Genomic DNA, 230,686 nt, shown 5'->3' on the forward strand with positions numbered 1-230,686 from the left:
TACCTTCTGAAACTTCCCCTACAACAGCAGCACCTGCACCATCACCAAGGAGAACACAAGTACCTCTATCTTCCCAGTTTGTTATTTTGGAGAGCTTTTCTGTACCGACGACAAGAATTTTTTTATATGCTTTCGTTTCGATGAATTGTTTGGCAGTAATCAGTCCATACATAAATCCTGAACATGCTGCACTTATATCCATTGCTGCAGCTTTAGTTGCACCAAGGCGATCCTGTATCATACACGCTACGGATGGAAATGGCGTATCCGGTGTTACGGTTGCGACTAATATTAAATCGATATCGGCAGCATCCACATCGGCTTCCTCAAGTGCACCGAGAGCTGCATGATATGCCATATCTGATGAATCAATATCATCCGAAGCTAATCTTCTTTCCTCAATACCTGTTCTTGTTCTAATCCATTCATCATTCGTGTCTACTATTTTTTCCATGTCTTTATTTGTAACTACGTTCGTCGGAAGGTAGTGACCTGTACCTAATATCCCAGCATTCATATTGACAGCTCCCTTATATACAAATAATTATTATCAATTATTATGACTTGGTACTAATTTTAATGGAAATCATCACAATAAGCAAGATAAATAGGATATTTTCATTCCGTTTTTCACTCTTCATTGGGCAACAACCCTGTTTCCGTATAATCTTCAATATGTTCCATCATCTCTTCCTGAAATGCCTCAGGAACACGATCATTAAATTCACCAAGTGAAATAACGTCATCCTGAAAATCAAATGACAACACGGCCCCATTTAAATGAAAATTATTAAATTCAGTAGCTGTATATTCGTACAGCTTGTCCACATGTTGTATCGTACTTGTTAAAACAGTATCAGGCGCTAGTTCCAACTGGTCACCTACAAAACCGATAGCATACAGACTATCTTCTTCTGCCATCTTAATAATATCTTCACTGAAGGAGTCACCGATAGGATAGAATACATCCACACCCTCCTGTTTCATATTTCCATACATCGTTCGTGCTGTTTCCGTATCGTTCCAAGCACTAAGAAAGTTCATCTCAATCTGAGCGGTTGGATTTTGATACTTAACCCCTTCATAAAATCCTTCAATCTCCGGTTGCCAGGAATATGCGCCAATAATGCCAACTTGATTCGATTCCGTCATTTTCCCCGCAACCATACCACCGAAAAATCCCATTGCATGTGAATTAAAGTTTAAACTCGTTACATTATCAGCTGCATTTCCGCCATTAAAGTAGACAAATTGAACGTCAGGATAAGATTCAGCGATTTCCATAAAATAGCTGCCATACATATTGCTGTGACCAAAGATAAGATTAACGCCATCCTGAACGAATTCAGCAACCGTATTGTTTATCTCTTCTTCCGTATCGATATCTTCTTCATAGTAAACTTGTACATCAAACTCTTTTTCTATTTTAAGCAAGCCATCGTATCCTTTTTTATTCCATGCATTGTCATCAATGGAAGTGTCAACCAGCAAGCCTACATTTTGAATTTGACCCGTTTCAAAATAAGAGCAACCAGAAAGAATAGTTATTAATGCTACAGATATTAAAACGATCGTTATCTTTTTCAAGGTAAACACTCCATTTCGCATAAACGAATAGTCAATATCTATTGTACCTGTATATGATTTATTTGGTAAACGATTTACATCACAATAGGAATGTCTTTTCTAACGTTTTTTAAACAAAACATAATGTTCAATGACAGTCTTCACATGATCTCTATTAGGTGTATTGTCACGGAGATAAATATTTTTATCAAGTTTAGTGTTTACTTCCCTCTTATGATTGCTAGAATAAATATGCAATTCTGATGGTAGATTGGGTACCTTCATCCATTGCAAAAGTCCTTTTGTAAAGTTTTGCACATATAAGGAACTTTCTTTAAATTTCTCAGAAGTAAAAGGAATGAACTCATTCTTATGAAAGATCCCTTTTTCATTCATCGGCATCCATTCCCCAAAAAGCAATGGCGCCTTTATTGTTGTACAACTCGTCGCATGATTCACTGATCTCTGTTCCTTTTTATCTGGATTAATAACAAATAATTTCTCTATCTTCTGTTTAATTTTTCCATCATAATCTCCTGCGATAATTCCAATATTATATTTCTTTTCCTTGTCTGCTGGAATCATTGTAAAGGAACTGTTCCTCCCAAAAAACATCGTCAGGTCTTCATCTGGCTCATCATTTCTATCCGAATGCACGATTCCATCTACCTTATAACCCTGTTCAAGTAGCTTGTTTACAATATGGTAACCAAGCCAATCATCACAGTTCACAACTAATACAGGCATTAACCGTTCCTCCTTTAAAACAATCCTTTTATTTTTAATTAAAATTTGATAAAATATATGAGATATGAAGATGAATTACATTCTAACTAAAAAATCATGTTATAATTATATTCAAATGTACATGTTCCATTTCTTTATGATTTGGACAACCTACAACAGAATCAAAAGGTGAGGTGTTTGGTATGCATTACATAATGACAATTGTATGGGCAGTTTTTATATCCTTAGCATCAAGCTTTGTTTTAACAAGTATGGCCGGAGAGCCTTTCGTATTGTTTGAAGCATTGATACTTGCTGCTATTTTATCAGTAGCTGCATTTATTATAGGCGATGTTATATTGAAAGTGGAAAAGGAATAATCGTAGTAAAACCCTTGCCTTTAAGCAAAGATGGCAAGGGTTTTCTATTTTTAATACCAGGGTAATATGCTTAATGCTGTTAATGCCGCCAAGGGGAGAATAAATCTCCGGAACCTTCTTCGTGGACGACCGTAACCGGGATAACCGTATCCCGGATAACCATAACCTGGGTATCCATAACCAAATGTTCTGCTATCATCAGCCTGATGGTGAGATTGTTGAGCATCTTCTATTGGTACAGCAAAATAAACGTATTCATCATCCAACCCTGTTATAATTCCATCAAATTGCGTTCCATCTGTCGTTTGTGCAAGAACATAGGAATGCATATGGTTTTTGCAAAGGTCATACATATGTTTAGTATCATTATTCATTTCATCATCCTCCTCACCTTCAGCCTATTCAGTAGCCTATGGAGTCGTGACTTGGATTTAGTGAAAAATTAGAGGTTTCCATCCCAACGTTAAGATGGGATTGGTAGAAGAAATTAAGGAGAGAGTACAATGGATTTTATAACAAATATTTGGACAATCATTCAATACTTTATATTAGGATTAGTTCAGGGCGTAACGGAACCTATACCAATTTCTTCCAGCGGTCATATTATGATTTTCAGACAGCTTTTCGGGATTGAAACACCAGGTTTATCTTTTGAAATCTTTGTCAATTTTGCTTCCTTATTGGCAATACTAATTATTTTTAGAGAAGACATTATCCGATTGATAAAAAACGGATGGCTCTACATCACCAAAAAAGATGAAGCTGCAAAGAGTGATTTTCGCTTTATTATATACTTGGTCGTTGCAACCATTCCCGTCGGCGTTATAGGAGTACTGTTTGGAGATGCAATTGCCGAATTAATCAACGCAAATGCAATGAATGTCGTTGGTGTTACATTACTAATAACAGCAGCTGCTGTATGGATGATTCGTAATCTTCGTGGAAAGAAAAATGACGGCGATCTAACAAGGAAAGACGCGATAATTGTTGGATTCGCACAGGCCATTGCTGTCACTCCAGGTATTAGTCGTTCCGGTGCAACGATTGTTGCATCTATGCTCGTCGGGATGAGACAGGAAACAGCATTACGCTTCTCTTTCCTGCTTTATATTCCAGTTAGCCTTGGAACGTCCATTCTTGAAATACCGAATATTATTCAAGACCCAACATTCAGTACGTTATGGATTCCTTACGTCGTTGCGTTCATCACAGCATTTATCGCATCTTACTTTGCACTAAAATGGTTCATGAATGTTATGGCAAAAGGAAACCTAAGATACTTTTCCTATTATTGTATTGTTGTTGGCTTATTAGTAATTTTCTTCTTGTAAAATAAAATAGAGGCTGCTTTTAGAACGTAGCCTCTTTTTATCGTTTGCGTGCGGGTGCTGAAGTCGTGAACTTCAGCTTTTCACCTCCCTGCTTAACACAATACAAAAAAAAAATTTCCTTGGAGGATTATAACCTTCCAAGGAAATTCTTCATTCATTCATCAATCCGGGATTCCTAAAGCGATTTTCGCGTAGCGGGACATCATTTCTTTGCCCCATGGTGGACTCCAGACGATAATTACGTTTGTTTCTTTAACTTCGGGAATATCAGCAAGTGCGTGTTTGATATCCGCTTCAATGTGAGCAGATAATGGGCATCCCATTGCTGTAAGAGTCATTGTAACATCACAGACACCATCATCATTTAGTTCTACGTCATATATTAAACCTAGATTAACAATATCAATTCCTAATTCAGGGTCAATAACATTTTCAATGGCTCCCATTAAATTTTCTTTTAATGCTTCATCCATATTATTTACCTCCTATACATTTCCTACTTCTATTTAAACATAAATTTAACTATTATTAAATAATTTAAATCCATTTTACATACCTTATATAAGAAGAATTCACTACTCTGTACTTTTTATAAATGCTTTTCAAACCATTTTACTGTTTCAAGTATAGCATAACGGCTCACTTTATGGTCTGTATTTGCTTCTTTGATAAAATCTATATTTTCTTTATTTGTATAATGTTTGACTGCTTCATCGTAAAATGTATAGGAATGATCAAATGGAACAACTGAATCGCTTTCTCCATGCCAGAATAACAAAGGTCGATCATTCAGCTTTTCTGGTTGCTTGGACAAATCCATCTTTTCCAGTCGCTCGTACATGCTTTCAATCATTTCATCTGTAACAGGTAGATTACCGACTTTTTTGAAGCTTTCAACAAGTGTTTTGGCAAATGTTGTGATTTTTGGAGAGCCCATCAGGATTGCTGCTGTTTTGATCCATGGGTACTGTGTTAAGGCTGCAGAAGTTGTAATACCACCCATACTTGTCCCTGCTATTCCAAACCGCCCATCCTGAAGTAAATTACGTTCATCGAGATATGTTTTTATTACTTGGAGTTCTTCCACATTTAGCATGACAATTTCCCAAAAGGAGATTTGTTTTTTTAGTGCTGAAACATCAGGCTCTCTTTCTCCATGGTACCTACTGTCCGGTAAAATAACTCGATAACCTTTTTCAGCAAGTAAGTATGCCAGTGGGAGATTATGTTCTTTAGCACTCGTAAAGCCGTGGAAATATGTAACAACTGGTAATGCTTCATTCTCTTTTTGTGCATCGACGATAATTAAACTTGGAATTGAATTTATTGTTTCTTTATATACTCCAATCATTCAAGTATTCCTCTCCTTTTGTAGAAATGTTACTTCTATTTTAAATGTATTCCCGTATCCCTGCAAACATTGTAAATAATAAATTACTTTACATATCCTGTAATAATTAATAAACTATTCACATATGAGGTGAATTTATGAATAATAAAAAACATTTAATTGCATTAGATCTTGACGGCACGCTTTTAACAGATAAGAAAGAAATTAGTATACGTACAAAACAAACGATTCGTACAGCGATGGCTGAAGGACATGTTGTAGTCATCGCAACAGGAAGACCGCATCGAGCAAGTATCAATTACTATAACGAGCTTGAAATGACTACCCCAATGGTCAACTTCAATGGCGCATTAATTCATCATCCAAAAGACAGAACGTGGGATTTTGCGATGCATACTCCAATGCCTATTAAGACAGCCCATACCATTATTGATGCCTGTTATGAGCTGGATGTTAAAAATATATTGGCTGAAGTTATGGATGATATTTACCTCGATAACTTTAATCAAGAAATTATCGATATATTTCAGGAAACACAAAAAGACTCACCATACATTATTGGAAACCTGAAAGATAAATTAAACGAGGATCCAACATCTGTGCTCATTCATCCAAAAGAGGAGCATATTCAGCAATTGCGAAGCCATTTAAATGATTATCATGCTGAAATTATTGAACATCGTAAATGGGGCGCACCGTGGAATATCATAGAAATCATAAAAAAGGGTATGAACAAAGCGGTAGGCCTTCAAAAAATTGCTGATTATTATAATATTCCCAAGGAGAGAGTAATCGCTTTTGGAGATGAAGATAATGATTTGGAAATGATTGATTATGCTGGTGTTGGTGTAGCGATGGGAAATGCAATCAGCGAATTAAAGTCCATTTCAAAGCACCAAACCCTTACGAATCAAGAAGACGGTATCAGTATTTTCTTAGAGAATTATTTAAAGATCAAGACAAAAACGGTATAATCACCAGTTGTTACCTGTTTTATAAAATTGAATATGGACCATACTATCAGTGAGCGTATAACACACGTTCACTTTTTTGTTTTACTTCAGCACCTGTTTAAGTATGTAAGACTTATTCTCCAGGGAGGTTTTCGTCTTGGGCAAGCGAAGTAAATCGAAACGTTTTAGTTATCAAGGAGCAGAAGCTGTTAAAAAACACGCAGAAGTATTCACCTACCGCTCCACGTTATCCGAAGCAGAACGCAAAAATGAACAAGCTGACCATACTACTGGAGGAGGATTTTAATTGGAAAACAATCTATTTCAACGCGCAAGAAACGCGGTAACGAATATGATGAACATGCAAAACGGTGGCCAAGGGCAAGGGCAAGCACAAGCCAGCCCCCAAGATCAACAGGCAGCACAGAATGCAATTCAGGCTGCTTATCAGGACGCAACACCTGAAGAGCGCCAGGAATTACAACAACTTGAACAGCAGTTAAAACAGCATAATCAATTAAAATAACCTACCATGCTTTAAACGCGATCGCCAATTCATTTAAATAATGAAAAGGGTTTGCAAAAATTCCTCCCCAAATAAAGGGGAGGTTCTTTTTTGCTTTTTAAAAATACGCTTTTCTGATACTATTAAGGTAAGTATGATTAGGAGGGAAAAGCTATGGGAATTCGCGTGGAAGGTACACCAAACCCGAATGCAATGAAATTTACTACAGATAAATTAATTTTTGAGGGAACGAACAGTGTTTCCGTTATGCCAGGTAATACAAGTGATTATGAAATTTTAAATGATTTAATGAATCTGGAAGAAGTAGATAATGTTTTCGGATATCAAAATTTTATTACGGTAAACAAACAGTTTGACGCTGAATGGGACAATCTTAACCCAAAGGTCTTAGAAGTATTTGAAAAACACAATTATTAAGTCCATTTCGGTTCAAAATGGACTAATGTCCTAAACCTTGTATATTCTAACTGAAATAAAAAGACGACAGAGTTATCAATCATTCTGTCGTCTTTTTTGGTTAATCACCTAGATCCACCGGAATATAATTCGGGTTTACCATTTCGTTATTATTATCTTTGCCATATAACGTTATGATTGGCGGATCTTCACTAACTACAGCAGATTCCGGAATTGTCTCATTAATTTCAAATGCACCCCAATCCCCTGTTGATGCATCCAACGGTATGCTTTTTTCATCAAGCAAACGTTCTTCGCCTTGGTCAATAACGTAAAAAAATTCGTTCACAATGCCGCTTGCCTCACCAGTTAAAACAAATTCATAACTATCTACTTTTACATCTATGTTCTGAAACCTAACCGAAGCACCGTCTTCTGTCAAAACATTGTCTGACTTAGTAGATGAATTATCTTCATTTCCACAAGCAACAAGCATGAATACTGATGCCAAAATCATAAAATATTTCAAATCATTTTCTCTCCTTATCAATCACGTCTAAAGAATCCATATACGCCTGCAGTTTCTACAATATTAGTAAAAGCATTTGGATCTACTTCGGCAATTATTTTTTCGAGATCATACAGTTCATATCGTGTGATTACCAGATACATTAGACTTTTATCTGCTTTTGTGTAAGCTCCCTTTGCTGGAAGAATTGTTATTCCACGAACCAAATTATCATGAATTGCCTTTTGTAATTCATCGGCCTTAAGGGTTACAATCATCGCAGTGACTTTCTCGTGACGAGTATGAAGCGCATCAATTACTCTGGTGGAAACGTATAGCGTTAACATGGTGTATAATGCATTTTCAGGCTCATACAAGAGTCCTGCAAATAAGATAATACCAGCATTCATAATTAAAAAGTAATTTCCTATTGGTTTATCATTAAGTCTTGATAATATCATCGCGACAATGTCCATACCGCCAGTAGATGCCCCATTTTTTAATGTGATTCCAACTGCGACCCCAGCGATGACACCACCAAATACAGCATTCAACATAATATCACTAGAGAGGTCAATGATAGGAATGAATTGCAGAAATAATGAAGTGGAAAATACGGAAATGATGCTATAAATTGTAAAACCCTTCCCTACCTTATACCAACCTATTAATAAAACAGGAACATTGAGTAATAAGAGTAAAATTCCTGTACTGACATTAAATCCTATAAAATCATTGAATATACTGGATAAAAGTTGTGCAGCTCCAGTAAATCCACTGGCATATACATTCGCCCCAATAAGGAAAAAGTTCAAGGAAAGTGCATTTAATAGTGCCCCAAAAATAACTATAATTACCCGTTTTGCTTCCATCATAAACATGGAGATACCTCCTTTTAGATTGCATTTTAATAATTCAAATTATTAGTTCTTTGACTAAAATTCTAAATAGCTTTAAACTAGAGTAAATGAAATTAAATCAGAATGTAGGTGGAAAAATGTCTATTAAAATTCTAGCTGATAGTGCAAGTGATTTGTCAAAGAAATATTATAACGAATTTAACATTGAAATGATACCATTAACTGTTCAACTGGATGGTAAAGAATATGAAGATGGCCAAACAATTAATCCAAAAACAGTTTATAACTCCATGAGAGACGGTAAATCACCAAAAACATCTCAAGTCTCAGCGAGTATATTTAAAGCAGTATTTACGAAATATGCTAAAGCAAAAGAGCCGCTCGTATATATTGCGTTTTCCTCCGAGCTATCGGGTACCTATCAGACCGCTAAAATGATGGAGTTAGAAGTAAAAGAAGATTATCCTGATGCTCCCATCCATATTATCGATACAAAATGCGCATCAATCGGTTGTGGTTTAGTAGCTATCCATGCAGCAAAACTTGCACAAAGTGGTGCTTCTCTTGATGAAATTATCGATGCTGCTAAATATCAGGCTGAACATATGGAACATATATTCACAGTTGATGATTTAGAATACTTATACCGCGGTGGCCGTGTTAGTAAAACGGCAGCATTTGTCGGTACTTTACTTAAAATTAAACCGTTACTGCATGTCGATAATGGAAAACTAATTCCTCTTGAAAAAATTCGTGGCTCGAAAAAAGTTCTTCATCGTATGTTGGAAGTTATGCAAGAACGCGGAACAGACTTTCAAAACCAGACAATTGGTATCAGTCATGGTGACGACTTGGAAAAGGCTGAACTTCTGGCTACCATGATCAGTGACAAATTTGGCGTTGATAAGGATAATATTGTCATAGACATGGTTGGTGCTGCCGTCGGTTCTCATGCAGGTCCTGGAACCATTGCATTATTCTTCTCCAATAAACCAGTTAAATAAATAGGTTAATCCTGTCCCCATTTTCATACGGGACAGGATTCTTTCATAGTTTAACAAACTGTCGAAAGGTTAGCCACTCTTCCCCATCGAAAAATATCCTTGTTCCCTCAAATGTTAGCAAGGTAATGATTAGAAACATTCTAAGTTTAACCGAGTTACTCGTTGAACTTATTTTATTGGTGCGAAAGTGGCGTTATTATAAAAATAATTGCATGAATGATTATCCCACCTCATATAGTTGTATATATAGCTACGCTAAACTTAAGATGGGGGTTTTCTATGCTTAATCAACTCTTGAATGACTTTGAAATGGAGCACAAATTTGCACCGCACACCATTGACAATTTATTGGATTACTATCAAAAGAAATATATAAACGGAGAAATCGATATTAAAACATATCATGACATATATAGCTGTCTTCATGAAAAAGGTGCCGTTTCCGCACACGAAATTAAAAGTCCTGAATAAGGGCTTTTTTTATTTGAATCTTCTCCATGATTGAATTTCTGTATTTCGGGTACATTGTAATTAAAACAATTACTCAAGGAGGTCATCTCATGGGAATGGAAAAATCAAATGGTAAAGTAACACCCCCAGCTCAAGTACAGAACAAACAACCGGGCATAGAAACAAAAATGAATCCTGAACCTAAATATATTCGTAAAAACTATAAAGGCAGTGAAAAGCTAAAAAATAAAGTCGCCATCATCACCGGTGGAGACAGCGGAATTGGAAGATCGGTAAGTATTCACTTTGCCAAAGAAGGTGCAGATATTGCGATCATTTACCTTGATGAACATGAAGATGCACAAGATACCAAAAGACTTGTAGAAAATGAAGACAGAAAATGTCTTTTAATAAATGGAGATATTGGAAATCAATCTTTCTGTGAAGCTGCAGTTACGGAAGTGCTTGATACGTATGGTAAGGTCGATATTCTGGTAAATAATGCTGGCGAGCAGCATCCACAGGACAGCTTCATGGATATTACAAGTGATCAATTGGAAAAAACGTTCCGTACAAATATTTTTAGTATGTTTTATTTAACGAAGGCTGTGTTGCCAAACCTGAAAGATGGAAGCAGCATTATCAATACTTCTTCGATTACTGCATATAAAGGCAACCCTTCTTTGATTGATTATTCATCAACAAAAGGTGCGATCACATCCTTTACGAGAGCCCTTTCCGGCGAACTTGCTGAAAAAGGAATCCGAGTAAATGGGGTTGCCCCAGGCCCAATTTGGACTCCATTAATCCCAGCTTCTTTCGATAAGGAAAAAGTCGATCAATTTGGGGGAGATTCTCCAATGAAACGTCCAGGACAACCACAGGAACTAGGACCGGCATATGTTTATCTTGCCAGTGAGGATTCTAGCTATGTTACTGGTCAAATGATACATGTTAATGGCGGTACTGTCGTTAATGGCTAGGAACTCAAATTTCGCACTATTAAAGTAAGTTCGAACAATTAACTGGGTAAAACTTAGAATGTTTCTGATAATTCCCTTGCTAACCATAATTAAAACAAGGCTATTTTCGTACTTTTTTAGCATTTCAATCAAGCATAGTGAGATAAACTGCGAACTAACTTCTATTTATGTTAGAAATCATATTTAGGAGGTGCGGTCTTGCTGCCGTCCAGGATCGCTCTGGGCGGATGCGCATCCTTAGGGCACGGCCTCAGCCCCGAAGAGGAAACCGCTCTTCAGGTCTTCGGACACGTGCTTTTCCCGCAGGAGTCACCGCCCGCCGCTCACTCGGACTGGTAAAGTTGTAATACGATTTTATCTAATATCACTAAGTTGTTAATCCTTTGTAGGCTTAACACCAGCCGCCCGCGGAAAGCGAAGTATATTTTCCAGAGCGGTCGCCGAAGTTTCTGTAAAATACGGCGACATATTATATAAAAAAAAGGCTCTCCATTGGAGAAGCCTTCTTTTTTTACGCAGCATTGCTTTTTCTCTGTTTTATACTCAGGGCAATAATTCCACCTATAAAAAGGGAAAATACAACTAGAACAAATCCGATAAATATCCAATTCAATCCTTCATTAGGTTGTATGGAATAAACCTCTGTTGATTCACGTGGCAAACCGATTCGGTAATCACCAATCTCATTTTCCCTCACAAGGTTATCTCCAAGATAGCCATTCAGTTGCATCCCGGATTCAATGTCGGATATGTCAACATAGGCAGATTCACTCCCATTATTAATGGCAATATACATCGTCTCATCATCCAATGTCCGTTTAAATACACTCATTGCTCCATCTGATCCTACAATTTCAAAGTCACCATATTGGAGTACAGGAAATTGCTCCCTGAGTGAAGAAATTCGATCATGGAACTCCTTTAATTCCGGTTCGCCACTATTAAATGGCACCAGTCGTTGGGAATCTTCAGCGGTTGCACCATACATCGGTAATTCCGTCCCTTGCAGAATGGTTGGCGTTCCAGGTGTTGTATACATATAAGTCAATGCCAGTGTCCATGCTGTTAGTGAGTTTCTATGATTTTTGGAGTATGTTTGTGTAAACCGCTCCGTATAAAAATCATCCATATATAATAATCCATTTTGATTCGACGCAGTTGACCAAGTATCATAAATATCGGAGACAGGATTATCGGGTGCTGCAAAAACCTCTGCCATGGAATCTCGCATCGTCCTATTTTCAAAAGCATCCAATTCTGTTTCAGCTAATAGTTCTTCACTTGCTTCATCGGTAACAAGAATGTCTCCCAATAGATAAAATTCCGGATTTACACTTTTTAAATGACTTGTAAAATTACTCAAGAATCCAATAGGTGCCTCGTCTACTGCATGAAGCATATAGCCATCCAGGTTCGTCTCGTTCATCCAGTGTTCAGCGACATCTATTAAGTATGCTTCTACTTCAGGATGATCTAAATTTAACTGAACAGTGTTTGCTGTCCAAGTTGGCTCCGTTAGTTCCTGTTCGATAATCCAATCTTCCTTTTCCGGGTCACTAACAATAGGACTAGTTTCAGCAATGTAATTGGTTACAAATTCCATTACCACCTTTATATCCCGATTGTGCGCTTCTTGGATCAATGTGCTCAAATCCTCCATTGTCCCAAACTGCTCTTCCAAACGATAAAAATCTTCAATCCAATATCCATGGTAGCCATTGGCAGCATTAGTCATTAAAGGTGATAATGAAATGGTTGTAACACCTATCTCCTGCAATGCATCAAGCTTTAACGTAACACCTTGAAGGTCTCCACCGTGATATGCAGCGGGGTCATCTACATTAACATCTACTTGAGCTTCAGTACTCTGGTCCCCATTATTGAACCTGTCCACCATGATATGATATATAATTTCTTCTTCCACAGCCCGCTCCCCATCTGCAGAAATGACTGGAATAAATGACGTGGTTGTCATCATACTAACTATTAAAAGCATAAATGCTATCTTTTTCATAAACGATCCTCCACCAAAGATATAGTAACTCTTATTTTATTATTAACCAATTAAGAGAATAGTCAATGACAAACCCGGTATTGTTGAAAAGACTTCACATGTTACTTTGGCGTTAGCGTCTTTTGACCAAAATCTTAACGTTATCGGCGATTTTGTACGGGTTATCGGCGAATTGGAGCTATTTATCAGCGGATTTCCCATTTTATCGGCGAATATGTTAGTTTTATCAGCGATTCACTCGTAACCGAGGTAAATCAGCCTCAAAAAAAAGACTGCCCCGTAAAGAGGCAATCTATCAAATTCTTATTATAACTGTATACCCATTGGCAAGCGGACAAATCCAAGAACCAATACGATAATCAGCGCAATCCAAAACTGAATCCAGAAACTCTTTGTAGGTTTACCTTTGCTCTTTTTAACAAGGATCATTTCCATTGCAGCGATCATCCAGATTCCGGCAAGACCCTTTGTGATGGCTTCAGCCAGGATTGGCATTCCGCTGTTTGCGATATAATCCCAAACTAGAACGCCACCAGTATAAAGAATAAACAAGTAATCCAGGCGCAAAATCATATGAAGAATTTTTGCAGCTTTTGCATTATCACGATCCCTCATTGAGATTGCTAAAATAAACAGTATAATTCCTACCACCCAAGCCGTTATGTGCATATGTGTCATGTATGTATCCTCCCTTTGTTTCAGTGATTCCATAGAGTCTCTCTGAAAAAATGTCTACACGTATCATAACATGTACTTCCAAATAATTCATTTTAAAGATAACCACGTAAAGAAAAAAATACAAGCTTGCTACAAAACGTTCACATGACCATGAAATTAAGTTCTATTTTTGTATATCGTTGTAAGAACTTTTCATACTGCTCCTTCGAAATGATACCTTCTTCAACCCACCCATGCTTTCCCTTCCTGTTTCAGTTTCTGATGATTCATTCGTCTTCTCCCCTTTTTCCGCTGGTTTTGCGGAACGGCTGCAGACTATTATATGTTAAACTCCTCCATATCCATTCCATTGGTCCAAAACGGAATCTCGTAAACCACCATTTGCTGAAAAATACTTGTATTGTAAAGATAATGAGTACAATCGCAATTCCAGCAGCGGGACGGATCATTCCGTATAATCCAAAGCCAACTCCATAGAAAAGAATAAAGCTAATAACAGATTGGAGTATATAATTTGTCAATGCCATTCTTCCAACACTGATGAATGGCTGAACCAATTTTAACCCAAGCTTATTCCGAACTAACAGCGTAATCGAGACAATATAGAAAATTGCAGATGCAGTGCCACCAATATTATCCTGAATATAAGAAAACCAGATCGGATTTCCAAATAAATAAGGTCCCATTTTTATAGAAACAAAGGCAATGAGTGATATTAACCATATTTTCTTAAGTGTAACTGCATGTTTCTGTGGTTCATGAAGCCAGCGTTTACGGGCGATATACATGCCTAATAAGAATAATGGAAGCAGTGTTGCTGCCAAGAATAGGAATCCAATTCCTCCATTTGCATAGGTCCAGTCATCGTAATTTTGTGACCAGATCGTTAATAGACTACTACTCTGATAGTTAGTCAACGCCTGGTTGATAACAGTCTCACTATACCCACCTAAATAATTACGGGCTCCATACATGGCTAGCGATAACAACCCTACACTTCCCACAAGAAGGAATACACCCCAAGATATTAGAAAATGATCCCTTACGTTTAGAAAAAACAACAAAAGAAGACCAATAAGACCATAAGATAGTAGAATGTCACCGTGCCAGATGAAAAATGCATGAATGATTCCAAAGCCAATGAGGATAATCAGCCTTTTGAATAAGAAAGATTGTACGTCTGCATTTCGTGCAACAAGCCTATCTTTTAGCAACTCAATACCAAAACCAAAAAGGATGGAAAATAGTGTATAAAAACTTGCTTGGAAAAATACATCAATAAACCCTTGAGTCATAAGATCTAATGGTGAATTCCATATTTGCTCTGCTCCCCCATGCATGAAATAAGGTGCTGAAAATGCTCCAATATTAACAATGAATATCCCAAAGATCGCAAATCCTCTAGCCGCATCGATCCAGACCAACCTATTATTCTCTTTTATCGGAGAAAAATTAGTTCCCATTTTAATTTCCTTCCTTTAAGGGAGATATCATTTCCCCGGATTTTTATCCAAAAGCAACCAGCCCTCTCACGTTTTAAAGAAGGCTGGTTGTCTTTTATTGTTGCTTGGGCACTTCTACCAACAATTGTTTTGAGAAGAAGTACAAGTATGTTTCTTTAACTGGTTGCCTCCAAATTTCTTCAAGGGCGCGCCGGTACAGGGACATCTGTGTTTCGTATCGATTAACCAATTGCTCCCTCACAACTTCAGTAACATCTTTTGCAATTGTATCTGTCTTATAGTCGAGGATAATCCAGCCATCATCTTTTGGTATGAGACAGTCAATGACACCTTGAATCAGGACTTGTTCATCTGTATCGCTTTTCCAATTTGCATATACGGTACTTGCAGGCAATGTCAAATTGAATGGTACTTCACGATAGATATCAGAACTATTCATAATAACCTGAGCAATGTCTGTTTGGAAAAATTGCTCGATTGGTTCCAAGTCCACAATATCCGCTTCCACTCTCGTCATTATCTCTTTTTCTGCGAGAAGCTCCACATATTCTGCGATTTGCTTTTTAGTTAAAGGCTTGTTCATTGGCAGGTGCTGCATGACAGTATGCATCGCAGTACCTTTTTCAGCTGGTGTAACTTTATTTTCGGTCTGCATGAATTTCGGACGCTTTATGATGGGTGCTTTAAATGATTGAACGAGTTGGTCATCACTGTACTCATCCTTGATTTCCTGCTGCCGTTTCAGCTCTGTTACTGTCTGCTTCGCCCGTGAACTTGCTGCTTGTTCATATGGATAATGGTAGGATAATCGTTCACCAACAAATTCATGCAAATCATGATCCACATTTACCGGTTGCCAATTAGTTATTTTTTCTTTCAATGATAAGTCTGTTTCCGGTGTGGTTTCTTCTAGATTGGTTAGATCACTGGCATGGATAATCGATATATCCCATCTCGATGGATCTGCTTGTATTTCATTTAATACCGCATCCCCAATCTCCTCTGTACGAAGCCCTTCTGTTTCTTGATGACGGATAAGTGCTGGACCGACCCAATCCAAATATGTCTTGGACTCCATACGGAAATGCGCTGGTAGAACCCATTCGGAATGATCAATCATTTTCTGCCATTTTTGAAGTTTCTTCTCCATGGAAGCTACTGTTCCGACCATAATGAGTTTTTCTTTTGCCCTGGTTAATGCTACATACAATACGCGCATCTCCTCGGCGAGAAGCTCCCTCAATTTTTCCTGCTGAAGTGCATGGTAAAATAATGTCGGATACGTAATTCGTTTTCTTGGATCGATATATTTACTCGCAAACCCAAGATCCTTGTGCAGTAAATATTTTTGCCTTAAATCCTGTTGATTAAATTGTTTCTCCATTGCCCCTAAAATAACAACCGGAAATTCCAGGCCTTTACTTTTATGGATGGTCATAATCCGAACAACATCTTCCTGTTCACTGAGTGCTCTAGCAGCACCTAAATCATCTCCTCGCTCCTCCATTCTTTCGATAAATCGGAGAAAACGAAATAGTCCTCGGAAGGATGTCGTCTCATAACCACGTGCACGGTCATATAATGCCCTTAAATTAGCTTGACGCTGACGTCCACCTGGCATGCCACCGACAAAATCATAGTAGCCTGTTTCTCTGTATATATCCCAGATTAACTCTGATAGTGCTCCTTGCTTCGATGCTAATCGAAATTGATCCAGCTGAGTAAGAAACTGTTCCACTTTTGTAGCAGTACGATCTGAATTCTGTTTCTTATATGCTACAGTAGCTTCGAAAAATGACCCATACTTATCAGCCAAGCGAATGGAAGCAAGTTCATCTTCATTCAAACCGACAATCGGTGACTTCAGAACTGATGCCATCGGAATATCCTGCCTTGGATTATCAATCACCTTTAAGAGACTGATCATCACTTTCACTTCAATCGCCTCAAAGTAACCCGTCGAAAGCTCAGCATATACAGGGATACCCTGTTTCTTCAATTCATCGGCAATGGTTGCTGCCCAGGTCATGGAACGCATCAGGATAACAATATCTCGATACTGCAAGTCGCGCTGTGTTTGCGTTTCTTTATCCACAACCTTCATTGGAGTATTGCCTTCCTTAAGACCAATCCATGTTTTTATTTTTTCCGAATATGCTCTTGCTTCAAGTTGTGCCTTTTCCAAGTCCTGAAAGTTCTCTTCCTCACCGGAAGTTTCCTCCTTGTCCTCAACTGCTTCACGGTCAATAATGAGCAATTCAGGATGTGGCTTATCGTATGGCATTCCATCATACATTTTATTACCGTAAATCAACTCAGCATCGGAATCATAATTAATTTCCCCGAGCTCTTCATCAAGAATCTGCCGAAAAATATAATTCGCCCCTGTAAGCACTTGCTTACGGCTTCGGAAATTACTTGCCAAATCTATTCGTTTTGCTACTTCATCCGCATTTGCAAACCGTTTATATTTGTCGATGAAAAGGGTTGGTTCTGCATGTCGGAAGCGATAAATACTCTGCTTAACATCACCTACCATGAACATATTCCCTGCACCTGATCGATCACTGATCAATGTGAGAATTGTTTCCTGCACAAGATTTGTATCCTGGTATTCATCGACCAATACTTCACTGAATTGTTTCTGAAACTGCAGTGCTACGGTAGATGGAATAATGTTTTCTATTGTAGAAGATTCATCTACAAGCAGCTCCAAGCAATAATGCTCCAAGTCGGAAAAGTCAACGAGTGCTTTTTCCCGTTTATGTTCGGTAAATCTCGATTTGAATTCCTTAACGAGTTCTGTCAATTGTTTTATTACTGGCGCCATCTCTTTCATATCTGCTATATGACTGTTTAAATTCCTACTGAACCACTTACTCTTCATTCCATCCCAGCGATCTTTGTAACTTTTCCGGAGCTTCTTCACTTTTTCTTTCTTTAAATCGTTACATTCTACACGCTTGCCGGAAAGTTTCCCAAAAGCAGTGGAACTCATATAGGATTGCAGTTCGTCCCATGAGCTCGTGTCATGCAAAGCTCCATATAAAAGAGCCATATCTGCATCGATGGTATCCGCATAATGGTATGGACCATCATTTTCCTTCGTCATTGCCAAGGCAAGCTCCATCTCCTGTTTAATCGCATCAAACTGATCTTTCACTTCCCGCTTGATCATCGTTAACCAGGTTAAATCCGCTTCCTGCCAATTATCCGGAATTTGGTACACATCTGCTAACTTGTCGAGCCACTGTTCTGGCCATGGATTCTGTGTTGCAAAGGTATATAAATCAAGAATCAGATTTTCTACTTCGAGGTCACTTCGGTCATTTGAAAAACGATTCACGACCGCAAAAAATTGTTCCTGATTTTCTGTTTCATTGCCATACCATTCCTCAAATAAATCATCAAGGACTTCCTGCTTAATTAAATCGCCTTCCATATTATCGGCAATTCGAAAAGATGGATCAATATCAATCATATAGGCGTACTTTCTTACCGCATCCATGCAGAAAGAGTGTAAGGTGGATATGGACGCTCTTTGCAGCAACGACAATTGCTTTTTCAGATGCATGGAAGTTGGATTTTCAGCCAGCGATTTTTCAAGTGCTATTCCAACACGGTTTCGCATTTCCTGTGCGGCAGCATTTGTGAAGGTTACGACGAGCAAGGAGTCGATATCAATCGGTTTATCATTCGATAACAGCTTTTGAATAATCCTTTCGACTAATACAGCTGTTTTACCGGACCCCGCAGCAGCTGCCACGAGAATATCACTGCCATCCATATAGATGGCGTCTTCCTGCTCCTTTGTCCAATTAACCATCGATATTATCCTCCTCTCTTAATTTCGTTAAAATATCATCATCTTTCATATCCGTAAGCTTACGGTAATCATTCTTCTCCAAGACTGGATCAAATTGGCAGACAGAATGGAACGGACAGAACGTGCATGCGGTATTTTGTTTATGCTGATATGGGTTTAAATGAACTCCCCCGCTTGTCATATCAATACCAGCATTTGTCATTAGTTGATGAATGTGGTTTTGCAGTTTATGAAATGTTTCATCATCAGCAACTTTTGAATAGCTGTTAAATCCGCCATTTTTCTTAAGACCTGCCGGGACAATCTGACTCGTACCTGTCTCAAGCGTTGTATCCATCATTCTAACAATCTCTTCATCGGAAAGAAGTAGACCTTGCATCTTATATTTTTTGAAAAGCTCTTCTTCAATCTCGTCGTCACCCATTTTGCGTTTTCCTGAAATCATCGGATTGTGAACATGGAAGTACAGCACCCCAGCAGGTGTAGCTTTTGAACCAAGCCACTGCTCTGAGTGCGTTAAGACAACGTCCAGATAGGTCAGCATCTGGAGTGCCAAACCGTAATAAACCTCGATCAAGTTCAGTCCTCTTGCGCTTGATTTGTAATCTATAATTCTTAAGTACAGGGAATCTTCATTTAATGCTTTATCTACACGGTCAATCCGTCCACGTAATAACAGCTCGTAGCCATTTGGCAATTCCATCGTTAGTGGCGGCAGCTTTTCCCTTTCGCCAAAGCCAAGCTCCAATCCAACCGGCGAGAAGTTACTCTGCCTTGCCTGTTCACTTAAAATAAATGCGGCTCTTGCAATAATTTCCTGCAACTTCTGTTGAATATATTTATATCTGTTCGAGCTGCGGAGAATTTGATGCTGCAACACTGGTGCAAGGCTGTGTACTGCTTTTTGAGCATAACTATCCGTATCCTTTTTGGACAGTTGCGCAAAATCTCTTCCTTCAACCTGAATCCACTCGGTAATTGTTTTTAATGCTTCATGGAAAAGCTGGCCAATATCTGGTGCATCTAATTTATAGGTTTTGCGCTCATCTAATTTCAAGCTGTATTTCGCAAAATGCTGGTAGGAACAATTATAATAGGTTTCCAATCTGCTGACACTTGCCTTCACTTGTTTCGGATACAGCTCTTCCACCGTTTTTGCCTTCAGATTAATAGGTTGGTTTTCATAATATAAACTTTGCAGGATGGTATAGGTAGTGCTGTATTTTGTCTCGTTTTGCACATACCAGTTGAATACATCCCACCATACGGAGCTTACTGGATAACCTTTACGACTTCTCGCCAATTGTGCCGTTAGTGCGGATCTCGTTTTCACGGGTGTTGTTATAAAACGCTCTGCATCTGCCAATTCATCTGGGTCCTGTAACAGTAGATGATCACAACAGGATGGAAAAAGATTCTCGATACGATTTATAAGTTGAGATGGCACTTTCGCCTTTCCTTCTTCATCACTAAGTGGATAGCTGATCATAAGTCTGTCCTTTGCCGCTGTAAAGGCAATATACATATAAAACCAGTCATCGAGCAGTTGACGTTTTCCACTGTCCGCAAGACGGATACCATTTACTGCCAAAATTTCCCGTTCCTCTTCATTAATCATGCCATCTGCTGGCGGTTTCATCGGCCAAATTCCATCATTAACGCCAAGAAGAAATGAACATTTCACCCCACTGATTCTTGATCTATCAATCGTACCAACGATGACATGATCAATACTCGGTGGTACATGGGAAAACGTAAGGGTTTCAAAGCCTGCATCCAATGTGGAGTGGAAGGTAGACAAAGTCATTTTTTCCTCTCCTGCCATTTCAACCATTTCATCCAATAATTGAATAACGGCTTCCCACACTTGATCTTGCTCTCTTCCTTTTTCGACATCTCCATTTTCATCATATAGCTCCCGTGTTTCTTCAAGTTGATGTGGAACATTTAAATTTTCTAGTAGCATATAGGTTGATGTAGATAATTCTTTAATGGTCGATGCCTTTCTAATTTCCTCATCAAAAGGCTTCAGTGCATTTGTAACCTGCTGACGATATTTGTTGATTCGTATTTGTGTCTCTTTTTCCGAATCGGTCTGTGTTCCATGTTCAAATCCACGGAACCTTTGAAACTTCCATTCCTCTTCCGCAAACCATCGTTCCCGTGAGCGGATTCCATATTCCAAACAATAGTTTTCCAACTCATCGATTGCATTGTTTGTTAATGGATATTCCTTATCTGTTGCTGGTATAAAGCCGGTTTTCAACACCCTAAAAACCGCATCATAACGCCAATTGCCTTCCACAATATCCAATACAGACCGAACGAACTCAATCAGTGAATGATTAAGCATTGTTCGTTTTTCATCAATAAATACCGGGATATCATGATCATCAAAAATGGTTTGAATCAAATCATGATAGACATCTGTTTGGCGGATGAATACTGCAATATCCTGAAATCGGTACCTCTCTTCCCTAACCAATCGAAGAATTTCCTGGGCAGCGCCTTCCACTTCTGCTCGTGGATGTACCGCCTCAGCAATTTTAATCGGAACCTCTCCATGAAATTCAGGAGACGGTCTTACATCAAAATTCTGTTCCAAATGGAAGAAGTGGGGACGATTGCTAAATCTGCCATTCTCAGGATCAAGGAAAATTGGTTCATCTATAAAGATGTAATTTTCATCAGCGATTTGCTTTAAAATATGATAGGTTTCCGTTGTTTGATAAAACAGATCAAGTTCTGAAACTTCCTCGTTTGGATTATCCAACGCTAATGTTACGGTCACGGAATTACACTTTTTCATCAATGCTTCCACAACGACAAGCTCTTTAGGCGTAAAACTATGGAAACCATCAAAGTAAATATCTGCATCATCTAGTAATTTGGAATCACTGATTTTCTCTGCCAGCAGCTGCAATTGATCTTCCCCGTCAATATAGTTCCCCTGCAACGCAGTGATTAGCTTTTCATAAATAAACAATAAGTCATCCAACTTGTTCGTCAATGCTACTTCACCGGGTGTTTTATGGACAAATTGATCTAAATGTTCCATCTGCATTCGAAGTACATCCGGTGTTACTTGATATCGTTTAAACTCTGTGATCATTGTCTCTAACTGGTTTAAAAAGCCTTGCTTTTCCATCGCCTTTTGGAAAACCTTCCAATCCCCTTGCTTTTCCTCTATAATCTTCCGAAGCATCATTTGGATTCCTACCGAACTGATAAATTGCTTTGTCCCTCCACCAGTTTCCTGCAATATCCGCCAGGCGAGTCTCGAAAAACTTACAACCTGCGCCCGGATGCTTCCTTTTATATGCTCATCATTAAATAATGCAAATTCCTGTTGAAATGTCATTTGGTCTGGCACGATATAGAAAATTGGGGATCCTTGAGGGTTATGAATTAACTTTTCTTTTATCTCATCCAGTGTTCTTCCGCTTTTCCCTGTACCGGCTCTTCCTGTAATAAATCGAAGTCCCATTATCTAGCCCCCGTAGCATGATTATTGATTTTAAGATAAATCTGTTTTCTAATAAATTGGTACTGCGGTTACTCATCCCACCGAAAATATTTGTTGTTTTTTACTACAAAATCTATATACTGCGAAGTAACTGCTGGTTGATTTGGTTTCTATAAGTAAGTGCTTTTCCCGCCGTCCGGGATCGCTCTGGGCGGATGCGCATCCTCAGGACACGGCCTCAGCCTCCTCGAGAAACCCACTCTGCGGGGTCTTCGGACACGTGCTTTTCCCGCAGGAGTCACCGCCCACAGCGATGCAGGACTGGTGAAGCTCGGTGATATGAATTTTATAAATCACTAATGCAGTTATCAGTTTGTAAGCTTAAAACCAGCTCTGGGGAAATATACGAAGACTCCAGCGGGAGGACAGGCATAGGTGAGACACTGAAATGCGTCAGCATGAAGGGGCTCACCAGCCGCCCGCGAACCGCAAGTATATTTCCCCAGAGTGGTCGCCGAAGTAACTTATCCTAGTTCGTAGTTTATCTCAACTCTGCGTTACTTAAAAAGCAATCAAATCTTAAACGAAAAGAGCCTAAAATAAATAGAGCTTCTATCTATTTTACCAAAGATAGAAGCCCTATAATAATTATTTGCCAAAACTGAGTTTTGTTTGTGACAACGGCCAGTATTTGACGTCGACTTTTCCAACAATCTGTTCTGTTGATATGAAACCAAATGATCTGCTATCCAAGCTGTCCTGTCGGTTATCTCCCATAACAAACAGCTTGTTTTCGGGTACTTTTTTAGCGCCAGTTGTTTCCATTAATGTGAAGTTATTTGTAAACGGTTTAGAATCACTTGCTTGTACATAAGCATTCAGAAATTTTTCTTCCACAAGTTCTCCATTTACAAACAATTGATCATTTTTGTATTCAATTTCATCGTCGGGCAATCCTATAACCCGTTTTACATAATCATCTTCTTCATTTGCATGGAAAACAATCACATCAAATCGATCAATATCTGTTAAATCATATACAATTTTATTTACCATTAGTAAATTACCATCATATAATGTTGGTTCCATAGACTCACCATCAACAACATAGCTTGCGAAGATGGTTGACCGTAAAATTACCGCAAGTACAACTGCAAGAATGACTATAGGTATCAGTCTGCGATAATTATATTTTTTCATTTTTATCTTCCTCCAGGGTTATCATCTACTCTTATCATACCCATGGAGAAACTATTTTAATCTTTATTCATCGTTGGATAGTTCTTATTCACTACTTTTTTTTGCAATCTTTTTTCAAGATATTTGCCTAACATCCAAAATAAGACAATCCCTATTCCTACGGTGATTGTTTTAATTGGGTTCTGGGCGAATTCCATAATGCTTGAACCGATGTAGGAAATCGAGAAAACCATTACCGCCTTCCCTAATAAAACAGCCAGAATAAACTGTTGCGTACTTACTCTTGAAAGTCCTGCTACGACATTAATAATCGCTGAGGGAGAAAACGGAAAACACAGTAACAAAAATAAAGGTCCAAATCCATGTCGCTCCACCCATGCCGTAACACGTGTAACTTGTTTATTCGAGCTAATTTTTCTAAGTAATTTCGTATTGCCAAGCTTACGAATCAGTAAAAATACAACGATTGCTCCAACGCTTGCACCGCCCCAGGAAAGAAGAAATCCTTCCAATAACCCATATGCAGCTGCATTACCCATAACAAATACAATTAACGGAAGAAAAGGAAGAAATGCTTCAATAAACGGAAAAAGTATTCCTGGCAACGGTCCCAAACCTTCATATTGGTTTAATATCTGCTGAATAAATTCTTCCAGTCCTTCACTTTCAAGGACGGATCTCCAATTGGAAAAATTGATGTTTAATAAATACATTTAGACGGATTCTCCTCATATGTATGAACGGCTTCTTAATCTTAGTTATATTTTAAAGTAAACAAGGTAAAATGCATAGTTTTAACATCTTATCGGGCCACTTTCTTTTTATTATTCAATTTTTTAGATTTAGTCGTGTAATTTTTAAAACTTTATCATATAATAAGATAAAAGGAACAAATGTTCTATTTATGAAGGAGTGATTCAATTGCGCTATCTAACAGACGAAGACTTTGAACTTGCTTCCCGTTTTCTTTTCTTGTCCATGGCGATGGTCGTTATCAGACAGGATAGGAATTATGTTCAGAATGGTGCCTTTAAAATTAAAGAACCTTATATAAAACTTTTAGAAAAAATGGTATCCGAAGCATCCATTGAACGGAGAAAATTAAAAATGGTGATGAGGCAGAAGAACATGCAAATTGTAACCCTGAATAAAAATGATTCTTTCTCATCTTTTCTCTTTCTCTGTCAAGGTCGGGAAGAGAAACGCAATTACTTTAATCCCGCCATCCGCAATAAAGTGGAGGTCATTGTCCAAGAACTTATGTTGAAGGCTCTGCAACCATATCAGCAGATAGATGCTGGTGCAAAAACCTAATTCGATTATCAAGTAAATAACGGAACTGAGCTGTCCGCTGCAACTGATTCAACATCGATCCATATGAAATATTTATGATTACTTTCCTGCCATTTTTAAAAAGTATTTCCGTTTGATGGTTTCCAGATCTGTTGACTTTATCTATGTGTGAATGAGCAATCCAGGAACATTTTGAACTACTTGGTGAGGTAGTAGGAAAGAAATACATCCCACTTGAAGGGTCGATCGAGATAGGCGCTTTATGTGTGATACCACTGATGTCTTTCGTCCCATCTTGCCTTCCTTTGAGACTTGCACCGAAAAATCGACATGCATCATCAATAATTTTAGTAGGGGTTCCATCCAACACATATTCTGCGTCTTCTTCCAGAACACGAGTTATCTGATTCCCCTTCACATCACGCTCGGCAATTACTGCCATTGTAAACGGAGTAATTTCATGAGAGGTAAAATAATAATTTTTTAACACTGTTATTCTTCCTTTCCGAGAAAAATAAAAAGAAAGTGGCTTAAGTACTAATTTATCACATTTATAGGAAAAATGGTATATATAAACTAAATTTTATGAAAAAAATAATATTTTGTCGAATCTCTATAAAAGTTCAAAAGCACAGGTGGCTTTTAACACATTTCACCTGTGCTTTATTACTAATTATAATTTTTTATTTGTTCCCTTAAATTTCTCCTAAGGATCTTACCTGTTGTGTTTTTAGGTAATTCCTTCAAAAATTCTATTTCTGTTGGGACTTTATACTTCGCTAAGTTTTCTTTGCAAAAATCTGTTAATGTTTCGGCAGTAATAATTGGATCATCGACTACTACAAAAGCCATAACTGATTCGCCAGTGTCTGGCTGTGGTACGCCTACAACAGCCACTTCACTTACATTAGGATGGGAATAAAGCACTTCTTCCACTTCCCTGGGATAAACATTATAGCCACCAACAATAATAAGATCCTTTTTGCGGTCAACGATATAGAAGTAGCCCTCATCATCCATCCGCGCCATGTCCCCTGTATAAAGCCAGCCATCTTTTAATGCGATTGAGGTTTCTTCAGGAAGCTTGTAATAGCCCTTCATGACATTCGGACCTCTGACAATCAGTTCGCCTATTTCACCTGGTTCAACTTCCTCACCAAATTCATCGACTACTTTATTTTCCACATTGACGATGTTCGTACCAATCGAACCAGCTTTACGGGGACGATTCAATGGATTAAAGCACGTTACCGGTGCTGCTTCAGATAAACCGTACCCTTCTGAAACGCTTACATTAAAAGCTTCCTCGAATGATTTAAGTAAAGCAACCGGCATTGCTGCTCCGCCGGAAATACATAAACGGATTCCGGTAAAATCAGCTTTATTGTTTTTTGCGCTTTGCAATAAATAGTTATACATCGTCGGTACGCCAGCAAAAACTGTAGCTTGATGATTCTTAGCCATCCGGAATACATCCGCTGGAGAAAATTGAGGAAGAATGATGATTGTACCACCATTTAATAGCGGTGCATTAAGCGATACAGTCAGACAGAATACATGGAACATAGGCAATGCAGCTATTACACGGTCTTCATTATTAATTGCCAAGTAGTTTGCTACATCCTGGGCATTGGAATACAAATTTTTATGAGTTAGCATCGCGCCTTTTGGTTTCCCCGTTGTACCAGAAGTATAAAGCACAATTGCTAAATCATCCTCCTCCATCTTTGGTGCATTAAATTCAACACTACCACTTTGCAAAAGTTGTGAAAATGAATGGAGTTGCGGCTTAAGGCTGCTATCGCTTAAATTTACCTCTTCCCCACTTTCACAGGATATGTAGTGCTCTACCTTTGGCAACAATTCAGCTATCGGTTCAAACTTTGGAAGCAGGAAATCCATCGTGATGATGCCTTTTACATCACCATTACTAATGATGTAGGAAAGTTCGGACGGTGTATATAACGGATTGATAGGGATTACTACCGCACCAAGGCGTAATGCACCATATAGACCAATTACATAGTACGGACTGTTTCCGACTACAATTGCAATGTGATCGCCTTTTTTATAACCAAGTTCTTTAAGACTTGAGGCAAATTTTTGAATCGCACCTTCCAATTCTTGATACGTCGTTTCTTGATCTTGAAAAATGTAGGCAGTCTTTTTTGGATTTTCCCTAGCAGTACGGGAAAGCTTTTCACTTAAATTCATTTACACTCCTCCATTTTCATGAATGAATATTCATTCATAATTTATCCGAAAGATTACTACTATTCCTAAGTAATAGTTATAAAGCTTTGTAATTTTCCGTATATTTTATAATTATAAGTTAATGCCCGTTCCATTTCAATAGAAAGCGCTGACATTATTTCAAACAAGTAAAAAGCCCACTACTTTTTAGCGGACTTTCCTTGAATCTAATATAGTAGATTTATGAAATCTTCTTTAGATATTCTTCCTAAGTAATGCGAAACGTCGAAGTCATCAAGCGTATCTTCAATAGTTTTACGTTCATGTCGAACACCTATTAATTTATTCTCAAGTTCTTCTACATTGCCAATACCGAAGAAGTCACCGAAAATTTTACAGTTTTCAATGATTCCTTTTTTGACGTCGAGACGAACATCTACAAGGCCTGCGTCAAATTTATAAGTTTCCTGCACGTTAAATGCTGGAGATTTCCCATAGTTCCATTCCCATTGCTGGTAACGTTTTTTGGAGATTTCATGGATATTTTCCCAATCTTTATCTGTTAACACGTATTCAGGAACATCCTTTACATCATCTACTGTGAACACATGCTTGAGAATTATTTCTTTGAATTGATTCATCGTTATTTTTTCTTCCAGGAACTCAGAGATATTGGCTACTCGGCTACGGATAGATTTAATCCCTTTTGATTCAATTTTGATTTTTTTAACCTTCAATGCTTTTGTTAATTCTTCTAACTCCGAATCAAACATGAGTGTACCATGACTGAACATGCGTCCTTTTGTTGAAAACATTGCATTACCGGAAATTTTGCGCCCCTTAACAGCAAGGTCATTACGCCCTTGCATTTCTGCAGGAACACCCAATTTATTCATCGCATCAATCATTGGTTGCGTAAATTTAGCAAAGTTCTGAAAGCTGTCACCATCATCTTTTGTAATAAAACTGAAGTTAAGGTTTTGTTCATCATGGTATACCGCTCCGCCACCAGAGAGACGACGCACTACCTTAATTCCTTTTTCATCGACATAATCTGTATTGATTTCTTCAATCGTATTTTGGTTCCGACCAATAATGATTGACGGTCTATTAATGTAAAATAATAAATATGTATCTTTCTCACCAAAGTTTTCTAAAATATATTCTTCAATTGCCAGATTGATCATCGGGTCAGTAATACCTTTGTTGTCAATAAATTTCATTTCGCGCGTTCCTCCCTTTATGTGCTTACTATAGATAAGTTTAATCCAAACTTTTAAAGTTATCAAAGGAAATAGCTTGATGTAGTTGTTCAAAAAGTCCGGTTTACCTTCCTTCTTGAATTAGCCTTGCCACTCCATGCCCTCTTCAGCTATTTTTACGATTCCATTAAAATGTTGCTTTGCTTCTTGTGCCAGTTGATTTAGGTCTCCGAATTGTGGAAGATGACTGAGCATTAATGTTTTTACACTGGCATCTGCTGCTATTTTCGCCCCTTCTTCACTATTCATATGACCAGCTTTGGAACCGTTCTGACCTGCATAATAATTACAATCTGTAATCAGCAAATCTGCATTTTGGGCAAAGTCATTCCATTCTTCCTTATAACTTGTATCTGCGGTATACACAATAACACGTTCACCATCTGTAATCCGCATTCCATAACACGGAACAGGATGAACTGTTTCTAGAAACTGAATCGTAAATGGACCAATCTTCAGTTCTTCTTCTGGCTGATAGGTTATTCCTTTTGTAAATTGATGAGTCAGTGATTCAAATCCTTTATTATCTTTTGCATGACCATAAATCGGTAGTATTTTTTCAGAACCCTTCACATAGAATTCAATTAGTTTTGCATACTGAAGTACGCCAATATCCGCCACATGGTCATGATGGTAATGAGAAAGTACAACAGCATCCAGGTCAGAAATAGCTTTATACTTTTGTAATTTGGACAATGATCCACTTCCAACATCAATAAGTAATGAAAAATTATTTTTTTCAATTAAATAGGCAGAAGTAGCCCCATCCCTTGCCGGATAACCACCCCAGCATCCAATAATCGTTAATTTCATTCTAAATCACTCCTATTTTCAAAATATGTTGTAACACAGTATTGACAATATACATACTGTTATATTACAATGGATTTAACATCAAATACGCCATTCAAAGAGGAGGATACACATGATCAGTGTAATTGAGTTTTTCAGAAATTTGCCTAAAAAGAAATGTTCACAATGCGGTGAAGATATGGTACATGAGAAAGCTGATTGCTATGGTAATATCTGTGACGAATGTGATCATCCTGCAAGATAAATACAAACTGTTTTTACGTGTAACTACTCCACTAATTTAACTGTACTACAACAAAATAAAGTTCTCTAGTTGCAGCTATTCCTATAGCTGCATTTTTTTATTTTAATATATCAGAAGGTTCTATCATTATGTTAATTTGTATATTATAATTATGTTGAGTTACGAAATATATTTAGTAAAGGAGCATGTGTATGACGATCTCAACTACTCATAGATGGAGTCGTTCTGATGTACCAAAAGAGCAAACGTGGGATATAACTGATTTATTTCCAAATCATGCCGCCTGGGAGAAAGAGCTTATTACGATTCAGGAAGTTGTAAGTGAAATTATTGACTATAGAGGAAAACTACATACTGATTCCAACACTTTACTACAGGCATTGAAAACATTGGAAGCATTCCAACAACGAGTAATTCGTGTTGCCGTCTATGCGAACCTTCGAGCAAGTGCTGATGGATCAGACCCTGATAATCAAAGAGATACATCCAAAGTATCTTCCGCACTGGCTCGTGTTAATGCAAAACTTTCTTTCTTCCAATCCGAATTATTAACCCTTTCCGATGAAACGATTAAACGGTTCCTCCAAGAGCAACCTGAGCTGAAGACTTATCAGAAGATGTTGGAAGATTTGATGGAAGACAAAGCCCATACCCTTTCGCCAGAAATTGAAGAAACACTGGCAGCATTAAGCCAAGTACATAGTGCCCCACATATGATATATCAACGCAGTAAAGCTTCTGATATGGAATTCGAGTCCATTAAGAATCAGGACGATGTGGAACTTCCAATGTCTGAAGCATTGTATGAAGATCGCTATGAATTCTCACCGGATACAGAGACACGACGAGCTGCATATGATTCTTTTACAAATACATTAAACCGCTATAAAAACACGTTCGCAGCAACCTATGCTACCGAAGTAACAAAACAGGTTACCATGTCAAAACTACGCAGCTATGACTCTGTTACCGATATGCTTTTATCATCGCAACAGGTAACAAAGGAAATGTATCATAATCAACTGGATATCATTCAACAGAACCTCGCTCCACATATGCGTCGGTTTGCCAAACTCAAGAAGGAGAAACTCGGACTTGATGAAATCCGATACTGTGATCTCAAAGCACCACTCGATCCAGAGTTCAACCCTCAAACGACATATGAAGATGCAACTTCAACGATTGTTGAAGCATTAAAAGTAATGGGACCGGAATATACGGAAATCATGCGAGAAGGTATTGCCAATCGCTGGATTGATCGTTCTGACAATATTGGTAAAGCAAATGGTGCATTCTGTTCAAGTCCCTATGGAGTACATCCATACATTTTGATTACTTGGACGGATACCATGCGCGGAGCATTTGTTCTTGCTCACGAACTAGGACATGCAGCCCATTTCTATCTTGCAGGTAAAAACCAATCACTTTTCAACACCCGCCCTTCCACTTACTTTGTCGAAGCACCATCAACATTGAATGAGTTGCTGTTGGCAGAACATCTTATGAATAATACAGATGATGTTCGTATGAAACGCTGGGTACTCACACAGTTACTCGGAACCTATTACCATAACTTTGTCACCCATTTATTGGAAGCTGAATACCAACGCCGTATCTATGATTTGGCAGAGCAAGGTGTTCCACTCACAGCCAATGTGTTATGTAATCAAAAACAAGAAGCACTTGAAAATTTCTGGGGTGATGCAGTCACTTTTGATAAAGGAGCAGGTCTAACATGGATGCGTCAACAGCATTACTATATGGGACTGTATCCATATACATACTCGGCAGGCCTAACTGTATCAACGGCAGTGGCCCAAAAAATAAAAGAAGAAGGCCAGCCAGCAATTGACAGATGGCTCGATGTCCTTCGAGCAGGTAGTGCGCAAAAACCACTCGACCTTATCAAACAAGCAGAAGTGGACATGTCCAAACCTGATGCGATTAAAGTTGCAGTGGATTATGTAGGTTCGCTTGTGGATGAACTAGTTAAAAGTTATGAATAATATTTTAAGAAGGTGTTCAGCATTGGTGCTGGTCACCTTTTTTCGTACGGAGCTAGGGTGTTGGCTGGTGCGACGGGACTTTCCTTGATTCGGGAGCGACCGGGTACTGCTGAATGTGTTCATACGAAGAGGAAGTTGTGAACTTTGGCATTTTTTTGTGAACCTCAGCATTTTCACTGTGAACTTTAGCATTTCTATTGTGAACTTCCGTATTTCTCAATAATATGGACATATAAAACCCTGCATTTGCAGGGGCTTAAGACTTTTATTCAAATATCTCTTCAACAAGATGATATTTTCGACCACTGGTATCAGCTATCTGACGGTAATTACCTTTCAGCAAATTTCTAGCTGTGTTAATAGATGGAAGTTGCAAAAATTCCCTCGCATTCTTATTACTAATATATTCACATATCAATAAAGCATAGTCTCTTAAATCTTGTTTATGCGCCGTCTTAGAAATAGTCTTACATTGAATACAATTCCACTTTCCACTTTTTCGTATCATAGGAACTTCACCACATTTTGGACAAATCACGCCTGTTATTAACTCCTCTGGAGATACCTTAAATTTTTCCAAAGCATCCATGTTCTCTTCTGTATGTGCAGAAAGTAGTTTATAAGACAGTTCCATTAATTGATCCTCAGTTAGAACAGGTATGAGATGTTTTTGTTTCATTTCATCAATTTTACTCAGTATTTTATCTTTGCGTATTACTGTATTTGAAATGGCCTTATCGTTGGTAATATCTTTTAGAATGGTGTGTCGAGAACTGTATACAGCAATTTTCTCTATGGGGATGATGGGTAGATTGTAATTACGGAGCCAGCGAAGTAATCTTATATGTTGCAAATTAATTTGTTCAATTGGATTTGTGAAGGCGTCTTCCTTTCCTTGCTTTCTGCGGATTGACTGCCCAAAATCATCAAATGATACTTCACCATCAATATTTTTAACTTCAATAATTAAGAGAAATTTTTTGGATAGCAGGAGTATATCAATTTGGAAAAAACCATGAGCATCTGGTATTCGTAAGTGATGAAAAATGAGGAACTCATCATAAGGGAGAAAGCTAAGCGGAAATTGGAGGGCTATCTCGCCATTATAGCCTGCCCGGAGAATTCGAGCCTGACTGTTGACTATATCTTTGATTGGGTGGTTCAAAATTAACCTCCTGTTTAAAGCCTCTATCTGCAAAATATATTTGGATATCACAAGTGGTTGTACAATCAATATCATTCAACCTTTCTAACTTATTTGGATATTACAATATTCGATACCAATCGATAAATTCCTGCAGATCAATTAATTTTTTAAACTTTAATCTTTCCTTCTGCTCTACATCATGTACGTCCGCTCTGCCAAATTTATGAACTTCAGCATATCTTTTGTGAACTTCAGCTTTTATTCTGTGAACTTTAGCATTTCTTTCGTGAACTTCAGCCAATCTCTTGTGGCCTTCAGCATTCCCATCAAATTCATACCTAATTTCGCCGCAACGGTCCCTCAGATGTCAACAACATAAAAAAAGCTCCGAACCAAATCGGAGCTTCCCCGTTCTTATCTATCCAAAAATGCAATCACATCAGATGCGCTTTTCTCGCCGTGTTGAATGCAGTCTGGTATACCAACTCCATCATAAGAGCTTCCTGTCAGGAATAAACCTGGCAATTTTTCGGATGCATTGGCACGTACTTCTGCAACGCGTTCCAAGTGCCCGACATCATACTGCGGTCTGGCATTTTTAAAACGTGTAATAATACTGAATTCTGGTTTTGCCTTTAATTTCATTGTTTTATTTAAGTCTTTTAAAACGATGTCTGTAATTTCTTCATCTGATAGATCTACGATTTCCTGATCATTAGGTTTACCAACATAGCAACGGAATAATGCTTTTCCTTCTGGTGTTGTTGTTGGCCACTTGCGATGTGTCCATGTACAGGCAGTAATACGATAATTGCTGTCTCGGCTGACTAAGAATCCTGTACCATCAATGTCTTTTTTAATATCAGCTTGATTAAAGGCCATCACAACATTTGCTGTCGATGTAGCTGGAATATCATAGAGTGTTTTCAAAAAGTCGTATTGACTTAGCATCGTTGGCACTGCTGTATGTGGTGTCGCCATAATAACCGCATCTGCTTTGTAAACTTCTCCATTACTTAAAAGAAGATGATAGACTTTATCTTTTTTCTCTATGTGATCAACGGCTGTATTCGTTCTAATCGTGTTAGTGTCAAGTTTTTCTGCAAGACGTTTTACCAAGGTTTCCAAACCATTTTCCAATGAGAAAAATACACCTTCAGCCTTTTTATCACTTTTTAACTTTTTAGGACTACTCGGCATTGTTTTTTGTAAACCTTTCATCAAACTGCCATGCTTCTGTTCTGCTTGATAAAACATTGGATAAGTTGCCTTCAGACTCATTTTATCAATATCACCTGAATGGATTCCGGATAATAATGGATCAATTTGATGATCAACTAATTCATTTCCAAAACGTCTGCGCATAAACAAACCAAGCGATTGGTCCCCTTTTTCTTTGCTTTTAGGTAAGAAAAGATCCATTAAAGCACGTAACTTTCCATTTAAAGAAAATACATTGGATCGTAGTAGAGGGCGGACTTCTTTAGGGACTCCCATAAATGCACCTTTAGGCATTTTATGTAACTTATTTTTTATTAAAATGTACGATTGTCCCGTACCATTTCGAACAATTTGATCACTCAGACCAAGCTCTTCCACCAATTTTACAGCGGATGGTTTTCTTGAAAGTAAAGAATCAGGTCCCAATTCAATCGTAAAACCGTCTTTATTTAAACTTTCGATTCTGCCTCCCAGGCGATTGCTTGCTTCAACTAATTTCACTTCATAAGGCAAATTTCTTGCCCCTATTTGCTTTTGTAAGTGGTAAGCGGCGGATAATCCAGTGATTCCGCCACCTACAACAACTACTTTTTTAACATCCATCACACTTCACTCTTTACTTTATTCAATACCACTTTTGCTAGCGTACGAATGAAGTCAGGGTGAACATTTGGCATGGAAGGACGGTGATAATTCGCACCAAGTTCATCACATACCACTTTACATTCATAATCATTATCAAATAATACTTCCAAGTGGTCTGCAATGAAACCTACTGGAGCATAAATAAATGAACGGAATCCTTGTTTGTCATAAAGCTCCCGTGTAAGATCCTGTACATCTGGTCCCAACCATGGATCTGGTGTGTTACCTTCACTTTGCCATCCCAATGCGTAGTTTTTAATTTCAGTCTCTTCAGCTATTAATTCAGCTGTTTCTCTTAATTGCTCTGGGTATGGGTCACCATTTTGCAATATTTTCTCAGGCAGACTATGTGCTGAAACAATAAGTACCGCTTTCTCGCGTTCTGCTGCAGGCATTTTTGCATAAATCTCATTAATACCATTAGCCCAGAACTTGATAAACCCAGGTTCTGTATACCAATCTTTTACTGAATCAATTGAAATTCCGTGTTTTTTAGCTTCCTTGTTTGCACGATCATTATATGATTTCACACTGAAAGTTGAGTAATGGGGTGCCAGAACTAGAGAAACTGCTTCAGTGATGCCATCTTTAGCCATTGCTTCTACTGCATCCTCAATAAAAGGTGCGATATGTTTCAAACCAATGTAAGCTGTAAATTCATACTCATTTTGTGCTTGATTTAGGCTAGTTTCTAAAGCTTGTGCCTGATCTTCAGTGATTTTTGCCAATGGAGATATACCACCAATTGCCTTATAGCGGTCCTTCAAATCCTGCAGTGCTTCCGGTTCAGGCTTTCTTCCATGCCGAATATGCGTGTAGTAGGGTTCAATTTCTTCTTCTTTATTTGGCGTACCATAAGCCATTACTAATAATCCTATTTTTTTCTTATTCATTTTAAACAACACCTCTTTATAAGATTTCCAACTATTTCCCTGTGTAGGAATGAATAAACGCTGTCAACTTTTTCAATGTTGCAGGTTTAATATCCGGAGTTACACCATGACCTAGATTGAAAACGTATCTGCCTTGCTGCATCCCCTCGTCCAGGATTCCTTTCGTACGTTTTTCAATAATTTCCCAATCGGTAAGCAAAATTGTTGGGTCAAGATTCCCTTGCACAACCTTGGTCACTCCCATTTCTCTTGCTTCTGTGATTGAAGTACGCCAGTCAAGTCCAATAACATCTACCGGCAAGTCATTCCACTCCAGCAATAAATGACGAGCTCCCACTCCGAAAATAATTAAAGGGACATGATGCTTTCTTAGTTCAGAGAATATTCTCGTCATTACCGGTTTAATAAATACACGGTAATCTGCTGCATTTAATGCTCCTACCCATGAATCAAATATTTGAATCACCTTGACACCTGCTTCAACCTGAGCCTCCACATAAGTAATAATCATGTCTGCGAGCTTGTCCATCAATGCAAACCATGTCTCAGGCTCATTGTACATTAATGCTTTTGTTTTCTTATAATTTTTTGATGGCCCACCCTCAATCATATAGCTTGCCAATGTAAATGGAGCACCACTAAACCCAATTAGCGGGACTTCGAGTTGTTCTTCTGTTAAAAGACGGATTGTATCCATTACATATGGAATATCTGCACTTGGATTTAGTTCACCAAGTTTTTCCACATCGCTGAGTTTCCTAATCGGATTATGAATTACTGGGCCGATTCCGCTCTTGATCTCAACATCGACGCCCAATGATGGCAATGGGGTCATAATATCTTTATATAAGATTGCTGCGTCCACACCATAATTCTCAACGGGAAGTCGTGTTACATAAGCACATAATTCCGGCTGATGGGTAATTTCAAATAAAGAATACTTTTCTTTCAGTTCACGATACTCCGGCTGGGAACGCCCCGCCTGTCTCATAAACCATCCTGGTATATAATCTGTTTTTTCACCGTTATAAGCTTTTAAAATTGTATCATTACGTTTTATCGTCATAAGCTACTTCCACCCTTATACTCATTCTTCTATCTCCAATACTAACTATAGCTATTTCGGACAATACTGTATAGTAATGGGGATAGTTTGTCATTAATTTGCCTCATTTACCATACAAGTTCAACAGTTTCCGATCTTCCGCCTTCCATTTTGGTCAATGGGTCGTACGCTACTACATAGTACTTATTATTGCGGAATAATGCATTGTTAATCTTATATTCTGTTCCACCTATTACTTCTCCGATACGTTTATCTATTCCTTCGTTATCCTGATATATACGGTAAACAACTCGGTCATCTTCTGAGCCTTTCCATGTTAGTTTTCCCTGTACGAAGGATAATCCACCAAGTTCGAAATTAGCTGTAAGATTGGTTATTTCCGGGAGAATAATCGGTTCAGGTAAACCGTCTACATGAGCTGGCTTTGTGAATTCTGCGGTAAGTGAACCACCAGACTGGTTATCCATTTCAGTCAGAATCGATTTAACGAGACTGGTTGGATATGCACTTCCCTTTGTTAAATAATGGTCTGCGTCAGATTTATCATAGCCCATCCAGGAAGCAGTAACATAATCTGGTGTATAGCCTACAAACCAGGCATCTTTTGTTTGTCCTTCTACAAGTGTATGCTGCGTCGATCCGGTTTTACCTGCCAAGGCTTTTGGATATTCTCCAGCTGTTGCGGTACCACGTTCTACTGTATCAATTAACATTTCTGTCATATTCCATGCGACTTGCGGAGTAAAAACTTGCTGTGACTTCACTTCCGATTCAAAGATGACTTCATCATTTCGATCAATAATCTGATCAATCGTAGCGGATTCCATTATCTTCCCATCCGCAGGAAATGCCAGAAAGCTTTGTGCCATTTGTAGTGGTGTCACACCATGTGTCAAACCTCCAAGCGCGATCGATGTGCCTTCATCCTCGATTGGCATCCCTAACTTTTCCAAATAACGCTTCGAATAATCGATACCGATTTGATCAAGAAGCCAAACAGCTGACGTATTTTTCGATTGTACTAAAGCCTCATACATCGTTACTGTATTCGCATAAACACCGTCAGAATTGGAAACGGCATATTCGGAAGCCATCTGATCTGGAAGAAGTGAAAATGGGTGGTAAGTCTCCTCATGCATCATTGATGGACCGTAAACAGCAACCGGTTTAAAAGTTGATCCCGGCTGTCTTTGTACAGTCACACGATTTAAATCACCCATCTGGTAATTTCTCCCACCAATTGCAGAGACAATTTTTCCAGTGTCTTCCTCCAACATGACAAAAGCTCCTTCAACACCAGAAGTATTCCCAGGGAAAAACTCGTCTCTCTGATAGTGTTCATACGCAATCTTCTGTATGTCACTGTCCATGTTCACAATAATTCGATAACCACCACTTTTTAACTTATCCACAGAAAGCTGATGTTCTTCAGCAGCTTCTTTCATAACGAGATCGATATAGCTATCTGTCCAGGGTGTTGGCTCATTCTCCTGTATCAATAATCCCAGTGTCTTTTTTTGTTCATTCCGTTTCATCTCTGATGAAATATAACCGGCATCTTCCATTGATTGCAACACAATATTTCGTCTTTCTATTGCTTTATCCGGATGATTAATCGGAGAATACCCGTTTGGAGCTTTTACAAGACCTGCAATTAAGGCTGCTTCAGATAACGTTAAATCCTCTACCTTTTTTGAAAAAAAGTAATTAGAAGCCGCTCCCACTCCATACAAACCATGGCCAAAGTAAATTTCGTTCATATATAATTCCAGAATTTCATCTTTTGATAAATGTCTCTCGAGATATATTGCGGCCATTGCTTCTTTCATTTTACGTGTCCATGTTTTATCATTGTAGAGGAACAGGTTTTTAGCCAACTGCTGTGTAATCGTACTTGCACCTTCTACTTTACTCATAGCTAGAATATCCTTATAAATAGCACGCATGATTGACTTTATATCTACACCTTCATGGTCATAAAATCTTCTATCTTCTACGGCAACAAATGCATCTATTAAATATTCAGGTACTTGATCAATGGATACCATTCTACGATTCTCGTTATATAATGTACCGACGACTTCTCCGTCACGCGTTTCAATTGTAGTGGTTGCATCCAAAAAAAGATCCTCATCACCTACAACAAGCTTTCCACCATACAGGATCGTTCCAAAAGCTACAAGACCTACGATAAGAATGGAAACTGCAATCCATATAAACAGTTTAACTTTCCTCCGAAAGGTCCACTTCTTTTTATCCTTTTTTTCTTTTTTCCGCATATGTTCACCTCTACACATTTCAAAACTATTATACGACATTTTTCGCCAAGGTTAAAGAATATACTCCTTATTAGATAAGAATTACTTTAAATAACATCTAGTGTAGTTATTTAAAGTAAAGGGTAATATAATAATATATAAACGGCGAGGGGGGCTAAATGTATGAATGCATATATGACGAATGGTACGATTGATTTCCTGAAAAAAATCGAGCAAAAAAATCCAGACATTAACCTTCATTTAATGAATAGCAGTGAAGGTGGTATTGCTTACTATGAGAATAGTAATAGAAAGCTATTTAGTTCGGGTAGGGAATATGAGGTAATTATGCAGACAGGTGAGATTCTTAAAGAGGGATTTGTTGTTATGAATAATATTCCTGTATCTGATGAAAGTAAACCTGGATTTGAACACCGGTTTAAAAATCGCAGTAATACGGTTGAAGATATGACAGGATTCCAGGCATTTCGTTTACTGAGACCGAGCATAAATAATACGTATGTCGTATTTACCCAATGGCATACTGCTCATGATTTTGAAAACTGGAAGGAATCTGATCAGTTTAAGGAAGCACATAAAAATCAATCCGCAAAAAAGCCCGCACATTTCATGGAGCAGCCATTCCTGACTACATGTACTATGTATAAAGAAGAAGAATAAAGACTAAAAGCTAGCTGTATTTATTACAGCTAGCTTTATTACATACTATTTTAGTTTAAAACATACTCATTGAAGAATGCTTCATAATCTTCTTTCGGATATTGACCAACGAGTCGAGATACTTCTTCCCCATCCTCATAATGAACAACTGTTGGTGTTGATTCTATACCGTAGGAAATTCCTTGCTGACCAAATTCAAGTAGGTTATATTTCTTCATATCCACATCCATGTCTTCAGCTAACGGTGCTAAATACGGTGTTGTATTTTGACAATACACACATTCCGGGCTATAGAAATAAACCGTAACTTCCTCCTTATTACTAATCTTTTCATTCAATTCTTCAGGAAGAATCTGATTTTGGTATAACGGATCGTCCAGCTGATCAATTGTGGACTGACTCAAATCATTTGTTCCGTATGGATTTTCGTTACTGTCTAATGCTTGATTATTTTTATAGTCGATAACAAAGAATAGAGCGACAAATAATACAACAATTGAACCAATAATTATTAACATTTTCTTTCCCATAAGTTAGTTTCTCCTCATTTCTCTTAGTAGCATAAGATGCAAAATAAAAATAACAATAAATGCTATTCCAGCCAAAAACGGTATGGTTACAAACCCAAAGTAATCCACGTAAATAGCATTACATGGTACTCCACCAGTACATGTTCCACCTAATTCATGAAATGCAGAAACTTTTTGAACCATATAATGATACATGGAAACAAACATCCCAATTCCGCTCAGAATTAACCCTGGTAATGCTACATTAATTTCCTTCTTAATAGCTGCAACACCATAAATCACCACTAGAGGATACATTAAAATACGTTGGTACCAGCATAATTCACATGGAATATATCCCATTATCTCAGAATAAAACAAACTCCCAGCCATTGCCAGAAAAGCTTGTATCCATATGAGCAGTAATAAATTTTCTGCTTTCTTGGTCATATTACCCATCCGAATGTTCCTCTCTACTTTAGAGTACAGTTGTATTATACAAATGCACTCAAATAAATACAATTTTTTATTCTCGGCGTAAAGAATTATTTGACAAATTATTGAACACCTTATTTAATTTTATTATATTTGTTTAAACAATCCCCTCCGTCTTAAGACTGAGACCTGATTTTTTGGACAGATTCATACAGATATATAAATCCAACCAAACAAATAAAACCGATCACAAACCCAGCCATCACATCTGTTAAATAATGCACGTTAATTACATATCTGCTAATTCCGATAAGAAATACAATCAAAGCTAAGGTAATTTGAGTCGTTAAAATAGCTGATTTAGATTTCATTTTTTTCACTAGAAAATAGGCCAGCAAACCATAACAAACCATTGGAATCATTGCATGCCCCGATGGAAAACTGTATCCTTCTGCATTGGCAGCCACAGAAATACTTGGCCTTTCCCGGTCCACCACATTTTTTATAAAGAGATTTAAAATATGTGTTGCTAATGTCCCACCAGCGAATACAAGAGCAGCAAACCAATTCTTAAGCAATACCCATATTAAAACTGCCATTACAATTACAAAAGGAAAAAGAAAGGATCGGGAGCCCAGTTCCGTGACAATACGAAATCCCTCGTAAAAAACTGAATTATCAAGCGTACCAACCAATTCCCTTGTCCATCGATCAACATATGGGACACTACCATTAATAATTTGAACAATCCAACCTACTGTAACTACGAACACAATTGATAATAAGATTAAAATAATAGATTGCCTTTTGTTTTTCATTAACTGCTTCCTCCCCTTCTATTATCTTATCTTAAATTAGGTTTTAAAAAAACTGAATCGGGTATTTTAATAGTATACAAAATAATTAATAAAGGCAGGGGTATTATGGAAAAGGATTTACAAAATTTAATTGATGGTTTAAATAAAGATTTATCGCATGAGTATGGCGCTGCCATTCAATACACTTATAGCGCATCGGTTGTATCAGGTTTATACCGTTCCGCTCTCAAACCTTTCTTTGAGGCAGAAATAACCGACGAATTGGGCCATGCATTATATTTATCTGAAAAAATTAAATCGCTTGGTGGTACGCCAACTACGAAAGCGGCTGATGTACCACAACCTACAGAAGTTAAAGAATTATTGGAAGCTACGCTTCAATCAGAGTCGGATACAATTGATAGATATGAACAGCGCAAGAAACAGGCTGAGTCACTTGGCTATACTGAACTTGTTGTTAAATTGGAAGATTTGATTTCTGATGAGACACATCACAAGGAAGAAATCGAACGACTACTTGCTGATCCGAGACTTACTTAATATATCGTAACCCCCTTTCCTAAAGGATGGCTGTTAAATCAGCCATCTTTTATTTTTCTATTCAGTTTGCCAGTCTAAAAAGCTCTGCTTTTTAGATGCTCTGCACTACTACAATCGTTTTACATCACATGTTGGGGGTGTTAAGTTAAAAATTGTTAGAAAAATGTTATAATATTTATATTAAGGCTCTTTTCTTCATGTTTGTTGCCTTGTAAGCATGCTTGAGATAAACTTCGGCGACCGCTCTGGGAAATACACTGCGCTTTCCACGGGCGGCTGGTGAGCCCCTTCATGCTAACGCATTTCAGTGTCTCACCTATGTCTCTCTTCCCGTAGGAGTCTCCGTGTATTTCCCAGAGCTAGTTAAAAGGTTACTGACAATTACTTCATTTGCGGTAGCTAAAATAGCATCATACAGCATTACCAGTCCGGCATCGCTGTGGGCGGTGACTCCTGCGGGAATAGCACGTGTCCGAAGACCCCGCAGAGTGGGTTTCTCGAGGAGGCTGAGGCCGTGCCCAGAGCGATCCCGGACGGTGGGAAAAGCAGTTACTTCGCAGTTGATACATTTTGTGGCAAGAACAAATCGGGCGAGGAAACGCAGTCCCACTTTTGAAGAAATGTCATTATTAATACACGTACCTATTCAAAAGCATCATGCTTGCTTTAAATAAAGATTAAAGGTGGAGAATTATTTTGTTGAAAAATATACATAAATCGATTGATGAAATATATCCAGAAATGGTTGAAATACGTAGATATTTGCACCAATATCCTGAACTTTCTTTTCAAGAAACAAAAACAGCAAAATATATTGCAGATTATTATGAACAACTGGAAATTCCATATGAAGCCAATATTGGAGGTAATGGAGTCATTGCCACGCTTAAAGGGGGGAAACCAGGAAAAACGGTTGCCTTAAGAGCAGATTTTGATGGGTTACCAATTCAGGATGAAAAGGATGTCCCTTATAAATCTAAATTCCCGGGTATCATGCACGCTTGCGGTCATGACGGACATACGGCCACATTGCTAACACTTGCTAAAGTAATGAAGGAATACCAAGATGAATTGGAAGGAACCATTGTATTTCTACACCAACATGCAGAAGAATATGCTCCAGGTGGGGCAAAACCAATGATTGAATCCGGCGCCCTAAAAAATGTCGATGCAGTGTTTGGCAACCATTTATGGGCGACCCTTCCAGTTGGTGTGCTACAGACTTCTAAATCAGTTATGATGGCAGGTGCGGACCGTTTCGAACTTACAATTCAAGGCCAAGGAGGTCATGGTGCATATCCTCAGGAAACAAAAGATGCTATTGTGATCGCATCTGAAGTTGTTTCTCAATTGCAGCAAATCGTCAGTAGAAGATTGGACCCATTGAAAACTGCGGTCATCACAATTGGAATGTTCGAGGCTGGTAATGCTTTTAATATTATCGCGGATCGGGCAAAATTAACTGGAACTGTTCGACATATGGATGTGGACGTACAGGAAATAATTATTGAGGAAATGGAAAAAATCGTTAAAGGTATCTGCATTTCAAATGATGCTGCTTACACATTTGACTATGTTAAGGGATATCCACCATTAATGAACCATCCAGAAGAAGCTGAAATTGTATTAAAGGCAAGTAAAAACATTGTTGAAATTCATAAAGCAGAAGAAACACTCCCATACATGGCAGGAGAAGATTTCGCCTATTATACAATGGAGAAACCGGGTGCTTTCTTCTTTACAGGTGCAAATAAAAAAGGGAATCCATACCCACATCATCACCCGAAATTTGATATTGATGAAAAATCCCTGCCAATCGCCGCTAAAACTTTAATTGGGGCCTATTTCGGCTACCAACGCTCATAGATTAATAAGAGCCTGGGACATAACTAAAGTGTTTAACTCAAAGCCGAACATTTCGCCATAATAGCGAAGGAAATACACGGAGACTCCTGCGGGATGAAAAGCCTAGGTGAGACTACGTAGAGCGATAGCTCGGAGTAGGCTCAGCAGCGCCCGCGGAAAGCGTAGTGTATTTCCGTAGCGGTATATATGCAACAACTATGTTCGGATTTTACTTTGGTTAAAACACTTTTGTCCCAGTCTCTTTCTATTTCAATCGTGATTTTATATAACCGTTGACAAAAGTGACTGTAAATAGGAATCCAGCTGCAAAAGCAAGTATAAATCCTACATATTCACCTAACAGTAGAAACAATAGTGAAAAAATAAGTACTTGGATCCCACTAAGCTGATAAATGATTTTTAACACCGCTTCTTTTCTGTACGTTTTACCTACCGGATAAAGATCGAGCCATATATTCGTCCGATGATGTTGGTATAGTGTCATCATCTGAAAAGTACTTAAATACAGAAACAGAATCGCAAATATTAATTTTATCCACAAATTAGGAATAAAATAAATAAATAATCCACCCAAAATAATTAGACGAAGATACATTCCGAGGTAGTCACCGCTTCTAATAAAGGAAATACGGAACAAGTAGTTATAAGTAGCTTCCTTTTCAAAAGGGATACCTTTGCTTACGAAGTTCACAAGCCATTGCCTTTTCTTCACACGATTTTTCAGATGCGGTACATCAGCAAACATATTAGCAAGACGATAAAAAGCCTGCATTCTATTTCGATCCATTTCCACCAACATATCCCATACTATACCAGACTGCTTACTGGATAGATAGTAGTCATAAAGGAAAACACCAACGAATATGACAGATACGATTCCTGCAAACAGCATTTCCCCTTTGATTATAAAGTAAAAGATAACAACATTTAGTACTGTTCGTATGAAGAGATCCGTATTTCGAATCCCCGGCTCCCTTACTTTAAGCATCCACCAATTTGCAACTAAATTAGCAACCTTGAAAATAAGCACAATAACTAGTGTCAGCAGGTAAATATTGCCCTGTCTATCCGGATATGAAGCAAAGTATAAAGGGCCAAATGCTGCTGCGCAAAGCAACAATAAATATAATTGAATAACAAAACTGTAAATCAGTGAATTACGAAAATATGGCCCCATTTTGCTTTCTGCTACAATAATAAACACGAGGTCCGGTTCTTTTAGTAATGTTCTAATTGGACTATAGCTCACAATCAACCCAAATATCACACCAATAATAAGTGCAGTTGGAAAATTCTCAGGCAACTGTGCCAGCCACTGTTGATAATAATAGGCTGATGCAGAAATAAAAAAGAGAATTGCAAATACCATATGACTATTGAAAATGTATTTTAAATAACGGCTCGTCTCTTTTATATGGGAAGAGAACCGTTTTTTATAAAATTCATGGGAATCAAACATGGCTATCTTCTTCCTTCGTTAACTGCACATAAAGATCATCTAATGTTGCGCCAGCCATATTAAAGCTTTCACGTAATTCCTCGAGCGTTCCAATTGCTCTTACCTTTCCATCGTGTAAAATTACGAAACGATCACAATAGCGCTCCGCTGTCGCAAGAATATGTGTGGACATTAATACACCCGATCCGTTATTTTTCATCCCATCCATTAATTGTAAGTACGATTGAATACCCAATGGATCCAGTCCAACAAATGGCTCGTCCACGATATACAATGGAGGCTCAATTAAAAAAGCACACATAATCATGACTTTTTGACGCATTCCTTTAGAAAAATGAACTGGAAACCAGTTTAGCTTTTTTTCCAATCGAAATTCCTTTAACAAAGGTGGAAGCCTCTTCTCAAATACCTTTTCGGATATCCCATACGCCATTGCGGTTAGACGAAGATGTTCATGTAGTGTCAACTCATCATATAGTATTGGCATCTCAGGAATATACGCAATCTGATTCCGGTACGTTGCCGAACTTTCTTTGTATGACTTTCCATTTACACGGACGGTTCCTTTTTTCGGTTGCATTAATCCAATGATGTGTTTGATTGTTGTACTTTTTCCTGCACCATTCAATCCAATCAGACCGACGATTTCCTTAGGATTTACATCAAAGGAAATGCCGTGCAGTACATCTTTATGTGTATACCCACCATGCAGGTTATCAATATGTAATAATGATTCCACAAGAGTCCCTCCTCTTTACTGCCTTTAATTTTATCATTATTGGGAGGTCTTGCCAAAGCCAAACCCTACAACAAATTTGGTCATTTTTTTTATTATTGATGTATAAGTTGAACATTTCGGTACAAAATATAAAAGAAGAAACGAGGATGTCTCATCGCAACAAAATCTTGTCAACCGTAAATGAGGTGTCAGCGATCGAATATCTAATGTAGTTTCGTGTAAAAAACACACAAATGAGGTGTTAGTTTTCGATAATTGTTCTGAATTTCGCAGTAAACAAGATGGGGTGTTCGTGTTGGGATACTAATGAAATAAAAAAAGCCCTTTTACCAACGTCCACTTCGAGTGAAATGGATTATTGGTATGGCGGTTTTGTAAATTGTGAAGAATCATCCACGCATAATTTACTGATTGTTAACAATTCCCATGCATGAGGTGATGGCATCCTCTTTCTTCTTAAAGCAGGCAGGTCCGTGTAAAAAGCGGATCTAGCCTGTTTCCTTATTTTCCCCGAGTAATCCATTTTGTCAGAAAATAATAGTAATTACTTTACTTTTCTTCCTGAAACTTTATACAATAATATTAATATAATTATTGAAGGAGAGTCGATTTGAAAATGGCGCATGACGATTGTATTTTCTGTAAAATTATTAATGGGGATATTCCTTCAGCAAAAGTGTACGAGGATGAGCATGTATATGCATTCCTTGACCTTAGCCAAGTAACAAAAGGTCATACACTTGTTATTCCAAAAACACACACGAAAAATATTTTTGAAACACCACCTGAGGTTGCAAAAGAATTATTTGCAAGAGTACCAGTAATTGCTAATGCAATTAAGAAAACATATCGTCCACTTGGAATGAATCTGTTAAATAATAATGAAGCTGCAGCGGAACAATCCGTCTTCCATTTGCATATTCATATCATTCCACGCTTCGGAGATAGTGATGGTTACACACCGAATTGGACAGTACATACAGATGACTACACTTCCGAAGACCTGCAAAATATTGCCAGTGAAATAAGTGCAGCTATTTAGTAATCGTCCTGAAGTCCCTTTCACAGAAAATTTATGCTTTTTAATTGCAATAAGTTCTGGTATAATATCTTTAACATTCCGCAGCTGACAATAGTGTACAGTTGGGAATAAAAAAATAGCTGAGTAAAGCTGAGCAGAGGAGTTTTTACAAATGAATACAAGAATTTTGGTTATTTTATCACTTTTAGTGGGAATGGGTGCTGTCCTTCATACGGTTGTACCACCAATGTTATTTGGCGTTAAACCAGATATGCTGTTATCCATGATGTTTCTGGGAATTTTGCTTTTCCCTAAAATGAAGTATGTTCTTATATTGTCGATTGCAACTGGAATCATATCTGCTTTAACTACATCGGCGCCTGGTGGACAAATTGCTAACATCATTGATAAACCAATCACAGCTTTGCTATTTTTGGCAATGTTTTTATTGGTAAAAGACCGAGTCAGTACGAACCTTAGTGCACCTGTACTTACTGCAGTTGGAACGATGATTAGTGGGTCTATATTCCTTGCAGTAGCATTATTTATTGTGGGGTTGATGGAAGGCGGATTCCTAGCATTATTCATTGGTATTGTTTTACCAGCCACTGTTGTAAATACCATTATAATGATCGTTACTTATCCAGTAGTCCAAGGGATTATGAAAAGATCAAAGCCAATTACGGTCGCATAACACACCATTCCCACCCCTCTGACATTTGGTCAGAGGTTTTTTGTTTAGCTCTGTTCTAAACGTTTGTTATTTTTGCTACAAAATCTATAAACTCCCAAGTAACTGCTTGTTGATTTCCGCTGCGGACAGTTGCTTTCCGCGGGCACGGCCTCAGCCTCCTCGAGAAAACCACTCTGCGGAGTCTTCGGACACGTGCTGTTCCCGCAGGAGTCAACTGTCCTCCGCTCCAATCAACTGCCTTATTAGAGCGAATTCATTAACTACTCATTAAAGTGCTTTTAAACTTTTTATTGGACACTATACCAGCTCTGGGAAATACACGGAGACTTCTGCGGGAGGAAAGGCATAGGTGAGACTCTGAAATGCGTCAGCATGAAGAGGCTCACCAGCCGCCCGCGAAAAGCGCAGTGTATTTCCCAGAGCGATCGCCGAAGTTCCCTATTCTAGTTCGCATTTTATCTCAACTGCGAAAAGTATAAGCAACAAATATTACGAAAATAGCTTTTGTTTGTTTTAAGTGGAATTAAAAGCTTTCTTTTTTTATAATGTAAATTAATAAGATTAATTTTTAAAATGATGTTTGATAGCAGTACCAAAAGAGGAAATGATATAATGGAAGCAGGAAAGGAGCGCGTTATTATGTCTAGTGGAAAATCATTGGTACTGGGACTTCTGGTTGGAAGTACTCTCAGTGCTGCAGTTACATTATTAAGCACGCCTGAATCCGGTAGTTCCATACGAGGTCGTGTAAAAGATCAGGGAATGGAATTAGGAAATTTGCTATCGACTTTAAAGAAAGATGGCTTAAGACTAAAGGATCAGCTTACAAAAACTTCTAAAGAAGGTGCTGTTTTAATTAAGGAACTAACAGAGGAAATTAAAAATTCCCTTGAAGATTGGAAAGACACGGTGGAACCACATCAGGAAAGTATTTACCAATCTTTGGAACAAATTGAAACGAGTATTAAAGATCTCGAAAATAAAATGAAAACGCAATAATTTGCTTACACTGATAAAGAGCTTCCCATTTTTGGGAAGCTCTTTATCAGTGTTCAACAAAAAAACGTATCTATCTTCTTCGATATTTTTTATCATTTTCATCGAGTATTTTGCTGAATTCATCCATAAGAAGCGGAAAACATCCTTCTTTCTTCAAAGCCATTATTGTTTCATCTGGATTTAGCTTTTGATTCAACATTCCCGCAAAATGGATTAATAAAGAAGTGAAATCTAAAAACCCCTCCTCTTTTTGCGATTCATAGGTTTCATTTAGACCTTGAACCATCTCCATCAACACATTGTATTCTTCATGAGAAATATTATTTTCTATTATTAATTTAATCAAGGGGTATTGATTCAAATCTATAATTTTTGAAAGTAATTGTATATGAAAAGATGTAGCCGCATTCCGTTGATTACATGCTTCCAAACGTATACTCCCCCTTCCAAATAAAAGCAATTAATATAGCTGTAGTTCCATTGTACAGTATAAATAAATAATACATAAAAATAATTTACAAATAAATAATAAAAAAACCATTGATTTTTATCGACAAACGTACTATTATTCATGAAGTGCTCATTACAGTATGATAATAATACATTAGAAAGTATTGAGGTGATTCGGATATGAATTGCTGGAAATCTATAAACATATCAAAAGAAATTGGACAAAATCGACTGATGCTAATTTCTATAATTATTGGCGTCTTAGCATTTGTATTGTTATTTGTTCCTATCTCACTTTTACATGGCATAACCAGTATAATCGAATCAGGAATAATTCCCTTTATAATTGCACTTTTACTATTACCAATATTACACTCATTTATGAATATGCTACCTTTAATTATGATGCAAAAGCGAGTTAAAATCTATTTTAAATCTAAAGTTAAATGGTTTCCAACTTTTCATACGGAGGCCCATTTATCTAAATTGGAATCATTAATGGTCAGTTTGGCACCAACACTTTTCATAACGATACCTGGTTTAGTTGCAAGTCTTGTAATCCCAGATTATTATGTATATATTCTACTATTTACATGTATCCATATTGGTATAACTTCTATCGATTTTTTATATGTTTATCATATTATTAAAGCTCCAAAGAGAGCCTATATTCAAAATGTACATGATGGATTAGATATCCTTCTTAAAGAAAACTAGGAGTCGGGACCTGTGCCTAACTCCTTTTTAATTTGATGCAGAAATTTAAAGTACAGCAAATCATCTTTTACTATATTGACCTGTTCATTCACACTACTTTTTGGTAAAGTAAAGGTTACGGGGATCTAAGGGGTGTAAAGGGGGAAAAGATTATGTTTATCTTTTATATGATATATGCATTTATTGTTCTGGTCATTTTTAATTTCCTTATCAGTAAATTTTGTGTGAAAATGCAATTAGATAAAACAAAACAAGCCAAAAACTTTAGAGTGATCAATATGATTATGGTAGCATTACTTGTTTGTTCGTACTTACGTGTTCTTAATGTGGCAGTTTAACGGTATTTTATAGGTTTTTTACGTAAGACGATTCATTTCAAGGAGAAGTATGATATATTTATGATTGTAAAAACTAGAAGTTAACAAAAGATTAGGAGTGTATTTCAAATATGAAAAAATTGGCATTGGCTGCTACTCTAACAGCAGGAATATTCACATTGGCTGCATGCAGCTCAGACGAAGCAGATTCTGATATAGTTGTACAATCAACTGCAGGAGATATTACAAAAGAAGAATTTTATGAAGAATTAAAAGACCGTAATGGTGAAGCAATTCTTTCTGAAATGGTCACAGTAAAAGTGCTAGAAGATAAGTATGAAGTTACCGACGAACAAGTCGATGCAGAAATCGAAGCAGCTAAAGAACAATTTGGTGACCAATTTGAAATGGTCCTTCAACAAAGTGGTTTCGCTGATGAAGAGGCCTATAGAGAAGTTATCTATATTAGCTTATTACAAGAAGCAGCTTTAACAGAAGATGTTGAAGTTACTGATGAAGAAATTCAGGAAAGATACGACCGTATGGGAACAGAAATTGATGCCCAGCATATTTTAGTTGCTGATGAAGAAACTGCAAATGAAGTAAAAACGAAACTCGATGAGGGTGCTGACTTTGCTGAGCTTGCTGCAGAATACTCTACAGATCCTTCCGCACAAGATGGTGGGAACTTAGGTTATTTCACTGTAGGAGATATGGTACCTGAATTTGAAGAAAAAGCGTATAGTATGGAAGCTGGAGAAATCAGTGAACCTGTTGCTTCAGAATTCGGTTTCCACATCATAAAAGTGAATGATAAACGTGAAACAGAGGAACCAGTTGGCGAACTTGAAGATGTTAAAGATGATATCGAACGTGATTTGGCTGCTTCCAAACTGGATATGACAAAAGCGCAAGAGAAAATTAATAGTCTGGTACAGGATGCAGACGTCAACGTTAATATAGAAGGATATGAAGATTTATTTGCACCACCAGAAGAAACAGAGGAACAAACGGAAACAAATGAGGAAACCGAAGAAGAAGCACAAGGATAATATCTTACAAAAATAGGCTGTCAAGGAGCATTTAACTCCTGACAGCCTATTTTAATTAGATCGCTGTTGTTTTCTTGCTTCACGCTTCTGCCTATCCTCTTGTATTCGCTCCAGATAAATTTTACCTTCTCGTTCAATAAATTGTTGATCTAATTTTCTTTCTGCAAGCATTGCTCGATAAGCCATATACCCACTAAGGAAAATCAGGATAATTACTGCGAAAACCCATAAAGGAATTGCTTCCATCATTTATCCTCCTTGTCCAATCCTTTCTATCATATATATGAACAAAAATGAGGAAAATAACTATAGGTTAATTTTCTTCGAATAAAGGTTTATAAAACGCTCGGTTATCCATTGCAAACAACCGCTCGGTAAACTCTCCAGGTTTGACTTTATCGAGCGCCCGATTGAGCATATTCATTTTTGCGTCGATTAAATCTATCAAATGAAGTAATTCAGCTTCGCGCACCAATGGAGGCGTTGGACTTCCCCATTCTGCTCTACCATGGTGGCTTAAGACCAAATGTTGAAGAATTAATACTTCTTCTCCCTCTATTTGAAGTTCTCTGGCCATTAAACCGATTTCCTCCACCATGATGGGAATATGACCAAGCAACTTACCTTCCAATGTATAAGAAGTTGTTACGACCCCAGAAAGCTCCTTTAATTTACCGAGATCATGCAATATAATCCCAGCGTATAATAAATCCTTATTCAATTCTGGATACAGTTTATGTAGTTCTCTTCCTACATGAAGCATACTCACGATATGGTGAGCCAATCCAGATGCATATTCATGATGGTTTTTGGAGGCTGCAGGATACGTAAGCAGCCCTTCCTGATACTTCTTAATAAAAGCCCGTACAAGTCGTTGTATCGTAGGATTTTGCATCTCAAAAATAGCTTCTGTTAGCTTTTCTGATAAATATGCTTTCTCCACAGGTGCTTTCTCCACAAAATCAGATATTTGAACACCATCAGTTGGTTGTGCAGGACGCAATGACATAATCTTCAATTGCGATTTTCCCCTGAACTGATTTACTTCTCCTGTTACTCGAATAATCTGTTCAGCAATAAAAAGGGATTCATCCTCTTTTGTGGCATCCCAAAGCTTTGCCTCCATTTCACCAGTGGCATCCCTCAGTATCAGTGTCAGAAATGCCTTTCCATTGCTTGCCACTCCCTTGGTAGCTTCCTTGATTAGTAGAAAATCATCGAAAGTATCTCCTACTGCACTATATCCAATTCCCTGTTTCATATATTCCCCTCCCTAGTAGTTGATAAATAACACTCTATATTGCAAAATATGTCAGACATACAGGTTGCCGGTAAGGTCAATTCGTTTCATCGTTGATACTGCAGCAATTTCCTCTTTGCATGTAAAAAGAATGACTTGCTGTTTTTCAGCTGTCTGATTCAGCATTGAAATCATTCTTTTCGTTCTTACAGCATCGAAATGTACGAATGCATCATCTATAATAAATGGTAATCCATGTTTTTCACTCATAATTTCACTGATTGCCAAACGCAATGAAACGTATAACTGATCGATGGTACCCTGTGATAATTCATTTACAGTGTATCGTATATGATCGTATGTTTCTACTTGAAAAGGGTGGTTTTCTGTAGGTGCATAGACAAACACATATCTATTTCCGGTCAATTCTTTGAAATATTTGGTCGTTACTTCAATTACCTTTGTTAAATATTTGTCACGATAATCTCTTTTTGTCTCGCTAAGCATTTCTTTCGCGGTTTTTAGGACAGCCCATTCTTTTGCCATACTTTTTAACTGTTCTGCTTTCATTTCATAACGATGAAGACTGTTAGAATAGGATTCAGACGATTCCATTGCAGCAAGTTCTGCCCTAATGGCAGCAATTGTTTCTCTTTCCTTTTCCACTTTTTCTTCCAACCTATCCACCGATATCGCAATCTGCTGTTGCATTATTTTTAATTCTTCTTCTGTTGTTGTGTTGTTTGTATACTGTTGAAAGCTTCCTTGAGGTAAGATTTTAATCAGCTGTGCAACCGTTTTTTCCAATTCCACTTTTAAGTCTTTTCTTTCTTTTGTTATCCTTGCATGGGAATAAAATAATTCTTCTGTGTCAACTTCTGCAATTTCATATAATTGCTTTATTTCGATCTCATATGTCTGCATTTTCTGTCTTAATTCCTGGTGCTTGTCTTTTAATTCATTTCTTAATTTGCAATAGTGCTCATACTCCTGTAATTTTTCATCCTGTGTTTTTACCATTTTTCGAATTACATGAAGCTTATTTTCATCGCTTTTGTCAGTGATATCGATTTCTGAATACTCCAAGAACCGATCGACCTTCTGTTTGAAGTCACGTATCTCTTCTTCAAGTACAGCAGCTTGTTTAGCATGCTTTTGCCGCTCTCTGAGCATTTTTGAGATTTGATTTAATTTATGAAAGAATTCTGGCCAATAGGATACTTCCACCCTTTCCAAATAGGGAAAGTTCTCATATTGCTGATGGATTTGCTGCTCCAAACGTCTTGCTTTTTCATCCAATTGTTTTTTCTTTTCAGTCCATTTAATGAATTGAACACGTCCAAGTTTCTCTTGTTCCTGAAATGCTGTTAATTCATTTTTATTTTTATAATGAAGTTCCAATAAATTCTCCGCTTCAACTTTTTCCGCTTCTGTAACTAGGACCGCAGATTGCTGAGAGTCAGTTTGGAACATCCTGTCCATTTCATTAACGGAACGTTTTGACATCAACCATTGCCCTGTACCGAACGCGATAACCAAAATCATAACCGTAAATAGCCATGGTAGATCCGCAATGAATGCTCCTATTCCTAACAAAAGGGCCAATAGGATACTACCAATTAAAATAGAAGATGCTTTCTTTGACTTTGCTGCTTTACTTTTATCCCATGCTTTCTTCCCTGATTCGGTCTCCTGTTTTAGTTTCTCCATTAGATGGTACTCACTAAATGCACTTACCCGATCATGAAGCTCATCCACTTGGTTATCTGTTAAAAGTTGATTTTCAAGCTGTTGAATTTGATTTAGTAGAAATTTTTGTTCGTGTTCCAGTTGATTATGCTCCACTAAAAGTTGTTCCTTTTCTAGTTTTTGCTGTTCTTTTTCATTTCTTATTTGATTCCAATTATTTTCTAAGTAAAAAGGGAGTTCTAGACTTTCCATTTCTTCTTTCTGTATACCTATATTTAAGCGCTCTATTTCTTCATCTATACGACGTTTGTTATCAAGCATCGTATTCTTTATTTTTCTCAGCTCTAACATGTATGAATCTACTTCTATTTGGTTATCAAGGAGCGCTACCGCTTCATTTTGGATGGATTCTGAATGCAGATCCTTTTCAATCCTTTTCAATCGATCTGTGCAGGTTATCTCATTTTCATGGAGGACATTCCATTCACTTTGTAAAGGAAGCAATGCTTCTTTCCATTTTTCCAGACGTTCTATCCCACTTTCGGGAAATGGAATATTTTCCGGGTACGCAGCAAGTCTGTCTTTCAGTTGATGATAATCCTGAATGAATGCAAAGGCATGTAATTGCTTTTCAATGGAAATTGCCTTGTTATTTTCCACTTTTAAATCTTGCTGGTGTTTGCTTAATTCACGTTGCGACACCATAAGCGCTTCCTTCTTGTTTCGATAGGATGCCTCTTTTTCACGAAAGCTTTTTAGTGAGTCATCTATCGTTTTCAGGGATTCGATTTGCTGGTTGATCAACGGTTTTTTACCTGTCGCTTTAAATAACTCACCGATTTTCATGTCCAATCGTCTCTCAATGGAATAAATACTGTTTGAGCCTGTTAGACCAATTCCTAGTAATACTTCCCCTAAATCCTCATCCTTCATGTTCCGAATTTCTGTTAAATCCAAAGCTGAAAAAGAAAAAATAGATTGGTATGTTTTTGCTGTCATTCCGTTGAGTATTTTTTGCAGCCATACTTCATCATGTACTTCACCATCTGGTGTTAAACATACTGCAGCACCATTTTTCACTTCATCGAACCGTTCGATGACGATAATCCCTTTCTCTGGATGATCCAGTGTCATCCGTCCACCCATTTTCCCGCTTGTTTTTGGTCGATAAAAGTCGCGCTGTTTCGGGGTAAGACCAAATAGCATAAATAAAATAAACCTTTGGATTGTTGATTTTCCTGACTCATTTTCACCGAAAATACAAGTGGCAGATTCCTGCGAAAAATCAATTTTATAATCCGTCCATTTTCCGAATCCATTAATTGTTGCATTCAGGATTTTCAACATACTCACCCTTTCAAAAGCTCATTGATCAGCAGCTGCTTTGCTTCTTCTTTTATTTCCATCTCTTCTTCATCTGATAATCTGTTCAAGTATTTTCTTGCTTGTTTATGCTGAAACAATTCCTTCGTATAGGAATGAATGGATACCTTCTCAAAATGACGTGTTAGTTCTCCAATAAAATGATTTCCTTTAGCCGCCTCTTCATCCGATATCTGTTGGTTAACATCGACAGACACTCTAAAAATAAAACTCCAATTTTGTTTAACTACTATAGATTCATTTACAAGTTCAATTACATCCTCAATCCGTTTTTCATTTTCCCATTCCTTCAGGCGTATTTGATCGCTTTTTAACGTCACATCCAGAAGCTGTGGATAGTCTGTATCGATTAATGTTTTTAGAATATGTTTTTCTAATTCATGGATTTGTTCACAGGCTGAGACATCGATGGTAAGTGCTTTAAACTGAATTGCCTGCAGGGGAATAAAAGAAAGCTCTGAACCCTGTTCATCCAAAATAACATGATAACAGCCTTTTTCATCCGTTTCCTTTCTGTTTCGCCCCTGTATGTTTCCTGGATAAACAATCGGAGGTGATTGCCTCAGTATTTCCCGTTTATGTATATGTCCCAGTGCCCAGTAGTCAAAATCCTTCTTCCCCATGTCATTTAATTGAAAAGGTGCATATACATCATGTTCTGTATTGCTTAAAATACTTCCGTGAAGCATCGCAATGTGAAATGGTATAGCTTCACTGCTGATATTGTATTCTTCAACTTTTCTCTCTACGACAGCACGATTTTCATAGCTAAACCCATAGATCTGAGCCATCTTTTGACCGCCACTTTCGAATGTAAACTGACTTACCTTCTCATTTGGAAAGATGAACACATTTTCCGAATAGGTCACCGGATGAATATTTCCGTTTATAAAATCGTGGTTCCCATAGGATAGATACACGTTTATCTTATACTGCTGCAATCTCTCAAATGCTTTACGCAATCGTATCTGCGCCTTCAGACTTTGCTTTTCATTATCGAATAGATCTCCCACAATAAGCACAAAATCCACTTTTCTTTCAATTGCTGCATCGATTAAATGATCCAGTGCCTGAAACGTACTTTCCCTGATTTCCCGAAAAACGTTGTCAGGTGCATTGATTAAACCCTTAAAGGGGCTGTCCAAATGCAAATCAGCAGCATGAATAAATGATATTTGTTTTCTCATATGGCTCCCCTTTTTTTCTTATTTACTCAACTTTCGCAGCAATAAAATAACTTCCAACAGTTAACTGGATAATCTTAGAATGTCTCTAATTTGCTAACCATGATTAAAACAAGACTGTTTTCGTACTATTTTAGCCTTTTAGTCATCGCAGAGTTGAGATAAAATGCGAAGTAACTGCTTTTCCCGCCGTCCGGGATCGCTCTGGGCGGTGCTTTCCGCGGGCACGGCCTCAGCCATCAAAGAGAAAACCACTCTTTGGTGTCTTCGGACACGTGCTTTTCCCGCAGGAGTCACCGCCCACAGCGATGCCGGACTGGTGAAGTTGTATGTTGCTATTTTAGCTATGCAAGTATAGTAATTATTAGCAACCTTCTAACCAGCTCTGGGAAATATACGAAGACTCCAGTGGGAGGAAAGGCATCGGTGAGACCCCGGAGTGCGAAGCACGAGGAGGGCTCACCAGCCGCCCACGGAAAGCGAAGTATATTTCCCAGAGCGGTCGCCGAAGTTTATCTTACATCGCAGTTTATAGAAAATCCGATGATAAATAGCAACAAGTTATGAAAATAGCTTTGGAGTATAAATGTATTCAGACTGCTCAATGCAAACAGTTAATCTAAAGTCAACAGTGTATATCCAGCTCTCCTAATTTTACCAATGCTTATATGCCCATTTCACTCTGCGAAAGTTAATTTATTTACTTATCTCCATTCTATCAAAACAGATAACAGAATGCACGTTCTATTTAGAAGTCAGCCACAAAAAAGATGACACTATGATTATCGGTGTCATCTTCTAGTTTCTATTATTTAACTAAGTCCGTTGCTCTTTCCTTTAGTGTCCCTGGATGTTGCTCTTTCGTCCATGTGCTCTTGGCAGGAATTTTTGTATGATCTGCACGACTTGCGTACTTTTTCGCTATTTTTGTAACTTCCTGCATTAAGCCCTCATCCAAAGTAATAGGCTTTAACCCTTTTGATAGGAACAAGTCATTTTTTACATGTAAATCGTTTTCTGCTGCTTCTTTACGAGGATTGGGAACATATGCAATCTCTCCATTTGTAAGTTCACTAACAAGTTGAGCCAAATCATTCACACGGTGTGTTTCTGTCATTTGATTATAGATCATAACTCTCTCTTCACGTTTTGGTGGATTTTCAATCGCCAACTGTATACACCGTACCGTATCCTGAATATGAATAAATGCACGTGTTTGTCCACCTGTTCCATGAACGGTAATTGGGTGACCAACTGCCGCTTGCATGAGAAATCGATTTAATACAGTGCCATAGTCACCATCGTAGTCAAAACGATTAATAAGTCTTTCATCCATTTTCGTCTCTTTTGTATTTGTTCCCCAAACAATTCCCTGATGGAGGTCTGTTATTCTCACGCTATCATTTTTGTTATAGTATTGAAAAAGTAGTTGGTCCTGCGATTTCGTCATATGATAAATAGAGCCAGGATTTGTTGGGTAAAGGATTTGCTGATCAATTCTATTCCCTGCCTCCGTCTGCACTTCGATATCAAGATAGCCTTCAGGAATTTTCATTCCCGCAGTACCATAACCATAGACGCCCATTGTTCCCAAATGGATTAGGTGTATATCCAGACCTGACTCAACTATTGCACATAACACATTATGTGTTGCATTTAAATTATTATTAACAGTATAGCGCTTATGTTTTGGTGATTTCATTGAATAAGGAGCAGAACGTTGCTCAGCAAAATGTATAATGGCATCCGGTTGTTCATCAATGATTACTTTTAAAAAATAATCATAATCATTGGCTATATTAATATTATAAAAGTCTATTTTTCTTCTGGAAATTTCCTCCCAAACTTTCAATCTTGTCCCCATGGGCTGGATAGGTGTTAACGACTCGGCTTCCAGTTCATTGTCAATGTTACGTCTCGACAAATTGTCAATGATAATAACATCATGACCTGAATTGGATAGATGAAGGCTTGTAGGCCACCCACAAAAACCGTCCCCACCCAGGACAACAATTTTTTTATTTGATTTTAAATGTTTATTTTGTAAGTTCAATTTTTCCACCCTTTCTTATGTTCTCTTCATATAGAAAGAAGATATACATATAAAAGTTAATTTAAATAGAGTATAACTAACATATCAAAATTTTAACAGAGTTTAGTATATTCCTTTACATATGTAATTTTTTACAAAAGTTTGATTTAAATTAGTAAAGCAACCCTGCTTATCTATTTATACCAAAAAAGCTGGCTTCTCAAAGAGAAACCAGCTTACCTTATGTTAAGCTACAACATCATAGCCTTGCTCTTCTACTGCTTCACGCATCGCTTCTGAAGTTACTTTGTCTTCATCGTAAGTAACATCTACTTTTCCTGTAGCCAAATCCACTTCGGTATTCGTGACACCATTTAATTCGTTAAGGGCACCTTCTACAGACATTTTGCAATGCCCACAAGTCATGCCTTGGACGTTTAAAGTCGTTTTCATTCTGTTATCCCCCCTTTCCAAGTTAGTAGTAGTGCTATATTTTAACTCGCTTCAAGCGAAGTGAGTTCGTAACAACACTAACAGAACTTAATGCCATTGCTGCCCCAGCAATCCATGGAGCAAGAAGACCTAGAGCTGCTATTGGAATTCCAGCCGTATTGTAACCAAAAGCCCAGAATAAATTTTGACGGATATTCTTAATGGTTGCATGACTGATTTTAATTGCTTTTGGTAGGAGCAATAACTCTCCTCCGAGAATTGTAACATCAGCTGCCTCAATTGCGACTTCCGTACCCGTTCCAATTGCGATACCAATATCCGCAGTCGCAAGAGCAGGGGCGTCATTAACTCCATCACCAACCATAGCTACTTTCTTACCTTTATTCTGTATTTCTTTTACTTTATCTGCTTTTCCTTCAGGCAATACTTGAGCGATTACTTGATCTATTCCAACCTGCTTTGCAATCGCTTGTGCAGTTCTTTCGTTATCCCCTGTTAACATGATCACTTCCAGACCTTGCTCTTTCAATTGTCTGATTGCTTCCGGTGCAGACTCTTTAATTGTATCAGCTACTGCAACCGTACCTCGATATGCTCCATTAACAGCAATCAGCATTGCTGTTTTACCAATTAATTCAAAATCAATTAACTCTTGTTCAACGTCATTAACGTTTACCTGATTATCATTCATTAATTTCCGATTTCCGACAACTATCTTATACCCTGAAATCGTTGCTTCAATACCATGTCCGGGTATCGCAGTAAAACTCTCCACTTCTACTAATTCAATATCTTGCTCTGTTGCATAAGCAACGATTGCTTCTGCAAGTGGATGTTCAGAGCCTTTTTCTGCACTAGCCAGTAATTTTAATGTTTCATTGTCGCCTGTAAAGTCAGTAACCTCAGGTTTCCCTTTTGTAATCGTTCCCGTTTTATCCAAGACAATCGCATTTAATGCATGCGTAAGCTCCAGATGCTCGCCACCTTTGAATAAAATCCCATTTTCTGCGGCTCTTCCGGTTCCAACCATGATTGAAGTTGGTGTTGCAAGGCCCAATGCACAAGGACAAGCAATGACTAGAACAGCAATCGATGCGATAAGAGCAGTTTCAAATTCACCTGGTTGCACAAAGAAAATCCAAACAGCAAATGTTATAATCGCAATAACTACAACAATGGGAACAAAATATCCGGATATGACATCAGCCAAACGCTGAATTGGAGCTTTTGACCCTTGAGCATCTTCTACTGCTTTTACAATCGATGCAAGTGCTGTGTCTTTACCGACTTTTGTCGCTTCCATTTCAATCGATCCATTCTTATTGATTGTTGAACCAATAACGGTTGCTTTTACTTCTTTTTCAATTGGGATTGATTCACCAGTAATCATGGATTCATCCACAGCTGTTCTACCCTTAACAACAATACCATCTACTGGTATTTTCTCCCCTGGCTTTACAACGATGCGATCACCAACAATCACATCTTCAATTGGAATCATCGCCTCTTCGCCATTTCTCATAACCCGAGCTTGTTTTGCCTGTAAGTGAAGCAATTTGGAAATAGCAACTGTTGTTTGACTTTTTGCCCGTGTTTCCAGATATTTTCCGAATAAAATTAATGTAATCAAAATGGCACTCGTTTCAAAATAAAGATGTGGCATATAAGCCGGGTTGCCAATGGTTTTAAATGCTTCATATAAACTGTAGAAATATGCTGCACTGGTTCCAAGAGCAACGAGGACATCCATATTCGCTCCCCCATTACGCAAGTTTTTATAAGCACCAACATAGAACTGCCAACCAATAAAGAATTGGACTGGCGTTGCTAAGGCAAATTGAAACCATGGATTCATGAATATATTTGGGATTTGCATACCAAATAAATGAACCAACATCGTTAATAATAATGGTAAAGATAATATGGCCGAAGCGATCAGTTTTCTTTCCATGTGCTTAAGTTGCTTTTCTTTATGCGTTTTCTTCTCTTCCTTATCTATCTTTGGTTCTGCATGATACCCAATTTTTTCGATTCTACCGAGAATATCAGATACTTCAATCATACCAGGGTTGTATTCAATGACAGCACTCTCCGTAGCCAAGTTAACATTCGCATGCTTGACACCTTCCTGCTTATTCAATACCTTCTCAATGCGTGTTGAACATGCAGCACAAGTCATTCCAAAAACATCCAGCTCCGCTTTCTCATTAAGAACGCCGTAGCCAATTTTTTCTATTTTCCGTGTAATTTCATCCATCGATGTTATCGATGGATCATAATCGACCGTTGCCTTTTCCGTCGTAAGATTTACTTGAGCTTCAACACCATCCATTTTATTCAACACTTTCTCAATTCTATTTGAGCAAGCTGCACAAGTCATTCCCGTTACACCAAGTGTTGAATGTTTTGCATCACTCATCTGAATCACTCCCTTACTTTGAAAACTGTTTCATAACATCCATCAGTTCATCGATGGCTTCATTGCCTTCACCGGTTTTTACTGCATCACTGACACAATGTTTCACATGTCGTTCCGCTACTTCAAATCCCACATTTTTCATTGCGGCATTTATTGCACTAATTTGCACTAAAATATCTACACAATAACGGTCTTCTTCGACCATTTTTTGAATACCACGAACTTGCCCTTCTATCCGCTTCAAACGGTTAACGACAGCTTGTTTCTCATCCCTCGTTCTAGGTGTTGTCGGGTGATCATGTAAAAATTTATCCATAGGATTCACTTCCTTTTGTTTATACTTATACTATACCCCCCTAATGTATATTTGTCAAAATTAAACTGAATCAGAAGGAAAGAAAATAAGTAAAAGACTGTATTCCTTCTAAAAAATCTGTTAAAGATTGGTTTTAGTTCAAATGCACCCGGGAAACATATAACTGTATAAACTATAAAACACAATTTATTCAGGAGGTTTTTTAAATGTCCCATGAACAACATCAGGAGTTAATTCAGATGTTACATTCGTGTATGACAGCATGTAACCATTGCTTCGATGCGTGTCTAAAAGAAGAAGATGTTAAGATGATGTCGGAGTGTATTCGTTTGGATAGAGAGTGTGCGGATATTTGCAACTATCTGGAACAGGCTCTTTCCAGAAACACACCATTTGTTACTGAATTAGCGTCTGTTTGCGCTAAAATTTGCGAGGCATGTGGAAATGAATGCAACAAGCATGCACATAATCATTGTCAAAAATGTGCGGAAGCATGCTTTAAGTGTGCAGAGGCATGTAGAAATGTAGCTTCATAAACGCTCAACGACAGGGGAAGAAGTGACGAATCACAAATGGCTTACGGAAAGTGAATTAGCCCCAGTTGAATAGTTTCACGATAAAAAGACGACTTTGATTTTAATATCAAAGTCGTCTCTTGAGTCATCCTTAAATTCTCTATCTACTTCGAACAAGTAAATTAACTGCTTCATTAATGACCGATTCTGCACTTTCTCCATTTGCTTGTTCTTCGCGTATGCATTGTTCTAAATTTTTACTCACAATTAATGCGGAAGTTCGATCAAGGGCACTTTTGGCTGCTGATAACTGGGTAACAACTTCTTTACAATCCTTTTCTTCCTCCATCATTTTTAATACCCCTCTAATTTGTCCTTCAATTCGTTTCATTCGATTCATTACTTTTTCATCATAATTCAAAACAATCCATCTCCTTCATTTTTTATAAGCATTAGCTGCAATAACAAGTTTATTGGGGATTCCATTAAAGTGTTGTCTTAAAATTGGAATGGGAATATTAAAGTGTCCGTTTTAGTTAATCGTTCTACTTGAAGTAGTTAAAAGCCACTTCCTTTCATCGAAGTGGCTTTTCTATTATATCAAATATTATTGGTATCACATATTATTTCTCTTTTTTGGAAAGAGCAATCGCCTTTTTGAAGTCTTTTAATGAACCGGAACGTCCATACATTAAAACGCCTCCACTATAAACTTTAGCACCTACATAGGCAAGCAGTGCTATCGTACCTATCAGTATGCCAATGGATAAGGCTACTTCCCAAATTGGAATATCGAGCATACCAACACGTAAAAACATAATCATCGGTGTAAAAAATGGAATAAATGAAGTTACCTGAATAAATGTAGAGTCCGGCATACTCAAACCGAACATTGCAATAAAGAATGCAACCATAATAAGCATAATCATTGGTCCTAAAAGTTGATTGACGTCCTCTATCCTACTAACGAGTGATCCTAGCATCGCAGCCAGTGTCGCGTAAAGTAAATACCCTAGGATAAAAAATACAATTGCATAAATAAAAATAGTAGGTGATGTGTCCTGGAAACCAAATGAACTGAAGAATTCTCCGTTAAATTCATCTTGTTTGGCAAGGATTAATCCATATCCAACGGCAACAAATAGTCCTACTTGTGTTAATCCAACGAATGCTACCCCAATAATTTTTGCAAACATATGCGTGACAGGGGATGCACTTGAAATCAGTATTTCCATAACTCTTGAAGATTTTTCGGTAGCCACATCTGTCGCAATCATTTGCCCATAAATGATAACTGCCATATATAGTACAAACAGCATAATATATACAATGCCTCTAGCTTGGCTAAGTTCTTCAGAAGTTTTTGCGGATTCATCCAATGCCACTGTTTCAAATGGGATTGGAGCGTAAATATCGGTAATCGTTGACTGATCAATTCCTGATTGCTGTGTTGCAATAACAATCTTTAACTGTTGAAGATGTTGTTCGAGAGCAGTTTTTGTCCCTGAATCTGCAATATTATTTGCGTAGTACGTAGCTTCCGGGATTTGATTTTCATTCATCGTTAGTACGACAAGTGCTTTATATTCCTCATTTTGAACCGCTGTTTGCGCTTCATCTACGGTCCCTTCAAAAGGGACAAGTTCCAAATCTACATCCGCTGCAGCAAAACTTTCCTGCAAAGGTTCCAAGTAGGTACCAGATTCATCTATAATTGCCACTTCTTCTGTGCTATCATCTGAAAATAACTCTATGACACTTTGAAAATTTGCAAGACCAATAAGTACGAGCAGCATAATTGCAGTACTAATTACAAATGATTTTGTCTTTACCTTTGTAAGATACGTATGCGACAGAATAATCCAAAATTTATTCATAAGATGCACCTACCTTCTCAATAAAAATATCGTTCAATGATGGTTCCTCCAAATCAAATTTACGGATAAAACCCTGACCCTGTAATGCAGAAAAAATCCTTTGCGAGATTTCTTCATTTTCAATTTGCAATTCGCATCCTTGTGCTATTTTTTTATATTGTACAACTCCTGGGAAGTTCTCCAGAAAATCAAATGAATGATCCCCATGAACGACAAGATTCTTCCTGCCAAATGTTTGTTTTATGTCTTTCAATGAACCTTGAACAACTGGTTTTCCTTTGTGTAAAATACATAGATGCTCACATAACTCCTCAACATGTTCCATTCGGTGGGATGAAAATACAATCGAGGTATCCTGCATTTTTAAATCCACGACAGCTTCTTTTAACATTTCAACATTAATTGGGTCCAGGCCAGAAAATGGTTCATCCAAAATCAACAATTTTGGTTTATGGATAACTGCAGTGATAAATTGAATTTTTTGTTGATTCCCTTTTGACAGTTCATCCACTTTTTTGTCTATGTATTCTGGAACTTTAAAACGTTCAAGCCAGCTTTCAAGCTCTATAATGACCTCCTGTTTTTTCATACCACGCAGTTTCCCGAGATAAATTAATTGGTCCCTTACCGTTAACTTCGGATATAACCCTCTTTCTTCTGGCAGATAACCAATTAAATGGCTCTTATCGTAATTAATCGATTCTCCGTTCCACGAAATCTCACCTTCTGTTTTATCCAACAAACCAAGGATCATACGGAAGGTAGTTGTCTTCCCTGCACCATTTCCGCCTAAAAAACCAAACATTTCCTTCTCAGGAATTTCAAGTGAAAGTTGATAAACTGCGATGTGTTCATCAAATCGTTTTGTAACTTGTTTTAATAGTAATGTCAATGTTCTCTCTCCCCTTTCCTGTATATACTACGATTAAAAAATTTAATAGTTTCATATTTTTTAATTCACTTCTGTTAAGATTTAAACTATAATAAAAACAGATCTATTTAAGCGGTTACATAAGATGGGAGGGACGCTTATGAGAGCATATGCATTAACCGTTTTTGAATCGTCTGGTAAAAAACTGCTTGATGAATCCTTTACTGCATCAACTGATGACGATGCCAAAAAAATCGGAACAGACCTTTTGAACGAAAAAGGTTACACGGAACATACGCATCGATGCGTAAATCAAGAAGCAAAGCTTGTACTTTTTCATAGATGATTCGGGAAACAGAGAAAAACGTAAATCCCGCAGAATTGAATTCTGCGGGATTCTTATGTACTCATTTAGTTTTAGTTAGCTTCTTCTTCTGTACTTCCGTAAAGCTCTTCCAATGGTTTCGTTATAATACGGCTAATATCATTAATTACGAGGTTCAAACTTTGTTCTACCTCCATTAATTTAGCAATATCCTGATGCTCTTGGACTGCTTCAACAACGGTACGCGCTTTTTCTACTTCTTCTTCGCTAATTTCGAGCCCTTGCATTTGCTTTTCCTGTAACTCCATTTGTGTATCGCGGAAACTTTCAAACATTTCCTTGGCACTTGGATCATTCATAACTGTTTCGTATGCTGTTTTTAAGTTCTTAAACTCATCACTTTCACGAATAGCTGTTTCTAAATTATATGCACTATCATAAATATTAGGCATGAAATTCCCTCCTTCTAATGATTTCTATGGTTACTATAACAGAGGAAAAGACTCATGTATAGTTTCAGGTACAAAGACAAAATGAAGAATAAATAGTTTTTAGAACCGTTTATCCTGCTATAATTGTATAAGATACTGACAAAAAGGAGTTTTCTACATGCAAAGAATGCTTAAAAATGTATTTTCCACTTTTTTAATTTATGATAAAAATTCACCTACTGTTCCTGACGCCTATCAATGGTTTCTAACAAATACAAATGAAATTATCGGCATACATAAAAATGAATTAAGTAAAAAGGATACGGCTATCTTGTCTGCGTTTTTAACACCTTATAACTTAAATATACCTAAACCAACAAAGCAGGAACTTTTATGGAAAGAGCGAATTCAAACTTCTCCCGAAAGTGACATACCTGATCAAGGTTTTCGCTTTATTTATTTTTCCTATAAGAAAAACCAAATTGAAGCCGATATCTTTAAAGCTACTATTCAGGAATTCTTTTCTTGGTCTGTATCTATTCTATGGGAAAATGAGAATGAAGGAATCATTATTGAACAACAGGAAGATCATTTGGAAGAAAATATATCCTACGCACAGATAAGTGACACACTGATGAGTGATTTGTTTGTAAATACGAAATTTTTTGTTGGTCCTTTTCTATACCAATTCACAGGGTTACGTCAGCATCATGCATCGCTGTTGCAGTCAGCACAAACTGCTTTTACTTATACTGACAAATCCGTTGTGACGTATGTGGACGCTATTCCCTTAGACTTGGTGAAAAACACAACACCCTACCATCGGGAAAAAATTAGTAGCCTAATTTTGCAAGAATTTAAAAACGATGAGGACTTCCTCCAAACGATTCGAACGTTTATCCAATGCAATCTAAATATCTCAGTTACAGCTAAAAAATTATATATGCATCGCAATAGTCTTCAATATAGAATCGATAAGTTTCATGAGAAAACTGGAATTGATCTTAAGGCTTTTGACCAGGCTGTTGCGGTTTATCTTGCTCTACTATCCAATATGCACATATCTTAAGCCTATCTTTGTGCATGGTTGCCATTTCATAACCGATATCTATTCGGTACAATAAGGTTAATAAAACGTTTACATTTGGAGGGAATAGATAATGGCTGAATTACGATTAGAACATATTCAAAAATCATACGATAAAAATGTTGTTGCAGTAAATGACTTTAATTTGCATGTTAAGGATAAAGAATTTATTGTTTTTGTTGGACCTTCTGGTTGTGGTAAATCAACCACTTTAAGAATGATTGCAGGGTTGGAAGAAATTACGGAAGGTGAATTCTATATTGATGACAAGATGATGAATGATGTAGCACCGAAAGACCGTGATATTGCGATGGTATTCCAAAACTATGCATTATATCCACATATGAATGTATATGACAACATGGCATTTGGATTAAAGCTTCGCAAGTTTAAAAAGGATGAAATTGATCAACGTGTTAACAACGCAGCAAAAATTCTCGGACTGGAAGCATATCTTGATCGTAAGCCAAAAGCACTTTCTGGCGGTCAACGTCAACGTGTTGCACTTGGACGAGCTATTGTTCGTGATGCAAAAGTATTCCTAATGGATGAACCTTTATCCAACCTTGACGCTAAATTACGGGTACAAATGCGTGCGGAAATCCAAAAACTTCACCAGCGTTTACAAACAACTACTGTTTATGTAACACATGACCAGACAGAAGCGATGACAATGGCAACACGTTTGGTAGTTATGAAAGACGGTATTATCCAACAAGTTGGTGCTCCAAAGGATGTCTACGATAATCCGGAGAATGTTTTCGTTGGAGGATTTATCGGTTCGCCTTCTATGAACTTCTTTACTGGTACATTAACAGATGGTTATTTTGTTGTTGGGGATTCGAAATTAAAGGTTCCAGAAGGTAAGTTAAAAACACTTCGTCAAAAAAATAATATAGGAAAAGAAGTAATACTCGGAGTTCGTCCAGAAGATATTCATGATGAGCTTGTATTTATTGAATCAACCCCTGATACTAAAATTACTGCTTCCATAGAAGTTGCTGAATTAATGGGTGCTGAGTCAATCTTATACTCCAAGTTAGATTCTCAAGACTTTGTTGCCAGAGTCGATTCACGGACAGATATCAAAGGTGGAGATACGATTGAACTTGCGATCGATATGAATAAAGTACATTTCTTTGATTCAGAAAATGAACTTCGAATAAGATAACAGTGAAGAGAAGCGAAGATCCGCTTCTCTTTTTTTCGTATTTTGCCGCAACAGCAATATGCTCTTCCCTAACTTCCAGCTTCTGAAACCATATGTAAGGGAGGGAAGCCTCAAAAGACTTCCCTCCAGCCATATTATTTAGAAGTTTTGTCCATTCATTTGTTGTTGAGCAGTTTGTACAAGACGTTTTGTAATCTCTCCACCTACAGAACCATTCGCACGTGAAGTTGTGTCTGCTCCAAGATTAACACCAAATTCTTGAGCAATTTCATATTTCATTTGATCAAGAGCTTGTTGTACTCCAGGAACAAGTAATTGGTTTGAGTTGTTGTTAGCCATATTTATCACCTCCTGTAACTCTATTGTCTGCACATTAAAAAAACTTATGTCAAAATTTCACTGGTAAATTGTAGAATGTATTCCAATTTACTTAAAAAAATAGAGCACGCTGTTTTTAGACAATGTGCTCTATCCCACTTATTATATTATTATTTTGGAAACGTCATTTCTTTCGGATTAACATATTCATCAAATTCTTCTTCCGTTAGCAATCCAAGTTCAAGAGCAGTCTCTTTTAATGTTGAATTATCATTAAATGCCTTTTTAGCTATTTTTGCTGCATTTTCATATCCAATATGAGGGTTTAATGCTGTAACAAGCATTAAGGAATCATTTAAATATTTTTCAATTTGTTCATGATTTGGCTCGATACCCACAGCACATCGTTCATCAAACGACAGTATACTATCCGCTAATAGTTGACTGGACTGAAGAAAATTAAATGCAATAACAGGTTTAAATACATTCAGTTCAAAATTCCCCTGACTTGCAGCAAATCCAATTGCTGCATCATTACCCATAACCTGTGCAGCTACCATTGTCACTGCTTCACTTTGGGTTGGGTTAACTTTTCCTGGCATAATGGAACTTCCAGGTTCGTTAGCTGGGATTGTAATTTCACCAATTCCGCAACGTGGTCCACTTGCTAGCCAGCGTACATCATTGGCAATCTTCATCATATCAGCCGCCAATGCTTTTAGTGCTCCATGGGCATACACTGTCTCATCATGACTTGTTAATGCATGGAATTTATTTGGTGCAGATATGAATTTTTTCCCAGTGTATTCACTGATCGCTTCACATACCCGTTCAGAGAACTCGGGATGTGCATTTAGTCCTGTTCCAACTGCTGTACCACCAATAGCAAGTTCTCTTAAATGATTTGTACTTTCATTAATCATCAATTCAGATTTTTCCAGCATACGGTGCCATCCGCTAATTTCCTGACCGAGTGTTATTGGTGTGGCATCCTGTAAATGGGTTCTCCCTATTTTAACTATATCTGAGAAGGCTTGTATTTTCTCATTTAGGGTGCCTTTTAATTGCTGTATTGCAGGGATTACAGTATTTTCCAATTTTATGACAGATGCTACATGCATTGCAGTAGGATATGTATCATTGGAGCTTTGTGATTTGTTAACATCATCATTGGGATGAAGGATTAGTTCGCTTTTCTTTTCTTCAAGCCACTTGTTACCGACAAAAGCCAATACTTCATTTACATTCATATTTGATTGCGTGCCACTACCTGTTTGCCAAACAACGAGTGGGAAATGTTCATTCAATTTATCTTCCAGCACTTGATCCACAGCATAATAAATTGCTTCCGCCTTTTCACTTTCCAATAGCCCTAAATCACTGTTAGCCTTTGCTGCACTTCGCTTTAATATTGCAAACGCTTTTATTATTTCAGTTGGCATTTTTTCATTACCGATTGGGAAATTCTGTTTACTTCTTTGCGTTTGTGCCCCCCAATATTTGTCAGATGGTACATTAATTTCTCCGATAGTATCTCTTTCGACACGAAAATCCATGTTAATTCCTCCCTTTGTTATGTATAATAATTGCTGAAACCTACTCTATTGTATCAAATTTTCCAAATAAAATAATACTTATAATACTTATCTTTTAAAACTTTTATCCGTAAACTGGGAAATGGAAGATATATGCAGGTGACACAAAATTGTACTACAATTTTCGCCATTAAAAAGATTTTTTTAAGTATAATGGGTAAAGAACTATTTTAAGTTAGAAAGACCCGTTACAATATAGTTTATAGTAGAGGTCTTTCTCGCAATATAGATTTTGGTACGCGTTGAAAGGAGGATTTCTCTATGCCGAATATATGGACCCATATTTTATTTTGTGAAGATGTTATCGATGCGGTAAACCGTCCTTATCCTTTTTCACAATACGAACCATACATGAAGTTAGGTGCTCAAGGGCCTGACCCCTTTTTCTATTATAATTTTTGGCCATGGATTAAAGATGAACCTGTACATGAAGTCGGAATGGCGCTCCATACGAAGCGGTGTGGTGAATTTCTAATCGATATGATTATTAATTCGAAGGAACAATGCAGTGAGGTAAAGGCCTATGTTACTGGTTTTGTCACACATCATATATTGGACCGTAATGCCCATCCGTATATTCATTATCGTGCAGGTTATGAAGGAAGTAATCATCAAAAGTTAGAAATACTTATTGATACCTGCATGATGGAAGAATATCACAAGCTGAAAACTTGGAAATCCCCCGTTCATAAAGAAATAGATGTCGGAAAATCGTTGAATAAAGAAGTGAATATATTACTAGCTCAAACCATTAATAAATACTATCCGGAACTTGGGAGCTCTTCTTCGGAATATATTCAAAAGGCTTACAAAGATATGAAGCTTGCACTTAAAATACTCGCCGACCCTCATGGTTGGAAGAATCTTGTGTTAGGATCGATAATCTCATCTTATTCTCATCGGCCTATAAAAGATGATATTGATTATTTGAATCTGAATCATACAACATGGCATCATCCAGCAACAAATGAGCCTTCCAATAAAAGTTTTATTGAACTCTATAATATAGCTCGGGGAGAAAGCATTGAAATTTTGATGGAGTTACAGAATTATTGGGAGAACAATAATAATTATTCTTTACAGAGACTAATTGATTTGATTGGTCATATTTCATATGATACTGGAAAGCCATTGGAGCTCGGTCTTGAAAATAAATATAGTGATCCGATTGTATAAAAAAACAGAGTGCATAGGCACTCTGTTTTTTTTATGGCACTTTTCATAATGTTCGTTGCTTTATAATCCTCGCAGTTGAGATAAACTACGAACTAACTTCTAACCTTGTTAGATTCTATTCTATCCACAAAATCATAAAAAGCGACTTAACTACTGGGTGATATCCGAAGACATATGGTGTTACTGCCGTCCGGGATCGCTACGGGCGGATGCTTTCCACGGGCACGGCCTCAGCCTCCTCGCGGAAGACCGCCGCTGCGGGGTCTTCGGACACGTGCTGGGACTGCGATTACTCGCCCCACCGAAAACATTTGTTCCCGTAGGAGTCACCGCCCTTCGCTCACCCGGACTGGTGAAGCTGTTATAACAATAACTAATACAGTTAATCGTTTGTAAACTTCTAACCAGCTCTGGGAAATATACGAAGACTCCTGCGGGAGGAAAGGCATAGGTGAGACTCTGAAATGCGTAAGCATGAAGAGGCTCACCAGCCGCCCGCGAACCGCAAGTATATTTCCCAGAAGCGGTCGCCGAAGTTTATCTTACGTCGGAGTTTATAGATACTTAGTCAAAAACAACATTTTTTTCGGTGGGATGAGTAACCGCAGTCCAATCTTTTAGAAAACATACTTTTATTTTGGTTTTACCTCCACTTTTTCTTTTGGATCGGAAAGTCGTTCTGCATCCCGTATACCCTGATCAATATCCACAAATCGGAGTAAAAAGATACCGATTATAAAGAAGAAAACGAGCGAAATAATTCCTAATCTGCTATTCCCTGTAATCTGACCAATAAATGCAAACATAAAGGGACCGATTACCGCAGCAAATTTAGAGGAAATCCCATAAAACCCAAAGAATTCTGCATGTTTGTTGGCAGGAACCATACGTCCATAAATAGACCTGCTCAAAGATTGCGCCCCGCCCTGAACCATTCCAACACAGATTGCTAAAATATAAAAATGGAGGGCTGAATTCATAAAGTATCCGAGTATAACGATACCTAGATAGACAAAAAGAGTTATATTCAATGCTTTCTTCGCTGTGATAATAGAGGCTAGCCAGCCAAAGAAAAATGTAAATGGAATACCAACGAACTGTGTGATTAAAAGTGCAATAATTAAATCATTCTGAGCTATTCCTATTTCACTTCCATAGATTGTCGCCATACGGATAATCGTGGATATACCGTCATTATATAGCCAAAATGCCAATAGGAAGATAAGTAGTTGTTTATATTGCTTAATCTCTTTAAATGTATTTCCTACCCTGGAGAAACCAATTGCAATATATGATTGATCCCGCTTAACAAGCGACTTTTTTTCTTCTTTTATATTCTTTATTAGTGGTATGGAAAAAATGAGCCACCAAACGCCAACGGTTGCAAATGATACACGACTGGCCATAGCAGTATCAGCTAGCCCAAACCAACCTGGGTTCAATATCATTAATACATTAATGGAGAGCAAAATTCCTCCACCAATATAGCCGAAAGCAAAACCACCAGATGAAACACGATCTATTTCATCCTTATCTGCAATCTCAGGAAGAAAGCCATCATAAAAAATATTGGCACCTGAGAAACCGATTGAACCAACAATAAATAAGACCGAAGCTAATACATAATCTCCTTCTCCTACAAAAAATAAAAGGACACTGGCAATAATACCCATAAATGCAAAAAATTGAAGAAACTTCTTCTTGGCTGCAGAAAAATCACTAATAGCCCCTAGTATGGGAGCCAATACAGCGACGATTAGTACGGAAATCGATTGGGAGTAACCCCAATAACTTGTTGCAAGACCATCTTCTAGTCCCGATGCTGCAACACTTGAATAGTAAACTGGTAACACTGCGGCCATAATTGTTGTAGCAAATGCTGAGTTTCCAAAGTCATAAAGCATCCAACTTCGTTGAATTTTCTTTTTATTTTCCATTGTATGATCCCCCTTATTTTCTCAGCATAGCAAACAAGGAACAAACGGCACATTGTAAATCCAAAAATTTTACAAAAACTATATAAAAGCAAGGAACACGTTCCCTTGCTTTGCTCTTAGGAAGGTACTTTTTCCAGCGCTACAGCTGCTAGATTTGTTTCTTCGATAGCCCGTGCAAGGTTAGACATTCGACTGACTTGATCATCAACAATTGCTTCCAGTTCCTCAATCGTTGAAGTAGTCTCCTCAATGATTGCAGCCAATTGATCAACGGAATTATCTATTGTCATAGATGATGTTTGGATATCATGGGCCTGTTCTCTCAGATCACCTAAAAATTTGATAAAATAAATTAACTGGGACGTTATTTTTTCAAAATTCATTTGGGCAAGCTGTGCACTTTCTGAACTGGATTGCATTTGGATTTTATTTTCATTAACTTCTTGTTGCGTTTCCAGTGCTTCTCGTTCAATAATGTTCATATTTTTTTCAATATGCTGTGCAGTCTGTTGGGAAATTTCAGCTAGCTTCCGTACTTCTCCGGCAACTACTGCAAAGCCTTTTCCTGCATCTCCTGCTCTGGCTGCTTCAATGCTTGCGTTTAAAGCGAGCAGGTTCGTCTGGGTAGCAATATCCTGTATTTGAGCTGTAAAAGTATGATTCATTTTTATTTTAGATACCAAATTCTCCATATTGTTGATTAATTGAATAAATGAATGCTGAAAACCAGTCATCATAACGGATAAATCTTCTATTGAATCATATCCCTTCTGAGATAAGACCTTTAATTGTTTTCCCTCAGCTGTTGTTCTTGCAAAGGTATCCATCATCTTCTCCAGTAATTTATTGGTATGGTCTGTAGTCAGTGAAATATTTCCCGCTTCTTCAGCCTGTGATTGACTCGCTTTGTTAATCTCTGTAAATGCTTCCCGCATTTCTGCCATCGATTGTGAATTCAATTGACTATCTTGTTCAAGAATAATCATTTGAGAACGTACATCGTTTGCCCCACTTTGAACGAAATCTGCTTGTCTCTTCTGCTGTTCTGAGAAATTCTTACTTTCTGCCAATGCACTTTCAGCATTTTCAATCAGCATTCTTGCAATTTTAACCTGTATAATCAGTACGGCAAAAACCAAAAGGTAAAATACAAGGGTTATTGCCGTTGCACGACCATCGAATCCTATAATATCCCCTTTTTCAAGAACAAAAAAAGTTAGCAGACCAAGTCCTACCACACCACCAGTTATCAATGCAGCCATCGATAGCGAAATGGCAGCAACTGCAAGGAGGTAAAACATAAAAAGCATATTTGTTACATAATCTGAGCTTAAAATAATCATATAGGCAACCCCAGCGATAGCAAAAATAACTACATAAGGGATTACTTTTAAGTAAACTGCTCTATAATTACATATACCGATTATAATTAAACAAATGCTTCCGCCTATTGCAATCGCTAATATATTTTCCAGTGGAGCTCCTACGACTAGTTCTGCTCCCACCCCAAGTATTACTGAAAATAATAAGATATAAAAAATAATATAATTTTGTCTATGTATTAGCGTATTATTTCTGCCCACGTTTTATCCCCCAAAGTTATGTATCATTCCCTCTATTCGCGATAAAAAAAGCCCCACCACATGAAGGTAAGGCTTATTAATTACCGTTTCTATTCCCAAATAAAATGCTTGTATTCGTTACTTAATTTAATAAAGTTTTCTTTATTTCCTTTTTCTATCGATCCATTTATATCTTCTTCTAATCTTTTCTTATTCCAGTTAAAACAAAGCTCATCCAAAATCAAGCGAGCAAAGAGTCTCAATTCATAAGGAATTTCACGTTTAGCTTGCAATCTTTCACCTTGATAGCGATAAAATCTGTAAACTATTTTCTCCTTTTTCACGGAACACGCCCCCTTTGTTCCCTTTTTATTATTATCCTAAATTTTTAGAATAATTGCAACCTAAATTTTAAGATTTAAATGGAATTTTTTCCCTAAGCAAAATAACTTACTAGACCACAATACATGTTCACTACTGCTTGAATGTTTCTCTAGACCCACCTAGCACACGTCTGATACACTGTTAAAGTTAAATATTCCCTCTTTAAAAAGATACAAACCGGGTTTTTAAAGATATGGACAGCTTATAATTTTTGCCGTTTTTGAACAACCTCTAAGGGAATAGAAATACATAAAGCAATTAAACATGGAGGCAAAGGAATGAATCATTCAGAAAATCTGAAAAAAGGGGAAAAAGGTGCTTGGCTTAGTATCATCGCCTATATCTTGCTTTCAATTACCAAGCTGTATATCGCCGGGACAGGTAATTCGGATGCATTAAGGGCAGATGGTTTAAACAATACAACCGATGTCATTGCTTCTGTCGCCGTATTGATCGGGTTAAAAATATCGAGAAAGCCTCCGGATGAAGTACATCGTTATGGACATTACCGGGCAGAAACCATTGCTTCTTTATTTGCAGCTTTTATTATGATGTTTATCGGTATACAAGTAATATTCGATACTTTTCAAAACTTGTTTATTACTGAAGTTCCTCAGCCTGACATGCTAACTGCCTGGACTGCTCTCGGTTCAGCGGCCGTTATGCTACTGGTTTACCGCTACAATTTTAAACTTGCAAAAGAAATTAAAAGCAGTTCTTTGAATGCTGCAGCACAGGATAACCGCTCAGATGCACTGGTAAGTATCGGTGTTTTTATTGGAATTATTGGAGCACAATTTGGGATTTTCTGGCTCGATCCCCTAGCAGGACTAATTGTTGGTCTCATTATTTGTAAAACTGCTTGGGATATTTTTAAAGACTCCACCATTACATTGACAGACGGATTTGATGAAGAACAACTGAAAGGAATTAAAAGCAGTATTTCCAAAGACACGGATGTTAAAGAAGTTGTTGACGTAAAAGGAAGAATACACGGTAATCAGGCACTAATAGAAATCACCATCCTTGTTGATCCAAGCCTGAATGTTGCAGAAAGTCATCAAATTACGGAGAGAATTGAATATTATCTTGATAAAAAGCATGATATTACACATGCACATATTCATATTGAACCGTATGAAGGGAAACAGGCTTAACATATTTTACGTTAAGCCTGTTTATAACAATAGAAAGTAAACTGTAAAAATTGCTCCAATAACAACCAATACAACATTTAACCCCGCTATTGCCAGAACAATAGCTACAAGTCCACCAAGCATGCCTATATGCGGTTCATCTGGTTTGACGGATAATATGCCAGGAAATATAAGTGCCCCTAATGCGGCAAACGGAATAGCATTCAACCATCTGTTTACCCAAGGGCGGAACTGCATCTTCTCAATAATGAAAGCAGGAACAACTCTTGGCAGCATGGTTACAATAGACATACCAATTATAATTAAAATAATCATGCTGGTTCCTCCTTAAGTAAATAAATTCCACTCATACCGCCAATAATGGTCCCAACCACGATTGCCCATCCGGTGCTCATTCCGAGTTGAATACATAAAGCATTAATCAGCATGGCAAATAAAGCAATTACAGCGATCCTTTTATCCTTTTTAACAGAAGGTAGTAATAACCCTATAAACATGGCATACAATGCGATTCCCATGCTTTGACTCAGTCTGTCTGGTATAACATCCCCTAAAACTCCACCTAGGAAAGAACCGAAAATCCAGGATACATAAGCAATAATTATAATTGTCCCATAAAAAAGTGCGCCTTTTTCCATTTTTGCTTCGTCTTTATTTACGGACGATACTGCAAATGATTCATCCGTTAAACCAAATGACAAAGGAATTTTCCATTTCAAACTAAAATTCCTAAGCTGATTCATAAATGAAAGACTCATGACAAAATGGCGGAAATTAAGTACAAACGTTGCAATAATTATCTCAACCGCACCAGTACCCACAGCAATCATATTAACGGCCATAAACTGACTGGCTCCGGCAAAAACCAAAACACTCATCAATGTTAACTCGGTTAATGACATTCCTGCTTGTTTTGCCAAGACACCATATGTAATTGCTACAGGTAAGTAACCGAGCATGATTGGCAAGCCGGTGAATATTCCTTTTTTAATCATATGTATCGAAGCAGATGTATAAATTTCTTTTCGGTTTGTCACAATTTCTCAAAAATCCTCCTTTAGTAAAATACTCTTATTATAACTGAATTTTTTGCAAAGTTGAAGTCTCTCTAATGGGAAATATATGTTATTGACAAATAAAGAATCAACGATGTATAGTCAATACTATCATAATCAAATAGTTAGGATATCCAGGATTCGAAGTAGATTATATCCATGCAGAAACTAGAGACAAAGTGGGTGGTGCAAGCTTTGGCAGGTAATGATTGAATTACAGATCCGAATACGTTTGTTTTTACGGACGCATTATAAATGGATTATTACATTGAGAGGGTGAATTTATTTCACCAATCAGGGTGGTAACGCGGAGTAAGCTTCGTCCCTTTTCAGGGGGCGGAGCTTTTATTAATTTTAGAGGAGGGCACATCATGATTCCCATTAAGCCAAAACATCATCCTTCATACATCGAAGCAGTTTTATTTTTTATTTCCATTATCGGTCTGATTAGTTATTTTATTATCGGATTGGAGACAGTACCGCATATACCGATATTACTTGGTATTTTTTCCTTAATTGCCTACGGGTTAATAAAACGGATCTCTTTTAAAAATTTGCAAGAAGCTATGATTTCAGGGGCAAGTGCAGGTATGGGCGCGATATTCCTATTCTTTCTGATTGGAATACTCATCAGTAGCTGGATCATTAGCGGAACAATTCCTGCTTTAATTAATACTGGTTTTTCAGTAATAGGTGGAACATGGTTTTACGCAATTGTGTTTGCTGTAACTGCGATAATCGGAGTAGCTCTAGGAAGTTCGTTAACGACAACCGCAACTATTGGAGTTGCATTTATAGGTATGGCAGGTGCAATGGGCTCCTCGCTCGCAATTACAGCTGGGGCAATCGTCTCAGGAGCCTTTTTTGGTGATAAAATGTCTCCTCTATCCGATACGACCAATCTTGCCTCTACAATCGTTGGCGTGGATTTATTTGACCATATTAAACATATTAGTTTAACGACAATTCCGGCTTTTATTGTTTCCTTTATATTATTTGTTATTTTATCACCAGAACAGTCCACCTCCTTAAATAGTGTGGAAGCGTACCAAACGGCATTACTGTCTGCTGGGCTTATACACTGGGCTTCCTGGATCCCGTTAATCATTTTAGTATTCTGTACCCTATTTAAAGTTCCTGCCTTTATTGCCTTAACTGTCAGCAGTTTAATTGCTACTGTATCTGCAGTTTTCACAACGAATCTAAACTGGTCTGAAATCTGGACCATCTGGTTTAATGGCTATACCGCCACAACTGACTTTGCGCCTGTTAATGAATTATTAACGAAAGGTGGTATCAACAGTATGTTATTTACGATATCCCTCGTCATATTAGCTTTAAGCTTTGGAGGGTTGCTGTTTGTTACCGGAATACTTCCAAGCATCCTTACAGCTTTACAGGAAAAATTACGTAACACCCGCTCTATTATTCTCTTCACCGCTGCAACAGCGATTGGTGTGAATGTTCTAATCGGAGAACAATATTTATCTATTTTGCTAACAGGTGAAACATACAAAGGAATATATGAAAAAGCAGGTCTCACTAAAAAAGCCCTTTCCAGAACATTGGAAGACGCTGGAACAGTCATTAATCCACTTATACCATGGAGTGTCTGCGGTGTATTTATCGCAAATGTATTAGGTGTTTCTGTTCTTGAGTATTTGCCATTCGCATTCTTCTGCCTGATTAGCCCGTTGATAACCATCCTTTTTGGTGCAAAAACAGCAAGAGTGAATAGATGATACACGAAGAGAACCAAGAGGGAAATTATTCCTCTTGGTTCTCTTTTTTTGATGGAGGTGCTAGCTAGGCGGACTCATGTCCTCTTCTCCTCTATCCATTCATATAACTTCCATTAACTTCTTTAAACCTTCGAGCAATCGTGGAGATGGTCTGCAGAAGAGTGATTCTTCGAGTACGTGAATATTTCCATTTTGAACTGCCTTCATTTCATTCCAGCCAGGGCGCTTTATGACTAATTCGGGTCTCATTTTCGCTTCTTTGATTCCGACCCAGACCATGCAGATGTGATCGGGATTTCTTGCTTTGACATCTTCCCAATCCGTTTGATAGCTTGCTACGTTTTCGGTTTTAAATATATTTTCTGCTCCCGCTAGTTCACTGATTTCTGTAAGCCAATTTACTTTTCCTGGAGTGAATACCGGTTTGGGCCACCATTCCCAATATAAAGAAGGACGAGTATGCCTATCCGAAGCAATTTCTTTCAAATGGGCTACATCTTTAAGAAAACCTTCCGATTTTTCCTTCCCCAACTGTACAAGGCCCAGTGCTTCTCCTACAGTTCTAATATCATGAGCTATCTCTTCTAATGAATTAGGATTTAAAATAATGTATGGCAGACCCCTTTCATCCAGGGCCTCAATACTTTTTTCCATACCTGGGACGCTTAAAGAAGCTAGAACAAGATCCGGTTGTAGCTCCTCCACCTTTTCCATATCAATGGAAAGATCTGGACCAACTTTCGGTAAGCTCCTTATGGATGTCGGCCAGTCTGAAAAATCATCAACACCAACGAGTACATCCAACTGATTTAAATAAGCCAAGATTTCCGTGTTACTCGGACAAATAGATACAACGCGCATTGCTAACCTCTCCTTTACCCAAGTTTACGATTCATTATTTATCTTGATCGGTTAAAATTAGCGGGCCATCTTTTGTGACAACAATTTGATGTTCAAACTGTGCGGAGCGTCCCTGATCAATCGTTCTTGCTGTCCAGCCATTGTCATCCATTTGGCTTTCCCATGTCCCTTCATTGATCATCGGTTCAATTGTAATGACCATGCCCTCTTTTAGGCGCAAACCTTTATTCGGTAAACCAAAATGGGGTACATGCGGTTCTTCATGAATGGTTGGTCCTATTCCATGTCCTGTAAAATCACGAACAACAGAGAAGCCTTCCCCCTCAGCATAGGTTTGGATTGCATGACCTATATCTCCGATTCGACTACCTAATTGAGCTTGCTCAATTCCTTTGTAGAGAGCAGTTTTTGTGACATCCATCAATCGTTTACCTACTGAATCCACATTGCCCACTGCATACGTCCAGGCAGAATCGGCCAATCCTCCATGAAGGTTGACGACCATATCAATCGTTACAATATCTCCATCCTTTAATTTTTCTTCTGTTGGAAAGCCATGGCATATTTCATCATTAACAGATGCACAAATTGCAAAAGGATACCCATTATATCCCTTTTGTTCCGGAGTCGCACCACGGTCAGCCATAAACTTTTCTGCAAAGGTATCAATTTCCATTGTTGTTATTCCAGGTTTTATCATTTTAGCGATTTGCTTATGACACGCAACAAGAATTTCACTTGCTGCCTGCATTTGTTCAATTTCGCGTTTGCTTTTTCTTGTAATCATAGATTAACTTCCTCTCTTCTATGGGACTTTAAAATGCGTTATACTATTGTTGTATATGCGTTTAAATTTTTTAGTGGTATATATAAATTTAATTCAATAATAACTCAACTTTTGCAAAGTGAAATGTACAGATAAGCTTTGGTAAGAGAGCAGGATATAACATTACACAGTTTAGTTACATCGAAACTCCAATGTTGCCTTTATCATCGCACTTTCTATAAAATGCGAAGTAACTGCTGTTTTCAATCAATATGCAGAAACTTTGGCGACCGCTCTGGGAAATACACTTCGCTTTCCACGGGCGGCTGGTGAGCCCTCCTCGTGCTTCGCACTCCGGGGTCTCACCGATGCCTCTCTTCCCGTAGGAGTCTCCGTGTATTTCCCAGAGCTGGTTAGAAGGTTGCAAATAATTACTATACTTGCATAGCTAAAATAACAACATACAACTTCACTAGTCCGGCATCGCTGTGGGCGGTGACTCCTGCGGGAAAAGCACGTGTCCGAAGACCAGAAGAGCGGTTTTCTCTTCGGGGCTGAGGCCGTGCCCTAAGGATGCGCATCCGCCCAGAGCGATCCCGGACGGCGGGAAAAGCAGTTAGTTCGCATTTTATCTCAACTCTGAGATGATTAAAAAGCAATAAACATTACCAAAACAGTTTTATTTTTACCAAGGTTATCAAGGAAATTATTAGAGACCTTCTAAGTTTAACCCAGTTAACTTTTTGAACTTATTTTATTGGTGTGAAAGTTGAGTTAATAAGTAAAATATCTTAGAAAACTTAGGCATTTGCCTAAGCCTTTGGGCGAGTGCCTTAGTTGCACTTATGCAGATAGGTAAGTTTTATGCTTCCCTATCTGCCAAAATAAAGTGTATCATAAAATACTGTGAATTACAGTATCGGAACACTTCTACATAGTAAATCGAAATGAGGTGCAAGTGATGATTGAGATTAATCATGTAAGTAAAAGTTTTCATGGAAAACATAATGCAATTGACAAGCTTAATTTAATGATACCAGATGGAAAAATCGTCGGTTTTCTTGGACCAAATGGTGCTGGAAAATCAACGACCATTAAGATGATGACAGGAATTCTTCCGATTGATGAAGGAACAATTAAGCTGAATGGCATAGATATCGTGAAACAACCATTGGAAGCTAAAAAAATATTTGGATTGGTACCTGACCAACCGGATATGTTCCTCCGTTTGAAAGGCATTGAATATTTAAATTTCATTGCCGATATTTTCAATGTGCCAACTGATCTTCGTAAGGAAAGAATTGAATACTTCACAAAGCAATTCTCGATTTATGAAGCATTGGAAGATTATATTCAAACGTATTCACACGGGATGAGACAAAAAATTATTGTCACTGGTGTTTTAATCCATGATCCCGCTATATGGATATTGGATGAACCACTTACCGGTCTAGATCCTAAATCAGCGTACATATTGAAAGAAATGATGCGCGATCACGCGGATAAAGGAAATACAGTGTTTTTCTCGAGTCACGGTCTTGAAGTAGTCGAGCAATTATGTGATGTTGTCGCAATCATCAACAAGGGAAAATTAATTTTTTATGGAAATATGGATGAATTGAGATCACAATATCAATCCGATCAATCATTGGAAAACGTATTTTTGGAGCTGACCAGCGATGAATAAGACCTGGCTTCTAATTAAAACCATGCTTAAAATGCAGTATTCCAATGCTGGCCAGAAAAATTCCCGTGTGTGGTTATATGTTTTATCACTTTTATTTCTAGTGCCTTTGCTATTTATCTATATATCATTTATGAATCAGCTTATTAATACTTTGTATGACGGACTTCAGCCATACGCTCAGGAATCGCTTCTACTGGGAATTTTATTTTTGAGCATTCATATTCTGTTATTTATTATGAGCTTCGTTACGGTACTAGGCGCATTTTATTTTGCTGAGGATATACAATCCTATATTTCACTTCCTTTTCATCCCTATCAATTGCTGATTGGAAAAGCAGCAAGTCCATTCCTATATTTATATGTGACAACTACTTTTGTCTATTTACCGATATTCTTTTCCTACGGTAGTGCAAGCGGGGGATCATTACTATACTATGTATATGGCATCATCCTGTTTCAATTGATACCAATCATTCCATTTACGATTGCGTCGGTTCTGCTCATGTTTATGATGCGATTTGTAAATGTTGCAAAAAATAAAGACCGTTCAAAAATTATCGCCGGAATCTCATCATTTCTGTTCATTATCTTAATCAATATTTTTATTAGATTAAATACGGATTCCAATCAGATGATGAATGAATTAACAGGATTTATTCAGAAGCAGGATGGCCTCCTTGAAATAATGACTTCTTACTATCCACCGGCATATCTAAGCGCACGAATTCTAAGTGAAGCACATACGTGGCTTGGACTGCTCTTTTTCGCTTTATTCCTTGTCCTCACTACCTTTTCCGTCCTACTATTTGCTTGGTTGGGACAATTAATTTATTTAAAAGGTGTTCTGGGACTCAGTACAGGAAGCAAGCGAAAGTTGTCGGAAGAAAAAATAAACAAAAAGGTAAGAAGCCGGTCGGTATGCGCTGCATATATCATCAAGGAATTGCGTATTATTTTCAGAACGCCAACCTTTCTGATGCAATGTATCATCCAAAGTTTATTCGGTCCCATATTTATTGTAGTCATTCTTATGTTTGATTTTGGAACTGGCTTATCTGTAGAAGTACTCGATGTGTTGACGGAAAAACAGATGTTACTCGGATTATTTTTGGCGGCATTTTTGCTAATCTCTACGAATGTCACTGCTTTTACATCTTTTTCACGTGAAGGAAAAACATGGCATACCAATCTCTTCTTGCCGCTTGACCCAAAACAAATTGCATTCAGTAAAATTGCAGCTTCCTGGATTATAAATTTACTTGTCCTATTCTTATTTCTTATAGGTACACTTTTTGTTAGCATCCCGATAGAAATTGTACTGATTTGGCTTGTACTTATTCTGACAGCTAGCTGGTTCACAAGCAGCCTCGGAACCTATCTGGATTTAATGCAGCCAAAGTTGTATTGGACAGATGAACAGGAGCTTTTCAAGGGACGTTTTATTGGTTTGATCGGTTTTCTGATGGAGGCAGGAATAGTTGGAATCATTACGATCATTTTATGGAGTACGGATGCTATACAGAATGTCTATGTAACCTCAGTAATACTCTTTGTGTCGCTATTGATTTGTATCTTTATAATCAATAAGTTACTTCATAGGAAATTTAGCGAAAACACATTTCAACAATTATAATTTACCTAAAATAAGAAAAATGCAGCGGACAGCCGCTGCATTTAATATTTCCTTAGTAGTATCCGCCACCACCGTAACCGCCTGTATACGCTGTTCCGATGATAATTAATAAGATGAATAAAACGACCAGCAATGCAAATCCACTGGATCCGAAACCTGATTCTTTACTCATTATTTTCCCTCCTCTATTTTAGAGACTACTTTAATTTATGCAAGGTTTCTGAAATGGGGAGGGCTAATTGCTTATTATTTATGATCGAATGTTTATTACAGGTAATTTTTCACATAATAAATTTTTCCATTCTGGATATCATCATCGAGGAGTATATCAATCAGAACTCCACCGACAAGTTCTGTATCTTTCAGTAAGTTATTTTCTTTATATCCTTTGAAAGTATCTAATTCAACAAACTCAGACTTCGAACTGGAACGGATCTTTTCCTGCATCCCTGTATCCATCACACCTGGACTGAATGCGATAATTTTGTTATCTGTTTTTAACTCCTCTTGTTCCAGTGCAACCGTTCTTGTATACATATTCATACTTGCCTTTGTTGTGCAATACGCACTCCAACCATACATTGGTGATTCTGCAGCTCCTGAAGTAATGATTACACTTATAAGTGGAACGTCCTTTTCGGTTGCTTTATTCAATAAATAATTCGTAAGCACCATTGGAGCAATGGTATTCACATTCACATGTCCAACTAATTCATCAGGTTGAATATGAATCGATTGTTTGACGGGTTCGATGACTCCTGCGTTGTTGACCAAATAAATCGTAGTCGTATCTTCGGTAAAGACGGTATCTGTTACTTCCTGACAAATTTGCTCCAGGGATTCGATTTTTCCAAGATCACAAGGTATCTGTTTAAAAGTTGTGTTATTCTCTTTTGCTATTACCGAAAGACGATCACTTGTACTTCTTGATAGACCAACCACGTTAACGCCAGATTCCAAAAATAATTTTGCAATCGATTCACCAAGTCCTTTTGAGGATCCTGTTACTATAGCATATTTCATTCATTAACCCCCATTTTCTCGTTTTCCTTGTTTAAGTGAAATACCCCGTATTGGACTTGCAGAAACGGGGCACCATTTAATTTTCACTTCATTTCTTTATTTCATCCCAATAATACACAAGTGTCTCCATTCCTTTATCAAAACTGTCCAATGGAAAACTTTCATTTGGCGAATGCAATCGGTCATCAGGTGTTCCAAATCCCAATAAGACAATCGGCATATCATAGATTGCTTCAATCCATTCAACTACGGGAATAGAACCACCCATGCGAAGGTAGACTGTTTCCTTTCCAAATGCTTTCGTATAACTGATTGCTGCTTTCTTTATGAGTGGATGTGTAGGCTCTACTTTGTATGCTTTTGCTGAAAGTTTTTCCTTTTTCACTTCCACTGTAACTCCAGACGGTGCTACTTTATTTACATGCATTTCTAATAATTGTTGTATTTTGGTTGGATCCTGTCCAGGAACAAGCCTGCAGGTTATTTTCGCAGTTGCAGACGATGGAATAATTGTTTTAGTACCTTCCCCTTGATAACCACCGTAAATCCCATTTATTTCGAAAGTTGGACGCCCCATCGTATGCTCTTTCGCTGTATACCCTTTTTCAGATACCGTTTCCGATATTCCAGTCGTTTCAAGAAAATCTTCACCAGGTGCCTGCTCCATCAATTTTCTTTCCTCATCGTTCAAAGGTTCCACGTCCTCGTAGAAGCCATCTACCGTAACAACTTCATTTTCATCTTTCATCGAGGCAAGAATGTGGCTGAGTGCGACGATTGGGTTTCTTACAGCACCACCATACATACCAGAGTGTAAATCATGGTCTGGTCCAGTCACCGTTATTTCAATACCTGTAAATCCTTTTAATCCATAAAGAATCGTTGGCTGGTTCTTTGCAGCCATACCGGAATCTGAAATCACCGCAAAATCTGCTTGAAACTGTTCTTTTTTCTCATGGAGAATATCATAGAGATTTTCACTCCCAATCTCTTCCTCCCCTTCAATACATACCTTTACATTGATAGGAATATTTCCTTCTGTTTTCATGTATGCTTCAAAAACTGCCAGATGCATAAAAACCTGCCCTTTATCATCACTGGAACCACGTGCAAAAAGTCTGCCATTTCTTACTTCCGGCATAAACGGATCACTATCCCATAAATCAATCGGATCCGCTGGTTGCACATCATAGTGACCATAAAAAAGTACTGTTGGTGCATCTGGGCCTGCTCCATTATATTCACCGTATACAAGGGGGTGCCCATTTGTTTCCTGTTTTTCCACATTCTCAAAGCCAATATCATTTAAATATGTAACGACAAAATCTGCTGCATTGCTAACATCTGCTTTATGTTTTCTGTCCGTACTTACACTCGGAATCGATAAAAAATCATTCAACTTTTCAAGCAGACGATCTCGGTTATCTCTAATATATTGCAGTGCTTTCTCACTCATTGTACATACCTCCATAAACTTTTATTTTAACTCTTGCACGAATAACACTTACTGGGCTCAAAATATCTCTTATAATTATATTCCTATTTTAGCACATAGAGAAATAAATAAGGACAATCTAAAAAATAGATTGCCCCTGTCAGTTAATATCATGCTGCTTAAAATACTTCGTGCCATTCATCTTTCTGGTTCAACATTTCAGTCGCAATTTCCTTTGCACCTTCAAGGCTGTGGTTTGCAGCCCAGCCACATTGCACTTCATTGCATGCTGGAACTTCCTGTGCTATTAATACATCCTTTAATGTATTCTCTAGCATATCAAGTACATCATCGTAATCTTCATGATTGAGAAGGGATAAATAAAACCCTGTTTGACAGCCCATCGGACCAATATCCAATACAGAATCTGTATGGTTTCGGATCAGCTCTGCCATCATATGTTCTAGAGAATGGAGACCTGCCATTTCCATATGTTCTTTATTAGGCTGCTTAAAACGGATATCGTATTTGTGTACCTTATCTCCATTGGAACCCTCCGTTACACCTACCAAACGTACATATGGCGCTTTTACTTTTGTATGGTCAAGATTAAAGCTTTCTACATTCATTTTTTTTGTCATACCTATAACTCTCCTCATTTGGCTTATTTTTTGTCAGCGGTTATTACCCAAACAAAATCATTCATTTGTTTAAATGATACATCAAAATGATGCTTTTCAAAAGCATTCTTCATTATATCAAGTGTCGGATAATATTCGCGATTCAAATCATCTGCCAAATCGGTAAATCCTTTATCAAGCGCTTTTTCAATTTCCAATTGTTTATCGGCCTCTGTTTTAAACATGGTATCCCCGAAAACAATCCTTCCTTTTCGAGGAAGTACAGAAGCAAACTTTTTTATTGCTATCTCCTTTTCAATGTCGGATAAATGATGGAAAGCATAAGTGCTGGCTATTGTTTCAATTTGTACTGAAATATAGGGATAGTTAATAAAATCACCATCCAATATGGTCATCGATGGCAGCTTCCTGCTTGCAATATTTCTCATTGCCTCTGATGGTTCGATACCTATAACGTTATGGCCCGCATTCAGTAATTTATTGGATAAATTACCTGTACCAACACCAAATTCCAGCACCGTACCTAAACTCTGTTGTACTACTTGGTTGAGTATAGCATCATAATTAGCAAATACATCCACATATTGCGGATGTTCTCCCATAACACTCTTATCATAATCCAGTGCCCATTCTTCAAATATCTCAATAAATTCTCTTCCCATTTTAAATTCCCCTTAAGGATAATTAAATCAAAGTAAATTACTTTGGATAATATGAATTATATGTATGAACGATTGAACAGGTTCCTAACCCAAATAAAAAACGAGTGCTTGTGCACCCGTTTTATGATTAATTATTTTGCGGGAAAATACGTTCAACCATATTTCCCATTTGATCAAAGAACCCTTCAATTGGCTCTCCATTATTTATATCGTCCACATAATTATTTGTTAAATCTACAAAATCAGGGTTGGTTGAAACGTATACATTTTCGATACTGTTGTCTACCGATCTTACGATGTCCCCAATCTTATCTTTCACTTCGTCCGTTATTTCTTCTCCATTGTTGTTCCCTTGGTCTTGATTTTGATTTCTATTTTGACGCTCATCATTGTCAAAGCTTGCTGCTACGTATGCATTATTGTCCGTTGTAAGAACTTGCACCCTGTCAATTTCCTTTACTTCATCCGTAATACGTTCTGCTGCTTCTTCTGATACATCGTATTGATTATTCTCATTGTTAATGTTTTGAGCTGTATCACGCTGGTAACGATCAGCATTACGATCCATTGTATTGTTACGTACACCTGTCAGTCCATCTCCAGTATTGTTGTTAGGGTTGTTGTTATATCTGGTTTGTTCTGCAGTATTATTTCCATTCGTTCCTGTATCTTGACCAGTATTATCGGCGTTCTGACATGCAACCATCGTCAGAAAAAGTACTGCAAAAATACTCATTAATTTGTATTTCATTCTTTTATTCCTCCTTACATGTTTGAATTTAGTATGCGACGAAGGTTTATTACTATTCATTTTGAAAAAATCCTTATTATGGTATTCACACCATAAATGTTACGAACATTATATATAGAAAGCGGGAAAACATAACTAGTAACCCTTGACAATCAAGGAGGGGTAACAATGATTCCGGACTACGACAAAGCTCTTTATTACACGTTATGGGGACAATGGGATGACCTGCTGGTATTAATGGTTCGGACAAACGATGATATACTATCCAAAAAAATCGAACAGTTCCTGAATGCCTATCATTACTCATTGGATCAAACAAAAGTAGTCGATTCCCATGATACACTGCTTTACTATTTGGATCATGCGATGAAATACAATCCACCTGTTGTCGTGGAAATGTAAAAAATGGGAAAGCACTTTTAAGTGCTTTCCCATTAATTATTACCATTATTACCTTTGTTGTTATTATTATTATTATTATTTTCTTTATTGTTCTTGTGATTTTCTTTATTATTACCTTTTTGTTTCTCTTTATGTGGACTTTTTCCTTTATTATTGCCGTTATTTTGATTTTTTTCTTTATACTTATTATTGCCGTTATCTTTATTCATATCTTTACCATTCTTATTTCTATCTTTATTTCTTTTTTCGTTATCTTTATCTTTGGCTTTACTGTTCTTCTTTCCTAGCTTACCTTCGTTTTGCTCTTTTTTCACTGAACCATTTGAGTTCGAATTAACAGTCCCATTTTCACTTTTTAATTCACTTGGGTGGGGAGGACTCGTTTCCTTTTTACTTTCTTTTTGTTCTGGTTGCTTTTCATCTGAATTCGTATCGGAATTTTTTTCTATATCAGCTTTATCTGTAACTGGAGTAATAATTAATTCATCATCTTTCAACTGAGAAGAGTTACTCTGATCCTCATCCGTATCCGCATCATAAAAAGAATTAATAATTGCTTTATCGTTAGAGTCAAAGCTATCTTCTTTCATTGAATCAGATGAATCTTCGCCTATGATTTCCAAAGCCATCACTTCATTCATTGAAGTTTCTTTATTCCTTGCTTGTTCTCTAATGTCTTTTGGCACAATAAGCGTGGCAATTGTCCATTCGGATATGTTTGAAAAATAAGATTCCAAGTTCACAGGTAACGATACATTTTTATCTGAACCATCGTCAACATAGCTGATTCCTACAATCATATTCTTCTCCTCATTAACCATTCCCGTATGTTCACTCTCATTAATAATTTGATCAATTACCGTTTCAACATCCTGATTTTCAAAATCAGTTAGGTCTTTTAAAATCGTTGAAGCATCATCATTTAATGCACGAATATGTTGTACATGAAAATCTTTATCTACTTCCATTTCAATACTTGGGTTAATATCAACGGTAACATAGGCGTACGTTTCTTTTTGGCCAACCAGAAAATAAAAAGGCAATACGAATAGAAGGATAATACATGCCATGGACAGTGTTTTAACTGGAATATTCATCTTTTTCCAGGAAAATAACAACATCCTTTTTTTCTCTGACTTCAACGGATTATAGGAAACTTCTTCACCTACATCAGCGTCTCCTTCAACTAATAAAGCTTTTTCAAAGGAACCGTCTTTGGTCATAATAATCGTGTAGTCGCGATGGCGTTCCAACACAATTCCTTTTTTCATTGCCCCACTCCCTTAAGATAATCCTTAAGATAAATATAGTCTTCACTAAGTACGATAAAAATCGCTAAAATAAATTTGCGATTTCGTTCCAGTGTTTTCTTACTAACATCAACTTTTTTTACTAATTTTTTAATCGGAAGCTTTTTCTTAATCTGGACAAACTCCCTTAATTCTGCATCATTAAAAAGGATTCTTGCTGTTTTCACAGCTGAATCTCGTGCATCTCTATGTTTTGGTGACGCTTCGGTAAGGTCAACCAGTGTTAATCTATATTCTTGAAGCTTTTCTTTGAAGTCCATTATTTCTTCTCTACGATGTATAGTGTCCTGCTCTTGATTATACTTTTCTTTTACGGCAAGTAATTCCATTGGGTTTTCCATTTGTTCTGCATCAAAAGATTCATCCAGTGATAATGGATTTAGTCTTTTCTGATTGTATCTGATATAGTCGATTACTTTCCGCTTAATTACAAGTTTAGCAAATGATAAAAATGAACTTCCTCTGTCTGGAGAATAAGAAAAAATCGCTTCATTGAATGCGGATAAACCAATACTGAATTCATCGTCTCTCTTCGGATCGATATATCGCTTGCAGACTTCCGAAACACTTTTTGCGATAAATGGCTGGTAGGTACGTAATAAATAATTTTGCATGCTTGTGTTCCCCTGCTGAATGGTTGCAACCATTTCCTCAAGAGGTTTGTCTTTTACCTGGCTGCTTATCATCAATCCGAAGACCTCCCAGGCACTATAGATTTCGTATATGTATTCCCTTTTTGGGGTGTTGTTACAAAGATATTAAATTTATATTTCAATTTTATATTATTATTTATATATGTCATATGATGTTCCCACCATTTTCATTTATTATTTTCTCTCTTTTATATTTATCGACATAATTCTTCTATTTTTTAATATAACTAATGTTAACCTAATGATTAAGTCTTTGCTATCTCAATTAGATTACATTTCCTTTAAGATCTTATGACCGTTATGTATAATTGCACATCAAAAATGCCTACCTTACCTATTAGCGGGGTAGGCATTTGATGTTAAAGATTTACTAGGATATCTTTTTTATTCGTAAAGGGTTCGCTGTTTGAAATTCCTTTAACTGAATCATTGATATATAAATCTTTTTCGAACCAATCCACCGTATTTATTTGTTCTACTCGATAAATAAATAATTCTTCATCTAAAAGATTTTCATTGCTATTGACTACAATATATTTAATCTCCCACTGTTCCGAATCATAAATCATATCCACAATTTTGCCAATTTTCCCATCCTTTGCATGAACTTTGAAACCAATCGTTTCATCTTCACTTCGCAGATTTTTTTCATTCGACTGATGTTGCTCCCGCCGCAGATGAGGTTCTTCCGGTACCTTTTCCTTATGACGACTGCTCTGTTCAAATGTACCTAAAGGTGTACGTTCTGTCCCCAATAAGGCATTATCCCGAAACGAATTCCAACCATAATAGTCAACTAAGTTATTTTCCTGTTCGGATGAAAGATCTTCATTTTCCGGTACTGGTGGACTATTGCGAATCGTATCTTTATCATATTCCACATCCACATATTCATCATTATTATTCACACTTACAAATGTATTTGGAGGTAATAAAACCTTTCTACCTGGAAGCCACTTTCTTGTATCCACAATAGCGTATCGAATGTTCCAGTTTTGATCGTTAAAATATAAATCTTTAATTTTCCCCATTTCACCATCTGTTGCATGTATACTGAAGTTTTTCATTTGCGATGTATAATAGTACATATAAAACGCCTCCATGAAAGGATTTATTTACTGTATACCCTTTAATAGAGACGTTAAACCAATAATCTTATTCAGTTGTATTTATAATAACTCAACTTTCGCAGCAGTAAAATAGGTAACTGGATTAAACTTAGAATTCTTGCTAAATTTGGTAAATTAAGGCTATATACGTAATGTCTGTTGATTTTTAAGCATCGCAGTTGAGATAAAATGCGAACTAGGACAAGTAACTTCGGCGATCGCTCTGGGAAATATACTGCGCTTTCCACGGGCGGCTGGTGAGCCCCTTCATGCTGACGCATTTCAGTGTCTCACCTATGCCTCTCTTCCCGTTGGAGTCTCCGTGTATTTCCCAGAGCTGGCTAGAAGGTTGCTAATAATTACACTTGCATGGCTAAAATAGCAACATACAGCTTCACCAGTCCGGGTGAGCGGCGGGCGGTGACTCCTGCGGGAACAGCACGTGTCCGAAGACCAGAAGAGTGGTTTTCTCTTCAGGGCTGAGGCCGTGCCCGCGGAAAGCATCCGCCCAGAGTGATCCCGGACGGCGGGAAAGCAGTTACTTCGTAGTTTATATAAAATCCGAAGTAAGAAAAGTAACTAAATTAATGAAAAAGGACTTGGAATTTAGATGTATCTGGAATGCTTCGTGCAAACAGTTCATCCAAAGTCAACTTGAGCTGTGTATCACGAGCCCTCTTCATTCTAACAAGGCTAATTTATCCATTTCATTCTTCAAAAGTTGAGTAATAATGATCGATTGGTATAAACAATCCTACTTTGCCATGATGATCATGGTCCATCGTTGCGAATATGATGCCAAGTACTTCTCCATCCTCATTGATAATCGGACTGCCGCTATTTCCTCTATATACAGGTGCTTTTATCATCAATACTTCTTTATCCCAGTTTGATAACTGGGTATAGCCTAGAATGTTCCCTTCGTTTGCAATTCCATTGAATCGTAGTGGGTTTCCTATAAAATGGATTGGCTCATTCTCATCAAATACCGTTTTTTCTGACAATGTTAAATATGGTAGATCCTCTTCACCTATTTGAAGTACAGCCAAATCGATGTCAGGATAGGTTTCTTCAACCTCTGCATTAAATAGACCTTCATCAGGAAATGCAACTGTCACACTTTCTTCTCCTTCAACTACATGATGGTTCGTCAGAATTGTCCCATCCTCTGTTATAGAAAAACCTGTTCCCTTACTATCATCCGTTTCAACAACGACCACTGCTTTTTTATACCTTTGAATATCTTCATCCGTTGATAATTTTGCAGAAGTAATCAGAAAATCAATTGCTGGAATAGAAAATGTCTGGGGTAACAGAGCAAATACATTAAAAGCTAATGCACAGGCAATTAGCCAAAACGCCCATTTGGGAAATGGACGTTTTGGTGCAGATTCTTCATTCATTTTAGCTCGTTCCAGGGCTTTTCTACGTTCTTTCTGAACAAGCTCATATAATTCCTCGTCATCAAATTCTTCATATAAATCATCATCTATTATGTCATCTGGTTTGTTATCTTTGGAATCCATATGTCACCCCACACGCTGAATAATGTTTAGACAACAGCTTTAACTTCGCCCTTTTGCATCTGATACATCTGATAATATAAACCTCTTTCTTTTATAAGTTTATCATGATTTCCTTGTTCTTTGATAGTGCCACGATCAAGAACAAATATCATATCAGCCTGTTGGATGGTTGATAGACGGTGTGCAATGACAAGTGTTGTTCGGCCTTCTTTCAGGACCGCCAACGCTTTTTGAATAATATTTTCCGTTTCCGTATCAATATTCGCCGTTGCTTCATCCAAAATCAGTATCGCTGGGTCAAATGCCAATGCACGTGCAAAAGAAATAAGCTGACGCTCCCCAAGCGAAAATGTTGTACCACCTTCCGTTACAGCTTCATCATAGGAATTCGGCAGTTTATCAATAAAACGATTTGCTCCAACCGCTTTTAATGCGCTTATCGCCGCTTCTTTCGTTATGTTCGGATCATTCATGGTTACATTGGAGACGATTGTCCCTGAGAATAAAAATGGATCCTGTAGTACGATCCCCATATGACTTCGCACTTGTTGTCTGGACCATTCCCTTGTATTGTGACCATCGATTGTTATAACTCCCTTCCCGGCGTCATAAAATCGAAACAATAAATTCATAATGGAACTTTTCCCCGAACCCGTATGACCTACAAATGCAGCAGTCTGACCTTCATTTATCTGAAATGAAATGTCTTTCAGTACGTAATCTCCATTATTATAGGCAAAAGATACATGGTCAAATTTAATTTTTCCATGATATTTATCGACTTTCTCATTATTGACATGTTCCCCATCACGGTCTAGCAATTCAAATACTCGAGTCCCTGCAACACGAGCCTGTTCAAGCAATGGAAGCTGGTTCACAATATCTGTAACTGGTTCAAATAGTCTTGTAATATAATCAACAAATGCATATAGCATTCCGATTGAAATAACACTTGTCATTCCAATCGAAGAGGAACCGAAATACCAGATAAACCCAACGAATGTCAGGTTTCTAATAACAGTTACCAAATTATACGATGTCAGTGCACTTAATTTAATCAGCTTTTTCTGGTACGTATAATTACGCTCATTTAATACTTCAAATTCCTCTTTTGTTTTGTTTTCACGATTGAATGCTTGTATTACTGGCATTCCCTGAATGGCTTCGTTAATATTCCCATTTATTTGACTGATCGTTGCACGGATTACTTTATTATATTTTGTACCAAAATATTTATAGGCTTTCATCCACCCAAATAATAATGGAATCAATAATAAACACATTGCTGCAAGCTGTGCATCCAATATAAATAAGGCCACAAAAATACCACCCATGTAGACAACGCTTGTAACAATAATTGATAATACCCGCTCATACAAGTCCCGAATAGCTTCCGTATCATTTGTTATTCTTGCCACAATGGAACCTGCTGGCTGATCCACAAAATAATTGATTGGGATACGCTGTGTATGATCAAATAAATCATTACGCATCTTCTTAACTATCTGATTAGCTGATTTCTGCAGTAAAAATGTCTTAAAGAATTGAAACACCCCTGCAATAACGAGAAGTACCATATATAATATCAACAGCATCATAATAGGTCTCTGTTCCGGTTGAAAGAAAGGATATATTTCGGTTAGTGATAGACTGTCAGCATCATAGCTATAAACCTCATTAGATGTCGTAATACGAATTTGATTTCCCTCAAGAGAACGTTCCCCTTCAAGTGGTACTTCCTCATTTATAAAATAGTAGGTTGTGCCAATTTGGAATAACGTTGCTTGATCACCTATCAGATCATCTGAACTGGATAGACGATCATTTCGTTTATAAAAACGACTATTATATTCAACCGTTTGATTATCGTCATTATTCGCAATTTCGTGCCAGTATCCTTCTATTCCTAGTATATGTTTATCGATAACTGTTTTTGCGATTAATGGTCCTGTAAGTTCTAAAGCAACAGCAATCATTAAGCAAAATAAACCGATTAATATTCCTTTCTTGTAATTTAGTGCATATTGAAATAATCTCTTTTCCGTTGATGGCTTCATTACAGTGCCACCTCCCCATCCTCAAGCTGCTGATACTGTTCTTGATACCAGCCATCCCGCTGCACTAATTGTTCATGCGTCCCTTCTTCGACTATCTTACCGTCCTCGAGTACAATAATATGATCCGCATGGGTTACTGCTGACATCCGATGTGCTGCAATAAAGGTCGTTTTGTTGCGTCTTTCTTTTCGTAAATGTTCAATAATTTTTGCTTCCGTCTTTCCATCTACAGCTGACATCGAATCATCCAGAATTAGTATTTCAGGATTTTTAATAAAAGCTCGTGCCAAGGCAACACGTTGTTTCTGACCACCAGATAAAGTAATTCCACTCTCACCAACTTGCGTATCTAAACCATTCGGCAGTTGTTTCATATCATCAAGAAAATAGGCAAGGTCCATGGCCCGGAATATTTCTTCATCTGTTGCATCCGATTTCCCAAATTGAATATTTTCTCTTATTGTCTTGGAAAACATCATTTGATCTTGCGGTACATAGCCAATCCAACTTCTTATCAGTTCTAAGTCAATATCATTGATGTCTGTATCCGACACGTTAATCGTGCCTTTCACACCAGGAAATTGTCTCAGTAATAATTTAAAGAGCGTTGTTTTGCCTGCACCTGTCTTTCCCACAACACCAATGGTTTGCCCTTTTAAAACATGCATCGATATATTTTCCAATTGATTTCTTTCCACTGAAGGATAGGAAAAGGATACATGGTAAAAGTGAATGGAATCGACAGTTCGAACCAATTTTGGCTTAACTGGATTTTGTACATCGGCTTCATAGGCCATCGTCTCATTTACTCGATCCAATGATGCGTTACCACGCTGCATAATATTGATCAGCTCTCCTACTGCAAACATCGGCCATATGAGCATCCCAAGATAGACATTAAATGTTACGAGGTCCCCAAGTGTCATTACACTTTCAAATACGAGAAAAGCACCATACCCTAAACCAATCGTATAAGACAATCCAACAAGAATTTTCATCGTTGGTTCGAACAATGCATCAATTTTTGCTACCTCAATATTTTTCTTATATACATTTTCGGTCATTGACTGAAATCTATCAGCATCTTGTTTTTCCTGAACAAATGCCCGGATAACACGTACTCCTCTGATTGACTCCAATACCTCGTTATTCAAATTTCCAAATGCCGCCTGTGCTTCTGTGAATCTCGAATGAATTGCCGAACCATATTTATTCATAATAACAGCCATGATAGGCAATGGAATGAGTGAAGCAAGGGTTAACTCCCAACTGATTGTGAATCCCATAACCGCCACAATCATCAACATAAAAATACTTGAGTCCACAAGGGTAAGAACTCCAAATCCAGCAGTCTGACTTATCGCTTTTAAGTCATTCGTAGACCTTGCCATCAAATCTCCCGTACGATACTTCCCATAAAAAGTTGGGGTCATCTTAAGAAAATGTGAGATCAATCGACTCCGCATCCACCTTTCCAGAATAACTGCTCCTCCAAACAGGGTGTAATCCCATAATGAACAATTGTTAGCACGAGATAGCCAATAATCAGCGCTGTTAATAGCTGCATCGTCAATGTCTCAAACTGTATATGGTCTATCGTTATACCAACAAGTTTAGGTGGAATAAGTCCAATTGCACTTGCGAGAATCAAGGAGATAATTGCAAATGAATACCTTTTCCAGTAATGCTTAAAGAACCAATCCAGCTTTTTAAATACCTGAAACATTTTTCCACCTTCTATTCTTTCTTTTTTAACCAAAAAAGTTCAGTAACTACATACACAAAAAATGCATACGTCTATGACGTATGCATACAGCAGGGCAAATTTCTCCCTCATATTTCAAAAGGTCACAGATGTGACCTTTAAATGATTAACTAGTTATGTAATTACTAAACTCATTCATCACAGAGGTCACGGGTACTACTATGCAATTATACGGCTTATGAATGATAACTCTTTCCATCGTAGTGACCTCCTTCCATATATTCTAATTCCCAATAATTATAGTATTAAGAATATTATTAGTCAATAGCTTTTTTTAGTTTTCCTGTATTTTTGAAATTTAAACAGCCCTAAAAAGCTTATTTTCATAATGATTTGCTTCTAGGCCATTGCAGAATCGAGATAAAATACGAACTAGGATAAGTTACTTCGGCGACCGCTCTGGGGAAATATACTTCGCTTTCCGCGGGCGGCTGGTGAGCCCTCCTCGTGCTTCGCACTCCGGGGTCTCACCGATGCCTTTCCTCCCGCTGGAGTCTTCGTATATTTCCCCAGAGCTGGTTTTAAGCTTACAAACTGATAAGTGCATTAGTGATTTATAAAATTCATATTACCGAGCTTCACCAGTCCGGGTGAGCGGCGGGCGGTGACTCCTGCGGGAACAAATGTTTTCGGTGGGGCGAGTAATCGCAGTCCCAGCACGTGTCCGAAGACCAGAAGAGTGGTTTTCTCTTCGGGGCTGAGGCCGTGCCCGCGGAAAGCATCCGCCCAGAGCGATCCCGGACGGGAGGAAAAGCAGTTACGTCGCAGTTTATATATTTTGCGAATTAACAAAAATCTTTTAGAAAACACCAAAAAAGAGAACTGCTCAATTTAGGGTGAACTGCTCTTTATTTTAGGTTTATATATGAACTTTTTTGGTTCAAGTTCATCTTTTTTATTACAACCAAGACTTACCATAGTTTCAACTTTTCCATGTGACACATTGGTCGATAGAGAAATTTCTTCCAGGGTTGCATGAGGTCTTTTACGGATATAATTACGAACTTGTTCGCTGTCCTTAAGACATGTTAAGCACATCATGAACGGGCTGCTTTTCATAGGTTCTTTACATAAACGACAATTTCGAACAAAGTCTCCCATTTCCTCACCCCTTTTTGGTTTATACTTACATATTACATCAATAAATGTATCTTAACAATGACAATTACGAATGTTTCGAAAAATGGTTCCTAAGCATCAAATTCTGTCATTCCTTTTCAATATAGTTCCATATATCCCAAAAAAATGCTATAGTTTTTACCAAAGATTAAAAGGAGTTGATTAAATGCACTTAGATGAAATGCTTGAATACAATAAACAATTTGTATCAGAAAAAAAATACGAAGAATATACAACGGATACGTATCCAAATAAAAAAATGGTCATATTTACTTGTATGGAATCACGATTAGTCGAATTATTACATCGAGCATTAAATATCCATAATGGTGATGTAAAGATGGTTAAAAATGCAGGTGCTATTATTCGGAAACCTTTTGACAGTATTATGAAAAGTATTCTTGTTGCAGTATTAAAATTAAAGGCTGATGAAGTGGTTGTCATTGGACATCATGACTGCGGAATGTCCAATGTTGATACAGCTGCTCTTAAGAAAACCATTGTTGAACGCGGTATATCTGAAGATACCATACACAACCTAACAAATGGCGGAATTAATCTCGATGAAGAGTTTCATGGATTTGATACTGTAGAAGAGTCTGTCATGCAAAGTGTATCTATTATTCGAAACCACCCACTATTGCCTAAAGAAGTGAAAGTTCACGGGTTGGTTATCAACCCCGATACAGGAAAAGTTGACATTGTTACAAGACATTAAATATTTTGAACTACCACTCTAAAAAGAGTTGGTAGTTTTTTTAATTTTATTCATAAATATTTCTTTTTACCGGCATACTAAATAGAAGAAAGATGGTATGCCGGAGGGTTTCTATGAGAAAAAGTCGAAAAAACAAATATACAAACATTTTTCCAAGCAAAATGGAACAACTTGAGGAATTGCTTACAAGTAAATTTGAAAATAACACCGATTTGAGCTTCTCTGTCTATAACCATTTAAATAAGAAAATAGCGGTATTTTATATCCCCTATCAGGTGACACCAGAAAAAGTCGAAGCTTTATTATTAAAGCCATTATTGGAAAATGATAATGCGTGGGACCATGAGAAGGTCTTAAATGATATCCCCTTAAGTTCTGGAGAAAAGACAACTGTATTAGAGGAAATACTCGAGAAAATAATTAATGGTCATGTAATTATTTATGTAGAAAATGAAGACATGGCAATTAACTACCCTATGTTAAATGTACAAAAAAGAGCATTGTCAAAAGCCGAAACAGAAACGGTCGTCATTGGCCCTCAAGTTGCCTTTACGGAATCATTAACTACGAATCTAAATATTATGCGCTGGCGAATCCGGTCAACTGATCTCGTTATGGAGAAAATCATGGTTGGTGAAAGATTCCCCCGCGAAGTACGTTTAGTCTATGTTAAATCAATTGCAAATGAAACCGACATTCATACGATGCGGCAACGATTACAAGAGCTGCATGTCGACGAAGTGGAAGACAATAATGTACTGATGCAGTATATCGAGGACGATTCCTTTACCGTTTTCCCACAATTTTATTCAACTGAGCTTCCAGATCGGGCAACGTATGCAATAACAAAAGGAAGAATTGGCGTACTCATGGAGAATAGTCCAAACGCAATCCTTGCTCCATCTACCTTATTTAGCTTTTTTGAATCAACAGAAGACTTATATATGCGTTGGAATACGGGCTCGTTCTTAAGAATACTTCGGTTTATATCGATGATTATAGCGGTAACACTTACCCCGCTGTATGTTGCTGGGGTTACTTACCACTTTGAAACTATACCAACGCAATTACTTGTTTCAGTAGGTCAATCAAGAGCTTCTGTACCTTTTCCACCCATATTTGAAGCAATCTTTCTTGAATTGATGATTGAACTCTTAAGAGAAGCTGGTGCCCGGCTCCCAACAAAGGTCGGACAAACGATTGGTATTGTTGGCGGTGTTGTTGTTGGAACAGCTGCCGTACAAGCAGGAATTACGAGTAATATTTTAATTATCTTTATCACTATTAGTGCCTTGGCCTCTTTTACAGCACCAAGTTATTTAATGGGTACAACGATTCGTATCCTCCGGTTTCCGATGATTTTGCTGGCTGGAATGCTCGGTATTATTGGCATACTGTTTGGGATTAGCTTTATACTCATCCATTTATTAAGAATAACTTCATTGGGAAGACCGTATTTGACACCTATCTACCCATTTCGTATGGAAGATCTTAATAAAGTATTATTTCGCTTACCTCAATCCTTTCAAGGAAAAAGATTTGCTTCATTCCGACCGAAGGATTTGATTCGTTTCAAAGAAAGAAGAGCAATAAATAAAAATGACATCGATGAGTAGGAGATATTATGGAAATTAATGTGAAAATGAAATCAAGTCTACAATTTAATGCATTTTATTTATTTTTCATTATTTCTTCGATTCAATTAGGTGTTGGTATGTTAGGAAGTCCTACCTATATCTTTGCCGAAGCTCGTCAGGATTCTTGGATTTCGGTTATTATCACTTCAATCTTCGTCATCTTTGTATTATTCGTTATGCTTTTAATTCTAAAACAATACGAGAATGCGGATATACTCGGGATTCAAGTTGACATTTTTGGGAAATGGTTTGGAAAATTACTCGGTTTCGTTTATATCGTTTATTTTGCATCTGCATTATTATCGGTCGTAATTACTTATATAGAGGTTGTGCAGATTTTTCTTTTCCCTGAAATAAGCACATTTACAATGGGACTAATTTTACTAATTCTAATCATTTATACGGTTCTTGGTGGTATCCGTGTCATTATTGGAGTGTGTTTTATCTTTTTTCTCTTTCCACATTGGCTCTTATTACTCTTAATTGAACCATTAATGGATATAGATATCACGCACTTTCAGCCCGTCATGCAAGCTTCTCTAGTCGAATTATTACAGGGGGCTAAGGCTTCAGCGTATACATTCTCAGGGTTTGAAATCCTTTTTATGCTCTATCCATTTATACAGAATAAAGAAAAAGCGAAATTACCTGTAATATTAGGCTCTTTATGGACATCTTGGATTATCCTGCTAACAACAATCATTGTAATTGGGTTTTTCAGTGCAGATCAAATTTCAAGAAGAGAATGGTCTGTGCTTGGCCTCTTTAAAGTTCAAACCTTTTCCTTTGTCGAACGCTTTGATTTTGTCGTTGTAGCAGAATGGATGATGGTTGTCACTCCGAATATGGTTCTTCTCATGTGGGGAGTAACACATGGAATGAAGCGATTGTTTCTAGTACCTCAAAAGATCACATTATATGTTGCATCTGCATTGTTGTTAGTAGTCTGTATCTTCATGGACTATCATTTTCAAATTCAAAAGGTAACTAATTTCATTTCACAAGCTGGCTTTTGGCTCGTATTTGTATATCCATTTCTGCTACTTCCAATTGTATTGTTAAAGAAAAGATGGCGTCATCATAAAGAGGGTGTAAGTAATGGGCCTTAGAAGAAAAATAGTTCTTATAATAATAATAATTACGCATCTTATTTTCCTGTCAGCTTGTATTTTACAAACAAGGGAAATAGAGAGTTTAGGGATTATACATACACGGGGCATAGACATTGCAGCGGACGACGATAACCAAATTGAAACTTCCGTCGTTGTCTTTCAATTTGATGCCCAATCCGAGGAAATCACCACAACTTTATTCGGCAAAGGACATACGTTAAAACAATCGTTGAATGATGCGGGACGTCAAACAAAATATGCTCTAACACCAGGACAAATCCGTGTGGAAATTTATAGTAAAGAAATTGCACAAAGAGGTATTTTACCGTATATAAGTACATTGGTACGGGACTCCCGTGTTGCAGATACGATGTACTTAGCAATAAGTAATACACATGCAAAAGAATTACTTACCAAAGGGCAAGATGCAATTACATCTACCGTTGGACAATATATTGAGGGTATATTGGAAAAAGAAATTGAGGAAAACGCGATTCCCAATTCTTCTTTATATGACTTCTCACGCAGGGAAACTGAAATTGGGCAAGATCCAGTATTGCCTATTATTGACTTAGTAGAAGATAGACCGGCTTTAACAGGACTTGCTGTATTCAGAGACGATAAACTTGTTGATGAGGTTTCATTAGAAGATGCCTATTTAATTCACCAATTTTTAGATACAACAAAAAATACGCCTCTTGATATCACTCTACCTGTAGAACCTTTTGAAAAATATATTAAAAATAGTGGAGAATTAGAAGATCCGGAAAACCTGTACCTGAGGCTAACCGTTTTAAAAGGGAAAAACAAGACAAAGATAACTGATTTTCAAAATTTGAATTATAAAGCAACTATTAACATAGAGACAGACTTATATGAACTATCCGAACACATAAGGATAGACAATGAGGAAATTTTAAATTTACTCGAAAAAGAAGTTGAAAAAGAAATCACAAGGCAGTATGACACCCTTTTCGCTAAACTACAAGAACTCAATACAGATCCTTTTGGCCTTGGGACCATTTATCACTCTAAAAAAAGGGAAGGTAATTTTACTACGGAAGAATGGCGTGAAAAATATCCGGATGTGACAATGGATTTCAATGTAAACGTGGAAATCAAGCATTACGGAACATTCCAATAAGTATGACTGAGTATAAAAAAATCATCCCAGGCTAATCAAGACCAGGGATGATTCTTATTACTTACTAACACTTTTAATAATTTCAATGACTCGATTACGTGATTGTTCACTTTTAAACTCTTTCATTGTATCAACCATGATTGGAGCATATTCCTTTAGTTGTAACAGCTCTTTTTTCAGTGTTCCTTCGGTAAGATTTCCTTCCTCAAGGACTCTTGCATAACGTTTTTCCTGAAATGAATTCGCGTTAATTATTTGGTCTCCTCGACTCGCACTTTTGGATAATGGAATTAACAGCATCGGAATACGTAAAGCCAGGAATTCAAATATCGCATTCGAACCAGCACGAGATAACACATAGTCTGTCGCTGCAAAAATATCTTTTAATTCTTCGTTAATATATTCAAATTGCACATATCCGACTTCATCTATCGATTGATCGATTTTATCTTGCCCGCAAATATGTATGATTTGAAAAGAAGATAAAAGTTCAGGTAGACTTCCTCTTATCGTTTCATTAATTTTTTGTGAGCCGCCACTCCCACCCATAATAAGCAGCACAGGCAATTTACCTGTTAAACCGGCAAAGCTCAGACCATCTTGTTTACTCCCCCTAAAAAGTTCTTCGCGAATAACCGCCCCTACATATTCCGCTTTTTTCTCTGGAAGATATTCCATGGTTTCTGGAAATGTTGCAAGAACTTTCTTTGTAAATGGGATAGAAAGTTTGTTTGCAAGCCCTGGTGTATAGTCAGATTCGTGAATAACAGATGGCACGCCGCGCAGTTTTGCAGCCGCAACAACTGGTACGGAGACGAACCCACCTTTTGAAAAAATGACGGTCGGTTTACGTTTTCCTATAATCCGATATGCTTGCATCGTACCTTTCATCACTTTAAATGGATCTTTCAAATTTTCCTTAGACATATATCGGCGCAGTTTCCCGGTGGCTATCGGGTGGTAGGTGACACCTTCTAGTTGACCGATTAATTTTCTTTCGATTCCATCATAGGAACCTATATAATCAATTTCCCACCCTTCTTCCTGATAAAAAGGAATCAGAGCCAAATTGACAATAACATGGCCTGCTGTTCCACCACCAGTGAAGAGAATACGTTTATTTTTCATTAAAAGGACTTCCTTTCTTTCACAAATCATCATAACCAAGTATAATAACTTTTATGTGTCTGTTCAATTAAGAGGTTGGACTTTTGAACATCCTCTCTTATTTCTCGTTAGGATACACTCTCTATCCTATTAGAAAATATCAGAAAAAGGAAGAGTTAAATGTACGAAACATCTACGCTCAAAGAAAAAATAAAGCTATTTATCATAATTTTATTCCCAATTCTGGTTACACAAATCAGTCTAAATTTAATGACATTCTTTGATACAGTGATGTCCGGCCGTGCAGGTGCAGCGGATTTAGCAGGTGTCGCAATCGGGTCCAGTCTCTGGATACCAGTATCAACTGGAATTAATGGGATTGTCCTGGCAATTACTCCGATTATCGCTCAACTTCTTGGTGCTAAATTGAAAGGTGAAGTTCCCAAAATTGTTCAGCAGGGAATTTACTTGGCAATCGCCTTTTCCTTTCTTATTATTGCAGCAGGTGCCTCTGTTATAAATCCGGTACTTTCGTTAATGGACTTAGAGCCAGAAGTAAGCAATATTGCAAAATACTATCTTATTTCTATAGGCGCAGGGATTATACCCTTATTTATTTTTAATACGATCCGTTGTTTTATGGACGGATTGGGACAGACGCGGGCTTCCATGATCATTATCTTAATATCGTTACCCCTTAATGTCTTTTTTAATTATATCTTTATATTCGGCAAGCTTGGAATTCCAGCTTTTGGTGGGATTGGAGCTGGTATCGCTACAACCTTGACGTATTGGGTCGTATGTATCATTTCCCTTATTGTAATGCTTCGCGTCCACCCTTTCCGTGAATACAATATATTTGGAAGTTGGTACCTTCCCTCACTCAGACTATGGGCAAATCAATTAAAAATTGGAGTTCCAATTGGGGCCGCGATTTTTTTTGAAACTAGTATCTTTTCTGCTGTAACCTTATTAATGAGTGCCTATGACACATATACGATTGCAGCACACCAGGCAGCTCTAAACTTTGCCGGACTTCTATACATGATTCCATTAAGTGTCGGGATGGCGTTAACGATAGTTATTGGCTTTGAAGCTGGAGCTAACCGTTATAAAGAAGCACGGATCTACGGATATATTGGTATGAGTGGCGGTGTATTTATTGCCATATTTGCCGGGGTTATTCTGTTCGTTTTTAAGGGACCAGTTGCAGCCCTATACAATACGAATCCAGAAGTCATTGAGCTTACGAAGCAATTTATCTTCTTTGCTATCTTCTATCAATTGGCAGATGCATTTGGAGCACCGATTCAAGGTGCACTTCGGGGTTATAAAGATGTAAACATGACATTAATTATCGCATTAGTTTCCTATTGGGTTATCGGGCTCCCAACAGGATGGATATTAGCAAATTACACATCCCTTGAACCATTCGGATATTGGGTCGGTATTATCGTCGGTCTTAGCTGTGGTGCAGTAGCATTATTATGGAGGTTAATTCATATTCAAAAGAAATACGCAAACATATAAGGAAAAAGCTCATTCGCATAGTAGATGCAGATGAGCTTTTTTACTATCTCGTTAATTTAATTTTTATAGGAACAATCCTGCTATTGTAGCAGATAAGATGGACGTAAGGATCGCACCACCTAATAATTTCATACCAAATCCAGATACGATTCCAGCCTTTTTACTATCAATACCTTTCACTGTTCCTGCGATTATTCCAATCGAAGAGAAGTTGGCAAAGCTTGTTAAGAATACAGATACGATACCAATTGTTTTCTCAGACATTGTATCAAGCAACGGCTGGAATTCGAGCATAGCTACAAACTCATTGGTAACAATCTTGGTACCCATAATAGAACCAGCTTCAATGACTTCACTTGGTGCAATACCCATTAAAATCCCAATCGGTGCAAGAATATATCCTAAAATCTGTTGAAGGGTTACCCCAGCAAATACAGCTTGAATAATCCAGTTGACAAGCTCCAAGGATGCTATAAAGGCGATGAGCATAGCTGCTACAATTAAGGCAATTTTACCACCCTCAAGTGCACCATTCCCCATTGCTTCAAAAACACTTCTATCCTCTGTTACATTGGATACATCAACATAATCTTCTTCCTTAGGTACAGTCACAGGCGCAATAATGGAAGCAACCATTAATGCACTGAACATATTTAATGGAAGCGCTACTAGGATGTACTCTGCAGGGAGCATTTGGATATATGCACCAACAATCGAGGCAGACACCGAACTCATGGCAGAAGCACTAACAATATACAAACGATTTGCGGTTAAATGATGGAACTGGGATCGAATAGCGATTAAGGCTTCCGATTGACCAAAAAAGATACTATTTACTCCGTTAAATGATTCAATTTTAGGTAATCCTGTAATTTTCGAAATAAGCCCACCAAAGTACTTAATAATCGTCGGTAGTATTTTCAGATATGTAAGTACAGATAGGATTGTCGCAAAAAAGATAATAAGCAGCAAAACATTGAAGAAGAATACGCCACCCTCATCAACTACAAATCCACCTAGTACGAACATAATCCCCTCCGTACCAAATTCAATTAATTTATTAAATCCTGCAGATATGCCATTGATAATGATCTTACCTAATTCTGTGGAAAACATGAACCACGTAATCAGCAATTGGAATAAAAGCATGATTCCTATACCCTTATAATTAATATGTTTCTTGTCATTGGACATTAGATAGGCTAACCCCAATGTAATAATGATTGCTAAAATACCGAGAAGAATATCCACGGTGATGCCTCCCTTTAATTAAGGTATTATATTAGTTTTTCCCTAATTTCAGTTTTATTAACAAAATAAATGAATTTTATTATCTTTCGGTTCCGTTCTATCTTTGAAGTAACCAAACGATACTATGTATGAACTGCTACTATAACTTAACCAACGTTTACTATATTATTCGACTGAGGGTTATTTTGCAATGGTTAAATAGAGGTTTTTTTTAATAGTTACAGGTAGTGATTAATAGATGAGCAGATTACCGAAAATCACAGAATTATTATAATCAAAAGAATCCCATTGCTTCATACAGCAATGGGATCTCTTCGTTATTTTTTTCATCCAGCTTCGGCTCTTAGAAGCTGCCGTCATAAGCAAGGGACACTCCAAGCACGAAAACCCACGCGCTTTACGGTCCCTTGCTTATGCGTCCGCTTCTGGACAGTCGCCTCAGCTTTTGTTATTAACCTTCCAACAATAAATCATATGGATCTTCAAGCATTTGCTTGATGCGTACAAGGAATTGTACTGCTTCTGCACCATCTACAATACGGTGATCATAAGAAAGTGCCAGGTACATCATTGGACGAACTTCGATAGAATCGTCCGGCATTACCATCGCACGTTTTACAATGTTATGCATTCCTAGAATACCAACTTGTGGAGCATTTAAAATTGGTGTGGACATCATCGAACCGAAAGTACCACCATTTGTAATTGTAAACGATCCACCTTGTAAATCACTCAATGCCAGTTTGTTATCACGTGCTTTTGTTCCCAGGTCAACAATCGATTGTTCAATACCTGCAAAATCTTTACGGTCTGCATCACGTACAATCGGTACGACTAATCCATCATCCGTGGATACGGCAATACCAATATCATAGAATTTTTTAATAACGAGTTCGTTGCCTTGAATTTCCGCATTCAGTAATGGAAATTCTTTTAATGCTCCAACCACTGCTTTTGTGAAGAACGACATAAATCCAAGTTTCACACCGTTTTTCTTTACAAATTTCTCTTTTCGTTCACTGCGAAGTTGCATAACAGCAGTCATATCCACTTCATTGAACGTAGTCAGCATGGCTGTTTCTTGTTGGACATTAACCAGATTTTTTGCGATTGTTTGACGACGACGTGTCATTTTCACACGTTCCACCGGTTTTTCAAAGTCTGTTTTTGCTGCAGCTGGCGCTTCCTGTTTTGCAGGCTTCGAAGGTTTTTCTTTACTTCCAGCTTTTGCTGTTGCTTCTACATCTTCTGGACGAACTCTTCCAAGTGGATCCCGTGCAGCAACTTTGCTTAAATCAATATTTAGTTCACGCGCTCGTTTTCTCGCAGCTGGAGAAGCAATAACTTCACCTTTGCTTTCTTTTGCAGGCTCTTCTTTTTCCGAAGATTCTGGTGTTCCTGCTTTTTCCTCTTTTGCAGCTGGTGCCTCTTTTTCTTCTTTGGGAGCTTCCGCTGCTGGAGATGCATCTCCACTAGCTTCTCCATTTTCATCCACTTTTGCAATCGTGTCGCCTACTGCCACATCGTCACCTTCAACACTTAGAATTTCAGTGATTACACCGGAAATTTCAGCATTTACTTCCACATTTACTTTATCAGTTTCCAATTCTACGATTGGATCGCCCTTTTCTACTTTATCGCCTTTTTTTACGAGCCACTCGGCAATCGTACCTTCTGTGATGGATTCTGCTAGTTCTGGAATCTTAATTTCTTGCACTGGAATTTCCTCCTTCAGATATGTTTAATGCCTGATTTATAATTTTATTTTGTGCTGTCTTATGAACGCTCGGTATACCTCCAGCTGGTGCTGAACGATTTGGGCGACTAATCACACGTAAATTCTGGCCTTCTTGTAATAAATCTCTTAAATAATCATCCACGAAATTCCAGGCTCCCATATTTTTCGGTTCTTCCTGTACCCAGACAATTTCCTTTAAGTTAGGCAGTTGCTTCAATTCTTCTTGTAGAGCTTTCGCAGGAAATGGATAAATTTGCTCCAGTCTTAAAGCGCGTAACCACTCGAAATTCTGATCCGAATTATCAATAACTTCCTCAATATCTACCATAACTTTACCACTGCCGATAAGTAGACGTGTTACATTTTCTCTGCTAACTTCCAAGTTTGGTTGATTCCGTAACGGTTGAAATTTTCCTTCAGAGAATTCCTCTGCAGATGAAGCCATGCGTTGATGGCGGATCAAACTACTTTTCGGTGTCATTAAAATTAATGGTCTGGCTTCTTCACGTCCACGCATTGCTGCTTGTCTACGAAGCAAATGGAAAAGTTGTGCAGAAGACGTCACATTCGCTACAATCCAGTTGTTTTCTGCTGCCATTAGCAGGAATCTTTCTAGACGAGCGCTTGAATGTTCTGGTCCTTGTCCTTCATAGCCGTGTGGCAGAAGCATAACCATATTTGACTTCTCTCCCCATTTTGCTCTCGCTGAGGATATAAACTGATCAAATATAACCTGACCAGCGTTTGCAAAGTCACCAAATTGTGCTTCCCAGATTACCAATGTATTTGGTGACTGGACACTGTACCCATATTCAAATCCAAGCACACCCGTCTCGGATAGCGGACTGTTTCTGATATCAAATGTTACATTGGCATCTGAGATTCCATGCATTGGGCTATACTTTTCATTTGTTTCCGTATCATGCAATACGATATGTCGATGTGCAAATGTGCCTCTTTCAGAATCCTGTCCGGTCAAACGAATAGGAATGCCGTCTCTTAGAATAGATGCATATGCCAAGGCTTCCCCAGCACCCCAATCGGCTTTATTACCTTCTTCCAAAGCATCCGCACGACGTTTCAAAATCTTTTCAGTCTTTTTGAATCCGTTAAATCCTTCTGGACGCTTCAATAATTCCTTGTTTAACATTTTTAGTGTATCGAGATCTACTGCTGTTTCAAATTTATCTAATCCATTCAACAATACTTTAGGCATCAGTTTTGCTTCCGGCTGCCCAATTTCATTTGCAATCATATTATTATAAATATTGCTTAATTTCGTATCAACAGATTCTTTCATCTTGTCAAATTCTCCCGCTTCAATAACTCCTTTACTTTCGAGTGCTTCAGCAAAGAGATTTGCTACAGATGGATGGTTATCAATCTCATGATATAGTTTTGGTTGCGTTGTTCTTGGCTCATCCATTTCATTATGACCATATCGACGGTACCCTACCAAATCTATCAGAAAGTCTTTATTAAATTTCTTTCGATATTCGTATGCTATTTTAATAGCTGAAATACAAGATACTGGATCATCTGCATTCACACGGATGACCGGAATTTCAAAGCCCTTAGCAAGATCACTTGCATAGCGCGTAGAACGCCCATCTTCACGATCTGTTGTGTAACCTAACAAGTTATTTGCAATGATATGAAGTGTTCCACCAGTGTTGTATCCTGGCAGTCCACTTAGATTTAACGTTTCGGCAACTACACCTTCACCGATAAAAGCCGCGTCTCCATGAATCAATACAGGAATGGCTTTATTCGTATCACGTTTCGGATAACCTTTATCGGAACGATCATCCTGTGCAGCACGTGCGAATCCTTCCACAACTGGATTTACAAACTCCAAATGGGATGGATTATGTGCTAAAGTAATCCGTGTTTTAATTTCATCCCCGGAATTAACTTCTTTTTTAGCTCCGAAATGATATTTCACATCCCCAGTCCAGCCGTAATTAATTCCGATCGATCCCTCCGAAGGCATTAACTCTCTTTCTTTGGAATAATTAAATTCAGAAAAGATCTTATCGTAAGGTTTTCCTAAAATATTGGCAAGCACCGATAAACGGCCACGGTGAGCCATCCCCATCATGACATGTTCAATTTTATCTTTAGCAGCATTATTAACGATACCATCAATCATTGGTATCATGGATTCGAGACCTTCGATGGAAAATCTTTTTTGTCCAACAAACGTTTTTTGCAAAAATGCTTCAAACCCTTCCACATCTACGAGGCGTTGCAGCACTTCTTTTCGCTGGTCAGGTGATAATTCCAAACGTGCCTTACCATCTTCAATTAAATCAAAAAGCCATTTACGTTCTTCATGGTTATTAACATGATCATACTCAAATGTAATCGTACCTGTATAATATTTCTTTAATCTATTAACTACATCTAATCCGTTTTCCACATCACCAGGTGCGTTCTCCCACAACCAGGACGCCGGAATATTTTCTAAGTCTTGCTCACTTAAATCATAGGTTTCTAAATTTAATAATTCTGTTATATCTCCTTTATAGCCACCTACCGGATAAATATCAGCCTCGGTATGACCATAACGTCGAATAGCCTCAACAAGTTTCATCGCTGAGGTAAGTTTTTTCACATCGCATTCTGATATTGATTGAGTCACTGTCTGATCTGCGCTGTTTGATGGCTGCAGCCATGCAGGAGCTCCGTAAGTATCGAAAATCTCTTTTATAGATGATTCAATAGCTTCAGGATCCTCTTTGTACAACTCATATTGTTGTTCTAAATACCCCGTGTTTGATCCATGAAACTGCCCCCAGAATCTTTCTACAGATTCTCCATTTTCTGCCACGTCTGATACCCCCATTAGAAGTTAACTATTCCCGTTATGTAAACGGTTCAATTTTATTATAGAATTCCTTATTTGTTTCTTCAACTAATATACCTTATTTTTCGCACTGTTACAACATTTGTACAAATAATTTCGTGAATCTAGAAAATTTCAGAAAAGACAATACAAATCACTCCTATTTAAAAAAATTTTGTTGTTAGTTCACATAATCAATTTTTTTGGTTATAATAGGGGTATACTTAACGAATATTGCTTTACGCTGTAGAAATTAAGGAGGATTTTTTATGAAATTAGCATTATTATTCGGCGTCATGATAACATTTATCGTTTCATGCTTTACTTCTGGCTATGAAGCAAAACCTGGTGTTCCAAAACAGGATCAATAATTAGTAAACCGTCATGCAGGAAATTGCATGACGGTTTTTTTACGCCAATAAAATAAGTTCAAGTTAAATTTGGAAATTGTTGCTGTCTCAATGCTTCATATATAATTATTGCTGCTGTATTGGAGAGATTCAATGATCTGACTTTATCGTTCATATGAATGCGCAGACATTGTTCTTCTTTACCGATTAAAAGTTCTTTTGGAATTCCAGTTGATTCCCGGCCAAACATAAAGAATATGTCTTCCTCTGGTTTATTAAAATTAAAATCAGAATAATGCTTCGTTCCAAAGTTTTCAATATAATAAAAGTCTCCATCCGGATATTTCTCATAAAGCTCCTCGATCGAATCGTACTCATGAACATCAACATCTTTCCAATAATCCAATCCAGCTCTACGTAGCATTTTGTCTTCCGTTGAAAAGCCCAGTGGACGTATTAGATGAAGTGTTGTATTTGTTGCAAGGCAAGTTCTGCCAATATTACCAGTATTTGCTGGTATCTCAGGTTGATATAATACGACATGTAAACTCAAAATTCATTCTCCTTACAAGTTAGGTTCTAAGAAAACTTGGCACCCGCCAAGCCTTTTCGGCGAATGCTTCGTTGCACTTATGCAAGTATGAAAGTTTATACTTTCTTACTTGCTAAAAAAGGGACAACCCAACAATTATACCATTAATCTTCCCCTATTCGGAAAAATTTATAGTTTATATTTGGTGTATAAGCCGTGGAATCTTCATAGGACCAATAACGATATCGACTATTGTCTGTATGAGCATTCACTAATGGCATTCCCTCCGCGTCTTTAGCTACAACAATTGTATTATGATCCCATCTTCCGTCCCCTTGAAAATCATAACAAATGATGTCACCTGGAATAAGTTGGTCAGCACGCTCCACTTCCTTCCCTTTTAATCCTTGCTTCGAACCGCTAAGATACCATCGTAGGGAATGAGCAACTGCCCAGCTAAAGCTCCACGTATTGGAAGCATACCAAAAGCCTCGCTCCCTAACAGGCTTCCCCCACATTGGTGCACCGCCAGCACGAAGGCATTGAGAGATATAATTGGTGCAATCCACATCGAATACACGGTAAGCAGGATTGTAACTATTCCACCACGCTTCTGCATATTGAACCGCTGCCAATCGATCATAACTAAAACGATCACTGATTTGTTCACATGTTTCATAGGAATCAACCGGATCCTGCTTGACTTCATCTTCCATTCTTTCGATTTCTTCATGATCTTTTACCTTACCGTCTACCATTCGAAAACGGTATGGTATGATCTGCTCTTCTATATGAATTTTTTGTTTCTGTTTGATGACGTACGTTACATGCATTAAATATTGATAGAACATTTCGTTATCGTAAACAAGCTTTTGGAAAACCTTTCCTCTTCCCTCCACCCGAATAATTTCAGCATCTCTTTTCCCCCACATTTTTTCCTTCCTAGTCCACCAATTATCCTCTTGTCTTTTCTCATGAAAAAAATCCATCCAAAGTTCCCTTATTTTTTCCATAAAAAATCCCCTCCAATTAAAGTATATGGAGGGAATGCTTGTTTAACGATTTATTTGCCGGAAACACCTTAAATAACATTTGTTTTAATTTACGGCAGATTGTTTCTGAAACTCAAGACCTTTCTTCATTTCAAAGCAAACCTGTTCATCTGTCTCTTTGGTCATTGCATCTTTAATGGCCCGGAAAGCTTCTTCTGTGCCAATTTTCCCCAATGACCATGCAGCTGTACCACGAATAACAGGCCTCGGATCATTATTCATTACTTCAATCATCTCTGTAATGGCTGTTTTGTCTTTATAATGTCCAAGAGCTATTAAAGCATTGCGCTGAAGTGGTTTTTTCCCGCGCCACGCTCCGGAAATAGGACCGAATTTCTCTTTGAATTCCCGATTTGATATTTGTAGCATTGGTATTAATTTGGGTTTTGCTATGTCATGTTCCGGTTCAAATTCCGGATGAATATGAAAGTCGATTCCTTTATTTTTGGGGCAAACCTGCTGGCATGTGTCACAACCATAAATACGATTGCCAATTTTTGTTCTAAACTCATCCGGTAAAAAGTCTTTCGTCTGTGTTAGAAAAGCGATACAACGCTGAGCATTTAACTGTCCACCATCGCCAACTAATGCCCCCGTCGGACAGGCATCCATACATTTCCGGCAGTCTCCACAGCTGTCCTCGAGAGGTTCATCGGGGAGAAATGGGATGTTGGTAATCATTTCACCAAGATAAACAAAGGAGCCATACTCTGGGGTAATAATGGATGTGTTTTTCCCACTAAATCCGATACCTGCCCTCTCGGCAACAGCGCGATCGGAGAGTTCACCGGTGTCTACCATTACTTTATTAACTGCATCTGGAACTTGCTCTAGTATGAAGGCTGCGAGTTTTTCCAAACGTTCACGCAATACAACGTGGTAATCAATCCCCCATGAAGCACGGGCAAATAACCCACGACGTTCTTCTTTTGTACTTTTCGGAGCATTTTTCATACGTGAGGGATATGCGATTGCAATCGAGATAATCGACTGTGCTTCAGGTAATAGGCGCTGTGGTTCCGTTCGTTCTTCCAAGGAACCTTTTTCAAAACCTGACTGGTAGCTTAATTCCTGTTGTCGCTTCAACCGTTCTTTTAATTCCCCGAATATATCTGCTGAAGCAAAGCCAATTTTATCTATTCCAATTTGCTTGGCATATTGAATAATCTCTTGCTTCAATTGATCCGTTTGCATTTCGAGTCCCTCCCTTCTTTCTTAATTCACTCTAGCTGTCCGCATCCGGTTGAGTACTGCTGCAATTTCATGTCTGCGAGGACGCGCCAAATCTCCTGGATGCTTTTCTTTAAAAGTTGTTAAAGAAGATAGCCCTGCTTGATCCATCTGCTTCTCAATCGTATGAAGAACATCTCGCAATGATTTATTTTGCAATCCATTTGTTCGATGCAAATGGTGAATAATTTCAGCTATCATACGTGTCTGTGAGATATCAACCAGTTGTTCTGTATAGTTAAAAGAGATATCTGTTCTACCTAAGATGATTTGATGTAATCCTTTTGTTTGGATTTTCGTTCGATTTCCCTTATCCAACTGTAGTGATTGTTGCTGGAAGGTTCGATTTATAATCTGACCGAAATCTGCCTTACTTTTAGTTTCACGTTCGATTGGAAATTCCTGCATAATTGTTTTTGCCTTATCCGTTACATCATGTGGGAAATATTCATCCATCATGATCACCGTATCTGCTACTGAAAAATAATCACCGGATCCTCCCATAACAAGAATGGTAGAGACATCCAACTGATTTGAAAGTTGTCTTATTCGATCAATAAAAGGAGTAATTGGCTCTTTATCCTGTTTTACAAGTTGCTGCATCCGATGATCACGAATCATGAAGTTGGTTGCACTTGTATCTTCATCGATCAGTAAAGTCGTTGCACCAGTCTCCAATGCCTCCATTACATTTGCTGCTTGTGAGGTACTGCCACTGGCATTTTCGGTTGAAAAAGAATCGGTAGTTTGCAGATGTGGTAAGTTATTAATAAACGGTGATATATTGACAGATGATATTTGTCTGCCGTCTTCCGCACGAACCTTTACAGCATCCGGGTCTGTAATAACAAATTCACGCCCGTCTCCCTTTTTATGAAAGTATACCCCACGTTCCACGGCTTTTAAAATGGTACTTTTTCCGTGATATCCTCCACCAACGATCAACGTAATGCCTTTTTTTATCGCCATCCCTGTTAAGGCTTCTTCTTGATGTGGGATTGATATAGTGACTTCCGTTTCTTTAGGGCTTTGAAAAGGAACAGCTTTCCGAAGCGGTCGATTACTGATGCCACTCTCCCTTGGAAGGATGGAACCATTAGCAACAAAAGCAATCCAATTATTTTTAGTCATTTCATTACGGATTGTCTCCTGTTGGTCGGCCAGTATAATTGCGTGATTTATATCTTCATCCTTAATTTTAAATATTGATTTTTTTATTATAGAAGGAATTATTTCAGAAAAAAGTTTTTCAGCTTCTCTGCCATTGATCCGGCGACCATTTGCAGGTAAACCAACAGAGATACAAACGGTAATTGCTTCCTGATTGATTTGTAATGCCGTCCGCTCCATAACTTCCTGTCCTGGCATATCGAAAAGAATCATTCCACTTTTCCCCGATCCTTTAACGGCAAAACGCTCACCTGCAACAGCATTACCAACCGCTCTTGCAAAAGCATCTTCTGCAGCAACTTTACGTTTCGGTGACCCGAGCCAGGCAGATTGAATGGTGCGCTTTTCATTTGAAATGACGATTCGAATTTTAGAAGGTGTCGCAAAAGGATCTCCTTGCACATAATCTATATATAACTCAAAGTCATCAAATTGAAAGTGACCTTGTATACTTTTATAAGCTTTATAGCCTTTATTATCCAATTGCTTTAATTCACGAAAAAGGTTATTCATTTATATCCCTCATATTTTGATTGTATTTTCTATAGGATACTATGTTGGAGAAGAAGTATTCAAGTGGCAGATATGCGGAGGCCTATATGCGTTAGGGTAAAAATTAAAAACGCAACGCTTCGTAATTAATCTTACGAAACACTGCGTTATCACATATGTATGGAGCGGGTGAAGGGAATCGAACCCTCATCATCAGCTTGGAAGGCTGAGGTTTTACCACTAAACTACACCCGCATAGATTAAATTGTGCTGCGCAATACGTTTTTCGATTGCAGAATCTATTATAGCAAGTACGTAGGAACAAATCAACAGGAAATTCAACATTTTTTTACAAAAAATTTAAACTACTGTTACAAGTACTGATACTATCGTGTTTTATGTAAATAAAATTAATTTCAGAACTATTAAATATTTACATTACTGTAATGAGGCTATAAACTAGATATATGATTTTTAGAGAGGGGATGGATCGATGTCTGTTTATCCAATAATTATGACACAATCCAAATTCACACACAAAGATAATTTAAAATATCCATTTGAAGAACGTGGTCTTCAGTTTGGTGATGGAATATATGAAGTAATACGTATTTACCATGGAACATATTATTTATTAGAAGCGCATGTTGATCGCTTATTCCGATCTGCGGAAGCCATAAAAATACAACTTCCATTTAATAAAGAAGAGGTAACCAGTCAATTGCTTGAACTGCTTGAGAAGAATAAAATGAAAACGGATGGTAAATTATACTTGCAAGTAACTCGTGGGTCGGCTCCCCGTGATCATGTATTCCCTGCAGAAATTATGCCTAATATTTACGCATATGTACAGGACCAACCTCGTAACTTGGAAGGCATGGAAAACGGTGTAAAGACAATCACCCATAGAGATCACCGCTGGGATTATTGCTACATTAAAAGCTTAAACCTCTTGCCAAATGTCCTCGCCAAACAAACGGCAAAGGAAAATGGTTGTTACGAAGCAATCCTTCATAAAGATGGTACGGTTACTGAATGCAGTTCATCAAATGCGTACATGGTGAAAGATGGAAAGGTTTATACACATCCGGCAACAAATAATATTTTACACGGTTGTGTACGAATGGCTATTGAACGATTTACCAAAGAGATGAACATTCCATTCATTGAGGAAGCATTTTCAATTGAAGATATCAGTCTCGCTGACGAAATATTCCTTTCCAGTAGCACATCAGAAATTACACCAATCGTTAAAGTGGATCATATTCAAATTGCTAACGGAAAACCTGGTCAAATTACTCGTCAATTACAAACTGCCTATGAAGTGGATGCGAATATCCATGAAACCAAAACAAAACACACGGTATAAGAAATAAAGGAAATGCCCCACATATATACCATGTGGTGGCATTTTTCATACTGGAGGTTTCTATGAAAAAGGTAGCAATTATTGGTTGCAGCGGATCAGGAAAATCCACTTTGGCACGAACATTGGGTGCCTTGCTCCATCTTCCGGTCCATCATTTGGATGCCCTTTTCTGGCAGCCTGGATGGGTACCCACCAATAAAGAGCATTTCGTAAACGAACAGCAAAAAATCCTGCAAAATGATGCATGGATTATCGATGGGAATTATGGCGGTACGATGGATGAAAGATTATCACAAGCGGATATCATTATCTTTCTCCATTATAAGACGATTCGCTGTCTATACCGCATCATCAAACGACGCTTACAATACCACAACAAAACCCGACCTGATATGGGGATTGACTGCCCAGAAAAGCTTGATTGGGAATTTTTTAATTGGGTTAGAAACTTCAACAGAACAAAAGTGCCTGCAATAAATAAACGCTTATCCCTTCTGGAAAATAAAACGATACTCGTATTCAAATCTCCTAAACAACTAAGAAACTTTCTCATAGAATTAGAGAGTAGTCGTCCTAACTTCCCAATGGATTCGTAACACGAAATAGAGACTGATAAAGTTTCGGAAATTCAAAATAAGGAGGCAATTCAATGAATCATTCCAAAAGAGCTATCACTTCTGAAGATTTGAAGAACATGGAAGTATTTAGTGACCCGCAATACGTACCAAATGGAAATGCATATACATACGTCTCTACGATTATAAATGAAAAGAATGAATACCAGTCCAACTTATTCTTTCAAAAAACGGAAGATAAAAAAGCAAAGCAATGGACTTTCGGAAGTGACAAAAACAGTAACCTCCGCTTTTCTCCGAACGGGGAGAAAGCTGTTTTCCAATCAACAAGAAGTGGGCTCCCTCAGCTTTGGTTGATCGAAACAGATGGCGGTGAAGCAAGACCATTAACTACGTTTAAAAATGGAGCATATAACCCGACATGGTCAAAAGATGGAAAATATCTCGTATTCAGTGCTTCTCTGGATGATTCAGAAGATATAACAAGTCAAAAAGAACAATCTAAAGAAGAGCGACAAAAGGAAAATGAAGAAAAAAGCAAACAACCGCTTGTTGTTAACACGCTAAAATACAAATCGGATGCAAAAGGATTTCACGATAACAAAAAAGTACAAATCGTGTTATATAGTTTCGAACAGGGCACATTTACACAATTGACTAGTGATGAAGCAGATCATGGCTTTCAGGATATTTCACCAGATGGAAATCACATTCTCTTTAACGCGAATTTAAGTGAAAACGCTGATTCTGAACTAATTAGCGATTTATATACAATGAATCTCAAAACCAAAGAAGTATCAAAACTGACGAAGGGAACAGGTACAAACCATAGCGCAAGCTTTTCCCCAAGTGGCGATAAGGTTATTTGCTTCGGTCATGACTATGAATATAGTGGTGCAACATTAAGCGAATTGTATCTGATTGACATTGCGACGGCTGAGAGAACTTCGCTGAGTACGGATTGGGATATGCAGCTTGGCGATGTGATGGTAGGAGATACAAGATTAGGGGAATCAACAACAGGACCCGTATGGGCACAGGATGAGAAAAGCATTTTCTTTATTGCTACAGATTACGGTGCAACAGGGCTTTATCAAGTTACAATCGATGGCGATTTGAAAGTACGATACAAAGATGATAATCATATTTTTGGTTTCACTTATCATGATTCATCCGATTCGTTTATTCTCGGGATCAGCACACCTACAAATCCATGTAATTTTTATAAATTGAATTCAAATAGGAAACTATCACGTTTAACAAATGCCAACGCAACGTTTCTTGAGGAAGTAGCAATCACAGAACCGGAGACATTAACAATTACAGCTGAAGACGGGTTGGAAATACAAGGTTGGCTGCTGCGCCCTTATGGTTTTGAGGAGAATAAAAAATACCCATTTGTACTTGAAATTCACGGTGGTCCTCATGCGATGTATGGGCAAACATTTTTCCACGAACTGCAATTACTATCCGCAAAAGGGTATGTGGTACTTTACACGAATCCACGCGGCAGTCATGGCTATGGTCAAAAATTCGTTGATGCCGTACGTTCCAACTACGGTAAAGGCGACTATACCGACTTGATGAGTGCTGTTGATTATGCACTTAAAAATTACAGTTTTATAGATGAATCAAGACTTGGTGTAACTGGTGGAAGCTATGGTGGCTTTATGACTAACTGGATTGTCGGCCAAACGAATCGTTTCAAGGCTGCAGTAACACAGCGCTCTATTTCAAACTGGTTGAGCTTTTACGGTGTGAGTGATATCGGTTTCTTCTTCACGAAATGGGAGCATGGGTTAAATTTATTGGATGATCCCGCCAAACTATGGGATATTTCACCATTGAAGTATGCCGAAAATGTGGAAACACCATTATTAATATTACATGGCGAACGAGACTTCCGTTGCACAATAGAGCAAGGCGAACAGCTCTTTATTACATTAAAGCACCTTCACAAGGAAGTAGAATTTGTACGCTTCCCTGGAGCAACTCATGAATTAAGCAGGAGCGGAAAACCGGAAATGAGAATTGCTAGACTTGATCACATTTGCCGCTGGTTTGATAACTATTTATAAATAATATGGATACAGCTGCTGCTACCTTTTGGGTGAGCAGCTGTTTTCATATGTTTGTTGCTTTTTAAGCATGGAAAGTTGAGATAAACTACGAAGTAATTGGTGGCTGATATCCATGGACATGTGCTTTTGTCGCCGTCCGGGATCGCTCTGGGCGGATGCGCATCCTTAGGGCACGGCCTCAGCCCCGAAGAGAAAACCGCTCTTCTGGTCTTCGGACACGTGCTGGGACTGTGATTACTCGCCCCACCGAAAACATTTGTTCCCGCAGGAGTCACCGCCCTCCGCTCACCCGGACTGGTTATGCTGAATTGCTAATTTAGCTACCCAAAAGTGTCAACCTCCTAACCAGCTCTGGGCAATACACGGAGACTCCAGTGGGAGGAAAGGCATCGGTGAGACACCGAAGTGCGTTAGCGCGAGGAGGCTCAACAGCCGCCCACGGAAAGCGCAGTGTATTTCCCAGAGCGGTCGCCGAAGTTTATCTTACGTCGTATTTATAGATTTAATGAAATCACAACAATTCTTCTTGGTGGGATGAGTAAACACGGTCCTAACCTAATAAAATAAAGCCTTGTCAAAAAGAAAACAGCAGGCGTCTGCTGCTGTTTTCTTTTTCATAGTTATTGATATTCTGCTAAGGGTATGCTGCTTATATATTCCTGCAGTGATAGCGGTTCTGCTTCTGTAATATCGCTATTATACCAATCCATTACCGCCTCTAATGTTTCCAGACTCGTAAAATATGGTACCTGATAACGGACAGATAACTCACGGATATAAAAGCCGATTTTTTCTTTTTCTCGCCCTTGATTAGGGATATTCAGAACAATATGTGGCTTATACTCTTGCCAGTGATTGAGTAGATCACCTTTACTCTTCACCATAGCAGTTGTTTTTATTCCGTTTTCCTCTAAAAATATTGCAGTTCCAGCTGTTGCTGTAAGGCTTGCACCCAAGTTTGAAAATTCACGGATCAGAGGTAAACTTTCCTCTTTCAAACGATCAGAGACAGAGACAAACAATTGGATAGGCTTTGTCTTTCCCTCCGTATGGATAGTTAATGGAGAAGCTTTTTTAAGCGCTTCTTTTTTATTATAAGCCATTCCTATAATCTCGCCGGTCGATTTCATTTCTGGTCCAAGAACATGGTCAACACCTTTTAATTTGCTTGCTGAGAATATAGGAGCTTTTACTGTGAAATAACCGGGTTCCTCTACTAAACCAACTTCATCACTCAGTTCATGTAATGGCGTTCCTAATTGCGCTTTTACCGCCCATTCAATCATTGGAATTCCTGTTACCTTACTCATAATCGGAACTGTCCGAGAAGATCTTGGGTTCACTTCCAACACATAAATAATATGGTCATGAATAACAAATTGAATATTCATCATCCCGATGATCGGCAAGTTACTACAAATTTTCTGTGCAATTTGGACGATGCCATTTTTCTGTTCATCATCCAGTGTCGTCGGTGGGAAGATACTCATACTGTCCCCGGAGTGAACGCCGGCTTTTTCAATATGTTCAAAAATACCAGGCACGATGATTTGTTTTCCATCGCTGATGACATCAACTTCACATTCTAATCCAGGAAGATATTGGTCAATAAGTAATGGCCAGCAGCGATCATTTGTATCCTTTTGTATTCTCGTAACATAATGGTGCAGCTCTGTCTCGTTATAGCAAATAAACATGGACTGACCACCAATAACATAAGATGGTCGAATTAAAACTGGAAAACCGAGCTCAGAAACCAATGTTGGTAGTTCTTCCGATTGATGAACAATATGTCCGGCAATATGTGGTATATCCAATTGATTCAGAAATTCATAGAATTGCTCCCTGTCCTCCATCTGATCAATACGTTCCGGTGATGTACCAAGCACCTCGATTCCTTCATCCTTCAAGTCATTCGCGAGATTAATCGCCGTTTGACCTCCAAATTGAATCAGTACTCCAGCAACATTTTCTTTCTCGATTACTGCCAATACATCCTCAAGTGCCAATGGCTCAAAATAGAGACGATCTGCTACCGAGTAATCTGTACTGACTGTTTCCGGATTATTATTAATAACCACTGCTTCATAGCCATTTTTTTTGAGGGCTAAAGCGGCATGTACAGAACAGTAATCAAATTCAACCCCCTGTCCAATCCGAATTGGACCTGACCCTAGAACGAGCACTTTTTTCATGTTCTCTATCACTTCCACTTCATCCGTGCCATGCCATGTCGAATAATAATACGGCGTTATCGCGTCAAATTCCCCAGCGCAAGTATCAACCAATTTATAGGACGGGATGATTGCATTTTCCTTATATGATTTTCTTAGCTCTTTAGCCGTTGTACCAAACAGTTCAGCCAGTCGAATATCACTAATATTAAATCGTTTTGCTTCTTTCACCTTTTCAAACGGGATATGTGGCCATTCGTATTTCTCTAATTCATTTTCGCATTGAATAATTCGATCGATTTTACGTAAAAACCAATAATCGATTTTTGTTATATCCATTAATTTCTTTATTTCCATCTTACGGTTTAATGCTTCTCCAATTGCAAAAATACGCAAATCATTCGGAATCTCCAAAAGTTCCAAAAGTTCAACCTCTGACTTAGCAGCCATACCCGGCCATTGGAAACTGTACACATTCATTTCCAATGATCTTATTGCTTTATTCAATGCCCCTTCAAAAGTCCGGTCAATAGCCATAACTTCGCCAGTTGCCTTCATTTGTGTGCCAAGTGTTCGATCTGCCTCCGTAAATTTATCAAATGGAAAACGCGGAAGTTTTACTACAATATAATCCAACGCTGGTTCAAATGATGCGTATGTATTTCCTGTAATCGGATTTAAAATTTCATCAAGTGTATAGCCAATTGCACATTTGGCAGCTATTCGGGCAATCGGATAACCTGTTGCCTTGGAAGCAAGTGCAGAAGATCTGCTCACCCTTGGATTTACTTCAATAATACAATACTCATTGGATTCGGGATTGAGCGCAAATTGGATATTACATCCTCCGACTACATCAAGTGCACGGATGACCTTTAGGGATGAAGTACGAAGCATTTGATACTGGACATCGGACAATGTCTGGGAAGGTGCCACCACAATCGAATCACCTGTATGCACACCGACTGGATCCATATTTTCCATATTACATACAATGATACATGTATCATTGGCATCACGCATGACCTCGTATTCGATTTCCTTCCATCCTTTAATGCTCCGCTCCACAAGCACTTGGTCAATTGGACTTAACATAAGTCCTTTATTCAATAGATTCTTAAACTCTTCCTCGTTATATGCAAATCCTCCACCTTCACCTCCAAGGGTATAGGCAGGACGCAAAATAACTGGAAAACCGATTTCATTAATAAACGCTAATCCTTCTTCAACCGACTGGACAATTTTTGATTCTGATATTGGCTCATCAATATCAATCATGAGTTGACGAAATAATTCTCGGTCCTCACCGCTTTTTATTGACGAAACACTAGTACCCAACAGTTTCACGTTATATTTTTCCAGTATTCCCTTCTCAAAAAGTTCTACCGTTAAATTCAAACCAGTCTGTCCTCCAAGACTACCAATCAATCCGTCTGGCTTTTCTTTCGCAATGATTCTTTCAATCGTCTCAGCCTTTAATGGCTCCATATAGACATGATCAGCAACACGATCATCCGTCATAATGGTTGCAGGATTATTATTAACTAGAACAACCTCAATACCTTCTTCTTTTAATGCCAGACATGCTTGGGTACCTGCATAGTCAAACTCTGCTGCCTGCCCGATCACGATTGGTCCGGAACCAATGACCAATACTTTTTTTATAGAATTATGCTTCGACATATGCTGGTGCTCCCTCCTGAGCTGCAATTGTTACTTGTTGGATAAACGCATTGAAAATATATTCTGTATCACTTGGACCAGGGTGCGCTTCTGGATGAAACTGTACAGACTGTATTGGTTTGCTTACATGTTTCATTCCTTCAAGTGAGCGGTCATTCACGTTTCTGAATAAAACTTGAAAATAACGAGAATCAATACTATTTTCTTCTACGACATAACCATGGTTTTGTGATGTCATTCGTACCTTTCCTGTCAGCAGATCCTTAACTGGGTGATTAGCCCCACGATGGCCGAATGGCATTTTCTTCGTAGTAGCTCCATAGGCAAGCGCAATAAGCTGATGTCCAAGGCAAATCCCAAGTGTAGGATAGTTTTCTGTTAGCGCTTTGATTACCGGAAAATATTCCTTTAATTCCATTGGATCTCCAGGACCATTGCTCAGTAAAATTCCATTCGGATTCATGGATTCTATCGTTTCCAAAGAAGTATGATAAGGAACGACTGTAACTTTGCATTGTGCGAGCAATGCCTGAAGAATGGACTTTTTATAACCATAATCGATTAATACAACATGATATAAACCATTACCATACGTTTGGGGTGACTTGACGGAAACACGATTCACCAGTTCCATATTTTCAATTTTTCCCCAATCGGAAGACAATTGCTGTTTATCCTTTTCTTTTTCACTAACGATTTTACCTACTACCGTCTTATGTTTACGAATGACAGCAACAAGTGAACGAGTATCCACATTCTTCAATCCTGGAATATTTGCATCCTTTAGTTCTTCTGAAAAGGATGAGGTGGACTGGTAATGACTTGGCTCGTCACAAACATCACTAGCAATTACAGCGGAAACGGATAGTTTATGGCTTTCATCATCTTCTTGATTTACACCATAACTACCGATAATTGGATAACAGAAGGTTAATATTTGGCCAGCATAGGAAGGGTCTGTCATCATCTCTTGATAACCCGTCATGCTCGTATTGAATACAACTTCACCACTTATTTCCTGCTGTGCACCGATCCAATCACCTTCAAATTGTTCACCAGTTTCAAGTATGAGATACCCTTTGCTCATGATGCAATGCCCTCCGCTTCTGTTATGATCTCTTTAAATATCTGAAGAAAGTTCTCCAGCTCCTCTTTTGTAGTTGTTAGTGGAGGTAAAATCCGTAATACATTCGTTCCAGCCGATAAAACGAGTACACCTTTTTCACGGAAAGCTTCAATCAAGGTAGCTGCTTCTACAGTCAGTTCCAATCCAATCAGGAAACCGAGTCCACGAATATCCTGAATCATTTCATGTTTTAACCTCAACGCTTCCAGCTCATCCTGTAGCCAATTGCTATTCGATTTCACTTGGTGTAGGATTTCTTCATCTAACAAGGTTTCGATCGTCGCAATTCCAGCACTCGTTGAAAGTGGATTTCCGCCGAATGTACTGCCATGAGTCCCTGGCTGAAATGTGTTTGCAACTTGCTCTTTAGCAAGCATTGCACCAATTGGGAATCCAGACCCGAGCCCTTTGGCAAGTGTCATGACGTCCGGCTCTATACCATATTGCTCATAAGCAAACAATGTACCTGTTCTACCTATTCCCGTTTGCACTTCATCCACCATCAGTAAAATATCCGCTTCCTTGCAGATAACAGATAGTTTCTCAACCCAAGCCTGCTCAGCCTTATTCACGCCACCTTCACCTTGAATCAACTCGAGTAGTACTGCCGTTGTTGTACCATTATCAACTTGTTCTAGAGACGCTTCATCGTTATAGCTCAAATAACGAAATCCTGATGTTAATGGACTAAATCCTTGATGAATTTTCTCTTGCCCTGTTGCTGCCATTGTTGAGCCTGTGCGACCGTGAAATGATTGGTGAAACGTTACTATCTCGGTACGTTCCGGGTGACCTTTGTCCTTTGCATATTTTTTCGCCAATTTAATTGCAGCTTCATTTGCCTCTGCACCACTATTACAAAAAAATACTTGATCATAGCAACTGTTATTTGTTAATAATGCTGCAAGCTCATTTTGCGAAGGTATTTCGTACAGATTGGAGCAATGCCATAGTTGATTAAGCTGATTACTTAGTTTCTGATGAACCGTTTCCGGTACATGCCCTAAATTACACGTTGCAATTCCAGATGTGTAATCCAGAAATTTATCCCCTTTCTCGTTCCATACATAGCTTCCCTTGCCTTTCACGATTGTAAGCGGGAAACGTTGATACGTATGCATTACGGAATGGGCAGGTTGATTAATCACTGTATTAGACATGCTGTACCTCCTTGTTTTGTATTACTTTTGTTCCAGCCTGTTTTCCTTCCATAAACTTTTTTAAATCCTCTGGGTCAAAACCGTTTAAGATAACCGATTCCTTTACCCCACCGGATAACCCTTTTAATGCAGATCGAACCTTAGGAATCATGCCTCCATAGATAATGCCAGAGGCTATTTTTGCCTCAATTTCTTCTTTTGTCAGTTGTTCATGGACAATCTTTTTGCCGTCTATTTCCTCCATTACCCCAGGTATATCACTGATCAATGCCAGTTTTCCTTTTAAAGCCTGCGCAACGGCTGCCGCAGCCATATCACCGTTAATGTTATATCGTTGACCTGAAATATCCGCGCCAATTGGTGATATAACCGGTATTCCGCCATTTTCAATAATTAGCTGCAACCAGGAAGTATTTACTTTTTCCACCTGCCCGACAAACCCGAGTGAACACTCTGAATCAACAGGTATTGTCTGAAGAAGGGAACAATCTACACCGCTAATCCCAATAGCTGTACCACCTTCTTTTTGCAGTTTACCAACAATTCTTTTATTAATTGAACCACTCATTACCATCTCAGCTACATCTAGCACTTCCTTTGTCGTTACACGTAAGCCATCCATAAATTCAGTTTTAACATTTAATTGCTTTAAAGCATGGTTTATTTCCGGACCACCACCATGCACGATAATTGGTTGACATATGTTTTGTTCCTTTAAATAAACGACCATCTTATAAAAGGAATCAGGAAGTTTCGCCAATACACTGCCACCCATTTTTAGCACAACGATATTCATCTTTTCACCTCACGTTCGATAGGAAGCATTTATTTTCACATAATCATACGTTAAATCACAGCCCCAGGCAGTTGCTTCACAGCTGCCATTTTGTAAATCAATCCCTAGTTTCACCGTTTTGTTTTCCAGATAACTTTTACCTTCGCCCTCATCAAATTCCAGTGGCAGACCGTCCTTTACCACCTCAATATCACCAAGGGATACACCAATTTTTTCTGGGTCAAGTGGTTGCTCACTATAGCCAACTGCACATACAATTCTTCCCCAATTTGGATCTGATCCATATACCGCTGTTTTTACCAGATTGGAAGAAATGACTGCTTTTGCCACTTGGCCTGCAGATTCCTCTGTTGGAGCACCTTTCACATTTACTTCGATTAGCTTTGTTGCTCCCTCACCATCACGGGCAATCATCTTTGCTAGTTCCTCACTTATCAATTGCAATGCTTGAATAAACGTCGCCCATTCTGGATGTGACTCATTCAGTAGATTGTTATTTTGCTGTCCATTTGCGAGAACTAGTACCATATCATTCGTACTACTGTCTCCATCAACCGTAATCATATTAAACGATTTATTGGTAACTTCTCGCAATGCATGCTGCAAACTATCCGGATCCACTGCTGCATCTGTTGTAATAAACGATAGCATTGTCGCCATGTTCGGATGAATCATCCCCGAACCTTTAGCAGCACCACCGATTGTTATCGTTTTATTATCGATTTCCAATTGGATTGCGGTATGTTTCGTAACTGTATCTGTCGTTAGGATTGCATGCTCAAAATCTTCGGTAGAAGTTTCGCTTCCCATTAAGTCGATTCCTTTTTTAATTTTGTCCATTGGTAAAGGTACGCCAATCAATCCTGTTGAAGCGACAGCTACATGGTCCGTAGATACATCCATTTTCTCTGCCGCCCATTGCTGCATTGTTAATGCATCGCTATACCCTTGTTCACCTGTGCAGGAATTGGCATTTGCTGAATTTACGATGATTGTCTGTATGTGTTTTTCCTGTTCAATACTATTTTTCGTTACCTTTAATGGGGCAGCCTGAAAAGTATTTAATGTATACACGCCTGCAGCTGCAGCAGGATTTTCGGAATGTATCCACCCAAAGTCAAGTTTCTCTTTTCTAAGTCCACAATGTATCCCGCCTGCCGTAAACCCCTTGGGACTTGTCACATGTCCGTCCTTTAACACCTGTATGGTACTCTCTGTCATTATTGCCATCTTGCTTCCGCCTCCTTATGGATAAACCGGTATTGTATGTAATCCGTGTGTTTCTTCCCATCCATTCATCAAATTTACATTCTGAATTGCCTGACCTGCCGCGCCCTTAACAAGGTTATCAATGACAGATGCAATAATTATTCGATTGCTTCTCTGATCTACGTGAATCCCAATATCACAATAATTGCTCGCATAAACATCTTTCGTAGTTGGAAAAGAGCCTTCTTCCCGAACTCTTACAAATGGATGATTTTCGTAGAAGGATTGGTACTGCTTGATAACTTCCTCTGTTGAAGTTTCTTTTGCCAATTGGCCATACATCGTACAAATCAATCCTCGAGTCATCGGCACAAGATGTGTCGTAAATGCAACGGTAATCGGTTCCTTTGCCTGAGCCGTTAAGTATTGTTCGATTTCAGGAATATGCTGATGTTTGCCAATCTTATATGGTTTAATATTTTCATTCGTCTCTGAATAGTGCGTCATTGCTGTTGGTGTTCTTCCAGCACCAGATACCCCTGTTTTTCCATCGATAACAATTCCACTTTCTAGAATAACCTTTTTTTCCAAAGCCGGAATTAGACCGAGTAATGCTGAGGTTGGAAAACATCCAGGATTGGAAATAATCGTGGCTTGTTTTATTTGTTCCGGATAAATTTCCGACAAACCATAAACCGCCTTATCAATCAATTGCTTTGGTGCTGCTTTCTTTCCGTACCAATATTCGTATTCAGATGGTGATCCCAAACGCAAGTCACCAGAAAGATCGATACACTGAATAGTAGATCCAGCAAGCTGAGGAATGATCTCCTTTGCGATTCCAGCAGGTGTTGCAAAAAATAATATATCCACTTCATCTTTCAAACTCTCAATCTGTAATTCTTGCATTGGATCCTCAATGAAATCCGTTAAATGTGGATAGATAGCCGCAATTTGTTCGCCATGCTGTGAATGAGAGATTATCTTTTTCAACTGCATATGTTCGTGTGTTTGCAGTAGTCTTATAAGCTCAATTGCCCCATATCCAGTTCCCCCGATGATTCCTACGTTCTTCAAAGAATTCCGCCCCTTCATTAATTTCGAATTATTCATTATTATAGTGATAACCAGACATTTATGCAAGTATAATTATAAAAAAATATTTATAATTATACATAAATATTAATAATAAATCTGTTTTAAATGAATATAACGCATAAATTATGCATAAAAAAAGACCCTTTTACGTTAAAGGGGTCTTTTCCAGTTAAGGTATATATTTATTTAAAAATGCGGATAGATTATTGATGTACTTCTCCCTATCCTTCACGAAGGATTCACCATGACTTGCCTCTTCGAATATGACTAGTTCAGCATCGCTTTTCGTATTTTCATATAACTCTTCTGCCATCGCAGTTGGTACAAAGGTATCTTTATTACCATGAATATAGAGAACAGGTATCACTGATTTCCGTACTTGCTTCAGTGCAGAAGCTTCTTTTAGCGTATAGCCGGCTTTCATATTCGAAACGATTCCTGTTGTCGATATAATCGGAAATTCAGGAAGATGGAACATACGCTCAAGCTGGTAAGAGAACAGTTCCTCGACTCCAGTATAGGCACTATCCGCAACAATTGCTTTCACATTCTTTGGCAGTTCTTCTCCACTCGCCATTAAAACAGTTGCTGCCCCCATTGAAACACCGTGCATGACAATTTCCGTATCAGGGCCAAGCTCATTTAGAATTTTGTCTATCCAATCCATATAATCGAGACGATCATGCCAGCCAAACCCGATATAATCTCCCTCACTCTGACCGTGGCCACGAAGATCAGCCGTGAACATATTATATCCTAGCTCTTCATAGTAATATTCACCAAACAATGACATATCATCTGCCCGTCCAAGATATCCGTGTGCGAACACGACCGTCTTATTCGTTGGTACTTCTGCTTCTAAATAATACCCTTTCAAGTCTAAACCATCGTATGACTCCATTTCCCACTGCTGGAAATCCTGTTCTGCAGACCAGTCACGCCAATCTCCGTCTAACAGCACTTCCATTGTTTCAGCGGAAACCTCCAAATCAGAATTACCCGTCAAAAAATCTTTCACATTTCGTTCAATTGCAAGGTCATAAAAGAAAAACCCAAGCATAATATCTATAATCAACAGAACTGCAATTAGTCCCAAAGCAATTTTCTTCCATATTTTCTTTTTCTTCACATGAACGCCCCTTTCAAAATAATTCTCTAATACTATTATACTAGAAAACATACACGAATAGGCATCCATGTTTTGGTATGGAAACTAAAAGTTTTTCTATGTTTTATTTTCTTCGTTTATTTCCAACTAATGTACCAACACTAAAAATAATCACCTGACTAACTAGGAAAATGATTGCACCTATTTTTTGTTCTTGTACTGGATCAAAAGGTAAAAGGGAGGCAAAAAATTCTACTGGTACGTCCGTTAAATCAGGCAAACAAAGTGCGAGTGCGGACATAAACAATTCAATATCGGAATAGATTGCATAAATTCCTTCCCTACTCATAAACAACAGAACACTAAAGGGGATTAGTAAAATAATGTTAATTAAAGTATACTTCCATTTTTTTTCAACTGTTAATTGCTTTAAAGACATGATCGGAATCCATAGTATGATAGCTGAGATAAATAACGCCAATAAAAAGAAATAATTCAAATAAAGATCGATTCGTGCAAAATTAAAGATGTATGGAATATGATACCCATAAAAAAATAGTTGAAAAATAAGTATTGCTGTTACTGGCCTTTTTAGCTCATCAACTACCCTTTCCAAAAAGGCAAAAGACTTTAATCGCTCCAAAATTTCTGATTTCATTCCAGCAATTAATAATGGAGGAGCTACAAGTAACAATAGTACCATTTGGATAATATGGCTACTGAATTTTATTCTGCCTGTCACATTCAACGGACTCCCAACTGCAATAAATATAACAATTAAACCGAATACAAAAACAATCGATTTCCATAAAGGATGTTTTCTTGAAGTAGGAAGTAAGAAGAAATAGATAATTGCTGCAAACATGGAAAATATCAATATTCCACCATTCCATAATGTAGAGAAATGGAATTCATCTAAAATGAGATCGAGCAAAAGTGCCACCACCTTTTTCTTGTTAGTGCACTTAAATTATAAATCAAACAGAGCAATAGAAGAAACAAAGATATAACAATCTTATGACACATTCACCAAAGATCCGTTATAAGAAACATTCTATTTCCAATAAATATTAGAAAAGTATAAAAATATCGTGGTATAATGGTAGAATAATTCGTTTAAGGGGCTGTACATATTGAGTCAAACCTATTTCATTACCGGTTACCCCGGTTTCTTAGCAAGCAGTCTGATCCGGCAACTTTTACATGATCAGCGGAAGCATATTGAACATATCTATTTGCTAGTCTTGCCAGATCAAGAAAGAACGGCAACGGAAGAAATTAGATATCTTGCTAAAAATAATGATTTAGATCCCACTTTCTTCTCCATCATTACTGGGGATATTACAAAACCAAATTTGTCTATCGATACAGATATTAATCGTGAATTGCAGGAATCGATCACACATGTTTTTCACCTGGCAGCGATTTATGATTTAGCTGTCCCCTCAGAACTTGCTTATCACATAAATGTGAATGGGACCGAGAATGTAAATAACTGGGTAAAGACATTAGGCAGTCTTGACCGTTATATATACTTCAGCACGGCTTATGTCTCTGGAACTCGTGAAGGACGTATATATGAAAACGAACTTGTAGAAGGGCAAACATTTAAAAATCATTATGAACAAACGAAATATGAAGCAGAGTTACTTGTTGAAGATATGAAAAAGTCGGTCCCAACAACGATTATACGTCCTGGTATTGTTAAAGGTCATTCGGAAACAGGGGTTACGGTTAAATTTGATGGCATTTATTTTTTGTTGAACATGTTTGAACATTTACGTCATCTACCAGTAATCCCTTATTTAGGCGAAGGTAGTGCAGAAGGAAACTTTGTTCCATCTGATTATGTATTAAAGGCTACAAGCTATTTGGCGCTTAACGAAATCGGCAAGGGGAAAACTTACCATCTAACAGATCCGAATCCATACACGATGCGTGAATTATATAAAATGATTGCTAAAAGCTATCTCGGGAAAACACCTTTCGGAACAATCCCTGTCGAATGTGCGAAGTTTCCTTTGTCATTTTCGCCAATTCGTAAGTGGCTGCAAGTGGAAAAAGAGGCGATGGATTATTTCACCTTTCATGCTTCGTATGACAGCAGCCAGACCGTCAAGGATTTGGAAGGATCCGGAATTGCCTGTCCCGACTTAAAAGATACGATTCATCCGATGATCGATTTCTATCATAAGTACAAACATGATGGAAGTAAACATATAGAAATTAGATGACAGATAAGCATAGTTTTGCCTACAATAATTTATTCGTCTAGACTTCTTGTCTGTAAACTAAAAAAGCTTCCATTGGGTGAATAACCTAAACCTTTTTATTCTGTTCTCCTACTTAATTTACAAAGAATGTATACGAATAATGCTACATGGCAAAAATCAAAATAACTTTATAAATTGCTATCCTAATAATTAAGAGTAATGCCGAATAGTTATACACGGAGTAGTATCTGGATAGGAAGATCTTTGCAGAAAGAGGAGTGTCAGAGGTAAATGAAAGACAAGACAGAGATATTCATTGAAGAACTGGAGTATATGCTTACCGAAAACATATTCACGGAACCAACAGACGTTGAAATTCGCCGTTTTATTCAGGAAATTAATGCAGATGAAATTAATATAATGGACTATCGTAAAAAGATTTCGGCAGAGGAATACGGTGAAGACATGGTGTGGGCCATAAATAAGGCTTATAAAAAACTGTCTTGAAGAATTAACTAAATCATTTTAAAGATTGTACCTATTTCTATTTGATTCTGCTTTGAAGTGCATAATAGTTAAACGATGCTAAAAGGCATATGATGACGTATGCCTTTTTGTTGTTACCAATACACCTCAAAACGGAATTCTGTAATTTATTCGATTGCCGCTTTAATTTGCTTCGTATAGAAATAGCGAACGATGAAAAAGTAAATAACTTGTATGATTAAGAAAACGCCAAGAACAATAACCGATTCTTTCAATAGATTATAATAAAACATATGGGATAATGCGGTTAATGCTACTGCCCCATGTATTAAAGTCGGTGTTCAAAGCCTCTGAAAAATTGTATGAACAAATGCCGCCCTATTTTGATTCAGTGAAATAGGATGTACTCAGCTTACAAATAATCGAGGATTTTGCTCCATTCCTCCACTTTACCTTCAAAGGTTTTTGTATATCGCCCTGGAATTGGGCTTGTCGAGGGCATTTTCACCACGTTAACATTCGTACGTTTTTCGACTGGAAAGTTTTTCGTAAACGTTTGATATGACTTCGTTCCATTACATGCTATCAATTTTATGGACGGGTTTCTCCGCAGTAAACCTTCTATGTCATTTGTCTCTTCGTCTCTAATGCTCGCATCAAGACTTCCCTTTCGATAGCAGGACCCTATCGTATCCCAGAGCGCTATTCCATTCCTTTTAATAAATTTAATTTTCTCCTCGTAATCACGCGTAGGTTGTTCATTAAATAATTCAAACATGATTGCCCAAAAATGATTACGGGGATTTCCGTAGTATTCACTCTTTGCCAACGACATCCCTCCAGGCATCGACCCGAGAATCAGTACTTTCGGTTTTTCAGGCAAAACAGGAGAGAACGATAGTAGTTTTTCCTCCATGAAAATTCCTCCAATCATACGCTTTATTATCATCATACCCCAATGAATCGTTCTTGTTCAAAACGGAAAGATCCAAATAACACATAAGCCCATCGATGAATAGAATAATATAAATTCTAATTGGAGCGATGTATAATACGATGGACATTCCAATTTTGTTAGCAGGACCTATGATTCGACGGGCAGATTGTGAAAAGATATATATTTGGCTTGCAACAAGCGAAAAATTGTCAATCGAAGCAGAGTTAACTACGATTCACACAGAGAATGAATCTCATATCTATCATAAAATAGCTACGTTTTGTGAATCTGAAACGATATGTGGGGGTGAATTCCTCTATATTTATTTAATTAAAGTTTCACCAAAAGAAGATAAATTCCCCTATGATACGCTTCTTGGTTATAATCTTTCATTTAAAAAGGAGAATTTAACCTATGATCTAAGTAGCTTTGATCTATTAAATAAAGATAATCCACAATCAATTGTCTACGGTGATCTCAAGTATCCAACATTTTATTTACCAGAAAGTAGTCATTCCACTATTCTATATGGATCATGTAGAAAACCTCATGGAAAGGGAAAAGATACCCTTGCAGTGGCAGATTCAACGATTCAAAAAAACGATATAAATCTACGAGATAGGCCTAGTAATTTATTTTTGATGGGAGATCAAATTTATGCAGATGATGTTGCGGCCCCATTATTCCATGTTATCTCGAAGGTTTCAAGGCTTTTAACCGGAAACCAAACGGAGCAACTTCAAAAATTAGACGAACGACTTGCAATGCCGACGCATCAATCAGCTTTGCAAAAAATTAACGGCAGGCAATATATCATGGACAATTTTTGCAATTTCACCTCAGGGAACGCAAGTAATCATCTTCTGCAATTTAGTGAATATGCAGCAATGTATGTCATGATTTTGGGACCTGCTTTATGGAAACAAAATAACTTACCCAGTTTTGCTGAACTACTTGCAGAAAATAAACTATTTTTTAAAACTACCGATCACAGTCAACATAAAAAAGATCTGGAAAAACATCGCAAACGATACGATGAGCAACTCGAAGATTTACTGTCTTTCATCCAAACCTTATCACAAGTTAGAAGAGTGTTAGCAAATACCCCAACTTACATGATTTTTGATGATCATGATATAACCGATGATTGGAATCTGTCATGGAAATGGAAGGAAAATGTCTCAAAAACGCCTTTAGGAAAGCATGTCATTGCAAATGGAATAACCTCTTATTGGCTTTTTCAAGGATGGGGTAATGATCCAGCAGCGTTTAATTCCACCTTTTTTAACCGCGTATCTCATTATCTCTATCCATCTCCCACTACAACGGATGTTTATAACGATTGGATGGATCTAGTACTGAATTTCCAATCATGGTATTTTGTTGCACCAACCAATCCTGCAAGTCTTTTTCTGGACACTCGAACAATGCGGGATTATGATATTAACCAAAAATCCACTATCATCGATAAGCTAATAGATTGGGAAATTAAACCGGCACAGTTAATCGGTAAAGAGGCTTGGTATGCACTATCTAAACGTTTATATCAATCTGAATGGAAAAAAGGAGAACCATTGATAATCATCTCACCTACTCCGTTATACGGGGTACAATTTATTGAAGACTTTATAAAGCGATATATCTATCCATTGCGTTTTTTAAATAACGATGTTCTCTATAATCTGGATTTTGAAGCCTGGAGATACAATGGAACAGGATTTAATAATTTTCTCCAGCAAATTGCTGCCTGGGATCCGAAAGTATGTATGATACTTTCCGGCGATGTCCATTATGCGAATGCAATCAGGTCACAAGTAGAGTTTAAAGACCGTAAAACAATGACCATCCATCAATTCACGAGCAGTCCTATCAATAATATGAGCTTTCCGAGCATAACCAGATCTTTAATAAAATCACCATTATGGATCAGTTTAATGACGAAAGATAAACATGTAATGAACCGTTGCTGTGATGAACACAACAACCTTCTCAAAACAGACGATACAAAAAATATGAAATGGAAGGAGGAAATTCAGTATTTAACTCCGCTTCAAGGATCTTTAATGGAGACAGATAATAACCTCGGGCAATTAACCTGGAATGATAGCTATGTGGAGAATAAACAATTGAAGTATAATGGGGAAAATACGTTTGAACGTGAATATATAAATAAGACTAAGTGAGGTTATTGGAATATGCCCTCTCTTAGCCTTTATTTCTATGTCGCATTTTTATCCTGTTTGTTAATCAGAAATATCTACCTCTTCATCTATGATGTATCCACGTTTGACATAATGAATGATTTTATTGACTTCCATTTCCACTCTTTTTCTACCATATGGATATTGAAACCATTTGCCCTGTGTAGTTGTTTTATCATCTACCATGCATAATGAAAATGAAATCCAAGGTGGCATAAACGTTTTTAAGGACAAATGCATTCTTCGCATATGTATATTCGTAGTTACAATAATCAATCTTTGGATATTATGCAATCCCAATGCTCGATCAAGAACAAGTAATGAAGCCAATACATTTTCCTTCGTATGTAAGGATTCCTTTTCAATGATAATATCTTCATCGGGAATTCCCATTTCAATTGCTTTATTCCGAAGTAATTCCGCCTCCGTTAAGACGGCACCCTCCCAAACGACTCCACCGGAAAATAGTATTTTCTTGGATCTTCCATTTTTATATAATTTAACTGCTTTAGGCAAGCGGTATATGACAGCCTTACTGCTCCCTGGTACAAAAATACAATCGCCTTTTTTATGGTCGTCCTCCATATTGTTATAAAGCAACTTTGTCATTTGCGCATCCGTCAGTTTCCCAGGCTGTAATTGTGATATTTTCATAAGTCACCTTCTTCGTTTTGGTTATACTTCGTCTTCTTTAAATTTTTTATTTTTTCAATTAGCATATCCTTATAAGGTGTTAATTTCTTTAAATATTGCCATGCGTTCAAAAATAAAAACCACCATAAAATAAAATAAATATGTACGAAGATGATAAATACAGACCAAAGATTTCTCGTTTGGAATTGTGCCAACACATATTCATACTCATTTACCCCTTCTGGTCTGCCAATGCTATAAAGAAATCCAACAAGCGGTAGAAGAAGCGATAATATAATTGTAACGGCTGCCAAAGGACTATAAATTTGACGCACCCAATTGATGATTCCACTAACTAATGTCAGGAAAATGATGATGTAATAAAGAATCCAGAACCAATTTGGTAATGTTTCCATTTCAATCCCCCCAAAAACTTCCCTTACCTTTATTTAATTCGGCAAAGAAATGAATCATCCTGCTTAAACAAGCATATTTCTTTAAAGAACAAAAGTCGCCTTCCTCTTTTAAAAAAGTGAATTTTGTAATGGTTATTTCTTTTTAATCATGCAGAGTTTAGATAAATTGCGATATAACTTTGGATTTATTTTCAGAAGACATGTGGTCTAGCTGCCGTCCGGCATCGCTCTGGGCGGACTGGTGAAGCTGTGCGATAAGATTTTTATAACAATCACTAATGCAGTTAATTGTTTGTAAGCTTAAAACCAGCTCTGGGAAATATACGAAGACTCCAGTGGGAGGAAAGGCATCGGTGAGACCCCGTAGTGCGAAGCACGAGGAGGGCTCACCAGCCGCCCGCGAAAAGCGAAGTGTATTTCCCATAGCGGTCGCCGAAGCTTCTACATACTGTTAGAAACACCCAGCAGTTACTTCACAGTTTATAGATTTTATGGTATAACAACAATTCTTTATCAATGGGTTGAGGAGCAGTAGTCACATTTAAATTTTTTCTCCCTTTTGTTCCCCTTCTTTTAAGTTATTCTGGCACTATATTTATATGAAAGAAAGATAGTAAGATATGTTGTTTTATAGAGAAATATAATTTCCCAAAGCAATTTCTGATATGATACTATTAAGATTATTTTGTATTATCTGAGGTGAATTTATGAAAGCTATACTTATCGGTATTTTAGCTGCTTTATTCTTTTCAGTGACCTTTGTTTTAAATCGGTCAATGGAATTGGAAGGTGGAAGTTGGGCATGGAGTGCTTCACTAAGATACATATTTATGTTGCCCATTTTATTTATTATTGTTGGCTATAAGCGAAATATAAAGCCGGTCATGGTACATATGAAGAGCAGACCTGCCCCTTGGTTCATATGGAGTACGGTTGGATTTGGATTATTCTATGCTCCACTTACGTTTGCAACTATTTATGGACCAGGTTGGCTCGTAGCTGCAACGTTTCAGCTTACCATCATTGCTGGTTCATTACTTGTACCATTTTTACACCAAAAAACGAAACAGCGTATTCCAATCCAAAGTATATTCATCTCACTAATTATTCTTGGTGGTGTGTTCATTATGCAGGTCGAGCATGCCTCTTCTGTTCCACTCATAACCGCTGTATTATGTGTAGTACCTATCATCATTTCTGCGTTTGCTTATCCGCTTGGCAACCGTAAAATGATGATGTTTGTAAATGGAGATTTAAATACATTTCAACGTATTCTCGGTATGACTATTGCTTCGATGCCATTTTGGCTCATGCTTTCCATTTATGGATTCGTAACACATGGGTTACCTACTCAGAGTCAAGTGATCCAGACCTTTATTGTAGCAGTCTCATCCGGAATTATTGCAACTGTTTTATTTTTCTATGCTACAGAAATGGTTCAAAACGACAATCAGAAGTTAGCTGGTGTAGAGGCCACACAATCGGGCGAAGTCGTTTTCGCCTTGATTGGTGAAATATTAATATTAAGTGCCCCATTACCAAGCACCGTTTCATTTATTGGGATGGGACTCGTAATTTTTGGCATGGTTTTGCATAGCGTTTTTTCTGCATTAGGAAATCGTAAGAAAGTAGCATTCAACCAAAACGTTACACAAAAAAAGGGATAGAGCTAAATATATACAGCTCCATCCCTTTTTATTATTCATTTCCTTCCATTTTCATGCGATCTCTTTCTTCTGCAGGCGTTCCCCCTCTAATCAAAAGGGATAAGATTAGCCCGATTAGCGATATAACTGCTGCCACATAGAATGCCATGTTAACACCATGAACCATCTCCATCGGTAAAGCCTGCTCTTCCGTAATTGGTGCAGTAGTTGTCATGATTGTAACTAAAATCGCTGTTCCAATCGATGCAGCTACCTGCCTCATTGTGTTTGTCATAGCAGATCCGTGTGCCAACAAACGTCTTGGCAATTGATTGAGACCTTGTGTTGTAGCAGGCATCATGATCATAGATATACCAAACATTCGAACCGCAAAAACAATCGTGAGATAGCTCAGCGATGTATCAGGTGTCAAATTCGTATACAAAAAAGATGTTATCGTCAAAAGGGACAAACCAATAATAAGCAGATACCTGGCACCAAACCGATCAAAAATTCTCCCATTAATCGGAGACATGAAACCCATAATCAATGCTCCCGGCAAGATCATCATTCCTGATTCCAAGGCACTAAAGCCCGCCATATTTTGCATATAGATCGGTAAAATCGTTTCGGAAGCAATTAAACCAATAAAAGTGATCATCCCTATAATGGTTGTCATCGTATAAATTTTGTTTTTAAAAATACGAAATTCCAATATTGGCTGTTTAAGCTTGAACTGTCGCAGGATAAAGAATGTAAGCGACACAGCACCTATAATCATTGAACTGATAACGACGGTATCTGTCCATCCATAATTCCCTGCACTGCTGAAGCCATATAACAAGCCACCAAAACCAAGTGTGGAGAGGATGATGGACAGGTAATCCACTTTTGGAAATGTTCGTTCCGTAATATTTTTCATTACAAAGTAAGATATGATGATGTTTATAACTGCCAGCGGCAACACTAGGAAAAATAAAGATCGCCAGTGATACTGTTCAACTAGCCATCCGGAAATTACAGGACCAAGCGCAGGAGCAAAACCGATTACCAAACCAACCATGCCCATGGCACTCCCTCTTTTTTCAATCGGGAATATCAGGAGAAAAATTGTCATCATCAATGGCATCATCACACCTGCACCAGCAGCCTGAATTATACGACCTGTCATTAATACAGCGAAGTTCGGCGAAAATGCACAAACAAGGGTACCTAAAGTAAACGCGCTCATCGCAATCAAAAATAAACGTCTTGTCGTAAATGTATCTATTAAAAACGCAGTGATTGGTATCATAATTCCGTTCACTAACATAAATATAGTTGTCAGCCATTGAGCCGTATTTTCTGTAAGATTTAAATCCTGCATGATATGTGGAATTGCAGTTGCAAGTAATGTTTGATTTAAAATCGCTAGAAATGCTCCTGTTATGAGTACAGCAACAATTGGTTTTCTGTTTATATTTTGTATATCTTCTACCTCTTTATTTTTCAATTGAAATCTCCTTCAAAGTAACTGTTAAGACTACAATTATATGGAACAAATGGATTATTGTCTATAGAAAATTTGGAATTATTTATAAGAACAAAAGCGCAAGCGCCCGTTTAGGGACTACGGACTGGACTGAGCCGTAGGAGATAAAGGAAACACGCCGAATGGAGGGAGTCGATGTTGACTTATCGTACGGAGGTGAAGGAAGTCTCGCTAGTCCCTGGGCGCTGGAGCTGGACGTGGCTGTTTATGTGTTAGAATTAATTGCTGCCAAAATTATATACTTTCTTATCTTTTAAAGAAAAGAAGTAGGAAAGCAATTTGATGCTTTCCTACTTCTTGAATACTCCTTAAGCCTCCTGCTTTGTCAATGTTACGGCTTCCTGCTCCGTCGTAACTTTAGCTTTTGAAGGAATCATATGGAATATAATATTCAATGCAATTGCAGTAACACTCCCTGCTACAATCCCATTACTTGTTAAAATTTGAACGCTTGATGGAAGTTGTGCAAATAATTCTGGAACAACGGTAACACCAAGCCCCATTCCAACGGAACACGCAATAATCATCGAATTTTCCGGAGAATCCGTGATCACCGAACTTAACATTTTAATTCCTTGAGCAATTACCATACCGAACATTGCAACCATAGCCCCACCCAATACCGAAGTTGGGATAATCGTAGTTAATGCAGCAATTTTCGGGATGAAACCTAATGTAATTAGCATAACAGCAGCAACCATGATTACTTTTCTCGACTTTACTCCTGTCATTTGAATCAGCCCTACATTTTGCGAAAAAGCAGTATATTGAAATGCATTGAAGATTCCTCCAAGAAAAATGGCAATACCTTCTGCGCGATAACCTTTGGATAAATCTTTTTCATTTAATTTTTTCTCTGTAATATCGCTTAAAGCGAAATAGACACCGGTGGATTCAACGAGCGATACCATTGCCACGAGAATCATCGTAATTATAGCGGACCACTCAAATGTGGGGGTACCGAAATAGAAAGGTTGTACCATGTGAAAATAGGATGCCTCCGTTACTGCTGAAAAATCTACTTTCCCTATAAAAACAGCAGCAACCGTTCCTGCAAACAAGCCAATCAGAATAGAAATAGACTTCATAAAACCTTTTGCAAAGCGATACATTAAAATAATAAATAATAGCGTTCCAAACCCTAAAGCCATATTAACGAACGAGCCAAAATCACTCGCACCTTGTCCACCACCTAAATTATTGATGGCTACAGGAATTAAAGTGATCCCAATAATTGTAACCACTGTACCTGTAACTACTGGTGGGAAGAATCGAACCAGTTTCCCAAAGAATCCACTGATTAAAACAACAAATATACCAGAAACAATAATTGCACCATAAATAGCAGATATGCCATATTGAGCCCCGATAGCAATCATCGGACCAACAGCGGTAAAGGTACATCCTAGAACAACTGGGAGACCAATTCCGAAAAAGCGATTGTTTACAATCTGTAAAATGGTCGCAACCCCACACATCAAAATATCAATGGCAACCAAATAAGTTAATTGCTCAGAAGTCAGGCCTAATGCTTCACCAACAATAAGTGGTACTAATATTGCTCCTGCGTACATTGCAAGTACATGTTGGAACCCTAATGCGGCTGTTTTCATCGTGAAACAACCTCCTCTTTAAAAGTAACTTGTCCATCTGCTAAGGACTCAATAATTGCCAGTGACTCCACGTTAAATCCCCGTTCTCGAATTTGGCTGCTGCCGTTTTGGAATCCTTTCTCAATTACAATCCCAACACCAGCAACTTTTGCCTTTGCTTGCTCAGCTATGCTAAGCAATCCTAGTGCTGCCTGTCCGTTAGCAAGGAAATCATCCATCATCAGCACGACATCATCACTTGTAATAAAATCTTTTGACACGGAAATCTCACTCGTTTCCTTTTTTGTGAAAGAATATACTTCAGCAGAATAAAGATGGTCTGTTAATGTCAGTGATTTTCTCTTCCTGGCGAATATAACAGGTACTCCAAGTACGAGTCCTGTCATTGTTGCAGGTGCTATACCGGATGATTCTATCGTTAATATCTTCGTAATCCCAGCATCAGCAAACCTTGCTGCAAATTCTTCCCCAATTTTCTGCATTAATATTGGGTCTATTTGATGATTTAGAAATGAATCAACTTTTAATACGGATTCAGATAATACTTTTCCTTCGTCTTGGATCTTCTTTTTTAATAAATCCATTACAATCCCCTTCCAAAAAAAAATAAAAAAAGCCCGAAAATCAACTTCTACCATAACCATGATAAAAGCAAATTTCCGAGCTTTAAAATACGGAAAAAAATAAAAAGAATCCACCTGTCAGTCAGGCTTCTCAAATTATTTTACTGCTTTTCATAGTCGGTTCATTTACGGTAAACCGGTAGAAACTTGCAGGCCATATCCCCGCGATTATATGAAAATAAGATATTAGAATGTTATCAGTATAGCATGCAAAAATTGAAAAACAAGCGTACAAAAAAAGTAAAATCATTCTAATAATTAAGAGAAATCCCTTGTCCCTATACATATTGCTTTAGTAAACGCTTCCTATCATGCATCACTGAAGAAGGATCGTACCTTGCAGAATTTACTTATCATATATCACAAAAAGACCAGCTCCTAAGAAGGAGACTGGTCTATAATAAGCTATGTATACAGGCCACAATTGCCGTATTGTTATAGTAAGTTTTAAACCACCACTTCGCAAAGTGGGTGTTCGCAGAAACCTTCCTGTCTTCCACTGCTTTTGGCGGCGCGACATTCCAATCTCGATGTAAAACTCCCTATTCATTCATTAGAGGTTAAAACTTAATTAAATACGAACATTGTAGCTTGTAAATATATAATAACCGTTTTTACCAAAAAGTGCAATGGTAAATTATTACTATTTGACTCGATTTTTTGCAGAATGAAATGGACATATAATTAGGAGGACTCGAGATACAATGATCAAGTTGACTTTAATTTAAATCAAGCTTTCCAGACACACATCCAAACTTCAATACCCTTTTCGTTAATTTCTTTGCTTTTAACCATCGCATTTTCTATAAACTACGAAGTAACTGCTGGTTGTTTCTAATAGTGTGTAGAAGCTTCGGCGACCGCTCTGGGAAATATACTTGCGGTCCACGGGCGGCTGGTGAGCCCCTTCATGCTAACGCATTTCAGGGTCTCACCTATGCCTCTCTTCCCGTTGGAGTCTCCGTATATTTCCCAGAGCTAGTTAAATAGCGATCCCGGACGTCGAGATAGCAGTTACTTCGCACTTTATCTCAATTCCACGATAATTAAAAACAACACATTACGAAAATATCCTTATTTTTACCAGGTTTAAGAAAGTGATTAAGACCATTTGAACCTATTTATTGTATTGGTAGAAGGTTGAGTATTTAATTAAAATAACTGTTCATATACATCGTTCAGTTCTTTGACTCTTTTATCATTTTGTACATTTTTTGCATAGTCAAGTTCATTCTCAAGCACCATATCCAAGTAGTCCATTTCCTTACCATCCAAGTCACTTATAAAGATTTCTTCACTTGTATAATTATTGGCTTCTATCTTACTTAGTATTTGCTGACACACGTCATTTTCAATATAATTAGACAAAGATTCACGTAAATACTGCAATGTTTGATCGATGTTAATCACTCCTGCTTACTTATATTTTCGTATTTTTCTTTTTTGCACGTTGTTCTAACTGGGACTTTGGTTGCTGATCTGCAACATCTTCAGTCAGTCCCTGTGGATTAACACTGGAGTTTACTCTTTGTTTGCTCCAATTATCATTTTTCTTAGCCAATGAAAACACCTCCATTAAATAGTCTTTCAAGAATAATTACTTTTATCCTTGGTAATTCTGTTCTATATTTTTGCACTGTCTTTCTTGATCTAATGATAAACTCGTGGCAATTTATTTATCTTGTCTGTTTTTAAAGTCACATGCAGGTTATTTTCATAATCGACAGAAGCAAAAAAGACATTGTCCATGTTAGTAATACTCAACTTCTTTAACATTTCTTTTAACCACGTTTCATTTAGATGCAAATATTCTAGTACATCTGTATAGAGTTTTCCTTCAACAATAACCGGATAGGAGAATTCAGGAGTTTTATTGTAAATATTCATATCTTCCTTGGATACTGGAGATTTACTAGGTTTTCTTAACACGGATAAATTTCCATTTGCTTCTATGATTGCCATTTTCACAACGCTCGTATCAAATACATCCTTTTCCCGAAGCATCATCAGCACATTATCTATGGAGTACTGTATTTTTTTCATGTTTTCAATGATAAATTTCCCATCACTTATTACAACGGTTGGTTCAAATGTAAGCTTCTTACCAACACTTCTGTTTCCTATTTTCCATTTTGATATCACCTTTTGTAGAATTCCTATTAAGATAATAGCAACAGCTGTATGAATATGCTCAATTTTCGGATCTGCGATATCAGCCCCAACAACCGCCCCAAGTGAAAGGAAAATAAGAAAATCAAAAACAGGAAGTTGACCTATCGAGCGTTTCCCCATAAATAATGTCACCAAAAGAAGTAATGGTAAAATAGTTATAATTCGAACCAATAAAATTAAAAGCTCTTTTGCAAATTCCACATGTACACCTCCAAGTCAATTGAGTTCTACCTTAGAATGTATCAAAGTGAGATTTACTATGTAACGGGCTGAAAATTTATATCTTGTATTTTTCTGCATAAAGATTCTTACCAAATAAAAAAATGCTGTGAGACTCACAGCATTTTAAAAAAAACTACTCTTGACTTAAACCTTCATACTGATCACGCAAGGAGCGTTTCAGCACCTTCCCACTCGGATTTTTCGGCAATTCTTTCGTGAAATCGATATACTTTGGAATTTTAAATTTCGATAAATGTTCTTTACAAAATTGTATGACATCTTCTTCCATTAATTTTGCACCATCTTTTAATACAATTATAGCTGTCACTGCCTCTATCCAATACGCATCGGGAATACTGATAACGGCAACTTCCGAAACTCCTTCCAATTGATAGATGGCCTCTTCCACTTCCCGACTTGAAACATTTACTCCCCCCGTATTAATCATATCTTTTTTACGGTCAACAATGGTAATATAGCCTTCTTCATCCATAACCCCAAGATCACCACTGTGGAACCATCCATTGCGGAATGCTTCAGCAGTTTTATCAGGGTCATGCAGATAACCTTTCATCGCATGTGGTGTGCGATGAACGATTTCACCTATCTCACCACGTGGGACTTCGTTGTCGTTTTCATCGAAAATTTTAGTTTGTACATTTAATATAGGTGTACCTGCTGATCCCAATTTGGTTAACTGATCCTCAGGCTGCAATACCGTTACAAGTGGCGCTACTTCTGTTTGTCCATAACAATTCCATAACTTTGCGTTTGGCAATCGTTTGGTTAGCTCTTTGATAACTTCCATCGGCATTATTGCCGCTCCGTAATAGCATTTTTTTAATGATGACAAATCCCGCTTATCAAAATCAGAATGACGAAGCAAAGCAATCCACACAGTCGGCGGGCAGAATAGTTGTGTCGCTTTTTCTTCTTCAATCGTTTTAAGTATCAGCTCTGGACTTGCAGCTCCTAATACAATTCCACTCGAACCAACGTATACACTAGGACCTAAAAACACGTGAAGCTGTGCACTATGGTATAGCGGTAATGCATGAATAGCCACATCTGTTGTTTCCATTTTTGCATCGATAATCGTACTTACATACTCACTTATAATGCTCTTATGGGTTAGCATAACCCCTTTTGGTCTTGATTCCGTTCCACTGGTATACAATACATGTGCTAAATCATCATCATCCATTTCGACATCGACAAATTCAGCCGGCTGCCCTTCGCGTGCCTTGGACAAAGCAATCCAAGACGAAAGCTCTCCAGCATAATCCTTCGTCACATCCATTAAATAGCGGTGCCTGATTTCCAGACTAACGGCTGACTGATCCAGTACTTGAGCATATTCCTCCGATGCAATTAGTCCATTAACTTCGGCATGTTCCAAAATATATCTTATATCCTCTCGTGTTAGCATATAATTTATTGGAATCATAACAGCCCCGATACGGGCCAACGCGAAATTAACGACGACGAAATCCAGGCTGTTCTTTGACATAACAGTTACCATGTCGCCCTTTTTCATGCCATCACTCAGGAAGGATTGTGCCGTTTGATTCACTAAATCATCGAGCTCCGAAAAGGTTAATCGTTTATTGTTATAAGCGATTGCAAATTTATCAGGCATACGATCTTTCGTGCGATCCAATAAATCACCAAGCGTATTTCGCCGTGCTCGACTTACAATCTTACGAAGATCACCCTGCACTTTTGCATTTATGCTCATTTTACCACTCCTCAAATAGGGTTGAAGATAATTTCATGCTGAATATTCTTTCTTTTAGTTTATTTCAGTTAACTTTTAATAGCAAGTACGAGATGTCTTAAATTACTTTGCTTATCATGATATACTCAACATAGAAAAAATTTTATATAGGGGAAGTTTTATATGGATAACGGCTATTTTGTTGGATGGGGAAGCTTAGCATTAATAAATGCAGGATTAGCACAAGGAAAAAACAGAACCGGATTTAATTGGTTTATCCTTTCTTTATTCATAGGTCCAATTGCAACGTTAATTTTACTATTTGTCGAAAAAAGATAACCTTCATACAAAGAGAAGGACTAAGCAATCATGGCTTAGTCCTTGATTATTTAAAAGTAATTTTCCTGCTGCCTCTTGCTCGCTTTGTTTTTGGTGGCGTATAGCCCCGTTCATAAATTTTACCTTTTGTCAGATTACATTCATCTAAAAAGATGTCCATAGAATCTGTTGGGTATTCTTCCATTGCTTTCATAAAAACTTTTGCAGCCACTCGTGCATCTTCCAAGGCATGGTGGTGTTCAAATGATATGCCATGATGTGATGCTAATGTATTTAACTTATGGTTGTGTAATTCTGGCCAAATACGCTGCGAAATTTTCACTGTGCAAAGATAGTCCATGAATGGATATGGCAGTTTAAAATAATCGAGTGTATTACGAATCACACTCATGTCAAAGCTGGCGTTATGAGCGACAACTAGATTATTCATTAAATACGCATTAAGTGTTGGCCATAATTCAGCGAATGTAGGAGCATCTACAACATCTTCTTCGGTAATCCCATGAATATATGTATTAAATGAACGAAAATCCGTCATTGGGTTTATTAGACTATAATATTCATCAATAATTTCATGTTCATTGGCGATTACAAGACCAACGGCACACGGACTGTGGCGTTTTTCATTCGCTGTTTCAAAATCGATTGATACGAAATTCATGGATTTCCCTCCTCTTACAGCTATTACCTTCTACGTCATCTTGAAAACTTTATTGGTCAAATCAATCAAGGGAATTACACTTCCATTATATCCCAGTTTGTTACGATTCCCAATAGTTTCTCTTGAGAGTTTCCTTTTCCTGTTATGAGCAATGCTTCAAGGCGATATCCTTTTTAAATCTGTTCCTTAAAAATTTCCATCGCCTCATAGACAGATGCATTTCTTGATATGAATTTATAATTATCATTTTTCTCACATTGAAGAATTTCCTTCAATTTGGTGTCCAATAAAGGTACTGTGCCATCCTGCATTCCTTTTGCCAGCCATTTCGTAATACCCTTATGCGTAATCAATCCCTGAAATTCATCATCATTATAAACAGGAAATTTTGTTATCCCCTTATGATTAATGACTTCCAGCATATTGGACATAGGCTCATTTTGCTGAAAGGATATCACTTTTCTTATAAAAAGTGGATCTACTTTACGTGGACGGGTAAGTTCCTGTTCAATTCTTTCGATGCGTTCTACGACAGTATCATGTGGTTCAGCAATAGCAAAAGCCATATCAATTTTGTTATGAACAATCGCATTTCTTAGTTCAGCAAATTCCAGTAAATCATCCGTGTACCGATTAATAATTGCATTGGAATCCCGAAGCACTCTGACAGCTCTAGAAAAACCCATTTCTTTTTTTATAAGCAATGCTTTTATTTCTTTTTCTATTCGATTAAATGCAGTTATAAAACGTTCCGAATTTTTGTACATGATAAATTCTCCCGTAAAATTAAAGGTTTTTTAGTAACTTCCTCTGAGCGTTGCTTCCGTGTATCGTTTTTTTGAAGTATACGATTCCATTTTCTTCCACTCTGAAAAGTTCGCCTGCTAATTCTAAATAAATTAATCGGGTTAACGTAGCCATAAATGGACTTATATAAGTATATAAAGTTGACTCCCCATAAATTGCTTTACATAAATCGTTTGCCGTTTTCCCTTTTTCAGATATTTGTTCCAACAGCTGCTGCAGACGATAATCATGCTTTTCTTTTATACTTTGCACCCGGTCACTTAGGTCCATTATGTCTTCACCATGACCTGCAAGCGCAATATCGACCGGATAATGATTTATTTTTGCAAGCGAATGATAGTATTCTTTCATAGGATTTAATTCTTCTCCTGTCCAAAGTCCAATTACAGGAGAGATACTTTTTAATACATGGTCTCCAACTATCATTACCTTTTTTTCTCTTTGATAAAAGCAATACTGGTCTGGAGCATGACCAGGTGTCCAGACTACTTCATAGAAATCAGTTCCAAATTGGATTTTGTCATGTTCTTCAAAGAAACCATCGGGCTCGAAATCAAAAATAAATGAATCATTTTTAAGATGATCGGGTAATTCAGGACCACCATGTTTCTTAATTAGCCCCTTGAGTTTCCGAGTAGATGCGTCGGCGTTACGGCCTTTCAACATTTCCTTATATCCAAGCTTGGAAGTAAAAACAGGAACACCAATGTGCTCCTGAAACCATTTTGCAAGACCGATATGATCCTGGTGGGTGTGTGTCAAAATAACTTTTTCAACTACTACACCTGATTCCAATACTGCTTTCCACGTGTCCATCGCTTCTTTTGAATATAAACCGGTATCAATAACTGTATAACCGTTTTTTCCTTTTATAAGATAGCTGTTCACTTCATGCATTCCACCGGGAATATGGATGACGAGTTTGAATATATTATCAGTGACTTTACTTAACATATTACTTTCCCCTTTTCACTAATCTCCAGTAGATGCAACAATAAGATTAAAACTCTATAATGTTTATTATTATCGTTACTACTATTAAATGCAAGCAAACAGTTTCTTAAGTGATAAGCTTATTTTGGGATAAACCCCATGATAAAATTGGGTTTTTATGTGTTTAATTTGGGGATAAACGTAGAGCCTGGGACATAACTAAAGTGTTTAACTCAAAGCAGAACATTTCGCCATAATAGCGAAGGAATACACGGAGACTCCTGCGGGATGAAAAGCCTAGGTTAGACTACGTAGAGCGATAGCTCGGAGTAGGCTCAGCAGCGCCCGCGGAAAGCGTAGTGTATTTCCGTAGCGGTATATATGCACCAACTATGTTCGGATTTTACTTTGGTTAAAACACTTTTGTCCCAGTCTCTTCAATAAAAATGTCCACTCTATAAAATGACTTAATGCTTTGTCATCGATTTCATACCCTATCCCATCCGTGTTTGGCCATTTCCTTTGATAAAAAATTTACTCGATGTTAATGCCTCCAATCCCATTGGTCCTCTGGCGTGCAGCTTTTGGGTACTGATTCCGATTTCAGCTCCATAACCAAATTCGAAGCCATCTGTGAATCTTGTGGATGCGTTATGATATACTGCAGCGGCGTCCACATTATTCAAAAACATTTCTGCATGTTTCTCAACTTCTGTAATAATCGCTTCCGAATGTCTTGTTCCATATTGATTAATATGCTGTATTGCCTCTGTCACATCATCTACTATTTTGATGCTTACTGCTAGACCGAGATATTCTTTATACCAGTCTTCTTCCAATGCTTTATTTGCCTCGGGATACACTTCTTTCACTTTATCATCCCCATAAATTTCAACATCATTTTCTAAAAGCTTATGCAATAGCTCATCTCCATGTACGTTAAACCATTGCGAATGAATCAGAATGGATTCGATTGCATTACAAACGGATGGACGCTGCAGCTTCGCATTTAGTACAATCTGTTCTGCCATCTTCTTGCTTGCAGTTTCATCAATGAAAATATGACAATTGCCAGCACCCGTTTCAATAACAGGTACAGAAGCTTCCCTAATTACTGTATCAATCAGGTTTTTCCCACCTCTTGGTATTAACACATCCAAATAGTCGTTTAAGCGGAATAACTCACTAGCTGTCTCTCTGCTTGTGTCTTCAATTAATTGAACAGCATCCGTCGGAATTCTGCTTTTTTCCAATGCACGGTGTATCGATGTAACGAGTGCAATATTGGAATTTCGTGCTGACGAACTCCCTCTTAAAATAACTGCATTTCCAGTTTTTAAAGTAAGTGCAGCTGCATCAACCGTCACATTCGGTCTTGCTTCATATATCATACCGACAACACCAATTGGCACCCGCTTTTTATGAATATGAAGTCCATTCTCTTTCTCAATTGTTTCCAACGTATCGCCAATTGGATCTTTAAGTTCGGTAACCTGGTTTATGGCATCCGCAATTCCCTTAATTCTTTCTGTATTTAACAAAATCCGGTCCAATACGGATTGTGACAACCCCTTTGTCTTGCCTGCTTCAATATCTTTCTTATTTTCACGAAGAATAAACTGCTGGTCGATGATTAATTGTTCTGCCATCAAACATAATGCTGCATTTTTCTCTTCTGTTGTTACTCCTGTCATCCGATAACTTGCAGCTTTGGCAGCCTTACCCTTTTGGATTACTTCACGCACTATACATTCCTCCCTGTTTTTTTTGCTTTCACCCAACCATCACGATGAATGACCTCTATCGTTGGTAAATGATCCTTTTCACTTTCCATACGGTTCTCAATCCATTTTTTCAAATCGTCGGATGAACAGCTAACCTGCCCTCTTCCAAGTAACTCATCTAAGCCAAACACCTCTACAACATCACCTATTTGAAATGTTCCAATCACTTTAAAAACTCCAGGCGAAAGAAGGCTGCTACCGTGATATAAAATAGCCTCCTCCGCACCTTGATCAACATATAATTTCCCCATCGATTCAGAGTGAAGAGATATCCATTGCCTTCTTGTATTAATGGGAGAATTCGAATGACTAGCGATATATGTCCCATCCCCTTCTCCTTTTAAGGCGTGGAGGAGTTTATCCCCCCCATTTCCATGTCCGATAAAAACTGGTACGCCAAGTGATGTTGCTGTTTTGGCAGCCATCAGTTTTGATTTCATCCCCCCGGTACCCACTTTAGAACCGTTTGAATCCGCAACACCTATCATTTCATTTGTAATATTATCTAGAAAATCATATTTCACAGCCGATGGATTCGTTCTTGGATTACCACTGTAAATTCCATTAATATCCGTTAAAATAATCAGTTGATCTGCGTGGACAAATCCACTAACTAAGGCTGACAGCATATCATTATCACCAAACGTCAACTCTTCAACAGACACGGTATCATTTTCGTTAATGATCGGTAAAATCCCTCTTTCCAAAAGCTCCATAATCGTTGCAAAAGCATTTCGATAGCGCTCCCGGTTGGAAAAATCACCTCTTGTTAATAGTAACTGAGCAGATGTAATTTTGTACGTGTTAAATTTTTCAATATATGTCTGGATTAACAGACTTTGCCCTACCGCCGCTGCTGCCTGCTTTCCTTTTAGTGTTACTGGTCTTGAGGAATAACCAAGTCTTGCAAATCCCGCTGCAACTGCACCTGATGATACGAGAATTACTTCATGGTTAGCATGACGAAGCGCAGCCAATGCATGAATATGATCATCGAGTTTTTGCTGATCGATTTCACCCTTATCATTTGTTAAAGAACTGCTTCCAATTTTGACTACGATTCTCTGTTTACTCATCATGCATTACCCCTAATTAAGTATTTATTAGAAAATTTGGTATTCGCTAAGCCTTTAGGCGAATGCCTTACTTGCAAATAAAAAAAAGCCCAATCATCCTATATTATAAGGACGAAAGAACTCTACTTCCGCGGTACCACCATTACTTGAATGTATGCACATTCCGCTTGAATCCATAACGCTGGAGAAGCGCCCGTGTATTGGCACGGGACTCTGCAGGCAGGTTCTGCGGATGGAATATGACAGGGTCTTCCAGCTGATAAACCCCGCTCTCTTTCATATCATTTGTCCGCATACTAATCCTTCATTAACGTTCGTTATTGTTGCTATCATTATGGATAGTAAAAGAGATTATGTCAATAGAAAAGTTATTAATCCAAATGTAAAGCATAAAAAAAGAGACTGCTTAAAAAATTAAGTCAGCCTCTTTCTATGCGTTTAATAATTGTGGCGCAGGATCATGTGGTTCACATCACATGTAATACGTTATCCTTCCGTCTTACACAAATCAGCTCATCGCTAGTTAAGTATAGCATTATTTTGAACGGGAGACCAGGTCTTTTTTTGAAAGCCAGGTTTATCTCCAAGCTCTTACGATTTATATTTTTGATTATAAACTTCTTCTCCTTCTATAATAAGATAGAAAGGAGAGATATTAACTATGTGTTTAATCAATTTTCAACTTCATGATCATTCTAACTATAAATTGGTAATAGCAGCTAATCGAGATGAGTTTTACGAGCGTCCAACCGAACAGGCTCACTATTGGAAAGACGATCCTGACATCCTGGCAGGTAGGGATTTATTGTTGATGGGGACATGGCTCGGAATTACGAAGAATGGCCGATTTGCCGCATTGACAAATTATCGGGATCCGAAATTGGAAGAAAAAAGGGAGTCATCACGTGGTGAAATCGTGACGGACTATCTGCAAAGCAACAAGACTTCCGAGGAATTTTTAAACGGATTAAGTAAAAACCGCGAGAATTATGCGGGGTTCAATGTTCTTATTGGAGACTCTGAACAGCTATTTTATTATAATAATATTCAAGACGAATATTCAAGAATCAGTCATGGCACACATGCTCTGAGTAACCATTTCCTTAATACCCCATGGCCAAAGGTAACAAAAGGAAGAAGTATGTTAAACGATTATCTCCAACAAAATAGGAAGGTTGATATTGAAAAACTATTTGATATTGTTTCGAATGCCGAAGAAGTAGACGATAAAGATTTACCGGAAACTGGCGTAGGTGTGGAATTGGAAAGAAAGCTGTCTCCTCTATTCATCCGAACACCTGATTACGGAACACGCTCTTCTACTGTTGTATTAATCGATCATAACAATCATGTCACTTTTGCGGAACGAACTTATGAAAAGGGAATTTTTCTAACTGAGAATCATTACACATTCGATATAAAAAAAGATTAACACGGTAACGCTTAGGGTAATTTAAATGTAGGCATATTCAATGTGCATTTGCACTTGAATTTAATTATTTTTGTTCACAAGATATTCATTTCGATGTTGAAAAGTTGCCATAAATAAACTACATTTCCGTTAGTTATAAGGTTATAATAAAACTATGTGCATTATTTAACAAACTAATAAAAAAAGCGCTTATTTATGCTCAGACAGTATACTTGCGTACTTAAAGAGGAGGATTTTGCATTGTTATTTGATGATCCAGTATACGCTAGCAGATTACTAACCCTCCTAACCCTGTCCTTTCACATTATCTATGCAACAATCGGGGTTGGAGTACCACTAATGATTATGATTGCACAATGGATTGGAATCAAAAAGAATGATAACCATTATATTTTAATGGCAAGAAGATGGGCGAAAGGTTTTGTTGTGACAGTTGCCGTTGGTGTTGTAACAGGTACGATTATTGGACTACAGCTTTCTTTACTGTGGCCTAGATTTATGGAACTAGCCGGTAACATTATTGCACTACCTTTATTTATGGAAGTATTTGCTTTCTTCTTTGAAGCAATTTTCTTAGGGATTTATTTATACACGTGGGATCGATTTGATAATCCCAAAAAACACTTCTTATTGTTAATCCCTGTTGCCCTTGGAGCAGGTATGTCAGCTTTCTTTATTACCATCGTAAATTCGTTTATGAATTCACCAGGTGGATTTGATATTGTGAATGGGCAACTGATGAATGCAAACCCATTAGCAGCAATGTTCACTGCATCCATGCCCACAAAGGTATCGCATGTTTTAGCTACAGCTTATATGACAGTAGCATTTATGCTCGCAGCGATTGCGGCTTTCAAGTTAATTAAAGGATCCAATCATGAATATCACAAAAAAGCGTTGTATATGACAATGAAAGTTGGTCTTGTATTCGCAATAGCTACTGCATTAATTGGAGATCTCTCCGGTAAATACTTAGCTGAATACCAATCAGAAAAACTGGCTGCTGCTGAATGGCATTTTGAAACAGAAGAAGGCGCACCATTGCTCATGTATGGCGTATTGGATGAAAATCAAGAAGTTAAGTATGCCATTCAGGTTCCGTTTGCATTAAGTATACTTGCCCACGGAAATCCTACATCTGAGGTTATCGGGTTGAATGAATTCCCTGTCGAAGAACAACCTCCACTGGTCATACATTATTTCTTTGACACCATGGTTACGATTGGCGGATTTATGATTTTCCTATCACTTGTTTACTGGATAGGTATTAAACGATCTTGGCCATTTGTTAAGGCAAATTGGTACCGTTGGCTCATTGTGCTCGGTGGACCATTATCCTTCCTTGCAATTGAAGCAGGATGGTGGATGGCTGAAGTTGGTCGACAACCTTGGATATTAAGAGGGATTATGACGGTCGATCAAGCAGCAACAACGAGTGAATATGTCGGACATATGTTTATCCTGTTTGCAGGTCTTTACCTTGTTCTTGGGATTGGGACAGTTGTCGTGCTCAGGCGAATTTTCAAAAATGATCCCGTGGAGAAAGAACTCGAAAAAATGCAGGGTGGTGATCCATCATGAGTTTAGAGATTCTTGGTATGTCCGTACTTTGGTTATTCCTGTTTGGATATGTCATTGTCGGTTCCATTGATTATGGCGCAGGTTTCTTTAATGCCCACAGCATCATTACAGGCAAACAGCATATCTTATCAAAAATAATTCAACGGTATCTTTCCCCTGTTTGGGAAGTGACAAATGTATTCTTTGTCTTCTTTTTCGTAGGAATTGTTGGGTTCTTTCCACAATCAGCATACTATTTCGGAACGATACTACTCATTCCAGGAAGTATTGGTTTGATATTGCTTGCAATTCGGGGTTCCTACTATGCCTTTGAATCGTATGGAACTAGCGGTCACAGGGGATATGCATTTATGTATGGAGCTTCAGGCTTATTGATTCCAGCTTCTTTATCCATTGTGCTGACTATTTCAGAAGGTGGTTTTGTAAGCCTTGTTGACGGAAATCCGGTACTGGATTATGTAGCCTTATTCACGAGTCCATTAACATGGTCAATTGTTGTTCTTAGTATTGCAGCTGTACTTTATATCTCGGCTGTATTCCTTACTTGGTACGCAAATAAAACCGGTGACGTGAAAGCTACTGATCTCATGCGAAAATATGCAATCGGTTGGTCGATACCCTTAATCATTGCAGCTAGTGGAATTATCTATGAGTTGAGTTCACATAATGAAGAACACTTTTCCAGGATCATGGATCTTTGGTGGATGTTCGCCCTATCCTTTGTATTATGGCTTGGAACCGTTTGGCTTCTATGGAAACGGAAAAATTATGGACTTGCGTTCGGCTTTCTTGTAGGACAATTCGCTTTGGCATTTTTCGCATATGGAATATCACATTATCCATATTTACTTTATCCACATCTGACAATATATGAAGGATTCACCAATACAGCAATGGCAATCTCACTTGTCGTCGTATTTATTCTGGGAATGGCTCTCCTGCTCCCATCATTATATTTATTATTGAAACTATTTCTATTTGATAAGAACTATGTACAAGGAAATAAAAATAAGGAGGAGTAATCCAGATGTTTAACGATTTTCTAATTTTTGTTGCTCCCTTTCTCATTATTATCGTTGCGATCGCACTCGCATTTTTGGTAGCTGGTAAAGATGAAATAGTTACGAAGAAGGATTAACGAAATGCAACGATGTAACCTAATTTAAAAAGGCAGTCTAAAGGTGGTGTACTTTAGACTGCCTTTTTCTTATGGGTATAGAGGAGATTTCCGACTCCCATAAGTGCTCCTACTCCCCTAGAAATACACTCTTTTCAATCTCTTTCATCTGTTGGAAGTAGCCTTTTTGATTCATCAATTCTTCATAAGTTCCGGATTCAATAATTGTTCCCTGTTCCATTACGATAATTTGATCCATTTTCTCTAGACCTGTAAGTCGGTGACTTATAAGAATAACGGTATCATCTTTCGCGACTTCAAAAAGATTCTGATACAGTTTAGACGCTGTTATTACATCAATCGATGAGGTCGGTTCATCCAATAACCAGAAAGGGGCTTTCCGTGCCATTACTCTGGCTATTGCTAAACGTTGCTTCTCTCCACCCGAAAGATTTCCCCCTTTTTCCAGCACCTGATCATCCAGATCCAAATGGCTGAGCTCTACGTTTCGGAGTATTTCCTTCATTTCTACATCACTCAAGCCGTCCTTCGCAAGTTCAAGATTTTCTCTAATGGTCCCATAGAAAAAATGATTCGATTGTAGTACAACATTGGCATTTTCCCAGACGCTTTCCTGTGTTGCTTGCAAGAAGGATTGGTTATTGAAATAGATATCCCCATTGCGGACAGGGTATATTTTCAGTAACAGTTGTATAATTGTAGATTTACCTGAACCACTAGGTCCAACGATTGCCGTTTTGGATCCTGCTGGAAGATTCAAGGATATATCTTTCAGTGTATCACCTGATTCTCCAGGAAAAGAAAAACTTACATTTTTAAATTCAATGGAGGGAGCGATTCCTTGCTCCATCGTTTCCGTCTGATTTTGCGGCAATTGGTCCTCTTCCTTTACAACTGTATCCAATCTCGCTACAGCTTGTCTGCTATCCTGCAGATGACTTGGATACGCAGCCATGGCAGTTGTATTTTCAAATACCGTCAGTGATATCATGACAAGCAATGCAAGAAATATGCCGTCCAATTGCCCCTCAGTAACCAAGTAAGCTCCCACTGCCAGAACAGTTACAGAAACAAGAAGTGATATAAAGGTATTGACCGATTCACTAAACAAATGATGGATGCTTTCCCGTTCCTGCTCCTCCACATAATTATTCGATGACTGGATTAAATCCTTTTCTTTGTCATAGACTTGCTGATATATTTTCAAATCTCGAAAACCATATAAAAACTCCGTGACATCTGTGGATAGTTTCCCTCTTTGCTGCCTCACTTTACGATCCACTTTTCGTTGACCGTAACCAAAGAGTGCTGGAACAACAAAAGTTGTCAATAGCAACCCAACAACGAGTATAAATGCCGTTTCGATGGATAAGAATGTTGTAAAAAATATAGTAACGAGAAATACAAGTACAATAACGATTGGTGGATAGAAAACCCGCAAGAAGTAATTTTGCAATGTCTCCACATCACCAACGATTCTGGAAAGCAAATCCCCACTTCGATATTTTTGAAAGATGGCTGGAGCAAGTGGCTCGAGTTTTTCATAAAAAGACACACGCAAGTTGCCAAGCATCGTAAATGTTCCTCGGTGGGAATAATATCTCTCCCCGTATCTGCTTAATGCGGAAATAATTCCAAGTAGTTTAACGACGGCAACAAGCACCATTAATGTGTAAATAGGCGGAGCAAGTGCGGCCTGTGAAATTAAATATCCACTAGATGAAAAAAGACCGACAGCAGTAATTCCGGCAATAACTCCACAGATAATGGAAAGAACAATATCCTTTTTTTCCTTCAGCAAAACGAGAATCACAGACTTTAAACCTTTCATTGCGCTTTCCCTCCCTGCTGTACAGTTACCATAGTTCGATACATTTCATCTGACTCTAACAGATCTGTATGGGTACCGGATGCACGTAGTTCTCCGTTATCGAGCAACAAGATTTTATCTGCATTCTTAACCGTGTGCAGTCTATGTGCAACGGTAATAACGGTTGAATTTTTTCCAAGTTCTTTGATAGATGATTGGAGGATTTGCTCTGTTTGCAAATCCAATCCCGTAGTTGGCTCATCAAAAAGAATGATAGAGGGACGTTTTAAAAAGGCTCTTGCAATAGCAATCCGCTGTTTTTCGCCACCAGAGATTCCTCTTCCTGCTTCGCCAATTGGTGTATCATACCCTTTTTCAAGTGTATCGATTAGTTTATTTACCCCTGCCTTCTCAGCTGCTTTGGTTATTTCTTCACGTGTCGTTTCCTCTATGGAACCAATTGCGATGTTATCCGCAATTGTTCCTGAAAAAAGGTATGGGTCCTGGGAAATATAACTCAGGCTATCAAACCAGGATTTTTCCCTTATTCGCTCTCTTTTTTCTCCATTGATCCACATTTCTCCTTCTTTTAGTGAAACAAGACCTGCAATCATATTCAGAAGTGTCGATTTTCCCGCACCAGTCTTACCTATAATTGCAACCTGTTCAAAAGGACGAATGACCGTACGGATATTTTTAACAGCAAACCCGTTCGATTCATAGCTAAACCCAGCGCCAACCAGTTCAATGGACGGTGGTTGATTCGTTGGAATAGACGCTTCTCCCCATTCAACTGCCTGTTCCTGTTCAGATAACTCATTTTCCAATTTCTTCGCAGCCCCCATGCTCGTTCTTCCAGTATGAAAGGCACTACCTAAATCCTTCAATTTGGTATAAAACTCCGGAGCAAGAATTAGCATTAAGAAACCGGTATAAAATGTGATATCCTGAAAAATAATCATCCGCACTGCAACTTCCAGTGCCACAAGACCAATACTTAGCATGGATATAAATTCAAGTGCTAACGAATTGGAGAAGGCTACCTTCAGTACCTCCATTGTTGCATCACGAAAATCCAAACTGCTTTTTCGTATTTTATCTCTTTGCTGCTCGGAACGTCCGAACAATTTAAGTGTTGTCAAACCCTGTAATGTATCAAGAAACGTCCCTGAAAATGCAGCCATTTTATCAAGTTGTTCTTCCGATTTATCTTTCGTTTTAAAACCAATAACCATCATAAAAATCGGGATAAATGGTGCCGTAACCAGAATAATGACACCTGTTGTCCAGTGTTCCATGAAAATGACAATAAGAAGCATGATTGGGATGATGGATGACTGGATGACTTGTGGAAGATAGCTGCTATAATAACTGTCGATTTCATCCACCGTATCCATCATTACGCTCACCTTTTGTCCGGACTGCCCATGCAACGATGCTTGCCTGGGGTTATTCGAAAATTTATTTAAAAGGGACTGTCTTAATTTCCCCTTCACGATCGAAGCCATCTTAATCCCTGTTCTCCCACTCAAATAAGTGAAAAAGGTTCTAGTTAAAAGAACTGCCACTAGTCCTACTAATAGTGGTATAATTTCAGAAAAGGAAATACCCTTCAAAAATATACGATCGACAATCATAACAAATAAATAACCTTGTCCGATTATCGCAAAACCTGATATTATAGCTAAAATGATCAGAAGGACCAATTTACTTTTCTGCTCCATCGTCATTTCTTTAAGCTTGTTCATTGTTATGCCTCCTATGCAATCAGGTTAGTGAACACCTTCACATAAGTATACATGATTTGCCTCATTGTAGTAAATTCAACTACCCTGAGTTAACACAAATGTCGATTTTATTATCATTCAACTTTCGCAGAATGATATGGATACATTATGAGGAGGAATCGTGATACACTGCTCCGGTTGACTTTGGATAACTGTTTTGTCCTAAGCATTCCGGATTACCAAATCTCTTTTCATTAATTTAGTTACTTTTCTTACTTCGGATTTTCTATAAACTCCCTCAGATAGATTCAATTTACTCTTAAATGATACGAAGTAAGATAAACTTCGGCGACCGCTCTGGGAAATATACTTCGCTTTCCGCGGGCGGCTGGTGAGCCTCTTCATGCTAACGCATTTCAGAGTCTCACCTATGCCTTTCCTCCCGCTGGAGTCTTCGTATATTTCCCAGAGCTGGAAGGTTGCTGACAATGACTAAACTTGCTAATAGATAAAATAACCTACTACAGCTTCACCAGTCCGGATGAGCGAAGGGCGGTGACTCCTGCGGGAACAAATGTTTTCGGTGGGGCGAGTAATCGCAGTCCCAGCACGTGTCCGAAGACCAGAAGAGCGGTTTCTCTTCAGGGCTGAGGCCGTGCCCGCGGAAAGCATCCGCCCGTAGCGATTCCGGACGACAGCAATAGCACACATCTTAGAATACCACCCAGAAGTTACGTCGCTTTATAGATAGGATCTAACATAGATAGCAGTTACTTCGCATTTTATCTCAATAGTGAAGATTATAAATCAACAAACATTAAAATAGCCTTATTTTACCAAGTTTAGCAAGGTGATTAGTAGAGACATTCTAAACTTCCCACAGTTATTATTATACGTGAAACTTTATAAGGTTTAGGGCAATATAAATAAAGGTATTTTAAAAATAGGAGGTCATTATCATGATAGACAATAATGTACGTATCAGTAGGGTAGCTTTAATCGGAACAGGATTTGTTGGATCTAGTTATGCATTTGCTTTAATGAATCAGGGAATCGTGAATGATTTAGTAATGATCGATTTAAATGAGGATAAAGCAAAAGGAGATGTAATTGATTTAAATCATGGAAAAGGTTTTGCGCCAAGTCCCATGAACATTCGTTTTGGTACATACGAAGATTGTAAGCATGTAGACTTAGTTGTAATTTGTGCTGGTGCCAATCAGAAACCTGGAGAAACTAGACTTGATTTGGTGGAAAAGAACTTAAAAATTTTTAAAAGCATTGTAGATCAAGTTATGGGTAGTGGCTTTGATGGCATTTTCCTTGTAGCAACCAATCCTGTCGATGTTCTTACTTATGCTACATGGAAATTCAGTGGTCTGCCAAAAGAACGTGTTATTGGTTCAGGTACAATATTGGATACAGCAAGATTTCGTTATTCATTAGGTGAATACTTTAAAGTGGCACCGAATAATGTGCACGCCTATATTGTCGGAGAACATGGAGACAGCGAACTACCTGTATATAGCTCTGCCAGTATAGGAACGACACCAATTCGAAAACTTATTAACAGGAATGATGAATATAAGCTAGAAGATCTTGATGAAATTTTTGTTAATGTTAGGGACGCTGCCTACTCCATTATCCAAAGCAAAGGTGCAACTTATTACGGAATAGCTATGGGACTTGCCAGGATTACAAAGGCAATATTTTCAAACGAAAACTCCATTCTGACAATATCGGCTCATTTGGATGGCAGCTATGGAGAAAACCATGTCTATATTGGTGTACCCGCAGTCATTAACCGGAATGGAATCCGGGAGATTGTAGAAATCGACCTTGATCAGGATGAGAAAAACAAATTCAGCAACAGTGTCAACGTATTAAAGGATATCCTAGCACCACATTTTGAGGAATGTAAAACGAAATAGCTAATCCTATACAAATAAAAAACGAGCCCAATGCTCGTTTTTTTGTTATTGCTACCTTCTTCTATTTTTATAAAATTTTACAAAGAGGTAAATAATCAACGCAATAACTGCGTAGATAAAAAACATGACTATAAAGCCCCATAGGCCCATTACTGCATCAGCAAATTCCATGTTCCCTCTATTCGTTATGGCCTGCTGAAGCTCTATCGTAAACACAATTACAATCATGATGGTAAACGTATAAATAAATGAAAAAATGGTTGTACTCCATCTCATATTTTCCAGAAGTTTGAAAAAGAAATAAACGACGAAAAAAGTAGCCATTCCGATTACACCAATGACCCAAAAATGCAGTTCTTTATCCGACATGGTTAAGCCAAACGTATCTACTAAAATATCATGTATTTGATTGACGATTTCTGCTAGTATTATAACTATTTCTTTCACCTGAAACCTCCAACTTATTTATTCTCCAAACCAATTTTTCAATCAGCATGGTAATTTACATTTATTTAGGAATTTTTTAAACATGTATTACTTATAATTATAGTATAGGTTGCAGATAATTAATAACTCCAATCCTAGTAGGAGGCTATTTAATTAATGGATACGTTAAATAATGATTTTCAAAACTTGAGCAGAAAGAATATGTCATTCAGTCAGGTGTTTCAGTATATTAAACAATTTATAGAAAAAGACCCTAATGGCTGCTATAAACTGATGTTTGGTACCGATTCGCAAGTCCACCCAGAATATACAAGATTCATAACCGGTATTGTTATTCATTGTAAAACGAAGGGTGCCTGGGCCTGTATTCGAAAAGTAATGGTACCAAGGAAGATGATTAATCTTCATGAGAGAATCTCCTTAGAAACGACATTAACAGAAGAAGTAGTTTCTATGTTCAGCGACGAAAAGAAAGAACAATTAATTGACATTATTTTACCAAATATATATAAAGGTGCATCCTTCTCGATTGAAGGTCATATTGACATTGGCTCTGGAAGCAGAAATAAAACAAAAATCTTTGTCGATGAAATGGTATTGCGAATGGAAACTTTAGGGATTGAACCAAAAATCAAACCGGATTCTTTTGTCGCAAGTTCTTACGCGAATCATTTCACAAAATAACTGGAATGACTCTCATGTGGGTGAAAAAGAAACAAACGCCCGAATGGTGTACTTCAGGGCGTGTAAAAAATCAAACAAAGATATCCAGTTGGCCTGAGCAAACATAGTAAATGGATAAGATTGGAATTTTCCAATTTACTATAAGTATGTCCACGTATCACACTAGGAGCAGCCCATCTAAATCAAAAACTTCAATCCTTTTATGTGACTTTTGCTTAATTAGTCCTTGTTCCTCAAGATCTGCCAATTTGCGGCTAATGGTTTCAGGTGTAGTTCCTAAATAAGAAGCTAAATCTTTTTTACTCATCGGCAATATAAATTCGTCCGTTTGTGCTTCGTTATCCACACACTCAGCTAAAAAAAGTGCTATTCTAGTCTCTACTTTTTCAGTCGCAAAGCGGGTGGTTTGTGTTTCTGACTGGTCCAGCCTTTTCGAAAACTCTGTGAGTATTTTAAAGGAAATGGAGGGATATTTTAAAAGCAGCATTTGTAAATCGGATCGTTTAATTTTACAAATACTTGTATCCATTATCGCTTCTGCATATGATTCGTGATTGGATTCATTAAATAGTGCATATTCTCCCGTATATTCTCCTGTATTTAATATACGTACCAGTTGTTCTTTTCCAGATTCTGATAATCGATAGATTCTCACTTTCCCTTTATTCACAATATATAAGGAATCCGATTGTTCACCTGCATGGTAAATCATTTCACCTTTTTTAAATGAAACAGATTGTGCTGTTGTCATTATTTCATTCATTTGGTCGTTTTCGAGATGATTAAAAATCGGTACCAATGAAACACACGATTGATTCGCTTCATTGGTATGATGAATGCAGTGTGTCTGAGAATACGGTTCATCTTTACTCATTTGCTTCACTCCTTCCGCTATTTACTAGTTGACTTTATTTCTATTATTATTTTTAGTATTTTTAGTATTTTTGATGTGTATATCTATCGTAGAATTTAATTGCTTTCATGTAAAGGATTTACGATGCATGGGCTGTTTGCAGGTTTGCTTCTGCCTTCCTGCTTTTATGATTGAAACGAATTAACCGCATCGCATTTAGAATAACAAGCAGTACACTTGCTTCATGTATAAACATGCCTGATGCCAAATGTACGGTCCCACCAAGAACTCCAGCCAATAATAAACCTACAATTGCCACCGCAAAGAATGTATTTTGCTTCATATTACGAATCGTTGCTTTAGATAGGGAGTATGCATGTGAGAATTGCATCAGTTTATCTGCCATTAAGACAATATCTGCAGTTTCCATAGATATATCTGTGCCGCCTTCTCCCATCGCAAGACCAATATCTGCTGTTGCAATGGCCGGTGCGTCATTGATTCCATCTCCCGCCATGGCAACTACATTTCCTTCACTTCTTAATTTTTTCACGAATTCAACTTTATTTTCTGGCAATAATTCTGCATGGAATTCATCCAACCCTAACTTCGTTGCAACCAATTCAGCTGTATGTTGATTATCCCCCGTCAGCATTACAATTTTTTTAATTCCATTTTTTCTCATTTCAGCTAAAGCTCTCGGTGCATCTTCACGAATTTGATCCGCAATGGAGAAGATACCAGAAACGATACCATCTACGGCAGCGAAAATTGCTGTGTTGCCAGCTTTTTCACGACCGGTAGCATATGCCAAGACATCTGCTGGCACGTCAATGTTTTCCGCATTCATTAATTTACGGTTTCCAATGATTAATTGGTGATTGTCGACAGTTGCACGAATCCCGTTCCCTTTAGTAACTTCTCCGTTCTTTGGTTCACTACGGTGCATCACATTTCTCACATTTGCCTCTTTTACAATCGTTTGACCTAAATGATGTTCCGATATTGTCTCGGCCGTTGCGACCAAGCCTAAGAGTTCATCCGAATCCTGATTATTAAATGTTTTTATATCCGTAACTTCGGGTTTCCCTTTTGTTAATGTACCCGTTTTATCAAAAATAAGTGTATCCACTTTGGAAAAATTATCCATGACTTCTCCACCTTTTACAAGGACACCATTTTTAGCTCCATTTCCAATACCCGCTACATTTGAAACAGGCGCTCCAATAACTAACGCACCAGGACAAGCGACTACCAAAAATGTGATGGCTAAATGCATGTCTCGAGAAATCGCATAGACAAGAACGGATAATACGACAACTGCTGGTGTGTATACATTTGCAAACTTATTAAGGAATTTTTCTGTTTTAGATTTTGATTCCTGTGCATCTTCAACAAGCTCGATTATTTTAGCAAACGTCGTATCGTCGCCAACTTTTTCAGCAACCATTTCAATATAGCCATTGTCAACTATCGTACCACTGTAAATCTGATCATCCAGCTCCTTTGAAGCAGGTACGGACTCACCTGTAATTGCTGCTTCATTTAAAGAGGCCCGACCGGATAGGATTCTGCCATCCACAGGAACCTTCCCACCAGAACGGATAATAACATGATCTCCTGTAACCACTTCTTCCACTGGAATCGTCAACTGATGTCCATCTCGGATAACAACCGCTTCTTGTGGAGCCATATCGACCAGTTCTTTTAACGATGAACGCGTCTTTTCCAACGTACGTACTTCCAAGTAATCACCAAACAAGAACAGGAATGTAACGATTGCTGATTCAACGTATTCTCCTATAAATAACGCACCGATCACAGCAATCGTTACTAATAATTCAATACTGTACGCTCTCATTCGAAGTGCCTGATAAGCTTTAATGAAAATAGGTACACCAGCGATTATGGTCGCTGCAATTAATGTAAGATCTTTGAGGTCTCCTCCATTTCCAATTAATCCAAAAGTAAAACCAAGTACAATTAAAATTGCTGATAATGCTGTTATGTGATTTTTGTATTTATTGATTGTCTTTATCATCATTACCTTTTCTCCTTTCCTCTGTTGTTTTCTTTCTGTCTTCATTGTATTGCTATTCTTGTTAAAAAAAATTGACCAAAATCAATTTTGGCATAAAAAAAGAAAAACATTTGAAAATTCTTTATGAATTTCAAATGCCTTTCTCTTAAAATCCTATATTAAGAAACCTTTGTTGATTTCACTGGATAACCTAATTTACTAATCGTCTCTTCTATTTTGCTTGCTTCAATTTTAGTATCATCAAATTCTGCTCGTACTTTACTGGAATTGAATAAAACTTTAGCAGATTCAATACCTTCTGTTTTACTTAATGTTGTTTCAATCTTTTTAATACATGATGGGCAACTTAGGGGTTCTAATTGAAATACGCCTTTACTCATTTTGTTTTCCTCCTTCTTATTTATATCCCTATTGTAATGCGTATTTCATGAAATTAACTTGATTAGCATCAAGTTTTGGAGTATTTTACATATAAAATTAATTCAAATGCACAATTCGGTACATTTTTACGATTTCACTAATTTCTGAGCTATGAAATGGGCTAGAGTAGCAATCAATAAAATAAGCATTAGCGGCAATCCAGAAACGAATCCAAATTCTACTTGCTGACTATGATTTCCATCAATTGAAAACATGTTTGGTGTATAACCATATGTAAGTAATAAACCTGTTCCGATCTGGACGACAAAATATAATAGAATAAAACTGATAATAAATGCGAAATATCTTTTCATGTTGCACCTCCTATACTTTCCTACGAATAATCACTTAAAAAGTTTCTGTTTTTTTACGCTTTTTTGCCTGTGCAAGTTAAACTTTGAATTAAAAATCGCGCTAGGCAGTAGTCTAGACAAATTGAAATTCCAAAGCTCTCTTCGTTAATTTTGTTGCTTATTATCTTCGGATTTACTATAAACTCCGAAGTAAGATAAACTTCGGCGACCGCTCTGGGAAATATACTTGCGGTTCGTGGGCGGCTGGTGAGCCCTCCTCGTGCTTCGCACTCCGAGGTCTCACCGATGCCTTTCCTCCCACTGGAGTCTTCGTATATTTCCCAGAGCTGGTTTGATTGTTATAAAAATCTCATCACACATCTTCAACAGTCCGGCATCGCTCTGGGCGGTGACTCCTGCGGGAAAAGCACGTGTTCGAAGACCAGAAGAGTGGTTTTCTCTTCGGGGCTGAGGGCGTGCCCTAAGGATGCGCATCCGCCCAGAGCGATCCCGGACGGCAGAACGAGCGCATTTCTCCTGAAAATATAACTAAAGTTAGTTCGCATTTTATCTCGACTCTGTGATGATATAAAAGCCTTTTTATTACTTAAGTTAAAAAGTGTATTAGAGAGATTCTAAGTAAATAAAGAGCACTAATCCTTTTCTGCAGATTAGCGCTCTTTATCAAGTATTCTTCGTATAACATCTGTTCAGATTGATTTTCAAAATCCGTATTCTGCTTCTTTCGCTTCACGAATTTCGGTGTATGTTTTCGTTAATACTACTGTATCTTCAACCAAGCGATCGAGACGGAATAACACATCATCATTCGTAATTTCTTTTCGATAGAAATCCTTTTCCTCAATAAATACATATGTCTGAACAATTTGTGCTTTCATATAACCCAAAATAGGTTTTAATTGATTTTCTGCAATTAAATAATGCTTTGACGAACCTGCTGTTACAACCATACTGACAACCTTATCTAGAAAAGCCTGCTCTGGCAGTAAATCAAAGATGTTTTTTAATGTGGCTGGTATAGACGCTTGGAAAATTGGTGTACCGAAAATGATGGCATCGGCTTCCATCAAAGTTTTCGTTACATATCCTGTATCACCTGTATACTCCAAATAATTACGCCCATCACTGAACTGAATATCATAATCAGCCAAATCAATTAATGTCACATCAGCTTCCGGGTACTTTTCAGTAACTGCTTTAACGGTATATTCCATTGCCGTTTTTGTTTTTGACCCCACGAGGGAACCGGATACTCCAACAACCTTCATTATCTCAACTCCTTACGTTTGTGCCGTATATTTTTTGATTGCCGGTAGAATTTCTGTACCGATCAACTCAATATTTTTCATTAATTTATCAAATGGTACACCACCAAAGTCCATTTGTGCGATATAACGCTGATGACCAAATAGTTCATGCTGATAAAGAATTTTCTCGATAATTTGTTGCGGGCTACCAATATTCATCACATCTCGCTTATCCGCTCCTTGAGCAAATTGCTGTTTCGGGTAGCCCCGACCGTTAATGAGCTCCATTCCCTGGTTAACGTGTGGATATATTTCTTTCTGGGCCTGTTGTGTTGTTTCAGCCGCATAGAAGAAACCAGCAGTAGATATCGGAAGCTCCGATGGATTGAAACCACTGCTTTTCGCAGCCTCACGGTAAGCATCAATGGAATACTTAAAGCTGGTAGCTGGTCCACCTAAAGTAGCCAAGAACATTGGCACACCTGCGTAACCCGCTTTAATTGCACTGGCAGGTGGTCCACCTACAGCACGCCAAATCGGCATAGAACCGTTTTGCGGACGGGGAATAACTTCTGCATTTTTTAATGGTGCGCGGAACTCTCCACTCCAATTGACAACTTTTTCCCTATTAATCTTTAATAACAACTCAAACTTTTCTTCATATAATTCTTCATAATCCCGAAGATTATAGCCTAGTAAATCAAATAGCCCCACTCTAGATGCACGGCCAGCAATAATCTCTGCTCGACCTTTGGAAATCAAATCAAGTGTAGCAAAATTCTCATACACACGCACCGGATCAGATGTACTGATAATCGTAGACGAGCTAGCAATTTTAATTTTTTCTGTAGCCTGAGCAATCGCCGCTAAAACAACAGCGTGCGCTTGCGTTGCAAAATACTCCTGATGACTTTCACCCACACTAAAAAAGTCTATCCCTGCCTGCTCAGCTAACTGAGCTAATTCAATGATTTCATGAATACGTTGTTCTGCAGAAATCCTCTCTCCTGTTAATGGATTTGGTATGTGGTCTCCCAATGTATAAAGTCCGAACTCTAATCCTTTACTTTGATCAATACGATATTTCTCCATTTTATGACTCAACCCTTCTATCCAACGATGTACTTTCTAATGTTATTATATAATATATTAATAATGATAGTAAGTACGCACTTAAAAGTGGTATAGTATACAAAAAGATACTAAGGAGAATGTTATATGGAAAAGGTACCAGAATATTGCCGTGTAGAAGATGCCTTAGGTATTTTAGTCGGAAAATGGAAACCGATTATTTTATTACATCTACTGCAGGAGGGTACAAAACGTTTTAGTGAATTAAAACGTAGCATGCCTGGAATCACACAAAAGATGCTAACCAAACAGTTACGGGAACTGGAAGAAGAAGATATTATACAACGCGTTGTTTATCCACAAGTTCCTCCAAAAGTTGAGTATTCCATTACAGAATATGGCAAAAGCCTGGAACCAATTTTAGAAGCCATGCACGAATGGGGTACAAATCACACATTGCATAAAATGAAAAAAATGAAACATGATAATGTGAAAGATAAAGCTTAACATAGGAGGCTAGTATAAGGAGAAGCGCTTGTTGCTGTCCTGTTCACTAGTCGTCACTGAAAATAATGCTAATAAAAGCTTGGAGAATATGTAAACTCATATTATATAATTAAAAGAACTCCGTTTTTTCCGGAGTCCTTTTACTTTTCCATAAATAGAAACACCGTATCCTCAATATCCAACTTTTCTGTTTTGTATCCTTTGTAACCAAGTTTTTCATAAAGTGCTATATTCTTCGTTGAGCGGCTGCCCGTGAACAGTTTAAACGTAACATGATTAAAGTACTTTTCGATTTCCTCCATCAATTTTCTCCCTATACCCTGATTCTGATATTCGGGATGTACCATGAGCTTATTAATGTGACAGTCCCCATTCTCCCCAAATGCTCTGACGGAACCAACAATTTTACCATCCTCGTTGAAATATTTTAGCACAACATTCTTTTCAAATGATCGGACAGCAGTTTCGATATCTTCTTTTAAAGGCATGATATCATAATCATTGTATAGTTCTGCTTCACTAATATAAGCAAGTTTTTGTATCTCCAAAATTACATTTGCGTCTTCCTTTGTTGCACGTTCAATCGTTGCCAAAAACCATCTTCCTCTCCAATAGTTTTTAAATATGTATTACAACACCCGTTACACGGAAGTTTAAGAAAATACTGTTTATCTTCATTTTACACTTATCTTGAGAAGTGAAGCAATAATTTCAGGAACAAAAAAAGCAAGCAGTGCTACTTGTATCATTTAGTAAGCACTGCTTGTTTTAATTATTAGACCAAAGATTTATGTGTTACTGTCCAGAATTCAATTGCGTTTTTAACTGTTGAACAACTTCTTGTGAAGCTGGAGCAGCAGGCTGATAATAGCCTTTTTGAAGAGCAAAATCATAGAGTGTTCGTTGGCGAACTTCATCTTGATTTCTTAATTGAATCAGCGTTTGTCTTAATTCAGCATTATTGGATTCACTAATGTAGCCAGCATATCCTGTCAAGCTAGCATTTAAACCTGCTAAATAATCATTGACCATATCTTTGTCTTGTAACATTGGTATTCCTCCTTATCCTAAAAAGCTCATTAATTGTTGTTTGGCTTGTCTTGCTGCTTGTGCATCTCTTTGTAAAATGGTCTTAAACTCTGGATCTGTGCAACTTTGTGCATAGTTATCCAATTTAGTCGCTACCGTACCATGCCCACCAATGATATGGCGCAGATGTTCAACTTCAAGTTCTGTTAAGTTATTCATAACTTATCCCTCCTTCATGATCACCTTTAATTTACCCATTACAAAAAAAGAAATACTCCATAAAAAAGAAAGAAGTTTACTGTACAAATAAAATAGGAAACCTCCACGAAGTTTCCGATCATCTCTTATAGAACATCATTAATATTTTGTTGTGCTTCTTTTACTTGTTGTCTTGTATCATGCAGTTTTTCGTATGCTTGTTGAAATTGTGGATTCTCTGTTGCCCCTGTACCTGCCTGGTTTTTTGTATTTTCCAATTCCTGTTCCGCTTGCTGCAGTTGCTGCTCTGCTTGTTCCAATAGTTGGCGATCGTAACCTTGTGCCCTTAGAATTGCATCTTGCGCTTCTTTTATTTGCTGACTTGCTTGCTGTAATTGCTGATGTATGTTCTGCTCTACCATATATACCCTCCGTTTTTGAAATCAATAAAATTCTTTATCTATTGTCCCTCAGATTTAATGTATTATGTGCAGGTAATCGTTTAACACTTTTATTTTTTTCACTAATTCCTCCTACGATTGAATAATAAAAACAAAAAATCCTCGCCCTTAGACAAAAATTGCCTTAAAGACGAGGAATATCTCGTGTTACCATCTTCATTCACATTACCATTTATCTGCTACTATCGATATAAATTTAGTTGACTTACTTAGCTTTGCTAAACTTGAGTTGTAAAAAGAATGATATAAATCAACAATTATTAAAATACCAAGTATAAGAATAATCATTGCATTTTCTGTAAGCTGAAAGACAATCAAATATATTAACCAGCTTTCTAAAAAATTGAAATATTAAGCTGAAAATCGACATGAATTAATTTTTACTTAGAGAGTTCCATTGAAATTAATCAATTATCCAGCAAGCAAGATGGAGGAATAATTCGATGTTGCGTTGCTTGTTCGTATGAGTATGCTATTTCGAGTAATGTTGGTTCACTGAAGGCTGTTGATGTAAAAGTGATGCCAACCGGTTCACCTTCATCTGTGTATCCTGCTGGAACGGTGATGGACGGATAACCTGCTTTAGCTGCTATCGATGATCCATAATAACTTGGAAAGACAATGGCATCAAGATCATTTGTTTTCAATACTGCATCGATACCATTTTCCCTGGATAAATATGCATCTTTCAGTAAGCTTTTCAAATAGGCAGCATCTGTAAGATTCCCACTTGTTTTTGCAGCATCCAACATTATTTTCTGGCCATATTTTAACGCTTTTTCACCGATTTCCTCATTCTTGTGAATGACATCATCAAGCGAATGAAGACCGTGTTTAGGATGTATTGTTTTTAAATATGCATTTAAATCACTCTTGAATTCATACTTCATGACGTTTATATCCCATTTTTCATCAGCCGAGGGAATAGAAACAGGGTCGATGACATCTGCTCCCAACTCTTTAACTTTTGCAATTGCCTGATCCAACACCTGAAGCATGGATTCACTTAAGCCATTAAAATAAGGACGCCGTGCAATTCCTATTTTCTTTCCTTTTAAGCCGTCTTTCAAAAGATGGGTTGTATAATCAACGTGAAGAAGTTCATTGCTTAAAGTCACCGGATCCTTATCGTCTTTCCCTTGCAGAAAACGAAGTAAGATTGCAGCATCTTTTACCGTTCTAGCCATTGGCCCAGCAGTATCCTGTGTATGGGAGATAGGAATGATTCCTGTACGACTAACCAAACCAATTGTAGGTTTGATACCCACTAAAGAATTTTGACTTGCTGGACTTATTATAGATCCCGATGTTTCTGTACCTATGGAGACCGTAGCAAGACTGGCTGCAATTGCTGCCCCCGAACCAGAACTCGATCCTCCTACTGTAAACTCTTTCCCATAAGGATTGATTACCTGCCCACCTCGTGAACTATAGCCAGATGGCATATTTTCAGCTATGAAGTTCGCCCATTCTGTCAGATTGGTTTTCCCAAGAATAATCGCTCCAGCCTCTCGAAGCAATTTCACGATAAAAGCATCTTCCTTGGCATAGGATTCTGCTAACAGAATCGATCCAGCACTTGTATGCATTTTATCATTCGTTTCAATATTATCTTTAATTAATACCGGGATTCCATGCAATGCACCTCTGCTCCCTCTTGTTTTTCTTTCATAGTCAAGAGCCGCTGCTTGCTGAAGGGCCTCTGGATTAATTTCAAGTACAGAATTCAGAACAGGTCCTGCCTTGTCATATTCCGCAATTCGATGTAGGTACATATAAACTAACTCATTTGAAGTTATTTCAAAGGTATTTAATTTTTGCTGCAGTTCATCGATTGTTGCTTCGATCAACCAATCTGACTCCATCAGTCGATTTTTCATATCATATCCCTTTCAAATCTTAAAGTTATTTTTAATTCACTTCATCGCAGCCATGACGTCTTGTAATTTATTTAATTCTTCTTCAGACAGTGTTACTCCTTTTCCCATCTTCTCTTTTCCAGGTGCCCAGTCCCGCAAATCATATTTAGGTTCTCTCCCATTCCAGCTGATTAAATTTAATTCCTTTGTCCAACCCTTTGGTGATTCGGAAAGTACTCCAATTGTTTCAATGATTTCATATTTCAGCTCTGCCACGACGTATCGACTCCTTTTTTCATATTGTAAATTACACCGTATAGTAAATCAAAAAATTCAAATACTAAATATAGTAGTTTCACATCTTTTTTAAAAAAGGAAGGTTAGACCATTGAGACATGTAAAAGCATTAGCCATCAAATTCACAATAACTTCCATTGTACTTTTCTCTATCTTAACGATATTTTTAACAGCTGGATTAGGTGAAATATTTTTCATGAGTGTACTTATAACAGGCATTGCATATGTAATCGGGGATCTCTTCATCTTACCCAGGTTCGGATATTTTCTTGCAGCTGTAGCTGACTTTGGCCTTGCCACTATCTCAGTCTGGTTTCTAAGTAGCCTATTCATAGGAACCGGTGAGTTCATTCTAATAGCTTCACTGGCAGCTGGTCTAAGTATAACAATTAGTGAATCGATTTTTCATATCTACATGAAAGAAAAAGTGTTAAACAAACAAACGTATGAAATTGGTTACTTTCGTAAACTTAATCAGATGCAGACAGAAATTGCTGAAGAAGACGATATACATAATTTGAAGCCTAAATCTGAAGATGATTGATGGGATCTAGCGTCCACTCGATTCCGCGATATGTAAATTTTTGACACGTATCTTATTGTAAATATTTCTTCCAATTATTCATATGCTATCTTATAAACTTTTTACAGGAGTGTACTGCGATGAATAATTCGTACAAAGATACTCCCCCAGACATTGGTGATCGGCTCTTATATTTTGGGGGAATGCTCGCAACAATTGGAAGTGTGATTGCATTTGTCGGTTCTACAATCATTTATGAAAGAGATTTTTCCGAACCAGATTCTGCAGAAAATGAAAGACAACTCTCCATGCAGCAATTAAACCAAATGCAAAAACAGATGGATGATTTGCAGAAAAAGATGGACCAAATTCAGAATGGGAGAAATCCTTAGCATTCTATGGAGTTTCTCCTGTAAGACGTTGCTCACAGATAACATTTAAGGGACACCCCTCACATATAGGGGTTGATTTACAATGCACTTTTGCGTGTTCTACCAGCAATGCATGGTACTCATTATACAGTTTTAAATCACTTGGTAACTCTTTTTCAACCTCCATTCTGAAACCATCATAAGTTGCGGGCATATCAACTCCCAACCTGTAAAAAATCCTTCTGGCATATGCATCAACAACGAATATCGGCTTATCAAATGCATACAACAGCATCACATCAGCTGTTTCCTTGCCAATTATTAATCTGAAGAAGCTCATAGCGCAATTGTTTTCTGTCTAACTTTTTTATTTGTTCACAATCATAATCATATGTTTTAAACCAATCCATGAATGCTTTCATCCGTTTTGCTTTTACATTGAAAAAACCGCTGGATCTAATTAACTGAGCCAGCTCATCTATCGGTAATTCGTATATTACTTTCGGATCGAGATAAGGTCTTAACTTTGCTAATGCTTTATCCACATTTCTCCAATTCGTATTTTGAACAAGTATGGATCCAATCATCATTTCAAAAGCAGTGTCAGCTGGCCACCAGCTTTGGGGACCATAATAATCGTATAATCGATCATGAATGGATTTGAAGTTTTGTTGCATAGAATGTTCCTCCTACAGCGACAAATAGAATATATTTATAGATTTTAATTCCTACCCAATTCTTTTTCTATTCCCGAATGAAGCAAATTCATTCCAATAGCTATCATTTTCCAGTAAACTCTTGCTTGACGATATAGCAATGAAGGAGAAAAATAATGCCAAAAGTATTTAGCGATATCATTCAGTTTCGCGGAAAACATTATGATTTTGGATATATGCAAGGTGAGCTGTTAAAGGATTCTAAGGTTCTGCTTCATCGTAAAAAACAATCGAAAAAACGCTGGAGGCATTTTCTTTTTGAAGAAAGTGAAGTAAGACAAGCTTTCGCCCGTTTTGCCCCGGCAATATGGGAAGAACTTCACGGTCTTGCAGATGCGCTGTCAATGGATTTTGAGGATTCCATACGAGAGTTCGGCGGATATTACTACGAGTATGGGCGTAGTGGGTGTTCTATTTTTACCGATTCCGACTATATGATCCGTAACTATGATAATGCTCCACTTACCTATGAGGGACGGTATTTACTTTATCAGCCGACAGATAACGGATATGCAGTAATCGGACCTTCAATGCAGATAACAGGAAGGACAGATGGCTTAAATGAAAAAGGACTAGTCATGGGCTATAACTTTGTCAATCGAAAGAAGTCAGATGATGGGTTTCTATGCAATATGGTTGGACGTATTATATTGGAAACCTGTGCCACTGTGAAGGAAGCTATTTCACTTTTGAAAGAAATTCCACATCGCCATTCCTTTAGTTATGTTTTGCTGGATCAAACGGGTGAATCTGTAGTTGTTGAAATTTCACCAAGAAATGTAACTATTCGCCAGGCTCATATATGCACCAACCATTTCGAAAAATTAACTGTAGAAAATCGCTATCAGATGGATGATTCAATTAGAAGACAAGAAGTAATGGAGCAAGCACAAGTAACGATAACAGATCCATTCCAAGCCTATAAAATGTTAAATGATACAGACAAGGGTATTTTCTCAAAGAAGTACGGAGCATGGGCAGGCACACTACATACTGCCGCTTATTTACCAAAGGAAATGAAAGCCTGGTTTGCTCTAGGAGGAAACAGATCTCCACTCATATTTGATTTCAACAAATGGCTGAATGGCGAAAAACTGAATGTAACTCAAATAAAAGGAGAACTCGATTCCACAGACACTTTTATCAATGACTCACCTATCCCAGAGTGAAAGTGACAACTAACCTTAGAATAATTGAGCTGAAAATAACACTGCTCTAAACACTTTTCATTAACTTTGTTGCTTTTTTCATCGCAGTTTCTATAAAATGCGATGATAAACTTCGGCGACCGCTCCGGGAAATATACTTCGCTTTCCGTGGGCGGCTGGTGAGCCCTCCTCGTGCTGCGCAGTCCGGGTGAGTGGCGGGCGGTGACTCCTGCGGGAAAAGCACGTGTCCGAAGACCAGAAGAGCGGTTTTCTCTTCGGGGCTGAGGCCGTGCCCGCGGAAAGCATCCGCCCAGAGCGACCCCGGACGGCAACAATAGCACATATGTTAGAATACCAACCAGAAGTTAGTTAGTTCGCAGTTTATCTCAGCTCCGCCATGATCAAAAAGCAATAAATATTATAAACAGCCTTATTTTCAAAAGTTGAGTAAATGAGAAATAATATTTGTTAATCCCAGTGATTTTAATTATACAAATAGATAGAATTTTAAATGACGTTATAATTTCAATAGCTTTACATCTTCTTCTTAAACGATTATTCTTTTACTATTGAAACAAAGTATAAGCAATTTAGCGATGAGAAATGCAAGGAGGAATTATCAATGACAATGAAAAAAACATTAACACTAGCCGGATCTGATTCGAGTGGTGGTGCGGGTATAGCAGCAGATCTTAAAACTTTTCAGGAATATGACGTCTACGGCATGACAGCCTTAACATCAATTGTAACAATGGATCCAAAGGGCTGGAGTCATAATGTTACACCAATAGATGTTGATGTGGTTGAGAAACAGTTGGATACCATTTTATCTGTTGGCGTCGATGCAATGAAATCCGGGATGCTCGGTTCCGTGGATATCATTAAATTAGGAGCAAAGAAAATAGATGAATACAAGATCGACAACTATGTACTGGACCCAGTAATGGTTTGTAAAGGCGATGATGAAGTACTGCAACCGGAAAATACGGATGCAATGCGTGATTACCTTCTCCCCCGATCATTAGTTACTACTCCAAATCTGTTTGAGGCTGGCCAATTAGCTCAAAATGGTCCACTAAAAACCGTTGACGACATGAAAGAAGCTGCAGTTAAAATTCATGAACTTGGTGCTAAAAATGTAGTCATTAAGGGCGGAAAAGCTTTAGATCACGAAAAAGCTATCGATTTATTCTATGATGGACAAGACTTCGAAATCTTGGAGAGAGATAAAATTGAAACTACGTACAACCACGGAGCAGGTTGCACATTTGCAGCAGCAATTACAGCAAACTTGGCTCACGGCAAATCCGTTAAAGAATCGGTATTAGCAGCAAAAGATTTTGTTACAGCCGCAATATTAAATGGCTGGAAATTGAATGAATATGTTGGACCAGTCATGCATGGTGCATATAATAAAGTAGCAAACTAAAGATTTTAATTAACCCTCTTAGAAGCAGAACGTTCTACTTCTAAGAGGGTTTTAAATTTAAAAACGTATCTGATTTTATCTTAAAGTAATTCTCTTACCCGTTTCTCTATCATGGACGAAGAAACTAAGTATAAGCCCTACAATAGCGATAATCCCGGTGACAAGAAATGATACATTCACGCCATGAATTATTCCTTGGATACCTTCTTCAGGAATTGCGGTTGTCGTCATTATTGTTATTGGCAATGCTGTTCCAATTGCACCGGACACTTGACGTAATGTATTATTAACTGCTGTACCATGTGCCATTAATTCATTAGGCAAGACATTTAAACCTGCAGTAGTTACTGGCATCATCGCCATCGCTACCCCCATCATTCGAAAGGCATGTACCAACGATATATACATGAAGGACGTGTCCTTAGTCAGAAAGGCAAACATAAATGTTGTAATCACGATGATACTTAATCCCACGATTGCCAAATACCTCGCCCCATATATATCAAACAGTTTCCCTGTTATCGGGTTCATAATCCCTTGTAATATTGCTCCTGTCAAAAGAGCAAGTCCGGACTCGAACGCAGAAAATCCTAACATGGTTTGCATATATAATGGCAGTACGACTGCTGCCCCAATCATCGCCATAAAGGTAACCATACCTAAGACAGTTGTAATCGTAAATATCTTGTATTTAAACACTCTAAATTCAAGTATCGGTTGTTCCAGTTTGAACTGCCGTAAAACAAACCAGAGGAGCGTCACTAAACCAACAATCATCGATATAATTACTTGTTGACTTGACCACCCTGCTGTCCCAGCAATACTGAATCCATATAAAAAACCACCAAATCCAAAAGTGGATAATATAATTGACAAAATATCCAATTTAGGAAATGTCCGTTTTGTCACATTTTTAAGAATAAAATAAGCAATGATAATATCAATTATTGCTATCGGTAAAATCATGAAGAATAATGTTCTCCAAGGGAAATTTTCTACAATATATCCTGAAAGTGATGGTCCAATTGCTGGTGCAAATGCTATTACCAATCCGAACATTCCCATCGCTGTTCCCCTTTTTTCAATCGGGAAAATCAACATTAAGATTGTCTGCATCAATGGCATTATAATACCTGCACCCGCTGCTTGAAGAATTCTCCCTGACAATAAGAATGTAAAGCTTGGTGCAATCGCACATACTAAAGTACCAGCAGTGAACAAGGTCATCGCCGTTAGAAACAGACTTCTTGTTGTAAAAGTTCCAATCAAAAACGCTGTAACGGGTATCATAATACCGTTTACCAACATAAATACAGATTGTAACCACTGGACCGTATTTGCATCTAAATTTAAATCACTCATAATATGAGGAAGCGCAGTTCCTAATAGTGTTTGGTTTAATATTGCTATAAAAGCCCCAGATATTAAAACGATCATTATTGGTATTCTTTTTATTGGTTCTTCTGAATCTACATGATGAGTCCCCATATTCATACCCTTCTTTCTAATCTAATAAAAGAATTCTATATAAATTAAAATGGTACGCTTCTAAAAGACTTAAATCAAGAAAAATCTTCCAACGTAAACATTTCTTACGATGAGAGCATCAATATATGTAAGTATATCTAACATAAACATAAACATTTAATGAGATTTTGTAAGATAATCTAACACCTTTAATGACAAACAATTCAAATTAATTTAAACTACCTGTAGCACATACTTTGTTGTTTTTTTATCTCAAGCCCTTTTACCCCAAGAAGATCAGAGCAAAATAATTTTGGATTATGGAGGTGTATTGTTGATGGAAAATCAACTTCGAATGGCTGTTGAAGAAGCCAAAAAATATTATATAAGAAAACTTTCTGATGCAGGTATATTAGACAAAACGGGTAAGGAGTATACATTAGTCCCATTAAGCGAACTGGAACAGATGTATAAAAGTCATCTACAATTAAAGCAAACGATGAATAAAACGCCATAACCCATAGTAATAGGAAAGAAAATATAGATAAAAATAAAATTCATCCATCGATATTACTCTAACAGATAAATAAAAAAATGAAGCTTGAGTGAAGGAGAAGGATATATTGGCTTCTTACAGAGATAAAAAAGTTATTACAATTGGTATCGTACATGAATTAACAGGTCTATCCGAAAGGCGAATACGTTATTACGAAGAACGTGGATTGATTTTTCCCGAAAGAACGACCCGCGGCACAAGAAAATACTCCTTTTCAGATATTGAATTATTAATTAAGATTGCCAATAAGCGTGAAGAAGGCGTCCAAACAAATGAGATTAAGAAAGATATGCAGAATGAGAGAAAGAAAAAAAATATGCATGACGGAATAATTCAAGGTCAGTTGAATGCCCATTTTAAGACGAATAGCAGGCCAAATATAAAGTAAGGATTACATCATAAGTTTGCTGAATCAGTGTTATAGATTGACTCTAAAGAATTATTAATTGCTTCCTCTGATTATATAGAAACGAAGCTCCCCCATTAAAACCGTCTTCGTTTTCCCTTTTTCACTTGTTTAAAGCAAATATATTTCTTTTGTACTTATCTCTGCGTAAAAACAGATGGCTTTTGGGCAGATCGACTACGAAATCACGAAATAAGTTTACTTCTCATTAGATGTGGCAATATTACAGAGTATAGAACATCTTAAGGAGTGAACATATTGAAAAGGAAATTCTTAACATTGATAACCTTTATCCTACTAGCATCCGTAATCGCCGCCTGCGGGAATGAAGGCGAAAACACAACCGAGAATGAGGGTGGCGAAGAAGTTACAGAATCACCAGAAGAATTTAGCTCTACGGAGGCTGATAATCAATCCATTGATGATTCCGAGAAAACAGAAGTTGATACGGAATCTGACCATCAGTATACAGATATGGGTGACGGAACAAGAACAGATTCCGATGGTACAGATACAACAAAAGAAAACAACAATAACAACCGAAATCCCGGTAATGAAGCGGATTATACATTTACCAGTTTCGATTTAGAAGCTGATTTCGAGGGTACGGAAGACGCCGTTGATGTCGACTATGAAATGGATGGAGAAAAGTCAGAAGCCTCTTATACAGACAAGCTACAAGGTATACAATTAGCTGGTGATGAGGCGATGCAGGAACTTGATAGTATCTTTTCAACTTTTGAATTTGACGAGAATACTTCAGATGAAGAAGTATTAAATGCAGTATTTGAAGCTTTTAAAATTCCAAAAGATGCAAAAAATGTTGAACTCGAAATTGACTATATAGGTGGTACTGAAAAAGAATATAAGCAGTAATCAGTCAGCTAGCTGATTTTATATAAAAACAGACCTTCTGTTCCATATGCAGAGGTCTGTTTTTTTACCTATTTTTAACCAAAAAGCTCTTTACTACCTTGTTAGTGCATTCCATCTTCAAACGGATAAATCTTCTGTTTCTTCGCTTCCTCGTAATGATTTGTAATTATTTCATCAAGAATTTCCTCCGAATCTTTATTATCCGTTTCCAGCCCTAATTGTTCAGCAGATTTCATAACTTTCATTTCGCGAATTTCTTTCATTATGTCACGAGGATCTTTTCCCTCGGTTGAAATATCTAATTTTTCTGCTTTAGACTTTATATGTGTTTCCATGACTTTTTTCTTTAATGCTTTTATATCTTTACCTTCTGCAGAAATACCTAAGTCTTCTGCTTTCTGCTTAAGCATTGTTTCACGGAGTTCCTTAGCGATAGCCTTATCTTCTTTTCCTTCTGTTTCTAATCCCAATTCTTCTGCTTTATGAACGACTTTCGCATGATGAACTTCTTTTTCAAGTTCCTGTAAATTTTTACCCTCCGACGCAATTCCAAGCTCTATTGCAGCTTGTTTTACTACTTCTTCGTGAACTTCAGCTGCTAAAGAATCCATATCCTTGCCTTCTGTTTCAATCCCCAATTCCATCGCATGCAGCTTTAACAATGCATCACTTTCGAAGCGTTTCTCTTCAACGTTCCCGTTGTAAACTTCCTCCGAATTCCATACTTGGCTATCATCGAAATAAGCAGACACCAGGGAAGCCTGGGGCGAAAGTGAAAGCATGAGCACAGCTGCCATAAAAACAAATAAACCTTTACTCATTTTAAAAACATCCTTCCTGTAGTAAAATACTATTTTTCACTTCTTAGCATCCCCGGAATGTATTAAAAAATGACTGCGAGTTCTATCGGGCAAATAAAAACCGCCATTGTGGCATATGCCATAATGACGGTTTTAGGATATACATTCATTTTAAAATTAGCTGTATACTTTAGCGTTTTCTGCCCAGTTAACAAAGTTAGTTACAACAGAATCGATAAATTCTACAGTTGATTCATCGTTTAAATTGCCTTCATCATCAAATTTTTCATGTACAGAACCGATGAATACTTCATTCCCTGGCAATGTTAGTGTTCCTACTCCAGGAGCATTTAATATTTGGCGAAGTTGCATCTGAGCTTTTACCGTTCCCAAAGCCCCCATGGAAGCTCCAACAATCATAGCTGGTTTGCCTACCATTACGGTTTCCACTCGAGAGAACCAGTCAATTGCATTTTTCAACATTCCAGAAATGGAAGCATTGTATTCAGGAGTAGCGAATAGAATACCATCACTTTCTTTGATTTTCCCTCTTAGTTCTTTAACGATTGCTGGCGAATCCAATTCCTCATCCTGATTATAAAAAGGAAGTTGATTGATTGGCAAAATCTCGATGTCGACTTTTTCACTGTATCTTTGTTGCATAAATTGAGTAAGTTTCATATTATAAGAATCTGAACGATTACTACCTACTAGTGCTACTATTTTCATTTTTTATTCCTCCATTATGTACTTTGATGTTCGCAATACTTATATTAATAACACAATCGAAAGCTAAACTTCAAGAAATGTGATTCGGTTCACATAAAGATAGCGCTTACTTATTTATATTCTCTTTCCTGATAAATTCATGCGTAGCCGCAATCATGTGTTACTTTTGATCATCGTTATAAAGTCCGCTTCAAGACTAGAAAACTCCATTTGTTTGACAAAGCCAACTTTTTCATATAAATGAATTGCCCTTTTATTAAACGTAGCTACTGTTAAGCGAATATCTTTTCCATTATGGTTTTCTTCTACAAAATGAAGAATATGCGAAAAAAATTCATATCCTTTTCCCTTCCCTGTCAGTTCAGGTTTCATTCCAAGTCCAATATCCACACAATCTTCATTGTAAACATGGAAAGAATCACCGGCAGGTACTTGAGCAGATCTTCCCGTACAGAAAAAGCCAATGAACTCATCACAGCCATCAAGTACGACATAATATTTATTGCTTAATAATTCTAAGATTGCATTAGAAGTCAATATATTGTTATAAAAGTCATATGGTTTTGTATACTTCCAGCACAATGCATCGACAGCATAGTGCTGGTTCATCTTCTCAATTTGTAAAAGCATATCCATTCCCCGTTTCTCCATTGCTGTTAGTCAAACTATATCTTATTTTTCAACCTATCGTACGTTTATTGTTTATCCATTGTATGCTTTATTACATATTCTAGAATAATTGCATTTCTCCTGCCTGCGGAGTTGTTGATGACAAAAAAAATGAAGCTAGTTAGCCTAGCTTCATTCTTACTTACCTACGAGTACCTTGTTTCCTTTTATTCAATAGCTTTCTGATAATTGGATAAATCAATGGCCCATATCTAATTAGTCTTCTTAATAAACGTCCCATCATTTCTCCTCCATTGAGTGGAATCTGCTTGCATATGTTTATATTCCCTTCATTAGTTGGTTTTTAAACAATAAAGATTTTTCCCTACCTGTCTAACCTTCTCGAATCATCTCGATTAATTTCCATATAATTGATGATATTTCGCTGATTTCATATTCAAACCCCGTCTCAGTTAGGCTTTTTGATAACGACATCAATACACCTTCCAGCAATAGAACTCTTGGCTTATCTCTGTCCAGCTCTTCTTTTAAAAATTCAATCAGGTCAGCTCTTTCCGGATCCATTCTTCCTATTTTTTTGTTTTTATTAAGCAACTTATTCAGTTGAATAAGCGCCTGATTTTGAATTTCTGGAATGTTTTCCCCAGTATCATCCTTAAAAGCAGAGAAAGAACCCTTACCGAAGATAACTTCACTTGATTCTTCTTGTGTATAAATGATTGGCTTGATTCGGTTAAGCGCAAATGATATCACTTCTTCTGCTGTCATATCTTTTTGTGCCCACATCTTCCCTACGTATAGAAAATGTTGGATAATACCAATGAAAATGATGGAATGATCCAGAGCATATCGCTCCGTTTCTGGACCAAAGATTTCTGTAAGTCGTTTTGCAACCCAATGTATTTCCTTTAAATGATATTTAATCATAAAAGTTCTCAGGTCTTCATCTTCAGAAAATGATACAGAAGAAAAGAGACCCATTAAGTTATGCCTTTTATCGGTATTTAAACGTATAGCAATTTGATCAATAAATAATTGCTCATTATCTTTATTCTTACCAAACGCTATTTCCATTCTCTCCTGATCACTTTCTTGTCTCACATATTCAAGGATTGCCATTAAACATTCATTTTTCGAATTGAAGTAATTATAAAAAGTTCCTTTGGCAATCTTGGCTTCATTTAAGATATCTTGTATGGAAGTTGTAGCAAATCCCTTTTCAATGAATAATTGATGTGCAGCATCGATGATTTCTTTTCTTTTTAGGTTCATAACTTCTCCTTATAGAACATTAGTCTATTTTAATTTTAGAACTAAATCACTAATATATCAATTATTTTCATAAAATCATCTTATATGATTGATTTTTCTAGACTATCGGTATAATATTATAAAAGTGATTTTATTACTCAACTTTCGCAGAATAAAATGGATAGATTAGCCTTGGTAGAATTAGGAGGGCTCATGATACATCGCTCAAGTTGACGATGGATGAACTTATTGCATGAAGCTGTCTGGATACATCTAGACCTTAAGGCTGTTTTCATTATTTAGTTACTTTTCTTACTTCGAATTTTATATAAACTCCGAAGTAACTGCTGGTTTATTTCCAGGATTTGTGCTTATCCCTCCGTCCGGGACCGCTCTGGGCGGATGCTTTCCGCGGGCACGGCCTCAGCCTCCTCGAGAAACCCACTCTGCGGGGTCTTCGGACACGTGCTTTTTCCGCAGGAGTCACCGCCCACAGCGATGCCGGACTGGTGAAGCTCGGTAATATGAATTTTATAAATCACTAATGCACTTATCAGTTTGTAAGCTTAAAACCAGCTCTGGGGAAATATACGAAGACTCCAGCGGGAGGAAAGGCATCGGTGAGACCCCTAAAGAAGAAGCACGAGGAGGGCTCACCAGCCGCCCGCGAACCGCAAATATATTTCCCCAGAGCGGTCGCCGAAGTAACTTATCCTAGTTCGTAGTTTATCTCAAATCTGCCTAGTTGATAGAGTAGAGACATTCTAGGTTTACCCCAGTTACTTGTTTGAACCTATTTTATTAGTGCGAAAGTTGATATAGAAAAGAAAGTAGGGATGAACAATCATGGTGGAAACGAATACGGTACAAAAGAAACCGCCATATGGAATGATTGCAATTTTATTTATTGGGGCTTTTGTTGCAATCCTGAATGAAACATTATTAAATGTAGCTCTTCCATCTATTATGGTTGAATTTGATGTAAATGCAACAGCAGTTCAGTGGCTGTCTACTGGATATATGCTGATAAACGGGATTTTAATTCCGGCAAGTGCATTCTTTATACAGCGTTTTAAGAACAAAAGCTTGTTTATTACTGCAATGGGTCTATTTACGTTAGGTACCATCCTTGCAAGTATATCACCAACATTTGGTGTTCTCCTTTTCGCAAGAATGATCCAAGCTTCCGGCTCAGCAATTATGATGCCATTGTTAATGAATGTCATGCTGACCGCTTTTCCGATTGAAAAAAGAGGGACAGCAATGGGGACATTCGGGCTTGTTATGATTGTTGCACCCGCAATCGGTCCGACCCTTTCCGGTTGGATTGTAGAACATTACAGTTGGAGAACACTCTTTGAGTTAGTCATACCAATTGCGATACTTACACTTGTACTTGCAATATTTAAATTGAAGAATGTGACTCCACAACGCGACATTAAACTGGATGTATTTTCCATCATTTTATCAAGTTTCGGGTTTGGTGGACTTCTTTATGGATTCAGTTCTGCTGGAGATAAAGGCTGGGATCACCCGCTTGTTTATGGAACAATTATTGTTGGGGTAATTTCTCTTGTCACATTAATTTTCCGTCAGTTGAAGATGGAGGATCCAATGCTTCAATTTCGAATTTTTAAGTACCCGATGTTTGCATTGTCATCTGCCATTTCTGTTATTATTTCCATGGCAATGTTTTCAGGGATGATTCTAGTTCCAATTTATATCCAAACCATTCGGGGAATATCTCCAATAGATTCGGGATTGCTAATGCTTCCAGGCGCATTAATTATGGGAATCATGTCTCCGATTACCGGAAGATTATTTGATAAATACGGCGCTAAAATCCTAGCAATTACGGGACTTACGATTATGATAATCACAACCTATTTCTTTAGCCGTTTGGATATGCAGATTTCATATTTTAGTATTATGCTGATATTCTCCATCCGGGCCTTTGGGATGTCCATGGTTATGATGCCGGTGATGACAAACGGGTTGAATCAGTTACCGATGAAGGATAATCCACATGGTACCGCGATGAATAATACATTACAGCAGGTTTCGGGTGCAATTGGTGCGGCTCTCTTGATTACTGTGATGAATTCTCGTACGGAAGCAAGAGCAGAAGAACTCACTGCTTCTGCAATGGCTAGCATGGACTTAAACGGCACGATGTCTGAACAAGCTATGGCACAAATGCAGTCCCAAATAATGAATGAGGCCATGCTAAGTGGTATTAACTTATCATTTCTTGTTTCTACGTTGATTATAGTTCTGGCACTTGTCCTGGCATTCTTCATTAAGAGAGTTGACACTTCTAGTGGGATTGTTAAAGAGGAGCCTGTAATTGAAACAAAGAAAACGGCCGTTTCAACTAACTAAAACAAAACCCCTTATTGAACTTTTCAATAAGGGGTTTTTAACAGCCATCGTTTATTAAGAAATATATTTTTTTATTTCTTCATACGTATTATTTTTACAAACAATTAATAAATTAGCGTTTTTATTAAGCTTTTCCTGTGATTTAGAAGAGATATTCAAATCGTTATCTACAGATAATAAGGTAGCTCCTTTTTTATATAGATCATTAAAAGCATCCAGATACGTTGTCCAATCTTTATGAGGCTTAACAATAAACATATCTTCTCCATAATTTGATGAAGTGAGCTGTCTAAATACTTCACTGACACCTTTGTAAGAACCACTTTTGGCAATTAATCTAGCGCTAGTATGATTCGGTGTAACGAATTCATCAATCCCACAATGAATGAAACTCGAAATATGTAGATCATTAATGATTTCAGCAATTGTATAAATTGGCGTACCTGTTTTTCTTGAATAATCTTCTATCGCTGTTGCAATTAATAGTGTCTGACCGTCAGCGAAGGATGAATTAGGAATATTATCTGCTGAAAAAATCATGATGGAATCAGCTTTCGCGATATTTGCTTTGTTAAGAATAGTGATATCGGCTGGATCTCCGTTTACAAAATGAACTCTTTCACTGTCTAAAGGCGTTTTCTCAATATCCTCAGCAACCAAAACAATATCTTTATCACCATGCATATGTAACAACTCTTTTATTGTCTCCTTCGAACGTTTGGAATAATTGATAACGATGAAATGATTTTTTCCTTTATAGGTCAATTTCCCCTGCTCCTTTCTTTGCTTATATTCCACATAAACATCTATGATGTAACCAATAGCAACACCCATTAAGCCAATCCCAAAAATATAAACGACAATCATAGCAAATAGTTGGCCACCGAATGTGACAGGTGAAACATCTCCATACCCAACAGTTGTAACAGTAGTCATTACCCACCATAAAGCACTAAAGTATGAAGGAAACGTTTCCGGTTCGATCAATTGGATCATTCTGGTTGAAAATAAAATGAATGCTATTAAACCAATAAATATGGTTACTTTAGCATCCATTTTAACGGCTTTATTAATTATTCGGAAAAACATTTCTTTCCCTCCCTTTCCTGCTTTCACATTATAACAGTTTCTATTCGCTCATAAAAATGCAGGAGATTTTTTATGATTTCTTCAGATTTTTCAATTCCTTCCCCGAGTGAATCACACCTATCAGTAAAAAAATCCAAACTGGGATAAGACCAACATAAAAGAAAGTTACATTACTTGTAGTTACATACATCAAAAGAAAAAGAAAAGGAATAACAACAACAAAAAAAAGAGAGATCATTAGCACTCGCTTAGGATTATTTCTCATTTATTAACCTCTATTCTATAGATTAGATTTGCATTCCTTCTTTTACTTTCAAAACCATCCTTACTGTCTTCAACATATGTCCATCAAAATTATCTTCAAATTCGGATTTTACTTCAAAGCCTTTTGCATGGTAAAAAGTTGTACCGATTGTATTGTTTTTCTCTACGTTCAAATGAATCTCACTTGCACCCAATTTCTCAATTCCCAACTGCAAAAATGCTGTACCAATTCCTTTGCCTTGATATTCGGGATATAAATAAATGGCTCCAAGCTCTACCGATCCATCTACAGAAACAGGAGAATAGTTAGCAAAACCAACAATCTTCCTGCCAACTTCTGAAACAAAAATAGTTGAGTGCTTTAAACGTCTTTTCATATTTACAACACTATATGCTGAATTCAGAAATTTATCCTGGATATCCAAAGGAATAATACCTTCGTATGTTGCATGCCAGCTTGTTCTTGCAACGCGTTGGACTTGGGAGATGTCTCTCTTTTTCATTTTACGAATTATATAATCCATTGTAACCACCCCTTTATAATTATTAATGAATTCTAATATTTTGTAACATTATATCATTATTTTAATGGAAAAGTTTCCACTTCTTCTAAATTTACATAAAAAAAAGCATCGCTTCATTTGCAATACTTTTCTGTCGCTATTTATTAGTTTGGTTGTTTTTTTCATCATGTCTTTCCATGATTATTCTTCCTACCTCCGAACGATCAAGTCCTTTTTTAACTCCAGCGGCTATAACAAAATATAATATAATAATCGGTATGATATAAACAACTAATGCCATTAAAAAATCCAAGTATGTCCCCCCTCAGTATTAGCTTATTTTTATTATAAAGCTTAAGGCGTCTTAATGCCAGGGAGTCAACTCATCTGTCAGAAGACGGTTGATATCTACTCACCTACACAGGTCCCCTCCCTTCTCAATATACTGCAATAAGGTATGAAAGGAGGTATTTCGTAATGGAAAAATATAGAGATTTCATCATGCTAGGCATTGTTATTCTTATTGCTATCCCGTTTATGTATTTAATTATCCAAAACACTCCTACAGATGACGGCCAAGGTGCTGAACAAGAGCAGGAAAGCGATGAAGAATCCAATAAAGACACAGATTCAAATAGCGATGAAATTGTTTGGGGAGTTGACTCTGCCAGTTACACAAACGAAAATTTATTTGCCTGTGTCATAGATAATTTTGGTCAACCCAACGTATGGGGACGTTATTTAGGTAATAAAGATGGTGTTTCCGAAGGACTTGATAGCGATGAGGTAAGCTATCTTCATGAAAATAATATCCAAATACTCGTTATATATAATCATGTGAATGATGCGAGAGGATACGAACACGGGATAGAACATGGAGAACAGGCTATTTCCTTTGCTGAGGATTTCGATATTCCTGAAGGTGTTGCTATCTTTGTCGATATTGAGCCCGATTACCCGGTAGATTCCGAGTTTATGGATGGGTGGTATAAGACGCTTTCCGCCTCTGCTTATCAAGCCGCAGTATATGGAGTCTTTAACGAAGGAAGCGAGTTATTTGAATCCTACAACATGCTAGAGCAAGAAATACAGGAAAATACTATTGTATGGACAGCATATCCGCAAGAAGAAATAACCTCACAAGAAAATGCCCCAGAATATAATCCACAAGGGCCGGAAAGTTCCCTGCTTTACGGCTGGCAATATGCGATAGATGCAGAAACATGTAATATTGACACAAATCTATTTCGTAGCGAAATGATCGATTATTTATGGTAAGACAATAAGTCAGGGGCATTAAAACGTCCCCTGACTTATTTAGTATTGAAATTTAACATTCACCTTTGCCATGATCATAATTTCTCCTGGCTCAATTGGAGTAGTAAGGCTGTCCACAGAAGCAGCAAATGTTTTATAGGTGATTGGTTCATCTGTGATTTCCTCTACAATTCTGATTGGTGTAGGGTCCAGATTCAGTTGCATTGTTTGAGCAATCGTTTGAGCTGTTACACGTGCATCCTCGAGTGCAGATACAAGAGCTTCCTGATAAATACGTTCTCTGTCTTGAACCGTAAACTGGATATTCGAAACATGATTTACCCCGTTCTCTACAGCATCATCAATAATTGTACCTGTTTGTTCAATTATGGAGGTCTCAACCGTTATTTCATTTCTAACTTCATATCCCCTGAACACTTGCTGACCATCCACATAATCATATCTTGGAATGATATTGTAAGCAGTTGTTTGGATATTTTCCCTTGATATACCTAATGCAATAAGTGACTCTATAACCTGATTCATTGTTTGTGCATTCTCCTGCTGCGTCTGACGGAGTGATTCACCCTCCGTAACAACTCCAAGTTGAATTCTAGCAATATCCGGTTGAACGGATACAATACCTTTACCAGTAACTGTTATCGTGCGGATTCGTTGTTGTGAATCAGGTTGCCGATAATGCGGGACATAAGGATAATACATATTTTTACCGCCTTTCTCCATGCTTCTTTAAATAATATGCAAGCCTAGGCGGAAAAATTATATTTTGTTAGCATCAGGTCTTCGATTATACCCAATAATCCGGATCTGCCATCTTTATTTCTTCCACTGCATCGTCCAAATCTGCCGGTGTAATTATAAATATAGGATAATCCTTATTCGTTGTCTTTGCTGCTTCATAAAGGAAACGGTTACTACCAGGAAATTCATCATCCATAAGGAGAAGACAGCCATCACTTTTATCGACGAACCACTTATTTTTAGCTTTGAATTGGTAAGGACCTTTATAATCACCTTGATAGAGTGGTTTGTAAAAATCGGCAACCATCTGAAGCTCTTCATATTTCTCCTTTAGGTTGTCCGGCCAACGGTTGTCCTGGTTTTCAAATGGTGGGAATACCCCAATTTTAATATCATAGGTTTCCTGTAGATCAAGGACAATTTCTGCTGTCCACATCTCTACACCCATTTGTCCGGAAATGATTACCCATTCGAGCCCCTCTTCGATAAAACCGATCAACCTTTTTTCAATCGCCGCTTTGATAAATGCAATACGCGGATCATTTTCTTTAAAAATACTTAGTTCCATTGATTTATAACCAGATACAGTTAAAATTTTCATGTTTTTACCACCTTACGATAAAGAAAAGCCAGCAATTTATTTGCCAGCTCTTTTCTTTAGTTAACACCATTTATTCGGTTTTTTCCAGTGATTCGGTCCTGCTCCGTATCCCGGTTGCATTGCTCCTGCTACCTGACCTCCGGGGCCATATCCTGGTTTCTTACCATAACCTGGTTGCATTGCTCCTGCTACTTGATTTGGACCATAACCTGGCTGCATTGCTCCTGCTACTTGATTCGGACCATAACCTGGTTGCATTGCTCCTGCTACTTGATTCGGACCATAACCCGGTTGCATTGCTCCTGCTACTTGACCTGGGCCATATCCCGGTGATGTTGCTCCAGCTACTTGACCTGGACCATATCCCGGTGACATTGCTCCAGCTACTTGAGCACCTGGTCCTGGAGATGGCACATTAAACGATCCACCATACTGATCCACACTGTTCACTGTATTTTGGACAGATGTAGAATGAGGGTATACATGATTATTTTTGACTGTATGATGATTCATAACTGTCGTATGGGAAGGATGCACATGGTTAACTTGACTTTCCGAGTATTGGTTAACGCAATTGTACTTTGTTGGATGTACAACTGTTTTGCAAGCATGACAGCCGCAATGACGTCCATGACGTTGTCTCATAACTAATCCCCTTTCTATTATAGGTTCACTTATAACCTATGTCAGTTGCCATGGGAATGTATGAGACAGGTACCTATTTCACGAAAATTTTCTAAGTAAACATCCTAATCTTGCGTAAGTCTATGAGTGACCTTTCTCTTGTTGTTTTGTCTTGGTTGGTCACTTATCAGCTTTATTATTTCTCCTTTTGTTGACTTAGTCCACTTTTAACATTAACATAACTGCATACTTGAAAAGTGGACTAAGTCAACGTTTTGACGTTGCTCATTTTAATTTTATTAAGAATTAATTGAAGGAGATCGTATATGATTATTAGAGAAATTAAAAAACAAGACAATAAACAGGTAAAAGAATTAATACAACATTCATTAAAATCACTTGGCTTAGCGATTCCAGGATCAGCTTATTTTGACCCTCAACTTAACGACCTTTACCAGTACTATAAGAATTTAAAACATGCGAACTACTGGGTAGTAGAATTGGAAGGCGAAGTTGTTGGTGGAATTGGTATCGCACCGTTTAACGAACATGAAAAAGTTTGCGAATTGCAAAAACTATACTTAAGTCCAAAGACACAAGGTTTAGGATTTGGAAAGAAACTAATGGAAACAGCTTTATCATTTGCCTCTACACATTATGAAAAGTGCTACTTAGAAACAATGCATGAATTAAAAACTGCATGTAGATTATATGAAAAATTTGGGTTTATACTTTTACATGAAGCCCTACCAGGCTCTGACCATTCAGCTATGGATGCGTGGTATTTGAAAGATTTGAACTAGCCATGAGAGCGTCAACCCTCCATGGACCAACTCTCCTTATGTGTTACTAATTTTAACATCTTATATGTTTACGTTTGAAACCTAGCTTTCCTTTATTTGTTTTTGAATACTTTCGTAAGTGTTTAGGAAACTGCTTTTTTCTTTTCTCGTTTGATTCCCTTTTTAAGAGCCTCTCTTCATAACTACTATCGTTCGAATTTCTGATTTGGGGGCATAAATCAAGGAATTTCCATCCCCTTTTGCCATCTTATTTCGATTGTAGTTGTGAAGAAGGGCTATAACTGAAGCAGATGTGATACTAGCCAGCCTTCATAAGAATGTTTTCGTAAGTCTTTAAAGCGATCCTTCTGTCACTTAGCAGCAATTGAGGGCCTCATTTGAATTTCATGAATTGCCTCCATTAGACTCTCTTTATCAAAGTCAGGAAAATAAGCATCACTGAAGTATAATTCTGAACTGCAGCATTGCCATAATAAAAAATTACTCATTCTTTTCTCACCACCAGTACGTATAACTAAGTCTGGATCTGGTAGTTCCTTTGTATATAAGTAGTGTTGAAATAAAGATTCATCCACATGATCTAATTCTACATTTCCATTTTGAATTTCATGAATAATTTGTTGAACAGCCTGTAAAATATCATCCCTGCCACCATAATTAAAAGCAAAGTTGACGACAATCCCATCATTACTTTCTGTACTTTCAACTGCTTTACGAAGTGCCTTTTTTGTAAGATCTGGGAGGGCTTCTATATTTCCAGAAATAAGTATTTTAATATTTCTCTCCATAAATTCAGGTAGTTTTTGTTTAAAAAACTTTACAGGTAAATACATGAGATAATTAATTTCATCTTTTGGCCTAGTCCAATTCTCTGAGGAAAACGCATAAAGAGTTAGTATTTTAATATCAAATTCTATACTGGCATCAATAATTTTTTGCATTGCTTGTGCACCTGCATAATGACCTTGGCTTCGAGTAAGCCCTCTCTTCTTACCCCATCTTCCATTTCCATCCATGATAATTGCCACGTGATTTGGAACACATAAATTCATCAACTGTCCCTCCCTAACTATTTCCTAACTCAAGCTCTTTCAACTTTTCCATTACCTTTTGTCTAGTAAAATTAAATGATTGCCATGAACCCTCGGGTTGTCGTTCCATTTGCTGCTTTCGATTAATTAGTATGTTTTCCAACTCTGGATATTCTGGCTCTACTTCATATAACGCTATCAGCCCATTCAGTCCTGTATAGGAAAGGGAATTCAGATAATAAACATCTATTTTTCCTGTCTCCTCAAAACGATCCAAGTTATTATCTACAATGATTTCTTCGATATTCATAGCATTTAATACCGTATAAAAAGTGAGTCCCACAATTATATAAAAATGCAGTAATGTTAACCGTTCAATCCAAACCCGAATCAGTGTATAAGCAAAAATCACAATTAAAAAGATCATGAATGCATGTGCTAATACTCTATCTAAGGTAAAGCCATATGCTGCTTCATACATGTTCAATCGTTGGTAAGCCGAAACTAACATGACGCCACTTACTACTATAAGAAGGGAATTCATAACTTTTAATGTAAGCTTCATGCCTTTTCGATTGTCTTTAACAAGTTTCAAGAAGCTTATTAAAATGGTCCAGTTAATTAACGTAACGAACACGAGCTCAAAAAAACCTCTTCTAGCATATTCAGCATAGGTGAATCCACCTTGTAATCCATCACTGAAAAAATACGTAAACTGTATAGCTGCAAACAATACATACACAGCATTTAGCATCGATAATATCGTCACAGCAATAACACTATCCCAACGAATCTTCTTTTTTTCTCGATCAATAATAGAATTTACAGCTGGCTTTGTTACTTGTAATACTTGAAAAATGCTGAAAAACAGTAAGGTAAAAAGAATAACGGCTGCCACCCTTAATGTTCCTTCAAGAAAATTGAATTGCAATACAAACTCTGGCACACGTAAGACAATATCTTGGAAAACAGCATCTGCGGACATTAACAGACCTGTAATCATTAGCAATAACGGTATCCCTATCACCAGTCCAATCAGGATACGTTTTATCGTTTGTGTTTCCTGCTCATTCATATTTTTAAATATCCCTTTAAAGATCCCCTTACAAAACGCTGAGCTATATTGCATCCCTTCCTGAAACTTCATTGTTAATAAAGTCATAAATTCCGGCTTACTCCAGCGAAATTCATTCGGACTAGTTATTAGTACAATATGGAAAAAGACGAGGATGGGTATGATAAGTAAATTAAGTTGATGAAAAAATTCATTATCATAAAAAAGATAGCCCCCAGCCAATACCCATATAGCCCCCATTAAAAGCAAACCAATTCTTCGATGATTAAATGTAAGACGAAAGCGAAGAAAAAGGACAAAGTAAAATCCGGTTATAAATACAGGATAAGATAATCCAATCTTCCCATGAAAAAAACTAATCTCTGTTAAGATGCCTAATCCTAAACAAACGAGCAAAAATAAAATATCTTTCTGATTTACCTGAATTTCCATTACTCTCCCACCTATACAATGTTATTCTATATACATAGTAATTCTAGGTATATAGCCAAAAATTAATTTCATATTGGGACTGAATTCATAACCTTTTTTCAGTCCCCTATTACACGGAAACTTTCCTCCCCCACTGATACCCCAGCAAACTTATTGGGTATAGAAGTCCAGTGCAAAGAATACACACTACAGTAAAACGGACACTCAAAATCGGCTGAAACCACTCATACGGAATGAGTTTAAAAATGATCAAATACATTAATATTAAATTCGGTACAATCGAGAACATAAACGTTTTTCTTAACAGTTTGTATCCCCTAGCACCAAACGCTTTCCCAATTTCATAACCAAGGAGTCCCCAGAACAATATATAAACAAGGATAATGATGGAAGTAGCATCCGTTAATCCAGCCCATAAACTTTCCAACCAAATCCAATCGTATACATTATAGCCAATTGTCATCAGGGCTCCCCCAAAAAAAATGGCACAGTTGCATAGCACAAACAGCCACTGCATTTTTCTTGGCGTAACAGCAGTCTCTTGTTTCCATAACGCAGCAAGCACCTTAGGCGACCCTAGTCTATTAACCAGTTTCTCATAAATTCCCTCTTCGTTTACAGCTTCTTCTTGCAGCAAATCATACACATGTAATTCATATTCCGCCATAATATTATGCTTATCAGGATGATCTCCGATTTCTTTAGCTAATTCATTTAAAAACCTCTGTGAGGCTATACCCTGAAACAAATCCTCTTCATCTACATTCATGAATTGCTTCTCCCAATCAAATTGTTCATAACTTGAACATAGCGATGCCATTCAGTTGTTCTTTCTTCAAGAATTTCTATCCCTTGAGCGGTTATCCGATAATACTTACGGGCTGGTCCCTTTTCTTGATTTTGCCAATAGCATTCAATGTACTCTTGCTTTTCCATTTTGTGTAGTGCAGGATATAACGTACCCTCTTTCATTTGAAGATGATGCTCACTACGCCGATCCATTTCTTTTACAAGCTCATAGCCATACATGTCACGTTCATTTAACAATTGCAGCACAAGGAGTGATGTACTTCCTTTTACAAGTTCACGATTAAACATTTTATCACCTACCTAGTTTTATTAGGTACCTATAATATATATAAATTTTTGAACGTTGTAAAGGTCTTAATTAATATTTTTATTTTAAAAAAAAGATGGCCTCACAACAAGCTCACGCAAATTTCTTCCACAGCTAAACATTCGGGTACAGATCAATTTTGATGATTGGCATCTTAAACTCTTGCACAATATAGTTGAAGAACATACTCTCATAAGATTATAAATCAAATCTTTCAGAAATTATCTTAGATACTTCCACCGCACTCAAATTAGTATTATTAATTTTTATGTAATTTTCTTTTTTAATTTCACCCTCGTTGGAGTTCAATCTGTATTTTTTCATTGTCTCCTTTAGTTCATTTGCTGACCTATCAACATTTCTTTTTGTAGGCTTGTGTTCAAGTCGGTGAGGACTTTTATTTCGTTCCAGTCTCTCGTCAACATCAGCTTCTAATTCAACAAAATAAATACTAGCACCCCTGGATTCAAAAATTTCACATATCTTGTCTCAAATTTTTTTCGATTTCCCACGATGTATTCAAAATAAATAACATCAATATCATTTATTAGTTGAATAAGAAAATTTAAATATTAACTTCATCGCTTTATCAATACGGTTAAGTCACCCTCAAAAACTTTTTCTTCATTATCATTAAAAGTAGATAACAATACCGTAAGGAGACCCGTTTCATTCTTTAATGCTTTTTTATCAATAACCTCAACAATGATATGTAATTCATCATCAGGATATACTGGCTTTATAAATTTAATATTATTCATTTTTGTTCCAGCAATAACATCCACACCATACCTACCATCTTCAACCCATAACTTAAATGATATAGCCAGTGTATGTATTCCAGAAGCAATGATTCCATTAAATCTTCCCTGATTTGCTTTTTCCTCATCCAAATGCATATATTGGGGGTCAAATTCACCTGCAAACCTCACAATATCTTCTTTTGTTAATTTATGTGATTTAGTTTCGAACACATCTCCAATTGTAAATTCATCTAACTTCATACAAAACACCTCTTAATTATTAGTTAACACTAGAACTTAATCTATTTTAACATCTGTTATTAAGAGTTGGTACTAATAATATTTTTCTCTTGTAAATTAACCTGCCATTTTACCTCATATTACTTCTCTCGCTAATGCACCAGATCGTAATATAAGGTTAGCCAGAATTTACTGGTTGACCTTTTTTGTTGAAGAAGCACTATATCAACAAAAGTATGCTAAAATTCCATACAATTATTGTAAATGAAAGTGTTAACTAAAATGTATTTTTATAAGTATCCTCATTGTTTTTTACCTTCTTTAAAATAGATACGAGGTTTGCACAGAACATAATACTTAAAATTGGTGATAAATAAAATCCAATTACTGTTGCAATTCCTATCATAAACTTATAGAGGAGGAAATTAATATGAAGAAACTTACGTGAGAATTATTAGCAATTGCTTCGAAACAAGGATTTCCTTTTAAATCTAAAAATTTTGAGATAATCTAATCATATCCCTACACTGTATTCCATTTTCGAAAATCTCTTCTGGATAGTGCCTAATGAAAAAATCTATATCTACGCCAGTAATTCTAAAACCACATTTTTGGTAAAGGGCTAATTGTCCGATGCTTGAATTTCCAGTACCGACTTCTATGGTTCTGTATCCTTTTGACTTAGCTACTTCAATTGCATTCATTACTAGTTGTTTTCCCAAGCCTTTGCCGTGCTGGGTTTCTATTACTGCAATATTCACCAATTCCACCGTTCCAGGTCTTGTCGGCAGTAGTACATAAACCCCGATAATTTGACCATTAATTTCAGCTACAAAGCATTCTCCCCTTTGCATATATTCCTCAACGATTATTTTAGAAGGGTCAGCTAATAACAACAAATCCATTGGGGACTCTTCATCTATATTTAGTTTACGAATAAACATACTACTCACCCCTTCATTTCACCATTTCTTGTTAAACTAACCTGCCATATAGAATAAAAGACCGCCATTTTGACGATCTCATTGTTGTATTAAAGCACCAGTTGTTGAAAATACCTAGTAGGTGGTCAGTCTAAAATTTATTCCACACTCTAATCCAAATTGAATAATTCCGAGATGATTTCAGCACTTCCTGGAGAAAACATAAATATTGAGAACGCAATACATAAAAGTCCTACAAATACCAAGCTATTTTTTTTATTCCCACGTAGCCCCTTAACAACTAAAAATATTCCTACAATAATATTAAGAAATACCAAAAGCCCATAGTCTCACCCCTTAATAGAATAGAATGACGTTACCGTTCACTCTTGCACCAGTAAGTCATATTTACTTTTTCTTTTTCTTATCTTCAAAAAATCCAAATGCGACCGCAAAAGAAATAATTAGTGCCAACACAAACATCCACACTTTATAACCCCCTTTTAATATTAAACTTAAGTGTGTGCACCGATTGTTGAACAAAAGTTAAGCAATTCTCTACGTATATTTTACAATAAATATAATTTATCCTTGTTCAACGCTTCTGCCAAATAGCACAATAAAAGGCGACTGCTCTTATTGTGCTATTGCACCCGTTTGTTGAAGATGGCCTCATTAATTAGAAATAACGAGTCCATCTTCTGCAACTTGCCTCTAATCAGTAGAATTTGGGGTTCCAACCAATACAAAGGATATTTTTTGGCCATGTTTTAGAAATCTGAATCAATCAGGAAACCCTTTCCGTATCAAGTAAACAGAACTGAAACTAAGAAAAGAATCGCTGATTGGTGAGTCTATTATACCAGTGAAAGCAACAACTATTTTAAAGTGCTTTTCGGCTTCTTGATTGATAATTTTTTTAATATATTCCTTCCAGCTAGCAACGCAAAATATAAAGAAATTGTGACTAGTAATATTGCATAAAAGTCCCGTCTAGCAAGGTAAGTTGTAGAGTTAAGACCTTTTATAAGTAAGTGAGCAAACAGGTAGGAGATAGGCAATAGAATAATTTTTTCTAGCCCATTTCTTATTTTTTCATTCTTACGGAATATGGCCAATCCAATTCCACAAATAAGTAAAAATCCTATAGCAAATATCACATAGTAGCTTAAAACTAGCCGAGGTAACGTAATGACAGAACCAGTCGTTATTGGATCTCCATAAATTAAAATATTTTCACTTCCATCGGTATTGTAATAATAGATTGAAGCGACCGTTTCTCCATTCGGGTTTAAGACAGTATTTTCTAGGTTGTTTTTGCTTATTTTCTGGTGCCAAATCGTTTCCCATGTAGTTATATCATAGACATAACCTGAATTGTCTGCTGCTGGATATTGTTCTACATGGAATCCGGATACTTCTTCACTAAAATTCAAAAGTACAGTTCCATCACCCTTTTCAATGATTGAAACCGCATTTTCATTATAAGAAATGTATGCTGGCACTGTCAGATAAGCCATTGTAACCACTGCAAAAACCAATGTTACCATGACTGAAAGAATAATCGTTTGCAGCTTTTCCCTTCTCAATGTATTTTGTATATTTCTTAAGGGAGCTATATCGGTATCTATTGGCAGTTCTTCAGGCGTCCTCATTTCTTCAAGTCGTTTTTTGCAGTTTTCACAAGAAGCTATATGTTCTTCAACGATATCTCTAGTATCTTGACTTGCCATATTCTCGACATATAACGGCAGTAAATCCCTAATCATATTACAGCTAATTTTCATCGATAGTCCCCCAATCGCGCTTTAATCTTTTTTCTAGCACGGTGATAAGTAACACAAGCCCAGTTATCACTTTTTGCAAACAAATTGCCAATTTGCTTAAATGACAGTTCTCCAAATACACGGAGCGTAAAGACTTTTTTATAGGGCTCTTTTAAATTCTGGATAATTTCATGTACCTTCATAGACGCTTCTGAAGTGGATATTTCTTGTTCTACATTGTCTTCACTAGCTGGTTCTGGAAGTGACTCTAAATCTACAAAGCTTTTTTTCTTACGCAAATAAGAGTAATAACTGTTCTTGGCAATTTGGCATAACCAAACATGGATATCACTATCCCCTCTGAAACTGTCTAGCGATGTTAACGCCTTCATAAAAGTTTCCGATGTGATATCTTCAGCGATATGCTTATCGCCAGATAAACTATACACATATAAAAATACATCTTTAAAGTATGTATTATAAATATCCTCAAGCTGTGTCACCATCTCACCTCCTTACATATAAGACGCGATAAACTCAAATATCTTACAAAAGTAGAAGAAAAACCGTACAAAGTACACCCGGTCCTTTTTTCTTCTACCATAATTATTGGAAATCCTGTAGTCGATACTCCTGCCCATGTATCCCTTTATAATATTCAGGGACCATTTCTTCTCTACATTGTTCACACTGAAATCGGTTAAGTTTAAGTAAAATATATACAATCTTTATACTAACTAATATCTTATTACCAAGTGATCTTCCACAATCTGGCCCAATTGTTGAACACAAGTTAAACAACACTCTACAACTAAACTGCCAGATAGGTCAGCAGCCATTCATTTAATGTTAACATAATATTCCTAACATATAAAAAAAGAAAAAAAGACAATCAAATTGATTGCCTACTTCAACTCTTGCACCCGTTAACACAAAAGCTAACTTTAAGTATTTATCCAAAAATTACGGCGAATATTGCAACTAGGATAAGCATTGGTAATAAAATACTTTTGACTTTATTTTCCTTCCAAAAATCCACTGATATAGTAATCCCCGCTATAATCATTAGGGGAACCCCAATCAACTTCATAATCTCTAATGTCAGTAGATTTCCTAAAGAAGAAAGGAAATACCCTGTTACAAAGAAGCCCAAAGTTAAAATAAAATGTGCAGATTTAAATGTCTTTTTTACGTCATTTTTGTCATCTTTGCTCATTTTTAAATAGGTTATAAGCATCATCGTAGTCGGTGTTCCCCACATAATTAGGAAAGTAACCAATGAATCAGTGTCTATATTCAAATAATCCCCCCGTATTGACGATCTCCTTGTTGCGTTAAAGCAAAAGTATGTGGAATAAGAAAAGTTACATTTATTCCTCAATCTTGCTCGTTTGTAGAATTATTACTACGCTAAGTTATTTGATTTTTGTTGTAAAATATCTTGTAATTTTTTTCGGTATCTATCTTGTAAAAAATTCTTATCAATCTTTTTACTGTCGAACCTTCCAATGACCTTACGTACATATTTGTCGTGAACAATTAGTTGTTTATACTCTTGATTGTTTAACAACTCTTGAAACCATTTATATTTTTTTAAATGGTTAGTATTTCTGCCTATGTCTCTTCATTAACCGCCAATAAAGACGGTAAATAAAGCCCGAGATTTAAAAATACGATTAAGCCAAATATAAAGATAGAAAATAAAATTCTCACATTATCCATCCCCGTATAATTACGGATTTACCACTACAAAAGTTTCGTTAACTAACCCGACCATTTAACGTAATTTAAATGTCACTGTTGCACTAACCTGCCAGTTAACTCAATAATCTTTTAATTAACCTTAACATAATATTCCATATGGTTTTCAAAAAAGAAAGGACAATCAATTTTGATGATCGCCCTCTTAAACTCTCGCACCCGTTTGTTTAACAGTTTATGCTTTTATTATTGGTATGAATAGAATATTATGTTCTTCATATTATTTAGGTAAATTTAATTGCCACGAAACTCCATAACGGTCATTTAGCCAACCAAATTTCTTACTGAATCCATAATCACCTATTGGCATAAGTGCTTGTCCACCTTCGTTCAGTTTCTGAAAAAGATTATCAATTTCTTCTTCAGTATTACAAGTAATAAATATTGAGAACGAAGGTGTGAAGGAAAACTGATGTTTTATATTGCTGTCTATGCACATAAATTCTTGATCTTTCAAGGTGAAAGTTGCCTGCATAACGGTTCCTTCATCCCCACTTTCATTTGCACCATATCGAACAATCTTTCTAATTGCTGAATCCTCAATCAGTGATGTGTAAAAATTCATTGCCTCTTCTGCTTTGCCCTCTTGAAACATTAAAAATGGTGTGACCTTTTTCATTATAAATCTACTCCTTTTAGTATCTATTTTCTAAATTATTATTCAACCTATATTATGATATTCATTCTTCAACTAACCTGCCAAATAGCACCAGAAGCGATTGTTCTTATTGTGCTATTGCACCATTTAGTTTAATTAACTTACTTAATAAATTCAGCTTTAAGAAGATAAGCGACATCATATTCTTTCAACTTATTTATATTACTATCGGGATCTTCATAAAATTCTGTTGTAAGAGAGCTCATACCATTTTCATCGTTAGAATAACAAATGTTTGCTAACACTAATTCGTCTTGATTTAAAGTAAGTTCTTCTGGAAAACTTCCCCAAACACTTGCCATATTATCCAAGTCATTTGAATTTGTGTCGTAACCACTTATTGATCCTGTGCTACCATTACTACCTATTCCAATATTAAATGTATATTGCTTTTCTGTATTACTGGTCTTAGGGTTTGAAAAAATAATTGAACCACTTTCGTTTATCTGTGTTGTTATTTCACTTAATCGATCATCAACCATTTCACCAGCTTCATATTTTTCAATCCATACAGATACTTCTTTGTATTCACCATCTATCTCAAAATCAAATAGAAATGATTTATCTGAAGTAGTTGAAAGTATTGTATTTTCTCTGTCTGTTAATTCTACAACAGAAATAGTGTTTGAATTAGAATTGCTATTATTACAAGCACTTAAAACAAATAAAAACAAAACTATTATTAGTTTCGTAAATAATCTTTTCATTTTATCCCCCACTTTACCAATTCTGCAATCTCACCTATTTAACACCGTTCTCCCTCTTTAATAAATTCAACAAGAAAGAGTGCTTATCCTTCTTCAAGAAATGCACCAAATACTTTAATAGGGAATTGGCTAGCTTTCCTCTACATGTGTAAGCTCAAATGTTCGTATCACGTTTAAATAACTGTTGAGCAATTCATCATACTCAGGAGCATCAAGGGCAATATCAAAGGTTACTTCGTATACATGGCCGTCAATCTCCTTTAAAAACCAATATTCTTCATAGCCATCGAAGTCCACACGTACTGCGGTTGTGAATATTCCTGTGTCGAAGTCTTCCTTCTCATGTAAATATGTAATCGACCGGGCATGATCGTATTGGAATGCAACAAAATCATCAAGATCTCTATTTCGCAATTCCTCTTCCCGGTTTCTCGCATTCTCCTCTTGTTCCACTCGAATTACTATTTCCGAACTTCTTAGAGTAAAGTGCTCTCGTTCAATGCTTTCCTCGTAGATGGTGTCGAATGTATAACGATAGACATGATACACAGGAAATGAGTACCTGAATGTCGCAGCTTGCGGCAACTCGAAGGAATAGCCAACTTCCGGATAACTGCCTTGAAGATTCTCTGCAGGCTCATAGGACAAGTTTTTCGACTTATCTAACTCAGCCTCTCCATGGAAATCTTCTTCGTTATAGGTTATCGTCCGTACGGAAGCTAACATCGTCTCAAACAGTTCTTCTTTTTTCTTCTTCGGAACAGAGATAGCAGTACGGAGATATGTATGTTCCAGTTCACCAATCAGTTCATAGTGAACCACACCTGGTTGTGGTTCACTTTCGATCATATAGGTGAAGGGCTCGATATCATACTCATTAGTGGTATGGACAATGGGTTCGCCCTGCATTCTTTCTATTCTTTCTATTGTTTCTTCTTTAAGTTCTTTCATATGGACCTCAGAGTTTTCTTTAACGTCCTGTGTTACTGACTCCATAACCTCTTGAATTTCTGCTTCTGTCAGATCTTCACTCAAAGAGAAATATTGTTTCGTATAAACATACCGATTTTTATTAACCGGTTTAATCTCAATCGTTGGTACCACTTTCTCAAGTTGATCGGAAGTCGTGTCCAGGGTAAATTGGAAATTATTTGCTGATGGCTTATGCCAGAAGAACATTTTTTCTTCTGAAGCCTCTGTTTCATATCTTGAAATCCTTTCAAAATAATCATCAACAGTCACCTGGTAAGATTGTGGAAATAACCAATTGCCTTTATCATCTGTATCCTGTTCTTGTATGAACCCATAGGTTGTTCCTCGTGTATCGTCTTTCTTTTCATCTATGTTATCTGTTTCTACTTGATCAGCTGTCGAACAAGCATATAGAAATAATAACCCCAACAAAATAAGTCCTACCCTTCTCATTATTACACTCCCATAAAGAAATTTTTCTAGTTTTTCAATATACATCCAGTTCACCTTTTATTAATATACAATCATATAAAATACTATTAAGAGGGAAATATTCATAAGAATTAGCAGCCACTTTTTCCAACCTTTACCCACATCGACAGCTTCTTCTATCGTTAAAGCACCATTTAGCAGTAAAAGAAACAGAGAAGCTTATGCAAAAATCGCGACCGTTAATACAAATTATATTACATATTTATTTTTTAATAATCACTCCAATTATGGTACCTACCCATATTCCAAGGAAACCACTGATTGCAACAAATATTAACCCAAAGCCTTCCCAACCACCGACTTCTCTGCTGTAAATAACAATTCCGACACAAACTAAACTCAATACGATGGAAATTAAAATTAGAGCTTTTCTGGAAATATTACGAGATATAAAAAAGATGATAATAGCAACAGCAATCCCAACAAGTAAAATCGGTGTAAATCCTTCTAACATTAAAGCATCCATTTTGTTCCCCCTTTACATATTCTTATTACACAATCTGGCCCGATTGCGAATTAGTCAAATCAAGGTACTTATGCTAACGCACCATATAGTGCAATAAGAGAGGTGCTTCTATTAGCTGGTTTAGTTTAAGCGTGAAAACACTCTTTTAGAAATCAATTAGTCTTTATCGTTATCCTCCTGATTTTTAGAATTCTTATCTGATTTCGCCAAATAATATAAGAAACCTGCCGATGATAAAATAACCAACATAGTATAAACGAAACCCACTTTCATCCCCCCTATTGCTAACTAAATCCTCTACTGTATTCTCCCAGTTAGGCTGAAAATGATCGCCGTATTGACAAACCCTTTATTGGTTAATGCACCCGTTAATTCAAGAAAAATGATTGAATTGAGATAAATATAGCAATAGCTATACACAGATATCCAAATCCTTTTTTTCCCTTATTGAATTCATCTATTCCCATCACTAATATAAGTAACCCCAAGAAAAAAATCATAAGTGATTGTAATACAAAATTATCAGATAATAATCCATAACCTGCCAACAATAATGTTATTACACTTAAAATGATTCTTATAATTTTTAATCCTTTTATTTCTTTATTTTGTTTATATTCCTTTTTTCGTTGTCCTTTACTTAATACAAGAGAAATAACCACAATAATTACTATGAAAAAAATTAGTTGGAAAATCATATCTCCTATGTTTATTCTATCAATTGCTGAAAACAAAAAAATAATAAATTCCTCCCTCGCCCTCTTAATGTACCAAAAAATCCAATAATTTTTTCAAGTAAACTGCCACGTTAACCCAATAATCATTTAATTAATTTTAACATAATATTCCATATGGTTTTCAAAAAAGAAAGGACAATCAATTTTGATGATCGCCCTCTTAAACTCTCGCATCCGTTACTTTAGGTTACATTTTTCACAAAGTTCATCTTTCACTCTTTTTATCGAAGTATATCTTTGCCCTCCAATAAATTTGGGTCAGGTCCTTTTAATATTCCTTCCTATATATTCCTCTCCCTTACCCTATCCGAAAAGATCGACGTGACTTGGAAATCGGTTTTATATTAGTAAACTAGCAAATATATATATCCAGTACCTAAAAGAATCCATCAAAAAGAAAGAAGCTTGATATAGTAAAAAGCTATAGCAGGCGATAGTTTTTAGGTGTTACACTATGGATGTGTTTTTCTGTTAGGCTTTATTTAACAAAAAGTTTAAGGAAAAGGAAGTTGATTAAATGTCAGGATCAGAACGTTTTTTACTTGTTGGTTCGCTCTTGCGACCAGATGAATTACAAACTTATAACCGCGAAATTGAAAGTCGAGATGATATAACTTTTCCCTTCTATGATGACTTAGAAGGCTACGCAGAAACAGAAGGAAAAACCGTTACAGAAGTTGTCAATAAGCAAATCGAAGCTGGTATTCCAGAAGTAACGGATGGAGAATTCCAACGTTCTATCTGGCACTTGGACTTTGTCTGGGGCTTGGATGGTGTGGAGCGTTCAATCGGTGATTCAGGTTGGAAGTTCCAAAATGATACGGATGGTTTTGAAGAAGGAACATTTGAAACTCGTAAAGATATCGACGTCAAAATCGTAGCTCCTCTTCACTCTAACAACCATACTTTCATCGACCACTATAAACGTGTTCGTGAAGAAGCTGGGGATCACTCAGTTAAATTAACCATTCCATCACCTGCTCAAATTTATAACGAATTTGTGCGTTCAATGTCTGACGAGAACGGTTATTCAAACGATGTTTACCCAACGACAGATGATCTTGGCGAAGGCTTGGTTCAAGCTTGGAAAGAATTCGTAGACGAGTATACAGCTGTTGGTGGTGAAGTACTTCAGTTTGATGACTGTACTTGGGCACTCTTCTCTAAAGACAACCCAATTGGCTACTATACTCAAGATGGAGCTACTGACGAAACTGTTAAAGCGCAAGCAGAAAAGCTTGTTTCCTTAAACAATGCAGTAGTTGACTATGCCCATGAAAAAGGCTTAACAGTATATACTCATAACTGTCGTGGTAACTACGGCTCTCGTTATGCTATGGGTGGTTCTTACGAGCATGTTGCTAACTACTTCTTAGCTAATCAGAACTATGACCGTTTCTACTTAGAGTGGGACGATGACCGTGCAGGGAACTTAGTAGCCTTAGAAGCTTTCAAAGATAAACCTGAAACAGAAGTAGTTATTGGGTTCTTATCATCGAAAAAATCTGGTCTAGCTGATAAAGAAGCTGTTTTGGCAGAGCTTGAAGAAGCAGCAAAATACATCCCTAAAGACAAACTATACCTCTCACACCAGTGTGGTTTCGCATCATGCGACGGCGGTAATGACCTTACTCACGAACAACAGTGGAGTAAAATCAAACAAGGCCAAGAAATCGCCCAAGCATTCTGGAGCGAGTAGATGAAAAATTAGTTCCAGACGGTCCCACCATTTTTAACAAAAGAACGAATCTCTATCGGAGTAAATATATAGAATAAACAAAAAGAGTGCAGAAATCTGCACTCTTTTATCATCATTTATGATACGGTTCACCGTGGTGAGCGATAAGGGGCACCAATAAACCGCAGTCAAAACTACTTTTCCAGAGACTAAATAATAAAAAGCTTGCCCAACTACTAAATTAAGTAAGTTCTTTTAAAACGAAACACCCCTTTAGATAAAAAATCCAAAGGTATTATAAACAGCAATCGCGTCGATTGTAGTAAGGGTGTTCCATATTTTTTATCTCATTAAATCAGATTTCTTCCGAAAAAACAGCTTTAATAATTAACATTGGTAAATAGAAATATAAATGCAACATCATTAATTAAATCCATGGATAGTCACTTCAACACGACGGTTTTTCTGCCTGTTTTCAGGATTATCAGATCCATCACTATTTGTATTACTAGCAACAGGTTCTGAAGCACCTTTTCCTTCAGATTTTAGACGGTCTTTTTCAACACCCGCATCGATAAGGCCCTGTTTTACAGCTTCAGCCCGGCGTTCTGATAATTTCTGGTTGTAGTTTTCATCTCCACGGCCATCTGTATGTCCGACAATAATCACCTCGCCATCGGTTGTCTCGATAACTTGTGTCAGTTGATCCATTGCCTTATCGGCTTCTGAACGTAATTCATCCGAATCAAAGTCAAATAAGATATCTTCAGGTAACGTTAACATCGCTCCGTCTGCCGTTCCTACGGCATTAAACTCAGTCAATGTTTCCATTATTTCTTTTTCAAAATCAGAACTGATCTCCATGCTGCTTTTATAAAAAATAGATCCTATTGACATCTCAGATTTAAAAAACTCTGATTTGGGTATGTCCTCTGTTTTGTCAGAATTACTTCCGACATCCTCTATGTTGTGATCCGTTGTTATACGCTCTTCATCAGCGGTGGCTTGTTCACTTGGTAAATCATTTTCATTATTATTTCCTTCCGCATTCGAACAAGCTGAAAAAAACAACATGAATATGACGAGAATAGAGCTTATCTTAAACATGGATAAGATTCCTTTCAATGAAGCTACTCCTTTCCACTAAAAAAAGTTATTATCGTTTTATCTCAATGTCTTCAAAGGAAAACTTTGGCATACTTACAGATCCTTCATCTGATGCCTCTGGATTAAATATTAATGTTAATGATTTGGCATCATCTTGAATTCTTCCGGCAAAGCTAATGGTTCCTGTTACTTGTTCTCCATCATCAAGCCTTATTCTATCTGAATCATTATCAGCAACGTACCGATAATCATAACCTGTATCATCTTTTAACGTGATACCACCTAAACTGCTTCCACGGGCCCTGCCACCACTTGCTAGATGTGTACCATAGCCTGTATGATTTTGAGCATTAAAATCTACGGAGACATGGTTTTCTTCAAAGGTGATTTTCTCAAGAGTAAAAGTGACTCCTACTGGGTGTTGAATTTGTTCATTGATTTCTATGGGGGCCGGAAGATTGCCCTTATCTGATTCATCCTGTTCTTCATCAGATTGGCTATTATCCTGTACCTCATTTTCTTCTTTGTTTTGTTCATCATCTAATTCAGACTCATTCTCTGCATTATCTTGATCGCTCTCATTATTTCCTTCATTAATGTTATCCTCATTATTCACTTCCTGTTCATTATTCCCTGTTTCCTCCGCATTTGTTTCGTTAACATTTGCATTCTCACTACTATTATCATTGCACGCAACTAGTAGGAGACCACTAGCAAATAAAACGGCAATAACCATCACTAATTTTTTCATCATTTATCACCTCATTGTTATTTTAGCTTGCTTTACCTTATCAAATTGTAACATATTTTTCTTCAATAATAGTTGAGGTAGCTGCCATTCAAGAACGCCTTGAAAATACAACAAAAGAAATAAAGACAGTCATCATTGTTAAAGCTGCCAAGACGCTCACAGTTTGATAACCACTCAGGGTCTTAACAAGATGATACCTGGAATATCAAAGAAAATATTAATCAGAAGTGGTAATAATATGATAGCGTTCAAAAGGGCACTTTTAGTTCTTGATTTTTGTGTTTGGTATTGTGTTTTTCCACAGTAAGGGCAAGTCATTCCAGGATCCAAAGTAAAAGACTTTTTAATGGTTTGTCTCCAGTTCCACTTATTATGGCAATTCTCGCAAGTCGGCATTTTAAACACCCCCTCATTCCACAATATGGCCGATTCTGCCACAGCTATGTTCAATTATCGCACCATTTAGATGAAGAAAGAGTACCATTTTATTCATCTTTTAAATCGTTTCTTTTATTCTTTTTTCTCAAACGGTATAAAACTTCAATCAAGATTGTAGTAATGGCAACTCCGTGGAAGATGGAAACCAATCAGAATAAATTCTTCCCCAAGTCTCCTGTAGCGTACTAGGAAAAGGTCCTGCTGATTCGAATATTGCCCATGATAAGGCAGGAACTTCAAGTTTGGAAAAGTTTTCAGGGCATTCTTGTGTTGTTGCCACTCCTATATACTGGTCAAGCTCTCCTTTTTCTTCCATACGTCCTTCCGAAAAGTTTGTAGATGTTTGAATCATTCCTTTAGGTTCAACATTAGAGAGTTTTTTTAATTCATCTATTTTCTCCATAGTCAAGGTTTTCCACATCGCTGTAATTTCCGGGTTTTCGCCTTCAAATATAATTGGAACCCTTTTCATGATACCAACTATGTTAAAAGCCTCTTTTTCTTCAATTCGATAATTCATCTCATATCCTCCTCTAATTGATAATTGAAAGGTCATTATTGGATAGGCTTTTAATTGCTTGCCATTATTTCTTGCTTTTGACGGTGTAACACACTGCCCCTATAATTGAATAACGATATTCATTACTATTGCAAAAGTGAAAGAACAGACTAATCCCCATATTGTTTGTAAACGAACAAAAGAACTTGTTACACTTTTATGCTTTATACTGGCTATATTTTTAGCAACTTTTAAATTGATTGGCACAAAATAGAAGGAAAAAAGAAACCCTCCTGATAGCGAAATGCAAAAATAAATAATTACAGGATTAGAAGTTAGTTCTGCTACTAAGCTTCCTATTATAAAAAATGGGACACCAGCCCATATAAAGAAAGTTACAGCTAATAATACTATTGCCATAATAATTAACATAAAGTTCCTTTTAAGCACGCTTGAATAATTTTGAATATATAAGTTCAATATTATCACTCCCTTTTTTTGAAAGGATTGCACCATTTAGGTAAGCATTATCCATTATCGAATTTTAACTTATCAATATATTCTTTTCCTTCCACCAAAGAAAGACCTAAAGTTTCTCTTGCTATATTTATATCTTTACCATCTTTTATTAGTTTACGTAAATCATCATTTATCGGGTTTTCAGATATTCCCGATCGTTTAGCTAATTGGTCTAAAGTATATTGCATACCTTTTATACGACCATCTAATTTATCCACCTTAATTGAGAAATATATTACTATAAATAAAGATATGCTAATGAGAGTATATTCCATTTATTTACTTCCTCCTTTAAAATTTATGCCTGTATTTTATATACGAAAACTTTAAGAAATAGTTTCAAAGAGTTCTGTATTTCTTGACCTAATTGTTATGAAAAACCCCGTTGGTGCCAGTTTCGCTTATTGAACAATCCTACCAGTTACTTTAAGTACATTATTTCACAAACTCTGCTTTTATTTTAACTTATATATAGAATATCTTTTAGAATCAAGATAAAAACTAAACGATTCCCAATTTATTGATAATTTTATATTTGGCCATTTGCATACGAATTTGTAGGTTAAAATGTAGACTTACAACTGGCTATTGTTACTTAAAAAATTGCCAAACAAAAAATGACCATCAATTTAGCACATAAATTGATGGTCATTTTACATTATTGTTAATATATGCCATAGGTAGCGGAAACTTAATTATTTGTGTTTTGCTCTTTTAATAAATCTCTGATCTCAATCAGTAATTGTTCCTGTGCATCCAACTCTTCCACTACTTCTTCAACAGCTTCTTCTTTTCGTTTAAACTTACTTAGAAAACGAATTGCCATAAAAATTGCGAACGCAATAATTAGAAAATCAATAAATGACTGAATAAAGTTACCATATAAGACCTCTGTATTTCCTACTTGGATACTCAAGCTAGTGAAATCAATGCCTCCTGCTATCATTCCTAATAATGGTGTTATGATGTTTTCTACAAACGAAGTCACAATTGCACCAAATGCTGCACCAATTACAACAGCTACCGCTAAATCGACGATATTTCCTTTAAATGCAAATTCCTTAAAATCATTCCACATTAACTTCAACTCCTCGGCATTAAGTATACCAAATTATATACGTTGAAAATGAACGATTAATAAAAAGAGCAATAACCACAAGTGATTATGCTCCTCCTGATTAATTAGATGAAAACTACATATCGTGATGCGGATTGTGATTTTGTCGCGAATGATTCGCATTTTTCACTTTCTTTGAACCACTTAATGGTTCTCCATAGGCTTGTGCTGGGCTTTTGGGTAGATTCACCTTTTTCAGCTGTTTTGGTCCTTTTGGTTTTCCTGACATAACGAATCCCTCCCTTCTATTTACTTAGTGTTTTCAATATGGAAGACAAATTATTCATCCTCCGGTATACTGAATAGGAACGATAAATACGTAAAAAGCTTTTTAAACGTGTCATTTCGTAAATCATTTATATATTTTTTATGGCTATAAACGTTGATATAACAGGATTTAAAAGTATAATAAAGCTTTTTTTAAAACTTTTTTTAAAAAAGGTGGATATTTTTTGATTGTATATGTTATACTATAATTAATTATTGTTGTTCGTTAGAAATACAGGATACGAAAGTAGTAACTCTAATAGTGATTTCGTCTTGATTTGTAATCTTGAACAAAAATAGTAATAAAAGTGCCAAATGCACATGGAGGTTTTTTCTATGAATACAGGTTCAGTAAAATGGTTTAACGCAGACAAAGGTTTCGGTTTCATCGAGGTTGAAGGTGGAGATGACGTATTCGTTCATTTCTCAGCAATCCAAGGCGAAGGTTTCAAAACTTTAGAAGAAGGTCAAACTGTAACTTTCGATATCGAAGAAGGTAACCGTGGACCACAAGCTACTAACGTTAACAAAGCGTAAGTCAAGCTTACTATAAAAAAGGACTTCCCTTCTGGGAAGTCCTTTTTACTTCGTTTGTTTTTTTATTTAGAAAAGCGTTCCTGCATAATAGCAGGAACGCTTTTCTTTTACCTATTTTAAAAATTCATCTGTAAGAACTGTCACGATTTGTTTCTTACGGGATACTACTCCTTTTAGAAGCGCTCTGTTGTTACCGTCCAGAGTTACTCCAAAACCTGATTCTACTTTCCCTGTACCTTTACCAATAGCTAAAACTTCTGAATCATTATTTAAGATATCTGTTGCAACGAATAAAAACAGATCTAATTCATTTGCTGATACTCTTTCGGTAACTTCAGAAATGAGTTCATCCTGCAGCTTATAAATGTCACTCGTATCAACGGCATTTACTTGTGCAATTTCCACTTTCGCTTCTCCCATAGAGAATTCTTTAGCATCCATGGTAATTAAGTCCGTAACTGTTTTATCACTAAGATCTGCACCTGCCTGAAGCATTTTTAAACCGTAAGTCTCCAGATTCACTTCTGCAAGTTCTGCAAGTTCATGTGCCGCGTCCACATCTTCATCCGTGCACGTTGGGGATTTCAATAATAATGAATCGGAGATAATTGCTGATAATAGAAGACCTGCAACTTCTTTAGAAACAGCAATCCCCTTTTCTTTATACATTTTATTTATTATCGTAGCCGTACAACCAACTGGCTCTGCCCGGAAATAGAGTGGTTCTCTTGTTTCAAAGTTCGAGATACGATGATGGTCAATGACTTCAATAATACGTGCATTACCAATATTTTCAGCACTTTGCTGAAATTCATTATGGTCCACCAAAATAACATCTGCTCCATCTTCTACTTTTTCAATTAACTTGGGAGAATCTACACCAAAATGGTCTAAAGCATATTGCGTTTCTTTACTAACGGTTCCCAATCGTGCAGGTTCTACCTCTGTACTTGTCTTCGTTTTTAAATCTGCGTATGCCAGCGCTGAACAGATTGTATCTGTATCGGGATTCTTATGTCCAAAAATTAACGTTTTAGCCATGTTCATTCTCCTTCTCTATGTATTAAATCTCTATATATAGATTACCATACTTTTTTACTGATTGAGTATTTTTAAACTTATTCAATATTCTTTAACGTTTCCGTAACTTTCCACATTCTATCATAAGAAGTATAGTCATTCAATGCGATGTCCAGGTCATGGAAATACCTGTGTAAATTCCGTACATCCTTAGAATTCTCCTCTTCCAGCGTGCTTTGTGCCAATGATCGGATGGATTCCAAGTCAGCAAGTAACTGTTCATCTGTAATCTCCGGTTTCAGTTCCTCTATCGAATTGATAATCTGTTGCGATTGGTCTTTTTGTTCTTCCCAATCCAAATTATTAATTCCACCATAACCGGTTGTCTTGTTATAGAATTTATGCATCGTTGATACAAACTTTCCTACCTTGGTATTTTCCTGCCCTACGGTAGAACGCACCTTCTCTATTTCCTCTTTTCCCTCATCTGTAATATCTTTTTCATTGATCGCATCTGACGTATCCTCATTATTAAATACCGTTTCTAAATCTAGTTGAAACACATTAAAAAAGAATAAGCCCGAAGCAATAATGGTGACGGTAACCACACTAACCATTGTCCATCCAAACCATCCCATTTTTGATTTTCGCTTTTCTTTATCCAAAAAGACAACCCCTTATGTATTGTTTTAATAATCGTAGCATACCAAACTTTATATACAAATTTATGTACAGCCATTTACTTCATCAGCCGTCTTTTTATTTTTCATCCAGAAAAGAAAGTAATTGTTTTTTTATTACTGGATCATGCACCTCTTTAGCTCCCACATCATTAATATCAACTACTTTTTGAAATGACTTTAATGGTCCATTAAAATCCTGTAATGTCACGATACAGTAACCTTTCTTATGAGACGGGATTATTTCCAAAATTGCTTTATCCGAATATAATTCATGAATCTTTGCTTTTTCAGATTCAGTCAATGTCCAGTTATCTATTTGCGGTTGTTCTCTTCCCTTTTCAAGGCTTGCTGGTTGAAAATCTTCTGAAACCATGCGAACGATACTAAAATTATAATTCAATGTATTTAGAAGGCGTATGACTTCCGATAAGGCGATTATTGTTACTCCACTAATTAGGTGTTGAATAAACGACATGAGAAAATAACGCCATTCAAATTCCATCCGCTCTATTCCGTTATGATCATATTGCATCATTTGGGCATTTAATATTGCTTGAATAGATCCTAAAATAATAACCGCAATTCCAAAATAGAATAAGATTCTGCCGAGTATATTTTTCTGTTTCACTAGTTTTCTCCTCCTCTCTTTACTATTCTAGATTCACTTCGTTTTTTCCTTCATCAACTTCTAATTACTGTTAAAGTGACTTCATATCCATTATAATCAATACTAATGGAGGGATTTACATGTCAAGAAAACAATTTAATTTAACAAGAACTTCCTTACTTACATTTGTAAAAGAATTGGACGAGGAAACTGTCGATATTACGTCTAGCTATTTCAATAATACCATTCGCTGGCATATTGGACATGTGCTTGTAACGAATGAGAAGTTTTTATTTATGTATCCAAAAAAATCCACAAACATTCCTGCAGGCTATGCTGAGCTTTTTGGTTCAGGTACGAAACCTGCTGATTGGACTACCGAGCCACCACAACTCGAAGTACTTATAAGAGAGTTGGAAGAACAGCAGAATCGCATCAATGAATTTAATGATTTATTTTGGAAATCGAATGTATCTTTTAAAGTACCATTCGGAAGTATAGAAACACATGGCGATCTTTTAAAAATGCTTGCATTCCATGAAGCAGAACATCTTGGGAAAATGAAGGCGATGCACCAAGTGGTGAAAAGTCAATAATATGAATAAGAAGTATATAATTATCGGTGCTGGCATATTGGGTGCAAGCACCGCCTACCATCTTTCTAAAAAGGGTGCAGACGTCCTGATTATTGATCGTAAAGAAGAAGGACAGGCAACAGATGCTGCTGCAGGCATTGTTTGTCCATGGTTGTCACAACGCAGAAATAAGGCATGGTATCGACTAGCTAAAAACGGCGCAAGCATATACCATGAATTGATAGAGGACTTGGCAAATGCAGGCGAGACAGATACTGGTTACTCCCGTGTAGGAGCGATCAGCATACATACCGATGAAAAAAAGCTTATCGCCATGCGAGATCGTGCTATAAAACGGCGGGAGGATGCACCTGAAATTGGAGAGGTCATCCTACAGAACACGGAACAAACGAAATCGATGTTTCCCCTTTTATCTGACGAATATCGTTCTTTATATGTCAGTGGCGCTGCCAGAGTGGATGGACGTAAATTACGAAACGCACTACTTAGCGGAGCCAAAAAACGTGGAGCTCAAATAATCGAGGGAGATGCCACTCTCTTATATGAAGAAACGAACATTACCGGTGTAACCGTTCAAGAAAAAGAATACGATGCAGACGCGGTAATCGCTGCTACAGGTGCATGGATGAATGACCTTATGCAACCATTGGGAATAGCGTTTGATGTAACACCCCAGCGGGCACAAATCATGCATTTGCAAATTCCAGACATGGATACTTCGAAGTGGCCAGTTGTTATGCCGCCAGCTGACCAATATATGCTTGCATTTGATAATAATCGAATTGTGATAGGTGCTACACACGAAAATGATGTCGGTTTTGATTGCCGGGTTACTGCAGGAGGCTTACACGAAGTATTATCGAAAGCAATCGCGGTCGCTCCAGGTTTAGTAAATAGTACCGTGGTGGAAACAAGGGTGGGATTCCGCCCATTTACACCAGGGTTTTTGCCTGTAATTGGGCATCTCCCCGGATACAACGGATTGCTGCTAGCCAATGGGCTTGGTTCATCTGGATTAACCATGGGACCTTACATTGGGTTGCAATTAGCGAAACTTGCAGTTGGAGAAGAGCTTGATATTGATCTAAACGATTATGATGTTGCAGGTGCAGTAAAATAGGATGAACGTGGAGTTCATTCTATTTTCATTACTACAAGATCGTAAAAGTTTGCATTTACAGTTTACTATATTTTTTGATAATCTATCTATAGGAAACGAAAGAGGTGGATAGACTTGAATGGTAAGGCAATTATTCTAATAATTATCGTCAGTACGCTGGTAGCACTTTTATTAACCTGGTTCTGGATGCAGAATGTCATTGAAGATTATGATGTGGACCGTAAAGCACTAACAGACAGGGTCGAATATCTTATTTCATGATGAAAACCGGGGAGTTTTATTATTCCTTGGCTTTTTGTCATATGGTGAGATTACCTTTCCCACTAAGGAATAATGCTTTATTTTGTATTTTTGGATAAAAAAATAGACAAGCAGTGCCTGTCTATTGTTATGCGCCACGTTCACTTGTTCGATTATTTGTATAATCTTTTCTAAGCACATATTTACCAAATCTCAAATATGTAAATTGAAAGATCGGACTTTGTATGAAAGTGAAAATGAATGTAAAGACGAATACTGGCCCACCAATGAGAAGTCCAAGAACAAGGACAAGACTCTCTGTTATAATCCGAACCCTTCCAACAGGTGCACCTAATTTATCGGCGAGGGAAAGCATAAATCCATCCCTTGGACCTGAACCAACTCCAGCAGCATTATACATGCCGCCACCAAAGCCCATCACAATAATTCCTAAAATCATTAAAGGAATATCCACCCATGAATTGGTGGCAACCGGAAGAAAATCCAGCCACATATAGAAATCCACAAATGCTCCCACCATAAGTGCATTCGCAAATGTGCCTAATTTGATATACCTTTTATCAAAAAACCACGAAATGTTAATCAATATTAATGAAATAATAATATTCCAGGATCCAATGGATAAACCAAATTTCTCAAAGAATGCAACATTCAATACATCCCAAGGGTGAATCCCCAAATGCTGCATGTTTATCGTCATTGTAATACCTAAACTAAAGATCATGATACCTACCATATAAAAGGACCAGCGAAACTTATAATTCAATCGTAACAACCTCTTTCTCGATATTCGTAACCAACTTGGCTACTGATAATTATAACATAGGTCCACGGGGACAGGTTCATCGGTCCAGTTAATTGAATTAAAAACTATTTTGGATAAGGAATGCCCCAGCGGTCCAGGATTCGGTATATATATGGGGATGGTTGCAGAATATAACGGATGAGGTGGAATAAATGACGATTGTACGACTTGGTTATGTCGCAATGAGTATGGAACTTAAAAATGCATCCCCATCGCAAAAAATGACGTTTACCCAATTCAATAAAATTACTGATCGAGAAGCTGCCATTCGTAAATTAGAACGTATTGCACTTTCAAATTTGCACAATACACTTAGACTGTTAAAACATAATGTAGCGTCTGATATTCATTTTTACCGGCTAACTTCTCACCTTATTCCTTTAGCAAACCACGAAGAACTTCTTGATTGGAAATATATGAAGCCATTAAAAGAACCGCTTCGTGAGATTGGAGATTTCGCAAAAAAACAGAAGATAAGAATTGATTTTCATCCAGACCACTTTGTCCTAATTAATTCAAAAGAGAAGCATATCTTGAAAAATTCAATACGTACGTTAAAGCTGCATTACTTATTATTAAAGGCAATGAGGATAGACCCAACTCATCGCTGTGTCATGCATGTTGGTGGCAATTATAAAGATACCGAAATGTCACTGGAACGTTTTGTTGACAATTGGATGGACGTCCCAAAAGTGATTCAAAAAATGATCATGCTGGAAAATGATGATACTTCCTTTACTTTAGAAGATACGCTTTATTTATGTGAAAAACTAGATATTCCTTTAGTTTTCGACTATCACCATCATCTTGCCCATCACCAAGATCCAAATTGGGAAATCAACTGGGGTAGAGTTGTACAGACATGGAAACATTCTCCGCTCCCAATAAAAATGCATATATCGAGTCCAAAGAGTGATGAAGCATTTCGCCATCATTCCGATTATATAGACATTGATATGTTTTTTAGATTTCTTAAAGGAATTAGCGGTAGTGTTCCACAAATAGACTGTATGATTGAGGCTAAGAGAAAAGATGAGGCGCTTTTTAAATTAATGGAGGAAGTAAAGGTTAGGAAAGATGTTGAAATTATTGATGGCTCTTCTTTTTATTTAAAGTGAATGGAGGTTACGGGACAGGTCCTTCGTTGTCCAAATTTAGAACTTGTGATGGAACCCTATAGTAAGAGAATCACCATATAGAACAACGATTCATATCTGTTGTTAACTTTTTGATGAGATACATTTATGTGAAATCGGCGATTAATACGGTTTTCTCAACCTTTCCAACCTTCCATAGGAGTTTATCCTTCACTATTCCCTCCGTTATAAGCCCTAATCAATGCATAAATTGGATTAAAATATATAAAATAGCAATCAAAATCACGATAAGTAAAACGAGTGAACCAAATAAGACGAACAAATAGGAAGATTGAAAGCTTTGTGCCTGGATTTGTTTTCGTTTCCTTAAATATTGAATAGCCGCAGTTATAATCACACCAACACCAAACACGCCGGATAGGATACTAATCAGAACAGCCAGAAAATCACTTACCCGATGACTTTCCCCGATCGTTAAATGATAACTGATGGTTAAAAAACCAATTCCTATGATTGCAATTGCTGTCCGTATCCAAGCTAAATATGTGCGCTCATTAGCCAAATGCTGCTGGGCAACTCGCAGTTGATTTTCTTCTTTTTCCTTATTCCATAGTTTACTTGCCATACTTCCAAACCACCTAGATAGAAGTTATTTCATACAAAAAAGATTAACAATATGTATCTTTATCCGTTACACAGCGAAATCCGGTATTTCCTGTTGAACTGTCCGGTGTATTGGATGACCTTGCCGCGACTCGGTAACGATTACAGTAGGAGTCATGACAAAGATACGACCCTCCGCGAATAACCCTGCTCAATCCGAGTTTCGGACCTTTAGGATTATCATGGCCGCCTTTCTGGTCAGGCCGGTTCGTAAACCAGTCCATACACCATTCCCATACATTTCCAGCAGTGTTATAAAGTCCGTACCCATTTGGTCGGAATGACTTTGCAGGAGCTGTACCGAGATAGCCGTCCTCTACCGTATTCATCTTTGGGAAATCACCTTGCCAAATATTGCAGACATGTTTCCCGTCAGGCATTAATTCATCTCCCCATGGAAAGCGCTTTTGCTCCAACCCACCGCGGGCTGCATATTCCCACTCCGCTTCAGTTGGAAGCCGTTTGCCTGCCCATTTACAGTATGCAGCTGCATCATTCCAAGATACATGAACAACCGGATGATCCATTCTTTCTTCAATCGACGAATCGGGGCCTTCCGGGTGATTCCATGCTGCCCCTTCCACAACGACCCACCATGGCGTGCCTGCTACAGCCTGGTTAACAAGCCGAGCTGTTTTTTCAGGTAATAATAAATGAAATACAAATGACCAGCCAAACGTTTCAGCATCTGTCACATAGCCTGTATCCTTGATAAACGTTCTAAATTCTGCATTTGTTACGGCATATGTATCCATATAAAAGGCATCGACAGTCACATCGCGAATTGGTCCTTCGCCATCTGCCGGAAAACCATCCCGATCTTCGGTTCCCATTTTAAATGTTCCACCCGGGATGAAAGTCATTTTATCTCTTTCTACCTTTTTAGCTGTTGTAGTAATTTCTATAACCTTTGATTGTTTTGAGTTATTTGTCTGCAGGCGGCTAGCACTGCAGCATGATCTCTTTACCATTATCATTGCTCCCATTCTTTACCCTTCTATTTTTCCCGGTAAACAAATGGAATAATCCTATTTTTTATTTTTGTCTAATCAAGATGCAGCTGTAACAGGAAATTGCATTGTTCAGCAAAAGAACGGGTAAACTAATTAGATAGATTAATTTTCGCAAACAATCATTAGGAGGACAAAGATGGCGAACAAAAAACCGAACGTAGTAATCATTTTTGCGGATGACTTAGGATATGGAGATGTTTCCTGTTTTAACCCTGAGTCAAAAATTAACACAAAAAACATAGATGCATTAGCTAAGTCAGGATTGCGTTTTACAGATACACATGCCACTTCGGCTTTATGTACCCCGTCCCGGTACGGATTGTTAACGGGGCGTTATAATTGGCGTTCCAGCTTGAAGAGCTTTGTCGTGCCAGGGGATTCCATGCCATTAATTGAAGAAGACCGCAAGACGATAGCCCATCTGCTAAAAGAAAACTTCTATAATACTGCCGCTATCGGAAAATGGCATTTAGGCTTGAAATGGCAGTTAAAAGATCACTTTGATTATGAAAAATTCGGGTTGAATCCGGATGATATTCCCGGGAAAAAAACACGATTTGGCCGTGATGGCATTTTTGACATTTCGGTCGGGAGAATGGACTTTGAAGGATTGGATATTGATTTTTCCAAGCCAATTACATTTGGCCCGAATCAGTTGGGTTTTGACTATTTTTATGGAACCCCCGCATCACTTGACCAGCCACCATATGTCTATATTGAAAATGACCGGGTGGTAGAGGAGCCGACAGAAGTAACAGGAACAGCCATGCTTGACCGGTCAGGAGCAACCGACCAGCAAGAATGGCAAAATGGCGTTGCCGCACCAAACTTTGTTCACAGAGAAGTTCCGGATAACATGCAGAAAAAGGCGTTGGAAGTTATTGATCGGTTTGCAGAAGAGGACAAGCCATTTTTCTTATATTATCCAAACCATTTGGTGCATGGTCCACTGATACCTAATGAGCAATTCGAAGGGAAATCAGGTATTGGCCCTTACGGCGACTTTGTACTTCAGCTGGATCATTATGTTGGTGAAATAAGCGATAAACTGAAGGAAAAAGGTATTTTCGAGGATACTATTTTTATTCTTTCCAGTGATAACGGCGCATCAGGTGTAGCTGATTTCGAAGCATTGAAGAAACATGGACATAACCCAAGCTATATTTTTAAAGGAATCAAAGGAGATATTTGGGAAGGCGGACACCGGGAACCAACGATTATTTCCTATCCGCCAATGATTCAAGGGGGAACAGCCTCCAACCATATGATCAGTCAATCTGACATCTATCGCAGTATTGCAGAAATCATTGGTGCAGAAATTACGGATGATACAGCAGAGGATTCTATCTCGAACGTTTCTTTATGGAAAGGAAACAATGAGTCTGTACGCGAAGATATCGTCCATTCTTCTGCCAATGGCGGATTCTCGATTCGACGAGGAGACTGGAAACTGGAACTTGTCTATAATGGAGGCGGATTAGTAGCCTCCCGTAAAGGGGCAGAGGCTCAAGATTTTAAACCTGCTGAATTATATCATTTGAAAGATGACATAAGCGAAACCAATAATCTCATTCATGAGCACCCAGAGATTGTGGAAAGTCTCAAAAAATCATTGGAAGAATATATCATTAAAGGTCGCTCCACTCCAGGAGAACCACAGGAAAATAACCGGAATAACCCGACAGGAGAATGGCCGCAAATCAGATGGATGGACGGATATAAAGATTATATTGCAAAATTTAAATACGATTGATTCGGGAGGAACTGTGCTCCAAGCACCGTGTCCCTTAGTAGAGGGTCCACGGGGACAGGTTCATCGGTCCAGTAATTGAATTAAAAACTATTCGGTCCATCAAACCATCCCCGCGGTCCAAATAAAAAATCCATTTTGAATAATAGATTGATCAAAATGGATTCTTATTCAGAACTTGAAAGTTAATTTTTAACCTTTTTCTCAATTTGAGAAAGTTTAAAATTAAACAGTAACAGCAATATCTAGTAGACGATTTGCAGAAGCTTTCACTTCTTCCATGCCTGCAGCAATGATTTCTTGTGCTTTATCAGGCATCGCATTATGACCTTCTATAATCACTTCATCAATGATTTGCATACCGAAGATGCCGCCAAATACGTTGTGCATGTAGTTAACAGCCATTTCCATTGGAGCTGCCTCTGGTACGGAATAAACTCCGCCACGAGCGTTTAGGAACATCGCTTTTTTATCCGTCATTAATTGAATCATGTTGCCTTGAGCGTCATATTTAAATGCAAATCCTGCAGCGTATATATAATCGATGAACGTTTGTAATTTTGCTGGTATTGTTAAATTCCATAATGGAAATGCGAATACAACTACATCTGCAGCTGTGATTGCATCCATTGCTTTTTGTTTTGCAGCTAAAAGGCGTGATTCAATGTCTGTTAAATCTCCACCATTTTGTACTTTTCCGAAAGCGTTAAAGGCATCTTGACCGAAGTATGGTGTGTCTTCTTCATACACATCGTAAGTTGTTACGTTTACGTCTTTACCTTCTAATTCAGCTATAAACGTTTCGTACATTTTGCTAGAGATAGCTTCTGTTGAAGGGCGATTATTTGCTTTTACTACTAAAATATTCATATTAAAAAAACTCTCCTCTTATAACTATTTGCTTTATCTTTCCAACTTATTATAAATGAATAAAACTCTTTTTGTAAGTACGCACTTAAAAGTGGCATAGTATACAAAAAGATACTATTGGAAAAAACGATCGTTCAGATGACCGGCCTATTGAACTCTTGCACCAGTTCATTGATTAACGAGAAATTAAAATTTCTTTTCAAAGGAGGTTAAGCATAACTGTTCACTTATTATGACTTCTTTAATTTTTTGAAAACCATTCTTTTTATAAAAACTAACTGCTGGGATATTTTTCGACGCTGTTCCTACTTTTATTGTTCCAACCACGAACTTACTTTCAATGTAATCTAAAAGCATCTGTGCAATTCCTTTTTTAAAATGTTTTGGGTGTACGATTAAGCTATGTATATCTATTTCATCATTTTCTACTTTTATTGCTATAGCCCCGCATAGTTCGTCCTCTAAATAATATCCAAAGAAATTTTCTCCGCATTGCTGTAAATTATCAATTGTATCTTTTAATGGAGGTATTTCATAAGAACCAATTATTTCAGCCTCTACCATGTATGATGGTATTACAATGTTAAAAACTTGCTCAGCGTTTTTTCTATTGCTTATATCGATTTTTTTAATCAATTTTATCCCTCATTCAATTTTCTTGTTCCACAAATCTGCCTGCCATACCGACTGGGTCCACGGGGACAGGTTCGGTTCATCGGTCCAGTAATTGAATAAATCTATTCGGTCCATCAAACCTGTCCCCGCGGTCCTTCTCCACACAGTCCACTTGCAAAGGATTACCTTAGCGTAGCGGGAGACTGATCCTTTATTCCCTTTTTAGCAAAAAGCTTCTTTTTTATTTTTAAGTAATTTTCAATCTCATAAATTAAATAAAATAGATTCGCTCTTATTTCGAATTCATCTCTCGTCGTTGGCAAATCCGTTACACGAATTTGTGCTTTACATGCTTCTAACTTATCCAAGGAAATCTCCGTTGTATCTTTGGAATGGACATGTTGACTTAAATACGCTAAAAAGTCTGCAAACATTTCCTTCTGTTCAACATGAAGTTCGAATGAAGACACATTAGCGACAACTTGTGTCATTTGTTGTAGTCGTTCCAGTTGGTTCTCTCGCATTTCCAGATAATAATAATCTTTATTTTGTTTTCTTAGTAGATGATTTTCTACATCTTGAATGGCAATGCTCTTGGACTCATTAATGATCTCCCCCGCCTCAAGTATCTCTTTCCCGTCCCACTCTCGCTCTCTATCTTTCAAAAACGCAGAGAATTCATAAAGAATAACTGAAAATTTTTGTTCAATATGCTTTTTATGTGTTTCAATATCTTTCTTAAAATTAGGCATGAAACTGTTAACGACTAAAGCAATACCCATTCCTATGATGATAATATAAAACTCATTTAAAAAGATTTCCCCGTTGACATCTTTTACCGTATAAACATGTAAAACGACTACCATACTCGTGATAAAGCCACCCTGGATATGTAGTTTTACAAGGATCGGTACAAACAGCACAATAAAAATGGAAAATACGAATGGATTATAACCAAATAATTCAAAAATCAAACCACCTAGAAACATAGATAAAATAGAAGCGAAGAACTTTTTTTGTATTGTATGTAATGTCTTTTTCTTCGTCTTCTCAATACACATGATGACGATAATCGCTGCAAATGTAGCAAATTCCAAATTCATTAAACTCGCAATCCAAATTGCAAGCCCTGCTCCTATAGCGGTTTTCAGTGTCCGCTGCCCCATACCAACCATACCAGCACCATCCATCTTATGTTTATTATTTATCGTTGCATATTTCTTTGTAAACTGCAAGGAGGGTAAAAAATTAGTATATCGATTTAAAACTGAAAATTACGACTCTTTCCCTGTAACGCTAGTGTTATTTGTGATACGATTAATTATGATAGATAGTACTAAATAATGATCAAGAGGTGAGAAGATGGTTGAAGTAAGAAAAGGTACACGAGGCAAGGAAATAATAATCGAGGAAAATCCGCTATCTAAATGGCTATTCTCTAACACGAACTCGGCATGGATATGGCTTATTTTACGATTGTACATAGGCTATACTTGGTTAACAGCAGGGTTTGGTAAAGTGACGAATGATGCTTGGACAGGGGAAAATGCTGGGACAGCACTCGGAGGCTATATGTCTGGAGTAATGGAAACGGCTGCTGACGGTGTAGTTGCTGGCTGGTACGCTACATTTTTAGAAAGTGTAGTTATTCCTAATGCTGTTGTATTCTCTTACATGGTTGCTTGGGGAGAATTATTGATTGGACTTGGGTTAATTGTTGGTTTATTAACTGGTATTGCTGCGTTTTTTGGTGCACTTATGAATATGTCGTTTTTACTCGCAGGCACAGTTAGTTCGAATCCTGTCATGTTAGTCATTGCCATGTTATTAGTTTTAGGTTGGAAAGTTGCTGGTTGGTATGGGTTGGACCGTTGGGCACTTCCAAAACTTGGAACGCCTTGGCAGGTAAAGAGGAAAGAGGAATAGGTGATAAAATGAAAAGTTTTAAATAATAAAAGGCATGATCAAAGTTCCCTATACGGGTCTTCGATATGCCTTTTTTATTATATTAGGTTTAACTATCCTGCTATTAGTTAAAATAGACCGTCGTTTTGACGTTCTCCTTGTTGTTTTAAAGCACCACATAGTTTAAGTGAAAACCGTCACAATCTCAACTACAATTTAAAACATAATCCAATCTCAAATCTATTACTCCAAAATTTTTCCCATTAATAGCCAGCCACGAATAACAATAAAAAGATTCCTTCCCACCATTAGTGAAGGAATCTTTTTATTTACTAAGTTTAATTGTTTCTAATAATTTATTCGACTGGTGAAAGTTCGCTTTCTGTTACCCATTTATGATTTGCTACTTCTTGATCAGTTTCCGTATCCGTATAACTCACCATATATACTGTTGTTTGTTCAGCTGAATCAATAGTAGCCGTTGCTCCATCCATTCCTTCCATATGATCCGCATTTAATACAACTTCATCTCCAGATTTGAATGGTTTTTCACCAGCGTCTTCAAGTTCTTCGTGAATTACCCATTTGTGATCTTCCACTGGTTCACCGCCTGTTGTCGGTGTATATGAAACCATATAAACAGTAGTATCAAATGCACCAGTTATAGTTGCTACTGCGCCATCCATACCTCTCATATGGTCCGCATTTATCGTTGCTTCACTACCAACTGGATATGTAGGATTTTCAGCCTCCGCCAATCCTTCTGGAACTTCACCCGAACTGGAATGATCCATTCCTGCATGATCCATTTCTTCCATAGAATTAGAATCTTCTTCATCCATATTTTCCTTTGATTCTGTTCCTTCTTCATTAGCGTTTTCAGTACCAGTATTGGCATCATCATTTGGAGTAGTTTCTTCATTTCCACCACAAGCCGTTAAAACCAGAGCTGTAATTAAAGCAAGCATCCCTATTATTAATTTATTTTTTTTCATTGCTACATTTCCTCCCATTTTTTCCTTATTAACTTCCTCTCCTAATATACCCCTACTGAGTATTTTAAAACATTGTTGAACAAAAAAAGCCGATATATATATATAATCGACTTTCAGATTTTTATTATTTTTATCTACACCAATTGCATAGTTGTAATGCAAGTGTTATCTCCCTCAAAAGTAGATAATTCTAATTCAGACATTTTTCCTTCATGCTTAATTTTAGCTCGATACGTTTTATCGCGTGGCAACCATAAATCGATAAATCCGTTAGATTGAGATTTCAATGTTTCGTCAATGATCACATTGCCTTCCATGTCTTCAATATAAACATCAAACTCTTCTTCTATCATTTCTCCCTGACAGCTTGTCAAACTATGATTTGTACAGGGATGGGTTTCATTGACATAAGGTGCAATAGAAACAAAAAAGTCGTTTTTCGGTAAGTCATATACTAAATTTTTTCCATTGATATCGTTAACCATTAGTTGTTGAGAAGTAATTAAAGCCGACTCTGCTTTTAAGTTACCTGTACTATAATCACTAACCAATTCCTTAATATTTTGCGTTTCATTTTCTAGTGAAGAATTTCCTTTACTTGTTTCATCTTCACTACAAGCAGTTAAAACAACAGCAACCAATATAGTAAGGGTTGGCAGTGACCATTTGATTCCTGAAAATTTACTATCGTTAAAAAGAATTTCCTTAATTGAATATTTTACTTCCATATTACTCCATCATATTTTTTGATATGTTTAAATCATTAGAGTACTCATACTAATTTTATTGTAAATGACTATTTGTTTTAGATATTTTTTCAACAATCTGGTCTTTTAGAGGGCTTTTCCAATTAAAAATGGTGGAACAGGCAAACACACTGACTAATAAAATAGTACAGTAGAAATAACTCTGCATTAGAAAAGTAAATGGAAATGGGAGTGTTATTATGGGAGCTATTAATGGAACGGATTTTATTAAACGCTTAAATCAGCTGGATACTGAAATTTGGCTGGATGGAAAAAAGATTGAGGGGGAAATCTCTAAGCACCCTGCATTCAAAGGACTTCTTCAAACAAAGGCTTCCCTATATGATATGCAGCATGATTCTGAAATTAAAGATGAGATGACTTTTCATTCACCAGAAACAGGGGAATCTGTTGGGCTTTCCTTTTTGAAACCGAAAACGAAGGATGACTTAATAAAAAGACGAAAGGCAAGTGAGCACTGGGCTAGACAAACGGGTGGCTTGATGGGAAGAAGTCCCGATTACCTCAATACCGCTATGATGAGTTTCGCCTCTTCTTCTCCCTTATTAAGCGGAAGAGTCAATTGTTTTCCAGAAAATATTCAAAGCTTATATGATTTGGCGATGAAAAAAGACCTTTCATTCACCCATACATTTGTCTCACCCCAAGTAAATCGTTCCGAGTCATATCTTGAATCCTCTGAAGAAGAACCCATTGTTGCCCGGGTCATTGATCGAAATGAAGAAGGAATTGTTATTAAAGGGGCACGCCTCTTAGCTACTCAAGGCGGATTAACCGACGAAGTATTAGTTATTAGTACTCCTAAATTTTTGCTAGATGAAGATGAAGCTTTTGCATTTTCCATTCCATCAGATACTTTGGGTTTAAAATTTATTTGCAGAGAGTCATTTGTTGGTGGAGATTCTCTTTTTGATCACCCATTAAGCTCTCGATTCGAAGAAATGGATACCATCCTTGTTTTCGACAATGTACTAGTTCCGTGGAATCGAGTATTCTATTATGACAATGCTATTGCAGCCGCAGACTTCTCATTCCAAAGTTCTTTTCACAGTTTTACGGTCCATCAAGTCGTAACCAGACAAATTGTCAAAACTGAATTCATTTTAGGTCTGGCTGAGCTTCTTGTACAGACTATTAACGTGAGCGAGTATCAACATATTCAAGAAAAGCTGTCAGAGATCATCATTGGTCTTGAAACAATGAAGGCTCTATTGGAAAAGTCTGAAAATGATGCAGCATTGGACCAGTGGGGAGCAATGCGGCCAAATATTGTTCCGCTTCAGGTTGCCAATAACATCTTCCCTAAAATTTATCCTCGCTTCACTGAAATTATTCAATTAATTGGGGCTAGCGGACTGGTTAGTCTGCCTACTGAAAATGCATTTAATTCCTCTATTCGAGCCGATCTCAATCAATATCTTCAAGCAGCAACCAAGAACGCAGAGGATCGAGTGAAAATATTTAGGTTAGCCTGGGACCTGACAATGAGTTCATTTGGAACGAGACAAACCCAATATGAGAGGTACTTTTTTGGAGACCCAATCCGATTATCTGGCCGTCTATACAATGCATATCCACTTACTGATTATGTAAAAGAAGTTAGCAATTTCTTAGACTTGGAAACTGAAGTATAACTTAAAATCACTTGTAATTTAAGGACAAAATTAAATGTTTCTAGCCAATTAGATATCTATGCTTTTTAAGCGCTATTATCGAACAGTCTGTCCGAGTAGAAAGAAATTTTTACTATAGAGGCGGACTTTAACGTTTGTTCAATTTGAAAGGATCTTTAATCAGAAATCAACAGAAATCATGAACTTCGTTTTTTCAGAAATAAGTGCTACTACCTAGAATTCCACCTCCGAGCACTGCAAGAATACTACCAATCAGAATCCATTGTGTTGATAAATAAACACCGCCATAAACACTACTAATTTGATAGGAAGCGAAGTGGTTCTAGAGGGTATTATAAAAAGACATTGCCAAACCGCAATATATAAAATAATTTAATGAATTGTGAAGAATGAAATTATATCTGTAATTGGCTAACACAAAAACCGGATCTCTTCAATAATGAAATCCGGTTTTACTATAATTAAAACATCTCATTCGCAGTTTCTACTCTTTATTGAATGATGTTCCTTTTTACTATAGGACTTTGAAGATTAATTACACCAAAAAAGATAAGAAAAGTGAGTGACATCAACTTTTATCTATCATTCAATAACAATATCGGTTTTACTCTAATTCTACATATTTTTGCTTTGCTGAAGAAGTATCGATTCTCCTGACCGTTCCCATTCTTCCACTGTCTCATATGCTTTTTCAGGAGTATATCCTTTTCCTACAAGAACTCCCATTAGAATAAATTCTTGAAGAATGTGAGTAGCATTTATTCCTCTTTCAACATCCTCTAATCCTTCATTTACCAAAAATTCGGTGTACCGTACCCACTCATCTGGAGTCTTGCCAGAAATAATGGTATTTCCATTGCTGTGACTGTTACTTTGTTCCATAGCCATCGCATCAGCTTTAGTAGGATGAACAGTGCCAAATGGGTGGTTAGGCGGAGCATATATCGAATAGAGCTTTAATGGAATGTTACCTGTATTTGTTAGATTATGCCATGTTCCTGCAGGTATCATGATTGCAGAATCATCATACACATTCCTTTGGAAGTTTAAATTATCCTTACTCTTGCCCATTTGAGTAATCCCCTGACCCTGTTCAATACGTAAAAACTGGTCAACATCAGGGTGAATTTCTAGTCCAATATCTTCTCCGGGATTCAGACTCATTAATGTAACCTGCAAATGATTCCCAGTCCATAAAGCAGTACGATACGTATTGTTTTGTTTCGTCGCCTCATTAATATTAGTTACAAATGAGTTTGGTCCATAATCCCTTAACACCATTCTATTATTACTATTGAAAGCATTATAAGAATCAAATTGATTTGCATGATTTATCTCATTAGGATAAGTCCAATTATTCCATTTTTCATTACAGTTATA

At 37.4% G+C, this 230,686-nt stretch carries 225 protein-coding genes, 1 tRNA gene, 1 other RNA gene, 3 pseudogenes and 1 riboswitch (2 of these 231 only partly in view); of the genes and pseudogenes, 70 read left to right on the plus strand and 160 right to left on the minus strand.

Features of this window, described 5'->3' with window-relative positions:
• The 3 genes from ACFOUV_RS11785 to ACFOUV_RS11795 form a co-directional block, all read right to left on the minus strand.
• On the minus strand, positions 1–517 hold the 5' portion of the coding sequence (locus ACFOUV_RS11785; protein WP_379496968.1) for a beta-ketoacyl-ACP synthase III. The gene continues 422 nt to the left of window position 1, outside the view; the window shows 517 of its 939 coding nt (coding positions 1–517); the start codon lies at positions 515–517; its stop codon lies beyond the left edge, outside the window.
• 113 nt (positions 518–630) lie between these two features.
• Positions 631–1,596 (minus strand): BMP family ABC transporter substrate-binding protein, encoded by a 966-nt coding sequence (locus ACFOUV_RS11790; RefSeq protein ID WP_379496969.1) that lies wholly within the window; start codon positions 1,594–1,596, stop codon positions 631–633.
• 90 nt (positions 1,597–1,686) lie between these two features.
• Positions 1,687–2,313, minus strand: coding sequence for a hypothetical protein (locus ACFOUV_RS11795; RefSeq protein WP_379496970.1), 627 nt, complete (start codon positions 2,311–2,313; stop codon positions 1,687–1,689).
• A 182-nt stretch (positions 2,314–2,495) separates the two neighbouring features.
• On the opposite strand from ACFOUV_RS11795, the gene ACFOUV_RS11800 reads away from it, so the two are divergent.
• Entirely contained in the window at positions 2,496–2,672 is a 177-nt protein-coding gene (locus ACFOUV_RS11800; RefSeq protein ID WP_379496971.1) for a DUF2929 family protein, read from the plus strand.
• Positions 2,673–2,722: 50 nt separating this feature from the next.
• On the opposite strand, the gene ACFOUV_RS11805 is transcribed toward ACFOUV_RS11800, so the two are convergent.
• Positions 2,723–3,046 (minus strand): hypothetical protein, encoded by a 324-nt coding sequence (locus tag ACFOUV_RS11805; RefSeq protein ID WP_379496972.1) that lies wholly within the window; start codon positions 3,044–3,046, stop codon positions 2,723–2,725.
• A gap of 138 nt (positions 3,047–3,184) precedes the next feature.
• Here ACFOUV_RS11805 and ACFOUV_RS11810 point away from each other — a divergent pair, with 138 nt between their 5' ends.
• On the plus strand, positions 3,185–4,003 hold the full coding sequence (locus tag ACFOUV_RS11810) for an undecaprenyl-diphosphate phosphatase (RefSeq protein ID WP_379497258.1): 819 nt from the start codon (positions 3,185–3,187) through the stop codon (positions 4,001–4,003).
• Between the two features lie 161 nt (positions 4,004–4,164).
• On the opposite strand, the gene ACFOUV_RS11815 is transcribed toward ACFOUV_RS11810, so the two are convergent.
• Together ACFOUV_RS11815 and ACFOUV_RS11820 are read right to left on the minus strand one after the other, a co-directional pair.
• Positions 4,165–4,476, minus strand: coding sequence for a metal-sulfur cluster assembly factor (locus tag ACFOUV_RS11815; RefSeq protein ID WP_379496973.1), 312 nt, complete (start codon positions 4,474–4,476; stop codon positions 4,165–4,167).
• A 116-nt stretch (positions 4,477–4,592) separates the two neighbouring features.
• On the minus strand, positions 4,593–5,354 hold the full coding sequence (locus tag ACFOUV_RS11820) for an alpha/beta fold hydrolase (RefSeq protein WP_379496974.1): 762 nt from the start codon (positions 5,352–5,354) through the stop codon (positions 4,593–4,595).
• A 137-nt stretch (positions 5,355–5,491) separates the two neighbouring features.
• Here ACFOUV_RS11820 and ACFOUV_RS11825 point away from each other — a divergent pair, with 137 nt between their 5' ends.
• From ACFOUV_RS11825 to ACFOUV_RS11840, 4 genes are all read left to right on the plus strand, one after another.
• Entirely contained in the window at positions 5,492–6,328 is an 837-nt protein-coding gene (locus ACFOUV_RS11825) for an HAD family hydrolase (protein WP_379496975.1), read from the plus strand.
• A gap of 136 nt (positions 6,329–6,464) precedes the next feature.
• Complete coding sequence (locus ACFOUV_RS11830) at positions 6,465–6,614, plus strand: hypothetical protein (protein ID WP_379496976.1); 150 nt, start codon at positions 6,465–6,467, stop codon at positions 6,612–6,614.
• Positions 6,615–6,833, plus strand: coding sequence for a DUF3813 family protein (locus ACFOUV_RS11835; RefSeq protein ID WP_379496977.1), 219 nt, complete (start codon positions 6,615–6,617; stop codon positions 6,831–6,833). It abuts the gene before it with no gap.
• Between the two features lie 153 nt (positions 6,834–6,986).
• Positions 6,987–7,250 carry a NifU N-terminal domain-containing protein gene (locus ACFOUV_RS11840; protein ID WP_379496978.1) on the plus strand — a complete coding sequence of 88 codons (264 nt, stop codon included), beginning with the start codon at positions 6,987–6,989 and terminating at the stop codon, positions 7,248–7,250.
• Positions 7,251–7,350: 100 nt separating this feature from the next.
• Here the strand turns inward: ACFOUV_RS11840 and ACFOUV_RS11845 are convergent, their stop codons facing one another.
• Positions 7,351–7,758 (minus strand): hypothetical protein, encoded by a 408-nt coding sequence (locus tag ACFOUV_RS11845; protein ID WP_379496979.1) that lies wholly within the window; start codon positions 7,756–7,758, stop codon positions 7,351–7,353.
• Positions 7,759–7,775: 17 nt separating this feature from the next.
• Positions 7,776–8,618 (minus strand): YitT family protein, encoded by an 843-nt coding sequence (locus ACFOUV_RS11850; RefSeq protein WP_379496980.1) that lies wholly within the window; start codon positions 8,616–8,618, stop codon positions 7,776–7,778.
• 116 nt (positions 8,619–8,734) lie between these two features.
• Between ACFOUV_RS11850 and ACFOUV_RS11855 the strand changes: the two genes are divergently transcribed.
• The 3 genes from ACFOUV_RS11855 (at position 8,735) to ACFOUV_RS11865 (ending at position 11,034) form a co-directional block, all read left to right on the plus strand.
• Positions 8,735–9,601, plus strand: a complete 867-nt coding sequence (locus ACFOUV_RS11855) for a DegV family protein (protein WP_379496981.1) — start codon at positions 8,735–8,737, stop codon at positions 9,599–9,601.
• A gap of 279 nt (positions 9,602–9,880) precedes the next feature.
• Positions 9,881–10,072, plus strand: coding sequence for a YppF family protein (yppF, locus tag ACFOUV_RS11860; RefSeq protein WP_379496982.1), 192 nt, complete (start codon positions 9,881–9,883; stop codon positions 10,070–10,072).
• Between the two features lie 89 nt (positions 10,073–10,161).
• Positions 10,162–11,034 carry an SDR family oxidoreductase gene (locus ACFOUV_RS11865; RefSeq protein ID WP_379496983.1) on the plus strand — a complete coding sequence of 291 codons (873 nt, stop codon included), beginning with the start codon at positions 10,162–10,164 and terminating at the stop codon, positions 11,032–11,034.
• 511 nt (positions 11,035–11,545) lie between these two features.
• Here the strand turns inward: ACFOUV_RS11865 and ACFOUV_RS11870 are convergent.
• From ACFOUV_RS11870 to ACFOUV_RS11900, 7 genes are all read right to left on the minus strand, one after another.
• Positions 11,546–13,048 (minus strand): alpha-amylase family glycosyl hydrolase, encoded by a 1,503-nt coding sequence (locus ACFOUV_RS11870; RefSeq protein WP_379496984.1) that lies wholly within the window; start codon positions 13,046–13,048, stop codon positions 11,546–11,548.
• A gap of 306 nt (positions 13,049–13,354) precedes the next feature.
• Positions 13,355–13,726 carry a YisL family protein gene (locus tag ACFOUV_RS11875; RefSeq protein ID WP_379496985.1) on the minus strand — a complete coding sequence of 124 codons (372 nt, stop codon included), beginning with the start codon at positions 13,724–13,726 and terminating at the stop codon, positions 13,355–13,357.
• Positions 13,727–13,992: 266 nt separating this feature from the next.
• Positions 13,993–15,189 (minus strand): DUF418 domain-containing protein, encoded by a 1,197-nt coding sequence (locus tag ACFOUV_RS11880; RefSeq protein ID WP_379496986.1) that lies wholly within the window; start codon positions 15,187–15,189, stop codon positions 13,993–13,995.
• A 94-nt stretch (positions 15,190–15,283) separates the two neighbouring features.
• Positions 15,284–19,015, minus strand: a complete 3,732-nt coding sequence (addA, locus tag ACFOUV_RS11885; RefSeq protein ID WP_379496987.1) for a helicase-exonuclease AddAB subunit AddA — start codon at positions 19,013–19,015, stop codon at positions 15,284–15,286.
• Entirely contained in the window at positions 19,008–22,502 is a 3,495-nt protein-coding gene (gene addB / locus ACFOUV_RS11890; RefSeq protein WP_379496988.1) for a helicase-exonuclease AddAB subunit AddB, read from the minus strand. The genes addA and addB overlap by 8 nt, the downstream gene beginning before the upstream one ends.
• Positions 22,503–23,129: 627 nt before the next feature.
• Positions 23,130–23,681: a signal peptidase I gene (gene lepB / locus ACFOUV_RS11895; protein WP_379496989.1), complete on the minus strand. Its 552-nt coding sequence runs from the start codon at positions 23,679–23,681 to the stop codon at positions 23,130–23,132.
• A gap of 56 nt (positions 23,682–23,737) precedes the next feature.
• Positions 23,738–24,394, minus strand: a complete 657-nt coding sequence (locus tag ACFOUV_RS11900) for a TVP38/TMEM64 family protein (RefSeq protein ID WP_379496990.1) — start codon at positions 24,392–24,394, stop codon at positions 23,738–23,740.
• Positions 24,395–24,602: 208 nt separating this feature from the next.
• Here ACFOUV_RS11900 and ACFOUV_RS11905 point away from each other — a divergent pair, with 208 nt between their 5' ends.
• Positions 24,603–24,995: a hypothetical protein gene (locus tag ACFOUV_RS11905; protein ID WP_379496991.1), complete on the plus strand. Its 393-nt coding sequence runs from the start codon at positions 24,603–24,605 to the stop codon at positions 24,993–24,995.
• Here ACFOUV_RS11905 and ACFOUV_RS11910 read toward each other — a convergent pair.
• The 4 genes from ACFOUV_RS11910 to ACFOUV_RS11925 form a co-directional block, all read right to left on the minus strand.
• Positions 24,940–25,464, minus strand: a complete 525-nt coding sequence (locus tag ACFOUV_RS11910) for a competence protein ComK (protein WP_379496992.1) — start codon at positions 25,462–25,464, stop codon at positions 24,940–24,942. The two genes, ACFOUV_RS11905 and ACFOUV_RS11910, sit on opposite strands and share 56 nt — an antisense overlap.
• 179 nt (positions 25,465–25,643) lie before the next feature.
• On the minus strand, positions 25,644–27,188 hold the full coding sequence (locus ACFOUV_RS11915; protein ID WP_379496993.1) for a fatty acid--CoA ligase family protein: 1,545 nt from the start codon (positions 27,186–27,188) through the stop codon (positions 25,644–25,646).
• Positions 27,189–27,394: 206 nt separating this feature from the next.
• Positions 27,395–28,390 carry a lipoate--protein ligase gene (locus tag ACFOUV_RS11920; RefSeq protein ID WP_379496994.1) on the minus strand — a complete coding sequence of 332 codons (996 nt, stop codon included), beginning with the start codon at positions 28,388–28,390 and terminating at the stop codon, positions 27,395–27,397.
• Between the two features lie 120 nt (positions 28,391–28,510).
• Positions 28,511–29,242 carry an MBL fold metallo-hydrolase gene (locus ACFOUV_RS11925; RefSeq protein ID WP_379496995.1) on the minus strand — a complete coding sequence of 244 codons (732 nt, stop codon included), beginning with the start codon at positions 29,240–29,242 and terminating at the stop codon, positions 28,511–28,513.
• A 112-nt stretch (positions 29,243–29,354) separates the two neighbouring features.
• Between ACFOUV_RS11925 and yhfH the strand changes: the two genes are divergently transcribed.
• The gene (gene yhfH, locus ACFOUV_RS11930; protein ID WP_379496996.1) at positions 29,355–29,486 is read left to right on the plus strand and encodes a protein YhfH; all 132 of its coding nucleotides are present in this window, start codon (positions 29,355–29,357) and stop codon (positions 29,484–29,486) included.
• A 191-nt stretch (positions 29,487–29,677) separates the two neighbouring features.
• Positions 29,678–31,492: an oligoendopeptidase F gene (gene pepF / locus ACFOUV_RS11935; protein WP_379496997.1), complete on the plus strand. Its 1,815-nt coding sequence runs from the start codon at positions 29,678–29,680 to the stop codon at positions 31,490–31,492.
• A gap of 265 nt (positions 31,493–31,757) precedes the next feature.
• Here the strand turns inward: pepF and ACFOUV_RS11940 are convergent, their stop codons facing one another.
• From ACFOUV_RS11940 to ACFOUV_RS11965, 6 genes are all read right to left on the minus strand, one after another.
• Positions 31,758–32,657, minus strand: a complete 900-nt coding sequence (locus ACFOUV_RS11940) for a nuclease-related domain-containing protein (RefSeq protein ID WP_379496998.1) — start codon at positions 32,655–32,657, stop codon at positions 31,758–31,760.
• A gap of 100 nt (positions 32,658–32,757) precedes the next feature.
• A complete protein-coding gene (locus ACFOUV_RS11945; RefSeq protein WP_379496999.1) occupies positions 32,758–32,940 on the minus strand; it encodes a hypothetical protein in 183 nt (60 codons plus the stop codon).
• A 113-nt stretch (positions 32,941–33,053) separates the two neighbouring features.
• Entirely contained in the window at positions 33,054–34,463 is a 1,410-nt protein-coding gene (hemY, locus tag ACFOUV_RS11950) for a protoporphyrinogen oxidase (RefSeq protein ID WP_379497000.1), read from the minus strand.
• Positions 34,463–35,398, minus strand: a complete 936-nt coding sequence (gene hemH, locus ACFOUV_RS11955; protein WP_379497001.1) for a ferrochelatase — start codon at positions 35,396–35,398, stop codon at positions 34,463–34,465. The genes hemY and hemH overlap by 1 nt, the downstream gene beginning before the upstream one ends.
• Positions 35,399–35,429: 31 nt before the next feature.
• A complete protein-coding gene (gene hemE / locus ACFOUV_RS11960; protein ID WP_379497002.1) occupies positions 35,430–36,464 on the minus strand; it encodes a uroporphyrinogen decarboxylase in 1,035 nt (344 codons plus the stop codon).
• Between the two features lie 107 nt (positions 36,465–36,571).
• Positions 36,572–38,743, minus strand: coding sequence for a transglycosylase domain-containing protein (locus ACFOUV_RS11965; RefSeq protein WP_379497003.1), 2,172 nt, complete (start codon positions 38,741–38,743; stop codon positions 36,572–36,574).
• 162 nt (positions 38,744–38,905) lie between these two features.
• On the opposite strand from ACFOUV_RS11965, the gene ACFOUV_RS11970 reads away from it, so the two are divergent.
• The gene (locus tag ACFOUV_RS11970) at positions 38,906–39,403 is read left to right on the plus strand and encodes an antibiotic biosynthesis monooxygenase family protein (protein WP_379497004.1); all 498 of its coding nucleotides are present in this window, start codon (positions 38,906–38,908) and stop codon (positions 39,401–39,403) included.
• 50 nt (positions 39,404–39,453) lie between these two features.
• On the opposite strand, the gene ACFOUV_RS11975 is transcribed toward ACFOUV_RS11970, so the two are convergent.
• The 3 genes from ACFOUV_RS11975 to ACFOUV_RS11985 all read right to left on the minus strand — a co-directional run bounded on the left by ACFOUV_RS11975 (position 39,454) and on the right by ACFOUV_RS11985 (position 41,165).
• Positions 39,454–39,933, minus strand: coding sequence for a thioredoxin family protein (locus ACFOUV_RS11975; protein WP_379497005.1), 480 nt, complete (start codon positions 39,931–39,933; stop codon positions 39,454–39,456).
• Between the two features lie 3 nt (positions 39,934–39,936).
• Positions 39,937–40,371, minus strand: coding sequence for a disulfide oxidoreductase (locus tag ACFOUV_RS11980; protein ID WP_379497006.1), 435 nt, complete (start codon positions 40,369–40,371; stop codon positions 39,937–39,939).
• Between the two features lie 152 nt (positions 40,372–40,523).
• Positions 40,524–41,165: a phosphatase PAP2 family protein gene (locus ACFOUV_RS11985; protein ID WP_379497007.1), complete on the minus strand. Its 642-nt coding sequence runs from the start codon at positions 41,163–41,165 to the stop codon at positions 40,524–40,526.
• A 105-nt stretch (positions 41,166–41,270) separates the two neighbouring features.
• Between ACFOUV_RS11985 and ACFOUV_RS11990 the strand changes: the two genes are divergently transcribed.
• Positions 41,271–41,705: a ferritin-like domain-containing protein gene (locus ACFOUV_RS11990; protein WP_379497008.1), complete on the plus strand. Its 435-nt coding sequence runs from the start codon at positions 41,271–41,273 to the stop codon at positions 41,703–41,705.
• A 696-nt stretch (positions 41,706–42,401) separates the two neighbouring features.
• On the plus strand, positions 42,402–43,571 hold the full coding sequence (locus ACFOUV_RS11995; protein WP_379497009.1) for a M20 family metallopeptidase: 1,170 nt from the start codon (positions 42,402–42,404) through the stop codon (positions 43,569–43,571).
• Between the two features lie 244 nt (positions 43,572–43,815).
• Here the strand turns inward: ACFOUV_RS11995 and ACFOUV_RS12000 are convergent, their stop codons facing one another.
• Both ACFOUV_RS12000 and ACFOUV_RS12005 read right to left on the minus strand, forming a co-directional pair.
• Positions 43,816–45,030, minus strand: coding sequence for an ABC transporter permease (locus tag ACFOUV_RS12000; protein ID WP_379497010.1), 1,215 nt, complete (start codon positions 45,028–45,030; stop codon positions 43,816–43,818).
• On the minus strand, positions 45,023–45,769 hold the full coding sequence (locus tag ACFOUV_RS12005) for an ABC transporter ATP-binding protein (protein ID WP_379497011.1): 747 nt from the start codon (positions 45,767–45,769) through the stop codon (positions 45,023–45,025). The genes ACFOUV_RS12000 and ACFOUV_RS12005 overlap by 8 nt, the downstream gene beginning before the upstream one ends.
• 616 nt (positions 45,770–46,385) lie before the next feature.
• Between ACFOUV_RS12005 and ACFOUV_RS12010 the strand changes: the two genes are divergently transcribed.
• From ACFOUV_RS12010 to ACFOUV_RS12020, 3 genes are all read left to right on the plus strand, one after another.
• Positions 46,386–46,811, plus strand: a complete 426-nt coding sequence (locus ACFOUV_RS12010) for an HIT family protein (protein WP_379497259.1) — start codon at positions 46,386–46,388, stop codon at positions 46,809–46,811.
• A 151-nt stretch (positions 46,812–46,962) separates the two neighbouring features.
• The gene (locus tag ACFOUV_RS12015; RefSeq protein ID WP_379497012.1) at positions 46,963–47,484 is read left to right on the plus strand and encodes a tryptophan transporter; all 522 of its coding nucleotides are present in this window, start codon (positions 46,963–46,965) and stop codon (positions 47,482–47,484) included.
• A 639-nt stretch (positions 47,485–48,123) separates the two neighbouring features.
• Positions 48,124–48,483 (plus strand): YtxH domain-containing protein, encoded by a 360-nt coding sequence (locus ACFOUV_RS12020; RefSeq protein WP_379497013.1) that lies wholly within the window; start codon positions 48,124–48,126, stop codon positions 48,481–48,483.
• A gap of 70 nt (positions 48,484–48,553) precedes the next feature.
• Here ACFOUV_RS12020 and ACFOUV_RS12025 read toward each other — a convergent pair whose 3' ends face one another.
• The gene (locus tag ACFOUV_RS12025) at positions 48,554–48,913 is read right to left on the minus strand and encodes a DUF1878 family protein (protein ID WP_379497014.1); all 360 of its coding nucleotides are present in this window, start codon (positions 48,911–48,913) and stop codon (positions 48,554–48,556) included.
• A gap of 200 nt (positions 48,914–49,113) precedes the next feature.
• Here ACFOUV_RS12025 and ACFOUV_RS12030 point away from each other — a divergent pair, with 200 nt between their 5' ends.
• From ACFOUV_RS12030 to ACFOUV_RS12040, 3 genes are all read left to right on the plus strand, one after another.
• Positions 49,114–49,650, plus strand: coding sequence for a DUF3267 domain-containing protein (locus tag ACFOUV_RS12030; protein ID WP_379497015.1), 537 nt, complete (start codon positions 49,114–49,116; stop codon positions 49,648–49,650).
• 152 nt (positions 49,651–49,802) lie between these two features.
• Positions 49,803–49,988: a hypothetical protein gene (locus ACFOUV_RS12035; RefSeq protein ID WP_379497016.1), complete on the plus strand. Its 186-nt coding sequence runs from the start codon at positions 49,803–49,805 to the stop codon at positions 49,986–49,988.
• A gap of 110 nt (positions 49,989–50,098) precedes the next feature.
• On the plus strand, positions 50,099–51,019 hold the full coding sequence (locus ACFOUV_RS12040) for a peptidylprolyl isomerase (protein ID WP_379497017.1): 921 nt from the start codon (positions 50,099–50,101) through the stop codon (positions 51,017–51,019).
• A gap of 51 nt (positions 51,020–51,070) precedes the next feature.
• Here ACFOUV_RS12040 and ACFOUV_RS12045 read toward each other — a convergent pair whose 3' ends face one another.
• The 8 genes from ACFOUV_RS12045 to ACFOUV_RS12080 form a co-directional block, all read right to left on the minus strand.
• A complete protein-coding gene (locus ACFOUV_RS12045) occupies positions 51,071–51,268 on the minus strand; it encodes a sporulation YhaL family protein (protein WP_379497018.1) in 198 nt (65 codons plus the stop codon).
• Positions 51,269–51,332: 64 nt separating this feature from the next.
• On the minus strand, positions 51,333–52,280 hold the full coding sequence (gene yhaM, locus ACFOUV_RS12050; RefSeq protein ID WP_379497019.1) for a 3'-5' exoribonuclease YhaM: 948 nt from the start codon (positions 52,278–52,280) through the stop codon (positions 51,333–51,335).
• A 51-nt stretch (positions 52,281–52,331) separates the two neighbouring features.
• Positions 52,332–55,295 carry an AAA family ATPase gene (locus ACFOUV_RS12055; protein ID WP_379497020.1) on the minus strand — a complete coding sequence of 988 codons (2,964 nt, stop codon included), beginning with the start codon at positions 55,293–55,295 and terminating at the stop codon, positions 52,332–52,334.
• Positions 55,296–55,297: 2 nt separating this feature from the next.
• The gene (locus ACFOUV_RS12060) at positions 55,298–56,518 is read right to left on the minus strand and encodes a metallophosphoesterase family protein (RefSeq protein WP_379497021.1); all 1,221 of its coding nucleotides are present in this window, start codon (positions 56,516–56,518) and stop codon (positions 55,298–55,300) included.
• A gap of 805 nt (positions 56,519–57,323) precedes the next feature.
• Positions 57,324–58,568 carry an NAD-dependent epimerase/dehydratase family protein gene (locus ACFOUV_RS12065; protein ID WP_379497022.1) on the minus strand — a complete coding sequence of 415 codons (1,245 nt, stop codon included), beginning with the start codon at positions 58,566–58,568 and terminating at the stop codon, positions 57,324–57,326.
• Between the two features lie 225 nt (positions 58,569–58,793).
• Positions 58,794–59,000, minus strand: a complete 207-nt coding sequence (copZ, locus tag ACFOUV_RS12070; protein ID WP_379497023.1) for a copper chaperone CopZ — start codon at positions 58,998–59,000, stop codon at positions 58,794–58,796.
• Positions 59,001–59,034: 34 nt separating this feature from the next.
• Positions 59,035–61,419, minus strand: a complete 2,385-nt coding sequence (locus ACFOUV_RS12075; RefSeq protein ID WP_379497024.1) for a heavy metal translocating P-type ATPase — start codon at positions 61,417–61,419, stop codon at positions 59,035–59,037.
• Between the two features lie 13 nt (positions 61,420–61,432).
• The gene (locus ACFOUV_RS12080; protein WP_379497025.1) at positions 61,433–61,735 is read right to left on the minus strand and encodes a metal-sensing transcriptional repressor; all 303 of its coding nucleotides are present in this window, start codon (positions 61,733–61,735) and stop codon (positions 61,433–61,435) included.
• Between the two features lie 206 nt (positions 61,736–61,941).
• Between ACFOUV_RS12080 and ACFOUV_RS12085 the strand changes: the two genes are divergently transcribed.
• On the plus strand, positions 61,942–62,271 hold the full coding sequence (locus tag ACFOUV_RS12085; protein ID WP_379497026.1) for a four-helix bundle copper-binding protein: 330 nt from the start codon (positions 61,942–61,944) through the stop codon (positions 62,269–62,271).
• A 139-nt stretch (positions 62,272–62,410) separates the two neighbouring features.
• Here ACFOUV_RS12085 and ACFOUV_RS12090 read toward each other — a convergent pair whose 3' ends face one another.
• The 3 genes from ACFOUV_RS12090 to ACFOUV_RS12100 all read right to left on the minus strand — a co-directional run bounded on the left by ACFOUV_RS12090 (position 62,411) and on the right by ACFOUV_RS12100 (position 65,019).
• Complete coding sequence (locus ACFOUV_RS12090; RefSeq protein ID WP_379497027.1) at positions 62,411–62,671, minus strand: metal-sensitive transcriptional regulator; 261 nt, start codon at positions 62,669–62,671, stop codon at positions 62,411–62,413.
• 202 nt (positions 62,672–62,873) lie between these two features.
• Positions 62,874–64,127, minus strand: coding sequence for an ABC transporter permease (locus ACFOUV_RS12095; protein WP_379497028.1), 1,254 nt, complete (start codon positions 64,125–64,127; stop codon positions 62,874–62,876).
• Positions 64,120–65,019 carry an ABC transporter ATP-binding protein gene (locus tag ACFOUV_RS12100; protein WP_379497029.1) on the minus strand — a complete coding sequence of 300 codons (900 nt, stop codon included), beginning with the start codon at positions 65,017–65,019 and terminating at the stop codon, positions 64,120–64,122. The genes ACFOUV_RS12095 and ACFOUV_RS12100 overlap by 8 nt, the downstream gene beginning before the upstream one ends.
• A gap of 139 nt (positions 65,020–65,158) precedes the next feature.
• On the opposite strand from ACFOUV_RS12100, the gene ACFOUV_RS12105 reads away from it, so the two are divergent.
• Positions 65,159–65,344 (plus strand): YhzD family protein, encoded by a 186-nt coding sequence (locus ACFOUV_RS12105; protein WP_379497030.1) that lies wholly within the window; start codon positions 65,159–65,161, stop codon positions 65,342–65,344.
• 71 nt (positions 65,345–65,415) lie between these two features.
• On the opposite strand, the gene ACFOUV_RS12110 is transcribed toward ACFOUV_RS12105, so the two are convergent.
• Positions 65,416–65,775, minus strand: a complete 360-nt coding sequence (locus ACFOUV_RS12110; RefSeq protein WP_379497031.1) for a YlbF family regulator — start codon at positions 65,773–65,775, stop codon at positions 65,416–65,418.
• A gap of 157 nt (positions 65,776–65,932) precedes the next feature.
• Between ACFOUV_RS12110 and ACFOUV_RS12115 the strand changes: the two genes are divergently transcribed.
• Entirely contained in the window at positions 65,933–66,823 is an 891-nt protein-coding gene (locus ACFOUV_RS12115; RefSeq protein ID WP_379497032.1) for a PucR family transcriptional regulator, read from the plus strand.
• A gap of 91 nt (positions 66,824–66,914) precedes the next feature.
• The gene (locus ACFOUV_RS12120) at positions 66,915–68,012 is read left to right on the plus strand and encodes an ABC transporter ATP-binding protein (protein WP_379497033.1); all 1,098 of its coding nucleotides are present in this window, start codon (positions 66,915–66,917) and stop codon (positions 68,010–68,012) included.
• A 138-nt stretch (positions 68,013–68,150) separates the two neighbouring features.
• On the opposite strand, the gene ACFOUV_RS12125 is transcribed toward ACFOUV_RS12120, so the two are convergent.
• Together ACFOUV_RS12125 and fumC are read right to left on the minus strand one after the other, a co-directional pair.
• Complete coding sequence (locus ACFOUV_RS12125) at positions 68,151–68,351, minus strand: small, acid-soluble spore protein, alpha/beta type (protein WP_379497034.1); 201 nt, start codon at positions 68,349–68,351, stop codon at positions 68,151–68,153.
• Positions 68,352–68,500: 149 nt separating this feature from the next.
• The gene (gene fumC / locus ACFOUV_RS12130) at positions 68,501–69,886 is read right to left on the minus strand and encodes a class II fumarate hydratase (RefSeq protein WP_379497035.1); all 1,386 of its coding nucleotides are present in this window, start codon (positions 69,884–69,886) and stop codon (positions 68,501–68,503) included.
• A gap of 300 nt (positions 69,887–70,186) precedes the next feature.
• On the opposite strand from fumC, the gene ACFOUV_RS12135 reads away from it, so the two are divergent.
• Complete coding sequence (locus ACFOUV_RS12135; protein ID WP_379497036.1) at positions 70,187–71,101, plus strand: zinc dependent phospholipase C family protein; 915 nt, start codon at positions 70,187–70,189, stop codon at positions 71,099–71,101.
• A 632-nt stretch (positions 71,102–71,733) separates the two neighbouring features.
• Here the strand turns inward: ACFOUV_RS12135 and ACFOUV_RS12140 are convergent.
• From ACFOUV_RS12140 to ACFOUV_RS12150, 3 genes are all read right to left on the minus strand, one after another.
• On the minus strand, positions 71,734–73,038 hold the full coding sequence (locus ACFOUV_RS12140) for an MFS transporter (RefSeq protein ID WP_379497037.1): 1,305 nt from the start codon (positions 73,036–73,038) through the stop codon (positions 71,734–71,736).
• A gap of 116 nt (positions 73,039–73,154) precedes the next feature.
• Positions 73,155–74,621 (minus strand): methyl-accepting chemotaxis protein, encoded by a 1,467-nt coding sequence (locus ACFOUV_RS12145; protein ID WP_379497038.1) that lies wholly within the window; start codon positions 74,619–74,621, stop codon positions 73,155–73,157.
• Between the two features lie 89 nt (positions 74,622–74,710).
• A complete protein-coding gene (locus tag ACFOUV_RS12150; protein WP_379497039.1) occupies positions 74,711–74,944 on the minus strand; it encodes an IDEAL domain-containing protein in 234 nt (77 codons plus the stop codon).
• A 318-nt stretch (positions 74,945–75,262) separates the two neighbouring features.
• On the opposite strand from ACFOUV_RS12150, the gene ACFOUV_RS12155 reads away from it, so the two are divergent.
• Positions 75,263–76,141 (plus strand): cation diffusion facilitator family transporter, encoded by an 879-nt coding sequence (locus ACFOUV_RS12155; RefSeq protein WP_379497040.1) that lies wholly within the window; start codon positions 75,263–75,265, stop codon positions 76,139–76,141.
• A gap of 21 nt (positions 76,142–76,162) precedes the next feature.
• On the opposite strand, the gene ACFOUV_RS12160 is transcribed toward ACFOUV_RS12155, so the two are convergent.
• Both ACFOUV_RS12160 and ACFOUV_RS12165 read right to left on the minus strand, forming a co-directional pair.
• Complete coding sequence (locus ACFOUV_RS12160) at positions 76,163–76,456, minus strand: AzlD domain-containing protein (protein ID WP_379497041.1); 294 nt, start codon at positions 76,454–76,456, stop codon at positions 76,163–76,165.
• Positions 76,453–77,136: an AzlC family ABC transporter permease gene (locus ACFOUV_RS12165; protein ID WP_379497260.1), complete on the minus strand. Its 684-nt coding sequence runs from the start codon at positions 77,134–77,136 to the stop codon at positions 76,453–76,455. The genes ACFOUV_RS12160 and ACFOUV_RS12165 overlap by 4 nt, the downstream gene beginning before the upstream one ends.
• Positions 77,137–77,567: 431 nt before the next feature.
• On the opposite strand from ACFOUV_RS12165, the gene nhaC reads away from it, so the two are divergent.
• Positions 77,568–78,938, plus strand: a complete 1,371-nt coding sequence (nhaC, locus tag ACFOUV_RS12170; RefSeq protein ID WP_379497042.1) for a Na+/H+ antiporter NhaC — start codon at positions 77,568–77,570, stop codon at positions 78,936–78,938.
• A 99-nt stretch (positions 78,939–79,037) separates the two neighbouring features.
• Here the strand turns inward: nhaC and ACFOUV_RS12175 are convergent, their stop codons facing one another.
• Positions 79,038–79,799: a cobalamin-binding protein gene (locus ACFOUV_RS12175; protein ID WP_379497043.1), complete on the minus strand. Its 762-nt coding sequence runs from the start codon at positions 79,797–79,799 to the stop codon at positions 79,038–79,040.
• A gap of 34 nt (positions 79,800–79,833) precedes the next feature.
• A complete protein-coding gene (map, locus tag ACFOUV_RS12180) occupies positions 79,834–80,586 on the minus strand; it encodes a type I methionyl aminopeptidase (RefSeq protein WP_379497044.1) in 753 nt (250 codons plus the stop codon).
• Positions 80,587–81,526: 940 nt separating this feature from the next.
• Here map and ACFOUV_RS12185 point away from each other — a divergent pair.
• Together ACFOUV_RS12185 and ACFOUV_RS12190 are read left to right on the plus strand one after the other, a co-directional pair.
• Positions 81,527–82,252, plus strand: a complete 726-nt coding sequence (locus ACFOUV_RS12185) for an ABC transporter ATP-binding protein (protein ID WP_379497045.1) — start codon at positions 81,527–81,529, stop codon at positions 82,250–82,252.
• Positions 82,245–83,885 (plus strand): putative ABC transporter permease subunit, encoded by a 1,641-nt coding sequence (locus ACFOUV_RS12190; protein WP_379497046.1) that lies wholly within the window; start codon positions 82,245–82,247, stop codon positions 83,883–83,885. Before ACFOUV_RS12185 ends, ACFOUV_RS12190 begins: the two co-directional genes overlap by 8 nt.
• 52 nt (positions 83,886–83,937) lie before the next feature.
• Here ACFOUV_RS12190 and ACFOUV_RS12195 read toward each other — a convergent pair whose 3' ends face one another.
• The 6 genes from ACFOUV_RS12195 to ACFOUV_RS12220 all read right to left on the minus strand — a co-directional run bounded on the left by ACFOUV_RS12195 (position 83,938) and on the right by ACFOUV_RS12220 (position 88,397).
• On the minus strand, positions 83,938–84,057 hold the full coding sequence (locus tag ACFOUV_RS12195) for a YjcZ family sporulation protein (RefSeq protein WP_379497047.1): 120 nt from the start codon (positions 84,055–84,057) through the stop codon (positions 83,938–83,940).
• 95 nt (positions 84,058–84,152) lie between these two features.
• Complete coding sequence (locus tag ACFOUV_RS12200) at positions 84,153–84,908, minus strand: (S)-benzoin forming benzil reductase (protein WP_379497048.1); 756 nt, start codon at positions 84,906–84,908, stop codon at positions 84,153–84,155.
• An 88-nt stretch (positions 84,909–84,996) separates the two neighbouring features.
• Positions 84,997–86,364 (minus strand): dipeptidase, encoded by a 1,368-nt coding sequence (locus tag ACFOUV_RS12205; protein WP_379497049.1) that lies wholly within the window; start codon positions 86,362–86,364, stop codon positions 84,997–84,999.
• A gap of 158 nt (positions 86,365–86,522) precedes the next feature.
• On the minus strand, positions 86,523–86,984 hold the full coding sequence (locus ACFOUV_RS12210; protein ID WP_379497050.1) for an S-ribosylhomocysteine lyase: 462 nt from the start codon (positions 86,982–86,984) through the stop codon (positions 86,523–86,525).
• Between the two features lie 23 nt (positions 86,985–87,007).
• Complete coding sequence (locus ACFOUV_RS12215) at positions 87,008–87,646, minus strand: class I SAM-dependent methyltransferase (protein ID WP_379497051.1); 639 nt, start codon at positions 87,644–87,646, stop codon at positions 87,008–87,010.
• A gap of 127 nt (positions 87,647–87,773) precedes the next feature.
• Positions 87,774–88,397, minus strand: a complete 624-nt coding sequence (locus ACFOUV_RS12220) for a YhcN/YlaJ family sporulation lipoprotein (RefSeq protein ID WP_379497052.1) — start codon at positions 88,395–88,397, stop codon at positions 87,774–87,776.
• Between the two features lie 168 nt (positions 88,398–88,565).
• Here ACFOUV_RS12220 and ACFOUV_RS12225 point away from each other — a divergent pair, with 168 nt between their 5' ends.
• Positions 88,566–88,799 carry a YhdB family protein gene (locus ACFOUV_RS12225; RefSeq protein ID WP_379497053.1) on the plus strand — a complete coding sequence of 78 codons (234 nt, stop codon included), beginning with the start codon at positions 88,566–88,568 and terminating at the stop codon, positions 88,797–88,799.
• Positions 88,800–88,831: 32 nt separating this feature from the next.
• Here the strand turns inward: ACFOUV_RS12225 and ACFOUV_RS12230 are convergent, their stop codons facing one another.
• The 7 genes and pseudogenes from ACFOUV_RS12230 to ACFOUV_RS12260 form a co-directional block, all read right to left on the minus strand.
• Positions 88,832–90,070 (minus strand): anti-sigma-I factor RsgI family protein, encoded by a 1,239-nt coding sequence (locus ACFOUV_RS12230; protein ID WP_379497054.1) that lies wholly within the window; start codon positions 90,068–90,070, stop codon positions 88,832–88,834.
• Positions 90,067–90,795 carry an RNA polymerase sigma factor SigI gene (gene sigI / locus ACFOUV_RS12235; RefSeq protein WP_379497261.1) on the minus strand — a complete coding sequence of 243 codons (729 nt, stop codon included), beginning with the start codon at positions 90,793–90,795 and terminating at the stop codon, positions 90,067–90,069. Before sigI ends, ACFOUV_RS12230 begins: the two co-directional genes overlap by 4 nt.
• Before the next feature lie 326 nt (positions 90,796–91,121).
• Entirely contained in the window at positions 91,122–91,850 is a 729-nt protein-coding gene (locus tag ACFOUV_RS12240; protein WP_379497055.1) for a PRC-barrel domain-containing protein, read from the minus strand.
• A 728-nt stretch (positions 91,851–92,578) separates the two neighbouring features.
• Positions 92,579–93,397: a S1C family serine protease gene (locus tag ACFOUV_RS12245; protein ID WP_379497056.1), complete on the minus strand. Its 819-nt coding sequence runs from the start codon at positions 93,395–93,397 to the stop codon at positions 92,579–92,581.
• Positions 93,398–93,423: 26 nt separating this feature from the next.
• Entirely contained in the window at positions 93,424–95,454 is a 2,031-nt protein-coding gene (locus tag ACFOUV_RS12250) for an ABC transporter ATP-binding protein (RefSeq protein WP_379497057.1), read from the minus strand.
• Positions 95,454–97,180 (minus strand): annotated as a pseudogene (locus ACFOUV_RS12255) (ABC transporter ATP-binding protein). Before ACFOUV_RS12255 ends, ACFOUV_RS12250 begins: the two are co-directional and overlap by 1 nt.
• A gap of 870 nt (positions 97,181–98,050) precedes the next feature.
• Complete coding sequence (locus ACFOUV_RS12260) at positions 98,051–98,320, minus strand: hypothetical protein (RefSeq protein ID WP_379497058.1); 270 nt, start codon at positions 98,318–98,320, stop codon at positions 98,051–98,053.
• 184 nt (positions 98,321–98,504) lie between these two features.
• On the opposite strand from ACFOUV_RS12260, the gene ACFOUV_RS12265 reads away from it, so the two are divergent.
• From ACFOUV_RS12265 to ACFOUV_RS12280, 4 genes are all read left to right on the plus strand, one after another.
• The gene (locus ACFOUV_RS12265; protein WP_379497059.1) at positions 98,505–99,056 is read left to right on the plus strand and encodes a beta-class carbonic anhydrase; all 552 of its coding nucleotides are present in this window, start codon (positions 98,505–98,507) and stop codon (positions 99,054–99,056) included.
• Between the two features lie 113 nt (positions 99,057–99,169).
• Positions 99,170–100,672, plus strand: a complete 1,503-nt coding sequence (locus ACFOUV_RS12270; RefSeq protein WP_379497060.1) for a spore germination protein — start codon at positions 99,170–99,172, stop codon at positions 100,670–100,672.
• Positions 100,673–100,680: 8 nt separating this feature from the next.
• On the plus strand, positions 100,681–101,802 hold the full coding sequence (locus tag ACFOUV_RS12275; protein ID WP_379497061.1) for a GerAB/ArcD/ProY family transporter: 1,122 nt from the start codon (positions 100,681–100,683) through the stop codon (positions 101,800–101,802).
• On the plus strand, positions 101,792–102,949 hold the full coding sequence (locus ACFOUV_RS12280) for a Ger(x)C family spore germination protein (protein WP_379497062.1): 1,158 nt from the start codon (positions 101,792–101,794) through the stop codon (positions 102,947–102,949). Before ACFOUV_RS12275 ends, ACFOUV_RS12280 begins: the two co-directional genes overlap by 11 nt.
• A gap of 57 nt (positions 102,950–103,006) precedes the next feature.
• Here ACFOUV_RS12280 and ACFOUV_RS12285 read toward each other — a convergent pair whose 3' ends face one another.
• Positions 103,007–104,077: an undecaprenyldiphospho-muramoylpentapeptide beta-N-acetylglucosaminyltransferase gene (locus ACFOUV_RS12285; protein WP_379497063.1), complete on the minus strand. Its 1,071-nt coding sequence runs from the start codon at positions 104,075–104,077 to the stop codon at positions 103,007–103,009.
• Between the two features lie 159 nt (positions 104,078–104,236).
• Here ACFOUV_RS12285 and ACFOUV_RS12290 point away from each other — a divergent pair, with 159 nt between their 5' ends.
• On the plus strand, positions 104,237–105,586 hold the full coding sequence (locus tag ACFOUV_RS12290; RefSeq protein ID WP_379497064.1) for an MATE family efflux transporter: 1,350 nt from the start codon (positions 104,237–104,239) through the stop codon (positions 105,584–105,586).
• 63 nt (positions 105,587–105,649) lie between these two features.
• Here the strand turns inward: ACFOUV_RS12290 and ACFOUV_RS12295 are convergent, their stop codons facing one another.
• The 8 genes from ACFOUV_RS12295 to ACFOUV_RS12330 all read right to left on the minus strand — a co-directional run bounded on the left by ACFOUV_RS12295 (position 105,650) and on the right by ACFOUV_RS12330 (position 116,504).
• The gene (locus ACFOUV_RS12295) at positions 105,650–106,837 is read right to left on the minus strand and encodes a NupC/NupG family nucleoside CNT transporter (RefSeq protein ID WP_379497065.1); all 1,188 of its coding nucleotides are present in this window, start codon (positions 106,835–106,837) and stop codon (positions 105,650–105,652) included.
• Between the two features lie 451 nt (positions 106,838–107,288).
• Positions 107,289–108,554 (minus strand): 2-oxoglutarate dehydrogenase complex dihydrolipoyllysine-residue succinyltransferase, encoded by a 1,266-nt coding sequence (odhB, locus tag ACFOUV_RS12300; protein WP_379497066.1) that lies wholly within the window; start codon positions 108,552–108,554, stop codon positions 107,289–107,291.
• Complete coding sequence (locus ACFOUV_RS12305) at positions 108,541–111,408, minus strand: 2-oxoglutarate dehydrogenase E1 component (protein ID WP_379497067.1); 2,868 nt, start codon at positions 111,406–111,408, stop codon at positions 108,541–108,543. Before ACFOUV_RS12305 ends, odhB begins: the two co-directional genes overlap by 14 nt.
• Positions 111,409–111,852: 444 nt before the next feature.
• Complete coding sequence (gene trmL, locus ACFOUV_RS12310) at positions 111,853–112,326, minus strand: tRNA (uridine(34)/cytosine(34)/5-carboxymethylaminomethyluridine(34)-2'-O)-methyltransferase TrmL (protein WP_379497068.1); 474 nt, start codon at positions 112,324–112,326, stop codon at positions 111,853–111,855.
• A 143-nt stretch (positions 112,327–112,469) separates the two neighbouring features.
• Positions 112,470–113,318: an amidase domain-containing protein gene (locus ACFOUV_RS12315; protein WP_379497069.1), complete on the minus strand. Its 849-nt coding sequence runs from the start codon at positions 113,316–113,318 to the stop codon at positions 112,470–112,472.
• Positions 113,319–113,402: 84 nt separating this feature from the next.
• Positions 113,403–114,551: a tRNA epoxyqueuosine(34) reductase QueG gene (gene queG, locus ACFOUV_RS12320; protein ID WP_379497070.1), complete on the minus strand. Its 1,149-nt coding sequence runs from the start codon at positions 114,549–114,551 to the stop codon at positions 113,403–113,405.
• 21 nt (positions 114,552–114,572) lie between these two features.
• Complete coding sequence (locus tag ACFOUV_RS12325; protein ID WP_379497071.1) at positions 114,573–116,270, minus strand: ABC-ATPase domain-containing protein; 1,698 nt, start codon at positions 116,268–116,270, stop codon at positions 114,573–114,575.
• A gap of 160 nt (positions 116,271–116,430) precedes the next feature.
• Positions 116,431–116,504, minus strand: a tRNA-Gly gene (locus ACFOUV_RS12330).
• 238 nt (positions 116,505–116,742) lie between these two features.
• Here ACFOUV_RS12330 and dat point away from each other — a divergent pair.
• The 3 genes from dat (at position 116,743) to ACFOUV_RS12345 (ending at position 120,271) form a co-directional block, all read left to right on the plus strand.
• Positions 116,743–117,618 (plus strand): D-amino-acid transaminase, encoded by an 876-nt coding sequence (gene dat, locus ACFOUV_RS12335; RefSeq protein WP_379497072.1) that lies wholly within the window; start codon positions 116,743–116,745, stop codon positions 117,616–117,618.
• 62 nt (positions 117,619–117,680) lie between these two features.
• Positions 117,681–118,214, plus strand: coding sequence for a DNA topology modulation protein (locus ACFOUV_RS12340; protein WP_379497073.1), 534 nt, complete (start codon positions 117,681–117,683; stop codon positions 118,212–118,214).
• Between the two features lie 53 nt (positions 118,215–118,267).
• Positions 118,268–120,271 carry a S9 family peptidase gene (locus tag ACFOUV_RS12345; RefSeq protein WP_379497074.1) on the plus strand — a complete coding sequence of 668 codons (2,004 nt, stop codon included), beginning with the start codon at positions 118,268–118,270 and terminating at the stop codon, positions 120,269–120,271.
• Positions 120,272–120,894: 623 nt separating this feature from the next.
• On the opposite strand, the gene carB is transcribed toward ACFOUV_RS12345, so the two are convergent.
• The 8 genes from carB to ACFOUV_RS12385 form a co-directional block, all read right to left on the minus strand.
• Positions 120,895–124,131 carry a carbamoyl-phosphate synthase (glutamine-hydrolyzing) large subunit gene (gene carB, locus ACFOUV_RS12350; protein WP_379497075.1) on the minus strand — a complete coding sequence of 1,079 codons (3,237 nt, stop codon included), beginning with the start codon at positions 124,129–124,131 and terminating at the stop codon, positions 120,895–120,897.
• On the minus strand, positions 124,118–125,218 hold the full coding sequence (locus ACFOUV_RS12355) for a carbamoyl phosphate synthase small subunit (RefSeq protein WP_379497076.1): 1,101 nt from the start codon (positions 125,216–125,218) through the stop codon (positions 124,118–124,120). The genes carB and ACFOUV_RS12355 overlap by 14 nt, the downstream gene beginning before the upstream one ends.
• The gene (locus ACFOUV_RS12360) at positions 125,215–126,417 is read right to left on the minus strand and encodes an acetylornithine transaminase (RefSeq protein WP_379497077.1); all 1,203 of its coding nucleotides are present in this window, start codon (positions 126,415–126,417) and stop codon (positions 125,215–125,217) included. The genes ACFOUV_RS12355 and ACFOUV_RS12360 overlap by 4 nt, the downstream gene beginning before the upstream one ends.
• Positions 126,410–127,213 carry an acetylglutamate kinase gene (gene argB, locus ACFOUV_RS12365; protein ID WP_379497078.1) on the minus strand — a complete coding sequence of 268 codons (804 nt, stop codon included), beginning with the start codon at positions 127,211–127,213 and terminating at the stop codon, positions 126,410–126,412. Before argB ends, ACFOUV_RS12360 begins: the two co-directional genes overlap by 8 nt.
• 9 nt (positions 127,214–127,222) lie before the next feature.
• Positions 127,223–128,443 (minus strand): bifunctional ornithine acetyltransferase/N-acetylglutamate synthase, encoded by a 1,221-nt coding sequence (argJ, locus tag ACFOUV_RS12370; protein ID WP_379497079.1) that lies wholly within the window; start codon positions 128,441–128,443, stop codon positions 127,223–127,225.
• Between the two features lie 15 nt (positions 128,444–128,458).
• Complete coding sequence (argC, locus tag ACFOUV_RS12375; RefSeq protein ID WP_379497080.1) at positions 128,459–129,499, minus strand: N-acetyl-gamma-glutamyl-phosphate reductase; 1,041 nt, start codon at positions 129,497–129,499, stop codon at positions 128,459–128,461.
• A gap of 190 nt (positions 129,500–129,689) precedes the next feature.
• On the minus strand, positions 129,690–130,649 hold the full coding sequence (locus ACFOUV_RS12380) for an alpha/beta hydrolase (protein ID WP_379497081.1): 960 nt from the start codon (positions 130,647–130,649) through the stop codon (positions 129,690–129,692).
• A 103-nt stretch (positions 130,650–130,752) separates the two neighbouring features.
• Complete coding sequence (locus ACFOUV_RS12385) at positions 130,753–131,562, minus strand: cytochrome c oxidase assembly protein (RefSeq protein WP_379497082.1); 810 nt, start codon at positions 131,560–131,562, stop codon at positions 130,753–130,755.
• A gap of 199 nt (positions 131,563–131,761) precedes the next feature.
• Here ACFOUV_RS12385 and ACFOUV_RS12390 point away from each other — a divergent pair, with 199 nt between their 5' ends.
• Together ACFOUV_RS12390 and ACFOUV_RS12395 are read left to right on the plus strand one after the other, a co-directional pair.
• Positions 131,762–132,862 carry an SDR family oxidoreductase gene (locus tag ACFOUV_RS12390; RefSeq protein ID WP_379497083.1) on the plus strand — a complete coding sequence of 367 codons (1,101 nt, stop codon included), beginning with the start codon at positions 131,762–131,764 and terminating at the stop codon, positions 132,860–132,862.
• A 270-nt stretch (positions 132,863–133,132) separates the two neighbouring features.
• Positions 133,133–133,348, plus strand: coding sequence for a hypothetical protein (locus tag ACFOUV_RS12395; protein WP_379497084.1), 216 nt, complete (start codon positions 133,133–133,135; stop codon positions 133,346–133,348).
• Between the two features lie 391 nt (positions 133,349–133,739).
• Here the strand turns inward: ACFOUV_RS12395 and ACFOUV_RS12400 are convergent, their stop codons facing one another.
• Entirely contained in the window at positions 133,740–134,243 is a 504-nt protein-coding gene (locus ACFOUV_RS12400) for a DNA-deoxyinosine glycosylase (RefSeq protein WP_379497085.1), read from the minus strand.
• 140 nt (positions 134,244–134,383) lie between these two features.
• Here ACFOUV_RS12400 and ACFOUV_RS12405 point away from each other — a divergent pair, with 140 nt between their 5' ends.
• Positions 134,384–136,447 carry a hypothetical protein gene (locus ACFOUV_RS12405; protein WP_379497086.1) on the plus strand — a complete coding sequence of 688 codons (2,064 nt, stop codon included), beginning with the start codon at positions 134,384–134,386 and terminating at the stop codon, positions 136,445–136,447.
• Between the two features lie 60 nt (positions 136,448–136,507).
• Here ACFOUV_RS12405 and ACFOUV_RS12410 read toward each other — a convergent pair whose 3' ends face one another.
• The gene (locus tag ACFOUV_RS12410; RefSeq protein ID WP_379497087.1) at positions 136,508–137,119 is read right to left on the minus strand and encodes a YdcF family protein; all 612 of its coding nucleotides are present in this window, start codon (positions 137,117–137,119) and stop codon (positions 136,508–136,510) included.
• Complete coding sequence (locus ACFOUV_RS12415; RefSeq protein WP_379497088.1) at positions 137,116–137,514, minus strand: hypothetical protein; 399 nt, start codon at positions 137,512–137,514, stop codon at positions 137,116–137,118. The genes ACFOUV_RS12410 and ACFOUV_RS12415 overlap by 4 nt, the downstream gene beginning before the upstream one ends.
• Positions 137,515–138,221: 707 nt before the next feature.
• On the opposite strand from ACFOUV_RS12415, the gene ACFOUV_RS12420 reads away from it, so the two are divergent.
• The gene (locus ACFOUV_RS12420) at positions 138,222–139,181 is read left to right on the plus strand and encodes a DMT family transporter (RefSeq protein WP_379497089.1); all 960 of its coding nucleotides are present in this window, start codon (positions 138,222–138,224) and stop codon (positions 139,179–139,181) included.
• 31 nt (positions 139,182–139,212) lie between these two features.
• On the opposite strand, the gene ACFOUV_RS12425 is transcribed toward ACFOUV_RS12420, so the two are convergent.
• The 8 genes from ACFOUV_RS12425 to ACFOUV_RS12460 form a co-directional block, all read right to left on the minus strand.
• Positions 139,213–140,652 (minus strand): DHA2 family efflux MFS transporter permease subunit, encoded by a 1,440-nt coding sequence (locus tag ACFOUV_RS12425; protein WP_379497090.1) that lies wholly within the window; start codon positions 140,650–140,652, stop codon positions 139,213–139,215.
• Between the two features lie 347 nt (positions 140,653–140,999).
• Positions 141,000–142,304 carry a nucleobase:cation symporter-2 family protein gene (locus ACFOUV_RS12430; protein ID WP_379497091.1) on the minus strand — a complete coding sequence of 435 codons (1,305 nt, stop codon included), beginning with the start codon at positions 142,302–142,304 and terminating at the stop codon, positions 141,000–141,002.
• On the minus strand, positions 142,301–142,888 hold the full coding sequence (locus tag ACFOUV_RS12435; RefSeq protein ID WP_379497092.1) for a xanthine phosphoribosyltransferase: 588 nt from the start codon (positions 142,886–142,888) through the stop codon (positions 142,301–142,303). The genes ACFOUV_RS12430 and ACFOUV_RS12435 overlap by 4 nt, the downstream gene beginning before the upstream one ends.
• A gap of 133 nt (positions 142,889–143,021) precedes the next feature.
• Positions 143,022–143,123: riboswitch (purine riboswitch) on the minus strand.
• Between the two features lie 215 nt (positions 143,124–143,338).
• Positions 143,339–143,523: non-coding RNA, 6S RNA (gene ssrS / locus ACFOUV_RS12440), on the minus strand.
• A gap of 556 nt (positions 143,524–144,079) precedes the next feature.
• The gene (locus tag ACFOUV_RS12445; protein WP_379497093.1) at positions 144,080–144,337 is read right to left on the minus strand and encodes a sporulation protein; all 258 of its coding nucleotides are present in this window, start codon (positions 144,335–144,337) and stop codon (positions 144,080–144,082) included.
• 10 nt (positions 144,338–144,347) lie between these two features.
• Positions 144,348–144,488: a small, acid-soluble spore protein L gene (sspL, locus tag ACFOUV_RS12450; protein WP_379497094.1), complete on the minus strand. Its 141-nt coding sequence runs from the start codon at positions 144,486–144,488 to the stop codon at positions 144,348–144,350.
• Between the two features lie 89 nt (positions 144,489–144,577).
• On the minus strand, positions 144,578–145,300 hold the full coding sequence (locus ACFOUV_RS12455; protein ID WP_379497095.1) for a DUF421 domain-containing protein: 723 nt from the start codon (positions 145,298–145,300) through the stop codon (positions 144,578–144,580).
• Positions 145,301–145,454: 154 nt separating this feature from the next.
• Positions 145,455–147,059 (minus strand): acyl-CoA synthetase, encoded by a 1,605-nt coding sequence (locus ACFOUV_RS12460; protein WP_379497096.1) that lies wholly within the window; start codon positions 147,057–147,059, stop codon positions 145,455–145,457.
• A gap of 162 nt (positions 147,060–147,221) precedes the next feature.
• On the opposite strand from ACFOUV_RS12460, the gene ACFOUV_RS12465 reads away from it, so the two are divergent.
• Complete coding sequence (locus ACFOUV_RS12465; protein WP_379497097.1) at positions 147,222–147,377, plus strand: hypothetical protein; 156 nt, start codon at positions 147,222–147,224, stop codon at positions 147,375–147,377.
• A gap of 46 nt (positions 147,378–147,423) precedes the next feature.
• Here ACFOUV_RS12465 and ACFOUV_RS12470 read toward each other — a convergent pair whose 3' ends face one another.
• The 5 genes from ACFOUV_RS12470 to proB all read right to left on the minus strand — a co-directional run bounded on the left by ACFOUV_RS12470 (position 147,424) and on the right by proB (position 152,638).
• Positions 147,424–148,038: a 3'-5' exonuclease gene (locus ACFOUV_RS12470; protein WP_379497098.1), complete on the minus strand. Its 615-nt coding sequence runs from the start codon at positions 148,036–148,038 to the stop codon at positions 147,424–147,426.
• A 173-nt stretch (positions 148,039–148,211) separates the two neighbouring features.
• Entirely contained in the window at positions 148,212–148,805 is a 594-nt protein-coding gene (locus ACFOUV_RS12475) for a CBS domain-containing protein (RefSeq protein WP_379497099.1), read from the minus strand.
• A gap of 19 nt (positions 148,806–148,824) precedes the next feature.
• Positions 148,825–149,799 carry an MBL fold metallo-hydrolase gene (locus tag ACFOUV_RS12480; protein ID WP_379497100.1) on the minus strand — a complete coding sequence of 325 codons (975 nt, stop codon included), beginning with the start codon at positions 149,797–149,799 and terminating at the stop codon, positions 148,825–148,827.
• 473 nt (positions 149,800–150,272) lie between these two features.
• Positions 150,273–151,523 carry a glutamate-5-semialdehyde dehydrogenase gene (locus ACFOUV_RS12485; protein ID WP_379497101.1) on the minus strand — a complete coding sequence of 417 codons (1,251 nt, stop codon included), beginning with the start codon at positions 151,521–151,523 and terminating at the stop codon, positions 150,273–150,275.
• The gene (proB, locus tag ACFOUV_RS12490) at positions 151,523–152,638 is read right to left on the minus strand and encodes a glutamate 5-kinase (RefSeq protein WP_379497102.1); all 1,116 of its coding nucleotides are present in this window, start codon (positions 152,636–152,638) and stop codon (positions 151,523–151,525) included. Before proB ends, ACFOUV_RS12485 begins: the two co-directional genes overlap by 1 nt.
• A gap of 661 nt (positions 152,639–153,299) precedes the next feature.
• Between proB and ACFOUV_RS12495 the strand changes: the two genes are divergently transcribed.
• The 4 genes from ACFOUV_RS12495 (at position 153,300) to cydS (ending at position 156,789) form a co-directional block, all read left to right on the plus strand.
• A complete protein-coding gene (locus tag ACFOUV_RS12495; RefSeq protein WP_379497103.1) occupies positions 153,300–154,070 on the plus strand; it encodes an NRDE family protein in 771 nt (256 codons plus the stop codon).
• A gap of 240 nt (positions 154,071–154,310) precedes the next feature.
• The gene (locus tag ACFOUV_RS12500; RefSeq protein ID WP_379497104.1) at positions 154,311–155,651 is read left to right on the plus strand and encodes a cytochrome ubiquinol oxidase subunit I; all 1,341 of its coding nucleotides are present in this window, start codon (positions 154,311–154,313) and stop codon (positions 155,649–155,651) included.
• On the plus strand, positions 155,648–156,673 hold the full coding sequence (locus tag ACFOUV_RS12505) for a cytochrome d ubiquinol oxidase subunit II (protein ID WP_379497105.1): 1,026 nt from the start codon (positions 155,648–155,650) through the stop codon (positions 156,671–156,673). Before ACFOUV_RS12500 ends, ACFOUV_RS12505 begins: the two co-directional genes overlap by 4 nt.
• 5 nt (positions 156,674–156,678) lie before the next feature.
• Complete coding sequence (gene cydS, locus ACFOUV_RS12510) at positions 156,679–156,789, plus strand: cytochrome bd oxidase small subunit CydS (protein WP_379497106.1); 111 nt, start codon at positions 156,679–156,681, stop codon at positions 156,787–156,789.
• A gap of 109 nt (positions 156,790–156,898) precedes the next feature.
• Here the strand turns inward: cydS and cydC are convergent, their stop codons facing one another.
• Positions 156,899–158,620: a thiol reductant ABC exporter subunit CydC gene (cydC, locus tag ACFOUV_RS12515; RefSeq protein ID WP_379497107.1), complete on the minus strand. Its 1,722-nt coding sequence runs from the start codon at positions 158,618–158,620 to the stop codon at positions 156,899–156,901.
• A complete protein-coding gene (gene cydD / locus ACFOUV_RS12520) occupies positions 158,617–160,347 on the minus strand; it encodes a thiol reductant ABC exporter subunit CydD (protein ID WP_379497108.1) in 1,731 nt (576 codons plus the stop codon). The genes cydC and cydD overlap by 4 nt, the downstream gene beginning before the upstream one ends.
• A 938-nt stretch (positions 160,348–161,285) precedes the next feature.
• On the opposite strand from cydD, the gene ACFOUV_RS12525 reads away from it, so the two are divergent.
• Positions 161,286–162,257, plus strand: coding sequence for an L-lactate dehydrogenase (locus tag ACFOUV_RS12525; protein WP_379497109.1), 972 nt, complete (start codon positions 161,286–161,288; stop codon positions 162,255–162,257).
• 51 nt (positions 162,258–162,308) lie between these two features.
• Here ACFOUV_RS12525 and ACFOUV_RS12530 read toward each other — a convergent pair whose 3' ends face one another.
• Positions 162,309–162,704 (minus strand): hypothetical protein, encoded by a 396-nt coding sequence (locus ACFOUV_RS12530; RefSeq protein WP_379497110.1) that lies wholly within the window; start codon positions 162,702–162,704, stop codon positions 162,309–162,311.
• 156 nt (positions 162,705–162,860) lie between these two features.
• On the opposite strand from ACFOUV_RS12530, the gene ACFOUV_RS12535 reads away from it, so the two are divergent.
• Positions 162,861–163,388 (plus strand): ribonuclease H-like YkuK family protein, encoded by a 528-nt coding sequence (locus tag ACFOUV_RS12535; protein WP_379497111.1) that lies wholly within the window; start codon positions 162,861–162,863, stop codon positions 163,386–163,388.
• 157 nt (positions 163,389–163,545) lie between these two features.
• On the opposite strand, the gene ACFOUV_RS12540 is transcribed toward ACFOUV_RS12535, so the two are convergent.
• The 6 genes from ACFOUV_RS12540 to ACFOUV_RS12565 form a co-directional block, all read right to left on the minus strand.
• Positions 163,546–164,262 (minus strand): Crp/Fnr family transcriptional regulator, encoded by a 717-nt coding sequence (locus ACFOUV_RS12540; protein WP_379497112.1) that lies wholly within the window; start codon positions 164,260–164,262, stop codon positions 163,546–163,548.
• Between the two features lie 118 nt (positions 164,263–164,380).
• Positions 164,381–166,282 (minus strand): heavy metal translocating P-type ATPase, encoded by a 1,902-nt coding sequence (locus ACFOUV_RS12545; protein WP_379497262.1) that lies wholly within the window; start codon positions 166,280–166,282, stop codon positions 164,381–164,383.
• A gap of 158 nt (positions 166,283–166,440) precedes the next feature.
• On the minus strand, positions 166,441–166,662 hold the full coding sequence (locus ACFOUV_RS12550; RefSeq protein ID WP_379497113.1) for a heavy-metal-associated domain-containing protein: 222 nt from the start codon (positions 166,660–166,662) through the stop codon (positions 166,441–166,443).
• A gap of 126 nt (positions 166,663–166,788) precedes the next feature.
• Positions 166,789–167,016: a hypothetical protein gene (locus ACFOUV_RS12555; RefSeq protein WP_379497114.1), complete on the minus strand. Its 228-nt coding sequence runs from the start codon at positions 167,014–167,016 to the stop codon at positions 166,789–166,791.
• Between the two features lie 701 nt (positions 167,017–167,717).
• Positions 167,718–168,284 carry an NADPH-dependent FMN reductase gene (locus ACFOUV_RS12560; protein WP_379497115.1) on the minus strand — a complete coding sequence of 189 codons (567 nt, stop codon included), beginning with the start codon at positions 168,282–168,284 and terminating at the stop codon, positions 167,718–167,720.
• Positions 168,285–168,296: 12 nt separating this feature from the next.
• On the minus strand, positions 168,297–169,355 hold the full coding sequence (locus ACFOUV_RS12565) for an LLM class flavin-dependent oxidoreductase (RefSeq protein ID WP_379497116.1): 1,059 nt from the start codon (positions 169,353–169,355) through the stop codon (positions 168,297–168,299).
• 126 nt (positions 169,356–169,481) lie between these two features.
• Here ACFOUV_RS12565 and ACFOUV_RS12570 point away from each other — a divergent pair, with 126 nt between their 5' ends.
• Positions 169,482–169,841, plus strand: coding sequence for a winged helix-turn-helix transcriptional regulator (locus ACFOUV_RS12570; protein ID WP_379497117.1), 360 nt, complete (start codon positions 169,482–169,484; stop codon positions 169,839–169,841).
• A 140-nt stretch (positions 169,842–169,981) separates the two neighbouring features.
• Here ACFOUV_RS12570 and ACFOUV_RS12575 read toward each other — a convergent pair whose 3' ends face one another.
• The 6 genes from ACFOUV_RS12575 to ACFOUV_RS12600 form a co-directional block, all read right to left on the minus strand.
• Positions 169,982–170,434: a GNAT family N-acetyltransferase gene (locus tag ACFOUV_RS12575; RefSeq protein ID WP_379497118.1), complete on the minus strand. Its 453-nt coding sequence runs from the start codon at positions 170,432–170,434 to the stop codon at positions 169,982–169,984.
• Positions 170,435–170,636: 202 nt separating this feature from the next.
• The gene (locus ACFOUV_RS12580; protein ID WP_379497119.1) at positions 170,637–170,891 is read right to left on the minus strand and encodes a spore coat protein; all 255 of its coding nucleotides are present in this window, start codon (positions 170,889–170,891) and stop codon (positions 170,637–170,639) included.
• 12 nt (positions 170,892–170,903) lie between these two features.
• The gene (locus ACFOUV_RS12585) at positions 170,904–171,089 is read right to left on the minus strand and encodes a hypothetical protein (RefSeq protein ID WP_379497120.1); all 186 of its coding nucleotides are present in this window, start codon (positions 171,087–171,089) and stop codon (positions 170,904–170,906) included.
• Between the two features lie 125 nt (positions 171,090–171,214).
• Positions 171,215–171,490: a hypothetical protein gene (locus ACFOUV_RS12590; RefSeq protein WP_379497121.1), complete on the minus strand. Its 276-nt coding sequence runs from the start codon at positions 171,488–171,490 to the stop codon at positions 171,215–171,217.
• A 446-nt stretch (positions 171,491–171,936) separates the two neighbouring features.
• Positions 171,937–173,409, minus strand: a complete 1,473-nt coding sequence (locus tag ACFOUV_RS12595) for an amidase (protein ID WP_379497122.1) — start codon at positions 173,407–173,409, stop codon at positions 171,937–171,939.
• A 36-nt stretch (positions 173,410–173,445) separates the two neighbouring features.
• Complete coding sequence (locus ACFOUV_RS12600) at positions 173,446–173,664, minus strand: YdbC family protein (protein WP_379497123.1); 219 nt, start codon at positions 173,662–173,664, stop codon at positions 173,446–173,448.
• 112 nt (positions 173,665–173,776) lie between these two features.
• On the opposite strand from ACFOUV_RS12600, the gene ACFOUV_RS12605 reads away from it, so the two are divergent.
• Both ACFOUV_RS12605 and ACFOUV_RS12610 read left to right on the plus strand, forming a co-directional pair.
• Complete coding sequence (locus ACFOUV_RS12605) at positions 173,777–174,229, plus strand: YndM family protein (protein WP_379497124.1); 453 nt, start codon at positions 173,777–173,779, stop codon at positions 174,227–174,229.
• A 119-nt stretch (positions 174,230–174,348) separates the two neighbouring features.
• Positions 174,349–174,600 (plus strand): hypothetical protein, encoded by a 252-nt coding sequence (locus tag ACFOUV_RS12610; RefSeq protein WP_379497125.1) that lies wholly within the window; start codon positions 174,349–174,351, stop codon positions 174,598–174,600.
• A 278-nt stretch (positions 174,601–174,878) separates the two neighbouring features.
• Here the strand turns inward: ACFOUV_RS12610 and ACFOUV_RS12615 are convergent, their stop codons facing one another.
• Positions 174,879–175,256 (minus strand): endonuclease III domain-containing protein, encoded by a 378-nt coding sequence (locus tag ACFOUV_RS12615; protein ID WP_379497126.1) that lies wholly within the window; start codon positions 175,254–175,256, stop codon positions 174,879–174,881.
• 155 nt (positions 175,257–175,411) lie between these two features.
• On the opposite strand from ACFOUV_RS12615, the gene ACFOUV_RS12620 reads away from it, so the two are divergent.
• The gene (locus ACFOUV_RS12620) at positions 175,412–176,464 is read left to right on the plus strand and encodes a C45 family autoproteolytic acyltransferase/hydolase (protein ID WP_379497127.1); all 1,053 of its coding nucleotides are present in this window, start codon (positions 175,412–175,414) and stop codon (positions 176,462–176,464) included.
• Between the two features lie 601 nt (positions 176,465–177,065).
• Positions 177,066–177,872, plus strand: a complete 807-nt coding sequence (gene pdxK / locus ACFOUV_RS12625) for a pyridoxine/pyridoxal/pyridoxamine kinase (protein ID WP_379497128.1) — start codon at positions 177,066–177,068, stop codon at positions 177,870–177,872.
• Positions 177,873–177,947: 75 nt separating this feature from the next.
• Here pdxK and ACFOUV_RS12630 read toward each other — a convergent pair whose 3' ends face one another.
• Positions 177,948–179,360 carry an MDR family MFS transporter gene (locus ACFOUV_RS12630; protein WP_379497129.1) on the minus strand — a complete coding sequence of 471 codons (1,413 nt, stop codon included), beginning with the start codon at positions 179,358–179,360 and terminating at the stop codon, positions 177,948–177,950.
• 313 nt (positions 179,361–179,673) lie between these two features.
• On the opposite strand from ACFOUV_RS12630, the gene ACFOUV_RS12635 reads away from it, so the two are divergent.
• The 3 genes from ACFOUV_RS12635 to ACFOUV_RS12645 all read left to right on the plus strand — a co-directional run bounded on the left by ACFOUV_RS12635 (position 179,674) and on the right by ACFOUV_RS12645 (position 181,177).
• Entirely contained in the window at positions 179,674–179,856 is a 183-nt protein-coding gene (locus ACFOUV_RS12635; protein ID WP_379497130.1) for a hypothetical protein, read from the plus strand.
• 106 nt (positions 179,857–179,962) lie between these two features.
• A complete protein-coding gene (locus ACFOUV_RS12640) occupies positions 179,963–180,283 on the plus strand; it encodes a MerR family transcriptional regulator (protein WP_379497131.1) in 321 nt (106 codons plus the stop codon).
• Positions 180,284–180,559: 276 nt separating this feature from the next.
• On the plus strand, positions 180,560–181,177 hold the full coding sequence (locus tag ACFOUV_RS12645) for a YusW family protein (RefSeq protein ID WP_379497132.1): 618 nt from the start codon (positions 180,560–180,562) through the stop codon (positions 181,175–181,177).
• Positions 181,178–181,278: 101 nt separating this feature from the next.
• On the opposite strand, the gene ACFOUV_RS12650 is transcribed toward ACFOUV_RS12645, so the two are convergent.
• The 4 genes from ACFOUV_RS12650 to ACFOUV_RS12665 form a co-directional block, all read right to left on the minus strand.
• Positions 181,279–181,998, minus strand: coding sequence for a hypothetical protein (locus ACFOUV_RS12650; protein ID WP_379497133.1), 720 nt, complete (start codon positions 181,996–181,998; stop codon positions 181,279–181,281).
• Between the two features lie 156 nt (positions 181,999–182,154).
• A complete protein-coding gene (locus ACFOUV_RS12655; RefSeq protein ID WP_379497134.1) occupies positions 182,155–182,706 on the minus strand; it encodes an NADPH-dependent FMN reductase in 552 nt (183 codons plus the stop codon).
• A 153-nt stretch (positions 182,707–182,859) separates the two neighbouring features.
• The gene (locus ACFOUV_RS12660) at positions 182,860–183,342 is read right to left on the minus strand and encodes a GNAT family N-acetyltransferase (protein WP_379497135.1); all 483 of its coding nucleotides are present in this window, start codon (positions 183,340–183,342) and stop codon (positions 182,860–182,862) included.
• Positions 183,343–183,708: 366 nt separating this feature from the next.
• Positions 183,709–184,608: a TetR/AcrR family transcriptional regulator gene (locus ACFOUV_RS12665; protein WP_379497136.1), complete on the minus strand. Its 900-nt coding sequence runs from the start codon at positions 184,606–184,608 to the stop codon at positions 183,709–183,711.
• Between the two features lie 825 nt (positions 184,609–185,433).
• On the opposite strand from ACFOUV_RS12665, the gene ACFOUV_RS12670 reads away from it, so the two are divergent.
• Positions 185,434–186,969, plus strand: a complete 1,536-nt coding sequence (locus ACFOUV_RS12670; protein ID WP_379497137.1) for a DHA2 family efflux MFS transporter permease subunit — start codon at positions 185,434–185,436, stop codon at positions 186,967–186,969.
• A gap of 54 nt (positions 186,970–187,023) precedes the next feature.
• Here ACFOUV_RS12670 and ACFOUV_RS12675 read toward each other — a convergent pair whose 3' ends face one another.
• The 3 genes from ACFOUV_RS12675 to ACFOUV_RS12685 form a co-directional block, all read right to left on the minus strand.
• Positions 187,024–188,058, minus strand: coding sequence for a potassium channel family protein (locus tag ACFOUV_RS12675; protein WP_379497138.1), 1,035 nt, complete (start codon positions 188,056–188,058; stop codon positions 187,024–187,026).
• 287 nt (positions 188,059–188,345) lie between these two features.
• The gene (locus ACFOUV_RS12680; RefSeq protein ID WP_379497139.1) at positions 188,346–188,846 is read right to left on the minus strand and encodes a GNAT family N-acetyltransferase; all 501 of its coding nucleotides are present in this window, start codon (positions 188,844–188,846) and stop codon (positions 188,346–188,348) included.
• Positions 188,847–188,982: 136 nt separating this feature from the next.
• On the minus strand, positions 188,983–189,138 hold the full coding sequence (locus tag ACFOUV_RS12685) for a hypothetical protein (RefSeq protein WP_379497140.1): 156 nt from the start codon (positions 189,136–189,138) through the stop codon (positions 188,983–188,985).
• A gap of 164 nt (positions 189,139–189,302) precedes the next feature.
• On the opposite strand from ACFOUV_RS12685, the gene ACFOUV_RS12690 reads away from it, so the two are divergent.
• Positions 189,303–190,103, plus strand: coding sequence for a glycoside hydrolase domain-containing protein (locus ACFOUV_RS12690; RefSeq protein WP_379497141.1), 801 nt, complete (start codon positions 189,303–189,305; stop codon positions 190,101–190,103).
• A 39-nt stretch (positions 190,104–190,142) separates the two neighbouring features.
• On the opposite strand, the gene ACFOUV_RS12695 is transcribed toward ACFOUV_RS12690, so the two are convergent.
• From ACFOUV_RS12695 to ACFOUV_RS12705, 3 genes are all read right to left on the minus strand, one after another.
• Positions 190,143–190,805 carry an SIMPL domain-containing protein gene (locus tag ACFOUV_RS12695; protein WP_379497142.1) on the minus strand — a complete coding sequence of 221 codons (663 nt, stop codon included), beginning with the start codon at positions 190,803–190,805 and terminating at the stop codon, positions 190,143–190,145.
• An 85-nt stretch (positions 190,806–190,890) separates the two neighbouring features.
• The gene (locus ACFOUV_RS12700; protein WP_379497143.1) at positions 190,891–191,445 is read right to left on the minus strand and encodes an SLOG family protein; all 555 of its coding nucleotides are present in this window, start codon (positions 191,443–191,445) and stop codon (positions 190,891–190,893) included.
• Positions 191,446–191,505: 60 nt separating this feature from the next.
• Positions 191,506–192,090: a CotD family spore coat protein gene (locus ACFOUV_RS12705; protein WP_379497144.1), complete on the minus strand. Its 585-nt coding sequence runs from the start codon at positions 192,088–192,090 to the stop codon at positions 191,506–191,508.
• 305 nt (positions 192,091–192,395) lie between these two features.
• Between ACFOUV_RS12705 and ACFOUV_RS12710 the strand changes: the two genes are divergently transcribed.
• Entirely contained in the window at positions 192,396–192,872 is a 477-nt protein-coding gene (locus ACFOUV_RS12710) for a GNAT family N-acetyltransferase (RefSeq protein ID WP_379497145.1), read from the plus strand.
• A 350-nt stretch (positions 192,873–193,222) separates the two neighbouring features.
• On the opposite strand, the gene ACFOUV_RS12715 is transcribed toward ACFOUV_RS12710, so the two are convergent.
• The 15 genes and pseudogenes from ACFOUV_RS12715 to ACFOUV_RS12785 all read right to left on the minus strand — a co-directional run bounded on the left by ACFOUV_RS12715 (position 193,223) and on the right by ACFOUV_RS12785 (position 205,989).
• Entirely contained in the window at positions 193,223–193,924 is a 702-nt protein-coding gene (locus ACFOUV_RS12715) for an isoprenyl transferase (protein ID WP_379497146.1), read from the minus strand.
• A 13-nt stretch (positions 193,925–193,937) separates the two neighbouring features.
• Positions 193,938–195,410: a DUF4153 domain-containing protein gene (locus tag ACFOUV_RS12720; RefSeq protein ID WP_379497147.1), complete on the minus strand. Its 1,473-nt coding sequence runs from the start codon at positions 195,408–195,410 to the stop codon at positions 193,938–193,940.
• A 109-nt stretch (positions 195,411–195,519) separates the two neighbouring features.
• Complete coding sequence (locus ACFOUV_RS12725) at positions 195,520–196,179, minus strand: HAAS signaling domain-containing protein (protein ID WP_379497148.1); 660 nt, start codon at positions 196,177–196,179, stop codon at positions 195,520–195,522.
• Positions 196,176–196,508 carry a PadR family transcriptional regulator gene (locus ACFOUV_RS12730; RefSeq protein ID WP_379497149.1) on the minus strand — a complete coding sequence of 111 codons (333 nt, stop codon included), beginning with the start codon at positions 196,506–196,508 and terminating at the stop codon, positions 196,176–196,178. Before ACFOUV_RS12730 ends, ACFOUV_RS12725 begins: the two co-directional genes overlap by 4 nt.
• A gap of 217 nt (positions 196,509–196,725) precedes the next feature.
• Positions 196,726–197,010 (minus strand): annotated as a pseudogene (locus ACFOUV_RS12735) (shikimate kinase); the annotation flags it as partial.
• Positions 197,011–197,105: 95 nt separating this feature from the next.
• Entirely contained in the window at positions 197,106–197,531 is a 426-nt protein-coding gene (locus ACFOUV_RS12740; protein WP_379497150.1) for a MaoC family dehydratase, read from the minus strand.
• A gap of 470 nt (positions 197,532–198,001) precedes the next feature.
• Positions 198,002–198,454, minus strand: coding sequence for a GNAT family N-acetyltransferase (locus ACFOUV_RS12745; protein ID WP_379497151.1), 453 nt, complete (start codon positions 198,452–198,454; stop codon positions 198,002–198,004).
• Positions 198,455–199,311: 857 nt separating this feature from the next.
• Positions 199,312–200,220 (minus strand): zf-HC2 domain-containing protein, encoded by a 909-nt coding sequence (locus ACFOUV_RS12750; protein ID WP_379497152.1) that lies wholly within the window; start codon positions 200,218–200,220, stop codon positions 199,312–199,314.
• Positions 200,217–200,705 carry an RNA polymerase sigma factor gene (locus ACFOUV_RS12755; protein ID WP_379497153.1) on the minus strand — a complete coding sequence of 163 codons (489 nt, stop codon included), beginning with the start codon at positions 200,703–200,705 and terminating at the stop codon, positions 200,217–200,219. Before ACFOUV_RS12755 ends, ACFOUV_RS12750 begins: the two co-directional genes overlap by 4 nt.
• A gap of 446 nt (positions 200,706–201,151) precedes the next feature.
• Entirely contained in the window at positions 201,152–201,499 is a 348-nt protein-coding gene (locus tag ACFOUV_RS12760; RefSeq protein ID WP_379497154.1) for a hypothetical protein, read from the minus strand.
• 681 nt (positions 201,500–202,180) lie between these two features.
• Positions 202,181–202,579 carry a VOC family protein gene (locus ACFOUV_RS12765; protein WP_379497155.1) on the minus strand — a complete coding sequence of 133 codons (399 nt, stop codon included), beginning with the start codon at positions 202,577–202,579 and terminating at the stop codon, positions 202,181–202,183.
• Between the two features lie 140 nt (positions 202,580–202,719).
• Positions 202,720–203,325, minus strand: coding sequence for a hypothetical protein (locus ACFOUV_RS12770; protein WP_379497156.1), 606 nt, complete (start codon positions 203,323–203,325; stop codon positions 202,720–202,722).
• 129 nt (positions 203,326–203,454) lie between these two features.
• The gene (locus tag ACFOUV_RS12775) at positions 203,455–204,750 is read right to left on the minus strand and encodes a hypothetical protein (protein ID WP_379497157.1); all 1,296 of its coding nucleotides are present in this window, start codon (positions 204,748–204,750) and stop codon (positions 203,455–203,457) included.
• Between the two features lie 241 nt (positions 204,751–204,991).
• Positions 204,992–205,255 (minus strand): YesK family protein, encoded by a 264-nt coding sequence (locus ACFOUV_RS12780; RefSeq protein ID WP_379497158.1) that lies wholly within the window; start codon positions 205,253–205,255, stop codon positions 204,992–204,994.
• 368 nt (positions 205,256–205,623) lie between these two features.
• Positions 205,624–205,989: a hypothetical protein gene (locus tag ACFOUV_RS12785; RefSeq protein ID WP_379497159.1), complete on the minus strand. Its 366-nt coding sequence runs from the start codon at positions 205,987–205,989 to the stop codon at positions 205,624–205,626.
• Positions 205,990–206,509: 520 nt separating this feature from the next.
• On the opposite strand from ACFOUV_RS12785, the gene ACFOUV_RS12790 reads away from it, so the two are divergent.
• Positions 206,510–207,691, plus strand: coding sequence for a 5-methyltetrahydropteroyltriglutamate--homocysteine methyltransferase (locus ACFOUV_RS12790; protein ID WP_379497160.1), 1,182 nt, complete (start codon positions 206,510–206,512; stop codon positions 207,689–207,691).
• 402 nt (positions 207,692–208,093) lie between these two features.
• Here the strand turns inward: ACFOUV_RS12790 and ACFOUV_RS12795 are convergent, their stop codons facing one another.
• From ACFOUV_RS12795 to ACFOUV_RS12830, 8 genes and pseudogenes are all read right to left on the minus strand, one after another.
• Complete coding sequence (locus tag ACFOUV_RS12795; protein WP_379497161.1) at positions 208,094–208,795, minus strand: OmpA family protein; 702 nt, start codon at positions 208,793–208,795, stop codon at positions 208,094–208,096.
• A gap of 31 nt (positions 208,796–208,826) precedes the next feature.
• Positions 208,827–209,531 (minus strand): hypothetical protein, encoded by a 705-nt coding sequence (locus tag ACFOUV_RS12800; RefSeq protein ID WP_379497162.1) that lies wholly within the window; start codon positions 209,529–209,531, stop codon positions 208,827–208,829.
• Positions 209,532–209,702: 171 nt separating this feature from the next.
• Complete coding sequence (locus tag ACFOUV_RS12805) at positions 209,703–209,924, minus strand: TIGR04104 family putative zinc finger protein (protein WP_379497163.1); 222 nt, start codon at positions 209,922–209,924, stop codon at positions 209,703–209,705.
• 175 nt (positions 209,925–210,099) lie between these two features.
• Positions 210,100–210,576, minus strand: a pseudogene (locus tag ACFOUV_RS12810) (GyrI-like domain-containing protein); the annotation flags it as partial.
• Between the two features lie 9 nt (positions 210,577–210,585).
• Positions 210,586–210,945 carry a hypothetical protein gene (locus ACFOUV_RS12815; protein ID WP_379497164.1) on the minus strand — a complete coding sequence of 120 codons (360 nt, stop codon included), beginning with the start codon at positions 210,943–210,945 and terminating at the stop codon, positions 210,586–210,588.
• Between the two features lie 47 nt (positions 210,946–210,992).
• A complete protein-coding gene (locus tag ACFOUV_RS12820) occupies positions 210,993–211,259 on the minus strand; it encodes a hypothetical protein (RefSeq protein WP_379497165.1) in 267 nt (88 codons plus the stop codon).
• Positions 211,260–211,675: 416 nt separating this feature from the next.
• Complete coding sequence (gene mscL, locus ACFOUV_RS12825) at positions 211,676–212,062, minus strand: large conductance mechanosensitive channel protein MscL (RefSeq protein WP_379497166.1); 387 nt, start codon at positions 212,060–212,062, stop codon at positions 211,676–211,678.
• A gap of 115 nt (positions 212,063–212,177) precedes the next feature.
• Positions 212,178–212,330 carry a small acid-soluble spore protein P gene (locus ACFOUV_RS12830; RefSeq protein WP_379497167.1) on the minus strand — a complete coding sequence of 51 codons (153 nt, stop codon included), beginning with the start codon at positions 212,328–212,330 and terminating at the stop codon, positions 212,178–212,180.
• A gap of 374 nt (positions 212,331–212,704) precedes the next feature.
• On the opposite strand from ACFOUV_RS12830, the gene ACFOUV_RS12835 reads away from it, so the two are divergent.
• Positions 212,705–212,905 (plus strand): cold-shock protein, encoded by a 201-nt coding sequence (locus ACFOUV_RS12835; protein ID WP_067724698.1) that lies wholly within the window; start codon positions 212,705–212,707, stop codon positions 212,903–212,905.
• A 111-nt stretch (positions 212,906–213,016) separates the two neighbouring features.
• On the opposite strand, the gene ACFOUV_RS12840 is transcribed toward ACFOUV_RS12835, so the two are convergent.
• The 3 genes from ACFOUV_RS12840 to ACFOUV_RS12850 all read right to left on the minus strand — a co-directional run bounded on the left by ACFOUV_RS12840 (position 213,017) and on the right by ACFOUV_RS12850 (position 215,236).
• Entirely contained in the window at positions 213,017–213,946 is a 930-nt protein-coding gene (locus ACFOUV_RS12840) for a manganese-dependent inorganic pyrophosphatase (RefSeq protein ID WP_379497168.1), read from the minus strand.
• Between the two features lie 77 nt (positions 213,947–214,023).
• Positions 214,024–214,590, minus strand: coding sequence for a hypothetical protein (locus ACFOUV_RS12845; RefSeq protein WP_379497169.1), 567 nt, complete (start codon positions 214,588–214,590; stop codon positions 214,024–214,026).
• 94 nt (positions 214,591–214,684) lie between these two features.
• Positions 214,685–215,236, minus strand: coding sequence for a hypothetical protein (locus ACFOUV_RS12850; protein WP_379497170.1), 552 nt, complete (start codon positions 215,234–215,236; stop codon positions 214,685–214,687).
• A gap of 119 nt (positions 215,237–215,355) precedes the next feature.
• On the opposite strand from ACFOUV_RS12850, the gene ACFOUV_RS12855 reads away from it, so the two are divergent.
• The 3 genes from ACFOUV_RS12855 to ACFOUV_RS12865 all read left to right on the plus strand — a co-directional run bounded on the left by ACFOUV_RS12855 (position 215,356) and on the right by ACFOUV_RS12865 (position 217,192).
• Positions 215,356–215,811, plus strand: coding sequence for a DinB family protein (locus ACFOUV_RS12855; RefSeq protein WP_379497171.1), 456 nt, complete (start codon positions 215,356–215,358; stop codon positions 215,809–215,811).
• 1 nt (position 215,812) lies between these two features.
• A complete protein-coding gene (locus ACFOUV_RS12860; RefSeq protein WP_379497172.1) occupies positions 215,813–216,931 on the plus strand; it encodes an NAD(P)/FAD-dependent oxidoreductase in 1,119 nt (372 codons plus the stop codon).
• Positions 216,932–217,045: 114 nt separating this feature from the next.
• Positions 217,046–217,192, plus strand: coding sequence for a hypothetical protein (locus ACFOUV_RS12865; protein ID WP_379497173.1), 147 nt, complete (start codon positions 217,046–217,048; stop codon positions 217,190–217,192).
• A 127-nt stretch (positions 217,193–217,319) separates the two neighbouring features.
• Here the strand turns inward: ACFOUV_RS12865 and ACFOUV_RS12870 are convergent, their stop codons facing one another.
• A complete protein-coding gene (locus ACFOUV_RS12870; protein ID WP_379497174.1) occupies positions 217,320–217,958 on the minus strand; it encodes a YczE/YyaS/YitT family protein in 639 nt (212 codons plus the stop codon).
• 191 nt (positions 217,959–218,149) lie between these two features.
• Between ACFOUV_RS12870 and uvsE the strand changes: the two genes are divergently transcribed.
• The gene (uvsE, locus tag ACFOUV_RS12875; protein ID WP_379497175.1) at positions 218,150–219,115 is read left to right on the plus strand and encodes a UV DNA damage repair endonuclease UvsE; all 966 of its coding nucleotides are present in this window, start codon (positions 218,150–218,152) and stop codon (positions 219,113–219,115) included.
• 217 nt (positions 219,116–219,332) lie between these two features.
• Here the strand turns inward: uvsE and ACFOUV_RS12880 are convergent, their stop codons facing one another.
• Both ACFOUV_RS12880 and ACFOUV_RS12885 read right to left on the minus strand, forming a co-directional pair.
• Positions 219,333–219,719, minus strand: a complete 387-nt coding sequence (locus ACFOUV_RS12880) for a YidH family protein (protein WP_379497176.1) — start codon at positions 219,717–219,719, stop codon at positions 219,333–219,335.
• A gap of 43 nt (positions 219,720–219,762) precedes the next feature.
• Positions 219,763–220,743: a formylglycine-generating enzyme family protein gene (locus tag ACFOUV_RS12885; RefSeq protein ID WP_449290037.1), complete on the minus strand. Its 981-nt coding sequence runs from the start codon at positions 220,741–220,743 to the stop codon at positions 219,763–219,765.
• Positions 220,744–220,906: 163 nt separating this feature from the next.
• On the opposite strand from ACFOUV_RS12885, the gene ACFOUV_RS12890 reads away from it, so the two are divergent.
• A complete protein-coding gene (locus ACFOUV_RS12890; RefSeq protein ID WP_379497178.1) occupies positions 220,907–222,523 on the plus strand; it encodes a sulfatase family protein in 1,617 nt (538 codons plus the stop codon).
• Positions 222,524–222,745: 222 nt separating this feature from the next.
• Here ACFOUV_RS12890 and ACFOUV_RS12895 read toward each other — a convergent pair whose 3' ends face one another.
• From ACFOUV_RS12895 to ACFOUV_RS12905, 3 genes are all read right to left on the minus strand, one after another.
• A complete protein-coding gene (locus ACFOUV_RS12895) occupies positions 222,746–223,390 on the minus strand; it encodes an FMN-dependent NADH-azoreductase (protein ID WP_379497179.1) in 645 nt (214 codons plus the stop codon).
• Positions 223,391–223,576: 186 nt separating this feature from the next.
• On the minus strand, positions 223,577–224,026 hold the full coding sequence (locus ACFOUV_RS12900) for a GNAT family N-acetyltransferase (protein ID WP_379497180.1): 450 nt from the start codon (positions 224,024–224,026) through the stop codon (positions 223,577–223,579).
• Positions 224,027–224,187: 161 nt separating this feature from the next.
• Positions 224,188–225,180, minus strand: a complete 993-nt coding sequence (locus ACFOUV_RS12905; protein ID WP_379497181.1) for an aromatic acid exporter family protein — start codon at positions 225,178–225,180, stop codon at positions 224,188–224,190.
• Between the two features lie 187 nt (positions 225,181–225,367).
• Here ACFOUV_RS12905 and ACFOUV_RS12910 point away from each other — a divergent pair, with 187 nt between their 5' ends.
• Complete coding sequence (locus ACFOUV_RS12910) at positions 225,368–225,931, plus strand: DoxX family protein (protein WP_379497182.1); 564 nt, start codon at positions 225,368–225,370, stop codon at positions 225,929–225,931.
• Between the two features lie 335 nt (positions 225,932–226,266).
• On the opposite strand, the gene ACFOUV_RS12915 is transcribed toward ACFOUV_RS12910, so the two are convergent.
• Both ACFOUV_RS12915 and ACFOUV_RS12920 read right to left on the minus strand, forming a co-directional pair.
• Positions 226,267–226,905 (minus strand): YdhK family protein, encoded by a 639-nt coding sequence (locus ACFOUV_RS12915; protein WP_379497183.1) that lies wholly within the window; start codon positions 226,903–226,905, stop codon positions 226,267–226,269.
• A gap of 134 nt (positions 226,906–227,039) precedes the next feature.
• Positions 227,040–227,576, minus strand: a complete 537-nt coding sequence (locus ACFOUV_RS12920) for a CueP family metal-binding protein (protein ID WP_379497263.1) — start codon at positions 227,574–227,576, stop codon at positions 227,040–227,042.
• 275 nt (positions 227,577–227,851) lie between these two features.
• Between ACFOUV_RS12920 and hpaB the strand changes: the two genes are divergently transcribed.
• Entirely contained in the window at positions 227,852–229,306 is a 1,455-nt protein-coding gene (gene hpaB, locus ACFOUV_RS12925; protein WP_379497184.1) for a 4-hydroxyphenylacetate 3-monooxygenase, oxygenase component, read from the plus strand.
• Between the two features lie 615 nt (positions 229,307–229,921).
• Here the strand turns inward: hpaB and ACFOUV_RS12930 are convergent.
• On the minus strand, positions 229,922–230,686 hold the 3' portion of the coding sequence (locus tag ACFOUV_RS12930; RefSeq protein ID WP_379497185.1) for a cupin domain-containing protein. It continues 45 nt past the right edge of the window; only the last 765 of its 810 coding nucleotides appear in the window; its start codon lies off the right edge, out of view; it ends in the stop codon at positions 229,922–229,924.

The organism is Oceanobacillus longus (genome assembly GCF_042650085.1).
Taxonomy (GTDB): Bacteria; Bacillota; Bacilli; order Bacillales; family Amphibacillaceae; genus Oceanobacillus; species Oceanobacillus longus.

Excerpts from the sequence above, each read along its gene's own strand:
- ACFOUV_RS11795 (WP_379496970.1), bottom strand. The coding sequence starts at position 2,313 with ATGCCTGTATTAGTTGTGAACTGTGATGATTGGCTTGGTTACCATATT.
- ACFOUV_RS11800 (WP_379496971.1), top strand. The coding sequence starts at position 2,496 with ATGCATTACATAATGACAATTGTATGGGCAGTTTTTATATCCTTAGCA.
- ACFOUV_RS11805 (WP_379496972.1), bottom strand. The coding sequence starts at position 3,046 with ATGAATAATGATACTAAACATATGTATGACCTTTGCAAAAACCATATG.
- ACFOUV_RS11815 (WP_379496973.1), bottom strand. The coding sequence starts at position 4,476 with ATGGATGAAGCATTAAAAGAAAATTTAATGGGAGCCATTGAAAATGTT.
- ACFOUV_RS11820 (WP_379496974.1), bottom strand. The coding sequence starts at position 5,354 with ATGATTGGAGTATATAAAGAAACAATAAATTCAATTCCAAGTTTAATT.
- ACFOUV_RS11825 (WP_379496975.1), top strand. The coding sequence starts at position 5,492 with ATGAATAATAAAAAACATTTAATTGCATTAGATCTTGACGGCACGCTT.
- ACFOUV_RS11840 (WP_379496978.1), top strand. The coding sequence starts at position 6,987 with ATGGGAATTCGCGTGGAAGGTACACCAAACCCGAATGCAATGAAATTT.
- ACFOUV_RS11850 (WP_379496980.1), bottom strand. The coding sequence starts at position 8,618 with ATGTTTATGATGGAAGCAAAACGGGTAATTATAGTTATTTTTGGGGCA.
- ACFOUV_RS11855 (WP_379496981.1), top strand. The coding sequence starts at position 8,735 with ATGTCTATTAAAATTCTAGCTGATAGTGCAAGTGATTTGTCAAAGAAA.
- yppF (WP_379496982.1), top strand. The coding sequence starts at position 9,881 with ATGCTTAATCAACTCTTGAATGACTTTGAAATGGAGCACAAATTTGCA.
- ACFOUV_RS11865 (WP_379496983.1), top strand. The coding sequence starts at position 10,162 with ATGGGAATGGAAAAATCAAATGGTAAAGTAACACCCCCAGCTCAAGTA.
- ACFOUV_RS11870 (WP_379496984.1), bottom strand. The coding sequence starts at position 13,048 with ATGAAAAAGATAGCATTTATGCTTTTAATAGTTAGTATGATGACAACC.
- ACFOUV_RS11875 (WP_379496985.1), bottom strand. The coding sequence starts at position 13,726 with ATGACACATATGCACATAACGGCTTGGGTGGTAGGAATTATACTGTTT.
- ACFOUV_RS11880 (WP_379496986.1), bottom strand. The coding sequence starts at position 15,189 with ATGGGAACTAATTTTTCTCCGATAAAAGAGAATAATAGGTTGGTCTGG.
- addA (WP_379496987.1), bottom strand. The coding sequence starts at position 19,015 with ATGGTTAATTGGACAAAGGAGCAGGAAGACGCCATCTATATGGATGGC.
- addB (WP_379496988.1), bottom strand. The coding sequence starts at position 22,502 with ATGGGACTTCGATTTATTACAGGAAGAGCCGGTACAGGGAAAAGCGGA.
- lepB (WP_379496989.1), bottom strand. The coding sequence starts at position 23,681 with ATGAAAAAATATAATTATCGCAGACTGATACCTATAGTCATTCTTGCA.
- ACFOUV_RS11900 (WP_379496990.1), bottom strand. The coding sequence starts at position 24,394 with ATGTATTTATTAAACATCAATTTTTCCAATTGGAGATCCGTCCTTGAA.
- ACFOUV_RS11915 (WP_379496993.1), bottom strand. The coding sequence starts at position 27,188 with ATGAATTTAAGTGAAAAGCTTTCCCGTACTGCTAGGGAAAATCCAAAA.
- ACFOUV_RS11920 (WP_379496994.1), bottom strand. The coding sequence starts at position 28,390 with ATGAAATTTATTGACAACAAAGGTATTACTGACCCGATGATCAATCTG.
- ACFOUV_RS11925 (WP_379496995.1), bottom strand. The coding sequence starts at position 29,242 with ATGAAATTAACGATTATTGGATGCTGGGGTGGTTATCCGGCAAGGGAT.
- yhfH (WP_379496996.1), top strand. The coding sequence starts at position 29,355 with ATGATCAGTGTAATTGAGTTTTTCAGAAATTTGCCTAAAAAGAAATGT.
- pepF (WP_379496997.1), top strand. The coding sequence starts at position 29,678 with ATGACGATCTCAACTACTCATAGATGGAGTCGTTCTGATGTACCAAAA.
- hemY (WP_379497000.1), bottom strand. The coding sequence starts at position 34,463 with ATGGATGTTAAAAAAGTAGTTGTTGTAGGTGGCGGAATCACTGGATTA.
- hemH (WP_379497001.1), bottom strand. The coding sequence starts at position 35,398 with ATGAATAAGAAAAAAATAGGATTATTAGTAATGGCTTATGGTACGCCA.
- hemE (WP_379497002.1), bottom strand. The coding sequence starts at position 36,464 with ATGACGATAAAACGTAATGATACAATTTTAAAAGCTTATAACGGTGAA.
- ACFOUV_RS11965 (WP_379497003.1), bottom strand. The coding sequence starts at position 38,743 with ATGCGGAAAAAAGAAAAAAAGGATAAAAAGAAGTGGACCTTTCGGAGG.
- ACFOUV_RS11970 (WP_379497004.1), top strand. The coding sequence starts at position 38,906 with ATGAATGCATATATGACGAATGGTACGATTGATTTCCTGAAAAAAATC.
- ACFOUV_RS11975 (WP_379497005.1), bottom strand. The coding sequence starts at position 39,933 with ATGGGAAAGAAAATGTTAATAATTATTGGTTCAATTGTTGTATTATTT.
- ACFOUV_RS11980 (WP_379497006.1), bottom strand. The coding sequence starts at position 40,371 with ATGGGTAATATGACCAAGAAAGCAGAAAATTTATTACTGCTCATATGG.
- ACFOUV_RS11985 (WP_379497007.1), bottom strand. The coding sequence starts at position 41,165 with ATGAAAAACAAAAGGCAATCTATTATTTTAATCTTATTATCAATTGTG.
- ACFOUV_RS11990 (WP_379497008.1), top strand. The coding sequence starts at position 41,271 with ATGGAAAAGGATTTACAAAATTTAATTGATGGTTTAAATAAAGATTTA.
- ACFOUV_RS12000 (WP_379497010.1), bottom strand. The coding sequence starts at position 45,030 with ATGTTTGATTCCCATGAATTTTATAAAAAACGGTTCTCTTCCCATATA.
- ACFOUV_RS12010 (WP_379497259.1), top strand. The coding sequence starts at position 46,386 with ATGGCGCATGACGATTGTATTTTCTGTAAAATTATTAATGGGGATATT.
- ACFOUV_RS12015 (WP_379497012.1), top strand. The coding sequence starts at position 46,963 with ATGAATACAAGAATTTTGGTTATTTTATCACTTTTAGTGGGAATGGGT.
- ACFOUV_RS12020 (WP_379497013.1), top strand. The coding sequence starts at position 48,124 with ATGTCTAGTGGAAAATCATTGGTACTGGGACTTCTGGTTGGAAGTACT.
- ACFOUV_RS12030 (WP_379497015.1), top strand. The coding sequence starts at position 49,114 with ATGAATTGCTGGAAATCTATAAACATATCAAAAGAAATTGGACAAAAT.
- ACFOUV_RS12035 (WP_379497016.1), top strand. The coding sequence starts at position 49,803 with ATGTTTATCTTTTATATGATATATGCATTTATTGTTCTGGTCATTTTT.
- ACFOUV_RS12040 (WP_379497017.1), top strand. The coding sequence starts at position 50,099 with ATGAAAAAATTGGCATTGGCTGCTACTCTAACAGCAGGAATATTCACA.
- ACFOUV_RS12045 (WP_379497018.1), bottom strand. The coding sequence starts at position 51,268 with ATGATGGAAGCAATTCCTTTATGGGTTTTCGCAGTAATTATCCTGATT.
- yhaM (WP_379497019.1), bottom strand. The coding sequence starts at position 52,280 with ATGAAACAGGGAATTGGATATAGTGCAGTAGGAGATACTTTCGATGAT.
- ACFOUV_RS12055 (WP_379497020.1), bottom strand. The coding sequence starts at position 55,295 with ATGTTGAAAATCCTGAATGCAACAATTAATGGATTCGGAAAATGGACG.
- ACFOUV_RS12060 (WP_379497021.1), bottom strand. The coding sequence starts at position 56,518 with ATGAGAAAACAAATATCATTTATTCATGCTGCTGATTTGCATTTGGAC.
- copZ (WP_379497023.1), bottom strand. The coding sequence starts at position 59,000 with ATGAAAACGACTTTAAACGTCCAAGGCATGACTTGTGGGCATTGCAAA.
- ACFOUV_RS12075 (WP_379497024.1), bottom strand. The coding sequence starts at position 61,419 with ATGAGTGATGCAAAACATTCAACACTTGGTGTAACGGGAATGACTTGT.
- ACFOUV_RS12080 (WP_379497025.1), bottom strand. The coding sequence starts at position 61,735 with ATGGATAAATTTTTACATGATCACCCGACAACACCTAGAACGAGGGAT.
- ACFOUV_RS12085 (WP_379497026.1), top strand. The coding sequence starts at position 61,942 with ATGTCCCATGAACAACATCAGGAGTTAATTCAGATGTTACATTCGTGT.
- ACFOUV_RS12095 (WP_379497028.1), bottom strand. The coding sequence starts at position 64,127 with ATGAATAAATTTTGGATTATTCTGTCGCATACGTATCTTACAAAGGTA.
- ACFOUV_RS12105 (WP_379497030.1), top strand. The coding sequence starts at position 65,159 with ATGAGAGCATATGCATTAACCGTTTTTGAATCGTCTGGTAAAAAACTG.
- ACFOUV_RS12110 (WP_379497031.1), bottom strand. The coding sequence starts at position 65,775 with ATGCCTAATATTTATGATAGTGCATATAATTTAGAAACAGCTATTCGT.
- ACFOUV_RS12115 (WP_379497032.1), top strand. The coding sequence starts at position 65,933 with ATGCAAAGAATGCTTAAAAATGTATTTTCCACTTTTTTAATTTATGAT.
- ACFOUV_RS12120 (WP_379497033.1), top strand. The coding sequence starts at position 66,915 with ATGGCTGAATTACGATTAGAACATATTCAAAAATCATACGATAAAAAT.
- ACFOUV_RS12125 (WP_379497034.1), bottom strand. The coding sequence starts at position 68,351 with ATGGCTAACAACAACTCAAACCAATTACTTGTTCCTGGAGTACAACAA.
- fumC (WP_379497035.1), bottom strand. The coding sequence starts at position 69,886 with ATGGATTTTCGTGTCGAAAGAGATACTATCGGAGAAATTAATGTACCA.
- ACFOUV_RS12135 (WP_379497036.1), top strand. The coding sequence starts at position 70,187 with ATGCCGAATATATGGACCCATATTTTATTTTGTGAAGATGTTATCGAT.
- ACFOUV_RS12140 (WP_379497037.1), bottom strand. The coding sequence starts at position 73,038 with ATGGAAAATAAAAAGAAAATTCAACGAAGTTGGATGCTTTATGACTTT.
- ACFOUV_RS12155 (WP_379497040.1), top strand. The coding sequence starts at position 75,263 with ATGAATCATTCAGAAAATCTGAAAAAAGGGGAAAAAGGTGCTTGGCTT.
- ACFOUV_RS12160 (WP_379497041.1), bottom strand. The coding sequence starts at position 76,456 with ATGATTATTTTAATTATAATTGGTATGTCTATTGTAACCATGCTGCCA.
- ACFOUV_RS12165 (WP_379497260.1), bottom strand. The coding sequence starts at position 77,136 with ATGATTAAAAAAGGAATATTCACCGGCTTGCCAATCATGCTCGGTTAC.
- nhaC (WP_379497042.1), top strand. The coding sequence starts at position 77,568 with ATGATTCCCATTAAGCCAAAACATCATCCTTCATACATCGAAGCAGTT.
- ACFOUV_RS12175 (WP_379497043.1), bottom strand. The coding sequence starts at position 79,799 with ATGCGCGTTGTATCTATTTGTCCGAGTAACACGGAAATCTTGGCTTAT.
- map (WP_379497044.1), bottom strand. The coding sequence starts at position 80,586 with ATGATTACAAGAAAAAGCAAACGCGAAATTGAACAAATGCAGGCAGCA.
- ACFOUV_RS12185 (WP_379497045.1), top strand. The coding sequence starts at position 81,527 with ATGATTGAGATTAATCATGTAAGTAAAAGTTTTCATGGAAAACATAAT.
- ACFOUV_RS12190 (WP_379497046.1), top strand. The coding sequence starts at position 82,245 with ATGAATAAGACCTGGCTTCTAATTAAAACCATGCTTAAAATGCAGTAT.
- ACFOUV_RS12195 (WP_379497047.1), bottom strand. The coding sequence starts at position 84,057 with ATGAGTAAAGAATCAGGTTTCGGATCCAGTGGATTTGCATTGCTGGTC.
- ACFOUV_RS12200 (WP_379497048.1), bottom strand. The coding sequence starts at position 84,908 with ATGAAATATGCTATAGTAACAGGATCCTCAAAAGGACTTGGTGAATCG.
- ACFOUV_RS12205 (WP_379497049.1), bottom strand. The coding sequence starts at position 86,364 with ATGAGTGAGAAAGCACTGCAATATATTAGAGATAACCGAGATCGTCTG.
- ACFOUV_RS12210 (WP_379497050.1), bottom strand. The coding sequence starts at position 86,984 with ATGACAAAAAAAATGAATGTAGAAAGCTTTAATCTTGACCATACAAAA.
- ACFOUV_RS12215 (WP_379497051.1), bottom strand. The coding sequence starts at position 87,646 with ATGGGAAGAGAATTTATTGAGATATTTGAAGAATGGGCACTGGATTAT.
- ACFOUV_RS12220 (WP_379497052.1), bottom strand. The coding sequence starts at position 88,397 with ATGAAATACAAATTAATGAGTATTTTTGCAGTACTTTTTCTGACGATG.
- ACFOUV_RS12225 (WP_379497053.1), top strand. The coding sequence starts at position 88,566 with ATGATTCCGGACTACGACAAAGCTCTTTATTACACGTTATGGGGACAA.
- ACFOUV_RS12230 (WP_379497054.1), bottom strand. The coding sequence starts at position 90,070 with ATGAAAAAAGGAATTGTGTTGGAACGCCATCGCGACTACACGATTATT.
- sigI (WP_379497261.1), bottom strand. The coding sequence starts at position 90,795 with ATGATAAGCAGCCAGGTAAAAGACAAACCTCTTGAGGAAATGGTTGCA.
- ACFOUV_RS12240 (WP_379497055.1), bottom strand. The coding sequence starts at position 91,850 with ATGTACTATTATACATCGCAAATGAAAAACTTCAGTATACATGCAACA.
- ACFOUV_RS12245 (WP_379497056.1), bottom strand. The coding sequence starts at position 93,397 with ATGGATTCCAAAGATAACAAACCAGATGACATAATAGATGATGATTTA.
- ACFOUV_RS12250 (WP_379497057.1), bottom strand. The coding sequence starts at position 95,454 with ATGAAGCCATCAACGGAAAAGAGATTATTTCAATATGCACTAAATTAC.
- ACFOUV_RS12260 (WP_379497058.1), bottom strand. The coding sequence starts at position 98,320 with ATGGGAGACTTTGTTCGAAATTGTCGTTTATGTAAAGAACCTATGAAA.
- ACFOUV_RS12265 (WP_379497059.1), top strand. The coding sequence starts at position 98,505 with ATGCACTTAGATGAAATGCTTGAATACAATAAACAATTTGTATCAGAA.
- ACFOUV_RS12270 (WP_379497060.1), top strand. The coding sequence starts at position 99,170 with ATGAGAAAAAGTCGAAAAAACAAATATACAAACATTTTTCCAAGCAAA.
- ACFOUV_RS12275 (WP_379497061.1), top strand. The coding sequence starts at position 100,681 with ATGGAAATTAATGTGAAAATGAAATCAAGTCTACAATTTAATGCATTT.
- ACFOUV_RS12280 (WP_379497062.1), top strand. The coding sequence starts at position 101,792 with ATGGGCCTTAGAAGAAAAATAGTTCTTATAATAATAATAATTACGCAT.
- ACFOUV_RS12285 (WP_379497063.1), bottom strand. The coding sequence starts at position 104,077 with ATGAAAAATAAACGTATTCTCTTCACTGGTGGTGGAACAGCAGGCCAT.
- ACFOUV_RS12290 (WP_379497064.1), top strand. The coding sequence starts at position 104,237 with ATGTACGAAACATCTACGCTCAAAGAAAAAATAAAGCTATTTATCATA.
- ACFOUV_RS12315 (WP_379497069.1), bottom strand. The coding sequence starts at position 113,318 with ATGGAAAAAATAAGGGAACTTTGGATGGATTTTTTTCATGAGAAAAGA.
- queG (WP_379497070.1), bottom strand. The coding sequence starts at position 114,551 with ATGCAAACGGATCAATTGAAGCAAGAGATTATTCAATATGCCAAGCAA.
- ACFOUV_RS12325 (WP_379497071.1), bottom strand. The coding sequence starts at position 116,270 with ATGAATAACCTTTTTCGTGAATTAAAGCAATTGGATAATAAAGGCTAT.
- dat (WP_379497072.1), top strand. The coding sequence starts at position 116,743 with ATGTCTGTTTATCCAATAATTATGACACAATCCAAATTCACACACAAA.
- ACFOUV_RS12340 (WP_379497073.1), top strand. The coding sequence starts at position 117,681 with ATGAAAAAGGTAGCAATTATTGGTTGCAGCGGATCAGGAAAATCCACT.
- ACFOUV_RS12345 (WP_379497074.1), top strand. The coding sequence starts at position 118,268 with ATGAATCATTCCAAAAGAGCTATCACTTCTGAAGATTTGAAGAACATG.
- carB (WP_379497075.1), bottom strand. The coding sequence starts at position 124,131 with ATGTCGAAGCATAATTCTATAAAAAAAGTATTGGTCATTGGTTCCGGA.
- ACFOUV_RS12355 (WP_379497076.1), bottom strand. The coding sequence starts at position 125,218 with ATGAGCAAAGGGTATCTCATACTTGAAACTGGTGAACAATTTGAAGGT.
- ACFOUV_RS12360 (WP_379497077.1), bottom strand. The coding sequence starts at position 126,417 with ATGTCTAATACAGTGATTAATCAACCTGCCCATTCCGTAATGCATACG.
- argB (WP_379497078.1), bottom strand. The coding sequence starts at position 127,213 with ATGAATATCGTTGTGCTAAAAATGGGTGGCAGTGTATTGGCGAAACTT.
- argJ (WP_379497079.1), bottom strand. The coding sequence starts at position 128,443 with ATGGCAATAATGACAGAGAGTACCATACAGGTGTTAAAGGACGGACAT.
- ACFOUV_RS12395 (WP_379497084.1), top strand. The coding sequence starts at position 133,133 with ATGAAAGACAAGACAGAGATATTCATTGAAGAACTGGAGTATATGCTT.
- ACFOUV_RS12400 (WP_379497085.1), bottom strand. The coding sequence starts at position 134,243 with ATGGAGGAAAAACTACTATCGTTCTCTCCTGTTTTGCCTGAAAAACCG.
- ACFOUV_RS12405 (WP_379497086.1), top strand. The coding sequence starts at position 134,384 with ATGGACATTCCAATTTTGTTAGCAGGACCTATGATTCGACGGGCAGAT.
- ACFOUV_RS12410 (WP_379497087.1), bottom strand. The coding sequence starts at position 137,119 with ATGAAAATATCACAATTACAGCCTGGGAAACTGACGGATGCGCAAATG.
- ACFOUV_RS12415 (WP_379497088.1), bottom strand. The coding sequence starts at position 137,514 with ATGGAAACATTACCAAATTGGTTCTGGATTCTTTATTACATCATCATT.
- ACFOUV_RS12420 (WP_379497089.1), top strand. The coding sequence starts at position 138,222 with ATGAAAGCTATACTTATCGGTATTTTAGCTGCTTTATTCTTTTCAGTG.
- ACFOUV_RS12430 (WP_379497091.1), bottom strand. The coding sequence starts at position 142,304 with ATGAAAACAGCCGCATTAGGGTTCCAACATGTACTTGCAATGTACGCA.
- ACFOUV_RS12435 (WP_379497092.1), bottom strand. The coding sequence starts at position 142,888 with ATGGATTTATTAAAAAAGAAGATCCAAGACGAAGGAAAAGTATTATCT.
- ACFOUV_RS12460 (WP_379497096.1), bottom strand. The coding sequence starts at position 147,059 with ATGAGCATAAATGCAAAAGTGCAGGGTGATCTTCGTAAGATTGTAAGT.
- ACFOUV_RS12465 (WP_379497097.1), top strand. The coding sequence starts at position 147,222 with ATGGATAACGGCTATTTTGTTGGATGGGGAAGCTTAGCATTAATAAAT.
- ACFOUV_RS12470 (WP_379497098.1), bottom strand. The coding sequence starts at position 148,038 with ATGAATTTCGTATCAATCGATTTTGAAACAGCGAATGAAAAACGCCAC.
- ACFOUV_RS12475 (WP_379497099.1), bottom strand. The coding sequence starts at position 148,805 with ATGTACAAAAATTCGGAACGTTTTATAACTGCATTTAATCGAATAGAA.
- ACFOUV_RS12480 (WP_379497100.1), bottom strand. The coding sequence starts at position 149,799 with ATGTTAAGTAAAGTCACTGATAATATATTCAAACTCGTCATCCATATT.
- proB (WP_379497102.1), bottom strand. The coding sequence starts at position 152,638 with ATGAGTAAACAGAGAATCGTAGTCAAAATTGGAAGCAGTTCTTTAACA.
- ACFOUV_RS12495 (WP_379497103.1), top strand. The coding sequence starts at position 153,300 with ATGTGTTTAATCAATTTTCAACTTCATGATCATTCTAACTATAAATTG.
- ACFOUV_RS12505 (WP_379497105.1), top strand. The coding sequence starts at position 155,648 with ATGAGTTTAGAGATTCTTGGTATGTCCGTACTTTGGTTATTCCTGTTT.
- cydS (WP_379497106.1), top strand. The coding sequence starts at position 156,679 with ATGTTTAACGATTTTCTAATTTTTGTTGCTCCCTTTCTCATTATTATC.
- cydC (WP_379497107.1), bottom strand. The coding sequence starts at position 158,620 with ATGAAAGGTTTAAAGTCTGTGATTCTCGTTTTGCTGAAGGAAAAAAAG.
- cydD (WP_379497108.1), bottom strand. The coding sequence starts at position 160,347 with ATGAACAAGCTTAAAGAAATGACGATGGAGCAGAAAAGTAAATTGGTC.
- ACFOUV_RS12525 (WP_379497109.1), top strand. The coding sequence starts at position 161,286 with ATGATAGACAATAATGTACGTATCAGTAGGGTAGCTTTAATCGGAACA.
- ACFOUV_RS12535 (WP_379497111.1), top strand. The coding sequence starts at position 162,861 with ATGGATACGTTAAATAATGATTTTCAAAACTTGAGCAGAAAGAATATG.
- ACFOUV_RS12540 (WP_379497112.1), bottom strand. The coding sequence starts at position 164,262 with ATGAGTAAAGATGAACCGTATTCTCAGACACACTGCATTCATCATACC.
- ACFOUV_RS12545 (WP_379497262.1), bottom strand. The coding sequence starts at position 166,282 with ATGATAAAGACAATCAATAAATACAAAAATCACATAACAGCATTATCA.
- ACFOUV_RS12550 (WP_379497113.1), bottom strand. The coding sequence starts at position 166,662 with ATGAGTAAAGGCGTATTTCAATTAGAACCCCTAAGTTGCCCATCATGT.
- ACFOUV_RS12555 (WP_379497114.1), bottom strand. The coding sequence starts at position 167,016 with ATGAAAAGATATTTCGCATTTATTATCAGTTTTATTCTATTATATTTT.
- ACFOUV_RS12560 (WP_379497115.1), bottom strand. The coding sequence starts at position 168,284 with ATGAAGGTTGTTGGAGTATCCGGTTCCCTCGTGGGGTCAAAAACAAAA.
- ACFOUV_RS12565 (WP_379497116.1), bottom strand. The coding sequence starts at position 169,355 with ATGGAGAAATATCGTATTGATCAAAGTAAAGGATTAGAGTTCGGACTT.
- ACFOUV_RS12570 (WP_379497117.1), top strand. The coding sequence starts at position 169,482 with ATGGAAAAGGTACCAGAATATTGCCGTGTAGAAGATGCCTTAGGTATT.
- ACFOUV_RS12580 (WP_379497119.1), bottom strand. The coding sequence starts at position 170,891 with ATGTTACAAGACAAAGATATGGTCAATGATTATTTAGCAGGTTTAAAT.
- ACFOUV_RS12585 (WP_379497120.1), bottom strand. The coding sequence starts at position 171,089 with ATGAATAACTTAACAGAACTTGAAGTTGAACATCTGCGCCATATCATT.
- ACFOUV_RS12590 (WP_379497121.1), bottom strand. The coding sequence starts at position 171,490 with ATGGTAGAGCAGAACATACATCAGCAATTACAGCAAGCAAGTCAGCAA.
- ACFOUV_RS12595 (WP_379497122.1), bottom strand. The coding sequence starts at position 173,409 with ATGAAAAATCGACTGATGGAGTCAGATTGGTTGATCGAAGCAACAATC.
- ACFOUV_RS12610 (WP_379497125.1), top strand. The coding sequence starts at position 174,349 with ATGAATAATTCGTACAAAGATACTCCCCCAGACATTGGTGATCGGCTC.
- ACFOUV_RS12615 (WP_379497126.1), bottom strand. The coding sequence starts at position 175,256 with ATGCAACAAAACTTCAAATCCATTCATGATCGATTATACGATTATTAT.
- ACFOUV_RS12620 (WP_379497127.1), top strand. The coding sequence starts at position 175,412 with ATGCCAAAAGTATTTAGCGATATCATTCAGTTTCGCGGAAAACATTAT.
- pdxK (WP_379497128.1), top strand. The coding sequence starts at position 177,066 with ATGACAATGAAAAAAACATTAACACTAGCCGGATCTGATTCGAGTGGT.
- ACFOUV_RS12630 (WP_379497129.1), bottom strand. The coding sequence starts at position 179,360 with ATGGGGACTCATCATGTAGATTCAGAAGAACCAATAAAAAGAATACCA.
- ACFOUV_RS12650 (WP_379497133.1), bottom strand. The coding sequence starts at position 181,998 with ATGAGTAAAGGTTTATTTGTTTTTATGGCAGCTGTGCTCATGCTTTCA.
- ACFOUV_RS12655 (WP_379497134.1), bottom strand. The coding sequence starts at position 182,706 with ATGAAAATAGTAGCACTAGTAGGTAGTAATCGTTCAGATTCTTATAAT.
- ACFOUV_RS12660 (WP_379497135.1), bottom strand. The coding sequence starts at position 183,342 with ATGGATATGCTTTTACAAATTGAGAAGATGAACCAGCACTATGCTGTC.
- ACFOUV_RS12665 (WP_379497136.1), bottom strand. The coding sequence starts at position 184,608 with ATGAACCTAAAAAGAAAAGAAATCATCGATGCTGCACATCAATTATTC.
- ACFOUV_RS12670 (WP_379497137.1), top strand. The coding sequence starts at position 185,434 with ATGGTGGAAACGAATACGGTACAAAAGAAACCGCCATATGGAATGATT.
- ACFOUV_RS12675 (WP_379497138.1), bottom strand. The coding sequence starts at position 188,058 with ATGTTTTTCCGAATAATTAATAAAGCCGTTAAAATGGATGCTAAAGTA.
- ACFOUV_RS12680 (WP_379497139.1), bottom strand. The coding sequence starts at position 188,846 with ATGGATTATATAATTCGTAAAATGAAAAAGAGAGACATCTCCCAAGTC.
- ACFOUV_RS12690 (WP_379497141.1), top strand. The coding sequence starts at position 189,303 with ATGGAAAAATATAGAGATTTCATCATGCTAGGCATTGTTATTCTTATT.
- ACFOUV_RS12695 (WP_379497142.1), bottom strand. The coding sequence starts at position 190,805 with ATGTATTATCCTTATGTCCCGCATTATCGGCAACCTGATTCACAACAA.
- ACFOUV_RS12700 (WP_379497143.1), bottom strand. The coding sequence starts at position 191,445 with ATGAAAATTTTAACTGTATCTGGTTATAAATCAATGGAACTAAGTATT.
- ACFOUV_RS12705 (WP_379497144.1), bottom strand. The coding sequence starts at position 192,090 with ATGAGACAACGTCATGGACGTCATTGCGGCTGTCATGCTTGCAAAACA.
- ACFOUV_RS12710 (WP_379497145.1), top strand. The coding sequence starts at position 192,396 with ATGATTATTAGAGAAATTAAAAAACAAGACAATAAACAGGTAAAAGAA.
- ACFOUV_RS12715 (WP_379497146.1), bottom strand. The coding sequence starts at position 193,924 with ATGAATTTATGTGTTCCAAATCACGTGGCAATTATCATGGATGGAAAT.
- ACFOUV_RS12720 (WP_379497147.1), bottom strand. The coding sequence starts at position 195,410 with ATGGAAATTCAGGTAAATCAGAAAGATATTTTATTTTTGCTCGTTTGT.
- ACFOUV_RS12725 (WP_379497148.1), bottom strand. The coding sequence starts at position 196,179 with ATGAATGTAGATGAAGAGGATTTGTTTCAGGGTATAGCCTCACAGAGG.
- ACFOUV_RS12730 (WP_379497149.1), bottom strand. The coding sequence starts at position 196,508 with ATGTTTAATCGTGAACTTGTAAAAGGAAGTACATCACTCCTTGTGCTG.
- ACFOUV_RS12740 (WP_379497150.1), bottom strand. The coding sequence starts at position 197,531 with ATGAAGTTAGATGAATTTACAATTGGAGATGTGTTCGAAACTAAATCA.
- ACFOUV_RS12745 (WP_379497151.1), bottom strand. The coding sequence starts at position 198,454 with ATGTTTATTCGTAAACTAAATATAGATGAAGAGTCCCCAATGGATTTG.
- ACFOUV_RS12750 (WP_379497152.1), bottom strand. The coding sequence starts at position 200,220 with ATGAAAATTAGCTGTAATATGATTAGGGATTTACTGCCGTTATATGTC.
- ACFOUV_RS12755 (WP_379497153.1), bottom strand. The coding sequence starts at position 200,705 with ATGGTGACACAGCTTGAGGATATTTATAATACATACTTTAAAGATGTA.
- ACFOUV_RS12765 (WP_379497155.1), bottom strand. The coding sequence starts at position 202,579 with ATGAAAAAGGTCACACCATTTTTAATGTTTCAAGAGGGCAAAGCAGAA.
- ACFOUV_RS12770 (WP_379497156.1), bottom strand. The coding sequence starts at position 203,325 with ATGAAAAGATTATTTACGAAACTAATAATAGTTTTGTTTTTATTTGTT.
- ACFOUV_RS12775 (WP_379497157.1), bottom strand. The coding sequence starts at position 204,750 with ATGAGAAGGGTAGGACTTATTTTGTTGGGGTTATTATTTCTATATGCT.
- ACFOUV_RS12780 (WP_379497158.1), bottom strand. The coding sequence starts at position 205,255 with ATGGATGCTTTAATGTTAGAAGGATTTACACCGATTTTACTTGTTGGG.
- ACFOUV_RS12790 (WP_379497160.1), top strand. The coding sequence starts at position 206,510 with ATGTCAGGATCAGAACGTTTTTTACTTGTTGGTTCGCTCTTGCGACCA.
- ACFOUV_RS12800 (WP_379497162.1), bottom strand. The coding sequence starts at position 209,531 with ATGATGAAAAAATTAGTGATGGTTATTGCCGTTTTATTTGCTAGTGGT.
- ACFOUV_RS12805 (WP_379497163.1), bottom strand. The coding sequence starts at position 209,924 with ATGCCGACTTGCGAGAATTGCCATAATAAGTGGAACTGGAGACAAACC.
- ACFOUV_RS12820 (WP_379497165.1), bottom strand. The coding sequence starts at position 211,259 with ATGGAATATACTCTCATTAGCATATCTTTATTTATAGTAATATATTTC.
- mscL (WP_379497166.1), bottom strand. The coding sequence starts at position 212,062 with ATGTGGAATGATTTTAAGGAATTTGCATTTAAAGGAAATATCGTCGAT.
- ACFOUV_RS12830 (WP_379497167.1), bottom strand. The coding sequence starts at position 212,330 with ATGTCAGGAAAACCAAAAGGACCAAAACAGCTGAAAAAGGTGAATCTA.
- ACFOUV_RS12835 (WP_067724698.1), top strand. The coding sequence starts at position 212,705 with ATGAATACAGGTTCAGTAAAATGGTTTAACGCAGACAAAGGTTTCGGT.
- ACFOUV_RS12840 (WP_379497168.1), bottom strand. The coding sequence starts at position 213,946 with ATGGCTAAAACGTTAATTTTTGGACATAAGAATCCCGATACAGATACA.
- ACFOUV_RS12855 (WP_379497171.1), top strand. The coding sequence starts at position 215,356 with ATGTCAAGAAAACAATTTAATTTAACAAGAACTTCCTTACTTACATTT.
- ACFOUV_RS12860 (WP_379497172.1), top strand. The coding sequence starts at position 215,813 with ATGAATAAGAAGTATATAATTATCGGTGCTGGCATATTGGGTGCAAGC.
- uvsE (WP_379497175.1), top strand. The coding sequence starts at position 218,150 with ATGACGATTGTACGACTTGGTTATGTCGCAATGAGTATGGAACTTAAA.
- ACFOUV_RS12880 (WP_379497176.1), bottom strand. The coding sequence starts at position 219,719 with ATGGCAAGTAAACTATGGAATAAGGAAAAAGAAGAAAATCAACTGCGA.
- ACFOUV_RS12885 (WP_449290037.1), bottom strand. The coding sequence starts at position 220,743 with ATGGGAGCAATGATAATGGTAAAGAGATCATGCTGCAGTGCTAGCCGC.
- ACFOUV_RS12890 (WP_379497178.1), top strand. The coding sequence starts at position 220,907 with ATGGCGAACAAAAAACCGAACGTAGTAATCATTTTTGCGGATGACTTA.
- ACFOUV_RS12895 (WP_379497179.1), bottom strand. The coding sequence starts at position 223,390 with ATGAATATTTTAGTAGTAAAAGCAAATAATCGCCCTTCAACAGAAGCT.
- ACFOUV_RS12905 (WP_379497181.1), bottom strand. The coding sequence starts at position 225,180 with ATGGTTGGTATGGGGCAGCGGACACTGAAAACCGCTATAGGAGCAGGG.
- ACFOUV_RS12910 (WP_379497182.1), top strand. The coding sequence starts at position 225,368 with ATGGTTGAAGTAAGAAAAGGTACACGAGGCAAGGAAATAATAATCGAG.
- ACFOUV_RS12915 (WP_379497183.1), bottom strand. The coding sequence starts at position 226,905 with ATGAAAAAAAATAAATTAATAATAGGGATGCTTGCTTTAATTACAGCT.
- hpaB (WP_379497184.1), top strand. The coding sequence starts at position 227,852 with ATGGGAGCTATTAATGGAACGGATTTTATTAAACGCTTAAATCAGCTG.